The following is a 230686-nucleotide window of genomic DNA, read 5'->3' on the forward strand; positions in this document are numbered from 1 at the left end:
CTGGCCTTCACGTTGCAATTGCAGGCCAGGACGGCGACCTTCCTTGACCACGCTGAGGAAGTTGGATGTGGCATTGCCACATTCGTTATTGGCGAACAGAGGGCTGTCGTTCAACGCGCAATACAGCAGGAACGCGTCGAGGAAACGCGACTCCGGCAGGTCGATGCCCATCGGCAGGAACGGGTTGATATCCAGGCAGCGTACTTCGATGTACTGGATACCACGGGCCATCAGCGCCTGGATCGGCCGCTCGCCGGTGTAGGTCACGCGCTTGGGGCGGATGTTGGAGTAGTACTCGTTTTCGATCTGCAGGATGTTGGTGTTGAGCTGCACCCACTCACCATCCTTGTGCGTGCCGACTTCGACGTATGGCGCGTAGGGCGTTGCCACCGCTTCGCGCAGGCTGTCGGTGTAGCTGGCCAAATCGTTGTAGCACGGCGTCAGGCCGGCCTGGGCGTTGCTCTGGTAACCCAGGTCGCTCATGCGCAGGCTGGTGGCGTAGGGCAGGTACAAGGTTTCGGCGTCGAGCACTTCCAGCTGGTGCGAACGCCCGCGCAGGAAGCCGGCGTCCAGGGCCGGCGAGGCACCGAACAGGTACATCAGCAGCCAGCTGTAGCGACGGAAATTGCGGATCAGCGCGATATAGGCGGTGGACTGGTAGTCGCGGTCGGTGCCGACAAATCCTTCGGCTTCCTTGAGCAATGGCCACAACTGTTCGGGCAGGGAAAAGTTGTAGTGGATGCCGGCGATGCACTGCATGGTCTTGCCGTATCGCAGGGCCAGGCCCTTGCGGTACACGTACTTGAGCTGGCCGATATTGGAGGTGCCATAGTAGGCAATCGGAATATCTTCCTCGGCCGGCAACGGGCACGGCATCGAGGGGCTCCACAGGTACTCGTTGCCCAGCTTGCTATAGGCAAAGCGATGGATCTTGTCCAGGCTGCCCAGGGTATCGGCCGGGTCGGGCAGGGCTGGGGTGATGAACTCCAGCAGCGATTCCGAATAGTCGGTGGTGATCTGTTCGTTGGTCAACGCAGCGCCCAGGGCTTCAGGGTGTGGCGTTTGCGCCAGGCGACCCTCGCTGGTGACGCGCAGGCATTCACGCTCGATGCCGTGCAAGCACTGCTCTAGCAGGGAGAGGTGTTCGCGCTTGCCGAGCAGGGCCAGGCGGCGGTTGAGAAGTTCGCTCAAGTTGGATTCCTTCACGCGTCAGTCGCCCCAATATGGGGGTGGGCAAGACGGTCTACAAGGGTGAAGTTGAAACTGGCGTGATCGCCTGGTTCTGAGTCGATTTAACCCGCTCTGAATATGCCTACTTCACTCCATGAATTGGGCTACAGCGCAGCGAGAAAATTCCGACGCTGTTATCGCAGCGCCGAAATTAACTCAAATCGAGGGTGGGGAGCTATAGGACAGCGAACGTGCCCTGCGCTTTTGCGACAAGTCTTTCGCCTTGGTACACGTCGGCTTCGACCACCAAGGTGCGCCGTCCGGTGTGGATCACCCGGCTGGTGCAAAGCACCTCACCGTCCTCCACGGCGCGGATATAGTTGATCTTGCACTCGATGGTGGCGCTCTGTTGGTCGAACCCGTGGGCGCTGGAACAGGCCAGGCCCATCGTAATGTCCACCAGGCTGAAAATCGCCCCGCCATGGAGCTTCCCCGCGCGATTGCGCAGGTGCGGCTCCAGGGTCAGGGCCACCTCGGCAACGCCTTCGTCCAGGCGCTGCAGGCGGCAGCCGATCAGTTCGCTGAACGCGCTCTGGGTCAAACCGGCCGGGATTTGCATCAGCGTTTCTTCAGCTGTTTGGCGTTGGCAAACAACGATGCCATGGCATTGTTGCTCGGTGCGGCCGTCGCGGTTTCCTTGCGTGGCGCGTTGTTCTGCGACTGGCGCGGTGCCGAGCCCGGGCGCGCGCCTCGGGCGCCGTCGATCTTCTCGCCAGGGGTATCGCTCATGCGCATCGACAGGCCAACGCGCTTGCGCGGGATGTCGACTTCCATGACCTTGACCTTGACCACGTCACCGGCTTTCACTGCTTCGCGTGGGTCCTTGATGAATTTCTCCGAAAGCGCGGAGATATGCACCAAGCCGTCCTGATGCACACCGATATCCACGAACGCGCCGAAGTTGGTCACGTTGGTCACCACGCCTTCGAGGATCATGCCCGGTTGCAGGTCCTTGAGGTCTTCGACACCGTCCTGGAACTCGGCGGTCTTGAACTCCGGGCGTGGGTCGCGACCAGGTTTTTCCAGCTCTTGCAGGATGTCGGTGATGGTCGGCACGCCAAAGGTTTCGTCGGTGTACTTCTTTGGATCCAGGCGCTTGAGGAACGCGGCATCGCCGATCAGCGAACGGATATCGCGATCGGTCTCAGCGGCAATGCGCTGCACCAGCGGGTAGGCTTCCGGGTGAACTGCCGAGGCATCCAGCGGGTTGTCGCCGTTCATCACGCGCAGGAAGCCGGCAGCCTGCTCGAAGGTTTTTTCACCCAGGCGTGCGACTTTTTTCAGCGCGGCGCGGGTTTTGAACGCGCCGTTCTCGTCACGGTGGCTGACGATGTTCTGCGCCAGGGTGGCGTTGAGGCCGGAAATGCGCGCCAGCAGCGCCACGGAAGCGGTGTTCACGTCCACGCCGACGGCGTTTACACAGTCTTCCACGACCGCATCCAGGCCGCGTGCCAGTTTCAGCTGCGACACGTCGTGTTGGTACTGGCCGACACCGATGGATTTAGGGTCGATCTTCACTAGCTCGGCCAACGGGTCTTGCAGGCGACGGGCGATGGAGACGGCGCCACGGATCGACACGTCGAGGTCCGGGAACTCCTTGGAAGCCAGCTCCGACGCCGAGTACACCGAAGCGCCTGCCTCGGAGACCATGACCTTGGTCATCTTCATGGCTGGGTATTTCTTGATCAGTTCGGCGGCCAGCTTGTCGGTTTCACGGCTGGCGGTGCCGTTGCCGATGGCGATCAGGTCCACCGCGTGCTTGGCGCACAGGGCGGCAAGGATCGCCAGGGTCTGGTCCCATTTGTTATGTGGCACGTGGGGGTACACGGTGGCGTGGTCCAGCAGCTTGCCGGTGGCGTCGACCACGGCGACCTTGCAACCGGTACGCAGGCCCGGGTCAAGGCCCAGGGTGGCACGCGGGCCGGCCGGTGCAGCCAGCAGCAGGTCGTGCAGGTTGTGGGCGAACACGTTGATCGCCTCGGTTTCGGCGCCGTCGCGCAGTTCGCCGAGCAGGTCGGTTTCCAGGTGAGTGTAGAGCTTGACCTTCCAGGTCCAGCGCACGACTTCACCGAGCCACTTGTCCGCAGGACGGTTCTGATTCTGGATGCCGAATTGTTGAGCGATCATGCCTTCGCACGGGTGCATGGCGCCCGGTAGCTCGTCGCCGACTTTCAGCGAGGAGCTGAGAATACCTTCGTTGCGACCGCGGAAAATCGCCAGGGCGCGGTGGGACGGCATGCTTTTGAGCGGTTCGTCGTGCTCGAAGTAGTCGCGGAACTTGGCGCCTTCTTCCTCTTTGCCGGTGATTACACGGGCGCTGAGGATGGCTTCCTGCTTCAGGTAGGTACGCAGTTTTTCCAGGAGGCTGGCGTTTTCGGCGAAGCGCTCCATGAGGATGTACTTGGCGCCTTCGAGGGCGGCCTTGACGTCGGCGACGCCTTTTTCCGCGTCGATGAAGCGAGCGGCTTCGCTTTCCGGCGTCAGCGACGGATCGTTGAACAGGCCATCGGCCAATTCACCGAGGCCGGCTTCCAGGGCGATTTGACCCTTCGTACGACGTTTCTGTTTATACGGCAGGTAAAGGTCTTCTAGGCGGGTCTTGGTGTCCGCCAGTTTGATGTCGCGTTCCAGTTGAGGGGTCAGCTTGCCCTGTTCCTCGATGCTGGCGAGGATGCTGATACGCCGTTCGTCGAGTTCTCGCAGGTAGCGCAGGCGCTCTTCCAGGTGCCGCAGCTGGGTATCGTCGAGGCTGCCGGTCACTTCTTTTCGGTAACGGGCGATGAAAGGCACCGTGGAGCCTTCATCCAGTAGAGCGACGGCCGCCTCGACCTGTTGTGGGCGTACACCGAGTTCCTCGGCGATGCGGCTGTTGATGCTGTCCATAAAACCACCTGAAATTCTTAAAATCAGCTCGCCAGCCCGTAAAAACAAGGCCTGGCAAGGCTGGTTGAGCGGCCCGACTGGCGCCGCTGCCTGGGTCAAGAGGCTGCCTATTGACCCTCGAAATCGAAAAAGTCACGACAAGCGGGTAAAAAAAGCCCGGCAGCAAACGGTAACGATCTGACGTTGCCCTGCACGGAGGCGCCGCATTATAACCAGCGTTCTGCCCTTGGGGGCTACTGCGCCGCAGGTGGTAGGGGCGTGGGTTCGCTGGCAGTAGATGAAAAATCTGCTAACAATGCACACGGTGCGTATAACGGCAGCTACGCCATAATGCGCGCCGAGATAAGAGGAGCATCCAATGAGCAGCACCGCACAAACTGCTGAAGGCGAAAAAATTCTCATCGTTGATGACGATCCGGGGCTGAGCAGCCTCCTGGAGCGGTTCTTCAACTCCAAGGGCTACCGTGCCCGCGCGGTGCCGAACACCGAGCAGATGGATCGCCTGCTGGGGCGTGAAGTGTTCAACCTGGTCGTACTTGACCTGATGTTGCCCGGCGAAGACGGCCTCACTGCCTGCAAGCGCCTGCGCGGTGCGAACAACCTGATTCCGATCATCATGCTCACCGCCAAGGGCGATGAGCTGAGCCGTATCAAGGGCCTTGAACTGGGCGCTGACGACTACCTGGCCAAGCCGTTCAACCCTGACGAGCTGATGGCGCGGGTCAAGGCTGTATTGCGTCGCCAGGCAGCACCTGTGCCGGGTGCACCGGGCAGCGAAGACGAAAGTGTCACCTTTGGCGACTACGAGCTGTCCCTGGCCACCCGCGAGCTCAAGCGCGGCGAGGAAGTGCACATGCTCACCACCGGCGAATTCGCGGTGCTCAAGGCCCTGGTGATGAACGCTCGCCAGCCGCTGACCCGTGACAAGTTGATGAACCTGGCCCGTGGTCGGGAGTGGGACGCCCTGGAGCGTTCCATCGACGTACAGATCTCCCGACTGCGCCGGATGATCGAGCCGGACCCGTCCAAGCCGCGGTACATCCAGACGGTGTGGGGTGTGGGTTATGTGTTCGTGCCGGATGGCACCGCTACCAAGTGACCGATGATTTGCAGGGGCGGGTATCCTGACGTTTGACTCCATGAGGGTCGACGGGATGCCCGGCGTCTGCAATTCTGCGAGCGCCGTTCGTTCCTGCAAGGTGTGCAGCTTTCATCTATGAAAACCCCGCTGTGGTTCCCGCAAAGTTTCTTTTCCCGCACCCTTTGGCTGGTGCTGATCGTCGTTCTATTTTCGAAGGCGCTCACGCTGGTTTATCTGTTGATGAACGAAGACGTGCTGGTGGATCGGCAGTACAGCCATGGCGTCGCCCTGACGTTGCGTGGTTATTGGGCTGTAGACCCTGAGAACCGGGAAAAAGTGGCCAAGGCGTCGACCTTGACCCGGGTTGACGGGGCAGGCGTGCCGGAAGGCGAGCAACATTGGCCTTACAGCGAGATCTACCAGCGCCAGATGCAGGCCGAACTGGGAGCCGACACCGAGGTGCGCCTGCGTATGCATGTTTCGCCTGCACTGTGGGTACGAGCGCCGAGCCTGGGGGATGCCTGGATCAAGGTTCCGCTGTACCCGCACCCGCTGCGTGGGCAGAAGATCTGGAACGTACTGGGATGGTTCCTGGCCATCGGCTTGCTTTCAACAGCGTCCGCGTGGATTTTCGTCCGTCAGCTCAACCAGCCTCTCAAGCGCCTGGTGTTTGCCGCCCGCCAATTGGGCCAGGGGCGCAGCGTGCGCCTGCCGGTCAGCGACACGCCCAGTGAAATGACCGAGGTGTACGGCGCCTTCAACCAGATGGCGGAAGATGTCGAACAGGCTGGGCGCGAGCGGGAGCTCATGCTGGCGGGGGTGTCCCATGACTTGCGTACGCCGTTGACGCGACTGCGCTTGTCCCTGGAGTTGATGGGCGACCATACCGACCTGACCGATGACATGGTCCGTGACATCGAGGACATGGACGCCATTCTCGACCAGTTCCTGGCGTTTATTCGCGATGGGCGTGACGAGGTGGTGGAAGAAGTCGACCTGACGGACCTGGTGCGTGAGGTGGTTGCGCCCTATAACCAGAACGGCGAGCAGGTGCGTATGCGTCTGGAGCCGATCCAGCCATTCGCATTGCGCCGGGTGTCGATGAAGCGCCTGCTGAACAACCTGATCGGCAATGCCTTGCATCATGCCGGTTCCGATGTGGAAGTGGCGGCGTATGTCTCGGGTGACAGTACTGCCCCTTACGTAGTGCTGAGTGTGATGGACCGGGGCGCGGGGATCGACCCGGCTGAGCTTGAGGGGATCTTCAACCCCTTCACCCGTGGCGACCGTGCCCGGGGTGGCAAGGGCACCGGCCTGGGCCTGGCGATCGTGCGGCGGATTGCGTCGATGCATGGCGGGAATGTGGAGCTGCGCAACCGTGAGGAAGGCGGTCTGGAAGCGCGGGTGCGCTTGCCGCTTGGGCTGATGTTGCCTAGAGATGCGGTCTGACTGGTGACATAAATCAAATGTGGGAGGGGGCTTGCCTCCTCCCACATTGGTTTTATGTCGGGCCTAAATAGGCTTTTAGCCCTTGCCCTTGGTCCGAGTCATATTCGGCCCACCATTCTTCTCCAAGTGCTGAATGATGATCCCTGCTACATCCTTGCCGGTGGTGGTCTCGATCCCTTCCAGGCCCGGCGATGAGTTCACCTCCATGACCAGGGGACCATGGTTGGAACGCAGGATATCCACCCCCGCTACACTCAAACCCATCACCTTGGCTGCCCGCAGCGCAGTCATGCGTTCTTCCGGGGTGATCTTGATCAGGCTGGCGCTGCCGCCACGGTGCAGGTTGGAGCGGAACTCACCGGGCTTGGCCTGGCGCTTCATGGCTGCAATCACCTTGTCGCCCACCACGAAGCAGCGGATATCCGCACCGCCGGCTTCCTTGATGTATTCCTGCACCATGATGTTCTGCTTGAGGCCCATGAATGCCTCGATGACTGACTCCGCTGCCGTCGCAGTTTCACAGAGCACTACGCCGATGCCCTGGGTGCCCTCGAGCACCTTGATCACCAGTGGCGCGCCATTGACCATTTCGATCAGGTCGGGGATGTCATCCGGGGAGTGGGCAAACCCGGTCACCGGCAGGCCGATGCCCCGGCGCGACAGCAGTTGCAGCGAACGCAGCTTGTCTCGCGAGCGTGCAATGGCCACGGATTCATTCAGGGGAAACACCCCCATCATTTCAAACTGGCGCAATACCGCGCAGCCATAAAATGTCACCGAGGCACCGATACGCGGGATCACCGCATCGAAGCCTTCCAGGGGTTTGCCCCGGTAGTGGATCTGCGGTTTGTGGCTGGCAATGTTCATGTAGGCACGCAACGTATCGATCACCACCATTTCATGGCCACGTTCGGTGCCGGCCTCGACCAGGCGGCGGGTGGAATACAGACGCGGGTTTCGCGACAGCACAGCAATCTTCATGCAGCACCTGGGGCAGAAATAGTGGAGACCGGGAACACCGGCTTGTCTTGAACGTACTTGACGCCGGGGCTGACCACCAATTGGCCGTCAATCAAGGCTTTGGAACCGAGCAGCAGGCGATAGCGCATGGCCTTGCGGCAGGCGAGGGTGAACTCCACCCGCCACACCCGATCGCCCAGCGCCAGGGTGGTACTGATCACATAGCGCACCTGCGCATGACCGTTGGAGCTCTTGATGGTTTTCATCGTCACCAGGGGCGCTTCGCAGCGGCGGTGACGCAGCTGCACCACGCTGCCAAGGTGCGCGGTAAAGCGCACCCACTGTTCACCGTCGCGCTCGAAGGGCTCGATATCGGTGGCGTGCAGGCTTGAGGTGCTGGCACCGGTGTCGATCTTTGCGCGCAGGCCCGCCACTCCCAGGTCGGGTAGTGCCACCCACTCACGCAGACCCACAACGGTCAAATGGTCAAATGTCTTCAATATGGGTAACCGGTTAATTCGCCCAGGCCTGAGGAGAAACCTCGGCCAAGGCTTTGAATGCGGGCCTGGCGAACCAGTAGCCCTGCATCAGAAATATTCCACAGTCGAACAGGAAGTCGCGCTCGCCGGCACTTTCGATACCTTCGGCGATGACAGTAACCCCCAACTGCTCACAGATTGTGACAATCCCCTGGACGATCACCTGGCGGACACGGTCCTGGTCGACATCGCGGATCAGTGCCATGTCGAGCTTGATCAAGTCAGGTTGGAAATCGGCCAGCAGATTCAGCCCCGAATAGCCCGCGCCGAAATCGTCGATGGCGGTCATGAAGCCGAATTCGCGATATTCACGCAGAATATTGGTCAAATGGCGATAGTTATCTACGTGCTCGTGTTCCAGGGTCTCGAAAATCAGCCGGTCCAAAGGAAAGTTATGCGCCCGCGCTGCCGCCAGGGTGCTGCGAATACACAGCTCAGGCCGGTATACGGCATTGGGCATGAAATTGATGGACAGGCGGGTTTGCATCCCCAGGGCAGAAGCCCCGGCGATAGCCTGTGTACGGCAGTGCTGGTCGAAGCGATATCGGTTGCTTTCATTGACCCGCTCCAGCACCCACAGCGCGCCTTCGCCTTGCGTGCCCCGTACCAGGGCTTCGTGGGCGAAAATAGAGTGATCCCGAAGGTCTACGATAGGCTGGTAGGCGAAAGCGAAATCGAAGCCCAGGGGCTCGCTTTGCTGGCAACCCACGCAAAGCTGGTCAGGCGAGGTGAGTGAAACGGGAAAGTCGGTCACAGCGGATCCTCGCGAAATCAGGGTACTACCTGTCGTATCTTAGGTGAGCCTTGGGGTTTATGCGTCGAAGGGTTTCAACGGTAAAGTTGCGACATTTTTCAGAGCGAGGAATTCAAGTGGCTCAAAAGCAGGAAGAGGAAGAAAAGGTCCGGCTGGACAAGTGGTTGTGGGCGGCGCGGTTCTATAAGACTCGGGCCCTGGCCAAGGCCGCTATCGAGAGTGGCAAGGTGCACCATCGAGGCGAGCGCTGCAAACCGGGCAAAGAGCCGCGTATCGGTGATGAGTTTCAGATTCGTACAGGTTTTGATGAAAAGACTGTCGTGGTGCAGGCGCTTTCTGCCGTGCGCCGTGGGGCACCCGAAGCGCAGGCGCTGTACACCGAGACCGAAGCGAGTATCGCCAAGCGCGAAAATGCAGCGGCCATGCGCAAGGCTGGAGCGACTGGAATGACCACCGATGGCAAGCCAAGCAAGAAGCAGCGCCGTGATCTATTCAAGTTTCGCGGCAGCGGTAACGACGACTGATTACACCAATCCCCAACTCGAAGGGATCAAAAATATGGGAGGGGGCAAGCCCCCTTCCACATTTAGCCTTCGGTGTTAAAGGGTTGTGCGCATGACACTCAATCGCCCGATCACCGGCAGTTTGCCCAGCAACCCGAACACCGGCGCAGTTACCCGCAACAGGAACCCCGACACCTTCGCGGCAAACGGCGTGTAATACCCCCACCCCAGCGCCAACAGCGCCAGCAGCACCCCACCGATGTAGTCATCCTGGCCCCAGTGTGCGCCGGCAACCAGTCGCGGCGTCATGAACAACAGCGCCAGGCCCCAGATCACCAGCACCTGGCTGACGCGCTTGGCAAACACCGTCATGAACATCCCCCAGATCAACAGCACCGAAGCGTGATCGCCGGGGAAGCTCTGGCTTGAGCGGTCCTTCAACTCCCAGGTTTTTTCCAGCCCAGGGAAAAAATCACTCATTTGAATCGCGCCGCTGATCACCATCGACGGGCTACTGTGTTGCCAGCCCATCTGGGCCGCGAGCTTGGAGAACAGCATGCGGATAAACAGCAACAGCAGCAGAATGCCTAGAAAACCAAAAAACGCCTGGCGCACCTGCACGGCCTTGAACACCCAATCGCCGCGAATCAGCAACGCCAGCAAAATCACGCCGACCACCGCATCAAATGGCCGCAGGCTGGCCACGGCCCACACATGCAACCAGGTCGAGCTGGTCGCCAGCGGATCATTGAGCAGATGAAACAGCCACTCGTCGAAAATTACACAGAGCATCTGGCCCGTGGGCCACAGCCAAAAACACAACAGCCCGATAGCGAGTAGATTGCAAAGAGCCCATCGCCGGAGGTTCCAGTTGGCTTGGAACAAACCCGGATTGTTCATAAACTGTCCCTCATCGCTCTATTAAGCTCCTTGTTTTCAGGAGAAGTCGCACCAACATGGTGCTAAAGCGTTTAATTTTATAAACCTTGTAATCATTTTGTCATCACTTCAGATACCCAGACCTATGACCGATCTACCGGATACCGACTTCACCCAACGCTTTATCTTCGATGAGAGCGACGCCCGCGGCGAGATGGTCTCGTTGGAGCGCAGCTATGCCGAAGTCCTCGCTAAACATGCCTATCCGGAGCCGGTCGCGCAGTTGCTCGGCGAACTGATGGCAGCCGCGGCGCTGCTGGTTGGCACGATGAAGTTCGACGGCTTGCTGATCTTGCAGGCTCGCTCCGAAGGGCCGATCCCCATGCTGATGATCGAGTGCTCCAGCGAGCGCGAAATCCGCGGCCTGGCTCGTTATGAAGCGGACCAGATCGCTGCGGACGCCACCCTGGCCGACCTGATGCCCAACGGCGTACTGGCCCTTACCGTCGACCCGACCGAAGGCCAGCGCTACCAGGGCATCGTCGACCTTGATGGCAAAACCCTGTCGGAATGCTTCACCAACTACTTCGTGATGTCCCAGCAAGTGGGCACCAAGTTCTGGCTTAACGCAGACGGCAAGCGCTCCCGTGGCTTGCTGGTGCAACAACTGCCGGCCGACCGCATCAAGGATGACGATGATCGCGCTGAAAGCTGGCGGCATATCATCGCCCTGGCCGACACGTTGAAGGCCGAAGAGCTGCTGGGCCTGGACAACGAAACCATCCTGCACCGCCTGTATCACGAAGAGGCGGTGCGCCTGTTCGATGCACAGGGGCTGCGCTTCAATTGCAGTTGCTCGCGCGAGCGTTCGGCCAATGCCTTGGTGAGCCTGGGGCTGGAAGATGCACAAAACCTGGTGGTGGAACACGGCGGCCATATCGAGATCGACTGCCAGTTCTGCAACGAGCGTTATCTGTTCGATGCCGCGGATGTAGCCCAATTATTCGCCGGAGCAGGTATCGACACCCCTTCCGACACCCGCCACTAAAACGTTTAAGCACAGGTAAATTACCTGTCGAATGCCGGATTAGAGGCGTTCTGACGGGAGGGCCCTACTCTTTTTGGGCTTTTCTGGCATAATCCGGCCCACTTTTTTCGCGGTAGTAGTGCGCAACTTTCTACTACAAAACGTTTGGAGCACTCGGCCATAGGCCGACGGGGAACCTCATGACGCAAGCCAATAACGCCGTATACACCGATCTGAGTGTTGACGATCTGGTCAAAGAAGCCCTGCAGCGCGGTGAAGGCGTGCTTGCCGATACTGGCGCGCTGGTCGTAGAAACCGGTCATCGTACCGGGCGTTCGCCGGTTGACCGTTTTATCGTTGAAGAGCCTTCCACCCAGGACGCCATTGCCTGGGGCCCGATCAACCGCAAGTTCCCGGCCGACAAGTTCGATGCCCTGTGGGCTCGCGTCGAGGCGTTCAACAACGCGCAAGAGCATTTTGTCTCCCACGTGCATGTAGGTGCTTCCGAAGACCACTACCTGGCCGTGAAAATGACCACCCAGACTGCCTGGCAGAACCTGTTCGGTCGTTGCCTGTTCATCAACCCGGCCCAGTACAATCCGGCCGGTCGTGAAGAGTGGCAAGTGCTCAACGTGGCCAACTTCGAGTGCGTGCCAGAGCGTGACGGCACCAACTCCGACGGTTGCGTGATCCTCAACTTCGCCCAGAAAAAAGTGCTGATCGCCGGCATGCGTTACGCCGGTGAAATGAAAAAGGCCATGTTCTCGGTGCAGAACTTCCTGCTGCCGGCCTCCGACGTATTGCCGATGCACTGCGCCGCCAACATTGGCGAAGCAGGCGACGTGACCCTGTTCTTCGGTCTGTCCGGCACCGGCAAGACCACCCTGTCCGCCGACGAAAGCCGTTACCTGATCGGCGACGACGAACACGGCTGGGGCGAAGGCGTGGTGTTCAACATCGAAGGCGGTTGCTATGCCAAGTGCATCGACCTGTCCGAGAAGAACGAACCGGTTATCTGGAAAGCCATCAAGCACGGTGCCGTGCTGGAAAACGTGGTGATCGACGATGCCAAGCACGCCGACTACGCTGACGTCAGCCTGACCCAGAACAGCCGTGCCGCCTACCCGCTGGAGCACGTTGCCAAGCGTTCCGAGAAGAACCTGGGCGGCGAGCCAAACGCGGTGATCTTCCTGACCTGCGACCTGACCGGCGTACTGCCGCCTGTGTCGATCCTCAGCGAAGAACAAGCGGCCTACCACTTCCTGTCCGGCTACACCGCGTTGGTGGGCTCGACTGAAATGGGTTCGGGTAGCGGCATCAAGTCGACCTTCTCCACCTGCTTCGGTGCGCCGTTCTTCCCACGCCCGGCTGGCGAATACGCAGAGCTTTTGATCAAGCGTATCCGTGGTTTCGGCTCCAAGGTCTACCTGGTCAACACCGGCTGGACCGGCGGCGGCTACGGCGTCGGCAAACGCTTCAACATCCCGACTACTCGCGGCGTGATCGCCGCGATCCAGAGCGGCGCGTTGATCGGTGCGCAAACTGAACACCTGGACACCATCAACCTCGACGTGCCATTGGCCGTACCGGGCGTTGAAACCGGCCTGCTGAACCCACGTAACACCTGGGCTGACAAAGCCGCCTACGACGAAGCGGCGAAAGCGCTGGCGGGCCTGTTCATCGAGAACTTCAAGAAGTTTGAAGTGAGCGATGCGATCAAGGCTGCGGGTCCTAAATTATAAGACTTAGCTGTTGTGAAAAAGCCGCCTCTGTAGGCGGCTTTTTTGTGCGCGCAGGGTTAGTGGGCGATGTGCAGCACCACCGCGCCGACCAGCACCAGCAAAACCCCGAGCACCTGTACCGCCGACAAGCGCTCCTTGAAAAACACAAACCCCAGGATCGCCGCAATACCGCCCGATAGCGTACTGATCACCGTCACCACCGATACCGACCCCGCCATCGCACCCCACGAAAACGCCGAGAACCCGCCGAGGTTCATCAGGCTTGCACCGGTCAACGTCGCGCAATTTTTCAGCGGTGGGATCTTCAGGCCATCCTTGATTTTCAGCACCATCACCACCAGCACGCACAGGCCAACCAGGTACCCCAGCCATAGCATGGTGATCGGCCCCAGCGCCGGCAGTGTGTAGCGGCCTTGCAGCCAGAAACTGGTGCCGTACAGCGTTGCTGCGAGTATGGCGTAGGCAATGGACAGCCGCGGGTTGTTGTGGGGCGTGCCGTTGTCCTTGTGGATGCTGGACAGGACCACGCCAATCACGCACAGGGCGATGCAGCCCAGTTGTATCAGGCTGATGTGCTCACCGCTGGCCCAGGACAGCAGGGTGGTCACTACACCATAAGAAGTGACCAATGGCGCGACGATGGCGGCTTTGCCCAAGGCGAACGCCTTGGACAGTGCGAGGGCGCCGGAAACAGTCAGCAGGGCGGCTGCGATGCCCAGGAGCCAGACGCTTAACGGCGCATCGAGGGATTTGAAAAGGTAGGTCGGGAATATGACCAGCAGCAAAGTCATAATCAGAAAGCCGAGGGCCTGGCCAAAATACACCGCGCGTTTAACGCCAACGGCGCGGGCATTGAGGCCCACCAGAAAGTCCGTGCCACCCCAGAGCAGGGCGGCCAGCAGGCCCATTAGTACGTCCATGTAAGGTCCTTGTTATGTATACCGCTCGCCAGAATAGCGCAGAACCAATGTGGGAGAGGGCAGACCCCCTCCCACATTTGGATCTCAGCGCTCTTGGGATCAGCTCAGGTTTTCCAAGGTCTGCGCGTCCCACTTGTGAGTCTTGGTCGCCAGGTGGAGCATACTGATGGTCAGCGGTATTTTGTCGCCACGGCCTTTGGCGCGTCGCTTCAAGAATACGTCGAACATCGGCGGCTGAAAGTAACGATAAGCGTCGTAGTCGCTTAGGTCGACCCCGAAATCCTGTTCCAGCGCCTGCATGAATTGCTTGTGCAGTGGATTGCTGTGTGTGAGTTGGCCGGCAGCTGGGTGCAGTTATATGCGTTGCGTTCTTGGTTCGATCAGGCTCCGGGAGGCTTACTGATACACCGCTCAAAAATCGCCTCCAGTCCTCGATAGTCACACGCCACTGCATCAATATTTGCCGGTATCCATGCCGCGTGTTTCACCAGCCACCAATTCACCGAAAACCCCGCATTCACGATGATCTGTTCAAACAGGATCCGCTGTGCCCGTCCATTGCCTTCGCGGAAGGGATGGATGACATTCAGATCGCCATAAGCTTCAGCGATGTGGTGTACGAGATCGGCCTGGGACGCGCCGGCATACCAATTGGCTTCCTGCATACGTCGAATGATTTTCGCAGCTTCCGGCGGGATACGCTCCGGAGTGCAGAACAGTGTGTCACCTTTCTGGATGTTGACGCTGCGCAGCTCGCCAGCCCAGTCGTAGATGTCGCCAAACAGGATACGGTGAATGTGTTGCAGACGTTCGAGGTCGTAGGGCGGCGCAAAAAGCGGAAGGTTGCCTACTGCAATTTCGGATAACTCCCGCTCGGCCTGATGCAGGCGGTGTTCGTCGAGCAAATCGAGGCGGTTGCGCAGGACGCTGCTATCCGGGTAGCAGTACGGGTCCTGGCCCACTCCGTATTTGTCGAGCATCAGCGGGAGGTGTTGCGGTACTTGGCCAGGACGGCTTCGCGGGTCGGCAAGGGCTTGTCGACATCGGTTGGTTGGGTATCGAACCCTTCCAGGCGCAGGCTGGCCAGGTAATTGGAACGGCGGATCTTGTGATAGTGATCCTGTTTTTGCTCAAACGTCAGTTCGCTCATTGCAGCGTACTCCTGGTTAGCAAGGCTTTGATTGTAGCGCAATGCATCATCGTACAGGCAGGTTAAAAAACCACCAACAACCCGAACACGGGAGCGCGGGCAAGGCCACGCCCTACATTCGATTCTGCCGCTTCCTGCTATTTTCTAGGAAAAGTCCCACTTCGGCCCAGGGCCATCCCTCGCCCTGTGTATCATTCTGTCTCTTTTTTTCTTGTGACCTTTCTCGATTCGCTGAGGTTCCCAGGCTATGTTTTGGAGCCAACCCAGCGGTCAATGGAGTGACAGCCTTATGCACGACACCCTCCGGCAGGTCTTCGGTTATCCACAGTTTCGCTTGGGCCAGGAAGAAACGGTCAGCGCCGTCCTGGCTGGGCGTTCCGCTGCGGCCATTTTCCCTACGGGGTCGGGCAAGTCCCTGTGTTATCAGCTGTCGGCGGTGCTGCTGCCACACCTGACGCTGGTGGTGTCGCCCTTGCTGGCACTGATGCAGGACCAGTTGGGTTTCCTGCAGCGCCACGGTATTTCGGCTGGCAGTATCGATTCGGCCCAGAGCCGCGATGACGCCAATGATGTCATGGCTCGTGCGCGTTCGGGCGAGCTGAAAATCCTGATGATTTCCGTGGAACGCTTGAAGAACGAGCGCTTCCGTAACTTTTTGCACAGCGTGCAGATCTCGCTGCTGGTGGTGGACGAGGCGCACTGCATCTCCGAGTGGGGCCACAACTTCCGCCCGGACTATTTGAAGCTGCCGGACTACCAGCGCCAGTTCAATATCCCGCAAGCTTTGCTGCTGACCGCGACGGCCACACCCAAGGTAATCGCCGACATGCAGGCCAAGTTCGCGATTGCCCCCGGGGATGTGGTGACTACCGGCTTCTATCGGCCCAACCTCAACCTGCTGGTGGAACCGGTCAGCGGCCAGCACAAGCGCCGCAGGTTGGTTGAATGGATGAAGGAACGGGCCAACCAACCGAGCATCGTCTATGTCACTTTGCAAAAAACCGCCGAGCAGATTGCCGAGCATCTGAACCGCCACGGCATTCAGGCCGAGGCTTACCACGCGGGGTTGCCCCACGATAAACGCGAGGGCATCCAGCTGCGTTTCATGGGTGGGCGTTCCAATTGCATCGTCGCAACCATCGCGTTCGGCATGGGCATCGATAAAAGCGATATCCGCAATGTGGTGCACTTCGACCTGCCAAAGTCCATCGAGAACTACAGCCAGGAAATCGGCCGTGCGGGGCGTGACGGGCAGCCGTCGGATTGCCTGGTGTTGGCCAATCGCGACAGCCTCAATGTGCTGGAAAATTTCGTCTACGGCGACACGCCGGAGCAAGAGGGCATTGGCCGCGTCCTTGAGGAATTGCAAGCCGCACGCAGCGAAGGCCAGTGGGAGTTCCTGCTCAGGTCGCTGTCCGATCACAGCAATATTCGCGAGCTGCCGCTCAAGACGCTGCTGGTGCAATTGGAGCTCAAGGGCGTGATTGCACCGCGCTACGCGTTTTATGCCGAATACCGTTTCAAATACCTGGTCGAGCCCGACGCCCTGCTCGCACGGTTTTCCGGTGAGCGGCAGCAGTTTGTCGCGGCGATCATCCTGGTGTGCAAGCGTGCGAAAACCTGGGCAACGGTGGATTTCGACGCGCTGTATCAACAGCACAATGCCGAGCGCAGCCGGGTGGTAAAGGCGCTGGATTACTTCCAGGAACAGGGCCTGATCGAGCTGGAAAGCAAGCAGATGACCGAGGTCTACAGTTTTCTCGACACCGATTTCGATCCACGGGTGTTGAGCGCCGAGTTATACACAGGCTTCAAGCAGCACGAAGTGACGGAGGTAGCGCGGATTCACGCCATGCTCGACCTGTTCGCCACCGAACACTGCCTGGGGCAACGCCTGGCGCAGTACTTCGGCGATGAGAACGCTCCCCAGCGTTGTGGACATTGTTCGGTGTGCCACGGCCATGTCGCCCATCTGCCGCCACCGCCAAGCCTGCCGCCACTTGTGGATAAAAGCTTCATGGGGCTGTGCGGCGATTTTATCCACAGGCATCATGAGCACACTGGCGAGCTACCCGGTGCCGAGCGGCTGACGCGGTTTCTCGGCGGTATCAGCGTACCGTTGTTTACCAAGTTGAAGGCGCGGGGCATTCCCGGTTTTGCTGCGCTGGAAGACTACCCCTACGCTGAGGTGCGCGACTGGGCCCACGCTCAATTGGATCTACTTTGACGAGACTTGCCGATGCCTGACTCAACGCCCCTGCGCGCCGATTACCGCTACTTCCAGCCGATTACCACGCGCTGGCACGACAACGATGCCTACGGCCATGTGAACAACGTCACCTACTACGGCTTCTTCGATACGGCAGTGAATACCTACCTGATCGAACAGGGCGGGCTGGATATTCACGACGGTGAGGTGGTGGGATTCGTGGTGAGTTCGGCGTGCGATTATTTTGCGTCGATTGCCTTTCCCGAGCGCATTGAAATCGGCCTGCGAGTGGGCAAGCTGGGTAACAGTTCGGTGCAGTATGAGCTGGCGGTGTTCAAGGCGGGGGAACAGGAGGCGTGTGCGGCGGGGCGCTTCGTCCATGTGTTTGTGGACCGAGCCTCGAACCAGCCAGTGCCGATTCCGGGGATGTTGCGCGAAGCGATGCAGCGCTTGGTGGTTTGAGGCACCTACAAACAACCCAGACCAAATGTGGGAGCCGGGCTTGCCCGCGATGGCGCAGTATCAGGCAGTACGTCTAAACCTGATTCACTGCTATCGCGGGCAGGCCCGGCTCCCACATCGGATGTGCTCGTCAGAGCGCGTATTTATCAGTCGCGATAACGGTGCTTGTTCTTGCGATGCCCATAGGCATGGCCGCGGCCAGGGTGGCCATCGCGGTAGTAGCGACGGTCGTCACGGTCACGGTCGCGATAACGGCGGTCGTCGCGATCGCTTTCGTTGCCCATGTAGTTGCCCAGTGCACCACCTGCACCCCCGCCGGCCGCTGAGCCGATCAGTGCACCGGTGCTGCCGCCGACACTGCGGCCCACGACGTTGCCGCCGGCTGCGCCCAATGCGCCGCCAATGGCGGCTTCGCCTCGGCTGCGCTTGTCGGCACCGACCGCACTGCCGCCCGCGCCGCCCAGGGCTGCGCCAATGGTCGAGCCGGTGTTGCCGCCCAACTGTTGGCCGACAACAGAACCTAGAACCCCGCCCAATGCGCCGCCTACACCGGCTTCGGTGGTGCCACCGGCCATGGCTGCGCCACTGACCAGGCCAAGGGACAACAAGAGAATCGAGGAAAACTTCATTCAGGGAAACCTCAAGGGGATGACGGCGCGATCCTGAGGTTGTATCGAGACGCTGACAATCGAAATCCGACCGGCGGCAGAGGTTGTATACAATTTGCTAAGTTACTGTTTTTTATCGGGAACTTAAGTTGTTTTTGCAGGTCTTTAGCTACTTCGGAACGGCCGCTTTTATGCAAAAGCGGCCTTTTTTTTTGTCTGCCGAATGTGGGGTGCTTGTGCTGGCCTCTTCGCGGGCAAGCCCGCTCCCACATTAGATCGGTTCACACAGTCTCAATTGTGAACCCATTCCAGTGTGGGAGCGGGCTTGCCCGCGAAAGCGGTAGTTCAAGCAACACACATTTCGGATCAAGTCAGGCCGAGCGCGCCATGATCAACCCAGTATCACTCGCCGCCTCCAGGCGAATCGCGACGAACTTTGACGTCGGCGTGTGGCTGCCCTCGCCAGTGCTTTCCAGCGGCACCAGTGGATTCACCTCCGGGTAGTACGCCGCTGCCTGCCCCGCCGGAATATCAAACGCCAGCAAGGTAAAGCCCTTCACACGGCGCTCACGGCCATCCTCCCACAACGACACGATGTCAGCCTTCTGCCCTGGCTTGAAGCCCAGGCGGATGATGTCGGCTTCGTTGACGAACAGCACGTCACGCTGGCCCTTGACCCCGCGGTAACGGTCGTCCAGGCCGTAGATTGTGGTGTTGTACTGATCGTGGGAGCGCATCGACTGCATGATCAGGTCCGGCACCCGGCCCGTGGCATGGGTGCGTTCGTGGATCAGGTCCTTGGGCAGGATGTTCGGGCGGAAGTTGGCGCGGCCCGATGGTGTATTCCAGCGGCGTGCACCGGCCGAGTTGCCAAGGTAGAACCCCCCTGGGTGCTTGATGCGCTCGTTGAAGTCCTTGAAGCCCGGGATGGTGTCGGCAATCAGGTCGCGAATGCGCCCGTAATCGGCCACCAGCCAATTCCAGTCCACCGGTTTGCTGCCCAAGGTGGCGGCGGCAATCCCGGCCAGGATCGCCGGTTCGGACTTCATCTGCGCCGACAGCGGCGGCAGTTGGCCATTGGAGCCATGGACCATGCTGAACGAGTCCTCCACCGTCACCGCTTGCGGGCCGTCGGCCTGGATGTCGATATCGGTACGTCCCAGGCACGGCAGGATCAGCGCGTCTTTACCGTGCATCAGGTGGCTGCGGTTGAGCTTGGTGCTGATCTGTACGGTCAGGTCGCAATTGCGCAACGCTTCGAAGGTGCGCAGGCTGTCTGGCGTGGCTTGGGCAAAGTTGCCGCCCAGGCCGATAAACACTTTGGAGCGGCCTTCGAGCATGGCGTGAATCGCTTCCACCACGTTGTGGCCGCTGTCGCGTGGCACCTGGAACTGGAAGCGACGCTCCAGCGCGTCAAGGAAGGCTACCGGTGGGCGTTCGTTGATGCCCATGGTGCGATCGCCCTGCACATTACTGTGGCCCCGCACAGGGCACAGGCCGGCGCCTGGGCGGCCAATATTGCCGCGCAACAGCATCAGGTTGGCGATTTCCTGGATGGTCGGTACCGAGTGGCGGTGCTGGGTGATACCCATCGCCCAGCACATGATCACGTTCTTGCCTTTGGCGTACATGCGCGCCGCTTGCTCGATCTCAACCAAGGCCAGGCCGGATTGCTCGACGATTTCTTCCCATGAGGTGTCGTCAATCTGGCCCAGATACTCCAGTACGCTGGTGGTGTGCTCGTTGAGGAAGTCATGGTCGAAAACCGCTTCCTTGCCTTCGGCCAGAGCCTCGCGTTCCCACAGTAGAAGGAACTTGGCCATGCCACGCAGGATGGCCATGTCGCCGCCCAATGCGGGGCGGAAGTAGGCGGTATTGGTTGGCTTGTCACCGTTGGTGAGCATTTCCAGCGGATGTTGCGGATGCTGGAAGCGTTCCAGACCGCGCTCTTTCAGTGGGTTGATACACACCACCTGGGCGCCGCGTTTCACCGCTTCGCGTAGCGGTTCAAGCATGCGCGGGTGGTTGGTGCCGGGGTTCTGGCCCCAGACGAAAATAGCGTCGGCATGTTCGAAGTCGTCAAAGGTCACGGTGCCTTTGCCCACGCCCACACTCTGGGCCAGGGCTACGCCGCTGGCCTCGTGGCACATGTTCGAGCAGTCCGGGAAATTGTTGGTGCCGTATGCGCGTACAAACAACTGGTACAGGTAGGCGGCTTCGTTGCTGGCGCGGCCCGAGGTGTAGAACTCGGCCATGTTCGGGCTGGGCAGTGCGTTGAGGTGCTTGCCGATCAGGTCGAAGGCCGCTTCCCAACTGATGGGCATGTAGCGGTCGGTCGCAGCGTCATAGCGCATCGGCTCGGTCAGGCGGCCTTGGTATTCCAGCCAATAGTCGCTTTGCTCCAACAATGCGGTGACGCTGTGCTTGGCGAAGAACGCCGCATCGACGCGGCGCTTGGTGGCTTCCCAGTTGACCGCCTTGGCGCCGTTTTCGCAGAACTTGACCATGCCGCTTTCCGGCGAGTCACCCCAGGCGCAGCCCGGGCAATCGAAACCGCCGTTCTGGTTGGTCTTGAGCATCATGCGGATGTTTTTCAGCGCATTGTCACTGGTCAACCAGGCTTGCGCCACGCTGATCAGCGCGCCCCAGCCGCCAGCCGGGCCTTTATAAGGCTTGTAGCGCGGGGTTGGGGTTTGGTCGGCTTGGTGGTGAAGGCTCATGGCAGGAACTCCATCGCTGGGCTGTAGACCCGCGGCGCGCTTTTCTGCGGCAGGTGGATGAGATTGAGGTTGTGCCGGCGCGCCCATTGAAGGGCCAAGCCAGTAGGCGAGGACAGGCTGACCAGGGTCTGGATGCCGGCGCGCAGGACTTTCTGGATCAGTTCGAGACTGCAGCGACTGGTGACAATGGCCAGGCCACCGTTGGTCGGGATGTGTGCGCGGATCAAGGCGCCGATCAATTTATCCAGGGCGTTATGCCGGCCGATGTCCTCGCGACCCACCAGCAATTCGCCCTGATTGTTCATAAACACCGCCGCATGCACTGCGCCGCTGTACTGGCCCAGAGGCTGGAATGCACTGATGCGCTGGCGCAGGCCATCGAGCCATTCGGCGGGCGGCAAGGGCGCGCCGGGCAGCACTTGCAGGTCTGGCAGTGCCTGTTCAACCGCTTCTACTCCGCACAGGCCGCAACCGCTGGTACCCGCCAATTGGCGGCGCTGCTGCTTGAGGTTCCAGAATGCACGGCTGGAAATCTGCACCTGAGCATATTGGGCAGAGCCGGAGCCGCTGATTTTCAGGTCATAGATGTCGCTGACGTCGGTGATAATGCCGCTGCCGAGGCTGAAGCCGACAATGAAGTCTTCCAGGTCCGTGGGCGTCACCAGCATCACCGCCTGGCTGATATCGTTATAGGCAATCGCCAACGCCACCTCTTCGGCCAGTGCAGTACTGGCGATTTCTGTGTGTCCAAGATTGCAATATTGATAGCTCTGGCTGGCGACGGGCGCGGTCGTTTCGAGTGCGGGCGCCGCGCAGGTTGGGTGCTTGGCGTTCATGGGGCAGTACCACCGGCGGATTGATCAGTGTTTAGACTAGGCGCGACAAAGGGTCGCGTCTAATCGCCAGTATTGATCTATTGATAGATGGCGTCGATCAAGGTTCACACGCTCTTTCGTTGCGCTTATTCCAAGCACGGGTGATTGGGATACTTTTTAGTCTTTTGCCAGTCAGGAACCCAAGTCGGCAGGACTGGTCTAGTCTTGGGCATCTGATACATAAACCCCAAGGAGAGCGCACCATGAGTCTATTAAGCTTTGTTAAGGAAGCCGGCGAGAAGTTGATCGATCTGTTGACGCCGGGTAATGCGAACGCCAGTGAGCAGTTGAAGGATCATGTGAGCAAGGTGGGCCTGGGTAATCCAAACGTGCAGACCACGGTGGAGGGCGACAAGGTCACGGTGACTGGTGAAGTGGCCACGCAGGAAGAGAAAGAGAAGATCCTGTTGGCGTTGGGTAACATTGCCGGTGTGGCAAGCGTGGATGATCAGATCACTGTCACCGGCCCAGTAGTGGTGGCTTCACGCTTTGTTGTTGTGAAGAGCGGTGACACTCTTAGCGCAATCTCTAAAACGGTCTATGGCGACGCGAATAAGTACGACAAGATTTTCCAGGCTAACAAACCACTGTTGTCGCACCCGGACAAGATCTACCCAGGCCAGACACTGCGCATTCCTGATTAATACGCAGAACAAAATGTGGGAGGAGGCAAGCCCCCTCTCACATTTGATCAGAGCCCGGCAATGAGATCGCGGTAACCTTCTACTGCTGCAAACTCTGCCGTGTCCTTTTGTCCTTTTTTGCTATCTGGCTCTTTCACCGCCAGCAAGTGCCCCACGCCGAAATCCCGGGCGCTGCGCAGTATCGGCAAGGTGTCATCGATAAACAGGCTACGGGCCGGATCGAAACGGATGTCGGCTTGCAAGGCTTCCCAGAATTGCGGGTTTTCCTTGGGAAAACCGTAGTCGTGAGAGCTGATCAAACGCTCGAAATACGGCGCCAGTTCAATGCGTTCCAGCTTCAATGACAGCGAATCACGATGAGCGTTGGTGATCATGATCACGCGCTTGCCGGCCTGTTTGATCGCCGCCAGGAACGTATCGGCATCCGGGCGCAGGGCGATCAGGTGGGCGGTTTCCAACTTGAGTTCGCGCACAGGGATCTTGAGCTCGGCGCTCCAGAAATCCAGGCAATACCATTGCAACTGTCCGGCGTTACGCTCAAACAGCGGTTGCAGCTCCATTTCGGCCATGGCCTGGCTCACGCCGTGCAGTTCGGCGTAACGCTGGGGCAAGTGCTCCATCCAGAAATGGTTGTCGTAATGCAGGTCGAGCAAGGTGCCGTCCATGTCCAGCAGGACGGTGTCGATGGCGTGCCAGGGCAAAGAGGGCATGGTGCGTTCTCATGTAAGTAAAGATATCCGACACAGACAATCGGAAAAGCCACGGTATAGTAACCCGATCACGCCAAGGAGCCGCTTATGCGCCAGAAACCCACTGTCCTCGCCCGCGAAATAGTCGCCAGTAGCCGTTTGTTCCGCGTGGAGGAAGTGCAATTGCGCTTTTCCAATGGCGTTGAACGGACCTACGAGCGTCTGGTGGGTCGGGGCACGGGCTACGGCGCGGTGATGATCGTGGCGATGATCGATGAGGATCATGCGCTGCTGGTGGAAGAGTACTGCGGTGGCACCGACGAGTATGAACTGTCCTTGCCCAAAGGTTTGATCGAGCCGGGCGAGGATGTGTTGGCGGCGGCGGATCGCGAACTCAAGGAAGAAGCCGGTTACGGCGCACGGCAGCTGGAGCACATCACCGAACTGTCGTTGTCGCCTGGTTATATGAGCCAGAAAATTCAGGTGGTGCTGGCCACCGATCTGTACGAAGAACGCCTTGAAGGCGATGAGCCTGAACCGATGCGCGTGGAGCGGGTCAACCTGCGTGAGTTGTCGGCGCTTGCGCAAAACGAGCAATTCAGCGAAGGCCGCGCCTTGGCTGCACTGTACTTGGTAAGAGACCTGTTGACCCAGCGTGGAGCGTTCAACGCATGAGCGAACTGTTTTTAGGCCACCCGTTTATCGCCCCTGTCATTGAACTGGCACGCCAGGCCGGTGAAGCCATCCTGCCGTACTGGCGCGCCGATGTCGCCGTGACTTCAAAAGCGGATGATTCGCCGGTAACGGCTGCCGATCTGGCCGCCCATCATCTGATTCTCGCTGGTCTTACTGCTCTGGATCCGAGCATTCCGGTACTGTCCGAAGAGGATGCCGATATCGATCAAAGCGTGCGAGCCGGCTGGCAGCGTTGGTGGTTGGTGGATCCGCTGGATGGCACCAAGGAATTCATTTCTGGCAGCGAAGAATTCACCGTCAATATTGCCCTGATCGAACAGGGTCGGGTGGTATTCGGCGTGGTATCAATGCCAACCACTGGCCGTTGCTATTTCGGCGGCGCGGGCCTTGGGGCTTGGCGTTCGGATGTAAATGCCGCGCCCAAGCAGATTCAAGTACGCCAGACCCCGGCTGCGGGCGAAGCGTTTACCGTGGTGGCCAGCCGTCGCCATACCAGCGCGGAGCAAGAGCGCCTGCTGGATGGTTTGAGCGAAGGGTTGGGTGAGCTGAAACTGGCGAATATTGGCAGCTCGTTGAAGTTCTGCCTGTTGGCCGAGGGCAGCGCCGATTGCTATCCGCGCCTGGCGCCGACGTCACAGTGGGATACTGCGGCGGCCCAGGGGGTGCTGGAAGGGGCAGGGGGCGAGGTGTTGGAGTTGAATGGTCAGCCGTTCAGCTACCCGGCACGGGAATCATTGTTGAACCCATTCTTTTTAGCGCTGCCCGCGAAGGCTGCATGGCGCGAACGCCTATTGACCCTGGCAAGGTCCTAAGGCCACAGCCGTTCAAAATGTGGGAGGGGGCTTGCCCCTCCCACATTTTTAGCGGTGCAGGACGTACTGGCCGGTAAAGGTTACTGCCCTCTCTGCGCTGCCTGCATTCACAATCCATGTCTCCAGCACCAACCGCGCCCGCCCATAACGCTTGTACGTTGCCAAAAAACGCTTCCACACCTTCTCTTCCGGCGCTGCGCAAATGGCTGTCGCATCCTGCGTCACCGGCAGTGGATAACTGATCTGCCCTTCCTGAATCACGATATGCCCGTCTTCAATCCCTTCTTCGCGCAATTTCAGGTGCAGCCAACCCCAACCCGCGAGCACGGCGCCGCAATAAAGGCTGCCGCCAAACATGGTGCTCTTGTGGTTGATGTTGGCTTGCAAGGGTAAATGCAGATGCAGTTGGTCGTGCTGCCAGTCGAGCACCTTCAGACCCATCTCCCGGGTAAGGGGGATATCGTGGTGCAGAATGGATTCCAGATAACGGCTGTCGCGGCTCATGTAGGCCTCTTGGCAGGTTGCGGTTGTCACTCGTCGTCAGCGCTGTGGTTGGCGCTGTCGGCGAAGTTCAGGCCGTGCTTGCGCAGTTTGTCGTGCAACGTCTTGCGCGGCACGCCCAGGGCTTCGGCGAGGCTGCGCACGGAACTGTGGGGGCGGGTCAGTTCGGCGGCGATCAGGCTCTTCTCGAACTGCTCGACCTGCTCGCTCAGGCCGCCGGGGGTGGAGGTCAGCACGCCAGCTGCCGGGTTGTCCTGGGTGTTATCCAGCGCCAACTCCAGGCCCAGAGCGAAACGCTCCGCAGCGTTTTGCAGTTCGCGCACATTGCCGGGCCAGCTGTGGCGCAGCAATAGCGCGCGCTGGCCCGGTTGCAGCTCATGCAGGGGCAGGCCATGGCGGCTGCTGGCCTCGTCGGCGAAGTGCTGGAACAACATCAGCGCATCTTCGCCACGTTCGCGCAGGGGCGGAATGCGTAGCGGCGCGACATTGAGGCGGTAATACAAGTCAGCCCGGAAACGGCCCTGGTCGGCGGCCTGGCGCAGGTCTTCCTTGGTGGCGGCGATAATGCGGATATCCAGCGGGATCAGCTGATTGCCCCCCAGGCGCTCCACCACGCGCTCCTGCAACAGGCGGAGCAACTTGACTTGTACATCCAGGCTCATGCTTTCGATTTCATCGAGGAACAGCGTGCCGCCATTGGCGAACTCGAACTTGCCGATGCGGCGTTTCTGCGCGCCGGTAAACGCGCCCGGCTCATGGCCGAACAGTTCGCTTTCCACCACCGATTCGGCCAGCGCTCCGGCATTGATCGCCACAAACGGGCCGCTGCGGCGGCTCGACAGGTCATGCAATGCACGGGCGACGACCTCCTTGCCCGCCCCGGTTTCGCCCAAGATCAAGACATCGGCCTTGGTCGCGGCCAGAGCCCCAATTTGCTCACGCAGGCGCAACATTTGCGGCGAGTGCCCCACCAGGCGTGTGCTCAGTTGCTGGCGATCACTGAGGGCCAGGCGCAGGCTGCGGTTGTCCAGCACCAGGCGGCGCAGGGCCAGGGCGCGGCGTACGCTGTCGAGCAGGGCGTCACTGGCGAAGGGTTTTTCCAGGAAGTCGTAAGCGCCGGCACGCATGGCTTGCACCGCCAGCGGCACGTCGCCGTGGCCGGTGATCAGCAGCACCGGCAGGTCCGGGTCCTGGCCGTGCAGTTCGGCCAGCAGTTCCAGGCCATCCATGCCAGGCATGCGGATATCGCTGACCACCACCCCCGGCCAGTCGCGGGACAGGCGTGCGGTGAGGCCGCTGGCTTCGCCCAGGGGCAGGACTTTCAGCCCGGCCAGGTCCAGGGTCTGGCACAAGGCCTGACGCAGGTGGGGATCGTCGTCGATCAACACCACCTGAATCTGGTTATCGATACTCATACACTGCGGTCCTCGGACGGTTGCAGACTGACGCCCGGCGAGCCGGCACGCAATTTCAAGGTTAACAGCGCGCCGCCTTCCTTGTGGTTGGCGAACAGCAGTTCGCCGCCAAAGGCACGCATCAGGGTGTCGCAGATCGCCAGGCCCAAGCCCAGGCCCTGGGTGCGTGTCTTGGTGGTGTAGAACGGCTCGCTGGCGCGGCCCAGGGCTTCCATGCAAAAGCCCGGGCCATTGTCGCGAATGTACAGGTTGACGCCCTGTGCAGTGGTTTCGGCACTCAGCCAGAGTTTGCGCGGCGGGCCTTTTTCGGTGAGGGCGTCGAGGGCATTGGCCAACAGGTTGCCCAGCACTTGGCGCAAGCGGGTTTCACCGGCCTGTACCCACAGGGTTGCCTCCGGCAGGTCGCGGATCAGCTCCACTTCCATCGAGCGCCGCCGCTTGGCCAGCAACGCCAGGGCGTCGTCCAGCGCCGGTTGCAGGGCCACGCTCTCCGGTGCATGGCGGTCACGGCGGGCGAAGGCGCGCAGGTGGGCGATGATCGAGGCCATGCGCCCGGTCAACTCGCTGATCAGCTTGAGGTTGCCGCGGGCATCGTTGGTGCGCTCGTGGTCGAGCAGGATTTCGGCGTTTTCGGCATAGCTGCGAATCGCCGCCAGTGGTTGGTTCAGTTCATGGCTGATGCTCGCCGACATGGTCCCCAGTGCCGAGAGTTTGCCGGCCTGCACCAGGTCATCCTGGGCGCGTACCAGTTCCTGCTGGGCGTGCTCACGTTCCAGCACTTCCTGTTTCAGGCGCCGGTTCAGGCCTTCCAGGTCGCTGGTACGCTCGGCCACGCGCATTTCCAACTCGCGGCGGGCCTTGGCTTCGAAGGCGATGCGTTCCAGGTAATGCCGGCGGCGCTGCATGATCAAGCCCAGCAACAGCATCAGCACCAATAGCGTGGCACCCCCGACGGCCATCACTGTGCGCACCGGGCGGTTGATCAGCGAGCGCGGTGCAAGGATTTCCACGTTCCAGCCGGTCTCGGCGATGGCCGTGGATTGGCGCAGCCAGGCGCTGCTGCTCAGGCTCAGCGGTTGCGGGTCGCGAGTCGGGTAGGGCTGGATGGCAATGATGGCCTGGCGTTCTTCGGTGGTCAGTGGCCGCGTGGCGCGGAACCGCCATTGCGGGCGTGAGGTGAGGATCACCACGCCGTTGTGGTCGGTGACCAGCAGTTGTTCCGGGGTCTTGCCCCACAGGCTCTCGGTGTGGTCCAGGTCGACCTTCACCACCAGCACACCGATGATAGTGTCGCCATCACGTACCGCGGCGGCAAAGAAGTAGCCGCGCTTGGCCGAGGTGGTGCCCAGGCCGAAAAAGCGCCCCAGGCGCCCGGCCATGGCCTCGCTGAAATACGGACGAAAGGAAAAATTACGCCCGACAAAACTGTCTTGTTTGTCCCAGTTGGACGCGGCCAGGGTCTTGCCGGTGGTATCCATCAAATACATCACTTCCACCCCGGCCTGGGTAGCGACGTCCTTGAGCAGCAGGTTGGCGTTGACCAGGTGGGTGCTGACCTGGGGCGCGTCCAGCGCGGTGCGCAGGGCCGGCAAGTCACCGAGGATCTGCGGCAGCACTTCGTAGCGGTGCAGGGTGCCCAGCAGGTTGGCGACGTAGAGGTCGAGGGTCTGACGGTTCTGCCCGGCCAGTTCGCTGCGGTAATAGCGCTCGGCCAGGTGCTCCAGGGGCCACAACAGCGGCGCCAGGCATAATGCCAGCAGGGCAAGGCTGCGCCAGCGGGGTCTTCGCGCAAGGGGTGGAGTCATGGGGATCGCGCCTGTGGGTACAGGCGCATTATGCCTAGTGCTGCTGTGCAAGACACTCTTGCAATGCGTCCTGCCACTGCGGCTGGCTGACCTGCCATTGCTGCTGCAGCCGCGTGCAGTCCAGGCGCGAGTTCAGCGGGCGCTTGGCGGGGGTCGGGTAGGCGCTGGAAGGGATCGGCTCCAGTTCGGCACAGGCTCGGCCTTCGGCCCGCAGTTGCGCGCCAATGGCCTCGGCGAAGCCGAACCACGAGGTTTCGCCCTGGGCGGTGAGGTGATAGACACCCCATTCCCCGGCCTTGCCCGCTTGCCACTGCTCAATCAGCACACGGGTGCTGTCGGCGATGGTCCCGGCCCAGGTCGGCGCGCCGATCTGGTCGGCCACGATGCGCATCTGCGGTTTTTCCTGCAGCAGGCGTTGCATGGTCAGCAGGAAATTCTTGCCGTGGCTGGAATACACCCAGCTGGTGCGCAGTACCAGGTATTGGCCACCCACGGCCGCAATCGCCTGCTCGCCTGCCAGCTTGCTCTGGCCGTAGACACCCAATGGGTTTGGCGTGTCGTTTTCGGTGTAAGGGGCAGGTTTGCTGCCGTCGAACACGTAGTCGGTGGAGTAGTGGATCAGCGGGATGCCCAATGCCTTGGCTTCCTCGGCGAGGATGCCGGGGGCGACAGCGTTGATGGCAAAGGCTGCGTCCGGTTCGCTCTCGGCCAGATCGACGGCGGTGTGCGCGGCCGCGTTGATGATCAGGCTGGGACGATGGGCGCGTACCTGTTGGCGGATGCGGTCGGCGTTGGCAAGGTCAAGCTGGTCGCGGCCCAGGACGATGAGCTCGCCCAGGCCCTGGAGCTGATGTTGCAGCTCTTGGGAGACTTGGCCGTGTTGGCCGGTGATGAGGATTTTCAGGGGAGTTGTCACGGGAATAAGTCCGCGTCTTTCAGGCTTTTGCCGTTTTGATCCTTGGCGGACAAGGTCGGTGGACCATTGAGTTGCCAATCGATATTGAGGTCCGGGTCATCCCAACTAATGCAACGTTCAGCAGACGGTGTGTAGTAATCCGTGGTCTTGTAAAGAAACTCTGCGTAGTCGCTGAGCACCACAAAGCCGTGGGCAAACCCCGGTGGGATCCAAAGTTGGCGGTTATTTTCGGCAGACAGGCGCACGCTGGCCCATTTGCCGAAATGCGGAGAGCTGCGGCGGATATCCACCGCCACGTCCAAGACTTCACCGGCAGTCACACGCACCAGTTTTCCTTGGGCGTGCTCTACCTGATAGTGCAGGCCCCGCAGCACGCCTTTTTGCGAGCGCGAGTGATTGTCCTGCACAAACTGCAGGTGCAGTCCGCTGGCCTTTTCAAACTCGCGGGCATTGAAACTCTCATAGAAAAAGCCGCGCTCATCGCCAAAAACCTTCGGCTCGATGACCAATACGCCGGGCAGCTCAGTGGCGCTCACATTCATTTAGGGTTCCCGGCAAGAGTGTACAAGTACTGACCATAACCGGTTTTGCCAAAATACTTGGCGCGCTCCAGCAGATAGTCACGGTCTATCCAGCCATTTTCGTAGGCGATCTCTTCCAGACAGGCCACTTTCAAGCCCTGGCGGTGTTCGATAGTCTGTACGTAAGTCGAAGCTTCCAGCAGGCTGTCATGTGTGCCGGTGTCGAGCCAGGCAAATCCACGGCCGAATCGCTCGACGTGCAGGTCTCCGCGCTTGAGGTAAGCATTATTGACGTCGGTGATCTCCAGCTCGCCGCGTGGCGAAGGCTGGACCGCCTTGGCGATCTTGATCACGTCGTTGTCATAGAAATACAGGCCGGTGACGGCATAGCTGGATTTAGGCGCTGCCGGTTTTTCTTCGATGGACAGGGCACGGCCGTCTTTATCGAAGTCGATCACGCCAAAACGCTCCGGGTCTTTGACCCAATAACCGAACACCGTGGCACCCGATGGGCGTTGAGCTGCGTTGCGCAGTTGATCGCCGAAATGCTGGCCGTGGAAGATGTTGTCCCCCAGGATCAAGCACACCGGATCGTCACCAATGAACTCTTCACCGATGATAAACGCCTGGGCCAGGCCATCCGGCGAAGGTTGCTCCGCATAGCTGAAGCGCACACCGAACTGGCTGCCGTCGCCTAGCAGGTTACGGTACTGCGGCAAGTCCACTGGTGTGGATATCACCAGGATGTCCTTGATCCCCGCCAGCATCAGCACCGAGATCGGGTAGTAGATCATCGGCTTGTCATATACCGGCAACAACTGTTTAGACACGCCCAGGGTAATGGGGTGCAAACGGGTGCCGGAACCGCCGGCCAATACAATGCCCTTCATCATGCGATCAAATCCTTTGCGTCAGTGTTGCCCAGTCGTTCACCTTGATAACTGCCGTCCTGGACCCTGCGGCACCATTCCAGATTATCTAGGTACCACTGCACGGTTTTGCGCAGGCCGGTCTCGAAGGTTTCTTCCGGGACCCAGCCCAGTTCGCGTTCGATTTTGCTGGCGTCGATGGCATAGCGTTGGTCGTGGCCTGGGCGATCCTTGACGAAGGTGATCAGGTCAGTGAATTTTTCCACGCCGGCTGGGCGTTGCGGCGCCAGCTCTTCCAACAGGGCGCAGATGCCACGAACCACGTCGATGTTCTTCTGCTCGTTATGGCCGCCGATGTTGTAGGTCTCGCCCACAACCCCAGTGGTTACCACTTTAAGCAGCGCGCGGGCATGGTCCTCGACGAACAGCCAGTCACGCACCTGCAAGCCATCGCCGTACACTGGCAGCGGCTTGCCCGCGAGGGCGTTGAGGATGACCAGTGGGATCAATTTTTCGGGGAAGTGGAACGGCCCGTAGTTGTTCGAGCAGTTAGTCAGCAGCACCGGCAGGCCATAGGTGCGCTGCCAGGCGCGTACCAGGTGGTCGGAGGCCGCCTTGCTCGCGGAGTACGGCGAGCTGGGGGCGTATGGCGTGGTCTCGGTGAAGAGGTCGTCCACGCCGTGCAGGTCGCCGTAGACCTCGTCAGTGGAGATGTGGTGGAAACGGAACGCGCTTTTCGCCGGTTCTGCCAGCTTCTGCCAGTAGGCCCGGGTGGCTTCCAACAGGCTGTAGGTACCAACGATGTTGGTCTGGATAAAATCCGACGGGCCGTCAATGGAACGGTCGACATGGGATTCAGCCGCCAAATGCATGATGGCGTCAGGCTCGAAGCGCGCAAGTATGGCGCTCACGGTGGCCTGGTCGATGATATCGGCCTGGACGAACTCATAGCGGCTGCTGGACGCGATACTGGTCAGCGACTCAAGGTTGCCGGCGTAGGTCAGCTTGTCCAGGTTGAGCACTTCATGCTCGGTGTGTTGAATCAAGTGCCGGATCAGGGCCGAGCCAATAAATCCGGCGCCGCCGGTGATGAGAATGCGCATGTCGAGGGCCTTTTCCTTAGACGGACATTAAGCGAAAGAAGCATAGCTTGAGTTGTGAATCGGGCCGGCGCAAGCGCCGCGAGCATAAGGGATTGATTAAAGTCCCTGAACAATGGCGATATAGACGTCTGAAAAAACAAACGCCGTCACAATGTTGTTGTCCCTGTTGCCCCATCGTGCCTGTTCGAGCGGCACTATGGACAGCACGCATGGCGGCTTTGTTCTGAAAATCTGCCGTGATGACCACGCCACGACTGGGCTCAGCATGCAGCCCGCCATCGTCTGGGGCGTAAAGACGCCAGATGGATCAGTTGTCGCTTGTCGATAGTTATCGACTATTTCATGTTTTTATCAATGCAAATCCTGTTAAGCAGCTTTTAAAGCCGATTTTTATCCGTTATAAAGTCGGCCTTCACCCATTCGGAGTCCTGAACGCCATGACCACCCTGCACAGCACCCCTCGCGCCGATGGCTTCCACATGCCTGCCGAATGGGCGCCACAGACCCAAACCTGGATGATCTGGCCTGAGCGCCCTGACAACTGGCGCCTGGGCGGCAAGCCGGCGCAGGCAGCCCATGTGGCCGTGGCCAAGGCCATTGCCCGCTTTGAACCGGTGACCGTTGCAGTTTCCGCCGGCCAGTACGAGAACGCCCGTGCGCGCCTGGATGTGCCCAATATCCGCTTGGTGGAGATGTCCAGCGACGATGCCTGGGTGCGGGATACCGGCCCGACGTTCGTGATCAACGACAGTGGCGAAGTACGTGGCGTGAACTGGGATTTCAACGCCTGGGGTGGTTTCGATGGCGGCCTGTATTCGCCGTGGAACCGTGACGCCCAGGTGGGTGGCAAGATTCTCGAGATCGAACGGGCGCCGCGCTACCGTACTGAAGGCTTTGTGCTCGAAGGCGGTTCGATCCATGTGGACGGCGAAGGCACCCTGATCACCACCGAAGAGTGCCTGTTGAATCGCAATCGCAACCCGCACCTTGATCGAGCAGCGATCGAGGCAGTGCTCAGCGATTACCTGGCAGTGGATAAGATCATCTGGCTGCCGGATGGCCTGTTCAACGATGAAACCGACGGCCATGTGGATAACTTCTGTTGCTACGTGCGTCCGGGTGAAGTGTTGCTGGCCTGGACTGATGACCCACAAGATCCGAACTACGCACGCTGCCATGCGGCCATGGATGTACTGCAAAACAGCACCGATGCCCAAGGCCGCTCGTTCATCGTGCATAAAATGCCGATCCCGGGGCCGCTGTATGCCACTGAGGAAGAGTGCGCCGGTGTCGACCCAGTGGACGGCAGTCAAGAGCGTAATCCGACCGTGCGGTTGGCCGGCTCCTACGTCAACTTCCTGATCGTCAACGGCGGCATCATCGCGCCGAGTTTCGACGACCCGCTGGACAGCCAAGCCAAGCAGATCCTGCAGAACCTGTTCCCCCAGCACGAGGTGGTGATGGTGCCGGGGCGTGAACTGTTACTGGGAGGCGGCAATATCCATTGCCTGACTCAACAACAGCCAGCCCCGCAGAGAAATTGAGTGCAGTTGTAACAACGCCTTGATGGCAAGCGGGGCACGGTGTGATTGCGGTGTTCCCGGCAAGCCCGCGGCCCAGCCAGGTTGCGGGCTTTTTTATACCTGACATGCCAATGAACACTGGGAATTGGCATAGCTCTTGTATCGCTGTCGTAACAGTGGCCCAGGGTGATGACTGCACAGTTCTGTCACAAACCTTGAGTAAGTTAGCCGCTCACGCAGCAGGAGAGAGCGCTGAAATGAATGCCGATATCAACCCTATCTACACGCGCCCATTCCACCCGACGCGGGTCAACGGCGACGCGATCCATGCGCTGGCGCTCTGGTTGAAGGCAAACGGCTCGAGACAGATCAGGCAAGCGCCTGACTGGCGCAGCGTGATGCGTGAACGCTACCCGGTGGGGTTGTTCACGGAGGATGAAGTGCGCGAGCTGTGTGACCTGATGTGTAACTCTAAGGCGCGCTGAGACCTTATGTGGGAGGGAGCAAGCCCCACCCACAGGTTTCATTTATTCGGCCTTAGAAACTGTAGGTACCGGTGACGACCAGGCTACGCGGCTCTCCCGGTTGAATCTGCGCCGCGCTGGTCGCCGAGGCATAGTAGTTTTTGTCGGCGATATTGTTGAGCGCCGCCCTTAAGTCCCATTCCTTCTGACGGAACCCGGCCAGTGCGTCCCAGCGTCCATAGCCCGGCAGCACCACAGTGTTGAGGTTGTCGGCGTAACGATCACCCACCAGGGTCAAGCCGGTTTCCGCATACCAACCGATTTGCGACTTCCAGGTGATGAACAGGCTGGCATTGCGCTTGGCCACGTCGCTGATGCGTTTGCCTTCAAAGCCATTGTTGTCCTTCTCCACCTTGGCGTCCTGCAGCCCCACGCCGCCGCGCACGTACCAGTTGTCGATGATCTTGCCGGTGGCGGTCAGCTCCACGCCGCGTGAGCGTTGCAAGCCTGTGAGCAGGGTAATGGTGCGGTCCAGCGGGTCGCTGGTGCGGCGGTTGTAGAGTTCCAGTTCGTACACGGCCAGGGTGGTACTCAGGCGGTCGTCGAGCCAGTCGCTCTTCACGCCGATTTCTTTTTGCTTGGTCAGCTCCGGGCTCAGGTCATTCGCGCCGCCGGCCGCATTCGGCGTGATACCGATCAGGCCGCCGCCTGCGGGTGTGAAGGTCTTGCTCCACGAGGCGTAGAACGAATGGTGCTCCAGGGGCGTCCACACCAGGCCGACGCGTGGGCTGGTGCTGTGGCTCTTCACGTTTTGCTGGGTATTGAGCAGCTTGCTGGTGGTGTCCACTTCGAAGCGGTCATAACGCAGCCCACCCAAGAGCTGCCACTGGTCATTCAGGCGCAGTTGGTCCTGAACGTACAGGGCGCGACTTTCGACTTCGGTGTGGTTGTTGCTCGAAACGCTCATGCGCCCGGTGTGGCTCAGGTGGCGATTGGGCTGGTTGAGGTCCAGGCCCGGCACGGCCTGGCCGCCTCGATTGACGGCGGTAGCGGAGTACAGCTTGGGATCACGGCGCTGGCTGCCCAGTTCAATACCGGTGAGCAGGCGGTGCTCCAGGCCGAAGGTGTCGAAGCCACCCTCCAGCTCAAGGTTGTTGAACACATTGCGGGTGGTCAGGTCCTGCTGCCAGTGCTGACGGGTGACGGTGTTGGTTTTCGGGTCGTAGCCGGTCTGGTAGGTGTTGTCGAAATCGCTGTCGAGCTTGAACACGCCGAGGGTATGGCGCAGTTGCCAGTTGGCGTTGAGCTCATAGGCGAGCTTGGAGCGCAGGGACTGGGATGTATCGTCGATATAATCGCCGCTGTCAAAATAGGTGGTGCTGCGGCTCACATCGGCCGGGCGCCCGTTGACCCCGGGGATGCCGCGGTCCGGCGTGCGGTTGTAGCGGCTGTATTCGTATTGCACCAGCCAGTTCAGCTCAGGGGTGAGCTGCCAGCTCATCGACGGTGCGAACAACTGGCGGTTGCCGCTGACGCCATCGCGAAAGCTATTGTTGTCCTGGTTGCCCATGTTCAGGCGCAGGCTGATGGTGTCAGTCGGGTCGGTGCTCAGGTCGGCATACAGGCTGCGCAAATCATTGCTGCCGCCTTGGGCTTCGATGCTGGATTTTTGCCCCTGCGTGGGCAGTTTGCTGATGCGGTTGACGATCCCACCCTGGCCGCCGCGCCCGTACAGCACCGCAGCCGGGCCCTTGAGCACTTCGATGCGCTCGATGTTATGCAGGTCGCGTACGTACTGGCTGTCGTCGCGGATGCCGTCCAGATAGAAATCGTTACTCGCGTCAAAACCGCGTATGCGCAAGCTGTCGAAGCGCGTGTCGGCGCCGCTAGTGACGTTAGGGATGCCGCTCAACGCCTGGCCCAGGTCGTTGGTGCCGTAGGAGCGCAGGCTTTCGGTCTTCACGGAATCGATGGCCTGGGGCACGTAGCGTACGGAAGTGGCGGTGCGAGTGGCGGTGCTGGTTTCCTTGATGCGTGGGTCGTCTTCGTCAGCCTCGGCGTTGATCGAGGTTTCAGGCAGTACCGTGGTCGCATTGGCAAAACCGACAGACAGCAAAAAAGAGAGCCCTAGGGAAATGGGCGTCAGGCGCGGGACAAGCATGGGGGTGAGTATCCAAATGGTCTGGCAGGGAAATAGTGCGCGAATGGTAATGCTTTGCATTTGCGCGTGTTATCTATTCCCTATGGTGCTGCCTGTTAGATTTGTTACTTAATGTGTTTTTGTCGGTGTGCAGGCACATTGAGTGACTTTCATCGCAGCGCTTTAGCCCGCCGCTTAGACGAATATCGCCTAAATACAGACGATTCACGAAATTGACACTTAGTTCAATGCCCGCATAGGATTGCGCCCAACGCCTGTGGCTAACCACCATGACTAAAACCAATAAAAAAGGCCCGCGGCAGTTCAGTCGTCCGCGGGCCTTCTTTTTGCGGAAAACGGTCGACACCAGAAAAACGCAACACGGAGCCTGGTGTCACAGCGCGTACTCAACCCGTAATAAGGAATATAAGAATATGTTGAAGCAACGGATGAGTCTGATCGCTCTGGGGATTTTGAGCGCATCGACAGCAATGGCAAACGACCAGGAGCAATCCAAGGGTTTTGTTGAAGACAGCCACCTGAACATCGCCGCACGTAACGCCTACATCAGCCGTGACTACAAAAACGGCAAGCAGGACAAAGCTGAATGGGGCCAAGGTTTCATCGGCAAGTTCGAGTCCGGCTTCACCCAAGGCACCGTCGGTGTGGGTGTGGATGTGATCGGTCAATACGCTATTCGTCTGGACGGTGGTAAAGGCCGCGCTGGCGCCGGCGGTATCGACTTCTTCAAGCAGGGCAATGGCACTATCGATGACAACGGCAAGCCCAACCCGGGCTCGGCGCCACACGACCTGGCCAAAGGCGGGGCTGCCGTGAAGTTCCGCGTTTCCAACACCGTGCTCAAGTACGGTGATCAGTTCCCGGCCGTACCCGTGCTGCAGTACGACAACTCCCGTCTGTTGTCGGAAACCTACACAGGTACTTCGATCGTCTCCAAAGAGATCGCCGGCCTGCAACTGGACGCGGGTCACTTCACCAAAGAAGCACGCAAGAGCATGGAAGGCACCGACAGCGGCCGCCTGAAAAGCATCGACTATATCGGTGGCAGCTACAAATTCACCGAAAGCCTGTCGGCTGCCTTGTACGCTTCCGACATGCAGGACGTGCTGAAGAAGCAATATATCAACGTGAACTACGTGCTGGCCCTGCCAGACCAACAGTCGCTGACGTTTGACTTCAACGGCTACAAGACCAAGTTGGACAAGAGCTTTGCCCTGGAAAACCAAAAGGACGAAGACGCTCGCGACAACAAGATCTGGAGCCTGGGCGCCACATGGGCCGTTGGCCCGCACAGTTTCACCATCGCCCACCAGCGCAGCACCGGCGACACCGGCTACCTGTACGGCGGCTACCGTAACGCTGGCGGCATCGGCGACGGCGGCAACACCATCTTGCTGGCCAACTCCTACTGGTCTGATTTCAACGGTAAAGATGAGCGCTCCTGGCAAGCGGGCTACGGCCTGGACTTCACGCCCTTCGGCGTGCCGGGCTTGACCTATAACATTGCTTACGTGCGTGGCACCAACATCGACGACGGCACCAACCGTGGCCGTGGCACTGAGCGTGAAATCTTCAACCAGTTCAAATACGTCGTTCAGAGCGGCCCAGCCAAAGACCTGAGCCTGCGTGCTCGCGCTTCGTGGTTGCGCGTGTCCAACAACGCCAGCGAGTACAACGTTGGCGGTAACGAAATCCGTCTGTTCGCCGACTACCCGATCAACGTTTTCTAATTGATCGAGCGTCGCGCCTGATTCCAGGCAATAAAAAACCCCGACTGGTTCGGGGTTTTTTTATGCCTGGCGGCGAGTGGTTTTGCCTGGAGGGTGTGTTCTGAATGTCAGGCTTTAACCGGCGCGAGCTTTTTGCAGTTTTCCTTGCGTGCGGGGTATTGCTCGCACTTGCGCAGCACGGTTTGTACCTGCTGCGTATTCTGCAGTTGCTGGTTGGCCAACAGCTTTTCGGTGATGAACAGCTCCTCCGAGCCCAGATTGCGTTCAGCCTTGTCGATCATCGCCAGTGCCGCTTGCCCATCGCCACGCTTGAGGTGGTAGCTGATCATCAAGTCATAGGTAGAAGGGCCGGCCAGGGACCAGTCCCTGATCGACTGCAACTCTTTCAGCGCTTCGCTGTTTTTACCCTGGGCCAGGCGCACGGTATAGGCGGTGCGCCGAATACTCGGCTGGTCCTTGACCGGTGAAGCCAGTGCCTTGCGGATAAACCTTTCGGCATCCGGTACTTTGTTTTTCTCCAGGGCATCGATGGCGAAGTACGCGTCCTTATAACCCTGCAAGGCCTTCGCCACCTGGGGCGTGTTCTTCATCTTCGACCAGCTCTGCGGGTTGACCCGGGCGCGGCGTTCCTGGCGATATTCGCGTTGCAAGTACTGGCGCAGCTCGGTATCGCGGTCCATGGCCGACATATGCGAGCGGTTGAAATACTGGGTGGTTGCGGTGATGCCGGTGGTCAGGCCGTCCTTGACCAGCACGTCCAGCTCTTTGGTGAACTGGTTGAGATTGAACTGCTGCAGCGAATCCTGCATGGCATTCTTGCGCGCCGTGAGGAAGCCCGTGAGCAACGGCTTCTGCTTGCCCTGGAAGTCATTGAGGCGCTCCAGGCTATGGGTGGCGGCGCGCGGGGCGTAACCGGCGCGGATCATCAAGTCGGTGCCGAGCAGGTCGGCTTGGTCTTCCTGGCTGCGGCCCCAGGCGGTGCTCCACACCTGGTCGGAAAAGGTATTGGCCAGGGCGGTATACAGCACCGTGTTGCCGATAGTCTTCTGGGTGCCGGCCGGGTCTTTGCTGAACAGCTTCATCGTCCCGGAGCTGCGGTCGACGCCCGTATCGGCAGCCATGGTGGCCAAGGCGACCGTGGAGGCGACAGTGGTGAACATGTCTTTCTGCTGCTGGAAGGCGGCCATGCGGTCATGGTGATGCAGCAGCACATGGCTCATTTCATGACCAAGCATCGCAGCAATTTCGTCTTCGCTGGCAACGTTGTCGAGCATCCCCAGCGGCACGAACAGGTTGCCGTAAGGGTCTGCCGATGGCCCGAAACCATAACTGTCGGTGATCTTCACCTGTAGCGGCGGCAACTCCCCCGACCAGCCCTTGGACAAACGCGTGACAATGCCCTGCAAGTAACCTTGCAGCATCGGGATATCCACCAGGTTCTGCTGGCGCGCTTCGGCAGCCGGCACAGCCCGCCCGTCGTAGCTCAGGCGCTGCTGGCTCTGGCGCTGTGGGTCGAGCTTGTAGTATTGGCGTACGTCGGTGTTGTCCACATAGTGGCCCTGTACCCGGGACTGAGTCGAGGGCCCCACCAGGTTCAGAAACGCCTGGTCTGCGCCCTTCAAAGTCGCGCAACCACTGAGCACCGAACTGGCCAATAGGCTGGCTGCCACTCGATATCCCTTCACCGCAACGCTCCTTTTATTGATTGCAACCGGCACCAAAACCGATGGTGGAATTATTACGGCTGTCCTTGGCCTGGCTTTTGGTCAGGCCCTGGCAGGGCAGGTCCACGACGTTCAGCGGGGGCTCGATGCGCAGGTCCATGGTGTCCAGCCAGACCTTCTGTCCGGCCAGCTCTACCTGCACCAGGTCCAGCGCCTGGTTGTACTGCAACACCGGTACGGGCTGGGTGGGCGCATCCTTTTTCGCCAGCTCACGCTGTTGCTTGCCCTGTTCGTCGAGCACCGTCACCGGGTCGGCCAGGAACGCCTGGATACTGTGGGTTTCCGCCCAGGCGCCTGGGGTGAAGAGGGCAGCGAGCAAGACAATCAGACTTCTGTTCATCCTTGGGTTCCTTGAGTCAAAGGGCAAAGCGGCACACTCAGCGATCGCGGTCGAAGAAGGCTTCGATCCGCTCGCTGAACAACACCAACGACAGCAATACAATGCCCAGCACGTTGACCGGGGTGATGTCATTGAGGCTCAGCAGCACACTGACCGCCGCCAACATCGACATCACCAACAGCCACGACGGGCACGGTGAGGTAAAAAACCAGATTTCCTGGCGCCGCCAGCGACTCCAGGTGCGATGGCCCGCCAGGCGACGCGCGTGCAGCGCCTTGAGCACGGCAATCAACGCCAGCAGCCCGAGCTCCAGCAGGTCCAGCCAATTGAACGGCAGGTGGGGGAAATTGGCCGGTTCATGGTCGTAGTCCATGCCTGCATTGATCAGGTTATCCAGGGCCATGGCGTGCAAATACACGCCGGGGAGTTGGCCATGTACCGGCGACTCCACCAGATCCCCGGTGGAGGCAATATTGGCGCCCACCAGCACCAGGCGGTCGCGCAGTAACTCGGCGACCAGTGCCTGGTCGTCGGGGGCGCTGACCTCCAGATCACTGGCCGACAACGTCAGGGTATAAGGGCACCGCGCCTGGGCCGAGTCATCGAGCTTCCAGAACACGGCCTGAAACAACTGCGCCACCCCGTCCAGCAAGAAATGCCGCGCCGCGGCGCAGTGGCGGATATCAGAAATACGCGCCTGTTCCGGCGCCAGCTTCAGCCCCCATTGCACCGCGATGGGCTGGCGTTGCGCAGCGGTTTGCGCATCCACCGGCGGCGGCTTGCATTCGTGCGTCGCACAGAACACCCGATACAGCGCCAAAGCGGGGGTTTCCATCAACCCGGCCTGGGTGTGCTTGGCCAGTGGATACTTGTCATCCACCCCTTCCCACACCACCAGGGCTGGGCGGCTGACCTGCATAAAAGGCGCCAGCGTATTGGCCTGGCCCGCCTCCGCACGCTTCAGTCCGGTATTGGCCAACCACAGCGCAATGCCCTGGCGTTGATAACGCTCAAACACATTCGCCAGCAACTGACTGCCCCGCGCCGGGTCGCCCAACGAGTGGTCATGGCTGTACAGCAAATCCACAAACACCGCCCCAGGCTTGTACGCCAGCAAACGCTTGAACAACTTGCTCTGCTCGCCGTAGGGCATTGGCCATGAGCTGTCATTGCGCATCAGGTAGGCATCATCAATCAACACCACCGCCACCCGCTGCTGCCCAAGGCTCGGGTAGTGACTGGCGAACATACGATTGAGCCACTGCGACGACGCCTTATCGCTGGAACTGGCCAGGCCGAAAGGATCAAGAATCGCCAGCAACACGATGATGACCGCCAGCCAATAGCGGCGGTATTTGAACAGCGGGGGTTTGGACAACATCCATGTCTCGATAAAAACGCAAGCAAGGCGGGGTTTTTAACGGAGTGGGGAGGGGGTGTCAATTGGAAAAGTGGCTAAGTGCCATATGGCTCTTGGCGTGTGGTTAGCCTTTCGCAAAAAAGCCCCGACCTATTCAGACCAGGGCTTTCCTCTGTGGGAGCCGGGCTTGCCCGCGATGACGTCAGCCCGCGCACCACACGACTTCTTTATTGCTCAACATTCCCAGGCGACTCCAACACCTTCACCACATCATCAATCACCGCCTTGCTCATCTCCTGCAAATAATGCGACGCCCAGGCATAACGGTCCGTGTCCTGCGTCATCGCCGCGTCTTCCGCGAGCAGCTTGGCGAGGTGGAGCAAGTCGGAAACGTGATGCAAGGCTTCATGCAGGGAAACACCGCTGTTGACGCGGAACAGAGGTTGGTCGGAGTGAAAGGAAAAGGGGGTGACGCCGAGGGTGGTTAACGCAGACGCATTTGTAACGGTCATCGGTAAAACTCCCGTATCAAGTGAGAGCTACCACATTCGTTATCAGGCGAATGGGTGGCAGCTGTGCGCAGGCTGATAAACCGGAGATACAGGAACCCGGCAGACCCGAAGGTCTCCCACGCACAGCCGCCATTGCACGAATTTTGAGGCGAAAAAAAAACGCCTGCAAATCGGGTTTTGGGGGCGCTTGGTGTGCGCCTGCATCTTGCCGGGTTATCAGGCCCGGTCGCTGAATTGGCAGCGACAGGAGGGAGGGTAGCGTGGTGGGGCGTGGGGAGCAATCGGGAAAATGGATCTGTTGTGTTTGGAGCCAAGCCTGGGCAGCGCGCAGTGGTTGCTGATGCGATTATTAGTTTTATGGATTCACCATAATTATTGCCCAGCCATAATTTCATATAAAAAGTGGGATGGTTCGAAAGGACATCTCGAAGTGGATTTAGCTGTTCTGGTAGAGATCAGCCAGCACACCGGCTTGCGCCTTCGCGCTCCGGATTGATCTACGCCGGGATCAAGGCGCCGTTCTTCTACAGCCTGGCCCCGGGTTTTCAACATCTCCCACTTCATCTGGCAACAGCAGGGTGATGGAGGAAAGGAAACAGGGGTCAGACCACCATTATTGAAAACATGCTCTGACCCCTATTTTCCCTGACCCCTATTTTCCGCTATTTTCCGACTTCGGTGTTTGTCACGCCGATTGTCACGAGGGGAAATACCGCAAAGCCTTGTACGAGTTGGGCTGCAGCAGCGGTAGGAGCGCCCGTCTCTTTCCGGAAGAAAGAGACGGGCGCAGGTTGGCGCAGTGAAATGGCCAAGCGGATAGATTGCTGCAGGGCAGCTATGAAAGGGGATGAGTTGCCGCAGGGGCACACTGGTAAAAGTAGGCATCCATCACATCGCTGTGACCGCGAGCCGCCGGACGCTAATCGCGCTTTGGGTAAACCACCATGGTGTGGCGTAGCCTTAAAGGTTCTGGCTACCAGGGTTGCTCTCAACGACAGCGCTTTGCCCGCTCTTTTCTACGCCGGTCTGATCACTCAACCCCGCAGTTTCAGCTCCCTCACCCGTTTGATCACAAACTGTTCAAACAGAGGGTGCTCAGTCACCACATCGAACATCTCATATTTTGTGAATGCCCGGATAACGGCTCCGCAAATTTCCGCCTCGTCGAGCGCTCTGTTTTTGCCGTAAGCAGCAGCAAGAATGCCGTTCATGTTTTGCAAATAACCCTGCATGCCAGTGTCATTCAGGATTTGGTTGAAGACTTCCCGCCACGGCCTTTTGTCTACTTCCCGTATGTCGCGGCCGATGAAGGTCCAGCTCATATAAAACTGGCCGTCTATTTCAAAGCTTTCGAAACGACAATCTGTCTGAAAGGTTTCGCTGCTGACTTCGGCGTTTCGTTCTGGAGGATACGGCGCCGTTTGGGATCTTCGCCTGCTGAGAACTCTGGATGCGCTGTCCACTTGCACGCAAATCACAGGCTGCGGGAGCGGGCGTAATATTTTATTGAATGTTGCTTCTTTGGATGCCCCGGCCTGGGTAAGGACCGAGCGGAAATAGTGCTCCACACTGGATGCGGCTTTGAATGCTTCAAGCAACCAGTCAGATGGCATCAACAGCTCTGCGGCGAAGCGATTGGCTTCGGTCTCCATTTGGCTGTAGGCAGCATCCACTTCACGATTCTCCAGGTGGGAGACGATTGTGCCGGTGTGCCATGGGATAACTACGTGCCCGATTTCATGGGCCAGCGTAAATTTTCGGCGGGTAGCAGGTGCGCTTGAGTTGATCAGGATGCGAGGCTTGGTTGCAGCACCAATACCAATGGTGATTCCGTCCACGCCGAACGGCAGTTCAAGGTATTCAAGCTCTCCATAGGCAGAGGCTAGCTGTTCCAGATCGTAAGGCGGTGTCAGCTTGCGGATAGCCAGGACGCGACTGGCCATTTTTTCTTCTGGGGTCACTAGATCTTGCCCACACTGCGTAGCCAGGCTTCGACTTTGGTCGCTTCAGCGACCGATCGTGCGCGCGCAGCAATCGCAAATTTGTCTTGATCGAGTTGGTCCTTAAGAGAGGTGCCGTACTTGTGGGCAGTCAATACAAAAGGTAAGACAGACGGGGTGGTTGACCACAGTTGGTACTCTTCCCACTTCATGCCCAGGTATTCATGCAGTTGCATGTCGGCACCTTGACGACCCTCGTGCCAGTCCTCGACGAATTGGTCGATCTCTTCTTCCAGCACATCGCCTTTAAGGCAAAGCTCTACAAAATTCATATGAACCTCTCAGTTCGGTTTGATTCTTCGTCCGCGGACGGCAGGTTTCAAAGCAAGCCCGGTTTCAGGGCAGACCGAACCCAGGTGAAAGCCACGTCGGTCGAAGACTTCAAACTCGCCGTGAAGCGAATCCCATGAGTAGTATCGTTGCTCTACGGCATCAAAGTAATACTTACGGCCACCCTCTACATACGCGACTCTGAAACCGCTGACAATAGAAGGATCAGGCCTAGGTTTGCCACCCATCCAAGGTTCCCTTAATCCTGAAAACTGGTCTTGGCGTTTTCGCCGAGGAGGGGCGGGACTATACCGTAGCTGGATTGGCATGGGCCGCAGGCTGGAGCGCGGATTCGTTTCAAGAAATCGCAAGCTCCAGGTGAGGGGGGCCAGGGCATCGCCAAAACGAAAAAACCCGCCAGAAGGCGGGTTTTTTCGGGGGTTTCAGAGATTTTGAAAGCCTTCTCTGGAACCTTGGATGGTGCCGGCACCAGGAGTCGAACCCGGGACCTACTGATTACAAGTCAGTTGCTCTACCAACTGAGCTATACCGGCGTGTTAGGGCGACGATTATAGCGATTGGAAAGCTTCTGTAAACCCCTGAATTCTGACTATTTTTGCAGAAGGAGAGGTTTTCTTCGAATGACGGGTTTTCCTGCTCCCTTGAGCGTCAATTCCTATCCCCGCAATCCACGGTGAATTTCATCTATTCCATCACCCTGCGTCTGCTTTTTGGAGTCGATGTAGGCCATGTATGCGTGCATTCACCACGCCGCAGCCTGGCTGTCTCGCGCAGCTTTACGGTGGCTGAAAAGGCCCAAAAAACATCGCATAAATTACGCTTTATACGCTTACCCCAAATGCTTATGCACAATCGGCAGGTAGATAACGTGATGACGCAGCCGTTTTGTGACCGCGTTCTATACGCGCCGCAACTGCCTGTTTTGCGTGCGTTTTATTTTGTGAACAAAAAATGACCAGTGACGATTTTGGCCTGTAACGCAGATAGCTACTGGCTTGGTAAAGATTTCATCAACAGAGTTATCCACAGGGGTGTGTGGGAAATTTCGCCCCTTAATCGCGCTCGGCGAGCACCATCAAGTTGCGCGGTGTCAGCGCTGTTTCACAGAAGCTGCCGACCTCGACGTTGTAGTCTCGCTCTTTCAGAAACAATGCCCGATCGAGCACCAGCCACATTTCCAGCGGGCGTCGAAACAGGCCTCTTACCAGCTCCAGGTTTCGCACCTCGGCCAAGCGGCGCCAGCCGTGTACCTCCAGCGCCGCCCAGTCCTGTTTGCCTGTGGATAAACCCTTGAGGCTTGCCAGCTCCTGGCAGTAGTCGGCGAAAGGTTTATCCAGCCAGATGGCGGGCAGGGATGGCGCTGGCAGGTATTCGTCGCAACCGCGCAGTTGGCGTTGCAGTCGGTCAAAACCCAGGCGTCGGGCCATGGACGTATCCCGTTGCTGGCGCACGCGGTTGCCGGCGGTGACGGTCTCGCTCAGGGGCAGGCCTAGATCTTCAATGGATAGTTGCAGTCGGGATGCGCGCCCGGCAGCGGACAACGCCTGATAGTGATCGGCGTTGATGCGGTTGTAGCAGCAGGGCGCCAGTGCCAGTTGTTTGCAGCCGGCAGAGCTGGCCAGTTGCAGCAGGCGTACGTGCAAATCGCCGCAGGCGTGCAGGGCGACCGGTGTGTGTGCGGGGTCGATCGCCATATCCGTCATCACGTCCTGCAGGCGATGGGTGACGGGTAAGCGGTGGTGATCACTCAAGGCTTGGCCGGATGCGACCAGGGCTGGGTCGTATTCCAGGCAGGTCAGGCGTTGGTCGGGCTGCAGCAGGCGGCGGCCTAGATGGCCTTTGCCGGCGCACCAGTCCAGCCAATGGGTGGGCGTTTCGGCAAAGTTCAGCGCGGCGCCGAAGGCTTCGATCTGTTGCCACTTGCGGCCAGGTACGTCGACATTCAGGCGGTGACGAGCGGGTTCAAGGGCGTGCGTGGGTAATTTATCCACAGCACTGAGGTGTAACGCTTGCGCGGCCAGCTGTGGAAAAGGTGCAGGCGCAGGCAGGTCGTGGGGGTGGTTGTGACTGGCTTCGGCTTCGGCCAGCGAGCGCTGGCGCAGCCATTGGGACAGCGCCGGGTGTTCGGTTTCCCAGGGTAAGTGCAGATGGGTGAAGGGTCGTGGTCGCCACAGCCCTTGGTGTTCGATCAGGAACCTATCCAGCGCCTTGAAGCGTGCCTCAGCGTCCTTGGCACGCATCGACGCGCAGCCATTTTTCCAGCAGTTTGAAACCACGTACGAGGATGTAGGCCATCAGCAGGTAGAACAACCCGGCCGCGAAGAAGATCTCTACCGGCAGGTAGGTGCGGGCGATGATGGTCCGCGCCATGCCGGTCAGCTCCAGCAGGGTCACGGTACTGGCCAGGGCGCTGGCCTTGAGCATCAGGATCACCTCGTTGCTGTAGGCCGGCAGGCCGATGCGCGAGGCGCGGGGCAGGATGATGTAGAACAGCGTCTTGGGCTTGGACATGCCCAGGGCGCGCGCCGCTTCGATTTCACCTGGCGGGATGGCCTGGATAGCACCGCGCAGGATTTCGGCGATATAAGCGGCGGTGTGCAGGGTCATGGTGACGGTGGCGCACCAGAACGGATCGCGCAGGTACGGCCACATAAAGCTATTGCGCACCGCATCGAACTGCGCCAGGCCGTAATAAACCAGGAACAACTGCACCAGCAGCGGCGTGCCACGGAAGAAGAAGATGTAGCCGTAGGGCAGGGCGCTCACGTACCAGCGGCGCGACGAGCGGGCGATGCCGAGCGGGATCGCCAGCAGCAGGCCTGCGACCACGGCGATGGCCACCAACTCCAGGGTCAGGGTCGCGCCCTGGGCCAGTTTGGGCAGCCACTTGATGATCACGGCCCAGTTCAGGCCCAGGTCGAAGTGCGATAGCCAGCTGTAGTCGCCGCTCATTGGGTGCTCCTTGCAAAGCCGCGGGCGGCGCGTTTTTCCAGGAAGTGCATGCTGATCATCGCCAGCACGGTCAGGCCCAGGTACATGAACGCGGCGACCATGAAGAAGGTGAACGGTTGCTTGGTGACGGTCACGCCGATCTGCGCGTGGCGCATGATTTCTTCAAGGCCGATCACCGACACCAGTGCAGTGTCTTTCATCAAGATCATGAACAGATTGCCCAGGCCGGGCAGGGCGATGCGCCACATCTGCGGCATGATCAGTCGCGTGAAAATCCGCAGTTTCGACAGCCCCAATGCCACACCGGCTTCGCGGTGGCCCTTGGGGATGGCGAGGATTGCGCCGCGGAATACTTCCGTGGCGTAGGCGCCAAAGCACAGGCCCAGGGCGATGACCCCGGCGGCAAAGGCACTCAAGGACAGGTCGGGGTTACCGAAGAACTCCCCCAGGGCACGCATCAGGTTGACCGTGCCGAAGTAAATCAGCAGCACCCACAACAGCTCGGGAATGCCACGAACGATGGTCGAATAAGCACCGCCCAGCCATTGTAACGGCTTGTAGGGCGAAGTCTTGGCCAAGGCGCCGGCAAGGCCGAGCACCAGCCCCAGGCACAGGGCCGTGAGCGCCAGTTTGACGGTCATCAGCGCGCCAGCGGCGAGCGCCGGGCCGAATCCGTAGAGATCGAAATTCATGGTGTTTTCATATCGCGGCAGGCATTGCGAAAAGCCGGCGCGCTCAACCGAGCGCGCCAGGCAGGCCGTTCAGGTCATTCGATGCTGAACGGGAAGTACTTGTCGTTGATCTTTTTGTAGGTGCCGTCTGCCTTGATCTCTGCCAGGGCTTTGTTCAGGCGCTCGCGCAGCGGGTCGCCTTTGCGTACGGCGATACCGATCTTGTCGCTTTCTACTACCGGGTCGCCTTTGAACTCATAGGCCGAACCGTCTTTGCTTTTGAGCCACTCGTACTGCACGTATTTGTCGGCGAGGATGCCGTCCAGGCGACCGGAGGTCAGGTCGAGGTAGGCGTTTTCCTGGGTGTCGTAGAGCTTGGCTTCAGTGTCCGGCAGCTTGTCTTCCAGGTAGGTACCGGCCAGCGTTGCACGCTGCGCACCAATGACCTTGCCCTTGAGGTAAGCGGCGTCTGTCTTGAAGTCCGCCGTGGCTTTTGGTGCGATGAATTGCAGCTTGTTGGAGTAGTACGGGTCGGTGAAGTCGACGGCCTGCTTGCGTTCATCGGTGATCGACAGCGACGACACCAGGAAGTCGAACTTCTTGGCGTTCAGGGCCGGGATGATGCCGTCCCAGTCGGACACGTACACTTCGCACTTCTCGACTTTCATCTTGGCGCATAAGGCGTCGCCGATGTCTTTGTCAAAGCCCACGACATTGCCGCTGGCGTCTTTATTGTTGAACGGCGGGTAAGCCGCTTCGATCCCCATTTTCAAGGTTTCTGCCATGGCCGTGGCGCTGAACGCCATCGAGACGGCCGCAGCCAGAAGGAATTTTTTATAGTTCTGCATGCATGTTGCTCCGTTAGCGGTTGCTGGACATGAATTGTTTGCAGCGCGCCGAAAGCGGGTTTTCAAACACCTGCTGTGGCGATCCTTGCTCTTCTACCAGACCCTGGTGCAGGAACACCACTTCGCTGGACACCTGGCGGGCAAAGCCCATTTCATGGGTGACCAGCAACATGGTGCGGCCTTCTTCGGCCAGTGCGCGGATCACATTAAGTACTTCCTGAACCATTTCCGGGTCAAGGGCCGAGGTGGGCTCATCGAACAGGATGACTTTAGGCTGCATGGCCAGGGTGCGTGCAATCGCCGCCCGCTGCTGCTGGCCGCCGGAGAGTTGGGCGGGGTAGGCGTGGCGCTTGTCGCCGATGCCGACCTTGGCCAGCAGGGCCTCGGCCACTTCTATCGCTTCGGCCTTGCTTTGGCCGAGCACGCGGCGTGGCGCCTCGATGATGTTGTCGAGGATGCTCATGTGCGGCCACAGGTTAAAGTTTTGAAACACAAAACCGATTTCGCTGCGCAGGCGGTTGATCTGCTTGCCGTCGGCGGCCATCAGCTCGCCATTTTTCGCGGCCTTGAGCTTGAGCTCTTCGCCGGCCACCAGGATCTGGCCCTGATGCGGGTTCTCCAGCAGGTTGATACAACGCAGGAAGGTGGACTTGCCGGAACCGGAAGAACCCAGGATCGAGATCACGTCGCCGTCGCGTGCGGTCAGCGAGATACCCTTGAGTACCTCCAGCTCACCATAGCGTTTATGCAAGTTGCGGATTTCAAGCGCGGGCGTGGCCTCGGCCATGTGCGGTCCTCATTGTGTTCGTTGCGATCTTCGCTGTTGGGCCGCCTTCCTGGCGAGGCGCCAAGCTAGCATAGCGTTTGGATGACAGCCAACAGCGCTGCGGACGGTTAACCGGTGGTCTGCGGCAGGGTGTCGCATCGGCACAGTAGCGTGTCGCGCCATCAACAACCGAACAGCCGTTTGAACCGGAAAAACCACAGGCTTCGCGTAAAAAAGGGCGCGATGGTGCCAGCTTTGGCCGGGTGTTGGAAGGGTTAACCGGGCAAACGGTGCATATCAGCCCCTATATGGAGCGTCACGTACTTTTTGTGTGTGTTTTTGGTGCGCCTGTTCGCCTCGGATGTGGGTCGCACGGTAACGCTATAGCGGAATGCCATTGTTCTCAAAGACTTGCGATGACTGTTGAATTGTCCTACAGGCCGCGTCAATTGCGGTTTTGTAACATTTTGGCGCAAATCTTGCGTAAAAAATAAAGAACGCCCTGTTGGTTTCTTTTCACGAGAAAGGCAGCAGCCGGGCGAACCGTTTTCGCAATTCCTCGCAAAGGTGTGTCAATGAGTAGTACGCAAAGCTCCAATGACCTCGAACAGGGGCTCAAACCGCGTCACGTCACCATGCTGTCGATTGCTGGCGTGATCGGTGCCGGTTTGTTTGTCGGCTCCGGCCATGCGATTGCTGCCGCTGGCCCGGCTGTGCTGTTGGCCTACGCGGCCGCCGGTACGCTGGTGGTGTTAGTGATGCGGATGCTGGCCGAGATGGCCGTTGCGTCACCGGATACGGGTTCGTTCTCTACTTATGCCGACCGCGCAATCGGCCACTGGGCCGGTTTTACCATCGGTTGGTTGTACTGGTGGTTCTGGGTACTGGTGATTCCGTTGGAGGCCAACGCGGCGGCGACCATCCTGCATGCCTGGTTCCCCGATGTGGCGATCTGGGCCTTTACCCTGATCATTACGCTGCTGCTGACCGCGACCAATCTGTTCAGCGTGAAGAACTACGGTGAGTTCGAGTTCTGGTTTGCGTTGATCAAAGTCGTGGCGATCATAGGCTTTGTGATCCTCGGCCTGGCAGCGATTTTCGGCTTCTTGCCCACCAGCCAGGTCAGCGGTGTGTCGCACCTGTTCGACACCCAGGGCTTTATGCCCAACGGCATGGGCGCGGTCTTGGCGGCGATCCTGACCACCATGTTCTCCTTCATGGGCACCGAGATCGTCACCATCGCCGCAGCGGAATCGAAGAACCCCGGCCAGCAGATCACCAAGGCTACCAACTCGGTGATCTGGCGGATTGGTTTGTTCTACCTGCTGTCGATCTTCATCGTGGTGTCCCTGGTGCCATGGAACGATCCGACCCTGGCTGCCGTAGGTTCCTATCAGACCGTGCTGGAGCGCATGGGCATCCCGAATGCCAAGCTGATCGTCGATCTGGTGGTGCTGGTTGCCGTGACCAGCTGCCTCAACTCGGCGCTGTACACCGCGTCGCGCATGCTGTTCTCCCTGGGCCGTCGTGGTGACGCACCGGCCGTGGCCAAGCGTACCAACAAGAGCGGCACGCCTTACTGGGCGGTGTTGCTGTCTACCGGCGCTGCGTTCCTGGCGGTGTTCGCAAACTACGTCGCCCCGGCGGCGGTGTTCGAGTTCCTACTGGCCAGCTCCGGCGCCATTGCCTTGCTGGTGTACCTGGTGATTGCTGTGTCGCAACTGCGCATGCGCCAGAAGCGCACGGCGGCGGGCGAGAAGATCGTGTTCAAGATGTGGCTGTTCCCTGGCCTGACCTACGCGGTGATGGTGTTTATCGTCGGCACCTTGACCATCATGCTGTTCCAGGAAGCGCACCGGGTCGAGATCATCGCGACGGGGATCTTGAGCTTGCTGGTGGTGCTGGCGGGGTTGTTTGTTGCCAGCCGTCGCAAGGCTCAACGGGTGGGCGCTGCGGCCCTTAACTGACGCGATACTAGGTAAATGTGGGAGGGGGCTTGCCCCCGATAGCGGTGGATCAGCTACATATAAGCTGGCTGATACTCTGCAATCGGGGGCAAGCCCCCTCCCACATTTTGTATGTGTCAGTCTGTTGAGGCTGTCAGCGCCTGGGATGCTGCTACGTAGTCTGCCTGGAACTGCGGCGATTCGATCCACGCCAGCGCAGCGGCTTCGTCATCGCTATCGGTGGCCCACTGCCGATACTCGATCAGCGCCGCCAGGATAAAGTCGGTCGCTTCCTCTTCGCCTTCCTGCTCCAGCACCAGCGCCAGCAGCGGGTGTGCCAGGAATACCGCGCACAGTGCCTGCTGGCTGGTCTCGCCTGCGGTGCGCATCTCGACAAACAGTTCGGTCAAGTCCACAGACTCAAGATCGATGCGGCTGTCGTCGCCGGCGAACGCATCCGGCTTGGCCGCGACGGCACGCTGGGTGCGGTTTTGCTTGGCCTTGGTCTTTGCCCGCTGGGCGCGTTTTTGCTGCTTGTTCGGCGAGGCCATGGGCTCAACGTCCTTGGGTTCTGGATCTGGGTAGCGTATTGAAGCGCAGGTTGGGGTAAATCCCAAGGAAATCCGGGCGGGTTTGGTCGTTCATCGCGCTCGACCGTCAGGCCATAGATCAATAGGCTACGCCTTTGTCATCCGCCAGAGCGTCTTCATGACCCGCGATGCCCTTGAGCATAACCAGATCTCCTTCTATTTTGTCACCATCCTGCTGGCCGCTGCCTGTGGTGTGTTTGCGCCGGTACTGGCTCACGGTTTGAGCGTATTGATCACGCCCGCCATCGCGGTATTGATGTACGCGATGTTCCTGCAAATTCCTTTCCTCGATCTGCGCCAGGGGTTAGGCAATATCCGCTTTGTCTCGGCGTTGTTGCTGGCCAACTTTGTTCTGGTGCCATTGCTGGTGTGGGGGCTGACCCGTGGCCTGTTGGAGCATCCCGCGCTGTTGGTTGGGGCATTACTGGTGTTGTTGACGCCCTGTATCGACTACGTGGTGGTGTTCACCCACATCGGCAAGGGCGACTCGCGGTCGATGCTGGCGGCCACGCCGTTGTTGTTGCTGTTGCAGTTGGCACTGCTGCCGGTGTACCTGGGTTTTATGTTGGGCGCGCACTCGGGGGTGGTGGTTCAGATCGGCCCGTTTATCGAGGCATTCCTGTTGTTGATCGTGGTGCCGATGCTGCTGGCCGTGCTGACAGCCTATCTGGCGCGGCGATCAACGCTTGTCGGCAAATGGAGCAGCGCGTGGGCCTGGTTGCCGGTGCCGGCCATGGCCCTGGTGCTGTTCGTGGTGATTGGGTCGCAGATCACATCGGTGATGCGCGACATCGACCTGCTGCTGCCGGTGCTTGCGATCTACCTGGGCTTCGTACTGCTGGCGCCGTTGATGGGGATCCTGGCTGCGCGACTATTTGCGCTACCTGCGCCAAGCGCACGGGCGGTGACGTTCAGTGCATCAACGCGCAACTCGCTGGTGGTATTGCCGTTGGCGCTGGCCTTGCCGGAGGACGTGCGCGGGTTGGCTGCCGCGGCGGTGATCCTGCAAACCCTGGTCGAGCTGGTGGCCGAGTTGGTCTATGTTCGCCTGATCCCGGCAGTGGTGTGGCCTGCAAGTCGGTAAAAACGTGAATGTTCAGGTTCGTTCAGGCGCTATTCAGGGCTGCGGTCGGCACCATACGCCAGCGCTTCCCACCTGACAGGTCACCCGATGGATCATCGCAACCGTATTCGCCTGGAGTCTCTGGGCCTCTTTCTGATTGCCCTGTTGTTGTTCACGTTGGGAATCTGGGATCAGCAGCCCCAGGGCTTTGATGGGCGCTGGGCGTTGTTCATGCAGGAAATGTTTCGCCACGGCGCAAGCTTTTTTCCCACCACCTACGGTCAGCCTTACGCGGACTACCCAGGCACTGCGACTTTCTTCAGTTTTGTATTCGCCCGCTGGTTTGATGTGCCGAATCATTTGGCGAATGTATTGCCTACCGCGCTTGCGTCGGCCGGTGTGATCGCGCTGATGTACCGCTTGCTGGCGCCCTCCAGTCGCCCATGGGCGTTTTTGACGGTGCTGTTGACGCTGCTTACCACCCAGTTGCTCGAAAAATCGCGCTCGGTCTGCCTCGACCAGATGATCGCGCTGTTGTGTGTCGGCAGTTTTTATCTGCTGCACAGTGGCGAGCGCCTGGGGTCGCGGCTGAGGCAACAGGCGGTGTTCCCTTTGTTCGTGCTGGCCTTTGCAATCCGTGGCCCGCTGGGGTTGATTGAGGTCTGTGGGGTGGTGTGCGTGTATTGGGCGCTGGGCAGGCCGGGCGAGCGCGTCCGGCAAGTGCTGATCCACGGCGTTATCGGCCTGGCGCTGCTCGCGGTATGCTGGTGGCTGCTGATGAAGCTAGCGCGATTGAGCGGCGGGGATGCCTTTGCTGATGAAGTGTTCAAGATGCAGGTCGGCGGGCGCCTGGATGAGTCCGGTGAGCCGTTCTATTTCTACTTTCAGCTGAGTTTGTACCGTTACTTCCCGGTGGTGCCGCTGGCGTTGGCCACCCTGGTCGCGCTGCGCCATCGCTGGCCTGAACGCTCGACCGATGAGCAACTGCAACTGCTGGTGCGGCTTGGGGCCTGTGGCTTGATGATTCTGCTCGGGTTGTCAGTGCCGCACTTCAAGCGTGCCTATTACATCTTGCCGATGGTGCCGATGTTTGCGGCTGTCGCGGCCTATGGGCTGCTCCAGGCGCAAGGCTGGCTGTTGGGCGTGCGCCGTTGTTACGAAGGGCTTGTCGCAGCGCTGCCGGCGTTGTGCGTGGTTGTGTTGTTTGTGTGTCGGCACGCCTGGCACAAGCAGGGCTATTGGCCGGATATTTCCCTGCCGCTGATGATTGGTGTGTTGGTGGTGCTGCAACTCGCGGCGCTGATTGCCTGGCGCCGGCCGTTGCGTTTGGTATGGCTCAGCGTCTTCGCGCTGGCGGCCCAATGGTTGTTGCTGGTAGCGGTGATAGAACCGGCCAAGGACCTGCAATTCGACACCCGACGGTTTGTCAGCCAGGTGGAGGTGTTGCGTGAGGCGCAGCCGGGCCCTCTTGTGTTTGTCGACCTGGCCCGAGACACCTGGGCGGTGCGCTACATGATGAACCTGGATCACGATGAGCAGCCGCTGTTTGTCGGGCGTCATGAGCTTGAGAAGCTGGGTGAGCTGCCTCGGCCATCCTGGGTGATAGCGTCGCGCAAGGAGACTGCGCTGTTGAAAGGCTCGCCAGTGGAGCAACTGGCGCCAAGCTTTGCGGGGCGGTTGAATGACAATCCGTTGATGGTGTTTTTGCTCAGGTGAAGAGGCCCTCGCACAGAGGGCCTATTGAGCTACTGACTATTTGCAGCGATACCCCTCAGGCATCGTCACCGTGTAATTGCGCTGCACGCGGTCCTGGAAATTCAGGTTCTGCAGGCCCTGCTGCACCAGGAAGGCTTCGACCTTGGCCGCCTGGCAATCGTCGTTATAGGACGATACTCGCAGCACGTACACCGCACGCCTGCTCGCTTCATCCCGAGCGGTAGCCCGGAAGGTGGTGAGGGTGGTGTAGCCGGTGCGTTCCGATGTGCCCACCGGGCCATAGGAGGTGTTCGGGGTGCTGGTGCAGGTCAGTTGGTCGGTCTTTTTCTTGTTCTTCTTGCACTGCGTGGTGGTGCTGTTTGCCACTTGGCCATACTCGGTAGCGGTGTAGCGGTAAGTGACCTGCTTGCTTTCGACGTCAAGGGTGATGGTCATTTTGATCGGTGCATGGTTCTTGGGCAGCGTGGTGTCGGTATAGACATTGCGAAAGCCCTGGTCCTTCATGGCGCTGACCATGTCGCGCAGGTAGTAGCGGGCATTGAGTGCGTTTTCGTCGCTGCCACCGACGGACGTCACCAGTACGGTTGCCTGGCGGTCGAAGTGGTAATCGGGATCAGGTGTCGCGTTTATCGCTACGTCCATTTGCGTGGCGCATCCACTGAGTAGTGCAGTCAGTAGTAATAGCGAGCAGAGCAATAGGCGTGTCATGAAAGAAACCTTACAACGGAGAATTTGGTAAAGGCTGAACGATTGAACCCAGCGAAAAATAACCCTCAATCGTCCTGCTGCGACATTGTGCTCAGAAGTACTCCGGGCGCATTAAATCGCAGGCAATAAAAAACCCCAAGGAACATATTGTTCCTTGGGGTTTCTCGGTATTTTGGTGCCAGAGACGGAATCGAACAATTGTCTACAGGTCACGATTTTAAAGGGCTTGTCTTTGGGTGGTATGTAAATCTACTCACAAATCTACTCTCTTTTTAAAATGTGGCCCTATTTTGAACCCACACACGACGGCCGAAAACGTCGCTGATTTGCATCTACCGGTTCTCGACGAGTGGCAAGCCCTTGAATCTCCTAATTGGTTGGCTCTTCACTTTTGCGGCAGTTGTGGTGGTTGCGCCGTGCGGTCCGTCCACCACGCTGGGGCGTCCTTAGCATTCTCGCGCCAGCACCACCCCGGAACGGGGTTGTGGTCAGTCATGGGGGTTCGTGATTCGGAATGACTCATTCAACGTCGTTTGAGCCTCATTCATGGGGTTGGTTTTCGCAATGATGGCGTTCGTTCCGCGCGGCGGGATATTCCTCATTAACCTGGCTCCCATTTCGGTAGGACAGCCATGCGCGCCTCACCTTGGTGATTTGCAAGAACCAACGAAAGATCATAAGTCCTCAATTGCCCGGGTCGGATCGGACATCCACATGGCTATTGCCGACTGACGCCAAGCCACCGAGTTCGGTCCTATCCGGATCTGCTTTGGAAAGGTGCCTTCCTTGATCCTGCGATAAATCGTGTTACGACCAAGGCCAGTGATATGAAGTACCTCGTCGAGGCGTAGAAAACGATCAATGCTTTCCGCCATCCCCTGATTATCCCTCTCTCTTATGTCGACCCCTCTGTCTGGCCCAGTCCGGCCCAGCATATGACGGTCAGCCTGGCGCAGCGAGCGGCCATGGTTAATGGTTACCAGGCTGGCCGGCCGGGCACTGGCCCCGGCTTTAAAACTTTAGCGCAGGAGCGAAGTGTTGCTGGCTGAAGTGATAAAAGGCTGCGCCACAGTTGCATTTTGCTGGTCTTTTGACGATCTCGGAAAAAACTGTCAGCGTGACAAATTTAACCTCCAGGCCAATTCAGAGGTAGGAGATGAGCCAGGATCGCGTCCAAAGGGAAATCCTTTACTCCGAGGTATGGGCAACGCCTATGCTCTCCCTGGCTCCAAAATATGGAGTTTCCTCGGTATTCCTGGCTCGGGTTTGTGCTCGCCTGAACATACCCCGTCCACCGCGAGGCTATTGGGCCAGGAAACAGTCTGGACAGAGGCCGAAGATTCCGCCCTTGCCCAAGCCCCAACCTGGTGATCCCACTGAATGGAGAAAGGGCGATCAGTTACCGCGTAAAGCGGAGGTTGAACTGATTGAAGCTGCTCCGAAGAAAGCCAGTGCCCGGCGCACGATGGTGATGGACTCTTTGGCCTCATTCACGCGTGGCCGAGTCGCTGGCGACGGCTATCTCAAGCCTGCAAAGAGAAACCTCCCCGACCTGGTAGTTACTGAACCCATGCTTCAGAGGGCAGCGTCAGTTCTGCTGAAGCTCGCTACTTGTTTCGGTGAACATCGACTTTCGATCGCATGCGGCGAAAGCGGGTTCACCCGTAAGGAGCTCGGAGACGAGGAGGGACGGCTGAAGCGATCGGTTTTCGAGACAAACATGTGGGCGCCTGGTCGGCCAACATTGGTCTTCATCGACGAGATAGCGATAGGACTGACCATCTACGAGGCTACGGTCGAAAAAGAGATGGTCTACATAGATGGCCAGTATGTGGCGGTAAAAGAGGCCAAAGTGCTCAAGCCTAGTCTGTGGGACGGGAGGACGAAGACATTTTACCGGCGGAGTAATCAGCGCGTTGCTTCCAAGCGACTATGCCTCAGGGCTTATAGTCCCTATGGCCGTGTGGACTGGGCTCGTACCTGGACAGAGGACAAAGCTAGCCTCCTGAAGCAACTCGACGACATCGCATTGGCTTTAGTCGATAGGGCGGAAACCTTGGCGCCCCAGATCGCTGAGGCTGACCGCCAGGCGGCCGAAGAGCGAATGAGGTGGGAAGCTGAACGCGCAATAGCGACAGCGAACTACCAACGCTCGCTGATTATCCGGGCCCGGGAAGACTCGCTAAGCAACCTGCTGAAGATCATCGACAAGTGGAGCTCCGATAGAAAGCTCCAAGATTTTTTTGACGACATCACCACCCGCTCAGTTGATATGGGGGGTAAAGCTCACTCGGAGCTTTTAGCAAAGGTTCAGGAGGCAAAGAACTTGCTCTCCAGCTCTGACAGCATTGAAGCGCTGATGTCGTGGGCTCCGCCTCCACCGAAACCGCCCGAGTAAATAACGCTACTGCCCGCCTGGGCTCCCAATGCGGTAGGTCAGGTGCCGGAAACTGCTATGCGAATAGCAGTTTGACCAACCTGACTACAGACGCATTTCCCGGATGAGCTTTCGCGGATCTGCGCCTTGCCTGAGTGCTCGGCGTGCGTCCTTGGTCAGTTGGTCGAGCACCTGCTCCTCGAATGTAGCGGCCATAGCGCTGGCCTTTCTAATGATCAGTAGCGCCAGCTCGGCGGGTATCTTCACTTTTTCGGTTGGCAGGTAATCGCAATCGATCACAGACACGGCGCTGTCCTCTGGCTCGCGGGGTGCTGGCGCTGGAGCGGGGCGGCGCCAGCAATGATCTGCAGATGTTATCAGCGTGCAATCGAAACTACCCTAAATCCAGGTAGTTTCCAGCCGACAGATTGGGCCTGCTGTCAGGAGCTAGAGCGCCCGTAAAATACTAGACAGGCCCGCAGCGGTTCTGTGCGTCGTCATCGCCAGAAGCCGCGCACTACAAGGCCGCTCGACAACTGATCGGTATTTTTTTTCGGCCGTAATCCGTCTAGTGCCTGTCTAATATTGCCTGGCGCGCTAAGCATTTTTCTGGCCCGGTATTTCACCACCCCATCGCGCCAACAGGGCCTTGATATTGATCGAGCAATTACCTTGACGGGTACCTCTAGAATTCTTGACGAGGCTGGCGCTGGCCAATCTGCGCGAATGCCCGCAAAGCTTTGTCCTGCGTGGCTTTCAGCGATCCAACTGCTGGTGGCACCAGATAACTCCGTCAAGACCTGTCAAGAATTTCGTCAAGGTTGCGTCAAGGCTGGTCAAGGATTCTGGAGGCGTTTACCTGGTGCGATCCTGGGCCACTGGTCACGCAAATGACCGTCGCGGCTCTCCCCGATTCTGGACGAGGTAGCTGTCCGGCCGCATGCCCAATCTGCTGCCAGCCTGTGTTGGCTTTGGCTCGCGGGCCGACCTGGATGAACTGCGGCCTATCCAGCCGTCCAGAGCCTGTCCAGAATCCTATCCAGCGTCACGACTGCCCCAGGCTGCCGGCGACGGTCAGCTCAGCAATGCCCTGGCGAATGAACACTAGGTTCTCGTCGAGCGTTTCCAGCGCGCCGCGCACATTGTTGGCAATGTCAGCCGATCCGCGCTGTTCGACCCAGTTGGAAAGCTCCTCCACCGCAGCGCCCAGGGCGAGCTGGTTTTGATTGAGGCGGTCGAACAGGCTGGCGATCAGTTTGGTATCCGTCATGGTGGCTCTCCGTGTTTCGAGGAAGCGTAGCACCGGTGCCTGGAAAACTGTCAGGGGTCTGTCAGGGGTATGAGACGGCAAAGCTCTACTCTTTGACAGGGCGCGCGCGGGATCGGCCTCAGACGGCCGCCTGGGATGGATTCCGTCTCACGCCTGTCTCACATTCCGTCAAAGCGTGGTCAAAGTAATCGCCGGCGCCAGCGTGCTGGGATCTACACGGTGAGTTGAATTCAACACGCCGCGCTGGCGCCGACGTTGAAACGTGCGCAGCGGGTCACGCGAGCCCGCCCTGCGGTTTTGTCCACGATCTGGCCAGGTTACCAGTGGAAACCACTGCAAAACCCTGGAAACCACAGTGGAAACCAGCGCCTGGCAACCGCTCGCATTGGTAACTTCCCGTGGTAACCAGCGTGGTAACCACTGGCCGGGTTCGCACCAGGTTCGCGTAAGAGGGTGCGAACCAGAAGTGCGACCTGCTATCGGTACGCTCCCAAATGCGTACCAACCGTGCGTACTGAGCTGCGTACTTCCTGTGCGCAATTTGCGCAGTTACTGCGCAGTCCAGAGGCAGTTGCTGAGGCTTGAGCGTCTGCGGGCGGCCACGGGCATCACGCGGCCCAGTGCGTGAGCATGCTGCGTGAACGGTGCGTGAAACCTTGGCGGGCGAGGGCTTTGCGCACTGGCCAGGTGCGCAATGGACGTGCGCGAAAACGTTCCCACCATCAGATGCCGAGAGCCTTTCCTGGGGTGCTTCCGCAATTGGGCGGCGTTGCCGGCGGTGACCAGTAAAACGTGGTGACTGGTGGCGGCCACTGCGACTGGTCCCTGTGCGAGGTATCCGCCCAAATCGCCATCGCTTGGTGGATACCAACTTGGATACCGAGGGCCAACCAGGGCGTGGCCAACCTTGACAATTGTTAACAGGGTGACGGATCGATCATCAGCGCCGACACTAGCATTTGCTAACCGGCGGCGGGCGCTGCTGGCGATTCCAAGCCGCCAGGATGTCAACATTTGTCAACGTCGAGCCAGGCCTGGAGCGGTGCGCGATGTTAAGTTTTGACAAGTCGCAACCCTGAAAAAATGTCAGGTTTTGTCAGGTTCTTGCTTGCCCAGATGGCGCCAGCTACTTGACCAATGGCTTTCTAGGCGGAACTAAATTGTCCGAGGGGACGTGCGAAACTAAAAGCGTCGCGACATTGCTCTTTTTACTGCCCAGAATGCCAATGGACAGCAGATTTTTTTCTTCAATTTCTGACCAGCTTACATATTCTTTAAGTTCAAGCTCAGGCTTGCCCACTTGCTTGGATACGGCCCGCACAACCTGGTTTAATTTGGAGAATTCAAAATCCACCATTGAGCTGTAATGACGACCTTGGTAGTAGCAATGAGTGATTTTCGTTGGCTTAACACCAAACTCTAGGGTGGCCGGGTGAGCGTCTATGTAGCAGCGGTCGTCACCTTCCCCGAAACCGCTATCTACGAGCCCAGCGGCTGGATTATAGGGATCTGCCCAGCGCTGCCCACCTACGCCCGCATACAGGCCATCTGCAGACGGCGTATCGCCTTGCCAGGTCAGTCCGCTCACATCAAACTTGAACTGGCTTTTACCCTGTTTGTAGATTGGAACCTCGACAATTAAGCGGCTGGCAAGATTTGCAGTCGCAACGAATTGATTCGGTCCTTGTACATACAAAGTATTGTTAGAGTCTTTCCCAGGTGCTGCCTTTAATTCCAATACTTTGCCGTTATCAAACTTCATGCTTACCTCACACAATGGTGGCGAGCATGAAAATTGCGCATTTTCCAGATCAAGAAAAAACGCATTACCACTAGCTGATCGAACGCTGGTAATCGTAAGTTTTGCTTGGCTAGTTTGTGGGCTTATTGGTTTTTCAGAACTGATCGTAGCGGAAACCGCCTTTTCCCCGCGCATCTCGTCGACGTGCTCTGAGTACGCCCAGTCCGCGAATGACGACATGGGGGAGAGGGACAGAAGAACCACCAAGGCTTTTTCCATAGCGCGCATACGACACTCCCTTGCATTGGCATGTGTGTGGTGATGAATTTAACCGGCTTGGCCTGGGGGGCTGGCTCGCCAGAAAGAACGGGGCCGAAATCCATACAGATATCTGGCCCCGGCACGATTCTAGCCTTCTTCGTCAGGCTAGCGTTAACCGTTGGGAATTGGCTTGGTCATGGTCTCATTTCACCCAGGACCACCCCACGCTTTGCTTCCAGGGCTCATGATGAGCTTGAGGTACCGGTCTGCGTTCGCTTTTGAGTGCTTACGCCCCTCTCGCAACAGCTCCGCCGGTCTTGACTCAAAGTCGTCGTGAAGGACGGCGGTGGTTCGAACCACAACCTCTATCGCCTCTTCAAGAATCTTTCTGACTTCCTCGGCATTTGGGCTCTTCGGAATCATCTCCAGGAAGTGATTGGTTATGGCATCGCTGATGATGCCAGCCAGGCGCGGCTTATCGTATTCAATGCCCATGATTATCTCCCGTTGATTATTCGCCACGTTGCGCCACCGCTGGGGCTCAACGTTCTGCGTTCATTTGCTGCGATCTCAGCCCGGATCAAAGTGAGGAACTGCGGCGCCAGACTCTTACCCATTGCTGTGTCTGCGGTCGCATCGCCAGATCCATCTCGATTGATGTTGATTGTGACCTCCGTCTTCGACTCGGTGTTGCCACCGCTTCCCCCGCCGCCACCGCCCAGCGCGCGTACACCAAGCTCGCCGCCCGCCGTCCTGGTCAGGGGCATGATCGCCTCTGGCCCGGCTTCGGCGAAGATGCCCGCGCCCTTCGCGAAGGCGAACATCTGCGGCTTGTCGTGAACCTGGTTGCTGAAGCTCGACAGGCTTGGCGAGTCGTACACGCCGCCCTTGGCGTTTGCCGTGATGGCGCTGCCGATGCTGGAGCCGAAACTGGTAGACGCGCCGCCTCCACCCCCAAGCCAGGATCCCAGTGCTGTGCCTGCGAAGCTGGACAGCAATCCCGATGCCGCTTGCCGGGTGGCAATTCGTGCCATATCCGAGATTATGGATTTGGTGAAGTCGGAGAAAGATAGTTTGCCGGAGGTGGCGAAGTTGGCAAGGGAGTCTTCCATCTCGCCAAAAGCCCCGGTCACCAGGGACTTTGCTTGGCCAGAAAGGTCTCTCGCAGACTCCAGATAGGTTCTGAAACCCGACGTAGCGCCCTTGCGCCAGTCCGCTTGCGCCTCGGATATTTTGTCGTAGTTCTCCAGCACAGTGTCGCGATACTTGCCCTCGGCCGACTCCAGGCTTGCCAGATCCTTTTCGTAATCCGCCTGGCTGTACTTGTCCGGAGCGGTCTTGCGTCGATCCAGCAGCTTGGCGCGCTCCTCGTTGAACCGATCTCTGGAGGCGTCCAGGTCGCGCTCTCGCCCAGCTTCACGGTCGCCCATGCCAAGAGAGGCCGCAGCCCTGTCGCCCGACAGAGAAAGCGCACGGCGCTGTCGCTCCAACTGATCAACGTATGCCTCGGTCGCGGCGGTTTTCCGCGCCAGCCGCCCAGTTTCTTCCAGGTCTATTACCTTCAGCTCGCTATCCGATTCCTGCTGCGCCTTGACCATGTTGGCCCGGGCGTCGGCGATCTTCTGGTCCAGCTGGATGCGCTGGGCAGCCGAAGTGCCGGCCTTGCCCTTGGCACCCTCAAGCGCCGCGATCTCGGCCTCGTAGGAGGATTTGACCTCGGACGCCTGCTGCTGGAGCAATGCCACGCGTTGAGCCGTGTAGCTCTCCTGGGAGATGATCCCGGCTTTCTGCGCCGCTTCCAGTTCCTTGTCCGCGCTCTTGTAGTAGCTGAGCACTGCGTTGAGCTGGTTTTTCGAGTCGTTGAACGAGGTCAGGTCGACAGGCGTGCTTGCCCCCTTCGGGTCCTTGTACTTGTCGCGGATGTTTTTCAGATCGCGATCAATGTTCTTCTGGTCAAGCAGTGGGCTGTTTGGATTCGCCTCACGCAATGCTGAGATCTTGCGAAGGTAGGATTCCTCTTCCTTGTCGCGCTTCTGCTTGTTGCTGTACGACGCAATGCGGATGCGCTCAAGATCCTGCTCGGCCTCGATGCCCTTGTCCTGGATCTTCTGCCGGTCGCCGGCGTACTTGTTCTGCCTCTTTTCAATCTCGATGTAGATTTCTTTGAGGCGGATCTGCTCCTGGATATCTGCTCGCTCTTTCGGGCTTACAGCGCCAGCGTTCATCCTGAGGCCGCCAACATCATAGGCCGCCGACCCTGTCAGCTTGGCCTTGAGGTCGTCCACCTGCTCTTGGAGAGTTTTGTCGCGACCTATATCGTAGGTCGCGTCGAGAGCGCCTTTCGCGGCATCACGAATCTCGTTCCATCCACGCTGTATATATCCCAGGTTTTGCGTTATTTGCCCCGCCCGGGTGGCGACGGTGCTGGCGTACGTGTCGGTCAGCAGATTTGCCGCGCCGACAGTGTCACCCTGCTCCTTGAGGGCTACGATCTGCGCATACACCGACGCGGTGAGGAAGTGATATTGGTCGTTGAGCTCTTTGGCGGCGGCGACCGGGTCCTTGGCGATTTTGGCAAACTCCGCGACGGTCTCATCAATAGAGCGCCCTGTTGCTCGCTCCATTTGAAGAGCTGCTGTGGTGATCAGCTCGAAACTGCCGCTGGCAATCTTCCCGTTACCCGCCAGCTTTGCGAGCACCTCAGCAGCAGCTCCGGTCGTCCCGACTGTCGAACTTACCTGCTGAGCCATGACGGCCAGCTGTGAAGCGCTCGTACCAGCAGCGTTTCCACTTAGGATCAGCGCCTCCTTGTAGGCATCAGCCTCTTTGCTGCCTTTGTAATAGGCAAGGCCGAGAACAGAAACGGCGGCTGCGGCGGCAGTGAAAGGGTTTATCAAGCCGGCAACATATCCGCCCAGGGCTTTCGCCGCCGGCGCGACGCCGCCGAACATATCTTTCAACTGTCCACCTTGCTGGAGCAGTACTGTCAGCGGCGCCTGGCCGCCCTGAAGTGACACGGCAATGTCAGTGAACTGTGCCGGCACACCGCGCAGAGCTGCTGCCGTCTGCTTTGCTGTGTTGCCAGTCCGAGTAAGACTGTCGTCGAATCTGCCAAGGTTCGCCCGGGACTGGTCGATCTTGCCCTGGTACTCGCTGAAGGTGGAGGCGTCCAGCGCGCCGAGCTTCTTTTGCTTGGACAGCTTCGTCTCGAGCTCATCCAAGCGACCGAGAGCCTTGACTGTAGGGTCGATCTCGCCCAGCAGGTCGGACAGTTCGTCCTTCTGCTTTTTGATCGATGCTGAGGCCTTGTCCGCTCCCTTTGCTACGCCTTCCGCGGCTTTCTCTGCGCGGCCGCCCGCCGCCGTGAGTTTGTCCAGGTCCGCCCCGGCCTGGGCGGCATCGGTCGAGTCGACCCTGATGCCGAGTTCTGCAATTGATGTCATGCGTTACTCCTTCGGCGCCTTGGCGCCATTGATGGGCCTTCGCCCGCTGGTGTTGCACTGAGCCGCGCCACGTTTTCGTGATTCGCAAAACGTGGCGCGGAAAATGGTTATTTGCCGACGATGCTCAGGGCGGGCGGCAGCTTTGGGCCGAACGGCGCACCAGGGGCGAATGGATCGGGCAGTTGGTCTTCAGGGCACTCCCTGATAAACCTGATCGTGGCGGCATGGCAGGCTTGATACAGCGGACCACCTGCGCCCCATTCGTCGCTCTTACGGTCGGCGCTGTCCTCCAGCTGGGATAGGTAGGCCACGCCTCCAAGGCTGGTGTCGCCGTCTGCAATGGCCTGCCCTCGATGTACCGGATTGACGCCCAGCAGGTCGCACATCTGGTCGAAGCCCAGCGCCTGCGCCAGCCCCTCACGATCGAACATCAGTGATTGTCCAAACCCCGCAAGTGCGCTCCACGCTCCGCTGCGGGCAGCCTCCTGGTGTTCGCGGGCCCGCTCCTCCAATTCCGCAATGGCCTGCCGAGTGAAGGGGAGAAACGCTTTCAGCTTTCCCGCTTGCCGGCGCAGGGCTAGCCGTTCACCGCTGATAACGTCGAGCTGGTCAGCAATGGCGCGACATATCCGCCGGGTTGTGATGAGTTGCGTGCTGGCGCTGATGCCGGGTTTCAAAGCGATGTTGCACAAGCGGGTGATAAGGCTTGGCGTCATTGGTGCGCCTCCATGGGCGTGTTGTCATAGTTGGCGCGCAAGGAAGCGCCAGCAGTGCAATGTCGGCCTGTGGGCGCGTAGCAGCTCCGACAAACCATGATGTGGTTGAGGTACTGGTCACGGGCCTGTCGCCATTCTGGCGTGGCAGTGGCGGCGCTTGCGTGGGCGCTTATGGTGAGCCGGTGGGCGCGTTCGGCTGGGCTGGCCACCATCTGGCGCTGACGAACTTCAGGGCGACTTCCGGAAATTGGAGAGGCGATACCTGCAATGGATGGGGGCATGTGATCGAGCAGGCCGGAAAGGAGACTCATGGCCTCACCTCGGCCTGATTGCCCCATTGCTCATATGTGTCTCTAGAAAAAAAACGGGGGAACGGGGGAACAGTGGGAACAGCCAATGTTTCCGGGGCTTTCAGAGGGGGTTTCTGTTCCCCGCTTTTTTTTGTGGGGAACAGTGATAACCAAATTCTGGAAAACGCAGACACGCTTATATTCAAAAACATGTTTGTGTTCCCCCTGTTCCCCATACATTCAATAAAGGGGAACGGCCACAGCCCACGGTTTTACTGGCTGTTCCCCCGTTCCCCCTGTTCCCCACGTTTATAGGTTCCTGTGAACTCTGGCGTTCGGCGCCGGTGGTGATGGGGGTCATACCGCACCTCCCTCGCTGTCTAGCGCTTCTGGATCAATGACGTACAGTCGGGCAGAGCCGCCGGCGGGGATGCGGTACTTCTTGGTTTTGCGGCTGTCCCGATCGGTATCGCGCTTGGCCAGGGCCCCGCCAACCTCCAGTGCCTTGACCACGCGAGTGAGGCCGAAGCCATGGGCTGCCTCGATCAGTGCCGACTTGTTGAACAAGTAGAGCCGCTTGCCGGCCACTAGCTCCCAGTACCCGGCGCGGTTGAATACCTTGGCGTCCACCTCCGCGGCGTCGACATCAGAGAATCGGCTGCTGCCGTGCTTGTCGATAAAGTCGATGATGCCGGCCAGGATCTGTCGGTCTTCTGCGTTGCCTCCGCCTACACGGGAAAGCCATTCCCCGTAGAGCAAGCGGCAGTCGGAGAGGGCGGTGCCCGGCTCCCATGGCAGCAGGCCGTAGGCGATGGCCATCTCGCCCGCCAGCGCGATCACGGCGAACCGGTCAGCCACGCGGCCGGCCTGGGCGTTGTCCTCGACGAACTGGGCGCGGATGCCGTCAAAGTCACTGAGCAGCCCGGGCTTATCGTCGTCGGCGACCAGGCGCTCCACAAATGCTGGGCCAAGATGGCCGTGGTGGGCGCCTACCGCTACGGTGAGCTGGCGGTGAAAGTCTGCCCCCTCAAGCCCGTGCAATTCGTCGAAGGCCCGGTGTGTGCGGGTACCGGCGTTCACGTCGACCATGCGCAACTCGGCGCCAGCGTGGGCGGCATTGCCGGATATGGCCGCGTGTTCAGAGAGTGAGCGCTCGCCGCTGGAGAGTGTCAGCAGGCGCCAGCTCAATTTGGCGCGGCCTTCGCGCTCGCGGGTCATGGTGCCTTTGCCCTGGCCGTTGGCGAGGGAATAGGCCATTTCCTGTACGCGCTTGGGATCAGCACGCTTGATCTCATCCAAGGGCAGGATGGTGTCATTGCGGCTAGACGCTTCGATCTCCAGGCCGCCCTTGGTCATGTCCCAACTGGCGGCGAACACGCCCGGGTCGCCCCATACCGACGAACCGATCAGTTGCGCCAGCGACTTACCGCTCGAGCTATCGCCAACCAAGTGAACACCACCGCCCAGCACGCCCACCAAACTCAGTAATGGGCCAGCCAGTGAGCACCCGATCGCCAGTGTCAGTACGGGGTTACCCGCGCACTTGGCGGCCACCTCCGATTGCCACAGCGCCAGCTCGCCGCGGCGGCTGAAAAGTACCTGAGCCTTGTTGCTGGCCTGGTACCGCACATTGGCGCTGCCGATGGTTCGCCCAGGCAGCACGAACGCTCCCGATTCATGCCAGCCCGGCCGGCTGGTGGTGGCAAACACTTCTGCAGGATGCTGGTCGAGCAAGTACTCCATGAACGTGCCGCGCTTCTTCAGGGCAATGATGACGCCCATCCCGAACAATGCGCGGCGGGCGTCCTCGCCGCTGCCGCCGAACACTTCCATGGCGATGATCCATTCCTTGATGCCGCCCTCTGTGACCAGACGCAGCAAACGGCCTTCGCTGCCATCGTCGCTGTTGGTGGTGCGGGCGACGACGGTGACGGGGCTGGAAATCCACTCATCAGTGATAGGCCGGTCGCCGGTATCGCCCTCGGCGTCATCCTGGTCAGCGGCGGCGCGCTTGAAGCTATGCCAGTAAACGCCCGGGCGCAGTTTGCGACCCTTCTCATTGATCACCCATTGCTCATACACCGCCCAGCACGGGCGATCTGGCGCAATGGTCGCGGCGTCCGGCCGAAGGTTGATCACGTTGGTGTCAGGCTTGGACATGGGCGAGTTTCCAGTTGGCGAGGTCGTTGAAGTCGGTGAGTTCATCGGGGGCGCCTTCTGGCCACTCGGGGAATGCCACTTGGCCACCCACGGCCGCCGCCGCTGCGTTTGCCGCTGCGCGCCCCGGGTTGCCATCGGTGAGCCGGTCGTCGTCGCCGGCGATGACGATTGGCTGGCCCGGATAGCGAGCGCGAAGTGCCATCGCGGCCGGGAGCAAGTTGCCCGCGTTCATGGCAGCGGCAACGACATAGCCGCCGTGCTGGTGGAGGCTGGCGGCCGTCGCCCACCCTTCGCAGATGCAAAGCACAGAACCTGGCTCGATGATGCCCAGCGGCGAATAGGTGCCCTTGATCCGGCCGCCGAACAGGAAGCGCTTGTCGCCGTCCGGCCCGATCCTTTGCAGGTTGACCAAACGCCCATCCAGGTACAGCGGGATCAGCAGGTCAGCGCCACGCTGGCGCAGGCCGTAGGAGCGAACCGCCTTGGCTATCAGATACTGGTGGTCGGGTGAGGCGCGACGCGCATTGCGCCACCAGTGGTTAGCCTTCTCGGCCGCCTGCTGCTGGCGCCGGTGCTGCTCGGCTTCGCGCTGGCGCCGGGCCTGGTCAACTCGCTCGCGGATCTGGGCCGCTTCGCGGGCGTCCACCGGTTCGCGACTACACCAGGTGCTGGCGCCGCCGGCTTTCCAACTGCCGAACGCGCCGGATGCAATGCCGTCCAGGTACAGCACATACCAGCCGTTGAGCGAGCCAGGCTTATCCTCCGGCACACGGAACCGGTGGATTGCACCGTCGGGCTCTGGTAGCCAATCGAGAGGGCCATAGACGGCCTGGAGCGCATCGCGGAATAGGATCGTTGCGTTCGTCATGCGGCCCCCTGTGGCGGCTCAAACCGAGCCAACACGGCGTTGAGCTTGGTAGCCGTCTTGCGCATCAGGGCGGCGCGTTCGCGGTTTGGCTCGCTTTCGCGATAAGCCGTCAGGTCGTTAAAGACGCCGATCAGCAAGGTGAAGCTGTACGGGTCTATATGCGGCGGTTGATCGTCGCGCACGATTTGACTGTCGGGGTCGAATGGAATGACGTTATCCACGGCTTACCTCCCGGCGATCAGCGCCAGCGAATGCCCGGCATACTTGGCCGTTATTCACCGCGTGCCAGTGCGTGAAGTCGTCAATTACATCGACCAGGCACGCCGTCACCTGGGCCTCAGCACTGCGCATAACAACGCGTCCGCACTCGGCGTCAGCCTCGGTCAGGAATGGCCCCAATAGCGCCTTGGTCACCTTTGGGTGCGTTACGTAAAACAGCTGGGTGGCTTTCTTGGGGCAAGCCGATCCCGTCGACGCTGATGCGTCGTTTTGAATTTTCATGGTCTTAAGCCTTTATCGAGTCAGCGACGGAACTGGTTGTGTCGTCGCTGATTGGCGATGATCTTTTCCGCTCTGGAGCCTTGAAACCTAGGCCTTCATTTGCCTTTTTGAGCTCTGCTTTGTCGTCGACCTTGGCAAGCCTCAAGCGTGAACCTACGGCGGCGGCCTCGGCAAACTTCCCAACCTCTGCCATGAACCCCAGCACCTGAGCCCTGAGCGTCTCCAGCTCGTCAGGGGATGCCTTGCTGGCGAGTTCTATCCATGACGATGCGATGTATTTGAGGTGATCACCATCGATACGCTGGTTGTAGTTGCTCAGATGCTTGAGCGCGATCATGGCGAGCGCGCCGCCTGTCTTCCATCCACCGCTATAGCCTCCAGTGAGTGGAACGTCCCAGTATCCGATACGACCATTCGCTCCCGAGCAGTAACTGTCACCCACATATGGGAGCCGGTGAACTGGGAGAGTTCTGCGGCGCTTGAATGTCATTGGCTGGATCATTGGGCGGCCTCCTGATCTGCAATTACATCGCCGAGCAGTTCGGCCCAGGCTATGGCGGTGTGTTGAGCGAATACAGCGGTCACGCGTGCAACCAGTATGTGAGTCGAAGGGGACGCGATAAGCGCCAAAGACAGCGCCAGCAAGGCCAGAATGTCCTGCGCGTCTCGTAGATCGTCTATGACATTTGTATTGATGTGGGGGGACTGGCTCATTGCGCACCTCCGAGGCTCGACAGGCTCCCGTTGATATCATCGACACTGCGCTCTACGTCGGCCAGGTGGGCGTCGGCCAGATATACCCCTAGCTCAGCGAGGCCTGCAGAGTTCCTTCCGTCAGAGTGCTTATGGTCGTCCCGGATAGCGGTCATCAGCGCAGCCATCCAGCTGGCGAACTCTTTGCCGCACGCCAGCTGGAATACTGCCTCGTCTGCGATCTGTTTGTAGGCAGATGCCTTTGGTTTGGCGCTCATTCGGCACCCCCTGCGTCTTCAAGGTCATCCAGTTCCTTGCTCCACTCCGACACGGTGCCATCAACTAAGTCGCCTATGTCGAGCGAGACGAAGGCGCCCACCGCAGCTAACTTCGACTGGGAGCTGCTGCGGGTTTCCGTCTTGATGCTCCAGAACAATGCTTCGAGCTGGCGCAAGGTCTCTTTGCAAACTGCGAGTTGGTCGAGAGCGTCGCGTGCGATCGCAGTCGTTGTGCGGGCGGTAGTAGTCATTGCGCACCCCCTGCGGCTTCAAGGGTACGGACGATATCCATGTGGGCGTTGTAGCGGGCGAGGCGGACGGAAAGGGACGATTTTGCGCGAAGGGCACTCAGGGCCATGCGGCGGTGAGCGTATGCGCGAATTGCGGACGGATTTAGGGCGTGCATAGGTGGAGCTCCTAACGTATTTGAGGAGCTGCCACGTTCGTTACCAAGCGAATGGGTGGCAGCTGTGCGCAGGTTGGTAAACCGGGACGTTAGGAACCCGGCAGGCACGAATGCCTCCCACGCACAGCCGCCATAAAACGGATTTGCGGGCGTAAAAAAAGCGCCTGCAATCGTAATGGGGGCGCTGTTGCGCCTAACGTTCAACGGGTTACCAAGCCCGGTCGCTGAATTTGCAGCGACCAGCGAACCATACCGACGAGCGTTAATGCTGGCAAGGAAACTTATCGACCGTTCATCGTCAAACATGAGCGTGGCGATCATGGGCGCAAGTCCTCTAGATCGATCGGCAGCTTCAGTTGTTCCCTCAAATGGGCGACATGGGCATATACGCCAGGCTTGTCATAGCGCCAGTGGGCCAGGCGGCGACCGCTGGTGCTGGCTTCTTTCTTGCGGGCCTCAAGCGTTTGGCTGGCGTGCCCATAACGCGCTTCGCGGAACGCCATGATCAGACTCGCTTTCAGCCCCACAACGCGGTCGGTATTGCGGGATAGCGCCAACAGAAAGAAGGCTTGATCTTCGTTCAGAAGCGCGAAGCGCACGTCACCACCGCCATGCTGGCCGACTGGCCTTGCCTCCGTTTCAAACGCCAGCAAGCCGAACTCTTTAAATTTTTCGGAGTATCGCTCGATCAGAGCCATAGAGTTTTTGTGTTGGTTTTGTAGCTGTTCGGCCAGCAGTCGGCTGTCCACGCGAGGTTCGTCCTTGATCAGCGTCAATCTAATCTTGTTCATGCTGCCACCTCACGTTTAGCCGCAGCAATATTGCAAAGTATCTTCAAGACATTGCTGGCGCGCTTACGCTCACTCAATGGAAGGCTGTAGCGAGTTACCTGACAAGGCAGCCCCCAGTGGTTCGGCACGCGCTCGGACTTGCGGGCGAAATTCAGACCGTAGCCGTGGGTCAAGCTGCTGATTGTGCTGTGGAGGCAATGATCGCCCAGGCGCTCGGCCTCGAAGCGGTTGAGGCTGCGATCCTGGAGCAAATATGCAAGGACGCGGCTGATCTTCGTCGGCGCTTTAGCGGTGCCGATGGTAGTATTGCCTTGCGACAGGCTGCGTTTCTCTTTGGGGATCGTGGCCTTTTTCATTTCAGGCCACCTCGCGGCTTTCAGTGATACGTGCCTCGCACCAGGCAAGCACCTCGGATTCGATCCAGACAACAGACTTCGGCCCAAGCGTCACTTGCTTGGGGAAGATGTCGGCCGCAACGCGCCGGTAGATCTCAGATGTCGAAAGGGTCGTTAGAGCTCTGACTTCGGCCAGTTTGATAAAACGACGAAGGGTATTAACACTCATGGCTTTTCTCCGGGCACAAAAAAGCCCGCACGGTGGCGGGCCAAAAATGAAAAACCCCGCTCAGGTGGCGGGGTTCTAGAGGGTGAGGGTAAATGTTCAGGCGAAAAAAAACCGGCTTTCGGGCCGGCTGTCTATGTCTTTGATGCAATTACCACACACTAGGGCCAAATATACTTTATCCCCATCATTCTTCGCAATACCCTAATCGTCCCATTAGTCTTCAAACGTATCTTAGGATCGCTGCCTCCCAGCCCACGCCTGACAGGCACGGCAAACTCTGAATGTCGAGCCCGTGGAGTCTTTAACTCTGTCCGATTCTTTGGCAGTCGTAGGTTTTCGGCATGAGTTGCATTTCATCTTGCGGCCTCGGCTTGATCGGCTGGCAAGGTTGTCGGGTCGGCAGTCGAAGTAGTTGCCATTGACTGGCTCCACTCGTGTGCCGCTGATGCGCTTACCGTTGGCGATTAAGTCCATCAGTGGATGGCTGTCTAGCGGATAGTCGCCAGCCAGATCAACAGTAGTTGGCGTTGAATCAAACGGATGATGGCAAACCTCATTTGCTAGCCAGTCCAGCCAATCTTCATGTGCTAGCGGTGCCTTGAATCCGTCTGCGAAGTGTTCTTTGGCTGTCGTTGGCAGGCTCGAAAAAACGGCGCTCGGGGGCGGGTAGTGATGTTTCCTGCCCTGACAGATCCTGATCGCAACAGTTATGCGTACGCCAAGTCTGTCTGAGGGCTGAGTGCCTTCGCTCATTACATGCCATTGATCGGGAGCCTTCTCTCCGTTAGGGAATTGGCCCGACCTATTAATAAAAATCCACTTACCGTTGAATTCAAAAAAGCCGTAAAGCATCAGTTCCAAAAGACGGCCAACAGGCGGGCCGTAAAATGTGATGGTCTGAAACACGCCACGCTTCGTTGTTTCCTTTGTGGTGTATTCCTGTCTCGCGTGCGACGGCTGGGCTATGAGGTGGCTAGGGGCTGGGAAAGTAAAAACCTTGTCCAGTGATTCAATGAATCTGGATTCATCCTCCAGAGTCTCCAGGCTATGCCCTTGCGACCCGAACAGTCTCCACCAGCGATTTGCCGCCCATCTTCTTAGGCGGTTTTTCAAATGTTCGCTGATTTTGCTGTCGATAAATTCCAGCTCTTCCGGTCTAAGGCTGCTTATCTTATTTTTGATTTCCCGCTCTTTTTTTTCTCGCTCGCGCCAGTCAAGAATCATTATTTCGCACGCCTCATGCTCACCACGTTAGCGCCAGCGCATAGCGCATCTATCGAGTCAGCCCACGCTTGCATCATTTCCCGGCGCTGCTCGACATAGGCCGCGTGATTGTAGGTGCCGCGAATTTCGTCGGTATCACCATGGGCAAGCTGGCGTTCAATCCAATCCTTGTTGTATCCCCGCCCGTTAAGTTCGGTACTCAACAAGTGGCGGAACCCGTGGCCGGTCTGACGCCCTTCGTAGCCCATAAGGCGAAGTGCTTTGTTGACGGTGTTTTCACTCATAGGGCGCTGAGGGTTGGCGCCAGCAAACACGAGCTCATATCGCCCGGTGACCTCTTGAAGCTGGCGCAGGATCGCAACAGCCTGGCGGGGGAGCGGGACGATGTGAGGGCGGCGGGCTTTCATGCGTTCGGCTGGAATTGTCCAGGTTGCGCGCTCCAAGTCGAACTCTGCCCAGGGGGCTTGGCGAAGCTCGCCCGGGCGAACGGCCGTTAGTGTCAGCAGGCGGATGGCGTGCCGGGTCAGCGAGTGGATATTCGCGGCCTCGCTCTTGGCCAGCAGCTCTGGGAGTTCAGCAAAGGTGACGTGCGGATGATGGCGGGCAGCTTTCGGTGGCGCTGCTACCACGCTCAGATCCGTAGCTGGATTGGCGTCTACGACGCCCTTGGCCAGTCCGTACCGAAATATCTGGTGTAGCCATTGGCGGATCTTGCCGGCGGCATTGAGCGTGCCCCTGGCCTCTACTTTGCGCACCAGCTCTACCAGATCGGGCCGGGTGATCGCTTTTACAGGGCGAGAACCGATACCTGGAATCAAATCATTCTCCAGGTACAGCTTGGCCTTGTAGGTTGTGCTCTCTGCCCATCGAGGGGCGTTATAGGCAAACCACTCACGCGCTAGCGTTTCGAAGGTCAGCCCATCGACCTTCTGCGCTTGTTTGGCGGTTTTCTTCTGCTCGCCGGGGTCAGTGCCTTCAATCAGTAGCTGGCGAGCCCCATCGCGAAGCTGACGAGCTTTCAGCAGGGTGACCGCTGGGTATGCGCCGAGCGCCAGCATCTTCGCGCTGCCGTTGAAGCGGTAGCGGTAGCGCCAGAGCTTTGATCCCGTAGAGGTGACCTCAAGGCATAGGCCATTGGCGTCAGTCAGCCGATACAGCTTGTCCTTCGGCTTGGCGGTACGGATGGTGGTATCTGAGAGTGGCACGCAGCCTCCTTGCAAGCCGCACCAGGCGGGCGTGTTGCCGCTCTGGTGTGAGTAGATTTCTAGACCGAACTGGATCTACTCACGAATCTACTCACATATGTTTGGGCTTACAAGGGAACGGTTGGGAACCGTGGAAAGCAAAAAACCCGCACTAGGCGGGTTTCTTGTGTGCTTTCAGGTGTGCTTGGCATCACCTGAAAACGAAAGGTGGTGCCCAGAGACGGAATCGAACCGCCGACACGGGGATTTTCAATCCCCTGCTCTACCGACTGAGCTATCTGGGCAACGGGGCGCATTAAACGGGTTTTTCAGGGGGTCGTCAAGCAAGTTTTCAAAAAATATTTAATTATTACCGTCGCTTACGTGCAGACCCCGGTTTTTGATCAATTATTGAGCAGGTGGAACGTAGCCGTCGGCCTTGGCGTATTCCTCGCCGGAAAAGAACTTGTCCATTTCGCCTGCCAGGTATTTACGGTCTTCGGCATTCATCATGTTCAGGCGCTTTTCGTTGATCAGCAGGGTCTGGTGTTTCAACCAGTCGCCCCAGGCTTTGGCGGAGACGTGGTCGTAGATGTCCTGGCCCTTGGCACCTGGGTACGGAGGGCGTTCCAGGGCTGGCAGTTCTTCTTTGTACTTGCGGCACATAACGGTGCGGGTCATGGCGAAACTCCTGCGTTCAATACGTCGGCCGCGCGCTTGAGCAATGTTTTCACCGGGGCGGCAAGGCCCAGGCGCGGCGGGGTGGCGAGGTTATACCAGAGCCAGTCGGCCTCGGCCACGTGATGGGCGGATTCCTCGACCTGGACCAGCCAGGGTTCGATGGCCAACTGGAAGTGGCTGAAAGTGTGGACCAGCCCGGGGAGTTCCTGATGCTTGCCCAGCTGCAGCGCGTGCTGGTTGGCCAAATGATCGAGGTCTTCCAGGTCGTCCAGCTCCGGCAAGCTCCACAAACCGCCCCACAAGCCCGTGGAAGGGCGACGGTAGAGCAGAATCGCGCCCTCGCTGTTCGCCAGCATCGGCATCAGCGTACGCTTCTGTGGGATGACCTTGCGCGGCTTGGGGATCGGGTAGCGTGTCTCCAGCCCAAGCATATGGGCTTCGCAGCCTTTTTCCAGCGGGCACAGCAGGCAGCTGGGTTTGCTGCGGGTGCAGAGGGTGGCGCCCATGTCCATCATCGCCTGGGTATAGGCGTTGACGCGGGTATGGGGTGTAAAGCGCTCTGCGGTGGCCCATAGTTGTTTGGCTACCTTGGGTTCGCCAGGGTAGCCCTCTTGCGCGGTGAAACGCGCCAGCACGCGCTTGACGTTGCCATCGAGGATCGGCGCGCGCAGGCCCATGCTCAGGCTGGCAATCGCGCCAGCGGTGGATAGCCCAATGCCAGGCAGCCCGGTGAGTTTTTCGACATCGCGGGGAAACTCGCCGCCGTATTCGTTCACCACGATCCTGGCGGTCTTTTGCAGGTTGCGTGCCCGGGTGTAGTAGCCCAGGCCTGTCCACAGGTGCAGCACTTCGTCTTCCGGTGCGGCGGCCAGGGCTTCGACCGTCGGCAGCGACGCCATGAACCGGTCGAAGTAATTGAGCACGGTGCTGACCTGGGTCTGTTGCAGCATGATCTCCGACACCCACACCCGGTAAGGCGTGATGCCCTGCTGCCAGGGCAGGTCATGGCGACCGTGGCGGTCGTACCAATCGAGTACCGCCGCTGAAAACTGCTCGTCTCTCATCGGTTGAACAGACCTTTCAAGGCGTCCTTGATTTTTGGATTGACCTTGTCGAGCTTCTCTTCCAACTTCTCGTTAAGACGATTGCCGGCAGCCTTGAGGGCGACCTGGCCAAGGCCATCCTTGTCCAGGCGGCAGGCCTTGGCACCCAGTTCCAGTGGGCCGCGGCAGCGCAGCGGCACTTCGATGCCCTGGAAGTTGGTGCCGACCTGGCAGGCCGGGTCTGGCACCTCGCGCTGGTCGCCTTCGACGATGATGCCGAGGCGGTAGTCCATGCCCAGCACGCGCAAGTCGACATCGCCGTTGCCGTTGACTGTCAGCCCCGGGATGCGCACTTTCAGGTCAGGGTTGCTGGCCACGCCGTTACGGAACGTCAGGTTGCCGCGCAGTTCCTGGAAGGGTGTGTCCTTGCCTGGTGGCGTGCTGCTCAAAGTCTTGCGGTTGAGCAGGGCGATACCGGTGCAGACCTGTTGCTCGATGTTGGCGTTGAGCAGTACGCCGTTATTGATCACAAAGCTGGCGGTACCGTTGAGGCTGTCGATCAGCGCCTTCTGGCTGTTGCCACGTCCAGTCAGGTTGCTGTCCAGGGTGACCTGGCCCTTCACTGGCGGGTTTTTCCCTTGGGCTTGCAGGATCTTTTCCACCGGCACTTGCTTGATTTGGGTTTGCAGTGCGAGCAGTGGGAGGTCCTGGCGCACATCGAGCGTGCCGTTGGCCTGGAAGGTGCCGTTGTAGAGCCCGCCACTCAGGCTGTCGAGCTTGAGCTGGCCGTCGATACCCGAGGCTTTCAGCGCCGCGTTCTGGATCGGCAGCTGGCTCAGGGTGAGTTGGCCGAACGCCAGGTCGGCGTTGATATCCAGGCTGCGCAGGCGGGTCAGTTGCAGCAGTTTGTCCGTGCTCCAGGCGCTTTTGGTCGGTGCGTCCGGCAATGGCGTGCTGCCCCCGGCTGCCATCGCGCCGGCTTCGCTGCTTTGCACTTCGGCCTGGCGTGCGGCGGTTGCGCCTTTGGCCGCTTCGGATTTGGCCGGCAGGTAATTGTCGGCGTTGAAGGTATCGGCCTTGAGCTGTACACGCAGGGACTGCTTGGCGAAATCGTCCACAGCGACGCGGCCAGTGAAAGTGCTTTCGTCAAGTTTCAGGTTCAGGTTTTCCAGGGCCACGCTGGTGGGCGTGCCCTTCAGACGGCTGACCAGCTCGACCTTGCTCAGGCTGCCCGGGGCCATGGCCGGCAGCGGGTGGCCGATGCTGTCGAGAAACTTGGCCAGGTCAAACTGGGCGACAGACAGGGCGCCGCTGATTTGCGGGGTCTTGTCCAGGTCGTTGGCCTTGAGCTCGCCCAAGGCGCGCAACTGGTTGGCCGAGAGTTTCAGGTTGGTCCATTCGGCGACGTTGGCCGCCAGGTCCACCAGCAGTTGGCCCTGGGTGGAGAAGCTCACGGTCTTGCCTTGCAACGGTTCGCCGGTGGCTTCGCCGCTAAAGCGCATGTCTTCGAACTGGTAGCGCTTGAGGGCACGCTGGATGCGCAAGTTGCCGTTCAGCTCGGTCTTGACGCGCATCAGCGGCTGGTTGCTGCCCAGGAACGCGGTGAGTTTCAGTGGAATGCTGGCGCCTTCGTGGATCGCACCGGCACTGAGCTGGATGCTTTCGGCACTGAATTGCTTGCCGGTCTGTTCATCGTTGTATTCGACGCGGGCGTTGTTGATGGTCAGGCTGTCGATATCCAGGCGGATCGGTTGTGGCGGTTTCTCCGGCTTGGTTTCAGCCACTGGTTCCACTGGCGCAGGCGCGGCTGCAGGGGCCTCGGCAGTCGCATCGGGTACGTTCTTGCCGATGTCTTCCCAGTTGCCATGGCCTTGCTTGTCGCGGTTCAGGCGCAGGTTCAGGCCCTCGACACGCACATCGCTCATTTGCACTTCGCGGCGCAGCAGCGGCAGCACGCGCACAGACAGGCCAAGCATCTGCAAATCGGCGAATGGTTGGGTCGGTGCGGTCAGGGTCGCGACGCTGGCCTCGTGCAATTCCAGGCCCAGCCAGGGGAACAGGCTCCAACCGATATCGCCATTGAGCGTCAGCTCGATGTGGGCCTTGTCGCGGGCTATCTGGCGAATTTCTTCTTTGTAGTCGTTGGGATCGAAGAGGTGGGTCAGGGCAAAGCCGAGCGCCACAATGATCAGCAACAGCCCGAGAAGTACCAGACCCAGGATTTTGCCGAACGCTTTCATGGGCGAGTCCTTGTATGTCGATTTCAAAATTTAGCCGCAGAGTATAACGCCCGACGGCCTGCGTCAGTTCACGGATCGTTACATTGTATCCAGAGACGCGGAAATAGGATTTTGACGTCAAAAAAATGCAGATAATCCAAAAAAGGTAGTGGCAGTTTGATTTTTCTGTCATCCACTGGTGCTAATCTCTGCACGTTCGTCCGCCTTCTGCGACTTAACGTCGCGCCTAAAAGGGAGCTTCACTCAACAAAACGGCCACGCTTTGCGTGCAAGGCCGAGGGAGAGAGCGCCTGACGGACGCATATTAATAACTGGGGGAAACACCAATGAGCACTAGCACTGTGGCCGGCGCCGTCGCCGCACAGCCCGCGTTCCTGTCCAAGGAACGCATCATCGCCAAGCCGGGGTTCAACCGCTGGCTGGTCCCGCCGGCCGCCCTGGCCATTCACTTGTGTATCGGCATGGCCTACGGTTTCTCCGTATTTTGGCTGCCGTTGTCCAAGGCGCTGGGGATCACCGCACCGGTGGCCTGCGCGCCGGACATGAGCTTCATCGCCCAAGTCTTCTCGTCTGAATGCGACTGGCCCATCTCCATGCTGGGCTGGATATACACCTTGTTCTTTATCTTCCTGGGCTGCTCGGCAGCGATCTGGGGCGGTTGGCTGGAACATGCCGGGCCGCGCAAGGCCGGGGTTGTCTCGGCACTGTGCTGGTGCGGTGGCTTGCTGATTTCTGCGCTGGGTATCTATACCCACCAGATCTGGCTGATGTGGATCGGCTCCGGGGTCATTGGTGGTATCGGCTTGGGCCTGGGCTATATCTCGCCCGTATCGACCCTGATCAAGTGGTTCCCGGACAAGCGCGGCATGGCGACCGGCATGGCGATCATGGGCTTTGGCGGCGGCGCGATGGTGGGTGCACCTTTGGCCGCGGCGCTGATGGGGCATTTCTCTTCGCCGACCAGCGTCGGTGTATGGCAGAGCTTTGTGGTCATGGCGGCGATTTACTTCGTGTTCATGATCGGTGGTGCACTGCTGTACCGCGTGCCGCCGACCGGCTGGAAGCCTGAGGGCTGGACCGCGCCGGCGAAAAAAGCCAGCAACGCGATGATCACTCATCGTCACGTGCATGTGAATGTCGCGTGGAAAACCCCGCAATTCCGTCTGGTATGGCTGGTGTTGTGCCTGAACGTATCGGCCGGTATCGGCATCCTCGGCATGGCCTCGCCACTGTTGCAGGAAGTGTTCGGCGGCAAGCTGCTGGGTGTTGACGTGCCATTTGGCCAGTTGGATGCCGGTCAGCTTGCCTCCATTGCGGCCATTGCCGCTGGCTTTACTGGCCTGCTGAGCCTGTTCAACATCGGGGGCCGGTTCTTCTGGGCGTCGTTCTCCGATTACCTGGGGCGCAAAAACACCTACTTCGTGTTCTTTGCACTGGGCTTTGCCCTGTACGCGCTGATCCCGAACCTGGGGCACCTGGGTAACGTCGCGCTGTTCGTGGCCGCGTTCTGCATCGTGCTGTCGATGTACGGCGGTGGTTTTGCCACCGTCCCGGCTTACCTGGCTGACCTGTTCGGTACCCAAATGGTCGGTGCCATCCACGGTCGCCTGCTGACCGCTTGGGCGGCTGCGGGCGTGTTGGGGCCAGTATTGGTGAACTACCTGCGTGAATACCAACTGAGTATCGGCGTTGAACGCGCTGCGGCCTACGACATCACCTTGTATATCCTCGCCGGCCTGCTGGTGCTGGGCTTTATCTGCAACATGCTGGTGCGCCCGGTGGCCGACAAGTACTTCATGACCGACGCGGAACTTGCCGCCGAACAGGCGCTGGGGCATGACAAAGGTGCCGATGCGACCACCGTGCTGGAGTGGAAAGCGTCCGCCGGTAGCAAGCCGTTGGCGGTTGCCGCCTGGCTGGTGGTAGGTATTCCGTTGGCGTGGGGTGTGTGGGTGACCCTGCAGAAGACGGCGGTACTGTTCCACTGATATCAGCTGTGGGATATCAACTGTGGGAGGGGGCTTGCTCCCGATAGCGGAGTTTCAGTCAATGATTCAGTGACTGACCCACCGCTATCGGGGGCAAGCCCCCTCCCACATTGGTTTCCCAGTGCTTTCAGGGGCGATGCTTCACCTGTATGCACATGTCTATCCCCGACACTCCATCAGTCTTATCCCCTTCGATGTTTCTGTTTAGCGCCCGCGCCCCTATAATGGCTGCCTTTTTCGCCCAATGATTTTGCGGAGCTGGTGATGGCCGAACGTAAGGCGTCTGTCGAGCGCGACACTCTGGAAACCCAGATCAAAGCCTCGATCAACCTGGATGGCACCGGAAAGGCCCGATTTGATATCGGTGTACCTTTTCTTGAGCACATGCTGGACCAGATCGCCCGTCATGGGCTGATCGACCTGGATATCGTCGGCAAGGGCGACCTGCACATCGACGACCACCACATGGTGGAAGACGTGGGTATCACCCTCGGCCAGGCCTTTGCCAAGGCTGTTGGCGACAAGAAAGGCATCCGCCGCTACGGCCATGCCTATGTGCCGCTGGACGAAGCGCTGTCGCGTGTGGTCATCGACTTCTCCGGCCGGCCAGGCCTGCAGATGCACGTGCCCTACACCCGCGCCAATGTGGGCCGCGGCTTTGACGTCGACCTGTTCCAGGAGTTCTTCCAGGGCTTCGTCAACCACGCCCTTGTCAGCCTGCATATCGACAACCTGCGCGGCACCAACACTCACCACCAGATCGAAACCGTGTTCAAGGCTTTCGGTCGCGCGCTGCGCATGGCTGTAGAAGTCGACGAGCGTATGGGCGGGCAAATGCCGTCGACCAAGGGCGTGCTGTAATGCAGACGGTCGCGGTTATCGATTACGGCATGGGTAACCTGCACTCGGTGGCCAAGGCCCTTGAGCATGTAGGCGCTGGCAAGGTGCTGATCACCAGCGATGCCAACGTGATTCGCGAAGCCGACCGCGTGGTGTTTCCCGGCGTGGGGGCGATTCGCGATTGCATGGCCGAGATCCGCCGCCTGGGTTTTGACAGTCTGGTGCGCGAAGTCAGCCAGGACCGCCCGTTCCTCGGTATCTGCGTGGGCATGCAAGCCTTGCTCGACAGCAGCGAAGAGAACGACGGCGTCGACTGCATCGGCCTGTTTCCAGGCCAGGTGAAGTTCTTCGGCAAGGGCCTGCATGAAGATGGCGAGCATTTGAAAGTCCCGCACATGGGCTGGAACGAAGTGCGCCGCACCGTCGACCACCCGCTGTGGCATGAGATCCCGGACATGGCGCGCTTCTACTTCGTGCACAGCTACTACATCGCCGCCGGTGACCCGCGCCAGGTGGTGGGTGGCGGGCACTACGGTGTCGATTTCGCCGCAGCGCTGGCCGACGGTTCACGCTTTGCCGTGCAGTTTCACCCGGAGAAGAGCCATACCCATGGCCTGCAATTGCTGCAGAACTTCGCCGCGTGGGATGGTCGCTGGTAAATGGCCAAGAAACCGAAACCGCCGATCTTGAACCTCACGCCCGAACAGGAGCGTGCGGCCACCGACAAGATCAAGCGGTTCATGGAGGACCGCTTCGAGCTCAAGCTGGGTTCGTTCGAAGTCGCCGAGATTCTTGAGTTGTTCACCACCGAAGTGGCACCGCATTATTACAACAGGGCGATTTTCGATACGCAGACGCTCCTCAAAGAAAGGTTCGAAAGCATCGAAAGCGACTTGTGGTCGCTTGAGAAACCCTGATTTCCCAAGCATTGCTGAATATCGAATAAGGTTTGCCAGATGCTGATTATCCCCGCTATCGATCTCAAGGACGGCGCCTGTGTACGTCTGCGCCAGGGCCGCATGGAAGATTCCACGGTGTTCTCCGATGACCCGGTGAGCATGGCCGCCAAATGGGTGGAGGGTGGCTGCCGCCGTCTGCACCTGGTGGACTTGAACGGTGCCTTCGAAGGCCAGCCGGTCAATGGCGAGGTGGTCACCGCGATCGCCAGGCGCTACCCGAATCTGCCGATCCAGATCGGCGGCGGTATCCGTTCCCTGGAGACCATCGAGCACTACGTGAAAGCGGGTGTGAGCTACGTGATCATCGGCACCAAGGCGGTGAAAGACCCAGCCTTCGTCGCCGAAGCCTGCCGTGCATTCCCCGGCAAGGTTATCGTCGGCCTGGATGCGAAAGACGGTTTTGTCGCCACCGACGGTTGGGCAGAAATCAGCACCGTGCAGGTGATCGACCTGGCCAAGCAGTTCGAAGCCGACGGCGTGTCCGCCATCGTTTATACCGATATCGCCAAAGACGGCATGATGCAGGGCTGCAACGTGCCGTTTACCGCTGCCCTGGCGGCGGCGACCAGGATTCCAGTGATCGCCTCCGGCGGCATTCACAACCTGGGCGACATCAAGTCGCTGCTGGACGCCAAGGCGCCTGGCATCATCGGCGCCATCACTGGCCGGGCGATCTATGAGGGCACCCTGGACGTCGCCGAAGCCCAGGCTTACTGCGACGCCTACAACGGCTGAGGACTGACCATGGCGCTGGCCAAACGCATCATCCCTTGCCTGGACGTCGACAACGGTCGCGTGGTCAAGGGCGTCAAGTTCGAGAACATCCGCGATGCCGGCGACCCGGTGGAAATCGCCCGTCGCTACGATGAGCAAGGTGCCGACGAGATTACCTTTCTCGACATTACCGCCAGCGTCGATGGCCGCGACACCACGTTGCATACCGTCGAGCGCATGGCCAGCCAGGTGTTTATCCCGCTGACCGTGGGCGGTGGCGTACGCACCGTGCAAGACATCCGCAACCTGCTCAATGCTGGCGCGGACAAGGTCTCGATCAATACCGCCGCCGTGTTCAACCCCGAGTTCGTCGGCGAAGCCGCGCAGCATTTCGGCTCGCAATGCATCGTGGTCGCCATCGACGCCAAGAAGGTTTCCGGGCCGGGCGAAACCCCGCGCTGGGAGATTTTCACCCACGGCGGGCGCAAGCCTACCGGGCTGGACGCAGTGGAGTGGGCGATGAAGATGGAAGGCCTGGGCGCCGGTGAAATCCTGCTGACCAGCATGGATCAGGACGGCATGAAAAATGGCTTCGACCTGGGTGTCACCCGCGCCATCAGCGATGCCCTGGGCATCCCGGTAATCGCCTCCGGCGGTGTCGGCAACCTGCAGCACCTGGCCGATGGCGTGATCGAAGGGCATGCCAGCGCGGTACTGGCGGCGAGTATCTTCCACTTTGGCGAATACACCGTACCCGAGGCCAAGGCCTATATGGCCGCGCGCGGTATCGTCGTTCGCTAAACGCTGCTGGACACCATGGCAGGCTCGCGGCACTCTCTGCGCTTGCCATGGATTCCGGTAGCCTTCATGTTCAAACACCTGCTGCTCGCCCTCGCCAGTTCCTCCATGCTCATGGTGGCTACGGCACACGCCGATGAGTCGTCTGACACTTCCCTGGTGCTGCTGACGGAAAATTTCCCGCCCTACAACATGGCGAAAAACGGCAAGAACTTCGCCAAGGACGAGAACATCGAAGGCATCGCCGTGGACATCGTGCGCGAGACCTTCAAGCGCGCCGGCATTTCCTACAACCTAACCCTGCGTTTTCCATGGGAGCGAATCTACAAGCTCGCCCTGGAAAAACCCGGCTACGGTGTATTTGTCATGGCGCGCCTGCCGGACCGTGAAGCCTTGTTCAAATGGGTCGGCCCCATCGGCCCGGATGATTGGGTGCTGTTGGCCAAGGCCGACAGCAAGATCCAGCTCAACGAGCTTGAGCACGCCCGCCGCTACAAAATAGGCGCTTACAAGGGCGATGCGATTGCCGAAACATTGGGAAAACAGGGGCTCAATCCGATTGTCGCCCTGCGCGACCAGGACAATGCGCAAAAACTCATGGAAGGCCAGATCGACCTGTGGGCCACTGGCGATCCCGCTGGGCGTTACCTGGCGCGGCAGGTCGGTGTGACAGGGCTCAAGACCGTGTTGCGGTTCAATAGCGCGCAGCTTTACCTGGCGTTGAACAGGGATGTGCCGGATGACGTAGTTGCCAAGCTCCAGACCGCGCTGGATGAGTTACGCAAGAGCGGTCGTGTAGACGAAATCATGGCGCGTTACCTCTGAAGCTGGCAGTTGCGCAGAACAAATGCGGTCAAATGTGGGAGGGGCGGTGCGACGATTCGACTTGCACCCGATAGCGGTGGTCCAGTCACATAAATGTTGACTGACACACCGTCATCGGGGGCAAGCCCCCTCTCACATTTTGACCGCGCTCATTTAGCGGTAAATGCCGTTTTTGCCGTGGGCACTCATGGCCTGGTTACTGCGCACGCTGATCATCAGCTTGATATCGATCCAGTCGATGCCCTGTGCCTTGAGCTTGGGCAGTTCGCGCTCCAGCACCGCCAGGGTCTGTGGGTAAGGGTGCCCGATCATCACCGCCGAGCCCTGCTTATGCGCCAGCTTGATTGCGGTTTGCAGTTGGGTGGTAATTGCCGCCTCGGTGCGTTCGTCATCGAGGAATACATCCCGTGAGACATGAGCCAGGCCGATCTTTTGTGCTTCGGCGGCGGCGACGGTTTGCGCGCTGGTGCGGCTGTCCACGAAGAACTTATGGCGACGTTGCAGCTCGGCCATCAACCACGCCATCGCCTGCGGCTGCGCGGTCATGCGGCTGCCCATATGGTTGTTGATCCCGGCGGTGTAGGGCACGGCTTCAAACGCGGCGTCCAGGCGCTTGCCGAGTTCTTCCACGGGCAGCTCGGGGTGCCAGGCGAAGGGGCCGGTGGCCGGGTCCATGGGCATGTGCAGGATCACGATCTTGCCGGCTTTGTGGGCCTCGCGGGCGAATTCGGCGGCGTGGGGCGTGTCGGGCATGATCGCGGTGGTTACCGGCCCAGGCAGGGCCAGCACACGACGATCCCGGGTCAGGTTTTGCCCGAGGTCGTCGATGATGAGGGTCAGGTAGGCTTTGTGTGGCTCGCTGCTGGCCGAGGTCGCTTGAGCGACCCCGGCCAGGCTGCACAGCACAGCGATGATCAGGAAAAAACGCATGATCAACGGCTGCGGGTGATGCTCAGGCCCTTGAGCAGGCTCAGCGCCTGGGCCAACTGATAGTCATCGTCCTGCGGCATCGGCTTGGCTTTGGCGCCGCTGCCGGTCGGCTGGTCGGCACCGCCGTTGCCATTGCCCAGGTGACCTTGCAGGTCGGCCTCCTTGTAGTACTCGCTGTCGATCTCGTTGGTGATCTTGGCCCTGCGCACTTCGATGTCCGGCACGATGCCCTGGGCCTGGATCGAGCGGCCGTTCGGCGTGTAGTACAGCGCCGTGGTGATCTTCAGCGCCCGCTCATTGTTGAGCGGCAACACGGTTTGCACCGAGCCCTTGCCGAAGGTGGTGGTGCCCATCAGGACGCCGCGCTTCTGGTCCTGCAGGGCACCGGCGACGATTTCCGAGGCCGAGGCGCTGCCGCCGTTGATCAGCACCGCCAGCGGCACGTTCTCGCTCAGGTCGTTGCCGGTGGCCGAGAAGCGCAGTTCGGAGTTGGCGATACGACCCTTGGTGTAGACAATCAGGCCCTTGGTAATGAAGTGGTCGACCACTTCCACCGCCGATTGCAACACGCCGCCTGGGTTGTTACGCAGGTCGAGCACGATGCCGTTGAGTTTCTTGCCGTTGTCCTTGCGCAGCTTGGCCAGGGCCTTGGCCACTTCGTCGCCGGTCTTGACCTGGAACTGGGTGATGCGGATATAGCCGTAGCCAGACTCCAGCAACTGGCTCTTGACGCTCTTGACCGTGATGGTCGCGCGGGCCAGGGTCACGTCAAACGGGTTGCCACCGTCGCGTACCAGGGTCAGGGTGATTTTCTGGCCGAGCTTGCCGCGCATCTTGTCGACGGCCTCGGTCATGCTCTGGCCGCGGGTCGGCTGACCGTTGATCTTCACGATCAAGTCGCCGGCCAGGATACCGGCCTTGGACGCCGGAGTGTCGTCGATGGGCGAGACCACCTTGATCTGGCCGTCCTCGGAGCCCACTTCGATGCCCAGGCCGCCGAACTCACCGCTGGTGCTTTCCTGCAACTCGGCAAAATCTTCCGGGCCCAGGTAGGCAGAGTGCGGGTCGAGGTTGCTGAGCATGCCCTTGATGGCATTTTCCAGCAGGGTCTTGTCGTCTACGGGTTCGACATAAGCTGCCTTGATCCGGTCCATGACCTCGGCAAAGGTGCGCAGCTCGTCCAGCGGCAACGGTGCCTTGGTGGTCGCGGCCATGGCGGCGGGCGCAGCCGGTGCGGCCTGGTCGGCAAAAGCCAGAGGCGCGCCGATCACCAGGGCGATCGTCAGGGCCAGCGAAGTGAGGCGGGACAAATGCAGCATGTCGAACGAACTCCTAATGTAGATGCGACCCTATCCTTGGGATCTGCACCATTGTGCAGGATCGCTCGGGCGACCCTGCTGACGAATAGCGAAGTACAGCGCCGGGGTGTCCTGGCCGCCACTGGTACCGACAGTGGAGATGGATTCACCGGCTTTTACAACATCACCTGCCGACTTGAGTAATGTCTGATTGTGGCCGTAAAGGCTCAAATAGCCATTGCCGTGGTCGAGAATCACCAGCAAACCGGCGCCCCGCAGCCAATCGGCAAACACCACGCGCCCGCCGTGGACGGCATGGACCTGGCTGCCGGCCGAGGCGCTGATCATCACCCCATCCCACTTGGCGCGGGTGTCATCGCCACGGGTTTCACCGAAGCGTGCCAGTAATCGACCATCAACTGGCCATGGAAGTTTGCCCCGGGCTGATGCAAAAGGGCCGCCGAAGGACTCGCCGCTGCTGGACACCAGCGGGCCAGAGGCTGCGCGTGCCGGTTTGCGCGGCGCTGGCGCGTCGCTGCTGGCAGCCAGTTCGGCTTCACGCTGGCGCTTTTTTTCCGCTTCCTGCTGGGCGATCAGCGCTTTTTGCCGCGCCTCCTCGGCCTCGCGTGCCTGGCGGGCCAGGGTTTCTTCGATGGTCTTGAGCACTTTGGCCAGGTCGGCCTGGTCCTGCTCGCGGGCCTGGAGCTTGGCGTCGCGGGCTTTCACGTCGTTGTTGAGCTTGGCCAGGGCTTGCTGGCGTTCCTTGCGTACCTTGTCCAACTGGTCGCGCTGGGTATCCAGGGCGCTTTTCTGATCGAGCAATTGTGACTGCTGATCGGCAATTTCCTGTTCGACATTGGCCAACTGGCGCAGGGTTTCGTTGAAACCCTTCAATTGCGCCAGGCGCGCCTGGCTCAGGTAATCGTAATACGTGAGGGTGCGGGCGAATTTTTCCGGGTTCTGCTGGTTGAGCAGCAGCTTGAGGTATTCCTGGCGGCCGCTCTGGTACGCGGCGCGGGCCTGGATCGCGATCAGGCGTTGCTGTTCAACGCGTGCGCTCTGGAGTTTTTTTTTCTCAGCGTCGAGTCGCTCCAGTTCCGACTCGCTCTTCTTTAATTCTTTTTGCAACTCCTGGACCTGCTTCTCGAGCTTGCCCATTTCGGTTTCCGTGCCGCGCAGGTCTTTCTGCACGCCGGATTTTTCTTCCTGGAGCTTGCCCAGCAGCTTTTTCAGCTCGGCAATGTCCTGACGCGTAGCGTCCAGTTGTTGTTGGGTTTGTGCACGCTCATCGGCAAAGGCCGGTTGGAGCAGGCAGACAAGAGCGAGGGTTATCAAGGCGCGAAGCATAGAGGCGGGCGACACCAGGGAAAGGGACGGCCTAGTATGCCCGCCAAGCGCTGCAAAAAAAACGCCCAATTGGGGCTGGCGGGCAAGATAGGTGCCGAGTGGCGGTGGTATGGCAAAAAGATATCTACCAAACACTGCAAAGCTAATGTGGGAGGGGGCTTGCCCCCGATGGCGGTGTGTCAGCTGAAAATGTATTGGCTGATCTACTGCTATCGGGGGCAAGCCCCCTCCCACATTGTTATGCGTTGCTGTTTAGATCAGACCAGGATTGAGGTCCCGGTCATCTCTTCAGGCTTTTCCAGGCCCATCAGCATCAGCATGGTCGGTGCCACATCCGCCAGTACGCCGCCATTACGCACTTTGAAGTCGCGCTTGCCAACGTAGATGAACGGCACCGGCTCGGTCGTGTGGGCGGTATGCGCCTGGCCGGTGGATTCGTCGGACATCTGCTCGCAGTTGCCATGGTCGGCGGTAATCAACGCTTCGCCGCCGACTTTTTCCAGGGCGTCGACAATGCGGCCGACGCACAGGTCCAGACATTCAACGGCCTTGACCGCCGCTTCCAGGTTGCCGCTATGGCCGACCATGTCGCCGTTGGCGTAGTTGACCACGATCACGTCGTAACGCTGGTTATCAATGGCATCGACGATCTTGTCGGTGACTTCCGGCGCGCTCATTTCCGGCTGCAGGTCGTAGGTGGCGACTTTTGGTGACGGGATCAGGATGCGCTCTTCGCCGGGGAACGGTTCTTCGCGGCCACCGGAGAAGAAGAACGTCACGTGGGCGTATTTCTCGGTTTCGGCGATGCGCAGCTGGGTCTTGCCGTTCTTCGCCAGGTAGTCGCCCAGCACGTTCTCCAGGCTGCCCGGGGCGAAAGCCGATGGGGCCGGGATGTTGGCGGCGTATTGGGTAAGCATGACGAATTCGACTTTCGGCTGGCGTGCGCGCTCGAAGTCTTTGAAGCCTTCGTCGACAAACACATGGCTCAGCTCGCGGGCACGGTCGGCGCGGAAGTTCATGAACACCACGGCGTCACCGTCTTCGACCTTAACCGGCTCGCCGATGGTGGTGGCCTTGACGAATTCATCGCTTTCGCCGCGGGCGTAGGCGGCTTCCAGGCCTTCCTGGGCGGTGGCGGCATGGAATTCGGCCTGGCCGTCGACGATCAGGTTATAGGCCTGGGACACGCGGTCCCAGCGGTTGTCGCGATCCATGGCGAAGTAACGGCCGACCAGGCTGGCGATACGGCCCTTGCCGAGGGCGGCGAATGTAGTGTCGAGCAGTTCGATGGACGATTGCGCGCTTTTCGGCGGGGTGTCGCGGCCGTCGAGGAAGGCGTGCAGGTAGATCTTGTCGGCGCCGCGTTTGAAGGCCAGTTCGGCCATGGCCACCAGGTGGTCCTGATGACTATGTACGCCACCGTCCGACAGCAGGCCCATGAAGTGCACGGCCTTGCCGGCGGCGACGGCTTTATCGACCGCGGCGCAGATGGTCGGGTTTTCGAAGAACTCGCCATCGCGGATCGCTTTGGTGACACGGGTGAAGTCCTGGTATACCACTCGTCCGGCGCCGAGGTTCATGTGGCCGACTTCCGAGTTGCCCATCTGGCCGTCCGGCAGGCCCACGTCCATGCCGGAACCTGAGATCAAACCGTTGGGTACGGTGGCGGCCAGGCGATCCAGTACCGGCTTGTTGGCCGAGTACACGGCGTTGTCGTGGTGGCTTTCACTGTGTCCGAAGCCATCGAGAATTATCAGGACCAAAGGTTTAGGCGTAGTAGTCATAGATCCTCTCGCGGCGGTAATGAAGGAAGACAATTGAAAAGGGAGTGGCAGTTTAAAGCGAAGTTCCAACCACGTCACCGCTTTACGGGGGTTGGCCGCCCCTGGCGCCTGTGTATACTTACCGCCATTTTAACGCCCTGGAACCTCCTTGATGGTTGATCACCTGATTGCATTTGCCACTGCCCACTACCTGCTCGTGGGTGCCTTCGTCATCCTGCTGGCGCTGCTGATCGCTCATGAACTGAGCCGCGGTGGTCGCAGCCTGAGCACGTCGGAGCTGACCGCGCTGGTCAACAAGGATGAGGCCGTTGTCGTCGATATTCGCCCGGCCAAGGATTTTGCCGCCGGTCATATCGTCGGTGCCCTTAACATCCCTCAGGACAAGCTGATCGCACGCTTGGCCGAGCTGGAAAAATACAAGGCCAAGACCATCATCCTGGTCGATGCCCAAGGCCAGCACTCCGGCACCCACGCCCGCGAGATGCTCAAGACCGGCTTTACCGCCGCCAAGCTGTCGGGTGGTATCAGCAGCTGGCGTGGCGATAATCTGCCGCTGGTGAAGTGATATGAGCCAGGTTGTCGTGTATTCCAGCGATTATTGCCCTTATTGCATTCGAGCCAAGCAGTTGCTCCAAAGCAAGAAGGTGGCCTTCGAAGAGATCAAGGTCGATGGCAAGCCTCAGGTGCGCGCCGAAATGGCCCAGAAGGCCGGCCGCACGTCGGTCCCGCAGATCTGGATCGGCGCCAGGCATATCGGTGGCTGCGATGACCTGTTTGCATTGGAGCGCGCCGGTAAACTTGATGCGCTGCTGTCCGCCCAACCCCTAAAAGACCCCAAGATAAAGAAGGATCTGCGATGACTGATCAACAGAACACCGAAGCAGCAGAAGCCCAAGGCCCACAGTTTTCGCTGCAGCGCATTTACGTGCGTGACCTGTCGTTCGAAGCGCCGAAAAGCCCGGCCATCTTCCGCCAGGAATGGACCCCAAGCGTTGCGCTGGACCTGAACACCCGTCAGAAAGCCCTGGAAGGCGACTTCCACGAAGTCGTGCTGACCCTGTCGGTTACCGTCAAGAACGGCGAAGAAGTAGCCTTCATCGCTGAAGTGCAACAGGCCGGTATCTTCCTGATCCAGGGCCTGGACGAAGCTTCCATGAGCCACACCCTGGGTGCGTTCTGCCCGAATATCCTGTTCCCGTATGCCCGCGAGACCCTGGACAGCCTGGTCACCCGTGGCTCGTTCCCGGCCCTGATGCTGGCTCCGGTGAACTTCGATGCCCTGTACGCCCAAGAGCTGCAGCGCATGCAGCAGGAAGGCGCGCCGACGGTTCAGTAAGTCGATGCGGTAAAAAATGTGGGAGGGGGCTTGCCTCCGATAGCGGTGGACCAGTCACTTAGATGTCGACTGACACTCCGCCATCGGGGGCAAGCCCCCTCCCACATTTGTTTTACGTGTTATTTGAAACCGAGTTGGCGCCAGCCTTCGTAGACGGCGACGGCCACGGTGTTGGACAGGTTCAGGCTGCGGCAGCCTTCGCGCATCGGCAAGCGCAGGCGGTGGCCGTCGGGCAGGGCGTCGAGCACGTCGGCTGGCAGGCCACGGCTTTCCGGGCCGAACAGGAAGGCGTCGCCTTCGGCAAAGCTGGCATCATGAAACGGCCGCGAGCCCTTGGTGGTGAACGCAAACAGGCGTGGATGGCCCAGGCTTTCCAGGCAGCTGGCCAGGTCGGCATGGCGCTGGAGGGTGGCGTACTCGTGGTAGTCCAGCCCGGCGCGGCGTAGGCGCTTGTCGTCCATGTCAAAGCCCAGCGGCTCGATCAAATGCAGGTGGCAGCCACTGTTGGCGCACAGCCTGATAACGTTGCCGGTATTCGGCGGAATTTCTGGTTGAAAAAGGATGACGTGAAACATGCACGGCTCCGAAGGCAAAGATGCGCTGCATTCTACCCCCGAAGACGACCCCAGGCCGAAGCTATTGCCGAGGGTTCTGGGCTCGTTGGCGATTGTCGGCTTGATGATTGGCCTGATGATTGGTCGCCTGACCACCCCGGACCCGGTTGAGCTGCAGCAAATAGAGACGGCGGCGGACGGCATCGTGGTGTGGTTCAACAGCGAGCCCAAACTGCATGGCGAGCATATCGATGGCACCGTGGCGCTGCTGTTCGACGCGCTGGGCAAGCCTGCCGGCGGGCAACTTAAGGTCAATGACAAGGATGTGAACTGGCGCGTGCGCAAGACCGATGGCGGTTTGCTGCTGAACCTGGTGGCGGCGCGGCCATTGCGAGGGGAATGGAAAGGCGAGCAGGTCGATGACCGCTGGCGGCTGGAGGTCCATCTCCAAGAGCAATAAAAGAGGGAGTTCCCGGCCTGCCTGTACCAGGGCTCCCAAAACGGGGTGAAGCCAGAGGCTTCGGTGTTAAAGAGGGGATTCTCGGCCTGCCTGTACCAAGGTCCCCGAAACTGGGTAGTACTGGGGTTATTGCAGGGGGCGTGCCAAAACTTGCAATTGCTGCTGGAAAAAAATGCCAAAAAGCGCAAAGCCCCGGGATACGGGGCTTTGGTAAGTTCTACGGTTAAGAACTTCGTAGCAAAAGTGCTTTGTGAGGTTTCTGGACTGTGCTCAATGCCGGTTCATCGTGCATTGAAGCGGTGCACAGTCTGCAGGCATTGCACAAAACAAATGTGGGAGCTGGCTTGCCTGCGATGACGGCATGTCAGCCCTATACCGGGTGACTGACACACCGCCATCGCGGGCAAGCCCGGCTCCCACACTAGACTGTCAGCGGTCCTGGGGTTCAGCTTTCATCACCCTCATCATCATCCCCACCATCCACCTTCATCCCCAATTCCTTGATCTTGCGCGTCAGGGTATTGCGCCCCCAACCCAGCAATACGGCGGCATCGCGACGACGGCCGGCGGTGTGCTTGAGGGCAGTCTCGATCATGATCCGCTCGAACGCCGGCACGGCGCTGTCCAGCAGGTTCGACTGGCCGCGGGCCAGGGCCTGGTCGGCCCATTGGCGCAAGGCCTGTTCCCAGTTGGTCACCGGGGCCGAATCCTGCGGCAGGCTCAGCAGCTCAGGCGGCAGGTCGCTGATATGCACTTCGCGCCCGGACGCCATCACGGTGATCCAGCGGCAGGTGTTTTCCAGCTGGCGCACATTGCCGGGCCACGGCAGGTTCTTGAGGTATTCCTCGGTCTCGCTTTTGAGCAGCTTCGGCTCTACGGCCAGCTCCAGGGCGGCGCGGCTGAGGAAGTGGCGGGCGAGGGTAGGAATGTCTTCGCGGCGGTCCGACATGCGTGGGATATGGATGCGGATCACATTGAGGCGATGGAACAAGTCCTCACGGAATTTGCCGGCGTGTACCAGGGTTTCCAGGTTCTGGTGAGTGGCCGCAATGATGCGCACATCGACCTTGACCGGCGTATGCCCGCCGACGCGATAGAACTCACCGTCCGCCAGTACCCGCAGCAAGCGGGTTTGGGTATCGGCTGGCATATCACCGATTTCATCGAGGAACAGCGTACCGCCGTCGGCCTGTTCAAAACGCCCGCGCCGCAGGTTGGCGGCGCCGGTGAACGCGCCTTTCTCATGACCGAACAGCTCTGATTCCATCAAGTCCTTCGGAATCGCCGCCATGTTCAGCGCGATAAACGGCGAGGCCGCCCGTGGGCTGTGGCGATGCAGGGCGTGGGCCACCAGCTCTTTACCAGTACCTGACTCGCCATTGATCAGCACAGTGATGTTGGAGTGGCTCAAGCGCCCGATCGCGCGAAACACTTCCTGCATCGCTGGCGCTTCACCGATGATTTCCGGGGTGCGGGTCAGGGCGGGCGGGGCTTCCTGGTTTTGTTGTTCCTGGGCGTGTTGGTTGGCACGCTTGACCAGCGCCACCGCCTCATCCACGTCAAATGGCTTGGGCAGGTACTCAAAGGCGCCGCCCTGATAGGACGCGACAGCGCTGTCCAGGTCCGAGTGCGCAGTCATGATGATCACTGGCAGGCGCGGGTGCTGCTCGCGGATGCGTGCGAGCAAGTCCAGGCCACTGGCGCCGGGCATGCGGATGTCGGAGATGATCACGTCCGGCTGCTGGCGCGCCAGGCGGCTCATCACGCCGTCGGCGCTGTCGAAGCTCTGGGTGGTCATGCCTTCCTGTTGCAAGGCTTTCTCCAGGACCCAGCGGATAGAACGGTCGTCATCGACGATCCAGACAGTTTCACTACGGCTCATGTCGTGGGGGCTCCTTGTTCCAATGGCAGGAAGATCGAGAATGTGGTGTGGCCAGGATGGCTTTCACATTCGATCAGGCCCTGGTGCTGGCTGATGATGTTCTGGGTAATGGCCAGGCCCAGCCCGGTACCGTCCGGGCGGCCGCTGACCATGGGAAAGAAGATGGTTTCCTGCAATTCGGCCGGGATGCCCGGGCCGTTGTCGATGATCTCTACCTTGGTCACCAGGCGATGGCGCACGTGGCCGATGGTGAACTGGCGCAGGGCGCGGGTGCGCAGGCTGATGCGGCCCAGGCGCAGCTCGTTCTGGCTGCTGATGGCCTGCATGGCGTTGCGCACGATATTGAGCACCGCCTGGATCATCTGCTCGCGGTCGATCAATACGTCGGGAATGCTTGGGTCGTAGTCGCGTACCAGGGTGATGCAACCTTGGCTCTCGGCTTCGACCAGCTGGCACACGCGCTCCAGCACCTCGTGCACGTTGGTCAACGCCAGGGACGGCAACTTGTTGGAGCCGAGCATGCGGTCCACCAGGTTACGCAGGCGGTCGGCCTCCTCGATGATGACGTTGGTGTAGTCCTTGAGGTGCTCCTCCGGCAGCTCGCGGGCCAGCAACTGCGCAGCGCCGCGAATGCCGCCCAGGGGGTTCTTGATCTCATGGGCCAGGCCGCGTACCAGCATCTTGCTGGTTTCCTGCTTGGACAGTTGCGCCTCTTCCTTGGTGATGCGCAGCAATCGGTCGCGAGGATGCACTTCGAGCAACAGCAGGGTGGCGCCGTTGCTCAGGATCGGGGTCACGGCGTAATCAACGGTCAGGGTCTGGCCGGTGAGAGCAGTGAGCATTGCTTCGCGTTTGGTGAACGGGTGCGCCTGCTCCACCGCCTGGCGCAACGAGCTCAAGGCCTCGGCCGACTCGGTGAACAACTCGCTGATGAACTGCCCATGGCTGCGCTGGCCGCTGATGGCCAGGAGCATCTCGGCCGCCGGGTTCATGTACTCAAGGCGCAGGTCGGCATTGAGCAGGATGGTCGCGGTGGTCAGGTTGTCGAGTAACAAACGGTGCAGTGCATCGCTGATGGTCATCGGGACCTCTTTTGGAGCAAGGCGCGGGCTTGAGGCACACGCTGATACAAGGAAAATGCAAAAACCAAACCAAGGCTCCGAAAAGAAGCGTTAAAGCCCTGAAATAGGCGTTTTAAGTGCGAAACTGTGGCGTTCTGCCAGCTTTATCGGGAAGATTCGAACCAAAATGGGCTGTGCCGGTGGGAAGGGTGCAACCTATCGCACCAATATAGTGCGATTTTGTGAAGGCTGTTCAGCAACTGAAGATTAAAGGCGAATCGCAGTCAGTGTGGGAGCTGGCTTGCCTGCGATAGCTGTGGTGCATTCAGCACCGTTATCGCAGGCAAGCCAGCTCCCACATTTTTAATTGGATTTGCAGTCCTTTTAGCCTTTGTAGATGCAAAGCTCGGCGGTGGCGCGGATCATCGCCAGTTGGCGCAGCGGATCATTCAGCGGTTCGTGCACGGCCTCGGCCAGCCATTGGGGGCATTTGGGGTCAGTGCGCAGGGGCGTGAAGTCGGCCAGCTGCTGCAGCAGCCTTTTTTGCAGCTCGTCCAATCGCGGGCGGATCTGCTGGACCAGGTCCGGGCGTGGGTCGTCGGGGGCCTTGCCCTGAAACTGCCAATCGGACAGGTGGGTGTACTGCACCAGTTTATTGGCTTCGATCTGTGCGGCGAAAAACTGCTCGGCAGCGGCCGGGTCCAGCTTGTAGCTGGGAGCCTGGGCAGTAACGCTGGCGATCACCTCTTGTTCGCGCTTCTTGTCCTCCACGGGTTTGTGGCTGTCCCACTTGCTCAGTGCTACCTGGTCGGCAATCTCCAGGCGTTCGGCGATGCTGTTGAGCAACGGCTCAAGCGTGGGCGGCGAAGCGCTCGCACTGGCACTGATGAACAACAGGGCAAATACAAGTCGATGTCTCAAAAATGATCTCCTGTGGGAGCGGGCTTGCCCGCGATGGCAATGTGTCAGTGATACAGCAACTGGCCGGTAGTGCGCTATCGCAGGCAAGCCAGCTCCCACACGTTGATTGCGTAGCGTAACGCCCAGGCAAAAAAAAGACCTCCCGAAGGAGGTCTTTTTCATCACGCTACCTTAAGCAGCGCTACCGGATCAGCAGCTGTAGTACAGCTCGTATTCCAGTGGGTGCACGAAGGTGCGAACCTTGATTTCTTCTTCGCTTTTGAGCTCGATGTAGGCATCGATGAAGTCGTCGCTGAAGACGCCGCCCTTGGTCAGGAATGCACGGCCCTTATCCAGCTCTTCCAGGGCTTCTTTCAGGCTGCCGCACACTTGTGGGATCTCTTTGGCCTCTTCAGGCGGCAGGTCGTACAAGTTCTTGTCGGCGGCATCGCCTGGGTGGATCTTGTTCTGGATACCGTCCAGGCCGGCCATGACCAGCGCAGCGAAGGCCAGGTATGGGTTGGCCGCTGGATCCGGGAAACGGGCTTCGATACGGCGAGCGCGGGGGCTGGACACGTAAGGAATACGGATCGAGGCGGAACGGTTGCGAGCCGAGTAGGCCAGCATCACCGGCGCTTCGAAGCCTGGCACCAGACGCTTGTAGGAGTTGGTCGACGGGTTGGTGAAGCCGTTCAGGGCCTTACCGTGCTTGATGATACCGCCGATGAAGTACAGGGCGGTGTCGGACAGGCCGGCATAGCCTTCGCCAGCGAAGGTGTTCTTGCCTTCTTTGGCGATGGACAGGTGAACGTGCATACCCGAACCGTTATCGCCATACAGCGGCTTAGGCATGAAGGTCGCGGTACGGCCGTAGGCATCAGCCACGTTGTGTACGCAGTACTTCAGGGTTTGTACTTCGTCAGCCTTGGCTACCAGGGTGTTGAATTTCACACCGATTTCGTTCTGGCCGGCAGTGGCCACTTCGTGGTGGTGAACTTCGATGACCAGGCCCATTTCTTCCATGGCGTTGCACATGGAGGTACGGATTTCATGGTCGTGGTCGAACGGCGGAACCGGGAAGTAGCCACCCTTGATACCTGGGCGGTGGCCCTTGTTACCGCCTTCGATGTCTTGGTCGGACATCCACGAACCTTGCTCGGAGAAGATCTTGAACATGGAACCGGAGATATCGGACTTGAACTTGACCGAATCAAAGATGAAGAACTCTGGCTCAGGACCAACGAATACGGTGTCACCGATACCGGTGGACTTCAGGTATTCCTCGGCACGCTTGGCGATCGCACGTGGGTCGCGGTCGTAGCCTTGCATGGTCGAAGGCTCGATCACGTCGCAGACGATGATCAGGGTTGGGTCTTCGGTGAACGGGTCGAGCACGGCAGTGCTGTCGTCCGGCATCAGGATCATGTCGGAAGCTTCGATGCCTTTCCAGCCAGCAATGGAGGAGCCGTCGAACATTTTGCCTTCTTCGAAGAAAGCGTCATCCAGCGCGTCGCGAGCCGGCATGGTCACGTGGTGCTGAGTGCCTTTGGTGTCCGTGAAGCGCAGATCAATCCATTTAACGTCATGATCTTTGATGAGTTGAACCGACTTCGACATGGTGTCCTCCGGGTGGCTTCGGGCTGGGTAGTGGAGTTAGCCCTTAGAATGTGGGTGATGCCGGCGCGGATACTCCGCCATGGCAACCTGCCTCACAAGAGAGCAAATTGCATGCCAGTGCGCCAACATGGCCGTTTTGCCTCAAAATGGCCCCTATAACGGTGCAATCTTTAAAAACGCGATAAATAGCGCACTGCAATGTAGCGTTTATTTGTGCAAATGACCTGTTTTGGTGCATTGCACAAGCGGTGCATATTAACTGGTTAAACCTTGAGCGATTTCCGCTATAATCCGCGCCCCCCTTTTTCAGCAGGCCCGGCGCGCGCTGTTTCCATGAAATTAATCGTTAAAGTCTTCCCCGAGATCACCATCAAGAGCCGACCGGTACGGACGCGTTTCATCCGTCAATTGGCCAAGAACATCCGTGCCGTGCTCCGTGACTTGGACCCGGCTGTGGTGGTGAACGGCGTGTGGGACAATCTCGAGCTGGAAACCCGTGTTACCGACGCCAAAGCCTTGAAGGACATGACCGAGCGCCTGAGCTGCATGCCGGGCATCGCGCATTTCCTGCAGGTGGATGAGTACCCGCTGGGCGACTTCGACGACATCACCGACAAGTGCAAGCAGCACTACGGCAGCTCGCTGGAAGGCAAGGTTTTTTCGGTGCGCTGCAAGCGTGCCGGCAAGCACCCGTTCAGCTCAATGGACGTCGAGAAATACGTCGGCAGCAAGCTGCGTCGCGAGTGCGGCGCCGCTGGAATTTCCCTCAAGGCGCCGCAAATTGAAGTGCGCATGGAAATTCGCGACCAACGGTTGTTTGTGATCCACAGCCAGCACAACAGCATCGGCGGCTACCCGCTGGGCGCCCTGGAACAGACCCTGGTCTTGATGTCCGGCGGTTTCGATTCCACGGTGGCGGCCTACCAGATCATGCGCCGCGGCCTGATGAGCCACTTCTGCTTCTTCAACCTGGGCGGGCGTGCACATGAATTGGGCGTGATGGAAGTCGCGCACTACATCTGGAAGAAGTACGGCAGCTCCCAGCGTGTGCTATTTGTGAGCGTGCCGTTCGAGGAAGTGCTAGGGGAAATTCTCGGCAAAGTCGATAACAGTCATATGGGCGTGGTATTGAAGCGTATGATGTTGCGCGCTGCCTCGCGAATTGCCGATCAACTGCAGATCGACGCGCTGGTGACCGGCGAAGCGATTTCCCAGGTGTCCAGCCAGACGCTGCCGAACCTGTCGATCATCGACTGTGTTACCGAGAAGCTGGTGTTGCGCCCGCTGATCGCCAGCCACAAGCAGGACATCATCGACCTGGCAGAGCAGATCGGCACTGCCGACTTTGCCAAGCACATGCCTGAGTACTGCGGGGTCATCTCGGTGAACCCCAAGACCCACGCCAAGCGGCATCGCGTGGAGCATGAAGAGAAAGAATTCGACATGGCGATTCTGGAGCGTGCGCTCGAGAACGCCAAGCTGGTGCCAATCGATCGCGTTATCGACGAGTTGGGCCAGGATGTGCAAATCGAAGAAGTCAGTGAGGCCCTGGCCGGCCAGATCGTCATCGACATCCGTCACCCGGATGCCGCTGAAGACGAGCCGCTGGAAATTACTGGCATCGACGTGCAAACGCTGCCGTTCTACGCACTGAACGCGCGTTTCAAGGAACTGGATAACAGCCGTCAGTACCTGCTGTATTGCGACAAAGGCGTGATGAGTCGCCTGCATGCCCACCATTTGCTCAGTGAGGGGCATGCCAATGTGCGCGTTTATCGACCGAGCTAAGAGCCCGGGGCTGTTTGCCTGTGGCCTGCGTCACCGGCCCCCCGACTCTGCCGTCAAGCTGTAACGGCAAGGCCTGACTCTACTGTTAATCGCTGCCACGACCTGTCAGCACACCGAATCCTCTGATCGAGATACACAAGTGATCGAAAATCTACGTAACATCGCCATCATTGCTCACGTTGACCATGGTAAAACCACCCTGGTAGACAAACTCCTGCGTCAATCCGGCACCCTGGAGCGCAACGAGCTCAACGACGAGCGCGTGATGGACTCCAACGACCAGGAAAAAGAGCGCGGTATTACCATCCTGGCAAAAAACACCGCTATCAACTGGAACGGCTACCACATCAACATCGTGGATACCCCGGGCCACGCCGACTTCGGCGGCGAAGTAGAACGCGTAATGTCGATGGTTGACTCCGTTCTGCTGCTGGTTGACGCTCAAGACGGCCCTATGCCGCAAACCCGTTTCGTGACCAAGAAGGCTTTCGAAGCCGGCCTGCGTCCGATCGTGTGCATCAACAAGGTTGACCGTCCAGGCGCGCGTCCGGACTGGGTTCTGGACCAGATCTTCGACCTGTTCGACAACCTCGGCGCCACCGAAGAACAGCTCGATTTCCAGGTTATCTACGCCTCGGCCCTGAACGGCATTGCCGGTCTGGAACACACCGCCATGGCTGAAGACATGACCCCGCTGTACCAGGCGATCGTTGACCACGTTCCACCTCCGAAGGTTGACCGTGAAGGCCCGTTCCAGATGCAAATCTCGGCACTGGACTACAACAGCTTCCTGGGTGTTATCGGCGTTGGCCGTATCGCTCGTGGCAGCGTCAAGCCGAACACCCCGGTTGTCGCTATCGGTGCCGACGGCAAGAAGCGTAACGGCCGCATCCTGAAGCTGATGGGTCACCACGGCCTGCACCGTATCGACGTTGAAGAGGCTTTCGCCGGCGACATCGTGTGCGTGAGCGGTATGGACTCGCTGTTCATCTCCGACACCCTGTGCCAGCCGGACAACGTCGAGGCGATGAAGCCTCTGACCGTTGACGAGCCAACCGTTTCCATGACTTTCCAGGTAAACGACTCGCCGTTCTGCGGTAAAGAAGGCAAGTTCGTGACCTCCCGTAACATCAAGGAGCGTCTGGACAAAGAGCTGCTGTACAACGTTGCACTGCGCGTTGAAGAAGGCGACTCGGCTGACAAGTTCAAGGTCTCCGGCCGTGGTGAGCTGCACCTCTCGGTACTGATCGAAACCATGCGTCGCGAAGGCTTCGAAATGGGTGTTGGTCGTCCGGAAGTGATCATCCGTACTGTTGACGGCGTGAAGCAGGAACCGTTCGAAAACGTCACCATCGACACCCCTGAAGAATCCCAGGGCAAGGTCATGGAAGAGATGGGCCTGCGTAAGGGCGACCTGACCAACATGGTGCCGGATGGCAAAGGCCGTGTGCGTCTGGAATACAACATCCCTGCGCGTGGTCTGATCGGCTTCCGTAACCAGTTCCTGACCCTGACCAACGGTGCTGGCATCCTGACCTCGATCTTCGATCGCTACGACACCATGAAGTCCGGCGACATGTCCGGCCGTCAGAACGGTGTACTGGTATCGGTAGAAACCGGCAAGGCGCTGACCTACTCCCTGGAAACCCTCCAGGCGCGTGGCAAGCTGTTCGTTGAACACGGTCAAGAGATCTACAACGGCCAGATCGTTGGTCTGAACAGCCGTGACAACGACATGGGCGTCAACCCAACCAAAGGCAAGAAGCTCGACAACATGCGTGCTTCGGGCAAAGACGAAACCATCGCTCTGGTTCCACCTGTTCGCTTCACCCTGGAACAGGCCCTGGAATTCATCCAGGACGACGAGCTGTGCGAAGTCACGCCTAAGTCGATCCGCCTGCGTAAGAAGATCCTGGACGAAGGCGAGCGTACCCGCGCAGCCAAGAAAGCCAAGAACTGAGTTAACTCAGGCTGAATGAAAAACGCCCCCGGTCGAAAGGCCGGGGGCGTTTTTTTATGCCTGCTGGTTTTGTGCTGACTGTACCGGCCTCATCGGGGGCAAGCCCCCTCCCACATTTTGTTCTGTGAACACATTCGAAATGTGGGAGGGGGCTTGCCCCCGATAGGGCCCTTGAGAACCCCACAAACCCTGGATCAGAACTTATCGAGGGTCTTGAAGTTAGTCTCGCGCACCACTTCTTTCGGCTTATACGCGCAATACCCCGGCCGCGGCCCGATTTTCGGGTGGTTGCGGCAAGTATCCGGGCGCTTGTCATAAATAGTGCAGAAGCGCGTCTTACGATCCAGGTACAGGCAGTCGTTGTTGCTCATGCGCTGCAGGGTAAAAATCTCGGATTTGTTGTTGTAGCGCTCGACGATGCCTTCCTTCTGCAAGCGCTTGGCGATGTTCTTCGGCGGGTCGCCGCGCTCGAACTCATCGACGATGCCAATGCGGATCAGGTCCTTGATCTTCACCTCCACCGGCAGGGTGCAGCAGCTGGATACGCAGCCGCCGCACATGTGGGCGGAATATTTCTGCCACGTTTCGAGACGGTCGAGTTCCGCGGCGGCGATCAGTTGAGGCTTCATCAGGGTTCCAAGGTGGGGCGGTGTCCGGGCGCGCGATCATACCGGGATTGATGATTTTTTGAACAATATTTTCAGGTTTTTCATCTTCGGTGGCGTTCGGGCACGACCCCTGCATCTAATCCCTTTAACAGTGAATGAGTTAAAAAACTGACGAACCAGAGCCGGCGCCGTGTGTCAGAGCGTCTAGGCTCTAGCAACTCCTTCTATCTCGCCCGAGGTCGCAACTGATGTCTCAGGAACCACTTGCACGAGAAGCAGAGGTAGCCGCATTCCGCGATGCTGTCTTGACCAAACTCACCTACGCGGTGGGCAAGGACCCCGATCACGCCTTCGACCATGACTGGTTCGAAGCCATTGCCCTGGCCGCTCGCGACCAGATGGTCGATCACTGGATGGACCATACGCGGCGTATTTATCGCAAAGGCCAGAAGCGCGTTTACTACCTTTCCCTGGAATTCCTCATCGGCCGCTTGCTCTACGACAGCCTGAGCAACCTTGGCGTGCTGGAAATCGCCCGCGAAGCCTTGTCCGAACTGGGCGTCGACCTGGAACGCATTCGCCTGCTGGAGCCCGACGCGGCGTTGGGCAACGGTGGCCTGGGGCGCCTGGCCGCCTGCTTCATGGAAAGCATGTCGACCCTGGGCATTGCCGGCCACGGTTATGGCATCCGTTATGAGCACGGTCTGTTCCGCCAGGCCATTGTCGATGGCTGGCAGCAGGAGCAGACCGAACGCTGGTTGGATTTTGGCAACCCTTGGGAATTTGAACGCGCCGAGGTGATTTACCCGATCGGCTTTGGCGGCAGTGTCGAAACTATTGCGGACGCCTCCGGCAAGATGATCCAGGTGTGGTCGCCCAACGAGACCGTCCGCGCAGTAGCGTATGACACGCCGGTAGTCGGCTGGCGCGGCGCCAGCGTCAACACCCTGCGCCTGTGGCGTGCACGGGCCGTAGAAGACTTGCATCTGGAGCGCTTCAATGCCGGTGACCACTTGGGCGCCGTCGCCGAAGTGGCCCGCGCCGAAAGCATCTCCCGCGTGCTGTACCCGGCCGACAGCACCGAAGCCGGGCAGGAATTGCGCCTGCGCCAGGAATATTTTTTCGTCTCCGCTTCACTGCAGGATCTGCTGCGCCGCCACAAGAACATGCACGGTTCGGTGCTGAGCCTGGGCGAACACGCCGCCATCCAGCTCAACGATACCCACCCGTCCATCGCCGTGGCCGAGTTGATGCGCCAGCTGGTCGACCTGCATGACATTCCGTGGGAAGCCGCATGGGACGTCACCGTCGAAACGCTTTCCTACACCAACCACACCTTGCTACCCGAAGCGCTGGAAACCTGGCCGGTAGGTTTGATGGAGCGCATGCTGCCCCGGCACATGCAGATCATCTACCTGATCAACGCCCAGCACATCGACTCGCTGCGCGCCAAGGGCATCCACGACTTCGACGTACTGCGCGCCGTGTCGCTGATCGAAGAAGACAACGGCCGCCGCGTGCGCATGGGCAACCTGGCGTTCCTCGGCTCCCATAGCGTCAACGGCGTGTCCGGCTTGCATACCCAGCTGATGCGCAGCACGGTGTTCTCCGAACTGCACAAGCTTTACCCCGAACGGATCAACAACAAGACCAACGGCATCACCTTCCGCCGCTGGCTCTACCAGGCCAACCCCAAGTTGACCGAGATGCTGGTGCAGGCCCTGGGCCCTGACATTCTCGATAGCATGGAAACCCGCCTGACGGAGTTGGAAACCTTCGCCGAGAAACAGACCTTCCGCAAATCCTTCGCCGAACAGCGCTTGCACAGCAAGCGTGCACTGGCCGAGATCATCCATGAGCGCCTGGGCATCGCGGTCAACCCGGCGGCGATGTTCGATGTGCAGGTCAAGCGCATCCACGAATACAAGCGCCAACTGCTCAACCTGCTGCACACCGTGGCCCTGTACCAGGCGATTCGTGCCGAACCCGAGGTCGACTGGGTGCCAAGGGTGAAAATCTTCGCCGGCAAGGCTGCGGCCAGTTACCACCAGGCCAAGCTGATCATCAAGCTGACCAACGACATCGCCCGCACCGTCAACAACGACCCGACCGTACGGGGTTTGCTCAAGGTGGTGTTCCTGCCCAACTACAACGTCAGCCTGGCGGAAAGCATCATCCCGGCGGCGGACTTGTCGGAGCAGATCTCCACCGCTGGTTTCGAAGCGTCTGGCACCAGCAACATGAAGTTCGGCCTCAACGGTGCGCTGACCATTGGCACCATGGACGGCGCCAACGTGGAGATGCACGAGCGTGTCGGTGCCGAGCACATGTTTATCTTCGGCCTCAGTGCCCAGCAGGTGGAAGCGCGCAAGCACGCCGGTGAATTCAGCGCCGGGCCGGATATCGCCGTGTCCCACCGTTTGAGCGACGTGCTGCAAGCGATCCGCGGCGGGGTGTTCTCGCCGGATGATCCGGGGCGTTATGTCGGCCTGATCGATGGGCTGATCGACTACGACCGCTTCCTGGTGTGCGCCGACTTCGATTCCTACTGGGATGCCCAGGCACGGGTCGAGGCGCATTGGCATGATTCCAAGGAATGGTGGCGCTCGGCGGTGCTGAATACGGCAAGGATGGGCTGGTTCTCCTCGGACCGTACCATCCGTGAATACGCCACCGAGATCTGGAAAGCCCTGGACTAAACACCGCAACACAAAATGTGGGAGGGGGCTTGCCCCCGATGACGGAGTATCAGCATTGGATGTATCAGCTGATCCACCGCTATCGGGGGCAAGCCCCCTCCCACATTGCTCCTGCGTCGATATACTGGCCTCCGGTTCGCTCAGGGAATATCGACCATGCAATGGATTTTCATGCTGATTGGCCTGGTACTCGGCTGGGCGCTCGATGAGTCGTTCAGCGATGCGGGTATCGGTGCATTGTTTGGGTTGGGCATCGGCCAGGCGCTTCGCCTGTCGCAGTTGTCCGCCCAGGCGCAGCAGCAGGCCAGTCAGTTGGAAACCACGCAGAAGGCGCTGATAGCCTTGGGCGAGCGCCTGCGGCAGCTGGAAGTACCCACGCCGACCAGCAACGTTGCAGCCGTCCCCCCTGTGCCTGAGCCGGCACCTGTCGCCAAACCGTCCGAACTGGTTTGGGAGCTGCCTGTTGAATTGACGCCTGTGGCCATGATTGCCGAGCCGAGCCGGCCGCTACCGGATGACGCCTGGGCGCCCGCCGCCGCGCCACACGCCCCCGAACCACTGCGCAGCCCCAACCTGATCGAACGCGCCATCACCGCTGCACGCAATTGGCTGTTCGGCGGCAATACCGTGCTGCGTGTCGGTTTGGTGCTGTTGTTCCTTGGCCTGGCGTTCCTGCTGCGCTATGCCACGGAAGGCATGGTGGTGCCGATCGAGCTGCGGTACGCCGGGGTAGCGGCGGCTGCCATCGGCCTGCTGGGCCTGGGCTGGTGGTTGCGGCGACGTAACAGCAGTTACGGCCTGATGCTGCAAGGCGCCGGTATCGCGGTGCTGTACCTGACGGTATTCGCCGCGATGCGCTTGCACCCGTTGATCGACCCGGGCACGGCGTTTGGCCTGTTGGTGGTCGTCACCGTTTTTTCCGCGGTTCTGGCGCTCACTCAAGATGCGTTGGGCCTGGCCTGCGCGGCCGCGCTGGGCGGTTTTGCTGCGCCGCTCCTGGCGTCTACCGGCGCCGGCAGCCATGTGACGTTGTTCAGCTACTTCGCCCTGCTCAATGCCGGCATCCTTGCCATCGCCTGGTTCAAGGCTTGGCGCCCGCTCAACCTGATCGGCTTTGTCGGCACCTTCGGTATCGGCTTCGCCTGGGGTGTGCGTGCCTATACGCCGGATATGCTCTGGAGCACTGAGCCGTTCCTGATTGTATTTTTCCTGATGTACCTGGCCGTCGGCTTGTTATTTGCCCGGCGCAAGTTGCAGGAGTTGGGTGATGCAACTGAGGACGAAAGCCGTGGCGCATGGCTGCGCTGGTCGGCGGCCAAGGGCGATTATGTCGACGGCAGCCTGTTGTTCGGGCCGCCGTTGGTGGGCTTTGGGTTGCAGTTCGCATTGGTACAACACCTGGAATTTGCCGCAGCGTTCAGTGCCTTGGCGCTGGGCATTCTCTACATGGCCCTGGCACGCTGGCTGAGCGGCGGGCGTGCCTTGTTGCTGGCGCAAACCTGCCTGGCCCTTGGGGTGATTTTCGCCAGCCTGGCGATTCCCCTGGGGCTCGATGCGCGTTGGACCACGGCGGCCTGGGCAGTGGAGGGCGCCGGAATCTTCTGGCTCGGCTTGCGCCAACAGCGGCTATTGGCCCGGGCGTTTGCCTTGTTGCTGCAGTTGGGCTCGGCACTGGCGTTTTTCAGCGAGTTGCGCCCAGGCACAGACACGCTGCTGGAGGGGCCTGCACTGAGTGCGCTGTTGCTAGGCGCAGCGTTGCTGTTCACGTTCTATCAGGTCCACAAAGCCGCGCCTGAGCACGCCCGCGCCTGGGAACGTAAAGGCGCGCCGTGGCTTGCGGTGCTCGGTCTGGGGTGTGTGTATTTGCTGGCGCCGTTGCTGTGGTCGACCCAGGGCAGCGTCATCGGCTGGTCGCTCGCCGGTCTGGTAACGGCGTGGGCAGGCCAGCGGCTCGGCTCGCAGGCTTGGGTGCGTTGTGCCGTGGCCGTGCAACTGCTCAGCGGCATCAGCTTTGCGCTCGACCCCGTCAGTCATTTCTACACACCGATGATCATTGCCCTGGCCGCAATGACCAGCGCCTGGTGTTTGCGGCATCAGCAATCGACCCGCAGCTCCAAACTGCTGCTGGCCTGGGGTGTGGGGTGGTGGGGGCTGGCGGTGCTCGGCGAAGTGTGGCGCTCAGCCCAGACGGATTGGCGCGCGACCTGGTTATACGCGGCAGCGGCGCTGAGCACGGGGCTGTGGTGCTGGCTGGCGCTGCGCCTGCGTTGGGCGGCGCTCGGGGTGGTGTGCACCCTGCTGATGCCGGTTGCCGGTATGGTGCTGCTTGGCACATGGGACGAGTACCACCATCCGGCCGCCAACCTCGCCGGGTTGGCATGGGTTGCGGTTTTCGCGCTGCACTTCGTTTCGCTGCGCCGTCTGGCGTTGCTGGTGCCGCAGCAAGCGCTGAGTGTTGCCCATGTGCTCGGCTGCTGGATGTTGATCGGCGTGCTGACGCTGGAGTTGCGCTACGGTCTGATGCTGCTGTCGAGCGAATACAGCGCCTGGCGCTGGCTGGGTTGGGCGATTCTGCCAAGTCTGTATCTGGGGCTCGCGGCACCACCACGTGCCTGGCCGTGGCCGGTGTCGGCCTATCCGCGTGAGTACCGCGTGCTGGCCGCGCTGCCCCTGGCCGTATTAATGCTGGCGTGGTTCTGGCTGGCGAATATGTTCAGCGACGGCAGCGCCAAGCCGTTGCCCTACGTGCCGCTGATCAGCCCGCTGGACCTGGGCCTGCTGTTTGCGTTGCTCGGGGTATACCTGTGGTCGCGCAGCGTGGCGCCGCAACGTGGGCTGCAAGTGACATTGATCGCCCAGGCGGTGGTGGGTGCCTCGTTGTTTGCTTTCTTTACCGCGCTGGTGATGCGCACCGCGCACCATTGGAGTGGTGTGCCGTTCCATTTGGACGCGCTGCTGGAGTCGATGCGGGTCCAGGCAGGGTTGTCGATTGTCTGGACCCTGATCGCCCTCGGCCTGATGATCGGCGGTCACCTGCGCCATCGTCGCGAAGTATGGCTGGTCGGTGCGGTGCTGATTGCGGTGGTGGTGGCCAAGCTGTTCTTTGTCGAGTTGAGTAACCGCGGCGGCCTGGCGCGGATCGTGTCGTTCATCGGCGTGGGTGGGCTGCTGCTGGTGGTGGGGTATTTCGCACCGCTGCCGCCCAAGCGGGCCGAGCCTGCGGGCAAGCCGTGAACTCTATTGGAGTTAAATCCTCTGATTAGAGGAAATACACCTCGACTCGCGCTAAACTGCGCGGGTTTTCAGCCCCCCATTCTCCGGAGCCGTCCATGTCCCGCGTTACCCTGAGTCGCTATTTGATCGAGCAGACCCGCAGCAACAACACGCCTGCTGATCTGCGCTTCCTTATCGAAGTGGTGGCGCGTGCTTGCAAGGAAATCAGCCACGCCGTATCCAAAGGCGCCCTCGGTGGCGTGCTGGGCAGCATGGGCACTGAGAACGTGCAGGGCGAAGTGCAGAAGAAACTCGATGTAATTTCCAACGAGATCCTGCTCGAAGCCAACGAATGGGGCGGTCACCTGGCCGGCATGGCGTCCGAAGAAATGGACAATGCCTACCAGATCCCGGGCAAATACCCGAAAGGCGCCTACCTGCTGGTATTCGACCCACTGGACGGCTCGTCCAACATCGACATCAACGCACCGGTCGGCACCATCTTCTCGGTACTGCGTTGCCCAAGCGAATACCTGAGCCAGAACGAAGCCCTGAACGAAAAGGCCTTTCTGCAGCCAGGCACTGAACAGGTGGCTGCCGGCTATGCGATCTACGGCCCGCAGACCATGCTGGTGCTGACCCTGGGTGACGGCGTCAAGGGCTTCACCCTCGACCGCGAGATGGGCAGCTTTGTGCTGACCCACGAAGACATTTCGATTCCTGCCTCTACCCAGGAATTCGCGATCAACATGTCCAACCAGCGTCACTGGGAAGAGCCGGTGAAACGTTACGTCAACGAGCTGATGGAAGGCGAAGAAGGCCCGTTGAAAAAGAACTTCAACATGCGCTGGGTCGCTGCGATGGTGGCTGATGTGCACCGCATCCTGACCCGTGGCGGCTTGTTCATGTACCCACGCGACAGCCGCGAGCCGTCCAAGCCGGGCAAACTGCGTTTGATGTACGAAGCCAACCCGATGTCGTTCCTGGTCGAGCAGGCGGGCGGTGCATCCACCGATGGCCACCAGCGTATCCTCGATATCCAGCCTGAAGGCCTGCACCAGCGTGTGGCGGTGTTCCTGGGTTCGAAGGAAGAAGTTGAGCGAGTGACCGGCTACCACAAGAAGTAATACACGGCGATAAATTATCCGCCGTGTTGTGAGGCCGTTCACCCTTGAAGAAGCCCCGAAACGTTTCAGCGTTTGCGGGGCTTTTTTGTTTTCGCTCGTCGGGAACCAGACACCTCTTTTCCCTTCTAAGCTTCTGGCAGATACCCCAGCTGCTTTGTCTCTCCAGGAGCTTTTCCATGTCTTTACGCCGTCTCGCCCTGCTGGCTTTTTGCGTGCTGTTAGCCGCTTGCAGCAAGGTCACTCAAGAAAACTACCAGAAATTGTCGGCCGGCATGGCCAAGGCCGAGGTAGAGTCGTTGCTGGGCAAGCCGACCGATTGTTCCGGCGCACTGGGCATGTCCAGCTGCACCTGGGGCGATAAAAACAGCTTTATCAGCGTGCAGTACGCCGGTGACAAAGTTCTGATGTTTTCCGGGCAAGGCCTGAAGTAAACCGGGGCGCGAGCCTGCGGGAGAAGAAGAATGATGCGTTTTGTTTTGTTCCTTTGCGCCAGCCTGTTTTTGGCGGGCTGTGCCAGCCATTCTGGCGATGATCTGCAACCCAAGACGGCAAGCAACGTCAACCTCAAGCGGTATCAGGGCACCTGGTATGAGTTGGCCCGATTGCCCATGTACTTCCAGCGCAACTGCGCGCAATCCGAAGCGCGCTATACCTTGCTGCCGGATGGGGACATGTCGGTGTTCAACCGCTGCCTGACACCTGAGTGGAAGTGGCAGGAAGCCAAAGGCACGGCCACACCGCAAGTGCCCGGCAAGACCGACAAGCTTTGGGTCGAATTCAATAACTGGTTCACGTCGCTGCTGCCGGGCGTCGCCAAGGGCGATTATTGGGTGCTGTATGTGAGCGATGACTACAAGACCGCCATCGTCGGCAGCCCGAGCCGGCGCTATATGTGGATCCTGTCGCGCACGCCGACGGTGAGCGCAGATACCCGCGAAGACTTGCTCAGCAGGGCGCGCCAGCAGGGGTATGACACCACGCGGTTGATCTGGCGTACGTCGGACAAGCAGATGGCGAAGACGTCCCAGTAATTCGCAGCACCCCCAATCAAATGTGGGAGCTGGCTTGCCTGCGATAGCATCAACCCGGTGTAACTGATGCACCGAGGTGTCTGTATCGCAGGCAAGCCAGCTCCCACATTTGTTATGGGTTGGCCGTTAGTCCAGCAAGTCCTTCAGGACCTGGGTGAATGCCCGGCTGCTTTCCTCTTCACCGGCATGCCGCCCGTCCCGCACCACCCACTTGCCATTGACCAGTACATCGCGCACCTGCCGATCACCTCCGGCGAACAACCAGCGGTTGAGAATTGCGTCCTCGGTAGCTGTGGCCAGGTACGGATCGTTACCGTCCAGCACGATCCAATCCGCACGCTTACCCACTTCCAAGCGACCAATCGGCTGGCCCAGCGCCTGTGCGCCACCGTCCAGCGCAGCATCGAACAGCGTGCGCCCAACCATCGGCTGATCACTGCGATACAGGCGATTACGCCGTTGATCGCGCAGGCGCTGGCCGTATTCCAACCAACGGAGTTCTTCCACCACGCTCAGTGATACATGGCTGTCGGACCCGATACCCATGCGTCCACCCTGGGCGAGGAAATCCACCGCCGGAAAAATCCCATCGCCCAGGTTCGCCTCGGTGGTCAGGCACAAACCGGCAATCGCTCGACTCTTGGCCATGCGTGTCACTTCATCGGGGTCGGCATGGGTGGCGTGTACCAGACACCAGCGTTCATCCACTTCAACATTGTCATACAGCCACTGCAGCGGGCGCTTGCCGCTCCAGGCCAGGCAGTCGTCGACTTCTTTTTGCTGCTCCGCGATATGGATATGCACCGGGCAAGTCTTGTCACTGGCGGCCAGGACGTCGTGGATTTGCTGGGGGGTGACGGCGCGCAGAGAGTGGAAACACAGGCCCAGTTGCTGCGCGGGTTGTGCCGCCAGGATCGGCTGCAAGCGTGCTTGCAGGTCCAGGTAGTTTTCGGTGCTGTTGATAAAACGGCGCTGGCCTTCATTCGGCGCCTGGCCGCCGAAGCCGGCGTGGGTATAGAGCACCGGCACCAACGTCAGGCCGATCCCGCTGCTGGCGGCCGCCAGGCTGATCTGGCGCGACAGCTCGGTACGGTCGGCGTACGGTTGGCCGCTGACATCGTGGTGCACGTAATGAAACTCGGCCACCGAGGTGTAGCCGGCCTTGAGCATTTCGATATACAGCTGGCGGGCGATGACCTGCAATTGCTCGGGGTTGATCTTGCCGACCATGCGGTACATCAGGTCGCGCCAGGTCCAGAAGCTGTCATTGGGGTTGCCGGCCACCTCGGCCAGGCCCGCCATGGCGCGCTGGAACGCATGGGAATGCAGGTTCGGCATGCCCGCCAATACCGGGCCCCTGAGCCGTTCGGCAGCGTCTGCACTGGCATTGGGCTCAACCTGGGTCAGCAGGCCATCGGCGCTGACTTCAAGACGTACATTGTTGGCCCATCCATCAGGCAGCAGCGCGCGTTCGGCAAAGAAAGCGGACATGGTCAAGGCACCCCGGTCGTGTGTTTATTTGTATATACATATACAGACGTTTGCCTGCTCGGTAAACTCCGGCAATCTATGCATCTTTTCTTCCTGCAAGGATTCCCTGTGCCGACTCCGCCCGCCAAGTCTTCGCTGGCTGCCCACATGGACGAAAGTCCGGCGCCCTTGTATGCCCGCGTCAAACAGATGATCAGCCAGCAGATCCTCAACGGCAATTGGCCGCCCCATTACCGTGTGCCCTCGGAGAGCGAGCTGGTCAGCCAGTTGGGTTTCAGCCGCATGACCATCAACCGCGCCCTGCGCGAACTGACCGCCGAAGGGATGTTGGTGCGCATGCAGGGGGTCGGCACGTTCGTCGCCGAGCCGAAGAGCCAGTCAGCGCTGTTTGAAGTGCACAACATTGCCGATGAGATTGCTTCCCGCGGGCATCGGCACACGTGCCAGGTCATCACCCTGGGCGAAGAAGCCGCCGGTTCCGAGCGTGCCGTGGCCCTGGAAATGCGCGAAGGCGGGCGGGTGTTCCACTCGTTGATCGTGCATTACGAGAACGATATCCCCGTGCAAATCGAAGACCGTTTCGTCAACGCCCTGGTCGCGCCGCAATACCTGCAACAGGATTTCACCCAGCAGACTCCCTACGCCTACTTGAACCAGGTGGCACCGTTGACCGAGGGCGAGCACGTGGTTGAGGCGATCCTTGCCGACGCAGCCGAGTGCAAGCTGTTGCAGATCGAGCCAAGCGAACCGTGCCTGTTGATTCGTCGTCGTACCTGGTCCGGTCGCCAGCCGGTAACCGCTGCGCGCTTGATCCACCCCGGTTCCCGTCACAGCCTGGAAGGGAGGTTCAGCAAATGAGTGAAGTCAAGATCTGGCGCGCTGCCGACTATGTGCGCATGCCGTGGAAAAACGGCGGCGGCAGTACCGAAGAGATCACCCGTGATGCGGGCACTGGCCTGGATGGATTTGGCTGGCGCCTGTCGATTGCCGATATTGCCGAATCGGGCGAATTCTCCACGTTCGCCGGGTACCAGCGCGTGATTACGGTGATCAAGGGCGCGGGCATGGTGCTGACCGTGGACGGCGAGGAACAGCGCGGTTTGTTACCGTTGCAGCCGTTCGCGTTCGAGGGAGACAGCCAAGTGACGTGCCGCCTGATTACCGGGCCAATCCGCGATTTCAACCTGATCTATTCGCCTGAGCGTTATCACGCGCGTTTGCAGTGGGTGGATGGGGTACAGCGGTTCTTCAGCACGGCGCAGACGGTGCTGGTGTTCAGCGTGGCGGATGAAGTGAAGGTATTGGGCGAGAAGCTCGGCCACTATGATTGCCTGCAAGTGGACGGTAACACTGGGCTGCTGGATATCTCTGTCACTGGCCGCTGCTGCATCATCGAACTGACCGCACGCGATTAAAAACTGTGGGAGCTATCCCCAAGACCGCGCACCAATTTGTTACCGAATGCCCCAGCGTGACGCAAAGCCGCGCTGTCGTGACAAATCCTCTTTGCTGTAAAACGCCTCCGTAAGAAATTTCATTAAACCTCCAAGCCTTGATTATCAAGGCTTGCGCGCACCTTCGAAAAAAATCTGCAAGGCTCGTTTCAAAAGTTGGCCGCTCGATTGCATATGCTTGTACATACAAGTAAAGATGTGTGCGTAAGACTCTCCTTCGCACCATCCATGTTCGCGCATCGATCGCCGAGGAGTCCTAGCAGTGACCAAGTCTACAAAATACCGTGACGTCGAAATCCGCGCCGCCCGCGGTAACAAGCTCACCGCCAAAAGCTGGCTGACTGAAGCGCCGCTGCGCATGCTGATGAACAACCTCGACCCACAAGTGGCCGAGAACCCGAAAGAACTGGTGGTGTACGGCGGTATTGGCCGTGCGGCGCGCAATTGGGAATGCTACGACCAGATAGTCGAAAGCCTCACCAATCTGAACGACGACGAAACCCTGCTGGTGCAATCGGGCAAACCGGTCGGCGTGTTCAAGACCCATAGCAATGCACCCCGTGTGCTGATCGCCAACTCCAACCTGGTGCCGCACTGGGCCAGCTGGGAACACTTCAACGAACTGGATGCCAAGGGCTTGGCCATGTACGGCCAGATGACCGCCGGCAGCTGGATCTACATCGGTAGCCAGGGCATCGTTCAGGGCACCTACGAAACCTTCGTCGAAGCTGGCCGCCAGCATTACAACAGCGATTTGACCGGTCGCTGGGTGCTCACCGCCGGTCTCGGCGGCATGGGCGGGGCCCAGCCGTTGGCGGCAACCCTGGCTGGGGCCTGCTCGCTGAACATCGAATGCCAGCAGGTCAGCATCGATTTCCGCCTGAGCAGCCGTTATGTCGACGAGCAAGCTACCGACCTCGACGACGCCCTGGCACGCATTGCCAAGTACACCAAGGAAGGCAAGGCCATCTCCATCGCCCTGCTGGGTAACGCCGCCGAAATCCTGCCGGAACTGGTCAAGCGTGGTGTACGTCCGGACATGGTCACCGACCAGACCAGCGCCCACGACCCGCTTAACGGCTACCTGCCAGCCGGCTGGACCTGGGACGAATACCGCGCCCGTGCCAAGACCGAGCCGGCCGCCGTGATCAAGGCCGCCAAGCAGTCGATGGCCGTACATGTCAAAGCCATGCTGGAATTCCAGAAGCAAGGCATCCCGACCTTCGACTACGGCAACAACATCCGCCAGATGGCCCAGGAAGAAGGCGTGGAAAATGCCTTCGATTTCCCGGGTTTCGTACCGGCCTATATCCGCCCGCTGTTCTGCCGTGGCATCGGCCCGTTCCGTTGGGCTGCACTGTCCGGCGACCCGCAGGACATCTACAAGACCGACGCCAAAGTCAAAGAACTGATCCCGGACGACGCCCACCTGCATAACTGGCTGGACATGGCTCGCGAACGCATCAGCTTCCAGGGCCTGCCGGCCCGTATCTGCTGGGTTGGCCTGGGCCAGCGCGCCAAGCTCGGCCTGGCCTTCAACGAAATGGTACGTAGCGGCGAACTGTCCGCGCCGGTGGTGATCGGCCGTGACCACCTGGACTCCGGCTCTGTGGCCAGCCCGAACCGCGAAACCGAGGCCATGCAGGACGGCTCCGACGCCGTGTCCGACTGGCCACTGCTCAACGCCTTGCTCAACACCGCCAGCGGCGCGACCTGGGTCTCGCTGCACCACGGCGGCGGTGTGGGCATGGGCTTCTCCCAGCATTCGGGCATGGTGATCGTCTGCGACGGTACTGACGAGGCGGCCGAGCGGATTGCCCGCGTGTTGCACAACGACCCGGCGACCGGGGTGATGCGCCACGCGGATGCGGGTTATCAGATTGCTATCGACTGCGCTAAAGAACAGGGCCTGAACCTCCCAATGATCAAGTAACGGCTGGCGCAATACCTGTGGGAGACGACGCGGTCTGACAGTAAGACCGAGGTGATGCTATCGCAGGCAAGCCAGCTCCCACAGAAGAGCAAGATGCATACAAAACAATCCATCAGAGGTTGAACAACATGGCTGCGAATGACACCACCCCGTTGATCGAAAGGCGCTCGATCGACTACATCCCGGAAGCGGAAAGACATGGTCGTCTATTTAGCCAGTTCACCCTGTGGATGGGCGCCAACCTGCAAATCACCGCGATTGTCACCGGGGCCCTGGCCGTGGTGCTGGGCGGTGATGTGTTCTGGTCGTTGATCGGCCTGCTGGTCGGTCAACTGATTGGCGGCGGCGTCATGGCCTTGCATGCGGCCCAAGGCCCCAAGCTTGGCCTGCCGCAGATGATTTCCAGCCGGGTGCAGTTCGGCGTGTATGGCGCGGCCATCCCGATCGTGCTGGTGTGCTTGATGTACCTGGGTTTCACCGCAACCGGGACCGTGCTGTCGGGTCAGGCGCTGGGGCAGTTGTTTGGGGTCAGCGACAGTGTCGGCATCCTGATCTTCGCCAGTGTCATCGTGCTGGTCACCGTGCTGGGTTATCGGGTGATCCATTTCATCGGCCGTGTCGCCAGCGTCGTTGGCGTGATTGCCTTTATCTACCTGTTCAGTCGGTTGATGAGCCAGACCGACGTTGGCGCGCTCCTGCAAATCCGTCATTTCAGCTGGAGCAGTTTCCTGTTGGCTGTGTCGCTTGCGGCGTCCTGGCAGATCGCATTCGGCCCTTACGTGGCGGATTATTCGCGTTACCTGCCAAGCAAGACCTCCTCGGTGAAAACCTTTCTCGCCGCTGGCGCAGGTTCGGTCGTCGGTGCACAAGTGGCGATGGTTCTCGGCGTGTTTGCCGCGGCGATGTCCAACGGGCAGTTCGCCGGTCATGAAGTGGCCTATATCGTGGGCTTGAGCGGCACGGGTGCCACCGCTGCATTGCTGTATTTCAGCATCGCGTTCGGCAAGGTCACCATCTCGACCCTGAACTCCTATGGCAGCTTCATGTGCATTGCGACCATCGTCAGCGGTTTCCGTGGTCGCCTGGAGGTCACGCGTCTGCAGCGGCTGGCGTTCGTGCTGGCCATCGTCGGCGCGGCGACCCTGATCGCGTTGCTCGGCCAGCATTCGTTCCTCGGTGCGTTCAAGTCGTTCATCCTGTTCCTGCTGGCGTTCTTTACGCCCTGGAGTGCGATCAACCTGGTGGATTACTACTGCATTACCCGCGAGCGCTATGACGTGCCAGCACTGGCCGACCCGAACGGCCGCTACGGGCGCTGGAACCTGCTGGGTATCAGCGTCTATATCTTCGGCGTGCTGGTGCAGTTGCCGTTCATCTCCACCAAGTTCTACACCGGCCCTTTGGTGGCCGCCCTGGGTGGCGTGGATATTTCCTGGATCATCGGCCTGGTACTGCCGGCGGCCCTGTATTACGTGTGTGCGAAAAAATGGCACGGCACGGTACCCGATCATCTGATCCTGCCAAAAGAGCAGGGCGCTTTACCCACAACAAACGGGCTGGCTGCACAAGCCTGATGGGACGTGGACAGGGCAGGACGCCTACTGACTGCCGTAATCCATTTCATGATTGGGAGCGTCACAACAATGACTATGAATAAGACCTTGCTGGCTACCTTGTTCTCGGCTGGCTTGCTGGCAAGCGCCGGCGTCCAGGCGGCCGGCTGGTGCGAATCCGGCAAACCGGTGAAATTCGCCGGCCTGAACTGGGAAAGCGGCATGTTGCTCACCGACATCCTGCAAACCGTGCTGGAAAAAGGCTACGACTGCAAAACCGACAGCCTGCCGGGCAATTCCATCACCATGGAAAACGCCCTGGGCAGCAATGACATCCAGGTATTCGCCGAGGAGTGGGTAGGCCGCAGTGAAGTCTGGAACAAGGCCGAGAAGGCCGGCAAGGTCGTGGGCGTCGGTGCACCGGTGGTGGGTGCGGTCGAAGGCTGGTACGTACCGCGTTATGTGATCGAAGGCGACGCCAAGCGCAAGCTGGAAGCCAAGGCTCCGGAGCTGAAAAACATCGCCGACCTGGCCAAGTACGCCTCGGTATTCAAGGATCAGGAAGAACCCTCCAAGGGCCGCTTCTACAACTGCCCGGCCGGCTGGACCTGCGAGTTGGACAACAGCGAAATGCTCAAGAGCTACGGCCTGGAAAGCACCTACACCAACTTCCGCCCGGGCACCGGCCCGGCGCTGGATGCGGCGGTGCTGTCGAGCTACAAGCGCGGCGAGCCGATCCTGTTCTACTACTGGTCGCCGACGCCGCTGATGGGCCAGGTCGACCTGGTCAAGCTGGAAGAAAAACCCGGCGTGGATAAGCGCGTGAGTATCAAGGTCGGCCTGTCCAAGACCTTCCACGAGCAAGCCCCGGAACTGGTGGCCGTACTGGAAAAGGTCAACCTGCCCATCGACCTGCTGAACCAGAACCTCGGCCGCATGGCCAAGGAGCGCATCGAGTCGCCCAAACTGGCGAAAATTTTCCTCAAGGAACATCCTGAAGTCTGGCACGCCTGGGTGAGCGACGACGCAGCCAAGAAAATCGACGCGGCCTTGTAGGTCAAGTGTGCACGGCTACCCTCGGGGTGGCCGGGCGGCTGGCCACAACCCACTGGATCGAGAGCACGATATGTTTCCTGAGAGTTTTACGTTTTCCATCGCCGACTGGGTCAACGGTTGGGTGGACTCGCTGGTTACCAACTACGGCGATGTGTTCCGGCACATCTCCGACACCCTGCTATGGGCCATCGTCAACCTGGAAGGGTTGCTGCGCATGGCGCCCTGGTGGCTGATGCTGGCCATCGTCGGCGGCGTTGCCTGGCACGCCACGCGCAAACTGGTAACCACGGCGGTGATCGTCGGTTTGCTGTTCCTGGTGGGCGCCGTTGGCCTGTGGGACAAGCTGATGCAAACCCTGGCCCTGATGATGGTCGCCACGGTGATCTCGGTGCTGATCGGCATTCCCCTGGGCATCCTGTCGGCGCGCAGCAATCGCCTGCGTTCGGTGCTGATGCCACTGCTGGACATCATGCAGACCATGCCGAGCTTCGTGTACCTGATCCCGGTGCTGATGCTGTTCGGCCTGGGCAAGGTCCCGGCGATCTTCGCCACGGTGATCTACGCCGCGCCGCCACTGATTCGCCTGACGGACCTGGGCATTCGCCAGGTCGATGGCGAAGTCATGGAAGCCATCAACGCCTTCGGCGCCAACCGCTGGCAGCAACTGTTCGGCGTGCAACTGCCGCTGGCGTTGCCGAGCATCATGGCCGGGATCAACCAGACCACCATGATGGCGCTGTCGATGGTGGTGATCGCCTCGATGATCGGCGCCCGTGGCTTGGGCGAAGACGTGCTTGTCGGCATCCAGACCCTCAACGTCGGCCGTGGCCTGGAAGCCGGGCTGGCGATCGTGATTCTCGCAGTGGTCATCGACCGCATTACCCAGGCCTATGGTCGTCCACGGCATGAGGCGAGCAAATGACTACCGTCAGCAAAATCGAAGTAAAGAACGTCTTCAAGATCTTCGGCGCCCGTTCCAAGGATGCCCTGGCCATGATCGGCCAAGGCAAGACCAAGGACCAGGTACTGGCCGAGACCGGCTGCGTGGTCGGCGTCAATGACCTGTCCCTGAGCATCGGCACTGGTGAGATCTTCGTGATCATGGGCCTGTCAGGTTCTGGTAAATCCACCCTGGTACGTCATTTCAATCGCCTGATCGACCCCACCAGCGGCGCGATCCTGGTGGACGGCGAAGACATCCTGCAACTGGACATGGACGCCCTGCGCCAATTCCGCCGGCACAAGATCAGCATGGTGTTCCAGAGCTTCGGCCTGTTGCCCCACAAGAGCGTGCTCGACAACGTTGCCTACGGCCTGAAAGTACGTGGCGAAACCAAGCAGGTGTGTGCTGAGCGTGCCCTGCACTGGATCGAAACCGTGGGCCTCAAGGGCTATGAAAACAAATATCCGCACCAGCTTTCCGGCGGCATGCGCCAGCGTGTGGGCCTGGCCCGCGCCTTGGCGGCCGACACCGACATCATCCTGATGGACGAAGCCTTCAGCGCCCTCGATCCACTGATCCGCGCCGAGATGCAGGACCAGTTGCTCGAGCTGCAAAAGACCCTGCACAAGACCATCGTATTTATCACCCACGACCTCGACGAGGCCGTGCGCATCGGCAACCGCATTGCGATCCTCAAGGACGGCAAGCTGATCCAGGTCGGCACGCCGCGGGAGATCCTGCATTCGCCGGCGGATGAGTATGTGGATCGGTTTGTTCAGCGGCGGGCGGCGGTGGTCTGAGCCCAACCCTGTGGTGAGGCGACTGGCGCCATCGGGGGCAAGCCCCCTCCCACATTTGAAATGCATTCCCCTGTGGGAGGGGGCTTGCCCCCGATGGGGCCGGTAAGGCTGCACAAGAATTGAAGAAGGTATGAAGATGCCCCAGGCAACAACAACAATCATCATCGCCGACACCCCGATGCGCTGGCAGGACGTGGCCGCCGTGGCTCGCCATGGCGCCGTGCTCGAGCTCTCGGGCCAGGCCTGGGCGCGCATCGACAACGCCCAGGCCATCGTGCAACGCATCGTCGCCAGCGGCGAGCGCGCCTATGGCGTCAATACCGGCCTGGGCGCCTTGTGCAATGTGTCGCTCAAGGGCGAGCAATTGAGCCAGCTGTCGCGCAATACACTGTTGAGCCACGCCTGTGGCGTCGGCCCGGTGCTCAGCGACGAGCAGACCCGCGTGATCATCTGCGCGGCAATCATCAACTACAGCCACGGCAAGTCCGGCCTGCACCCACAGGTGGTGCACTCGTTGCTGGCGCTGCTCAATCACGGCATCACCCCGCAAGTGCCGTCCCAGGGTTCGGTAGGTTACCTGACCCACATGGCCCATGTTGGCGTGGCCTTGCTCGGCGTCGGCAATGTGAGCTATCGCGGCCAGGTGGTCACGGCGCAACACGCTTTGCAGGCTGAAGGCTTGCAACCCGTGGTGCTCGGCGCCAAGGACGGCCTTTGCCTGGTCAACGGCACGCCGTGCATGACCGGCCTGAGCTGTTTGGCCCTGGCCGATGCCCACCATCTGCTGCAATGGGCCGATGTGATCGGTGCCATGAGCTTCGAAGCCCAACGCGGCCAGATCGACGCCTTTGACGAAGCGATCATCGCCCTCAAGCCGCACCCGGGCATGCAGCAGGTCGGCAGCAACCTGCGCGCCTTGCTCGACGGCAGCGAAGTCATCGCCAGCAGCAAAGGTATTCGCACCCAGGACGCCCTGAGCATTCGCTCGATCCCGCAGATCCACGGCGCGGCTCGCGATCAGCTTGAGCACGCCACCCGCCAGATCGAGACTGAACTCAACAGCGCCACGGACAACCCACTGCTGCTTGGCACCCCGGATAACTATCGCGTGGTATCCCAGGCCAACCCGCACGGCCAGTCCGTAGCGCTGGCCGCCGACATGCTGGCGATTGCCATGGCCGAAATCGGCTCGGTGGCCGAGCGTCGCCTGGACCGCCTGATCAACCCGCACGTCAGCGGCTTGCCGGCGTTCCTGGTCAGCAACCCCGGGGTCAACTCCGGGATGATGATCGTGCAGTACGTCGCCGCATCCTTGTGCGGGCAGAACCGCCAACTGGCGCAACCGGCGGTGCTCGACAACTTCGTCACCTCGGGCCTGCAGGAAGACCACTTGAGCATGGGCACCAACGCCGCGCTCAAGCTGCACCAGGTGCTGGCCAACGTCACCCAGATCCTCGCCATCGAGTACCTGCTGGCAGCCCAGGCGTTCGAATTCCTCAAGGACCAGCGCTTCGGCGTGGGCACCGACCACGCCTGGCGCTTGCTGCGCGAAGTGGTCCCCGCTTACGAGCAGGACCGTTGGCTGGCGCCGGATATTGCCGCCGCTGCCCAGCTGCTTAAAGACACTGCATTACCGAATTTGCACTGAACACCTAAGAACAATTCACAAGGAGTATGAATGTGACTGCGCTAAACCTGATTCCAGGCCAACTGACCCTCGCCCAACTGCGGGCCATCTACCAGCAGCCGGTAACCCTCAGCCTGGATGACAGCGCCTCGGCCCAGATTGAAGCCAGCGTTGCCTGTGTGGAGCAGATTCTCGCCGAGAACCGCACCGCCTACGGCATCAACACCGGTTTCGGCCTGCTCGCCTCGACCCGTATCGCAAGCGAAGACCTCGAAAACCTCCAGCGTTCCCTGGTGCTGTCCCACGCCGCAGGCGTCGGTGAGCCGATCAGCGATGCGCTGGTGCGGCTGGTCATGGTGCTCAAGGTCAACAGCCTCAGCCGCGGGTTCTCCGGGATCCGTCGCCAGGTGATCGACGCGCTGATCGCGCTGATCAATGCCGAGGTGTACCCGCACATTCCGCTCAAGGGGTCGGTCGGCGCCTCCGGTGACCTGGCGCCGTTGGCGCACATGTCCCTGGTACTGCTTGGCGAAGGCAAGGCACGCCACAAGGGCCAATGGCTGGAAGCCACCGAAGCGCTGAAAATCGCCGGCCTCACGCCGCTGACCCTGGCCGCCAAAGAAGGCCTGGCCCTGCTCAATGGCACCCAGGTATCCACCGCTTATGCATTGCGCGGCCTGTTCGAAGGCGAAGACCTGTTCGCCGGCGCCCTTGCCTGCGGCGGCCTCACCGTAGAAGCCGTACTGGGTTCGCGCTCGCCGTTCGATGCGCGTATTCATGCGGCGCGTGGTCAGCGTGGACAGATCGATGCGGCTGCGGCCTATCGTGACCTGCTGGGCGAAAGCAGCCAGGTGTCGCAGTCGCACCAGAACTGCGACAAGGTGCAAGACCCGTACTCCCTGCGTTGCCAGCCACAGGTCATGGGCGCGTGCCTGACCCAGTTCCGCCAGGCTGCCGAAGTGCTGGTGGTCGAAGCCAACGCGGTGTCGGATAACCCGCTGGTATTTGCCGCCGAAGGCGACGTGATTTCCGGCGGTAACTTCCACGCCGAACCGGTGGCCATGGCGGCCGACAACATGGCCCTGGCCATCGCCGAAATAGGTTCCCTGAGCGAGCGGCGTATCTCGCTGATGATGGACAAGCACATGTCGCAACTGCCGCCGTTCCTGGTGGGTAATGGCGGGGTGAACTCCGGTTTCATGATTGCCCAGGTCACTGCCGCTGCACTCGCCAGCGAGAACAAGGCATTGGCCCATCCCCATAGCGTCGACAGCCTGCCGACCTCGGCGAACCAGGAAGACCACGTCTCCATGGCCCCGGCCGCGGGCAAGCGCCTGTGGGAAATGGCCGAGAACACCCGTGGCATTCTCGCGGTGGAATGGCTTGCAGCCTGCCAGGGCCTGGACCTGCGCGACGGCTTGAAAACCTCGCCTGCGCTTGAAAAAGCCCGGAGCATCCTGCGCGACAAAGTAGCGTTCTACGACAAGGACCGCTTCTTTGCCCCGGACATCAATGCCGCCAGCGAACTGCTTGCCACCCGTTGCCTGAATGAGCTGGTGCCGGCCAAGTTGCTGCCGAGCCTTTAAGCTCACCGGTACCCAATGTGGGAGCTGGCTTGCCTGCGATAGCGGTGTATCTGCGCCAGATGGGCTGGCTGGAAGTCCGCCATCGCAGGCAAGCCAGCTCCCACATTGATTTTCGCCAGATTCAGATTTTCTCGGGATAAGAATAATAGGGAAGAGAAATGCACCAGCAAGAAAAAGGTTTGAAACGCGGGCTCAACGCCCGCCATATTCGCTTCATGGCGCTGGGTTCCGCGATCGGCACCGGGCTGTTCTACGGCTCCGCCTCGGCCATCCAAATGGCCGGCCCTGCCGTGCTGCTGGCCTACCTGATCGGCGGCGCCGCAGTGTTCATGGTGATGCGCGCCCTCGGTGAGATGGCTGTGCACAACCCGGTGTCCGGCTCCTTCGGCCAGTACGCCAGCACCTACCTGGGGCCAATGGCCGGGTTTATCCTCGGCTGGACCTATGCGTTTGAAATGATCATCGTCTGCCTGGCCGACGTCACCGCCTTCGGCATCTACATGGGCTTCTGGTTTCCCGAAGTCGCCCGTTGGGTCTGGGTGCTGGGCATCGTGTTTTTGATCGGCGGCCTGAACCTGTGCAACGTCAAGGTTTTTGGCGAGATGGAGTTCTGGTTGTCGCTGCTCAAGGTCGGCGCCATCGTGGCGATGATCCTCGGCGGTTTCGGCATCATGCTGTTCGGCATTCACTCGGCGGGTGAAACCCAGGCCAGTGGCTTGAGCAACCTGTGGGCCCACGGCGGCTTCATGCCCAACGGCATCGGCGGGCTGATTGCCTCGTTTGCGGTAGTGATGTTTGCCTTTGGCGGGATCGAAATCATCGGCATCACGGCCGGCGAAGCCAAGGACCCGCAGCGGGTGATCCCCAAGGCGATCAACGCGGTGCCGCTGCGCATCCTGTTGTTCTATGTGCTGACCCTGTTCGTGCTGATGGCGATCTACCCATGGCCGCAGATTGGCAGCCAGGGCAGCCCGTTCGTGCAGATCTTCAGCAACCTTGGGATCGGCTCGGCGGCGACCATCCTCAACATCGTGGTGATCTCGGCGGCCGTGTCGGCGATCAACAGCGACATCTTCGGCGCTGGCCGCATGATGTACGGCCTGGCCCAGCAAGGGCAGGCGCCTAAGGGATTTGCACAGTTGTCCAGGCAGGGCGTGCCATGGATGACTGTAGTGGTGATGGGCGCCGCGTTGCTCGGCGGTGTGGTGCTCAACTACCTGATCCCGGAAAACGTGTTCCTGCTGATCGCGTCGATTGCCACCTTCGCCACCGTGTGGGTGTGGCTGATGATTTTGTTCACCCAGGTCGCCATGCGTCGCTCCATGACCAAGGAACAGGTCGCCGAGCTGAAATTCCCGGTACCGTTCTGGCCCTATGCGCCGGCAGCGGCCATTGTGTTCATGCTGTTTGTGTTTGGCGTGCTCGGTTACTTCCCGGACACCCAGGCGGCCTTGATGGTCGGCGCCGTGTGGATCGTGCTGCTGATCCTCGCTTACTTGCTGTGGGTCAAGCCCGCCGCCGGGCAAACGGCCAGGGTCCACTACGACCCGGCCTTGTCTCATCGATAACTTAGGGAGGCGTTGATGAAAACCCTTTGGCACCACTGCCACGTCGCAACCATGGCCCAGGGCAAATACTCGATCATCGAGGACGCCGCCATGGTGACTGTCGGCTCGCTCATCGAGTGGGTCGGCCCCCGCAGCCAGGCACCCACGGCCGATTACGCCCAGGTGCATGACCTGCAAGGCGCGTGGGTCACCCCCGGGCTGATCGATTGCCACACCCACACGGTGTTCGGCGGCAATCGCAGCGGCGAATTCGAGCAGCGCCTCGAAGGCGTCAGCTACGCCGACATCGCGGCCAAGGGCGGCGGTATTGCCAGCACCGTGCGTGCCACCCGCGCTGCCACGGAAGATGGACTGTTTGCCAGCGCTGAAAAGCGCCTGCGCAGTTTGCTGCGAGACGGCGTGACCACGGTGGAGATCAAATCCGGCTACGGCCTGGACCTAGCCAACGAACGCAAGATGCTGCGCGTGGCCCGGCGCCTGGGTGAAGCGCTGCCGGTCAGTGTTCGCGCCACGTGCCTGGCGGCCCACGCGTTGCCGCCGGAATACAAGGACCGCGCCGACGCCTACATCGAGCACATTTGCACCGAGATGCTGCCGGCCCTGGCTGCAGAAGGGTTGGTGGATGCGGTGGACGCCTTCTGCGAATACCTGGCGTTTTCCCCCGAGCAGGTTGAGCGTGTGTTTAAAGTAGCCCAGCAACTCGGCCTGCCGGTGAAGCTGCACGCCGAGCAACTTTCGTCCCTGCACGGCTCGAGCCTGGCCGCACGTTACCAGGCGCTGTCGGCGGACCATCTGGAGTTCATGACCGAAGAAGACGCCATCGCCATGGCCGCTGCCGGCACCGTTGCCGTCTTGCTGCCGGGGGCTTTCTACTTCCTGCGTGAAACCCAGTTGCCGCCGATGGAGGCCCTGCGCAAGCACGGCGTGAAGATCGCCATTGCCAGCGACCTCAACCCTGGCACTTCCCCGGCGCTGTCGGTGCGTTTGATGCTGAACATGGCCTGCACCCTGTTTCGCATGACCCCCGAAGAAGCCCTGGCCGGCGCCACGCAACACGCGGCCACCGCGTTGGGCCTGGGCGACACCCATGGTTCCCTGGAAGCGGGCAAGGTCGCCGATTTTGTCGCCTGGCAGATCGATCGCCCCGCCGACCTGGCCTACTGGCTGGGCGGCGAGCTGGATAAACGCGTCGTGCGCCATGGCGCCGATGTCACTGTTTAAGGAGCTCTGTTGTGGATAAGGTCCTGACATTCAAACAAGGCCGCGTACCGCTGCTGATCAGCATGCCCCACGCCGGCCTGCGCCTGACCCCTGCGGTCGAGGCCGGGTTGATCCCCGAGGCGCAAAACCTGCCGGACACCGACTGGCATATCCCCCTGTTGTATGACTTTGCCGAAGCACTGGGCGCCAGCACCCTGGCGGCAGAGTATTCGCGGTTTGTCATCGACTTGAACCGGCCCTCGGATAACAAGCCGCTTTATGCAGGCGCCACCACCGGCCTGTACCCGGAGACGCTGTTCGATGGCGTGCCGTTGTTCCGTGAAGGGCAGACGCCCTCCGAGGAAGAGCGTGCGACCTACCTGCAGAAGATCTGGGGTCCTTATCACCGCCAACTGCAAGAAGAACTGGCACGCCTCAAGGCCGAGTTCGGCTATGCGTTGCTGTTTGATGCGCACTCGATTCGCTCGGTAATCCCGCACCTGTTCGACGGCAAATTGCCGGACTTCAACCTGGGTACCTTCAACGGCGCTGCATGCGATCCGGAATTGGCCAGCCAGCTCGAAGCCATCTGCGCCGCGCACCCCCAGTACACCCATGTGCTGAACGGGCGCTTCAAGGGCGGCCATATCACCCGGCATTACGGTGACCCTGCGCAGGATATTCATGCGGTGCAGCTGGAGTTGTGCCAGAGCGCGTATATGGAGGAGTTTGAACCGTTTCGCTATCGTCCCGACCTGGCCGAGCCGACCCAGGTGGTGTTGAAGCAGCTGCTGCAAGGGTTTTTGTCTTGGGGGCAAAGCCGGTACCGATGATTCAGGGTGTTGCTCAAATAGCTATCGGGAGCAAGCCCCCTCCCACATTTTGACTGCATTCACACAGTCCAAATGTCGGAGGGGCTGGAGGGGCCGACTGTAGGATTATCTGCGGAGCGAACTGCTGACACAGGTCTAAGTGCTCAAGGACATGCTCATTGCACAATTCGGGTTTATGATGCCGGACGGCACAATAATAGACGTCCCCCCAGGGATGAACCCGACACCCTACGGAGCGCGCAATGCAGACTTGGTACCCGCAGATCAAACCCTACGCCCGGCACGATCTGGCTGTCGATGACACCCACACCCTGTATGTCGATGAAAGTGGCTCCCCCGAAGGCTTGCCCGTCGTGTTCATCCACGGTGGCCCAGGTGCCGGTTGCGACGCCCAGAGCCGCTGCTACTTCGACCCGAACCTGTACCATATTGTGACCTTCGACCAGCGTGGCTGCGGTCGCTCGACCCCGCGCGCCAACCTCGAAAACAACACCACCTGGGACCTGGTCGCCGACCTGGAGCGCATCCGCGAGCACCTGGGCATCGACAAGTGGGTGCTGTTCGGCGGCTCGTGGGGCTCGACCCTGGCCCTGGCCTACGCGCAAACCCATCCCGAACGCGTGCTTGGCCTGATCGTGCGCGGCATCTTCCTCGCCCGCCCGCAGGACATCCACTGGTTCTACCAGGAGGGTGCGAGCCGCCTGTTCCCGGATTACTGGCAGGACTACCTGGCGCCGATCCCGGTGGAAGAGCGCCACGACATGATCGCCGCCTACCACAAGCGCCTGACCGGCAACGACCAGATCGCCCAGATGCACGCAGCCAAGGCCTGGTCCGGTTGGGAAGGGCGCATGCTGGGCCTGTGCCCGAGCCCGCAGCATGTCGAGCGCTTCTCCGAGCCGCAGCGCGCCTTGTCCATTGCCCGCATCGAATGTCATTACTTCACCAACAACTCCTTCCTGGAACCCAACCAGCTGATTCGCGATATGCACAAGATCGCTCATCTGCCCGGCGTCATCATCCACGGTCGCTACGATATGATCTGCCCGCTGGATAACGCCTGGGAGCTGCATCAGGCCTGGCCCAACAGCGAGCTACAGGTGATTCGCGAGGCCGGGCATGCTGCCTCCGAGCCGGGTATCACCGACGCTTTGGTGCGTGCGACCGGCGAAATGGCACGGCGCCTGCTTGATCTGCCCCCTGAAGAAGCATGAAGGGCCTGTTGCAGCGGGTGCGTGGCGCCCGCGTCGAAGTCGCCGGGGAGGTCGTGGGTGCGATTGACCAGGGTTTGCTGGTGCTGGTCGCCGTCGAACCTTCAGATACGCCCGAGAGCGCCGACAAACTATTGCACAAGCTGCTTAACTATCGGGTGTTCAGTGACGACGAGGGCAAGATGAACCTGTCGCTCAAGGATATCGGCGGCGGTTTGCTGCTGGTGTCGCAGTTCACCCTGGCGGCGGACACAAAAAGCGGGCTGCGGCCCAGTTTCTCCACAGCGGCTCCACCGGCCCTGGGGGCAGCGCTTTTTGATCACTTGTGGTTACAAGCGCAACAATTGCATGGCAAGGTGGCTTCAGGGCGTTTTGGCGCCGATATGCAGGTGCATTTGGTCAATGATGGCCCTGTGACCTTCCTCTTACAGACATGAATGTATTAAAAACGACTTTAATGCTGAAAAACGCAGGTTTTCGCTACAAATACTTCACTGTCCCTGATGCGTTGTCTCGCGGGCTACTAGATAATCGCGCGCTACGGGGATCAGCGTTGTTTGGTCCATTTTTGACTTAGGTAGAGACTTGTCCGATAGCCTTTGGGGAATCATTTGGCCCCAGGGGAGTCGGAACATTGCTCGCCAACCTGGCATATAGATAGCTGGCCGTTGGTTTTTTGATCTGTTTTCGGCGAGGGTTGCTCGTGATTGTTAGTCCCTGTAATGCACCAAAATTGTCTGCCAAACGGTTACGAAACGCACTGGTGACGGGCTCTGCCCTGTTGTGCCTGTTCGGCGCGGGTCAACTGTGGGCATTCAGTCTGGATGATGTGTCGGCCAAGGCAAAAGAGCTGGCCGGGCAGAAATACGAAGCTCCGCGCAGCAATCTGCCGAACGAATTCCGCGAAATGAAATTCGCTGACTACCAGAAGATTCGTTTCCGCAATGAAAAAGCCGAGTGGGCCGATCAGAACACCCCGTTCAAGCTGTCCTTCTATCATCAGGGCATGCATTTCGACACGCCGGTGAAAATCAACGAAGTCACTGCCGACAGCGTGCATGAAATCAAGTACGACCCGACGCGTTTCGATTTCGGCGACGTGAAATTCGATCCCAAGGCCACTGAACAGCTGGGTTATGCCGGTTTCCGTGTGCTTTTCCCGATCAACAAGGCCGACAAGCAAGACGAAATCATGACCCTGCTCGGCGCCAGCTATTTCCGCGTCGTGGGCAAGGACCAGGTATATGGCCTGTCTGCCCGTGGGATGGCCATTGATACCGCACTGCCGTCCGGCGAAGAGTTCCCGCGTTTCACCGAGTTCTGGATCGAACGTCCAAAGCCGGGTGACAAGCACCTGGTGATCTTCGCCCTGCTGGATTCGCCGCGCGCCACTGGCGCCTATCGCCTGATCCTGCGTCCTGGCACCGACACCGTAGTCGATGTGAAATCGCAGATGTACCTGCGCGACAAGGTCAGCAAGCTGGGCGTGGCCCCGTTGACCTCGATGTTCCTGTTCGGCGCCAACCAGCCGTCCAAGGTCCTCAACTACCGTCGCGAGCTGCACGACTCCAGCGGCCTGTCGATCCATGCCGGCAACGGCGAGTGGATCTGGCGCCCGTTGAACAACCCTAAACACCTGTCGGTCAGCAACTTCAGCGTCGAGAACCCGCGTGGGTTCGGCCTGCTGCAACGTGGCCGCAACTTCAGCCACTACGAAGACCTGGACGACAACTACGACAAGCGCCCAAGCGCCTGGATCGAGCCTGAGGGCGATTGGGGCAAGGGCACCGTCGATCTGGTAGAGATCCCGACGGCCGATGAAACCAATGACAACATCGTGGCGTTCTGGAGCCCGGCCGAACTGCCGGAAGTCGGCAAGCCGCTGGACGTGTCCTACCGCCTGCACTGGACCCTGGACGACGCTGCCTTCCATTCGCCGGAGAGCGCCTGGGTCAAGCAGACCCTGCGTTCCACGGGGGACGTGAAGCAATCGAACCTGATCCGTCAGCCGGATGGCAGCGTGGCCTACCTGGTGGACTTCGAAGGCCCGTCCCTGAAGAAACTGCTGCCGGACGCCCCGGTACGCAGCCAGGTGAGTGTCAGTGACAACGCCGAGCTGGTTGAAAATAGTGTGCGCTACAACGAGCACACCAAAGGCTGGCGCCTGACCCTGCGCATGAAGATCAAGGACGCGGGCAAGCCGACTGAAATGCGTGCGGCACTGGTGCAGGATATCGTGCAGCCAGAGCCTGAGCCGGTTTCCAACCATGTGTTGAAGGCCGACAAAGTCCTGGCCAAGCAGCACGAGAAACAGGCCAAGAAAGACGCGAAAGACAAGCAAGCCCAGCAGCCAGAAGCTGCCCCAGCCACTCCGGAGCCGATCAAGACCGAGCAAGTCCTGACCGAAACCTGGAGCTATCAGTTGCCTGCCGATGAGTAATTCCCAAATAACGCCCGAGACTCTGTCCGAGTACCTGGCGCATCTGCCCATGACGGCCGAGCAGCGCGCCGAGCTGGCGGGCTGCAGCTCGTTCAGCGAGTTGCATGAGCGTCTCTCGTCAAAAACCTTCGACGCCCCGACCGACGCCGCCCAGGCCTCGGTCGGCCGTCGGTTGACCCTCAGCACTGCCGAAGAGCTGCAAGACGCTGAAATGCTGGCGCTCGACGCCAGCGGTCGCGTATGCCTCAAGGCCACGCCGCCGATCCGCCGGACCAAAGTGGTGCCCGAGCCTTGGCGCACCAATATCCTGGTACGTGGCTGGCGGCGGATCACTGGTCGCACCAACCCGCCCAAGCCACCGAAAGACGAGCGGGTGTTGCCGGCTGCGCGCTGGCGTACCGTGGGTTCGATCCGTCGCTATATCCTGCTGGTGCTGATGCTCGGCCAGACCATCGTGGCGGGCTGGTACATGAAAGGCATCATGCCGTACCAGGGCTGGTCGCTGGTCGACTTCGACGAAATCCGCAACCAGACCCTGCTGCAAACGGCGACCCAGGTACTGCCTTACGCCCTGCAAACCAGCATCCTGATCATGTTCGGGATTCTGTTCTGCTGGGTGTCGGCCGGCTTCTGGACCGCGTTGATGGGCTTTCTGGAGCTGCTGACCGGTCACGATAAATATCGCATCTCCGGTAAAAGTGCCGGCGACGAGCCGATTCCGAAGGATGCGCGCACCGCGCTGGTGATGCCGATCTGCAACGAAGACGTGCCGCGTGTATTCGCGGGTTTGCGTGCGACGTTCGAATCGGTGGCCGCCACCGGCGACCTGGATCGCTTCGATTTCTTCGTGCTCAGTGACAGTAACGAGGCCGACATCTGTATCGCCGAGCAGCAAGCCTGGCTCGATGTATGCCGCGAGGCCGGTGGCTTCGGCAAGATCTTCTATCGCCGCCGTCGCCGCCGCGTAAAGCGCAAGAGCGGCAACCTCGACGACTTCTGCCGTCGCTGGGGCGGTGACTACAAGTACATGGTAGTGCTCGACGCCGACAGCGTGATGAGCGGCGAGTGCCTGACCAGCCTGGTGCGCCTGATGGAAGCCACGCCGGATGCGGGAATCATCCAGACCGCGCCACGGGCGTCGGGCATGGACACCCTGTATGCGCGCATGCAGCAGTTCGCCACCCGCGTGTACGGCCCGCTGTTTACCGCCGGCCTGCACTTCTGGCAGCTGGGTGAATCCCACTACTGGGGTCACAATGCGATCATCCGCATGAAGCCGTTTATCGAGCACTGCGCCCTGGCGCCGTTGCCTGGTAAAGGCGCGTTTGCCGGCGCGATCCTCTCCCACGACTTCGTTGAAGCTGCGCTGATGCGCCGTGCCGGCTGGGGCGTGTGGATTGCCTACGACCTGCCGGGCAGCTACGAAGAACTGCCGCCGAACCTGCTGGACGAACTCAAGCGTGACCGTCGCTGGTGCCACGGTAACCTGATGAACTTCCGCCTGTTCCTGGTAAAAGGCATGCACCCGGTGCACCGTGCAGTGTTCCTGACCGGCGTGATGTCCTACCTGTCGGCGCCGTTGTGGTTCTTCTTCCTGGTGTTGTCCACCGCGTTGCTGGCGGTAAACACGCTGATGGAACCGCAGTACTTCATGGCTCCACGCCAGTTGTACCCGCTGTGGCCACAATGGCACCCGGACAAGGCGGTGGCGCTGTTCTCCACCACCATCGTGCTGCTGTTCCTGCCTAAACTGCTGAGCATCATCCTGATCTGGGCCAAGGGCGCGAAAGAGTTCGGCGGCAAGTTCAAGGTGACCTTGTCGATGTTGCTGGAGATGCTGTTCTCCATGCTGCTGGCGCCGGTACGGATGATTTTCCACACCCGTTTCGTGCTTGCCGCGTTCCTCGGCTGGGCCGCCACCTGGAACTCGCCGCAGCGTGACGACGACTCCACGCCATGGAGCGAAGCGGTCAAGCGCCACGGGCCGCAAACCCTGCTGGGCTTCCTGTGGGCCCTGCTGGTGGTTTGGTTGAACCCAAGCTTCCTGTGGTGGCTGATCCCGATTGTCGGCTCGCTGATGCTGTCGATCCCGGTGTCGGTGATTTCCAGCCGGGTCAAGCTGGGCCTCAAGTCCCGTGACGAGAGCCTGTTCCTGATCCCTGAGGAATACAATCCGCCGCAAGCGCTGCTGTCGACCGAGAAGTACACCCACGAAAACCGCTGGCACGCCCTCAATGACGGGTTTGTGCGTTCGGTGGTCGACCCGCAGCAGAACGCCCTGGCCTGCGCCTTGGCGACTTCTCGGCACCGTGAGGCGGAACCGATCGAGTACCTGCGCATGGAGCGTGTTCGCCATGCGTTGAAAGTCGGCCCGGCCGGCCTCAACAACAGCGAACGCCTGGCCTTGCTCAGCGACCCGGTGGCTCTGGCACGCTTGCATGAGCAGGTCTGGAGCGAAGGCCACGCTGAGTGGCTTGGTGCCTGGCGTGCATCGATCAAGGCTGATCCGCATGCGCCGTTGCTGCCGCTGCAACCGCAGTCGGCCCAGGCTCAACCGGCCTGATTCAGACGCCCCCGAGGGCTCGCCTCGGGGGTGTTCCAGACGCTGGTCCTACAGCGTTTACAGTCCCTTCCCTGTATCGCTAACTCCTTGTTATTTCGAAACAAAAGACCTTTGTTCGAGGCGTATTGCCGTGCCTGCGGCTGGGTTAGCATCGCCCCCCAAAATTTGACTCGCCATGGGGGCATTCATGATCAAGAAGTACTGTGCGGCATTGCTGATTAGCTGTTTCCTGTTGGTACACGCAGGGCTGCTGAAGGCGGGTGCGCTGGACGATGCTGTTCGCCGTGGTGTGCTGAAAGTCGGCACGACCCCCAATTACGTGCCATTTGAAATGCTTGATAAGCAGGGGCGCATCATCGGCTTTGAAATCGACTTGCTCCATGCCATGAGCCGCGCGCTGGGCGTTCAGCTTGAGCTGGTAGCGGTGCCCTATAAGGAGCTGTTGCCGGGGCTGATGGCGAAAAAGTTTGATCTGATTGGCAGCGGCATGACGGTCACTCAGGAGCGCAATCTCAAACTCAATTTCAGCGACTCGTTTATCGTGGTGGGCCAGACTGTGCTGCTGCATCCTCGCCTGGCGGGTGCGGTTTCCAGCATTGAAGACTTGAACCAAACTGGTTATCGGGTCGTCGCCATTGAGGGCACCACGGGAGAGGCCGCCGCAAGCCGCTTTCTCGGGGCAGCGCGACTCAGCAGTGTGACGACCCCGGAAGAGGGGGTGCGGCAGGTCTTAGAGGGGGAGGTCGACGCCTTTGTGCATGACGCACCCTACAACCTGATCGCGATGAGCCGGCCGCAGAACAGCGCATTGCTGGCACTGGAACAACCCTTCACCTTCGAGCCCCTGGCCTTCGGCTTGAAAAAAGGTGATTACGACAGCCTCAACTGGATCAATCACTTCCTCAACCAGATCGCCCAGGACGGCACCTACGATCGCCTGCATGACAAGTGGTTCACGGACGCTGCCTGGGTGTCTGAGCTTGAATGATCGTCATAACTACCTACACATCGATCAATTGACCCGTCGCTGCGCCGATGTGTCTACCTCTGCATTGAACGGCAACGCTATCGGGGTTTTCCGACATACGCCGATATGATTTACCCGTGAAACCTTTGTGACGGACAACGAGTGGGTTAGGATCGCACCCCGAAATGGCGCAGCCCTTTGCGCGCCGACCTTATAAGAATCGTTCAGGGGACTTGTTGATGAAAAAGTATCTTTCGATGCTGATGCTCGGTGTCACTGCGCTGGTCGCTGCCACTGCGGCACAGGCCGGTGCCATCGACGATGCGGTCAAGCGCGGCACGCTGAAAGTCGGCATGGACCCGACCTACATGCCGTTTGAAATGACCGACAAGCGCGGTGAGATCATCGGTTTCGAAGTCGACATCCTCAAGGCCATGGCCAAGTCCATGGGGGTCAAGCTGGAGCTGGTTTCTACCGGCTATGACGGCATCATCCCGGCCTTCCTGACCGGCAAGTTCGACATGATCGGCAGCGGCATGACCCTGACCCAGGAGCGCAACCTGCGCCTGAACTTCAGCGAACCCTTCATCGTGGTCGGCCAGACCCTGCTGATCCGCAAGGAGCTGGAAGGCACGATCAAGTCCTACAAAGACCTGAACGACGAGAAATACCGCCTGACCTCCAAGCTCGGCACCACCGGTGAAATGGTGGCCAAGAAGCTGATTTCCAAGGCCAAGTACCACGGCTACGACAACGAACAGGAAGGTGTGCTGGACGTGGTCAACGGCAAGGCCGATGCCTTTGTGTATGACGCGCCGTACAACGTGGTCGCCGAGAAGAAAGTCGGCAACGGCAAGCTGGTGTTCCTGGAGGAGCCCTTCACCTTCGAGCCCCTGGCGTTCGGTTTGAAGAAGGGTGACTACGACAGCATCAACTTCATCAACAACTTCCTGCACCAGATCAAGAACGACGGCACCTACGATCGCATCCATGACAAGTGGTTCAAGAGCTCCGAGTGGCTCAAGGACATGGAATAAGGCCTGACACCGAGTTGCCTGCATCGCAGGCAAGCCAGCTCCCACATTGACTGTATTTACACATCAAATGTGGGAGGGGGCTTGCCCCCGATGGCGACCTATCAGGCAGCACATATCCGGAAAATGAAATGAAACAGAAAAAAGCCCAATGGCCCTGGCACCTGCTGACCGTGGTCGTGCTGGTCGGCCTGGCGGGCGCCTTGTACTACGCCACCTCGTTGATGTCCTACGAATGGCGCTGGAACCGCGTGCCGCAATACTTCGCCTATCAAGCCGAGACCTCCCAGCGCGCTGCGGATATGTCCACCGTGGTCGAGTTGGTGCGCAAAGGCGATATGGCCGAAGTCACCCTGCGCAACGACGCCGGAGTGGAGCAAAAGCTCACAGTCGCCGATAACAGCCTGCAAGTGGCCCGCGGCGACGATGTGGCTGAGGGTGATGTGGTCGGCGTGACCCGGCAATGGGCATTGGGACCGTTGATGTGGGGCTTGTGGACCACGCTGTGGCTGTCGGTGGTGTCCGGCATCCTGGGCTTGGCCATTGGCTTGGCGACCGGGTTGTGCCGGCTCTCCAAAAACCCGACCTTGCGCGATCTGTCGACGATCTACGTCGAACTGGTGCGCGGTACGCCGTTGCTGGTGCAGATCTTCATTTTCTATTTCTTTATCGGCACGGTGCTCAATCTGTCCCGGGAGTTTGCCGGGATCGCCGCGCTGTCGTTGTTCACCGGCGCCTACGTGGCGGAAATCGTCCGCGCCGGGGTGCAGTCCATCACCCGTGGCCAGGACGAAGCGGCGCGTTCCCTGGGCTTGAGTGCCAGCCAGTCGATGCGCCATGTGGTATTGCCGCAAGCCTTCAAGCGCGTGCTGCCGCCCCTGGCCGGGCAATTTATCAGCCTGGTAAAAGACACGTCGCTGGTGTCGGTGATCGCGATTACCGAGTTGCTCAAGAGTGGCCGCGAGGTGATCACCACCTCGTTCTCGCCGTTTGAGATCCTGTTCTGTGTGGCAGGCCTTTACCTGCTGATCAACCTGCCGCTGTCGAAAATGGCCAGCCGGCTTGAGCGGAGGCTCGCCCAAAGTGATTGAAGTGCGCGATCTGGTAAAAGTCTTCGATACCCGTGGGCACGTGGTGCGCGCAGTGGACCACGTCACCACCCAGGTCGCCAAGGGCGAAGTGCTGGTGGTGATCGGTCCGTCCGGCTCCGGCAAGTCCACCTTTCTGCGCTGCCTCAATGGCCTGGAAGAATTTGACTCGGGCTCGGTGAGCATTGACGGCCTGCAACTGGCTGACCCGAAGACCGATGTGAATGCCTATCGGCGTGAAGTCGGCATGGTGTTCCAGCATTTCAACCTGTTCCCGCACATGACCGTGCTGGAAAACCTGTGCCTGGCGCAAAAGGTCGTGCGCAAGCGCGGCAAGCAAGAGCGCGAGGCCAAGGCCCTGGCCCTGCTGGAAAAGGTCGGTATCGCACAGAAGGCCCATGAGTTTCCGTCACGCCTGTCTGGCGGCCAGCAGCAGCGGGTCGCGATTGCCCGGGCCCTGGCCATGGAGCCCAAGGTGATGCTGTTTGACGAGCCTACCTCGGCCCTCGACCCGGAAATGGTCGGTGAAGTGCTGGACGTGATGAAGACCCTGGCCCTGGAAGGCATGACCATGGTCTGCGTCACCCACGAGATGGGCTTTGCCCGGGAAGTGGCGGACCGGGTGCTGTTTTTCGACCACGGCAAACTGCTGGAAGATGCCGCGCCCGCCGCCTTCTTCGCCGCTCCCCAGGACCCACGGGCGCAGGCCTTCCTGCGCCAGGTGCTGTAGCCGCTCAGACCTTGAAGCGGCCTACCGAACGCGCCAGCTCGGAGCCCAGGCGTGCCAGTTCAACACTGGCCGCCGCCGTCTGCTCACTGGCCGTCGAGGTTTGCTCCGACGCCTCCTTGACCTTCAGTACGCTGCGATTGATCTCCTCGGCTACCGCGCTTTGCTCCTCGGCCGCCGCGGCAATCTGCGGGTTCATTTCCTGGATCACCGAGACCGTGCGGGTGATGTTGGCCAGGGCATGACCTGCGCGACGCGTCAGTTCCACGCTGTTGTCGGTCAGGCTGAGGCTGTTGTCCATGATGTCGGCAGTGTGTTGTGTGCCCCGCTGCAACCCCTCGATCAACCCTTCGATTTCCTCGGCTGATTGTTGGGTACGCTGGGCCAGGGTGCGTACCTCGTCGGCGACCACGGCGAAACCGCGACCTGCCTCACCCGCGCGTGCCGCTTCGATAGCGGCGTTGAGGGCCAACAGGTTGGTCTGCTCGGACACCGACTTGATCACCTCCAGCACGCTGCCGATCTTCTGGCTTTCCTGTTGCAGGCCTTGCATCGCCTCGCTTGAGCGGTTCATTTGCTCGGCCAGGTGCTCGATATGGGTAATCGCCTCGGCCACCACCTGGTCGCCCACGCCCGCTTGTTGATCAGCCTCGGTGGCGGCAATCGAGGCTTGCTCGGCATGGCGTGCGACCTCTTGGGAGGTGGCGAGCATTTCGTTCATAGCGGTGGCGACTTGTTCGGTCTCCAGTTTCTGGCCATTGACCCCGGCGCGGGTTTGCTCGGTGACGGCGGACAATTGCTCGGCGGCACTGGCGATCTGGCGGGCGCTGTCGTTGATGCCACCGATCAGCGTGCGCAGGTTCAGGGTCATCTGGCCGATGCTGCGCTGCAATTGGCCCAGTTCGTCGCGTCGCGATGTGGTGATGTCATGGCTCAGGTCACCCTCGGCGATGCGGTTGGCAGTTTGCAGTGCCTGGCGCAGCGGCCTGACGATCTGGCCTGCGATCAACCAGGCAGCAAGGGCGCCGAGCAGTAACGCCGCGCCGGTTACGTAGAGCATCAGCAGGCGTGCCAGGTCGGCTTCCTTATCGCGTTGCAGGGTCTGTTCCTCGCTCAGCCGGTCACTTTGTGACAGCAGTTGGTCCAGCCATTGCTCCAGTTGATTCTGCGTGTTTTCAACGGTGAGCTGCGTGTCTTTCAGGTGATTGAGCTGGGTGCGGTAATCGAGCAGGGCGCTGTTCAGCGCGGTGCTGTCGACCGGCAGCGCCGTCACGGCAGACTGGGCGCTGTCGAGGGTTTTGAGCGCAGCGTCCACCGCTTGAGTGTAGAGCTGCAGTGTGTCGGCGGCCCAGGCGGGGGACTTGGCGCGGTCTTCGGCTGCCTCCATGGCTTGGCGCAGGCTCTCCACGCTGTCCAGGGCTTTCTCGTCATTCTGGTCGGGCAAGTCGCTGGACAGTTGTCCAAGTGTGTCACTGGCGGTCACGGAGCTGATGGTGAGCCGTTTCTGCGCTTGCTCGCGTTGGTCCATCAGATTGGGCAGGCCTGCCAGTGCCGTCTTGAAGCGTGCGCCGAGACGACTGGAGTCTTGGACTTGTTGCAGGTGCGTGGGGATTTTCAGGCGGTCGGCCAACTCGGCCAGGTAACCGTCGATTTTTTCCATGTGCCGGCCGAGTTTGTCAAAGCTCGCCGGGTCATTCACGACGCGGTACACAATCCGGTCGGCGCGCAATTCTTCGCCGGTCACGGCGAGACGCGAAAGGGTGGTCAAGGTTTGAGCGCGAAACAGCGAGGCGCTCAGGGCCTGCCATCCCGTCAGGGCGACAGCCATGCACAGCGCCAGTACCAGGCCGAAGCCAAGGATGAGTTTGAGGGTGACGCTGGTGTTGCCTAATACGCGGGTCAGTGGTCGAAACATGATGCACCTCCATCAGCAAAGAAAGAGCGTTTCGCACCCCGGCTGACGCAGGTCAGGAGGAGTGGGAACGCTAAATCTTTTCGGCATAGGGCGCGTAAGAATTGACCTGAAAGATGTGTAGGAAATTTCACAAGTTGCAGGCGGCCCAGGACGGGCCGCCACTTGGGTGGGATCAGGTCAGACCCGGAAGCGGCCGACCAATGCTTGCAGATGGGTGCCCAGGCGCGCCAGTTCGGTACTCGAGGCGGCGGTCTCTTCGCTGGCTGCCGCCGTTTGCTCGGAGATATCGCGCACATTCAGCACGCTGCGGTTGATCTCTTCGGCTACGGCACTTTGTTGCTCGGCGGCGGTGGCGATCTGTGAGTTCATCGCCTGGATGGTCGAGACGGTGCGGGTGATATTGCCCAACGCGTTACCGGCTCGGCGCGTCAGCTCAACGCTGCTTTCGGTCAGCCCACGACTGTTGTCCATGATGGCTGCCACCTGCTGTGTGCCGCTTTGCAGCCCGACGATCAGCTCTTCGATCTCCTCAGTGGACTTCTGCGTGCGCTGGGCCAGGCTGCGCACCTCATCGGCCACCACGGCAAAGCCGCGGCCGGCCTCACCGGCACGCGCCGCTTCAATGGCTGCGTTGAGGGCCAGCAAGTTGGTCTGCTGGGCCACGGACTTGATCACGTCGAGCACGCTGCCGATCTTGTCGCTTTCACGCTTCAGCTCGCCCATGGCGACCGTGGAATTGCCGACCTCGGTCGCCAGGCGTTCGATCTGGGCGATGGCTTCACCGACCACCTGGTCGCCTTCACGGGCCTGCTGGTCGGCGGCCACGGCGGCTTCGGACGCCTCCTCGGCATTGCGCGCCACTTCCTGCACAGTGGCCGCCATTTCGTTCATGGCGGTAGCCACCTGGTCGGTCTCGACTTTCTGGCTATTGACCCCGGCGCTGGTCTGCTCGGTCACCGCGGACAACTGCTCGGCCGCGCTGGCGATCTGGGTGACACCTTCGCTGATACCGCCGATCAACTCGCGCAGGCCCACGGTCATACTCTGCATGGCGCGTTGAAGCTGGCCCAGTTCGTCCTGACGGCCGGAATCCAGATTGTGGCTCAGATCGCCGGAGGCCACGCGCTCGGCGACTTTTAGGGTCTGGTTCAGGGGGATGACGATCTGGCGAGTAATAGCCCAGGCGGCGAGCACGCCGACGATCAATGCCAGTACGGTGGCGAGCAATAGCCAATATTTGGCCTGGGCGGCATCGTGATCGCGCACGGCGGTTTGCGATGTGGTGAGTTTGTCACTGTGGCCCAGCAGGATGTCGCCTTGGGCGGTCATGATTTTCAACGCCGCCGCACTGGCCACCTGGGCGTCGCGATACTGGCTGACTGCAGCGCGGTAGGCTTGCAGTGAAACAGCCGCTTCTTGCAGGTTGGCCTGATACTGCGCCGGCACCTGGCCTTCGAGTTCAGTGGCTTTCTTGAGGGCGTTGTCGATGGCGTCCAGGGCCGGCTGCTCGGCTTCTACCTTGCCGCTGTAGGTGTAGCCGCGTACCTGGAAGCGCGCTTGCTGGATCAGCTTGCTCAGGTCAACGACGCTATTGAATTGGGTGACGCTGTCGCCTTGCAGCAGGGCTTTTTCAACTTCGTTGATCTTGGCCACGGCGTTGTCGGCGGTATCGCCGAGCTTGCTGCGCGCGCCCTCACGCTTAAGGCCCGCCTGGACCATGGCGGCGAAGGCTTTTTTATACTGGTTCAAGGCTTCCAGCTGTTGTTCGACCAAGGCTTTATCGTCGGGTTGCTCAATCAGCTCGGCGGCGGTTTTCAAGCCGCTGTCCAATTGGGCGAGCAGGCCGTTGACCGCGTCGGTGCCTTGTTCGCCGCGGCGCATTTCGAAGTCCAGGCGCGCCAGGCGCAGGTCCTTGGTCAGGCCGTTGAGGCTGGAGATAAAGCCCAGCTTGTCGCCGCGACTGATCACGTCACCCAGGCCGGTCCAGCCGGTAAAGGTGATCAACAGCGTCAGGATCAACACCAGGCCAAAGCCGACGCTCAGCTTGCGGTTGACGCTGACATTCCCCAGTTTCTCGGCTAACCAACGATACATGCTGCGAACTCCCCTGGAACAAGGCTTGGACTTATCCAGAGGCTATCGGCATGTGCATAGGATTCTGTAGCGCCAGAGATCCAATGGGGGAGGGGGCTGTGGTGTTTTTGGATTTGATATCAGAACAGTCGGGCAAGCAGGGCAGTCACGGCGATTTCAACCCGCAGGATGCGTGCGCCAAGCTGTACCGGTTGCAAGCCGGCTTTGGCCAGCAGGTCCACCTCATAGGGGATCCAGCCACCTTCCGGGCCGATCGCCAGGGTGACAGGCTCATCCAGCCCCCGAGGGCACGCAGGGTAATCACCGGGATGGCCGATCAGGCCCAGGGTGCCTTCAACCATGGCCGGCAGGCGATCTTCGACAAACGGCTTGAAGCGCTTCTCGATAATGATCTCGGGCAGTACCGTGTCCCGCGCCTGTTCCAAGCCGAGGATCAGTTGCTCGCGCACCGCCTCAGGCTCCAGGAACGGGGTTTGCCAGAAGCTTTTTTCCACCCGGTAGCTGTTGACCAGCACCACCTTCGGCACGCCCATGGCCGCCACCGTTTGCAGCACCCGGCGCAGCATTTTCGGGCGGGGCAGGGCCAGCAGCAGGGTCAGGGGCAGTTTGGACGGCGGCGGTTGATCGAAGCTGACTTGCAGCTCGGCTTCACCGGCGTCCAGGCGCAGCAGTTGGGCATTGCCCATCAGCCCGCCAACGCGGCCCACACGCAGATAGTCACCCACAACGGCGCGGTGGACTTCCTGCATATGCACCAGGCGCCGATCACGCAGCACCACCCGGTCCGCCGCGATAAAGTCGGCATCGAGAAGCAGCAGCAGGTTCACGGCTGGGTCGCTGGCGGCTGGTCGTCGTCGGCAGCCTGATCATCCGGGTGTTCGCCACGCTTGCTGATCAAGCCGCTGAACAGGATGCCCACTTCGAACAGCATCCACATCGGTACGGCCAACAAGGTCTGGGAGAAGATATCCGGCGGCGTGAGGATCATGCCGACCACGAAGCAGCCGATGATCACGTACGGGCGGATCTTCTTCAGGTATTTGACGTCGACTACGCCGATCCATACCAGCAACACCACGGCCACCGGGATTTCGAATGCGACGCCAAAGGCGAAGAACAGCGTCATCACGAAGTCGAGGTAGCTGGTGATGTCGGTCATCATCTCCACGCCGGCCGGGGTGGCAGCGGCGAAGAACTTGAAGATCAGCGGGAACACCAGGAAGTACGCGAAGGCCATGCCGGTGTAGAACAGCAGGATGCTCGACACCAGCAATGGCACGGCGATGCGCTTCTCATGCTTGTACAGGCCCGGGGCGATAAAGCCCCAGATCTGATGCAGGATCACCGGGATCGCCAGGAACAGCGAGACCATCATGGTCAACTTCAACGGCGTCAGGAACGGCGACGACACATCGGTGGCGATCATTGTCGCGCCGACGGGCAGGTACTGGCGCAACGGCGTGGAGACGAAGGTGTAGATCTGCTGGGTAAAGGCGAACAGCCCGGCAAAAATGATGAAGATTGCCGCTACGCAACGCAGCAGGCGGGTACGCAGCTCGGAGAGGTGCGAGACCAGCGGCATGTGCTGGTCGTTTTCCGGTTTATCAGCGCTCATGGGGCTCGCGGCGGCAATGTAGGGTCATGGGGCGCGGGCGACGCAACGGGCGTCGGCGCGGGCTCTGTCGGAGCGGGCTCGGCAGCGGGGGCGGGCGCGATACTGTGGTCGGCCACCGGTGGTGTAACCGGCTTGGCCGGTTCTTGCACCGGGGAGAGAATCTTGCGTGCCTCCTGCTCCAACGACAGGATATGTTCGTTGTGCAGCTGCCTGCGGATCTCGTCGGCACCTATTTCCCGTTCAACTTCCTGTTTGATCGCGTTGAAACTGCGTTTCAGGCGCCCGATCCACAGGCCGGCGGTGCGTGCGGCGCCGGGCAGGCGTTCCGGCCCCAGTACCAGCAGGGCCACCAGGCCGACGAGCAGCAGTTCAGAGAAGCTGATACCAAACATTAGTCAGTGCTCACGAGTCTTTGCGGGTCGGCTCTTGGACTTTTTCAGCCTGTACGTCGAAGGTACGACGCTCGGTGATCGGCTGGGTGGCCTGCGGGTGTACAGGCTGGGCCGGGGGCACTGGGTTTGCCGTTGGCTCGGCTGGTTTCTCGTCGTCGTTCATGGCTTTACGAAAGCCCTTGATCGACTCACCGACGTCGGTGCCGAGGTTTTTCAGTTTCTTGGTGCCGAACACCAGAACAACCACCACCAGAATGACGATCCAGTGTTTCCAGTCAAAAATACCCATGCTGCAAATCCTCGATAAAAGTTATTCAGGTGGACGGGCGCGAGGCCTTCTCGGCGTGCCCGGACAGGCCGAAGCGACGGTCCAGTTCATCCAGCACGGCCTGTGGATGCTGCCCCAGTTGGGCGAGCATGACCAGGCTATGGAACCACAAGTCGGCGGTCTCATAGATGACATCGCTGCAATCACCGCTGATTTGCGCGTCCTTGGCCGCAATGATGGTCTCGACGGATTCCTCGCCGAGTTTTTCCAGAATCTTGTTCAGACCCTTGTGGTACAAGCTGGCGACATAGGAGCTGTCGGCATCCGCGCCTTTGCGGTCTTCCAGCACCTGGGCCACACGGTTCAGGGTATCGCTCATGTTCAGTGTCCTGCGGGGTAAATGGCGTGCGGGTCTTTGAGTACCGGTTCCACAACTTTCCATTCGCCGTTCTCGAACACGCGATAAAAGCAGCTGTGGCGCCCGGTATGGCAAGCGATACCACCGATCTGGTCGACCATCAGGATCACCACGTCGGCGTCGCAATCCAGACGCATCTCATGCAGGACCTGCACGTGCCCGGACTCTTCGCCCTTGCGCCACAGTTTGCCACGCGAACGTGACCAATAGATGGCGCGCTGCTCAGTGGCAGTGAGGCTCAGGGCCTCGCGGTTCATCCAGGCCATCATCAGCACGCGCCCGGTCTTGTAGTCCTGGGCAATGGCCGGCACCAGGCCGTCACTGTCCCACTTGATCTCGTCCAGCCAGTCTTTCATGTTCGGCTCCGGCAATTTGCGACAGTGTATAACCGGATTGGCTATCGACGCACGATCAGATAAACGCCCACGGCTACCATGATACCGGCCGGCCAGTGGCCCAGTTGGTTCAATGGACCGCCAACCGCCAGCATCGCGCCGCCTACCAGGTGCGCGGCGCCCAGCAGGCGCAGGAACCAGTCGTCCTTGCGTTTGCGCCACGGCGGCTCGGGGTCTTTGGCATGGGGCTGGGACATGCGCTCGAGCAGGTCACGGGTCATGTTGGCCAGGTGCGGCAGCTGTTCGAACTGGCTGTGCAGGTTGCCCAGCATGGTCTTCGGGCTCATCCGCTCGCGCATCCAGCGTTCAAGGAACGGCTGCGCGGTGTTCCACAGGTCGAGGTCCGGGTACAGCTGGCGGCCCAGGCCCTCGATGTTCAGCAAGGTCTTCTGCAACAGCACCAGCTGCGGCTGCACTTCCATATTGAAGCGCCGCGCGGTCTGGAACAGGCGCATCAGCACCTGGCCAAAGGAAATATCCTTTAACGGTTTTTCAAAGATCGGCTCGCACACCGTGCGGATCGCCGCTTCGAATTCATTGAGCTTGGTTTCCGCCGGCACCCAGCCCGAATCAATGTGCAGCTGCGCCACGCGCCGGTAGTCGCGCTTGAAGAAGGCAAACAGATTGCGTGCCAGGTAGTCCTGGTCTTCCGGGGTCAGGCTGCCGACGATGCCGCAGTCGATGGCGATGTACTGCGGGCTCCACGGGTTGACGGTGCTGACGAAGATGTTGCCCGGGTGCATGTCGGCATGGAAGAAACTGTCGCGAAATACCTGGGTGAAGAAGATCTCTACACCACGCTCGGCAAGCATCTTCATGTCGGTGCGCTGGTCAGCCAGGGTAGCGAGGTCGGTGACCTGCACGCCGTAGATGCGCTCCATCACCAGCACTTTCGGCCGGCACCAGTCCCAATACACTTGCGGCACGTACAGCAGTTGCGAGCCTTCGAAGTTGCGCCGCAATTGGCTGGCGTTGGCCGCTTCGCGCAGCAGGTCGAGTTCGTCGTAGATGGTTTTTTCGTAGTCGGCGACCACATCCACCGGGTGCAGCAGGCGCGCGTCGGCGCTGAAACGCTCGGCAGCGCGGGCGAGGATGAACAGCCACGCCAGGTCCTGGCCGATGATCGGCTTGAGGCCGGGGCGGATCACCTTCACCACCACTTCTTCGCCGCTCTTGAGCTGTGCGGCGTGCACTTGCGCCACCGAGGCCGAGGCCAGGGGCTCGACGTCGAAGCGACTGAACACTTCGCTGATCTTCTTGCCCAATTGTGCTTCGATCAGCGCCATGGACTGTTGCGAGTCGAACGGCGGCACGCGGTCCTGCAGCAGCATCAGCTCGTCGGCGATGTCTTCGGGCAGCAGGTCGCGACGGGTCGAGAGGATCTGCCCGAACTTGATAAAGATCGGCCCCAGGTCCTGCAGCGCCAGGCGCAGGCGCGCACCACGGCTCAGCTCCAGCTGCTTGCGCGGCAACCAGCGCCACGGCAGCACGTAACGCACCGCCAGCAAGAACCACGGCAGGGGCAGGGCAAACAGCAGGTCATCGAGGCGGTAGCGGATAACGACGCGCTGGATACGAAACAAACGGCGGACGGCGAGCAGCTTCATGCGTTATCGCTTGGATCAAGGGAACGGCTCAGGCGCTCGAAGCGGGCCTCGAGGCGTTCCAGGTCGATTTTGGCCTTGTCGAGCTCACGAAAGCGCGCTTGCGCTTCCCGTTGCCCGACCAGGGTGCGCGATTCTTCGCTCAGGTATTCGGCGAGGTTCTGGTTGAGGCTGGCGAACCCCTGCTGGTACCAACGCGTGCGGCTGCGCAGGTGCCCGCTGATCAGCTGGGTGGCCACGGGGCCGATCCAGCGCGACAGCTCATATTCCCAGTCCAGCTCCAGGTCTTGCAGCACGGCGGCCAGGTCCATCAGCACCGCGCTGTCGCCTTCCAGTTCCACCTCGGGGCTGTGGAGGATAGCGGTCTTGTTGCGGCTCAAAGCCAGGTGCAACAGGCTGGAGGCCGGTGCACGCAAGGTGCAGTCAGCTTCGGCGGCCCATTGGGTGGCGAGCAGCAGGCCTTCATCGCTGGGCAGGATAAACAGCTGCACGGCAGGGCTGCGGCAGTCGACGGCAATGACTTTGCCGTTCAAGTGCGCGAGCCGCGCCAGGGCGGTGCTGTCCAGGCGCAGCACACGGTTAAGGCCGTGTTCAACGCTGGCAAGAAGGCCCTGGAGCAACATCAGGGCTTGATGCCGCGGTGCAGGGCGACGATGCCGGAGGTCATGTTGTGGTAGGTCACGCGGTCGAAACCGGCTTCCACCATCATCGACTTCAGGGTCTCCTGATCTGGGTGCATGCGGATCGACTCGGCCAGGTAGCGGTAGCTCTCGGCGTCATTGGTGATCAACTTGCCCATCAGCGGCATGAAGGCGAACGAGTAGGTGTCGTAGACCTTGGACATCAGCGCGTTGGTCGGCTTGGAGAACTCCAGCACCAACAGGCGGCCACCCGGCTTGAGCACGCGCAGCATCGAGCGGATCGCGTCTTCCTTGTGGGTGACGTTGCGCAGGCCGAAGGCGATGGTCACGCAGTCGAAATGATTGTCGGGGAACGGCAGCTTCTCGGCATCGGCCTGGACGAACTCGATATTGCCGGCCACGCCTTTGTCCAGCAGACGATCGCGGCCAACCTTGAGCATCGAACCGTTGATATCGGCCAACACCACCTGGCCGGTCGGGCCGACCAGCTTGGAGAACTTGGCCGCCAGGTCACCCGTACCACCGGCGATGTCCAGCACGCGGTTGCCGGTGCGTACGCCCGACAGCTCGATGGTGAAGCGCTTCCACAGGCGGTGCATGCCGCCGGAGAGCACGTCGTTCATCAGGTCGTACTTGGCCGCCACGGAGTGGAACACCTCAGCGACTTTTTCCGCTTTCTGGCTTTCCGGGACGTTCTTGAAGCCGAAGTGAGTGGTGGGTTCGGCATCGCTGCCTTTGCGCTGATCAGTCATATCGCTGTCACCAAAAGAGAATGCGGGACATGATAATCCCCAAGACCTGCTTTGTCTTGGCAAGGCTGCAGGTAAGATAGGCGCTCATCGAGACCTTTTGCCGCATGGCGGGTGTTCCGAGTCGTTATAAAGAGGAGTCATTGCAATGGCCCGTATTACCGTTGAGCGTGAACATACCCTGGGAAAAGAACAGGCGCGGGCCAAGGCTGAGCAATTGGCGCGCAAACTCGAGGATAAATATGGCGTGGAGTCCTCGTGGTCTGGCGATACCCTCAAGCTCACGCGCTCCGGGGTCAAAGGCACGGTGGCAGTGGCCGATGATACACTGCGTATCGATGTGGAACTGGGCCTGTTGATGTCGACCATGAGCGGTACGATCAAGTCTGAAATCGAGAAAGCCCTGGATAAAGCGCTGGCCTGAGCCTGATGTTCTTAGGGTGCCGATTCTAATTTTAAACCCTACTTTGTGCCCAAGCCCTCAACTCCTGCGGGCGGTCCTCCCCCCTATTTTGTGTGAGGTGCACCATGGCCAAAGTTATTTTGCAGAAAAAAATCGACGTTCAGACCACGACCCTGAGTGAGGTTAAAAGCTATGCCCGCAAGATTTGGCTGGCAGGTCTTGGTGCCTATGCCAAGGTTGGCAGCGAGGGCGGCGAGTACTTCAAGGAGCTGGTTAAGAGTGGTCAAGGTATTGAAAGTAAAGGTAAAAAAGTTGTAGTTGAACAACTTGATGCTGCCAACAGTCAGATTGACCAAGTAAGGAGTAACGTCTCCAGCGTCAAAGGCCTGGTTGAAGTTCAACTGGATAAAGTTGAAAAAGCTTTTGATACTCGTGTCGGCAGTGCCTTGAATCGGATCGGCATTGCGTCTAAACATGACGTGGAGACACTCTCTGCTAAGCTCGAAGAGCTGACGGCATTGCTCGAACGTGTCGCGCGTAAACACTAAGGAGACATCGGGATGGCTGTTAAAAAGACTACTCAGAAAGAAGGCAGCTCGTGGGTCGGGAAAGTTGAAGAATATTCCCGCAAAATCTGGCTCGCTGGTTTAGGCGTGTACTCGAAGATCGACAGTGACGGCAGCAAACTCTTCGAGACCTTGGTTAAAGACGGCGAGAAGGCCGAGAAGTTGACCAAGAGCACAGTTGGTAAAAAAGTAGACGCTGCCAAGGCCAGTGCGGGTTCCGCCAAGTCGAGCATTTCGGATACGTGGGGCAAGTTGGAAGAGACTTTCGACAAGCGCCTCAACAGTGCTATTTCGCGACTGGGCGTGCCGAGCAAGGCTGAGTTGAAAACGCTGCACAGCAAGGTCGATACCCTGACCAGGCAAATCGAAAAACTGACGGGCGCCAAAGTGGCTCCCGTGAAGACTGCGGCGGTAAAGCCTGCTGCAAAACCTGCGGCTAAAATCGCGGCGGCCAAACCCGCTGCTAAAACTGCTGCCAAGCCTTTGGTTAAAGCTGCCGCTAAGCCTGCGGTCAAGACTCCAGCCAAAGCCGCTGCAAAACCTGCTGCCAAGCCAGCGGCTAAAACCGCTGCCGCGAAACCCGCCACCAAGCCTGCTGCTAAGCCAGTGGCTGCTAAAACAGCCGCGAAACCTGCGGCTAAGCCGGCTGCCAAGGCTGCGGCAAAACCAGCCGCTGCCAAACCTGCTGCAAAACCAGCAGCCAAGCCGGCGGCAAAATCCGCTGCTGCCAAGAAGCCCGCGGCAGCCAAAAAGCCAGCAGCACCGAAACCAGCCGCTGCGGCATCAACCGCTTCGACAGCCAATTCGGTGTCCGCTCCGACCCCTGCTGTTTCGACCCCGACTGCTACCTCGGCAACCCCGACGCCATCCAGTCAGTCCTGATTTTTACGGGACACAAAAAACGCCCGGTCTGCGAAGATCGGGCGTTTTTTATGAAGATCTAAGAAGCGCCGCGCTCCCACACTTCAATTCAGGTCATCCAGGTACTTGAGTGCAAACCGCTCGGTCGCCTGCCGCGCCGTCGGCAGCAGATGCGGCGCCACCAGCATCATGATCTGATAGACCACCACCTGCACCTCGCCCTCACGGTCGAGAATGCGCTGATAGTCCAGGGAAAACAGCAGCGTGAGGGTGATCTGCTCCACCAGTTGCCCCAACGCCTGGGTGCCGCTGACCAACTGCCCTGAGGCTTTCAATCGCGCAAGCAAAGAGGCCAGTGTGCGTTTAAGCGCCGTGAGCAGGTGGCGAATCCCCTTGGCCAGCTTCGGCAGGCGCCCGGCCAGGTTCGACAGGTCCTGGAACAGAAACCGGTAATGAGCCATGCGCTCGACAATCAGGTGCAGGAACAGCCAGTAATCCTCGGCCTCCAGTTGCGCATCGGCAGGAGGGTCGAGCAAAGGCGCCAACTCGCCTTGAAAGCGCTCGAACAGCCCGAGCACCAGCGGCTCCTTGCCGTGGAAGTGGTAGTAGAGGTTGCCGGGGCTGATCCCCATTTCATTGGCCACCTCCATGGTCGACACGTTCGGCTCGCCCTTGTGGTTGAACAATTGCAGGGCACATTCAAGGATACGGTCGCGGGTCTTCATCCAGTCTTCTTAATCTGATCGTTGAGCTCAGCGCACCCGCACGTAAGTGCCTGGGGCTGCTTCCATCGGTGGGTAATTCTGGTTGCCCAGGGCGGTGAGGGTCTCGCGCTGTACACCGGAGCGCTGCTGGACCCACGCCAGCCACTGCGGCCACCAACTGCCTTCGACGTGCTGGGCGTCGTAGTACCAGGCGCGGGGGTCGCTGCTCAGCTTGGGGTTTTCGACGTAGTTGGCCTTGGGGTTGCCCGGCGGGTTGAGGATGCTCTGGATATGCCCGCTGTTGGACAGCACAAAGCGCCGCTCGCCGCCCAGCAACTGGGTTGAGCGATACACCGCGTCCCAGGGCGTGATGTGGTCGTTGATTCCGGCCACGCTGAAGCTGTCCACCGTGACCTTGCGTAGATCGATGGGGGTGCCGCACACCTCCAGCCCGCCGGGATGGCTCAGGGGGTTGTGCTTGAAGAAGTCCAGCAGGTCGCCGTGCAAGGCGGCGGGCAGGCGGGTGTTGTCGTTGTTCCAGTACAAGATGTCGAAGGCCGGCGGCTCCTTGCCCAACAGGTAATTGTTGATCCAGTAGCTCCAGATCAGGTCGTTGGGACGCATCCAGGCAAACACCTTGGCCATGTCGCGGCCGTCCAGCACGCCTTGTTGGTAGGAGCGACGCTTGGCGGCTTCCAGGGTCTGCTCGTCGGCAAACAAGGTCGCGGGGCTGTCGATCTGGCTGTCCAGCAGGCTCACCAGGTAACTGGCGCTGGAGATGCGCCGCAACTGGCGCTTGGCTTGCAGGTGACCTTGCAGGGCAGCGATGGTCAAGCCGCCGGCGCAGGCGCCCATCAGGTTGACCTCACGCGCGCCGCTGATCGCCCGGCAGACGTTGAGCGCTTCTTCCAGCGCGGCTACATAGGTGGACAGGCCCCATTCGCGATGACGCACATCCGGGTTGCGCCAACTGACCATGAACGTCTGCAGCCCGTTTTTCAGGGCGTACTGCACAAAACTGTTGGCCGGGCTCAGGTCGAAGATGTAGTACTTGTTGATTTGCGGCGGCACCACCAGCAGCGGCTTGGCGTACTGTTTTTCGCTCATGGGCTTGTATTGGATCAACTCCAGCAGCTCGTTGCGAAACACCACTGAGCCGGGCGTGGTCGCCACTGTCTTGCCCACTTCGAAGGCATGCTTGCTGACTTGGCGCGGCAGGCCATTGTTGTGCAGCAGGTCTTCGAACAGGTTGCTCACGCCGCGCACCACGCTGTTGCCACCGGAGTTGAGCAGCTCCTTGATCGCCAGCGGGTTAAGCAGGGTGTTGGAGGGGGATACTGCGTCGTTGAGCAGGGAAAAGGCGAAATGTGCGCGGGCACGGTCATCGGCGCTCAGGGTGCTGTCATCGATCCAGTGCCGTGTCTGTTTCTGCCAACTCAGATAGACCTGCAAGCTGCGCCGGTACAGCGGGTTGAGCGTCCAGGTGGGATCGATGAAACGCGCGTCCCTGGGGTTGGGTTCCTGCACGGTTTCGCCCAGCAGCACACGGCCCAATTGACCGCCCAGCGCCAGGGCATGACGGGCGGTATGTACGGGGTTACGCAAGCCATGGGCAGCCACGCTGCGCAGGGTCGACAGCAGATCGCGCCCCCTGAGGCCGGTGATCGCGTTTTGCGCGTTGATGAACGCAGCAGGGATGGGCGCCGGGGTCGTCACGGGTCTTTCTCGCATGATTCAACACTCCTTGGTCAAGTCATCAAGCAGGCACGCCAATCCAGAACCATAGCTGGTTCCTGGCAAGTTGCGCGGTGGTGTGGTCCTTCACACCGCCGGTCGCGGATGTATCACAGCGCGCAGGCGCTCCTCCTCGAGAAATTTCATGATGATCGGTGCCACGGCTTCGGCCCGGGTGATCAGGAACAGGTGGCCGTCATCGATAATGTGCAACTGCGCATTCGGGATGCGCCAGGCCAGCATGCGCATGTTGATCAGCGGGATCAGCGGGTCATCGTCCCCGGCCAGCACCAGGGTGGGCTGGCGGATCTTGTGCAGCCAATGAATGCTGGTCCAGCCCAACCCGGCGAACAGCTGCCAGTAGTAACCCAGCTTGCCGGCCGAGCGCACTTTGCTCGCATGTTCGGCGGCCAGGTTCGAATCGCGGCGGAACGAGCCGCCATAAATCATCGGCGCGATGCGCACCACATGGGAGGGTTGGATATAACGCCGGGGGCTGGCCATCAGCCACAGCACTTTGGGTTTGCCCGGCACCATAAAGGCGCCGGCTGCCGTGGCCGCCAGGATCAGCTTCTTGCAGCGTTCCGGATAGTCATAGGCAAACTGCTGCGCCAGCGCGCCGCCCCAGGACACGCCCACGGCGTTCACCTGGCCGTAGTCCAGGTAATCGAGCATGCGTGCGGTGAGTTTGGCCAGGCCCGGAAAGCGATAGGGCCGGTTCGGTGTCGATGAGCCACCGACACCGGGCACGTCGAAGGCGATCACTTCCAGGTCCGGGTCCAGGGCCTGGACGAACGGGAACACCAGCTCAAGGTTGGCGCCGATGCCGTTGAAGACCAGCAGCGGCGTCAAGTGCGGCTTGCCCGGGCGTACCGCCGTGCGGATGGTCTGGCCATCCAGGTCGATGGTACGGAAGATGAACGGTTGCGGCATGCTCAAGCCCTGTGAAGTGGTGCAGCCGGAGTCAGGTCAGTGTGGGAGGGGGCTTGCCCCCGATTGCTGAGTGTCAGTTACTGCATCAGGTGTCTGACACACTGCTATCGGGGGCAAGCCCCCTCCCACATTGGCCCCATTTCAATTTAGCGTTCGTGTACGTATGTGCCCGGTGCCGCTTCCGCGGCGGCGTAAGTCTTGTTGCCCAGGCTTGTAGGGGCTTTCTTCAATTTGCCCGCCCGATCCGCCTGCCACGCCTGCCAGTGCAGCCACCACGAATCGGTGTGCTTGGTGGCGTTCTCCTGCCACTCAAGCGCCTTGCCCGACAAACCCTCGCTGGTCTGGTAGCGCGCCTTGGGATTGCCCGGCGGGTTGAGGATGCTCTGGATATGCCCGCTGCTGGACAACACAAACTCGACCTTGCCGCCAAACAACTGCGCCGACTTGTAGCAGGACTGCCACGGCGTGATGTGGTCGTTGGTGCCGGCCAGGGCGTAGACATCGGCGGTGACCTGCTTGAGGTCGATAGGCGTGCCGCACACTTCCAGAGCGTTGGCGCGTACCAGTGGGTTGTTCTTGAACAGTTCGATCAGATCGCCGTGAAACGCCGCCGGCAAGCGTGTGGTGTCGTTGTTCCAGAACAGGATGTCGAACACCGGCGGCTCGTTGCCCAGCAGGTAGTTATTGACCCAGTAGTTCCAGATCAGGTCGTTGGGGCGCATCCAGGCGAACACCTTGGCCATGTCGCGGCCTTCCAGCACACCGGCCTGGTACGAATGGCGCTTGGCCGCCTCCAGGGTCTGCTCGTCGACAAACAGCGCCACCTGGGTGTCCAGGGTGGTGTCCAGCACGCTCACCAGCAGGGTCAGGGCATTGACCTTCTTTTCCCCCAGCGCCGCGTAGTGGCCCAGCAGCGCGGTGCAGGTGATGCCCCCGGAGCAGGCGCCGAGCATATTCACGTCCTTGCTGCCGGTAATCGCCGTGACCACATCGACCGCTTCCTTGAGCGCCTCGATATAAGTCGACAGGCCCCACTCGCGCTGGGCCTTGGTGGGGTTGCGCCAGCTGACGATAAACGTCTGCTGCCCATTGCGCAGGCAGAAGCGCGCCAGGCTCTTATCCGGGCACAGGTCGAATATGTAGAATTTGTTGATTTGCGGCGGCACCACCAGCAGTGGGCGCTCGTGTACTTGCTCGGTGGTGGGCTTGTACTGGATCAGCTCCAGCACATCGTTGCGAAACACCACCGCGCCTTCGCTGGTGCCCAACGTCTTGCCGACTTCAAAGGCGCCCATATTGACCTGGCTTGGCATGCCGCCGTTATGCACCATGTCCTTGGCCAGGTGGGACAAACCGTCGAGCAGGCTTTTACCGCCGGTTTCAAAGAAGCGCTTGACCGCCGCCGGGTTGGCCGCGCTGTTGGTGGGGGCCATGGCTTCGGTCATCAGGTTGATCACGAAGTGGCCGCGGCTGATGTCCTGTGCCGACAGGCTGCTGTCGTCGATCCAGTCGTGGAGTTCCTTGCGCCACGCCAGGTAAGTCTGCAGGTAGCGTTTGTAGAGCGGGTTCTGGCTCCAGGCCGGGTCGTTGAAGCGACGGTCGTCGCTCTCGGGCGCCAGGGGGGATTTGCCGAACATCACATTCTTCAATTCAACGCCAAAGTGGGCGACATGCTTGACGCTGTGAAACGGTTGCTTGATGGCTTGGGTCAGCACCATCCTGGCCGAGGCCAATAGATCCTTTTTGCGTAACGCGATGATCGGGTTCAGCCCCAGGGTGTTTTCCGAGGCCTGGCGTTTCAAGTCATCGTTATTCTTGTTACTCATCTACGACGCTCCATTGTCCGAAAGACGAGTACCGGCGATTGCTGCGCACCCAATTTCGATACACGACACCAGCCTGGTACTGCGACCCGGGTGACCGTTGATACCGCATCGTCAAATGCAGGGAACCTGCCAGTTCCATTGGTTACCCGAGTTTATTTTTTTTCGCAAGCGGGCCGATCATTGGCCTCGCGACAGGGCATTCAAGCAGATGAAATTAGAAAATGCCCTCTAAAGAGCAAGACGCCTGGGCTAGAGCATCAGCCGCACGACCGACTGGTTCGGGTCGCGGGTTTTTCCGGCCGCTTTGAGCTCGGCCAGGTAGTCGCTCCACAGCGCTTCCTGACGTACGGCCAGTTGGTAGAGGTAGTCCCAGGTAAACAGCCCACTGTCATGGCCGTCATCGAAGGTCAATTTCAGTGCGTACTGGCCGGCCGGTTCAACCTTGTTCAACCTGACGTTGAGCTTGCCGAATTGCAGGATGGGCTTGCCGTGGCCCTGCACCTCGGCGGAAGGCGAGTGCACCCGCAGGAATTCGGCGGGCAGTTGGTAAACCTCGTCGGGCCCGTAGGTAAGGCCGAGGGTGTTGGAGGTTTTGTGCAGGTTTACTGCGGTAGGAAATTTCGACATTGGAGATAACCCTGAAGGAACCGGCCCAAAATGTAGGAGGGACCAATGTGGGAGCCGGGCTTGCCCGCGATGCAGGCACCTCGGTGTTTCAGGAACACTGAGGTGATGCTATCGCAGGCAAGCCAGCTCCCACACAAGCCACTCCCACATTGAGTGAGGCTTACAGGATATAACGAGACAAGTCTTCGTTCTGCGCCAATTCGCCCAAGTGGCTGTTCACATACTCGGCATCGATCTTGATCGCTACGCCATTCTGCGCGCCGGCCATGTCACCGGCACTGAACGACACTTCCTCAAGCAGGCGCTCAAGCAAGGTATGCAGGCGGCGGGCACCGATGTTCTCGGTCTTCTCGTTGACCTGCCAGGCAATTTCCGCCAAACGCTTGATGCCGTCGGCCTGGAACTCGATGCCCAGGCCCTCGGTTTTCAGCAGCTCACGGTATTGCTCGGTGAGCGATGCGTGGGGCTCGCTGAGGATGCGCTCGAAGTCGCCCGGGGTCAGCGCCTTGAGTTCCACGCGAATCGGCAAGCGGCCTTGCAGCTCGGGCACCAGGTCGCTTGGCTTGCTCAGATGAAAGGCGCCGGAGGCGATAAACAGGATGTGGTCGGTCTTGACCATGCCCAGCTTGGTGTTGACCGTGCAACCCTCGATCAGCGGCAGCAGGTCGCGCTGCACGCCTTCACGGGAGACATCGACGCCGCCGGAGTTACCGCGCTTGGCCACCTTATCGATCTCATCGATAAACACGATGCCATGCTGCTCGACCGCTTCCAGTGCCTTGGCCTTGAGTTCTTCCTCATTGACCAGGCGCCCGGCTTCTTCGTCGCGCACCAGCTTGAGCGCTTCCTTGACCTTGAGCTTGCGGCTTTTCTTCTTGCCCTTGCCCATGTTGGCGAACAGGTTCTGCAACTGGCTGGTCATTTCTTCCATGCCCGGCGGAGCGGAAATATCCACACCGGACACTTCGGCCACTTCGATCTCGATTTCCTTGTCATCCAGCTGGCCTTCACGCAGGCGCTTGCGGAACAGCTGGCGGGTGTTGGAATCCGAGGACGGTGCGGCGTCTTCGTTGAAACCCATGCGTGCCGGTGGCAGCAGGGCATCGAGGATACGTTCTTCAGCGGCGTCTTCTGCGCGGTGGCTGACCTTGGTCACTTCCTGTTCGCGCAGCATTTTCAGGGCGGCGTCGGCCAGGTCACGAATGATCGACTCGACGTCGCGGCCCACATAGCCGACTTCGGTGAATTTGGTCGCTTCCACCTTGATGAACGGCGCATTGGCCAACTTGGCCAGGCGTCGGGCGATTTCGGTTTTACCGACACCGGTCGGGCCGATCATCAGGATGTTCTTGGGCGTTACTTCAACGCGCAGTTCTTCCGGCAGTTGCATCCGGCGCCAACGGTTACGCAGGGCGATGGCAACGGCGCGCTTGGCATCGTCCTGGCCGATGATATGGCGATTGAGTTCATGGACGATTTCGCGGGGAGTCATGGACATAGTTGTTTGGCGGCCTCAAGCGAGAATAAGCCCAAGGCTTACTCGGCGAGGTCCTGCTCCTCAATGGTCTGGTTGTGGTTGGTGAACACGCAGATATCGCCGGCGATGCCCAGGGCGGTCTCGACGATTTCCCGGGCCGACAGGTCGGTTTTCTTCAGCAACGCACTGGCTGCAGCCTGGGCGTAGCCACCGCCGGAACCCATGGCGATCAGGCCGTGCTCAGGTTCTACCACGTCGCCATTGCCGGTGATGATCAGGGAAGCGTCTTTGTTGGCGACGGCGAGCATGGCTTCAAGGCGGCTGAGAGAGCGGTCGGTGCGCCATTCCTTGGCCAGTTCGACAGCGGCGCGCACCAGGTGGCCCTGGTGTTTCTCAAGCTGGCCCTCGAAGCGTTCGAAGAGGGTAAAGGCGTCGGCGGTAGCGCCTGCGAAGCCGGCAAGCACCTGGCCGTGGTACAGGCGGCGCACTTTCTTCGCGTTGCCTTTCATTACGGTATTGCCCAGGGAAACCTGGCCGTCGCCGCCCATGACAACTTTGCCGTGGCGACGTACTGAAACGATGGTGGTCAAGGGGAGAGTCTCCACGCAGCGGGGCGAAAATGCCCTGATGGAAACTCATATGGGGGGTGGCTGTGGGGATTTCAACCGTAGGAAGGCAGGGCGGACGAGTGGTGTTTATGGGTCAACACTTACTTGAGCACACTGCAAACCAAAGTGGGAGCTGGCTTGCCTGCGATAGCGGTGTGTCAGTCACTGAAACATTGACTGTTACACCGCTATCGCAGGCAAGCCAGCTCCCACATTAAAACCGGGTTGGCTGCTGAATCAGCGGCTCTGGCGCTGTTGTAACAACAGGTTGCTAAAGCCTGCGCCAGCCAATTGTTTCTGCGCCACGGTCAGTTGCTCACGGTTGCTGAACGGCCCTACCAGTACGCGATACCAGGTCGCGTCCTTCACCGTGCCGGACTCCACCGTCACCGACTGGCCCAACAGGATGATCTGCGCCCGCACCCGGTCCGCATCCGCCTGTTTCGGGAACGAGCCCGCCTGCAGGAAGAACTTGGTCACCGGCGCGGCCTTGGTGGTAGCTACCGGCGGTGGCGGCGGCGGCGTGATCCCGGCCAGCGCGGCCTGGGCCCGGGCGGTGTCGATTTTCGCGGCTTCCGCAGGTGTCACCGGCGTGGTTGGCACTTGCGGCGTCGGCAGGGTCTTCTCCGGCACGGCATCGGGTGGCACGATCACTTCCGATTCCGGCAGCAGGGTGTAGAAGTCGTACTTTGGCTTCACCGGTGCAGTCGGGCTCGGCGCGGTCTTGTTGGCCTCGGCGATTTTCGTGGCCTTCTGCTGCTCCTGTTTGACGCGCTTGACGTCATCGCCCTGGCCAGGTTCGAGCTTCATCAAAAATACGATGAATGCGCCGACCGTGAGGCCGATAGCCATCCACAGCCAGCCCGGAATCGGCTGCTTCGCCGGGGCCTGGTAGCGGCTGGCGCCGCGCTTGGGGGCAGGTTTTTTCTTGGCAGCCAACTTACATACGCTCCAGGGTTTCCAGGCCCAAGAGTTCCAGGCCTTGCTTGAGGGTGCGTCCAGCCAGGGCGGCGAGGCGCAGGCGACTTTGTTTCTGGGCTTCGTCGTCGGCGGTCAGGATCGGGCAGTTCTCGTAGAAACTGGAGAACAACCCGGCCACTTCGTACAAATAGGTGCACAGGATATGCGGTGTGCCTTTCTCGCCGACGCTGTTGAGCACTTCGCCGAACTGCGCCAGCTTGGCGGCCAGTTCCTGCTCATGGGCGGCATCCAGCACGATCTGGCCTTCGACTTCGCTGAAGTCCTTGCCCAGCTTGCGGAACACACCCGCCACGCGGGTGTAGGCGTACAGCAGGTACGGCGCGGTGTTGCCTTCGAAATTGAGCATCAGGTCGAAGTTGAAGCTGTAGTCGCTGGTGCGGTGTTTGGACAGGTCGGCATATTTCACCGCGCCAATGCCTACCACGCGGGCGATGTTGCGCAGGTCGGCCTCGGCCAATTCCGGGTTCTTTTCCTTCACCAGGTTGTAGGCACGTTCCTGGGCCTCGGTGAGCAGGTCGATCAGCTTCACGGTGCCGCCGTCGCGGGTCTTGAACGGGCGACCGTCGGCGCCGTTCATGGTGCCGAAACCCATGTGTTCCATATGCATAGGGTGGGTAACGAAACCGGCGCGGCGCGCCACTTCGAACACTTGCTGGAAGTGCAGGGCCTGGCGCTGGTCAACGAAGTACAGCGCACGGTCAGCCTTGAGCACGCCGCTGCGGTAGCGTACGGCGGCCAGGTCGGTGGTGGCGTAGAGGTAGCCGCCATCGGCCTTGACGATGATCACCGGCAGCGGCTCGCCGTCGGCGGTCTTGAATTCTTCGAGGAACACGCACTGCGCGCCGTTGCTCTCCACCAGCAGGCCCTTGGCCTTGAGGTCGTTGACCACGTTGATCAGGTCGTCGTTGTAGGCGCTTTCGCCCATCACGTCGGCCATGGTCAGTTTCACGTTGAGCAGCTCGTAGATTTCCTGGCAGTGGGACAGGGAAATTTCCCGGAAGCGGTTCCACAGCGCCAGGCACTCCTCATCGCCCGCTTGCAGCTTGACCACCAAGCCACGGGCGCGGTCGGCGAACTCTGCGGATTCGTCGAAACGCTTCTTGGCGGCGCGGTAGAAGTTTTCCAGGTCGGCCAGCTCGTTGCTGGTGATCGGGTTTTCCTGCAGATAGGCCATCAGCATGCCGAACTGGGTGCCCCAGTCGCCCACATGGTTCTGGCGGATCACCGTATCGCCGAGGAATTCCAGGACCCGGGCCACGCCGTCGCCGATGATGGTGGAGCGCAGGTGGCCAACGTGCATTTCCTTGGCCAGGTTCGGCGCCGACAGGTCGATGACCACGCGTTGTGCAGCACCAGCCTTGTGCGCGCCGATGTGGGCGTCGGCCAGGGCGGCGTCCAGGCGCGAAGCCAGGGCCTGGGTGTTCTGGAAGAAGTTGATAAAGCCCGGCCCGGCGATTTCGGCCTTGGTGACACTGGCGTCAGCCGGCAGCGCGGCAATGATTTTTTCCGCCAGGTCGCGGGGTTTCATGCCGGCCGGCTTGGACAGCATCATCGCGATGTTGCTGGCGAAGTCGCCGTGGGTCTTGTCGCGGGTGTTCTCCACCTGGATCGCCGGCGACAGGCCTTCAGGCAACACACCTTCGTTGACGAGTTGGGTGAGGGCTTGTTGGATCAGCTGGCGAATGGTGTCTTTCATGGTGTTCTCTTTCGACCGCAAGCGGCGGCGCGCGATGCGCAGGTGGAAAAACTCGGCATTATCCGTGGCGAGGGCGGGCTTGCCAACCGTTCAGACCAGATGGCGGACCTGCGGGTCTCATCGCGGGCAAGTCCCCTCCCACATTTGAGGGTGTTCACATTTCAAAATGTGGATGTTGGTTTGCCTATCAATACAAATCTACCGGGTCTACATCCAGTGACCATCGCACTTGTCGGCCGCTGGGCATTTGCTCCAGCTCAAGCATCCAGCGACTTAATAGCCGATGCAGCGGCGCACGGGAGGTTGCCTGCAAGAGTAGCTGAGCGCGATAACGTCCGGCGCGACGCTCCATGGGCGCGGGTACCGGCCCGAGCAATTCGATGCCGCTCAGACTCAATTCACCCAGCAAACGTTCGGCGGTACTGCAAGCTTCATCCAGGAAACCTTCGGCTTGTCCCGGCTTATGCGCCTCGGCACGCAACAACGCCAGGTGTGCAAAGGGCGGCAGGCCAGCGGCGCGGCGTTCACTCAAGGCCTGCTCGGCGAAGGCAAAGTAGCCTTGTTCCGTCAGCTGAATCAGCAATGGATGGTCGGCCAGGTGCGTCTGGATAATCACCCTGCCCGGCTCTTCGGCCCGTCCGGCACGCCCTGCCACCTGCACGATCAACTGCGCCATGCGTTCGCTGGCGCGGAAATCCCCGGAGAACAACCCGCCGTCGGCATCGAGGATCGACACCAGGGTCACCCGCGGGAAGTGATGCCCTTTGGCAAGCATTTGCGTGCCCACGAGGATGCACGGCTGGCCTTTCTGGATGGTGGCAAACAACTGGTTCATCGCGTCTTTGCGCGAAGTGCTGTCGCGGTCGACCCGCAGCACCGGGTAATCCGGAAACAGAATGCCCAGGCGCTCCTCGGCGCGCTCGGTGCCAGCCCCTACTGGACGCAGGTCCACCTTGCCGCACTGCGGACAATGGCGCGGCACCCGTTCCACATGGCCGCAGTGGTGGCAACGCAGTTCGCCATAGCGCTGGTGCACGGTCATGCGTGCATCGCAGCGTTCGCACCCGGACATCCAACCGCAGTCATGGCACAGCAGTGTCGGGGCAAAGCCGCGGCGATTGAGAAATACCAACACCTGCTGGCCAGCGGCAAGGGTCTGGCCGATGGCCTGTTGCATCGGACCGGAGATACCACTGTCCAGCGGGCGGCTCTTGACGTCCAGGCGCAGGAAGCGTGGTTGCTTGGCACCGCCGGCGCGCTCGTTCAGGCGTAGCAGCCCGTAGCGGCCGGTGTAGGCGTTGTGCAGGCTTTCCAGGGATGGCGTGGCCGAGCCCAGCACAATCGGGATGTCTTCCTGGCGTGCGCGCACCAGTGCCAGGTCGCGGGCGTGGTAGCGCAGGCCTTCCTGTTGTTTATAGGAGCCGTCGTGCTCCTCGTCGATGATGATCAGCCCGGGGTTCTTCATCGGGGTGAACAGCGCCGAACGGGTGCCAATAATAATGTCGGCTTCACCGTCCCGCGCCGCCAGCCACGACTCCAGGCGCTCACGGTCATTGACCGCCGAGTGCACCAAGGCAATGCGGGCGTTAAAGCGCTGTTCGAAACGCGCCAGGGTCTGCGGGCCGAGGTTGATCTCGGGGATCAGCACCAGTGCCTGCTTGCCGGCCTGCAGGGTTTCGCGGATCAGTTGCAGATACACTTCGGTCTTGCCACTGCCGGTGACGCCGGCCAGCAGGAACGCATGGAAACTGTCGAACCCTGCGCGAATCGCCTCATACGCGGCGCGTTGCTCGGGGTTCAGCGGCAATTCCGGTTGGGCCAGCCAATGTTCGTGGCGCGGGTCCGGGGCGTGCTTGCGGATTTCCACCTGTACCAGGCCTTTGGCCAGCAGCAGGTCGAGGCTGTCTTTGCTCAGCATCAGCTTGCTTAACAGCTGATGGGCGACGCCATGGGGATGCTGGGCCAGTGTGGCCAGGGCTTCACGCTGGCGCGGGGCGCGGGCGATACGCGGGTCGTCCAGGCGTGCACCGGGCGCCATCGACCAGAAACGTTCTTGTCGCGCTTCGGCCAGTTCGCCCTGGCGCAGCAGCACCGGCAAAGCCCAGCTCAAGGTATCGCCCAGGCTGTGCTGGTAATACTGCGCGGTCCACAGGCACAGCTTGAACAGCTCGGGTGGCAGCGGTGGCGTGGTGTCGAGGATGGCGATGGCGGGCTTGAGCTTTTCGGCGGGTACTTCGCTGTGATCGGTGACTTCCACCAGGATGCCGATCATCTCACGCCGCCCGAACGGCACGCGCACGCGCATCCCCGGCTGCAACTGCGCCCGCAGCACACCGGCCGGAGCCCGGTAATCGAACAGGCGGCGCAGGGGCGAGGGCAGGGCTAGGCGCAAAATGGCGTCGGGCACGCGAGGGGTCTCATATAAAGGCAGGCGGTGGTGCAGGGGCGCGAGCCTAGCAGAGAGGGGAGGGCTTGGGTATGCCACGGTTTTCTGATGAAAGGCGCTTTTTTCTTTACAAGCAAATAGTGTCGCCGCTTGCGCGTTTAAAAAGGTCTGGTAGAATCCGCGGCCTAATTACGTGCGGTATTCGACAATAGTGTCGAGTGGCGGCACGCTAGCCCGAGGAAGTGCCATGAAAGCCGATATCCATCCAGCGTACGAAACCATCGAAGTCACCTGCAGCTGCGGCAACAAGTTCGAAACCCGTTCGAACCTGTGCAAGCCACTGGGTACTGACGTATGCAACGAGTGCCACCCGTTCTACACCGGTAAGCAGAAAACTCTGGACACCGGCGGCCGTGTACAGCGCTTCGCAGATCGCTTTGGTGCTTTCGGCAAGAAGCCTGCTGCTGCTACTCCAGCAGAGTAAGGTTCAAGAGCCTTATGGGCTTTTGCCAGCTGTTGAAAAAGGCGTCCCTTGTGGGCGCCTTTTTTGTGCCTGGGATTTGGCTGGCGACCGCCCGGGCCGAAGCATTCTGCCCCGCACCGGCCTCTGTGGTGCGTGTCGAGGTGCAGCGAGTGGTGGACGGCGACACCGTGCGCCTCAAGGATGGCCGCAGCGTGCGCATGATCGGCCTCAATGCGCCGGAAACCGGCAAGAAGGGGCACACTGACGAGCCTTTTGCCGTCGCCGCCCGCCAGCGTCTACAGGCGCTGGTACAGGCCAGTGATGGACGTGTCGGTCTGGTGCCGGGGCGCGAGGGCAAGGATCACTACGGTCGTACCCTGGCCCACCTTTACGGCGCCAACGGCGGGAACCTGGAGGCACAATTGTTGGCCGAGGGCCTGGGTTTCCAGGTGGGCGTGGCGCCGAATGTGGACCTGGTCACCTGCCAGCAGGCCGCCGAAAACAGCGCCCGCCAAGCGCGGTTAGGCCTATGGCGCCAATCGCCGGTGCAGACCGTGGCGCAACTCAAGCAGTCCGGGTTTGCCCTGGTCACTGGTCGGGTCAACAAGATCGAGCGCAATCGCGGCGGAATCTGGATTGAGTTGCAGGGTTCGCTGGTATTGCGCATTACACCCAATCTGATCAGTCGTTTCGACGCGACCCTGCTCAATGGTCTGCAAGGCCGCACCCTCGAGGCGCGTGGCTGGGTGCAGGATCGCTCCCGACGCGGCGGCCTGAAAAAAGGCCAGTCACGCTGGCTGCTGCCACTGACCGACCCCAGCATGCTGAAATCAGCGCCTTGAATAAAAAATTGTAGACATTTTTTATTTCGATTGTGAACAGTTGAGGCCTTGTATCCCGTGGCTCTTGGCCAAAAGTCGTAGCCTTGGGCCCTTGACACCTGTGACTGCCCAGTCTTGTAGGGACTTTACGACACGCGTATCCTCGGCGGTCCGTCGACCAACAGTAAAAGCGGAATGCCGATATGTCTGATTTGAAAACTGCCGCTCTCGAATACCATGCCCATCCTCGTCCAGGAAAGCTGAGTGTAGAGCTCACCAAAGCCACTGCCACTGCTCGCGACCTGTCGCTGGCCTACAGCCCTGGTGTTGCCGAGCCCGTACGTGAAATCGCCCGTGACCCAGAACTGGCGTACAAGTACACCGGCAAAGGCAACCTGGTTGCAGTGATTTCCGATGGCACCGCGATCCTTGGCCTGGGTAACCTCGGCCCATTGGCGTCCAAGCCAGTCATGGAAGGTAAAGGCGTGCTGTTCAAGCGCTTTGCCGGCATCGACGTTTTCGATATCGAAGTCGATTCCGAGAGCCCGCAGGCGTTCATCGACACGGTCAAGCGCATATCCATCACCTTCGGTGGCATCAACCTGGAAGACATCAAGGCACCTGAGTGCTTCGAGATCGAAAAGGCCCTGATCGAGCAGTGCGACATTCCGGTATTCCACGATGACCAGCACGGCACCGCCATCGTTACCGCAGCCGGCATGATCAATGCCCTGGAAATCGCCGGCAAAACCCTGGGCGAGGCGAAGATTGTCTGCCTGGGCGCCGGCGCTGCGGCCATTTCCTGCATGAAGCTGATCATCAGCATGGGCGCCAAGCTGGAAAACATCTACATGGTCGACAGCAAGGGCGTGATCCAGTCCGAGCGTACCGACCTGAACCAGTACAAGGCGATGTTTGCCCATCCGTCCTCCAAGCGCACCCTGGCTGACGCCCTCGACGGTGCCGACGTGTTCGTCGGCCTGTCCGGCCCGAACCTGCTGAGCGCCGAAGGCCTGAAGTCCATGGCACCGAACCCGATCGTGTTCGCCTGCTCCAACCCGGATCCGGAAATCTCGCCTGAGCTGGCCCACGCCACTCGCAGCGACGTGATCATGGCCACCGGCCGTTCGGACTATCCGAACCAGGTCAACAACGTGCTGGGCTTCCCATTCATCTTCCGTGGTGCCCTGGACGTTCGCGCCAAGCGCATCAACGAAGAAATGAAAGTGGCCGCCGCCAACGCCCTGCGTGAACTGGCCAAGCTGCCGGTGCCTCAGGATGTCTGCGACGCCTACGGCGGCGCCAAGCTGGAATTCGGTCGCGAATACATCATTCCCAAGCCGATGGACAAGCGCCTGATCACCCTGATCTCCGATGCCGTGGCCAAGGCCGCCATCGAGACCGGCGTGGCGACCCTGCCGTATCCGAAGCACTATCCGCTGCAGAGCGTGGATGATGTGTTCAACGGCTAAGCCGTTGTAGCGCACCAACAAAAAGCCCCGGCTCTCACGAGTCGGGGCTTTTTTGTGGCTTGCGATTCACGCGAGTCTTGTGCGGATCCAAGTGTGGGAGCATGCCCGCTCCCACATTAGGTCTATGCCAGGCTGCAGAACCCGTCAGAACAAGTCGATCGGCGCGCCTTCATCCGCCGGCAGCGGGCTGCCCGGCACCACGCCGTTACCCAGCTCGTTGACCGACGGCGGCGTGTCTTCGCTTTTGAACAGCTCGAAGTACGCATTCGGCGTGCTCGGCGACGCTGCGCGGCCACTCACCGGGTCGATGCGCAGGCTGAGGATGCCTTCCGGTTCGGGCTGGGTGTGCAGTGGCTTGTCCTTCAACGCGGCGCCCATGTAACTCATCCAGATCGGCAGGGCGACGGTGCCGCCAAACTCGCGGCGGCCCAGGCTTTCAGGCTGGTCGTAGCCGGTCCACACAGTGGTCACGTAATCGCCGTTATAGCCAGAGAACCAGGCGTCCTTGGATTCGTTGGTGGTACCTGTCTTGCCGGCGATATCTGCGCGGCCCAGGGCCAGTGCGCGGCGGCCGGTGCCCTTCTTGATCACGTCTTGCAGGATGCTGTTGAGAATATAGGTGGTACGGCCATCCACGATGCGCTCGGCAACTGCCGGGGCTTGCGGTTCGGTGGTCGCGGGGGCGGTTGCCGCAGGCGTCGTGCCTGGGGTTGGCTCAATGGTGATACCGCCATTACTCGGTGCCGCGAGGCCATCGGTCGCTGCCACCCCATTGACCACGTCGCCCGGCACCCGCGGTGGGTTGGCGGTGAACAGCATGTCGCCATTGCGGCTTTCGATCTTGTCGATCAGGTACGGCGTGATCTTGTAGCCGCCGTTGGCAAAGGTACTCCAGCCGGTGGCGATCTCCATCGGTGTGAGGGTAGCGGTGCCCAGGGCCAGGGACAGGTTTGGCGGCAGGTCGGACTTGGCGAAGCCAAAGCGCGTCATGTAGTCGATGGTCTTGCCCACGCCCATTGCCTGCAACAGGCGAATCGACACCAGGTTGCGCGACTTGTACAGCGCTTCGCGGATACGGATCGGGCCGAGGAAGGTGTTGGTATCGTTTTTGGGTCGCCAGACCTTGTCCAGGTATTCATCGACAAACACGATCGGCGCGTCGTTGACCAGGCTGGCGGCGGTGTAGCCGTTGTCCAGCGCCGCGCTGTAGACGAATGGCTTGAAGCTCGAACCCGGCTGGCGCTTGGCCTGGGTGGCGCGGTTGTAGTTGCTCTGCTCGAAGGCAAAACCGCCGACCAATGCACGGATCGCACCGTTCTGCGGGTCCAGAGACACCAGGGCGCCCTGGGCGACCGGCACCTGGCTGAACTTGAGGCTGTCGTCCTTCTGGCGTTGCACGCGGATCAAATCGCCCACCTGGGCCACGTCGGACGGTTGCTTGGGCATCGGCCCCATGCTGTTGGTATTCAGGAACGGCCGCGCCCATTTCATGCTGTCCCACGCCACATGCGCTTCGCCGGTACGGGTCAGCACCTGGATGCCGTCTTTTGTCACCTGGGTGACGATGGCCGGGTCCAGGCCGCTGATGGAGCGCTGCTTGCTCAATTCGGTGGTCCACGCGCTCAGGGTCTTGCCGGGCAGGCGCGATTCCGGACCGCGGTAGCCGTGGCGCTGGTCGTAGGTGATCAGGCCTTCATGTACCGAGTTGTTGGCGATTTCCTGCAAGTTGCTCGGAACCGTCGTGGTCACGCGAAAGCCTTCGGTATAGGCGTCGCTGCCATAGCGGCCGACCATCTCGGCACGGGCCATTTCGGCGATATACGGCGCATTCACTTCCGGCGTCGGCACGTGATAGCTGGCGTTCAGCGGCTCGGCCACAGCGCTTTCGTAGGCGGCCTGGTCGATTTTGCCCAGCTTGTACATGCGCCCCAGGATCCAGTCGCGCCGCTCTTTGCTGCGCGCCGGGTTGGCCAGCGGGTTAAAGCGCGACGGGGCCTTGGGCAGGCCGGCAATCATGGCCATCTGCGCCAGGCTGGCGTCACGAATCGACTTGCCATAGTAGACCTGGGAGGCGGCCTCGATGCCGTAGGCGCGGTTGCCCAGGTAGATCTTGTTGACATACAGCTCGAGGATTTCGTCCTTGGTCAGCTGGCGTTCGATCTGCAGCGCCAGCAGGATCTCGGTGGCCTTGCGGGAAAAACTGCGCTCGCTGGTAAGGAAGAAGTTCTTCGCCACCTGCATGGTAATGGTGCTGCCGCCGGATTGAATGTGTCCGCTTTTTACCAACTGCGTGGCCGCACGCACCAGGCTGCTGGGGTCGACACCGTAGTGGTTGGCGAAATTGTCGTCTTCGGCAGACAGCAAGGCGCTGATGAAATTGGGCGGAATATCGGCGAAACGGATCGGTGTACGGCGCATTTCGCCGAACTCCGCGATCAGTTTTTCATCGCTGCTGTAGACCCGCAGAGGAATCTGCAACTGGATACTTCTGAGGGCCTCTACGGAAGGCAAACCCGGACTAAGGTAGAGGTAGGCCCCGCTGAGCACGAGCAGCAGCCCGCAGACGATGGCGACAATGGAGTACCCGAAAAACTTCAGCAGACGAATCAAGGCTTTTGGATTTCCAGAGAAAAGAATGAGTTACGCGTCGGGGCATGCATGGCTAACGATGGATCGACCCGGGCAGCAGATAAAAAGCGGGAAAAAACGCTGGGCATTAAAGCATTTTTCAGCTTGGGGCGTCATTCGCGTGCCTTGAACAAGCCGACCGGATGCAAGGTGTCTGGCAGCAATCAGACGATACGACAGCCGATATGACAGGGAAAGTTTTGGGGAGTTTTATGGGAAAGGGATTTTTCAGGCGAAAAGTCGACACCGTCCTGGGGGTCGATATCAATGACAGCAGCATCAGGTTGATCGAGCTGGGCCGTTCAGCGGGTGTTTTCAGCGTCCAGGGCTACGAGACCCAGGCCCTGGCGGCCCATGCGGTGGTCGACGGTGCTCTGTTGGACCTCGAAGGCGTGGGGCGGGCATTGCAGCAGGCATTATCGCGCTTGCGGCCCTCGGCTCGGAGCGCCGCCGTGGCGGTGGCGGGCCCTTCGGTGATCACGCGGTTGATCGAAATGGATGCAGGCCTCAGCGACGAGCAAATGGCCTGGAAGATCCAGATGGAAGCCGATCAGTTTATTCCTTATCCATTGGATGACGTGGCCATCGACTTTCAGGTCCGGGGCCCGTCGGCCCAGGGGGAGCAATGGGTCGAAGTGATGTTGGCAGCGTGCCTGCGCGAGCAGGTCGAGGCGCGTGAAAAGGTTTTCGCCCTGGCGGGGCTGGTGCTGCAGGTGGTAGATGTGGAAGAGTTTGCATTGGAGCGCGCTTGCCGTCAGGATTTTGCCAGCTTCGCGCCGGGTCATCGAGTCGATGGCGCACAATGGGCCGTGGATGCCCGAGGGATGGGAGTGGCTTGCGGGTTGGCCCTGAGGAGTTTCGCTGGATGATACGAATCAATCTTTTGCCTTGGCGCCAGGCGCTGGCGGAACGCAGGCGTAGATATTTCCTGATGCTGATGCTGGCGTTCGCCTGCTTGGCGCTGGCCGCGGTCTGGCTGGCTGACCAGGTGATCGATCAGGCGATAGATCGGCAGGTAAGCCGCAACAATCGGCTGGGTGAGGATATTGCCGTACAGGATTCACGAATCAGGACCATCGGCGACCTGCAGGAGCGCAGCCAGCAATTGGCCGAACGCATGAAGGTTGTGCAGGATCTGCACGACGCCCGTTCTTCCGGTGCCCGGCTGTTCGATCAGTTGGCTCGCGCAGTGCCCGAGGGCGTACATCTGCATGAGGTGGTGGCGAACGGCGATACCATCAGTATCCGCGGCAGTGCTGAAAGCCATCAGGATATCGCCCAGTTGATGCGTCGGCTCGAGGCCACGCAAGGCGCTCACGCGACTCGTCTGCAGCGCGTGCAGGCCGAAGGCGAGCGCGGCGAAAGTGAATTTCAGCTAATGGTGCGCCAGGGGGAAACCGTCGAGGCGCAACCATGAGCCTGTCCAGGCTCGACGTTTCCACGCTTTCCCACAACGCCGCCAAATGGCCCTTGCCCTGCCGGGTCCTGCTCGGTTGTGCGCTGGCCGGCCTGGTGCTGCTGGTGGGTGAGGCTTTGTACCTGGGCCCGTCGCGGGAGCGGTTGCAGGGGGGCGAGGCGCGGGGGCATGCGCTGCAACAGCAGCTTGCAGAAAAAACCGGATTGGCTACCAGTCTGGAGGCGCGTGCCGATCATTTGCGCGTGATGGAGGATAAGGTCGTGAGCCTTCTGCGGCAGTTGCCCGCAGAGTCCGAAGTGCCTGCCTTGCTCGAAGATGTTGCCCGGCTGGCGGTTGCCAATGGTGTATGGGTCGAGGGCATTAAGGTGCTGGATGAGGAGCCTCGGCAGCTCTACACCGAACAACCTATGCAGATGGGCGCGATCGGGGCCTACCACGACCTGGCGGCGTTCGTCAGTGCCTTGGGTGGGCTGCTGCGGGTCGTCACCGTGCAGGATGTCACGCTTCGGCCTGAGGGTGCCTTGCTGCGTCTGGATATGTTGGCCAAGACCTATCGAGGCATCACGTCAAGCGGCCAGGCCCTCCAGGCGCTCGAGCCAGGCCCGCGATTTGTCTACGACCCTTCAACCCTGCGCGATCCGTTCCAGTCGCCCACCTTGCAGGTCGCCCGCGTGCCCGGTCGGCCGGCGCTTTCGCCGGATCTCACCCGGCCACGGGGGCTGCTGGAGGGCATGACCATCGATCAGTTCGAAATGGTCGGCACACTGTCCAATGGCGTGCAGGCTTTCGCTTTGCTGCGTGCGGGATCATTGGTGCATCGCCTGGCGGTCGGTGATTACCTTGGGCCGGACCACGGCCAAGTCACGGCCATTCAAGACGGTTATATCGAATTGGTCGAGCTGTTCCCCGATGACCAGGGCGCATGGCTGGAACGCCCGCGAACCCTGGTGTTGAACGTCAACTCATAACGGAATCAAACAATGAAAAGGACTTTCTCGTCCTTCGGTGTGGCGCTATGGATAGCGTTCTCGGCACCGATGGCTGGCGCTGTGCCCAATCGCCCGGACCTGATCCACCTGCCGCCGCCTGACCGTGCCTTGCCGGTCAGCTATACGGGCGAAAAACTGACCCTCAATTTCCAGGACATCGACCTGCGGGCGGTATTGCAGCAAATCGCCGATGTCGCCGGGCTCAACCTGGTGACCAGCGACGAGGTGCAGGGCTCGATCACCCTGCGGCTCAAGGACGTGCCCTGGGACCAGGCGCTGGACCTGGTGCTGCAAACCAAGGGCCTGGACAAGCGGGTGAAGGCCGGCGTGTTGCTGGTGGCGCCCGCCGATGAATTGGCCGCTCGCGAACTGCTGGTGCTGGAGTCGCGCAGGCAGATGGCCGAGCTGGCACCGTTGCGTCGGGAATTATTGCAGGTCAATTACGCCAAGGCTGCGGACCTGGCCAAGCTGTTCCAGTCGGTGACCGGTTTTGAGGGTGCCACGGATGAACGCGGCTCGGTGGCGGTGGATGACCGCACCAACAACATCATCGCCTACCAGACCGGCGAACGGCTGGAAGAGCTGCGGCGCATCGTGGCGCAGTTGGATATCCCGGTACGCCAGGTGATGATCGAGGCGCGAATCGTCGAGGCCAATGTCGACTACGACAAAAGCCTGGGCGTGCGCTGGGGTGGGCGGCTCAGCCGCGGCAACTGGGGCGCCGGAGGTATTTCCAAGCCCCTGGCGGACGGCGCCGAGCCCCCGCAAAGCCCGCCCGGTTCACCCTTCGTCGACCTGGGTTCGCTGACCGGTACGTCGGGGCTGGGTATCGCCTACATCACCGACAACCTGTTGCTGGATCTTGAACTGACGGCGATGGAGAAAAGCGGCAACGGCGAAATCGTTTCGCAGCCCAAGGTGGTCACGTCCGATAAAGAGACTGCACGCATACTCAAAGGCACCGAGATTCCCTACCAGGAGTCCACCTCCCAGGGTGCTACCTCGGTGTCGTTCAAGGAAGCGTCCCTTTCACTGGAGGTCACGCCGCAAATCACCCCCGATGACCATGTGATCATGGCGGTCAAGGTCACCAAGGACGAGCCCGACTACCTGAACCGGCTCAATGACGTGCCGCCGATCAAGAAAAACGAAGTCAACGCCAAAGTGCTGGTCCGGGATGGCGAGACCATTGTCATCGGCGGGGTTTTCTCCAATACCCAAAGCAAAGTGGTAGATAAAGTGCCATTTTTGGGCGATGTACCGTATCTTGGCCGCCTTTTCCGGCGCAATGTGCTGTCGGAGAAAAAATCCGAGCTGCTGGTATTCCTGACTCCGCGTATTATGAATAACCAGGCGATTGCTGTGAGTCGTTGATTCTGTGCGAAATTTGATTCTTGTAGGACCGATGGGGGCTGGAAAGAGCACCATCGGCCGTTTGCTGGCCAAAGAGCTGCGCCTGCCATTCAAAGACTCCGATAAGGAAATTGAATTGCGCACGGGTGCCAATATCCCATGGATCTTCGATAAGGAAGGCGAGCTGGGCTTTCGCGACCGCGAGCAGGCGATGATTGCCGAACTGTGCGGCTGCGATGGCGTGGTGTTGGCGACCGGCGGTGGCGCAGTGATGCGCGATGAAAATCGTCGGGCGCTGCATGCCGGCGGTCGGGTGGTGTATTTGCACGCGTCGGTCGAACAGCAGGTAGGCCGCACCGCCCGTGATCGCAATCGCCCGTTGCTGCGCACTGCTGACCCGGCGAAAACCTTGCGGGACCTGCTTGCACTACGCGATCCGCTGTATCGGGAAATCGCCGATCTGGTGGTGGAAACCGATGAACGGCCACCGCGAATGGTGGTGCTCGATATTCTTGAGCGCCTGCAGCGACTGCCACCCCGTTAAAGCCTGGCCCGAAATGCGCTATTCTCGGCGGCGCGCCATAACCTTGCGAGGTGTGGCGTAGAGCTATCAAGCGGTGTCGGATCACGGCGCTGCCGGTCGTCAATATATCTTCAACGCGGGGACACATGCAGACACTTAAGGTCGATTTAGGCGAGCGCAGCTACCCGATCCACATTGGCGAAGGTCTTTTGGACCGGCCCGAGCTGCTTGCACCGCATATTGCCGGTCGGCAGGTGGCGATCATCTCCAACGAAACGGTCGCGCCGCTGTATCTTGAGCGTCTGAGCCGCAGCCTTGCGGCGTATTCGGTGATCTCTGTGGTGTTGCCTGACGGCGAAGCCCACAAAAACTGGGAAACCCTGCAACTGATTTTTGATGGCCTGCTGACTGCGCGTCATGACCGTCGAACTACCGTGGTCGCCCTGGGTGGCGGTGTGATCGGCGACATGGCCGGTTTTGCCGCGGCCTGCTACCAGCGCGGCGTGGACTTTATCCAGGTGCCGACCACCCTGTTGTCCCAGGTCGATTCGTCGGTGGGTGGCAAGACCGGTATCAACCACCCGCTGGGCAAGAACATGGTCGGTGCGTTCTATCAGCCTCAAGCCGTGCTGATCGATACCACCACCCTCAACACCTTGCCGCCGCGGGAGCTGTCGGCGGGCCTGGCGGAAGTCATCAAGTACGGGCTGATCTGCGACGAACCCTTCCTGACCTGGCTCGAAGAACACGTAGATGCCCTGCGTGCACTCGACCAGGTGGCCCTGACCGAAGCGATTTCCCGCTCGTGCGCCGCCAAGGCGCTGGTGGTCAATGCCGACGAACGGGAGTCCGGCGTGCGCGCCACCCTGAACCTGGGCCATACCTTCGGCCATGCGATCGAAACGCACATGGGCTATGGTGTGTGGTTGCATGGGGAAGCTGTAGCAGCTGGCACTGTGATGGCATTGGAAATGTCGCAGCGCCTGGGCTGGATCAGCGCCCAGGAGCGCGATCGTGGCATCCGCCTGTTCCAGCGCGCCGGTTTGCCGGTCATCCCGCCGACGGAGATGACTGAGGCCGATTTCCTCGAACATATGGCAATAGACAAGAAAGTGATCGACGGTCGACTGCGGCTGGTGCTGTTGCGCCACATGGGCGAGGCGGTGGTGACCGACGATTATCCGAAAGAGATTTTACAGGCCACGCTGGGAGCGGATTACCGCGCCCTGGCCCAGCTTAAAGGTTAATAAGATCCCGATGACTAGTTTGCATGCCGACGAGGCGTTCCTCGGCCATTATCACTTGAGCCATGACCCTTTCGCTCCACGGGTGCCTGGCTTCAAATTCTTCCCGGCCCAGCGCAAGCCCGTGCTGGGGCAACTGCACCACCTGGCACGCTACAGCCAGCTGCTGCTGGTGGTCACCGGCCCCTTGGGCAGCGGCAAGACCTTGCTGCGCCAGGCGCTGGTCGCCAGCACTAACAAGCAATCGGTGCAGAGTGTGGTGGTCTCGGCCCGTGGCGCCGGCGATGCTGCAGGTGTGCTGCGCCAGGTGGCCCAGGCGCTGGATGTGGCCAATGCCGAGCCAAACGCCATTCTCAAGCAGGTGGTGCAACTGGGCCTGACCGGCCAGGAAGTCTATCTGCTGGTGGACGACGCCGAGCAGCTTGACGAATCTGCCCTCGAAGCGCTGCTGGCGCTTGCTGCGGGCACGCCGGAAGGTCGCCCCCACGTGTTCCTGTTTGGCGAGTCGTCGTTGATCGCCGATCTGGAGCAGATCAGCGGTGATCAGGAGCTGTTCCATGTCATTGAGCTGCAGCCCTACGAAGAGGAAGAAACCCGCGAATACCTGGCCCAACGTCTTGAAGGCGCCGGGGCGGGTATCGAACTTTTCTCCGCTGCGCAGATCTCTGATATTCACGAAAGCTCCGATGGCTGGCCTGGCAACATCAACCAGGTTGCCCGCGATGCAATGATCGAAGCCATGATTGCCAGCCGCTCAGCGGTCAAGCGTCCAAAGATGGGGTTCACTATGCCTAAGAAGCACGTATTGGCTATTTCCGCCGTTGTCGTGGTCGCTGTTGCCGCCGCCTGGTTGATCCCGGGTCGCAATAAAGCACCGACAACTACCGGCGCGCCAACTGAGCAGGCGCAGTTGCCACTGGGCAAGCCCACGCCGAACGTCGAGTTCGCCAACTCCGGCCAACCGACCAACCTGCCGATGGTTGGTCAGCCTGTAATGCGTGGCCCGCTCGCCGAAGAAGCCGGTGGTATCTCCGAAGGCGACGACGGTGTGCCGGTGGAAGGCTCCAGTGCCACGCCGCCGACCGTGACCACCACCGCGCCGCCTGCCGGCGTACCGGCTGGCACGCCAGCAACCCCGGTAGCGCCTGCCGCACCGGTAGCGCCAGTTGCCAAGCCGACCCCGGCGCCGACGGTTGCCACAGCCAAGCCCGCAGCGCCAGTGGCCAAGCCGGCACCCGCACCCGCACCTGCGGCCAAGCCTGCTGAAAAACCCGCCGCCACCGTGGCCAAGGCCGGTGCCGCCGGCAGCAGCTGGTACAGCAGCCAGCCTACCGGCAACTTCGTAGTGCAAATCCTCGGCACCAGCTCCGAAGCCAACGCCCAGGCGTTCGTCAAAGAGCAGGGCGGCCAGTACCGTTATTTCAAGAAAGTGCTCAACGGCAAGCCTCTCTACGTGATCACCTACGGCAGCTTCCCAAGCCGCGCCGCAGCCGATTCTGCCATCAAGGCCTTGCCAGCGAAGGTTCAGGCTGGTAAACCTTGGCCTCGCACTGTTGCCAGCGTTCAACAAGAACTGGCAGCAACTCGCTGAAGATCCGGCGGCCTTACCCAGGCCGCCCTCCCGGCACCTCAAAAAAATCCGCAAGTGCGTGCAGTCTCCCGAGACCGCGCGCTTTGTGGTGTCTGCGTCACAGTGGCTTTTGAGTCGTAGCGGTCAGAATTAAAAAAGTTTTGACTAGCACAGCATATCGCTTTAAACCTTTCATAAATGCGACATAGATTTGCGACATTTCGTCGCTAAATTTGTGAGCGTCTGTGTCGGTGTGTACAATGACCTCCCTTTTGCCCCCGCTAAGCCGGCGTACGTTCGGCGTGGAAGGTAACCGGTTGAATTGAAAAGAAATTTGCCTCGATATAAGAGGCAGCCTGGTGAGAAAGTGTCTATGAAAGCAGGTCTGTACCAACCCGATGAATTCAAGGATAACTGCGGTTTCGGCCTGATAGCCCACATGCAGGGCGAGCCCAGTCATACCCTTTTGCAAACGGCCATCGAGGCCCTGACCTGCATGACCCACCGCGGTGGGATCAACGCCGACGGCAAGACCGGTGACGGTTGCGGCTTGCTGATTCAAAAGCCCGACCAGTTCCTGCGCGCTGTCGCCAAAGAGCAATTTGCAGTCGAACTGCCCAAGCAGTACGCCGTGGGCATGGTGTTTTTCAACCAGGACCCGGTAAAAGCCGAAGCCGCTCGCGAGAACATGAACCGCGAGATCGTTGCCGCCGGCCTGCAACTGGTCGGATGGCGCAAAGTGCCCATCGACACCAGCGTACTCGGCCGCCTGGCCCTGGAGCGCCTGCCGCAGATTGAACAAGTGTTCATCGCCGGCGACGGCCTGAGCGACCAGGACATGGCGATCAAGCTGTTCACGTCCCGTCGTCGTTCGTCGGTGCTCAACGCCGCCGACACCGACCACTACATCTGCAGCTTTTCCCACAAGACCATCATTTACAAAGGCCTGATGATGCCGGCGGATCTCACCGCCTTTTATCCGGACCTGAGCGATGAGCGTCTGCAAACCGCGATCTGCGTGTTCCACCAGCGCTTCTCCACCAACACCCTGCCGAAATGGCCGTTGGCCCAGCCGTTCCGCTTCCTCGCCCACAACGGCGAGATCAACACCATCACCGGCAACCGCAACTGGGCCGTGGCCCGTCGCACCAAGTTCGCCAACGATTTGATGGATCTCGAAGAGCTCGGTCCGCTGGTCAACCGCGTGGGTTCCGACTCCTCCAGCATGGACAACATGCTCGAACTGATGGTTACCGGCGGCATCGACCTGTTCCGTGGCGTGCGCATGATCATTCCGCCTGCGTGGCAGAACGTCGAGACCATGGACCCGGACCTGCGGGCGTTCTACGAATACAATTCGATGCACATGGAACCCTGGGACGGCCCGGCTGGTGTGGTCATGACCGATGGCCGCTATGCAGTGTGCCTGCTCGACCGTAACGGCCTGCGCCCGGCACGTTGGGTTACCACCACCAACGGCTTCATCACCCTGGCGTCGGAAATCGGCGTGTGGAACTACAAGCCGCAAGATGTGATTGCCAAAGGCCGCGTTGGCCCGGGCCAGATTCTGGCTGTGGACACCGAGACCGGGCAGATCCTCGACACCGACGCCATCGACAACCGCTTGAAGTCCCGTCACCCGTACAAGCAATGGCTGCGCAAGAACGCCCTGCGCATCCAGGCGACCATGGAAGACAACGACCACGGTTCGGCTTTCTACGATGTCGACCAGCTCAAGCAGTACATGAAGATGTACCAGGTCACGTTCGAAGAGCGCGATCAGGTACTGCGTCCGCTTGGCGAACAAGGCTACGAGGCCGTCGGCTCCATGGGCGACGACACGCCGATGGCCGTGCTGTCCCAGCGCGTGCGCACCCCGTACGACTATTTCCGCCAGCAGTTCGCCCAGGTCACCAACCCGCCGATCGACCCGCTGCGCGAAGCCATCGTGATGTCCCTGGAAGTGTGCCTCGGTGCCGAGCGCAACATCTTCCAGGAGTCGCCCGAGCACGCTTCCCGCGTGATCCTCAGCTCGCCGGTCATCTCCCCGGCCAAGTGGCGCTCGCTGATGACCCTGGAGCGTCCAGGCTTCGACCGCCAGATCATCGACCTGAACTACGACGAGAGCCTCGGCCTTGAAGCCGCTGTGCGTAACGTTGCCGACCAGGCCGAAGAAGCCGTGCGCGCCGGACGTACCCAGATCGTGCTGACCGACCGTCATATCGCGCCAGGCAAGCTGCCGATCCATGCTTCGCTCGCCACCGGCGCGGTGCACCACCGTCTGACCGAAAAGGGCCTGCGTTGCGACTCCAACATCCTCGTTGAGACCGCTACCGCCCGTGATCCGCATCACTTTGCAGTGCTGATCGGTTTCGGCGCGTCGGCGGTGTATCCGTTCCTGGCGTACGAAGTGCTCGGCGACCTGATCCGTACCGGTGAAGTCCTGGGCGACCTCTATGAGGTGTTCAAGAACTACCGTAAAGGCATCACCAAGGGCCTGCTGAAGATCCTGTCGAAGATGGGCATCTCCACGGTCACCTCGTACCGTGGTGCGCAACTGTTCGAAGCCATTGGCCTGTCGGAAGAAGTCTGCGAGCTGAGCTTCCGTGGTGTGCCGAGCCGCATCAAGGGCGCACGTTTCGTCGACATCGAAGCCGAGCAGAAAGCCTTGGCGTTGGAGGCCTGGAGTGCGCGCAAGCCGATCCAGCAAGGTGGCTTGCTCAAGTTTGTGCATGGTGGCGAATACCATGCCTACAACCCGGACGTGGTCAGCACTTTGCAAGCCGCCGTGCAGCAGGGCGACTACGCCAAGTTCAAGGAATACACGAGCCTGGTGGATAACCGCCCGGTATCGATGATCCGCGACCTGTTCAAGGTCAAGACCCTGGACACGCCGATGGACATCAGCGAAGTCGAGCCGCTGGAATCGATCCTCAAGCGCTTCGACTCTGCCGGTATTTCCCTGGGTGCCTTGTCGCCCGAGGCCCACGAGGCCCTGGCCGAAGCCATGAACCGCCTGGGTGCGCGTTCCAACTCCGGTGAAGGCGGCGAAGACCCGGCGCGCTACGGCACCATCAAGAGCTCGAAGATCAAGCAGGTCGCCACTGGCCGTTTCGGCGTGACCCCGGAATACCTGGTCAACGCCGAAGTGCTGCAGATCAAGGTAGCCCAGGGCGCCAAGCCTGGTGAAGGCGGCCAGTTGCCAGGCGGCAAGGTCAACGGTCTGATCGCCAAGCTGCGTTATGCGGTGCCGGGCGTGACGCTGATCTCTCCACCGCCGCACCACGACATCTACTCGATTGAAGATTTGTCGCAGCTGATTTTCGACTTGAAACAAGTCAACCCGCAGGCCCTGGTCTCGGTAAAACTGGTCGCAGAAGCCGGCGTCGGCACCATCGCCGCCGGTGTGGCCAAGGCCTATGCCGACCTGATCACCATCTCCGGCTACGACGGCGGCACCGGCGCTTCGCCGCTGACCTCCATCAAGTACGCCGGTGCGCCGTGGGAGCTCGGCCTGGCCGAAACCCACCAGACCCTGCGCGGCAACGACCTGCGTGGCAAGGTGCGGGTACAGACCGACGGCGGCCTGAAAACCGGCCTCGACGTGATCAAGGCTGCGATCCTCGGCGCCGAGAGTTTCGGCTTCGGCACCGCGCCCATGATCGCGCTGGGCTGCAAATACCTGCGCATCTGCCACCTGAACAACTGCGCTACCGGCGTGGCGACCCAGAACGAGAAGCTGCGCAAGGATCACTACATCGGCACCGTCGACATGGTGGTGAATTTCTTCACCTACGTCGCCGAAGAGACCCGTGAGTGGCTGGCCAAGCTGGGCGTGCGCTCCCTCGAAGAGCTGATCGGTCGTACCGACCTGCTGGACATCCTCGAAGGCCAGTCCGCCAAGCAACAACACCTGGACCTGACGCCGCTGTTGGGCAGCGATCACATCCCGGCAGACAAGCCACAATTCTGCCAGGTGGACCGCAACCCGCCGTTCGACAAAGGCCTGTTGGCCGAGAAGATGGTCGACATGGCAGGGAGCGCGATCAATGACGCCAGCGGTGGCGAATTCGCCCTGGATATCTGCAACTGCGACCGGTCCATCGGCGCACGCATCTCCGGCGAAATCGCGCGCAAGCACGGTAACCAAGGCATGGCGAAAGCGCCGATCACCTTCCGCTTCAAAGGCACGGCGGGCCAGAGCTTCGGCGTGTGGAACGCCGGCGGCCTGCATATGTACCTGGAAGGCGACGCCAACGACTACGTGGGCAAGGGCATGACCGGTGGCAAGCTGGTCATCGTTCCGCCGGCCGGCAGCGTCTACAAGACCCAGGACAGTGCCATCATCGGCAACACCTGCCTGTACGGCGCCACCGGAGGCAAGCTGTTCGCCGCCGGCACTGCCGGCGAGCGCTTCGCCGTGCGTAACTCCGGTGCCCACACCGTGGTGGAAGGCACCGGCGATCACTGCTGCGAGTACATGACCGGCGGCTTTGTCGCGGTACTGGGCAAGACCGGTTACAACTTCGGTTCGGGCATGACCGGCGGTTTCGCCTACGTGCTCGACCAGGACAATACCTTCGTCGACAAGGTCAACCACGAGTTGGTCGAGATCCAGCGGATCAGCGGCGAAGCCATGGAGTCCTACCGGAACCACCTGCAGCACGTGCTGGACGAGTACGTCGAGGAAACCGGCAGCGAATGGGGTCGTGAACTTGCCGAGAACCTCGATGATTACCTGCGTCGTTTCTGGCTGGTCAAGCCCAAGGCTGCCAACCTGAAATCCTTGCTCTCCAGCATCCGTGCCAACCCGCAGTGATATGCGCCTGAACAGTTTGATGAGGTTTTAACATGGCTGAACGTCTGAATAACGACTTCCAGTTCATCGATGTCGGGCGCAAAGATCCGAAGAAGAAACTGTTGCGTCAACGCAAGAAAGAGTTCGTGGAAATCTACGAACCCTTCAAACCCCAGCACTCGGCCGACCAGGCCCACCGCTGCCTGGGGTGCGGTAACCCGTATTGCGAATGGAAGTGCCCGGTGCACAACTTCATTCCCAACTGGCTCAAACTGGTGGCCGAGGGCAATATCCTCGCCGCCGCCGAGTTGTCTCACCAGACCAACACCCTGCCGGAAGTCTGCGGCCGGGTGTGCCCGCAGGACCGTCTGTGTGAAGGCGCCTGCACCCTCAACGACGGCTTCGGCGCGGTAACCATCGGCTCGGTGGAGAAGTACATCACCGACACCGCGTTCGCCATGGGTTGGCGCCCGGACATGTCCAAGGTCAAGCCGACCGGCAAGCGCGTCGCGATCATCGGCGCGGGGCCGGCGGGCCTGGGCTGTGCCGACGTATTGGTGCGTGGTGGCGTGACCCCGGTGGTGTTCGACAAGAACCCGGAAATCGGTGGCCTGCTGACCTTCGGTATCCCTGAGTTCAAGCTGGAAAAAACCGTACTGAGCCACCGTCGTGAAGTGTTCACCGGCATGGGTATCGAGTTCCGTCTCAATACCGAAATCGGCAAGGACATCACCATGGAGCAACTGCTCGCCGAATACGATGCAGTGTTCATGGGCATGGGCACCTACACCTACATGAAGGGCGGCTTTGCCGGTGAGGACTTGCCGGGCGTGTATGACGCGCTCGACTTCCTGATCGCCAACGTCAACCGCAACCTGGGCTTTGAAAAGTCGCCGGAAGACTTCGTCGACATGAAAGGCAAGAAGGTCGTGGTGCTTGGCGGTGGCGACACCGCGATGGACTGCAACCGTACGTCGATCCGCCAGGGCGCCAAGTCGGTGACCTGCGCTTATCGCCGTGACGAAGCCAACATGCCCGGCTCGCGCAAAGAGGTGAAGAACGCCAAGGAAGAAGGGGTGAAATTCCTCTACAACCGCCAGCCGATTGCCATCGTCGGTGAAGACCGTGTCGAAGGTGTGAAGGTGGTCGAGACCCGTCTTGGCGAACCTGACGCCCGTGGCCGTCGCAGCCCCGAGCCTATCCCGGGTTCCGAAGAGATCATCCCGGCCGACGCCGTGGTCATCGCTTTCGGCTTCCGCCCAAGCCCGGCGCCATGGTTCGAGCAGTTCGAGATCCAGACCGACAGTCAGGGCCGCGTCGTCGCCCCGGAGCAAGGCCAGTACAAGCACCAGACCAGCAATCCGAAAATCTTCGCCGGTGGCGACATGGTGCGCGGGTCGGACCTGGTAGTGACGGCGATCTTCGAAGGCCGCAATGCCGCCGAAGGGATCCTGGACTACCTGCAGGTCTGATCAAATTTCAGTCTGAAATGCGATCAAATGTGGGAGCTGGCTTGCCTGCGATGCAGGCAACTCGGTCGGTCAGCCAGACCCAGTTGATGCTATCGCAGGCAAGCCAGCTCCCACACAAACCTCATTTCACATTGAGGTTTGTGTTGCCAGTCATTGCGACAAATTGACCCGATAGATAAAAGGCACGGCGCATTCCGTGCCTTTTGCGTCGCGCTCTGAGAAAATGCCCGCACTTTTTTTGCGGATGCCGACATGACTGCCCTCAAGAACGACCGTTTCCTTCGTGCCCTGCTCAAGCAACCCGTAGACGTCACCCCGGTGTGGATGATGCGTCAAGCCGGTCGCTACCTGCCGGAATACCGCGCCAGTCGCGCCCACGCCGGCGACTTCATGAGCCTGTGCATGAATCCTGCGTTCGCCTGCGAAGTCACGATGCAGCCGCTGGACCGTTACCCACAACTGGACGCGGCCATCCTCTTTTCCGACATCCTCACCATCCCCGACGCCATGGGCCAAGGCCTGTATTTCGAAACCGGCGAAGGCCCGCGCTTCAGGAAAGTCGTCAGCACCCTGGCCGATATTGAAGCCCTGCCGATTCCTGATCCGCACAAGGACCTCGGCTACGTGATGGATGCGGTCAGCACCATCCGCCGCGAGCTGAACGGCCGCGTGCCGCTGATCGGCTTCTCCGGCAGCCCCTGGACCCTGGCCACCTACATGGTCGAAGGCGGCTCGTCGAAAGACTTCCGCAAGACCAAGGCCATGCTCTATGACAACCCGCAAGCCATGCACCTGCTGCTGGACAAGCTCGCGCAGTCGGTCACCTCCTACCTCAACGGCCAGATCATGGCCGGCGCCCAAGCGGTGCAGATCTTCGATACCTGGGGTGGCAACCTGTCGGCGGCGGCGTACCAGGAATTCTCCCTGGCCTACATGCGCAAGATCGTCAGCGGCCTGATCCGCGAGCACGAAGGCCGCAAGGTGCCGGTGATCATGTTCACCAAGGGCGGCGGCCTGTGGCTGGAAAGCATCGCAGACGCCGGTGCCGATGCCCTGGGCCTGGACTGGACCTGCGATATCGGCGAAGCCCGCCGCCGCGTTGGCAGCCAGGTCGCGCTGCAAGGCAACATGGACCCGACCGTGCTCTACGCCAAGCCGGAGGCGATCCGTACCGAAGTCGGGCGCATCCTGGCCAGCTATGGCAAGGGCACCGGTCACGTGTTCAACCTCGGCCATGGCATTACGCCGGAAGTGAACCCGGAGCATGCGGGTGCGTTCCTGCGTGCAGTGCATGAGCTGTCGGCGCAGTACCACGAGTGACGGTTGCCTGATAAAGAACGCCCGGCTTAGGCCGGGCGTTCTTGTTTGTGGTCAGCAGACGTATGGTGCTTGTAGTGTCCGTCATTGCGGACATAATGAGCTTCCTATGCTTATAAGTCCGTTATAGGTGACATTATGTTGCTGACTACTCCACCTGACCTGGGCGAAAGGATACGACAACTGCGTCGGGCCAAGGGCTTTAGCCAGGCGCAACTGGCGGACCGGGCCAAGTGCAACCGCAAGACCATCATTGATCTGGAAGCGGGTGAAAATGTCGCGATGTACACGGTGTTCCGGGTGATTTCTGCACTGGGTATGGCCCTGGAAGTCGTGGATAAACGCATCGATCTCAAATCCTTGGCCGATCTGGTGGAGCACGATGAGTAGAATCAAGTTGCTCAATGTTGTGACACCCCAGGGGCATGCAGGCGATTTGTCTAAAGGCTCGCAATTCTCGTTTTCTTATTCATCTGCTGATGCCGGATGCGAAGTATCCCTGGTCATGCCCTACGACCCGACACCTGCGGTCAGTAACGTACTGCATCCGATTTTCGATATGAACGTACCGGAAGGTTTTCTGGCCGATCAAATCAAGCGACGGATGGCCAAGTACATGCAGGTAGACGAGATGCGCCTGTTATCGGTGATCGGCGGTAACCAGATCGGGCGGCTTACCTACCAGAACCCTGTCGGGGCATCAGTACCCGTGAAGGCTCAGGTGGGCCTCCAGCAAATACTGTCAGCCGATACCTCCCAGGGTGTATTCGAGTTCCTTGTGGAGACGTATTTCGAGTCGGGTATTTCCGGTGTGCAACCCAAGGTACTGGTGCCTGACTTGGACAAGCTGACTGGCAGCCGCAAGACCATGCTCAGTTCTGACCTGATCGTGAAGTCGGGTGCCGATGAATACGTTCACCTGGCACAGAACGAGTTCCTCTGTATGGAAGCTGCGCGCATAGCAGGCATGGAAACACCACCTTTCTGGTTGTCCGAAGGGGGTGATCTGTTTGTGATGGAGCGCTTCGATTTGACCTCGACCGGGCGGCTGGGTTTTGAGGACATGGCCGTTCTGTTGGGACTCAACAAAGATCCCCACGACAATTACAAGTACTCGCAGAGCTACGAGACCCTCGCTGCGGTGATCAATCATGTCTGTGCGCAGGGTGATCCGTTACGCGAGCTTGAGCGGTTCTTCTCTTCGGTTTGCTTGTCGGTCATGGTGCGTAATGGTGACGCGCACCTGAAAAACTTCGGTGTGATCTACACCCATCCTGGAGCCCGAGAAACAGTGCAATTAGCGCCTGTCTTCGATGTCACCACCACTACTGTGTATGAGAACTACAATCCCAAGTCCGGTCGTTCATTGGTTGATCGCACCTTGGCGATAAAAATGAACAAGGTCAAAACCTATCCGGACCGCCAGCAACTGATGGAGTTTGGTCGTAAGCATTGTGGGGTGGAGAAGCCTTGGGTGATCATTGAGCGAATCGCCGAGGCAATGTCCGAGGCGCTCGTTGCCCATCAAGCGCGTATCGATATCGAGCTGTTTTCGGCAATGCAGGCGGAGTGGGATGGAGGACGTGCCATGGCACTTCATGATTCGATCGGCACTGGAATGAAGCGAAAGCCCATTGCGAAAAAACCGCTGTGAAGCGGTTTTCTCGTTAAACAGTACCTCAAGCTGCTGTGCGTCCCAGCGGTGGCAACTTCGCCAGCTTCAACGCCACCAGCAGCGCGCCAATCAGCAGCGCAACGATAAACGCCCCGATCCCATTCCACCCTGCAAAGTGCCAGAAGAACCCACCCGCCGTACCCGCAATACTCGATCCCACGTAGTAGCAGAACAAGTAGAGCGACGACGCCTGCCCCTTGGCTTTCACCGCACGGCGGCCGATCCAGCTGCTGGCGACCGAGTGGGCACCGAAGAAGCCGAAGGTGAACACCAGCATGCCCGGCACTACCAGCCACAGCGGCGTGAACAGCGTCAGGGCCATGCCGGCGAGCATTAGCACGATGGTGCCCCACAGCACGCGGCGGCGGCCGAGGCGGTCGGCCAGGGAGCCGATCTTGGCCGAGCTGTAGATGCCCGAGAGGTACACCAATGACAGCAGGCCGACCACCGCCTGGCTCAGCTCGTAGGGTGAGGCCAGCAGGCGATAACCGATGTAGTTGAACATCGTCACAAAGGCACCCATCAGCAGGAAGGCTTCAAGGAACAGCCATGGCAGGCCCGCATCCTTGAAGTGCATGACAAAGCCATCCAAGAGGCTGCGTGGCTTGAGGCTGCTGGCGCGGAAGTTGCGCGATTCGGGGAGGATCTTCCAGAACACCGTGGCGGCGATAAGCGCCAGGGCACCGATGATCAGCATTGCGATGTGCCAGCTGACGAAGTCAATCAACACGCCGATGATCAGGCGCCCGCTCATGCCGCCAATCGCGTTGCCACCGATGTACAAACCCATGGCCAGGCCGATGTGCTGCGGGTGGATCTCTTCGCTGAGGTAGGTCATCGCCACGGCGGCCAGGCCGCTCAGGGACAGGCCCACCAACGCCCGCATCAGCAGAATCCCCTCCCAGGTCGGCATCAGACCGCTGGCGATGGTGGCCAGCGCTGCGCAGAACAACGCGGCGACCATCACCGGCTTGCGCCCCAGCCTGTCGGAAATTGGCCCGGTAACCAGCAGGCCGCAAGCAAGCATCGCGGTCGCGACGGACAGAATCAGGCTGCTTTGCGCGGCATTGATGGAAAACTCGTGGGACAACGCCGGCATCATCGGCTGTACGCAATACAACAGGGCAAAGGTGGCAAACCCGCCGGAGAACAGCGCCAGCACCGTGCGCATGAACATCGGCGTGCCTTTTTCGATGTACGCGTCGTTGAGCTGCGCCACCACTTCATCGAGGGCGGAGGGAGGAGTTTGTTGGGTGAGTGGAGCAACAGCAGAATTCACGGGGACCTCGGGGAGGAAGGACTGCCAGGACCGACAATGCAAAAAAGAATATAGCTGCCTAATGATTCTTTCCAATATATTGTTCGACCTGTTTGATATGTTTTACGACCTAATGAGGGATGCATGGAATTACGTCATCTGCGGTACTTCATCGCTGTCGCCGAAGAACTGCATTTTGGCCGCGCCGCGCAGGTGCTGGGCATCTCGCAGCCGCCCCTGAGCCAGCAGATCCAGGCGCTGGAACACGAGCTGGGCGCACGCTTGTTCGAGCGTACCAATCGTCGGGTCGAGCTGAGCGAGGCCGGGCGCTTGTTCTTGCAAGAGGCACGGCTGGTGCTGGCCCAGGTCGACAAGGCGGCAGATGTGGCGCGGCGTGCGCAGTTGGGGGAACTGGGTGAATTGAAGATCGGCTTCACCTCGTCTGCGCCGTTCAACGCCAGCATTCCCCGGGCGATCTTTGCCTTCCGCCAAGCTTTCCCGGCGGTGCATCTGAACTTGCAAGAAATGAGCAGCACCCAAGTGGCCGAGTCGCTGGTGGATGAGTCGATTCAGGTGGGGCTTATGCGGCCTTTGCCCTTGCCCGACTCGCTGAGCGTGGTCGAGTTGATGCGCGAACCCTTGGTCGCGGTACTGAGCGCCGGCCACCCGTTGGCCCAAGGCAGTGAGCGCGGCTTGCACCTGGAGCAATTGGCCGAGGAGCCTTTTGTGTTCTTCCCTCGCAGCTACGGCAGCGGCTTGTACGCGCAGTTGCTCAACCTGGCCCGCGACGCCGGGTTCAGCCCGCACTTTGCCCAGGAAGCGGGCGAGGCGATGACTATCATTGGGCTGGTGGCGGCGGGGTTGGGGGTATCGGTGTTGCCGGCGTCTTACCAGCGCATCCGCATTGATGGGGTGGTCTATCGCACCTTGCTCGACCCGCAGGCGGTGACGGCGGTGTGGCTGGTGCAACGCAAGGGCGCGCAAACACCGATGGCGAAGGGGTTTGTGGAGTTGTTGACGCGTAGGGCCGCTCAATAACCTGTGGCGAGGGAGCAAGCTCCCTCGCCACAGGGGAGTCAGTTTTGGGGCGAAGTATTTGCTTCATTCACGCTGTAAGTACGCAACCCCGCAAGAATATCCCGATCCAGCATGCTCACCCAACGGTTGTAGTTGCGATGGATCTTGCCGTCCTTGTAGCCCAGGTCGCGGCTGTCGCGGTAGGTGATGGCGTAGCTGTTGCGGGTGTAGCGGATGTCGATCGCAGCGTAGAACTGGCCGCGCACGGTGATCTCGGCCTGCACCAGCTGCGGGCTCAGGCGTTGTACCGTCCACTCGCGTTTTTGCAGAGCGGCGACGATCACTTGTTTCATTTTTTCTTCGCTGACCTGGCTGGTGGCCGGCAACTCATGCTGGGTGTTGAGCACCGGCTTGCTGGTACACCCGGCGGTGGTCAGCAGGGCCAGGGTGATCAGGGTGGCGCGTAGCAGGGAAGACATTCCGCTTTCTCCAATCGATTAAAAAGTCAGGACCAGCGGCGGAAAATCAACGAGGTGTTGACGCCGCCAAAGGCAAAATTGTTGTTCATCACATAGTCGTTGTGCATCTGGCGAAAGCCCCCTTGCAGGTAATCGAGCTCGCCGCATTGCGGGTCGACCGAATCCAGGTTGAAGGTGTGCACGTACTCATCGCGGTTCATCATTTCGATGCTGAACCACGACTCCAGCGCGCCGCAGGCACCCAAGGTGTGGCCAAGGAAACTCTTCTGCGAGCTGATCGGCATGCGACTGCCGAACAGGCTGCTGGTGGCCAGGGTTTCGGCGATGTCGCCCTGGTCGGTGGCGGTGCCATGGCCGTTGACGTAGCCAATGGCGGACGGTTCAAGCCCGGCATCTTCCAGGGCCAGTTCCATGGCGCGGCGCATGGTTTTCTGCTCCGGGCGGGTGGTGTGCTGGCCGTCGGCGTTGCTGCCAAAACCGACCAGCTCGGCGTGGATGTGCGCACCCCGCGCCAGGGCATGTTCCAGCTCCTCGAGCACCAGCATGCCGCCGCCTTCGCCGATCACCAGGCCATCGCGGCCGCTGTCGTAGGGGCGTGGGCTGGTTTGCGGTGCATCGTTCTTCAGGCTGGTGGCGTAGAGCGCATCGAATACCATGGCTTCGGTGGGGCAGAGCTCTTCGGCGCCGCCGGCGAGCATCAACGGCAGGCGCCCGAATTTGATCGCTTCGTAGGCATAGCCGATGCCCTGGCTGCCGCTGGTGCAGGCGCTCGACGTGGGGATCAAGCGCCCGGTAAGGCCAAAGAAAATGCTGATATTTGCCGCCGTCGTGTGGGGCATCATGCGCACGTAGGAATTGGCGTTGAGCCCTTCGGCCACCGAGTTGAGCAGCATATTGCCGAAGGCCTTGATCTCATCGGTGCTGCCGGTGGACGAGCCACAGGCCACGCCCATGCGCCCGTCCTTGATCGAAGCGTCACCGAGCAGGCCGGCGTCCTGTAGTGCCTGTTCCGCCGCCCACACCGCCAGGCGCGAGACGCGGCCCATGCTGCGCAGTTGCTTGCGCGTCCAGTGAGCGGGCACGACGAAATTGTCGATAGGGCCGGCCAGGCGCGTGTTCAGTTCGGTGAAACGGTCCCACTCGTCCATGCGCCGGATGCCGCTGCGGTTGGCGCGAAAGTTCGCGGCGATGGTGTCCCAGTCGCTGCCCAGGGAGGTCACGCCGGCCATGCCGGTGACGACAACGCGCTTCATCAGCACAGGCCCCCGTTCACGGCCAGCACTTGGCGCGTGATATAGCCAGCTTCGGCGGACATCAGGAAGTTCACTGCGCCGGCGACTTCCTCCGGCGTGCCCATGCGTTGGGCCGGGATCATTTTCATCAGTTCTTCTACCGGCACGTTTTCATCCAGCATTGCGGTATCAATCAGCCCCGGCGCCACGCAGTTGACGGTGATCTTGCGCTTGCCCAACTCGATGGCCAATGCCTTGGCCGCGCCGATCAAGCCGGCCTTGGAGGCGCTGTAATTGACCTGGCCACGGTTGCCGATCAACCCGGAGACCGATGTGATACACACGATGCGCCCGGCGGCGCGGCGGCGAATCATCGGCATCATCACCGGGTGCAGCACATTGTAAAAACCATCGAGGTTGGTGCGCATCACCACGTCCCAGTCGTCTTCCGACAGCGCCGGGAACGCGCCGTCGCGGGTCAGCCCGGCATTGAGCACCACGCCGTAGTAGGCGCCGTGTTGCTCCACATCGGCTTCAAGGATGGCCCTGCAACTGGCGCGGTCGGACACGTCGAATTGCAGCACCCGCGCCTTGTGCCCCAGGGCCTCGATCTCGACCTGCACGGCGTCGGCTTCGGCGCGACCACTGCGGCAATGCAGCACGATGTCATGGCCGGCCTGGGCCAGGCGCAGGGCAATGGCGCGGCCGATGCCACGGCTGGAGCCGGTGACCAGTACGGATTCAGTCATGGCGTTTGGTCCTTCGATTCATCTAGATAGTTGGCCGCCTGGGGCGGTCGAAATACGTTCAAGCGGGCGCTGGCCTGGATACCGTCGCCGGTGAGGTGGCATTCGAACACACCCATGCCGTTGTCGTCTTCCAGGGAGCGCAGGCCGTGGATATTCAGCTCGGCGCCGGCGGGAAAGTGCTCCACGTTGCACTCGTATTTACGCGTGCCCAACAGGAAACCCAGCTCCACCGCCTGGCCTTGCTGGCGCGCACGGCAACCGGCATAGGCAGCGACGCTTTGCGCCATCAACTCCAGGCCGACCCAGGCCGGCAGGCTGCCGTCAGGACGGTTGAACAGGCCGCCGGGCTTGACGGTGACACGGGTGCGGACCTGCTCTTCATCGAACGACAGCACCTGGTCGATCAGGATCATGTCGCCCGCATGGGGCAGTAGTTCGGCAAGTGGCCAATCGATCATGGGGCCTCTGCAATTATCAGGCTGACGTTGTTGCCGCCGAAGGCAAACGAGTTGCTCATCAGGCAGGTTTTTTTCAAGGTGTCGCCGCAGCGTGTCCATTGCAAGGCGGGCAGCGCCGGGTCGGCTTGGCCGTCCCATATGTGGGGTGGCAGCAAGCCGTGGCTCAGACTCAGCCAACAGAACGCCGCTTCCAGCGCTCCGGCGGCACCGAGGGTGTGGCCGGTCATGGGCTTGGTCGACGAGCAGGCTACGCCGTCGGGGAACAGGCTGGCGACCGCCAGGCTTTCCATGGCGTCGTTGTGTTGGGTGGCGGTGCCGTGCAGGTTCAGGTAGCCGATCTGCTCGGGAGCCAGCTTTGCATTGGCCAGGGCCTTGCGCATCGCTTGCAACGCGCCCTTGCCGCTGGGCTCCGGCGCGGAGATATGGTGGGCATCGCAACTGGCGCCGCTGCCCAGCAAGGCGATCGGGGCTGGCTCGCGGCTCATCAGGAACAGCACCGCCGCTTCACCGATATTGATGCCGTTGCGGTTCACCGAGAACGGATTGCAGCGCTCGCTGGAGACCGCCTCCAATGCGGTGAAACCGTTCAGTGTCAGCTTGCACAGGCTGTCCACGCCGCCGCAGATCACCGCATCGCAGATGCCGAGATCCAGCAGGCGCTGGGCACTCATCAGGGCACGGGCGCTGGAGGTGCAGGCGGTAGAAATCACATAGGCCGGGCCGCTCAGTTGCAGCCAGTCGGCGAGGAAGTTCGCCGGGGCGCTGAGTTCCTGTTGCTGGTAGTCGTAGTCGGCGGGGAATTGCTGGTCGCGCAGGTAATGGGCAATGCCGCGGCTGGCTTCGTCGATGCCTGAGGTGCTGGTGCCGAGCACAATGCCGACCCGCGAAGGCCCATAGGTTTGGATTGCCTGGCGCAGCTGAGCTTCGATCTGCAACGCCGCTTCCAACAGCAACTGGTTATTGCGGCTGCTCTGTTGGCTCAGCGTCACCGGCAGGGGTGCCAGCTCGCCGTGAACGGCCGCTACCGGCACCACGCGCTCCGGCACCCAACCGCCTTCGGCGCGCATGCCCGAGCAGTCGCCGGCAAACAGCCTGCGGCTGACTTCGGCCTGGTCGCGGCCCAGGGCGCAGATCACGCCGAGGGCATTGAGGTAAGCGGTCATCGGCCGGCACCCAGCGGGCTAATGCGATAACTCAACGGCTGGCCCGTCATGTTCACGCTGAACACCTCGCTGGACTGGTAGACGATCTGCCAGTGGCCCGGTAGCGTGCGCGTCAAGTCCATGGCCTGGGCGTGCGGATACAGCGCCGGCACATCACCGGCCGAGGTCAGGGCAAACAGCAGCGCGGCGAACAGCTCCCGGGCCTGAGGGTTGGGGGGCAGCAAGCCGTCGGCCTGCCACTGCCCGTCGACCAGTTTTTGCCGGGCCAGGGGAATACCCAGCGGGTCCATCATCGACCAGCGAATCGCGCTGCCTTCGCGCTGGATCACCAGCAGCCAATCCTGGCTCTGGCCGTCTGCCAGGCGTTGCACGTGCAATTGCATCGGCAAGGCCAGGGTTGGGATTCTTTGCGGCAGCGGTGCCTGGCTGGCACAGGCGCTCAGCAGCAACACGCAACCGATCAACAGCAGGCGCATCATGGGGCAGCATTCTCCAAAGGTTTACGCGCTACGCAGTTGACCAGGGTTTCCTCGCGCTGGCCTGTCGGCGGCGCCTTGCGCAGGCCCCAGCGCTCCAGCAGGCCGAAGTCGCTGGAGCGGCTCCACCACAGGTAGGGGTACGAGACATTCTGCGAGTCAAATTCAAAACCCTGCTCACGGAGCATCTCTAGGTATTGCTCGGCGCTTTTCTGCACATGCATCGGGTGGCGGAACAGCCAGCGAATCACCCAGGTGTCGATATAGGCTTCGGTGGATTCGGCAAACAGCAGATAACCGCCCGGCTTGAGTACCCGATAAAACTCCTTGAGTGCGCGATGTTGTTCCACCAGGTGATGGAAGGTCTGGTGGCAGAACAGGATATCGACGCTGGCGTCCGGTACCTTCAGGGTGGCGCAGTCGCTGCCGATCAACTCGACAGCCATGCCCTGGCGCTCGGCTTCTTCGCGGCTCAGTTCGAGGCTGTGGGGGTCAGCATCCAGGCCGATCAGGCGTGAGGGCGCAAACACCTCCTGCAGCAACCGGAAGGATTTACCCTGGCCGCAACCGGCGTCGAGCAATACCGGCGCCACCGGCAGCGGCTCGCTGAACAGGCTGCGCAGATCGTTGATCGCCACCCGCAAGACGTGATGCTGCCAGGTATGGCTGCGCAGAAACCAGAACCCGAACCTGGTTTCTTCGACGTAATTCTTGCTCAGGTAGTTTTTTCCAACGGCAGGACTGCTCATATCGTTTCACTCGCACAGATATCCGACAACATCCGCAACCGGCGTTTCGGCTCGCTGACAAACGGGTTGCGCTCATCCCAGGCGTAGCCAGCCAGGATCGAGCTGATCATGCGGCGAATCTCCGGCGAACTGCCAGGATGGAAAATCACGTCCTGGAACGTGCCGGCATACCAGCCTTCGACGTAGCAACGGAAAGTGTCGACCCCACGTTTCAAGGGCTCGGCGAATTCGCTTTGCCAGTCGACGGTCTCGCCGTTGAGCTGACGGTGCAGCACCCCTGCGGCCATGCTCGCCGAACGCATGGCGATGGTCACGCCCGAAGAGAATACCGGGTCGAGGAATTCCGCTGCATTGCCCAGCAGCGCAAAGCCCGGGCCGTGCAAGGTTTTGACGTTGGCCGAGTAACCGCCGATGCTGCGCGCCGGAGTGTCCCATACGGCATTGCTGAGCACGCCGGACAGGCTTGGCGTTTCGTCGATGAAGCTGCGCAGGCAGGCGTCGAGGTCGCTGTCGCGGCCATCGAAATGCTCCTTGGCCGCAACCACGCCCACTGAGCAGCGGCCATTGCTGAACGGGATGGTCCAGAACCAGATATCGCGCTGGGTCGGATGGGTGGTGACGAGGATCTTGGTGCGATCAAAGCCTGGGTGTGCGATGTGGTCTTCGACGTGGGTGAACACGGCCTGGCGCAGCGGAAAGTTCGATGGCGCTTCAAGGTCCAGCAGACGCGGCAGCACGCGGCCATAGCCGCTGGCGTCGAGCACGAACTTGGCCTTGATGTGGTACTCGCTGCCGTTCTGTCGGCGCACATGCAGGTAGCGGCACTCGCCGGAGAAATCCACGCCGACAATGGTTTGGCCATAGCGGATGTCCACGCCTTGCAACGCCGCCTGATCAGCCAGCAATTTGTCGAACTCGCCGCGTTGGACCTGGTAGGTGGTGGGCTTGCCGTTGCTGAACGTATCGCCAAAATCAAATGCACTGTAGCGCTCGCCCCAGGCGAAGGCCGCGCCGGTTTTTACCTGGAAACCCGCCGCTTGCACGGCGTCGAGCATGCCGGCTTCTTCGATAAAGTCGATGCAGTGCGACAGCAGGCTTTCGCCAATCGAGAAGCGCGGGAAATGCTCGCGCTCGATGATCAATACATCATGCCCTTTGCGCTTTAGCAGCGCGGCCGCGATAGCACCGGAAGGCCCGGCACCGATCACCACCACCTGGCGACGTTCCATTTCAACTATGGGCACGAGGGCTCCTTGCCGCATGGGCGATAATCGCATTCATAAGGTGTGTTTCTGCTGCCCGGCCCAGGGCGCCAGCATAAAGCTGAACGCCAGGCCCAGGCTGACCGACAGGCCGAAATTACTCACCGCCGGTGTACTGGAGACTGCCAGCAGGCCGAACGACAACCAAGTCGTCAGTGCTGCCAGCAGCGTCCCCAGCAGGCTGACGGCCGGACCGCCGATCTGCTCGCGCATCAAAATCGCATAGTCAACGCTGATGGCCGTCACCAGCAACAGGCCAAACAGGCTGAACAGGGTCAGCGGCTGGCCCAGCCAACCGAGGCTGGCCAGGCTGCACAGCGCGGCCAGCAGCGGCAGGGCGACGATACGCAAGGCACCGCCAAAGCCAAAGGGTGCAATCAGCAACAGCACAATCAGCACGCAGGACATCAACTTCAATTCGGCGGCGCTGATTTGCGTGTCGGCAAACACCCGGTTCAAGTCGCCCAGGCGATCGACCAATTGCACGCCGGGCAAGTCCAGCGCCTGCACCCGCAGCAGCGCCGGGTTGTTCAAGCCTTGCAGGCTGACCATGGCCGCTACGCCGCCGTCGACCGGGCCGAGCCACAGCGTACGCCAGGGTTCGGCCAGCGGCCCTTGCAACGCGGCGTCGATGTCGGTGATGGGCAGCGCCTGCAACTGCGCGACTTCGGCTTGCAGCGCGCTGGCGGGTACACCCAGGTCCAGCAGCGGCTGCCAGTGTTGCGCCAGATTGTTCAGCGCGTCCCGCAATTGTTGCTGCTCCTCGGCAAGGCTCACTAGTTGATTGAGCGCCAGGTAACCCTGGAGCTTGTCCATATTCACCAACTGATCCAAGCGTTTACCCAAGGCGGCTTGGCGTTCCAGCAACTGTTGCTGATTGTCGGCCCGCACCAGGAAAAACTGGCTGGTGGGCTGGAACCCGGTGATGCGCGCTACGGCCTGGGCTTCCTGGAGCAATTGCGGCGGCGCGCCGATCCATTGGCGGATATCGTTCTTGCTGTTCAGTTGCCACAGGCCCCCGGCGCAGAACAACAGCACCCACACCAGCAGCACCGAACTGGGCACGTGCTTGATCAGTGCCGTACGCATTTGCCAAAGACTGTCGGCGATGCGCAGCGGCCAGTGCGCCGGGCGCAGTTCCACACCCTTGAGCAACGCCGGCAACAGGCACACGGCGCACAAATAAGCACCAACCAGCCCGGCGGCGGAGAACACCGCGATCTGCGTCAGGGCCGGGAACGGCGTCCAGGCCAGCGCCAGGTAGCCGATGCAACTGGTCGCCAGGCTCAGGCTCAGCCCCGGCAGGGTCAGGCGCAAGGCCGGCCAACTGCGCCAAGGCTGCAGGCTCCAGCTTTTCGACAGGTAGTGCAGTGGGTAATCCACCGCCACGCCGATCAGGCTGGAACCCAGCACCAGAGTCATCACATGCATATGTCCGAAGAGCGCCACGCAGGCCACCGCGCCAAACAGCATGCCCACCAGCACCGGCACAAACGCCAGCAACACCCGCCAGCGTCGGAATGCCAGCAGCAGCAACAGCAGGATGCCGATGGTCGCACCGCCGCCGACCCAGGTGATTTCCCGGGTGGCCTGCCGTTGCCCGTTGGCGGCATAGAGCAAGCCGCTGGCGGCGAGCAGCTGCGCGCCTTGCTCGCCAGCTTGTGCGCGACTGGTCTGGAGCAGGTCCGCCACTTGCAGCGGCAATTGCATATCGAAGGCATTGCCGGTGGTGCGCGCCCGCAGCAGCACCCAGCTTTTGCCGTCGGCGTCGGCGATCAAGGCGCCGCTGCCGATATCCAGTTGCACCGAGCCGTGTTGCGGCTGACTGTTCTGGATGCGCCCGGTCAGGCCCAGCCAGTCGTCCTGGCTCGGCACCAGGCTGAAGCCGGTGAACGGGTCGAACAATGCTTGTACCCGCTGCTGGATAAAGGCGTCGGGTTGCTCGATCAACTGCTCGCGGTCCTTGGCCGAGAGCATCGACAAGCGTCCGCGCAGCAGTTGCTCGCGCAACGCCGGCAGGTCGGCTTGCAGGTTCCACTGCACTTTTTCAAACAAGCCGCTGGCCTGCCAGCGCTCGCCCAATTGTTGTGCCATGGCCAGCGCTTGCTGGCGGTCGGCATGCCCGACCAACACCAGCATTTCGCGGTTGAGCGGCTCCTGCATGCGCTGTTCGGCTTGCTGCTCAAGGGCGTTTGGCGTACTGCCGGGCACCAGCTCCATCAGGTTGGCCGACAACGGCGCGCCATGGCGCCACTGCCAGCCGGCCAGGGCCAGTACGGCCACCAGCAGGATCAGGAACAGGCGCGGCAGCAGGCGCTCACTGGGCAAAGTCGTGTTGCTCCGCTTCGCTCAGGGGCTGGCTGGCCGTGCTGTCCTGCATGCGCAGCACGGTGCTGTCGCCCTGGGTTTCCAGCAGTTCGATGGTGTGCACCAGCTCGCCGCCGTCGATATCGATCCGGGTGAACACTTGCTTGAGCAGCAGCGAGCGTGGGATCAGGGTGAGCTTCCATTGCTGGGCCTGGCCTTGCAGTTGCAGTTCGAAGTCACGCTGCAAGCCGCTGCTGTCGCCCTGCAGCACCGCGAGGAACAAGCGATTCTGTTCGGCGCCGGCGCTCTTGTTCGGCAGCGGTTGCCAGCCATTGGCGTCACGCCGGGCAATGCCTTGGGCGTTGATGCGGTAGTCCTGTTGCAGTGGGGTGTTCAACAGCCACAGCAGGCCGTGGTCCTTGGCGAGCACGAAGGTGCCTTTGCTGACGAGCGGCTGGGGCAGGGCACGCAGGTGTTTTTCCTGGGTAAAGTTGCCGTGGATGACGGAGGGTTTGGCAAGCTGATCGCTCAGCTGTTGCAGGTCGAAAGCATTCGCCAGGTTGGGAATACACAACAACAGGATAAGCAGGAACCCTGTAGGAGCGGGCTTGCCCGCGAAGGACGTTAACGATAACGCGGGTTGCCTGACACTCAGCAGGGCTCTCAGGATCTTCGCGGGCAAGCCCGCTCCCACAGGGGTCAGCATTTCAGGGCCCTTTCGACGGCGTTGGTGAATATCTTGGGCGAGGCCAGTTGCATCTCGCGGCTGGCGATTTCCACCGCTACTTGCACGGTGCTCGCGCGGGTCAAACGCTCGCCGCTGGCCAGGTCGGTAATCAGGTAATTGACCTTCAAGCGGTTCTCCCATTCCACCAGGCTGGCGCGCACATTGAGGGTCTGGCCGAAGGTGGCGCCACGCACATAGCGTAGCTGCATGTCGATCACCGGCCAGGCGTAGCCGGACTCGAGCATGGCCGTGTAGTTATGGCCGAGCTTGTCCAGCAACGCACAGCGCGCCACTTCCAGATACTTCACGTAATGCCCGTGCCACACCACGTTCATGGTGTCGATATCGAAAAAAGGCACGAGGATTTCAGTGTCGCTGTGCAACACACCCTGACTACGCATGCAGCCCCCAGTGTTGCTCGGCGATGCGTTGCAGGCACAGGCGCAGTTCGCCTTCCAGGGCGCGGTCTTCAATGACCGGCGGGAAGTCTTTGACGAGTTCGGCATGCATGGCGGCCAACGCTGGTGGCAGCGGCCGTGCATCCTCGGCCTGGGCGCGCAGCCACACGCCCTGGTTGGCAGCGAGCAGGGTAGCGGCGGCGACCTGTTCGGTCAGCTCCAGCACACGGATGGCATCGCGGGCGGCGATGGTGCCCATGCTGACCTTGTCCTGGTTGTGGCACTCGGTAGAGCGCGAAAACACGCTGGCCGGCATAGTGTTTTTCAGCGCTTCGGCGGTCCAGGCGCTGGTGCCGATCTGCACGGCCTTGAAGCCGTGGTTGATCATCGCGCGGTCAGCCGGGGCGCCTGACAGGTTGCTCGGCAGGCCGTGGTTGTAGCGCACGTCCACCAGCAGGGCGAGTTGGCGGTCAAGCAGGTCGGCGACGTTGGCCACCAGGGTCTTAAGGCTGTCCATGGCAAAGGCGATATGCCCGCCGTAGAAATGCCCACCGTGCAGCACGCGCTCTGCTTCGGCGTCGATGATCGGGTTGTCGTTGGCACTGTTGAGCTCGATCTCGATAAATGAGCGCAGCCAATTCAGGCTGTCGGCCAGCACACCGAGCACGTGGGGGGCGCAACGCAAGGAGTAGCGATCCTGCAGGCGATGCAACGGTGCCGTCGGCGCATCGATCGCCAGGTCGTTGCGCAACCATGCTGCAACCTGCATCTGCCCCGGGTGTGGCTTGGCGGCGAACAGGCGCTCGTCGAAGTGCTCCGGGTTGCCTTGCAGCGCCACCACATTCAGCGCGGTGATGCGCGTGGCCAGGTGCAGCAGGTAGTCGGCGCGGGCGAAGGCCAGGCAGGCCAGGCCGGTCATCACTGCCGTGCCGTTCATCAAGGCCAAGGCTTCCTTGGGGCGCAATACCAGCGGTTCCCAGCCCAGTTCGCGGTGCACATCGGCCGCCTGGCGGCGTTCGCCGCGCAGCAGCACTTCGCGTTCGCCGGACAAGGTCGCGGCCACGTAGGACAACGGTGTCAGATCACCGCTGGCGCCTACCGAACCTTCTTCCGGGATCAGCGGTAGCACATCGTGTTCGAGGAAGGCGTGCAGGCGCTCCAGCAGTTCCACGCGCACCCCGGATACCCCGTGGCATAGCGACTGCAAGCGCGCCGCCAACACGGCGCGGGTGGCTTGGGCGTCAAGCAACTTGCCCAACCCGCAGCCGTGAAAGGTGTACAGGTGACGGGGCAGCGCCTCGACGTGTTCCAGCGGCACCGCCACCACGCAGGAGTCGCCGTAGCCGGTGGTCACGCCGTAGATCACGCCTTCCTTGTCCAGCAGCGAGTCGAGGAACTGCGCACCTTTGGCGATACGCTGGCGATAGGCAGCGTCATCCTGCAATTGCGTGGGCACCTGACGGTTGGCCAAGGCCAGCACGTCTTCGATGCGCAAAGGGCATTCGCCAAAGGTTACCGGCTCAAGATGCGTCGTCATCGGTCTTCCAGAAAGGGTAAAAGTTGAACCATTGTTGGGGCGCTTGCAGGCAAAACTGGCCCAGGCGTGCGGCGTAGCGTGCAGCCCACTCGGCAATCACTTGCTCGCGGGTGCTGCGCTTCCATTCGATCAACGGCGCGAAAGGCTCGATGGTCAGGCGATAGCGGCCTTGGTGTTTGAGGCACATCAGCAGGTTCACCGGGCATTTGAGCAGGCCGGCCAGCAGCCACGGACCTTGGGGGAAGGCGGCGGCATGGCCGAGGAAATCCACGCGCACCGTGCGCCCGCCGTGCAGCGGTATGCGGTCGCCGGCAATTGCCAGCCACTCCCCTTCGTCCAGGCGCTGGCTGAGCAGCAGCATGGTGGCCGGGTCCAGCTCGCTGACCTGGATCAGGCGCAAATGGGTGGCGCCGGCTTCGCCCAACAGGCGGTTGAAACGCTCGGCGTGCTTGGTGTGCACCAGCACGTTCATGGTCACCTGCTCACCGATCTCCGCGAGGGCGCGGCATACTTCGAGGTTGCCCAGGTGTGCGCCCACCAGCATCTGCCCGCGTTCGCCACGCAGTTGCCCGCGCAATTGCGCCGGGTCGTCGATGTCGATCTGCTCCAGGCTTAGCTTGCCGTTCCACACATCGAGCTTGTCCAGCAGCGAATCGGCGAAGGCCATGAATTGGCCGAAGACTTTCCTGTGGGTGGGGCGTAGCTCATTGCGCCCACTCCATTCGGCCAGGCGCTGCTGGTAGTGCCAGGCGCTCTGGCGCGCAGTGCGGCCAAACAGGAAGAAGTAAAAAACGATGCTGTACAGCAACGGGCTCAACAAACGACGACCGAGGACTTTTGCGGCGACCGCGGTGAATTTCATCAGCCAGAAGCTGCCACGCTCCTCGCGGTCGGCCCAGTGCTTGGTGCTGTCGCTCATGCCTGCCACCGTCGCCACAGGATCATCGGCGCACGTACCAACATGCCGACAAACAGCCGCGTGTGCATGGCGCTGATGCGAACGTTGTCGCGGAACAAGCGAAAGTGCGACAAACCGTCGGCCGGGTAGTGCACCTGGGTCGGTAGCCAGCGCATCGGTTGGTTGCGCCAGGCCAGACGCACCAGGATGTCCGAGTCGAAATCCATGTGCGTGCCGATGTAGGCCGAGTCCATCAAGGCCAGGGTCGGCGCCAGCGGGTACACACGAAAGCCGCACATCGAGTCGCGGATCTGCAACGACAGGGTGTTTATCCATACCCACACGTGGGTCAGGTAGCGCGCATACAAGCGGCCTTTGGGCACACTGTCGTCGTATTCGGGGTAGCCGCAGATGATCGCGTTGGGGTGCCGGCGGGAGGTGTCGATAAAGGTCTCGACTTCACGCAAGTCGTGCTGGCCGTCGGCATCCACTTGCAGGGCGTGGGTGTAGCCCAGGCGCGCCGCCTCCCGGAAACCGGCCATGACCGCGCCGCCTTTGCCCTGGTTGCTGGGCAGGGTCAGCAGGGTGACGCTGCCCAGCGTCGCCAGTTGCGCCAGCACCGCTGCGCAGGCCGGGCTGCTGCCGTCGTCCACCAGCAGGCAGGGCAGGCCGCTGTCGAGCAGGCTGCGGACCACTGCGGGCACAGCGGCTTCGTGGTTGTAGACCGGGATCAGGGCGCAAGGGTTATGCATGTGCGGCCTCCAGCACTATCCGTCCGCTGGAGCAGGCAGCGACGCCGTTGCGGTAGGCGAAGTACAGCTTGCGGCGCTCCCGGTCAAAGCGCAGGTGCAGTTCGATTTGATCGCCTGGACGCACCAGTTGCTGGAACTTGAGCACTTCCATCCCGGCGAATGTACCCGGTAAGTCCAGCAGTTGCTGGCCCAGGTTGAATGCCCATTCCACCTGCACCACGCCCGGCAGCACGGGCGTTACCGGGAAGTGGCCGCTGAAATAGGTCAGGTCCGGCGGAACGCTCAGTTGCACGGTCCATTCGCCATCGGCTTCGACCTGTTCCAGCACTTGCGGGGCTTTGGGGCGTGGCGCCAACAGCAACGCTTCGACCTCGGCCTGGGGCAGCTTGCCCTGGCTGTTCAGCGGCAATTGGCGCAGCAATCGCCAGCGCCGGGGCAGGGCCAGGGCTTCGCAATGCTGGCCCAGGTGCTGGCGCAGGGTTTGGGTCAGCGTGCGCCGGCCCTGGTTGCGCAGGGCATGCAGGCCCGCCGCGCTGAGTACCACCAGGGCACCAAGGGAGGCGCGGTTTTCCTGCACCACGCCCAGGCGGGTTTCGGCGACCCAGGAGTGGGTCATCAGCGCTTGTTCCAGCATCGGCAAGGAGATGCGTTTTTCTTCCAGCTTGACGATGCGGTCCAAGCGGCCCAGCAATTCGAAACGGCCATCGGCATGGATGCGTGCGGCGTCGGCGGTTTGCTCCACATGCCCTTCGGGCAGGTATTTTGATGCGATGCGCAGCGCGCCGTCGGCATCCTGGCTCAGTTGCACATCGGCAAACGGCTGCCAGGGTTGTGCGCCCTGGCGCCAGGCGATGCCGCCGGTTTCCGAGCTGCCGAGAATTTCCGTCGGCCATTGCTGCAAGCGGTCGTATAGGCTGCCGGCGGCTTCAACCGGCAACGCGCCACCGGAGGAAAACACCCGCGCTACTCGGCTCAGTGCCGGCCAGTCGAGGTTGTCGCCCATGCGCTTGAGCAGCGCCGGGCTGGCGACCCAGGCAAATCGGGGATACTCGCGGCTGGCGCGCTGCATGTCTTCGGGGAATGCCAGTTGTTTGCGCACAAAGAGGCGACCTGCGCACAGCGGCCACAACACACGAAACAGCAAGCCGTAGATATGTTGGGTCGCGACGCTGCCGATGATGCAGGCGTCTTTAAGGTCCGCGCCCCACAGGGCTTCCAGCGCCTGGACTTCATTGGCCAGTTGGCGCAGGGACTTGTCGATGCGCTTGGGCTCGCCGCTGGAGCCGGAGGTACACAGGCTCAGTTGGCAGCTGTCCAGATCAAGCACCGCAGGGCTCAGTGGCGCCTGGTACAGCGCCTCGAGGTCAGCGACTTCGGTCAGCCAGGCGTCGACGGCAGGCGCCCAGCGTTGGCGGGTCTGGGGCTGCAGGTCGGCGGGCAGCAGCACGCTGGCACCGGCGCGCCAGGCGCCCAGCAAGGCAATCGCCAGGACGCCCGCGTCTTCCAGGTACACGGCCAGGCGCTGGATGCCACGCGCCTGCAGGCCGGCTGCCAGGCGCAGGGACGCTTCCCACAGCTGGGCGTGATTCATGTCAGGCTCGGTGGTGACCCAGCGCTGTTGCAGCGGCTCAAGCAACAAGTGCTCAAGTTTCAACCCATTCATACGCGGCCTCGAACCCTTTGTCGTACCAGCCATTCCACGGCAAACAACAGCGCCATCAGCCCGTAGGCGATCAAGCCGTTGTACAACGTCCACCAGCTCAGCGGCGCCCACAGCGTGAGCGCGGCGGCGAGCAAGCCATTACACAGAAAAAATGCACTCCACACCACGGTGACCTGGCGGGTATACACGATTGCCTTCGGCGGCAGCTGCGGGTCAGTCATGCGTGCCAGACGCTCGACCATCGGCGGGCCGTATTTCAGGCTCAGGCCGAACAGCGCCAACATGAACGCGCTGACCAGGCTCGGGTACCAGCGCAGCCACTGCGGGTTATCAAACCAGGCCAGCAGCAGGCAGAACAGGATCACCGTTGCCGCCATCGCGCGGCTGCCCGGGCGCCGCGCAGCCGTCAGGGCGCGCAGCAGCCACAAGCTGCCCAGCAACAAGCCGAACTGCCACGGCGCAAAGTGCTCGGTGCCGTAATACACAGCGAAGGGGTACAGCAGCCCCGCCAACAACAGGCCAAGGCCGATCAGCCGGCTCATGCGGCGGGCTGGACCAGACGGTACACCGCCTCAACCACGTCGTTCACAGTGCGTACTGCCTTGAACTCTTCGGCGGCGATCTTCTTGCCGGTCTGGCGCTTGATGTGGTCGATCAGGTCCACGGCGTCGATGCTGTCGATTTCCAGGTCCTGGTACAGGTTGGCGTCAAGGGTGACGCGTTCAGGTTCCAGCTCAAACAGTTCCACCAAGGCGTCGCGCAGGGTGTTGAAAATATCGTCACGAGTTTGCATGGTACGGTCTCAAGCTGCCTGTCGGGCCGTGACGAACGCCGCAAGGCTGGCCACGTTGGTGAAATGATTGCGGGTGTCTTTGGCGTCGGCATCGATCTTGATACCGTAGGTTTTCTGGATCGCCAGGCCCAATTCCAGGGCGTCGACCGAGTCCAGGCCCAGGCCTTCGCCGAACAGGGTCTGATCGCTGCCAATATCGTCGGCGCTGATGTCTTCCAGGCCCAGGGCCTCGATGATCAGCTCTTTTATCTCGTGCTCAAGGCTTTTTTGGTTGCTCATCTTCGGCGAGCTCCTTAATGAAATAGTGATGCAGGTAATCGTTGAGCTTGCGTGAAGCCTGGGGCGCGGGGCCGAGCGCGGCAAACGCTTGTGGTTCTATATCGGCCCCCACGCGCAAACTGAAGTGGAATCGACGTTTGGGAATGCGATACCAGGGTTCGGCCTTGGTCAGGGTCGTGGGGCTGACCTTGATCACCACCGGGGTGATGATTGTCGCACCGCGCAGGGCAATGGCAGCGCCACCGCGATGAAAGGCAGGCGCCGCGCCGGGCGTGGTGCGGGTGCCTTCGGGAAAGATGATCAGGGTCTGGCCGGTGCGCAGGGCGTCGGCAGCCGCATCGAGCATGTCGGCGCTGCCGTCGTTGCTGATATAGCCGGCATCGCGCACCGGGCCGCGGGTGAACGGGTTCTGGAACAAGCTCTGCTTGACCACGCAGTTGGTCTGGCGCATCAGGCCGATCAGGAACACCACGTCGATCAGCGACGGGTGGTTGGCGACGATCATCTGCCCGGGGCGCCCGAGCTTTTCGGCGCCCTCGACGCTGAAAGTGAGGATGCCCAGGGATTTCATCAAGCGGATAAAGAACCAGAACAGGCAACTGATGGTGTGGCGTGCGCGCCGCTGGTGCTGCGTGGCGTCGCCCGGCAGGCAATTAAGCAGCGGAAACACCAGCAAACGCAGGCACAGTCCGCCCATGCCGAACACGAAAAAACTCGCGGCGGTGGCGAACAGGCGCCAGTAGTAGGCGTCTCGAGGCTTGTCGGTCAGGGCTTGCGTTGCCAGTTCCATACGCGGTTCTTCCAGGCATGTTGGCAGGCGCCCTGTTCGGTCAACAGGGTGCGCAGCAGGTTCAGGGCATGGGGCCACTGGGCGGTGGTGCAGGGTTGGACAGTGGCACTGGTGAGTTCCAGTTGCCACTCGTCGCCCGGGGTCAGCAACAGGCCGAGGGCGTAGGGGAACGGCACATCATCGATCCAACCGGCGTAGGCTTCGGGCGGCTGTTCTTCGGTGATCACCAGCAGCACCGCGGGGGCCCCTTCATTGAGCAGGGTGGCGGCTTCGAGCACGCCGTGCTCCAGGCCATCGCCTGCGGCGGCGAGGGCGGTCATTTCACTGGTTTCATTGCGCAGGATCGACCACAGGCCAATCACTGCGTTGTGCACCGACAGGCTGAACTGGGTTGGCGACAGCGGCTGGTCGTTGGCCAGGTCACTGAGGATATCGAGGGTGCGTGGGGTTTCGCCGTGCCGGGAGATAAACACCAGGGGCAAATCCTGCAAGCCCTCGGCCAATGGCCAGCCCACACTGAAGGCCATGCGCGCCAGGCGGCTGAGGCGGCGGCGTTGCATCGCTGGCAAAAATGACACATCCGGCGAGGCTTCACTGACAGGCAGCAACACCGGGGCCCGGCTCCAGGCGTGCCAGTCGTCCGCGGTCTCCAGGCCAGGAGCCCAGGCGCGCCATTGGGCGATGTTGAAGTTGATCACTGAGAAGATATCCCGCCCCTGCGGGCTTCCATGTGCGGCCGGTAGCCCCGAATACCGGGACAGGCAGCGATGGCCGAATGGCGCGCATTATCCCGGTGCCGTGGGGTTCTAGCAAACTTTGGTAAAGAATTGTTCAAGTCTGATTACAAATTAGTGGGCAGGAATGACACATTGTCCTTTACCCAGGGGCGACTTGGATTGTCGGACCGTTCCTATTCATATGTGCGTGACGTATTAAGGCATTACCGGTAATGCAGCAGTGCATGGATGAACGAGGTAGCTAACAGGCACTTTTGCCCTCTACACTCGCAGATTCATTGATACACGGAGGTTTTTCCATGCGGCGCGTGGTGTTCAATCAGAAAGGCGGCGTTGGCAAGTCCAGCATCGCCTGCAACCTGGCGGCCGTCAGCGCCAGCGAAGGCTACCGGACCCTATTGGTGGACCTCGATGCACAAGCCAACTCAACCCAATACCTTACTGGGTTGACCGGCGACGATATCCCTATGGGGATCGCGGATTTTTTCAAGCAAACCCTGTCTTCCGGGCCGTTTTCGAAAAAGAACAAGGTGGATATCTACGAAACGCCTTTCGACAACCTGCACGTGATCACCGCCACTGCCGAGCTGGCAGACCTGCAGCCCAAGCTTGAAGCCAAGCACAAGATCAACAAGCTGCGAAAGCTGCTGGATGAGTTGAGTGAGGATTACGACCGGATTTATCTCGACACGCCTCCCGCGCTGAACTTCTATGCCGTTTCGGCGCTGATTGCGGCTGATCGTGTGCTGATTCCCTTCGATTGTGACAGCTTTTCGCGCCAGGCTCTGTATGGCCTGCTGGCAGAGATCGAAGAATTGAAGGACGACCATAACGAAGGCCTGGAAGTGGAGGGCATCGTGGTCAACCAATTCCAGGCACGGGCGAGCTTGCCGCAGCAGATTCTCGATGAGTTGATTGCCGAAGGTTTACCGGTGCTGCCGGTGTACCTGGCCAGCTCGGTGCGTATGCGTGAGTCGCACCAGGAGAGCAAGCCGCTGATCCACCTCGACCCACGGCACAAACTGACCCAGCAGTTTGTGGAGTTGCACAACCTGCTGGAAAACGCCTGACCTCGAACACTGTGGGAGCCGGGCTTGCCCGTGACAGCCGACGCTGATCTAGCTGAGGCACCGCGATCCAAATGTGGGAGCTGGCTTGCCTGCGAAGGTATCGACTCGGTGTGCCTGAATCACCGAGTTGACTGGATCGCAGGCAAGCCAGCTCCCACAGTTTGGATTGCATTTCGGCAGGTGAGTTGGATTTGTCCCACAGGGTCTGTAGGAAGGGTCTGGCAATTGGGCTTATGCCTTGTAACCTTGCCTACAGCTACGCCAGAATCCGCCGGCTTGTGCGTCTGGATGGGTGTCTCTAAGGTTTGCCGGTCGCTGAATGTTCAGTGATCGGGTTTAGTAGCCCGTGGTGAGACGTACGGCAAATCGTCGATCAGGATCTTCCTGGATTCGATGGTGGCTGTACGGAGGGCGCTTTCGAGCGCGCCGGTTGCGTCTCCCCGGTCTACTAACCTGCGTACAGCTGCCACCCTCCGTTTAGTAGCGGGCTGGTTGCGGCTCCTCAACCCGGAGACGATCCATGGCTAACCTCTATACCGTTTCATCCAACCTCCCCACCGAAACCCTCGTGCTCAACAGCTACGAAACCTTCTCCTCGGTGCGCACCTTGCTGCTCAACCTGTCCAACGACCTCACCGGCGAACACCGTGACGTAGCGCTGGCCATCCACCAGTTAAGCGAGCTGGGCGTCATGCTGGTCAGCCAGATGATGGACCGCGAAGCCCCGCAGACCTGAACCTGAAATGCATTCAATGTGGGAGCTGGCTTGCCTGCGATGGCATCACCTCGGTGTACCAGGCAGACCGAGTCGCCTGCATCGCAGGCAAGCCAGCTCCCACATTGACCGAGTTGATGGAGGGGGATGTTTACACCCCCTGGCTACGCAACCAGCTCATCAACTGCGGCAAAGGAAACGCTCCACTCTGGCGCGCCACTTCGCGACCGTTCTTGAACAGAATCAAACTGGGGATCGAACGAATCCCCAACTGCGCCGACAACTGCTGGTTGGCCTCGCTGTCCAGCTTGGCCAGCCGGCACTTGCCTTCAAGCTGCCCGGCGGCCTGCTCGAATACCGGCGCAAACGACTTGCACGGCCCGCACCAGTCGGCCCACACATCCACCAGCAACGGCAGGTCGCCCTTGATCTGGCTGGCGTAGTCGCCTTGTTTCAATTCAAAAGGCTTGTTCAACAACACCGGCTGCTTGCAACGCCCGCATTTGGGCGCATCACCCAGGCGCTCGCCGGGGATGCGGTTGAGACCGTTGCAATGGGGGCAGGGAATTACAAGTGGTTCGGACATCGGAGGCTCCTGGAGTCTGGCCAATAGGTGTATTTGGTGTCGGGAGTGGGGTTTATCAAGGTTAGATACAGCGACTTATTCGCTCACATTTTCGCCCGCTCCGGGATGATTCGTGTGGCTAGGCTTTTTGTTGTGCGCCACCGGTCTGTTTGCGGCTATAGCAAATTGCGATAGTTCGAATTCAGGTTTAACCTTCATAGCAAGATGCGATAAGGACGTTGCATGCGAGTCATCAGTGAAAGCAGGATCTGGGAAGCAAAGGGAAAATGGCCGCGCTCGGCAACAGCTCTGGATCAGTGGTATCGCGTGATCAAGCGCAACGCCCCCAAGGACTTCGCTGCGATGAAAGCCATGTTTCCCGCCACGGACAAGGTAGGTGAATTTCATGTGTTTGATATTGGCGGTAACAAGCTGAGGTTGATTGCATCGGTGCAGTATCGAATGCAGCGCGTTTACATCAAGCACCTGCTTGACCATCGCGATTATGAGAAGGACAAATGGAAGGAAAAAATCAGATGAGCGCACTTATGCGAGTGGCTGCAGAGCACTGGCAATTCGTTTCGCCTGTGCTGCGTAAGCCGGAAAACGAGGCAGACTACGACGCACTGGTGTGCGGTTTGGATGAGTTGTTGAGCCTGGTGGGTGAAGACGAGGACAGCCCGCTGATGAGCCTGGTCGATATTCTTAGCGACTGGATCGAAGCTTATGATCGCGAGCATCGCCCAATGCCCGTCGCCAGCGGGGTCGATGTGCTGCGCTACATGATGCGCGAGCACAACCTCACCCAGAGCGACCTTCCGGGGGTTGGGGCGCAATCAGTCGTCTCTGAGGTGTTGAGCGGAAAACGCCAGCTCAACGTGCGCCAGATTCGTTGGCTGGCCGAGCGTTTTGGGGTGTCTGTGGAGACCTTTATCTAAGAGGTCAAGACGAACAACTAATCTCCAAATGCTTGCCCCAATCCGGCGGCCGCTGCGCGTATTGCTCCATCCCCGCTTGTTCCTCAAACGGCTTGGAAAGCACCTCATGCAGCCGTCGCACTTCGCTGTAGTCCCCCGCTTCGGCGGCGGCGATGGCGTTTTGGGCCAGGTAGTTGCGCAAGATATACAGCGGGTTGACCGCGTGCATGCGCTCACGGCGCTGCTCCTGGCTATCATCCCCGTCCCGCGCAACACGGGCTTTGTACCGCTCGGCCCAGGCGTCGAACCCGGCCAGGTCGACAAAGTCATCGCGCAGCCGCGCCACGGCCAGCGCCGCCGGTTCGTCTCCCAGGCGCCGGAAGAACAGCGTGTAGTCCACGCCACTGTTCTGCATCAGCTTGAGCAAGCCCTCCACCAGCTTCTGGTCATCGTCTTCGGCGGTGGTCAGCCCCAGGCGGCGGCGCATCAGGTCCAGGTAGTGGGCCTGGTACAGTGGCAGGTACAGGCCGAGGGCTTCTTTGAGCGCATCAACGCTGATAAACGGCGTAAGCGCCTGGGCCAATGCGCTGAGGTTCCACTGCCCGATCGGCACCTGGTTGCTGAAGGAATAACGCCCTTCATGATCCGAATGGTTGCAGATGAAGTGCGCATCAAAGTCGTCAAGGAATGCAAACGGCCCGAAGTCGAAGGTGATGCCGAGGATCGACATGTTGTCGGTGTTCATCACGCCATGGCAAAAGCCATAGGCCTGCCACTTGGCAATCATCTCGGCATTGCGCTCGACGATTTCGCGGAACATCGCCAGGTACGGCTCAGGCTGCTCGCGGCACTCGGGGTAGTGCAGGTTCAGCACGTGCTCGGCCAGTTCGGCCTGCTGTTCGGGCTTCTTGGTGTAGTAGAAGTACTCGAAATGCCCGAAGCGGATATGGCTCTGGGCCAGGCGCAGAACCATGGCGCCACGTTCCTGTTTCTCACGCCATACCGGGGTGCTGGAGCCGATCACGCACAGGGCGCGGCTGCTGGGGATGCCCAGCGCATGCAGGGCTTCGGAGGCAAGGAATTCACGGATCGAAGAGCGCAGCACCGCACGCCCGTCGCCCATGCGCGAGTAAGGCGTCATGCCAGCGCCCTTGAGGTGCAAGTCCCAATGCTCGCCGGCCTGGTTGTACACCTCGCCCAGCAGCAGCCCGCGGCCATCGCCCAATTGCGGGGTGTAGCCGCCGAACTGATGCCCGGAATAGACCATCGCCCGAGGTTCTGCCTCGGCCCACAACTTGTGGCCGCCAAACAGTTCGGCAAATACCGGTGTTTCGGCCACGACCGGGTCGAGGTCAAGCAGGGCCATGGCGGCCTTGCTGGCCACCACCAGGCGGGGTTCGTCCAGGGGTTCTGGCAGCACGTGGGTTGAGAACGCGTCGCCCAGGCGTGCGAAGCGGTTGTCGAAGGTCAGTTCGTCGAGGGCTTTCACCGGCCATCTCCAGCAGAATGTCTGAGTATTCTGCTGGGGATAGGGCGTTTAGTCGAGTTTGCTCGGTGGCGGCTCTGGCGCATCCACAACTTTGCCCGCTGGTGGCTCCGGTGCGTCGGGCTTGTCGAGGGGCTCGGCAATGGTCTTGCGCTCATCCTCGGCCGGCACCAGTTTGTATTCCTGGCCGTGGAGGTTTTTCAGGTAGATCTCCATCTGCCGGAACGAGATGTTGATGTGCTGTTTCTTGAACTCACGGTTGATAAAGCGGTTGACCTCGTCCAACACCGGGTTGCGGTCGCCGAGGTCGCGTACGTGCATGCGTAACTCGTGGTCCAGAGTGCTTTCGCCGAAGTTGAGGAAGTACACGTGGGGTTCGGGCTCTTTCAGTACCCGTGGGTTTTCCCGTGCGGCTTTCAGTAACAATTCCTTCACCAGGTCCAGGTCAGAGCCGTAGTCCACCCCGAGTTTGAGGGTCACCCGAGTGATGGTGTCGGTCAGCGACCAGTTGATCAGTTGCCCGGTAATGAAGGTTTTGTTCGGGACGATGATGTCCTTGTTGTCGAAGTCGGTGATGGTGGTGGCGCGAATGCGGATCTTGCTCACCGTACCCGACAGGTTGCCGATGGTGATGGTATCGCCAATGCGCACCGGGCGTTCGAACAGGATCATGATGCCGGAGATGAAGTTGGCGAAGATCTCCTGCATGCCGAAACCGAGGCCCACCGACAGCGCGGCCACCAGCCATTGCAGCTTGTCCCAGCTCACACCGAGGGTGGAGAGCGTGGTCACAAAGCCCACGCCGGCAATGATGTAGGACAGCAAGGTGGTGGTGGCGTAGGCGCTGCCCTGGGCCAGGTCCAGCTTGGACAACACCAGCACTTCCAGCAGGCCGGGCAGGTTGCGCGCCAGGGCGAAGGTGATGCCGATGATGATCGAGGCGCCCAGCAGGTCGCCGATGCTGATGGGCACCATGCTGATGTTCGCGCCGGTGCCGCTGGTGTATTCGTACAGGGTGACGTTATCCAGGTAGGAAAATACCGAGATCAGGTCCGACCACACCCAGTACAACGCCGCGATAAAGCCGCCGAGCAAGGCCAGGCGGATCAGGCGCAAGGATTGTTCATTGACCTTTTCGATGTCCAGTGTCGGCTCTTCCACCACGGCTTCGCCTTCACCGGCGTCCTTGGCGGCCTGGCGTTTGGCCAGGGCCCGGGCGTAGGCCAAACGCCGGGCGGCGACGCTTAGCCAGCGTACAAAGGTGGCCTCGATCACCAGCCAGAACATCAGCAGGTACAGGGTGTTGATCAGCCGGTCGCTGAGTTTCAGTGCGGTGTAGTAGTAACCAAAGCACACGGCAATAAACAGCGCGACCGGCAGGGCGGTGAACAGCAGCCCGATGGCCTTGCGAAACAGCGAGGCCTTTTCGTGGGTCGGGCTGTTGAGCAGCAGGCGGCTCAGCAACCATGCCATCAGCGCGTAGCAGGTGAGCACCACGGCGATGCCCAGCACGTCGTCGGCCAGCGCCGCCGGTTGGTGTTCGGCAATCGCCACCACGGCCACCAGGGCCAGCACCACCAGGCCGAGCTTGCGCACCCAGCCTTGCAGGAATTCAACCTGGGGCTTTTCCCAGCGGAAGTGCAGTTCCGCCACGCCGCCCGGCGCCAGGATGCGATAGGCGGTGTAGAAGACCAGCCAGGCCTGGGCGATCTGCAGCAGTGCCGCGCCCAGGTTGGCATTTTGCCCACGGGCGTCGATCTGCAAGGCGTAGCCGCACAGGGCCAGGCCCAGCGACACCGGCATCGCCAGCAGGATATTGATCAGGATGGCCTGGGGCGTGTGCCACTGGCTGTCGCGCTTGAAGTGGCCGATATCCAGGTGAACCTTGTTCAGGCGCTGGTACAGGGCCTTGCGGCGCCACAGCAACGCGCCAATCAGCAACAGCAGCGGCAGGAACAGCAGCGGGCGCTGGGTCAGGCCGTCATATAACTCACTGACACTGGAGGCCCAGGGCAGAGTAGTGATCTGCTTGCTCAAGTGCGCCGGCACGGTTTCCAGCCACTCGGTGTCCAGCGGCTTGTTGCTCGGGATCCAGAACATCTGCTCGTCGAGCGTCGCCCGCAGGGTGGTGGCGGTGCTGAGCAGTTGTTTCTGGTTCAGTTGCAGGGTGATGGATTCATTGAGCAGTGCGCTCAACTCGCGGCTCAGACGTTCCAGCAGGTCACTGCGAGTGATCGCCAGCTCCAGCAGGGTACGCCGCAATTGCGGGGTGACTTCATCCGGCGGCTGGTCGGCCAGCAGCTTATCCACATACGCGCTGGGGGAGCTGATCAGCTCGCGCTGCTGATTAACCTCGAACTGGTACAGGCGAATATTGGCGATATCGTCGGCGAGGTCGCGGTCGACGGTAAGGCGTGGCAGGGCCTGTTTCTGCTTATATAGAATCTTGGACAGCAACAGGCTGCCCTTGAGCACGTTGATCTGCTCGTCCAGGGCCGAATCGCTCTGGGTCACGGTGTCCAGTTGCTGCTTGGTCTGCAGGTTTTTCTGGGTTAGGTCGTTGAGGCGGTCGGTGCTTTTGAGCAGGTAGTCGGAGAGCTTGAGGTTCGCCGCGCTTTCCGTGGCCAACAGGCTGCTGCCGCCGGCTTTCTGTGCTTCGATGGACTGTTGGGTGACGGTTTGCTGGGACTGGGCCAGGCGTTTCTGGTTGATCAGGGTTTGCAGGTCCTGGATTTCCTGCTCCAGGCGCGCGGTTTTTTCCTGGATCAGGTCATGTTGGCTGTTGCCCAGGTCTTGCAGTTGGCTGTTGCCGGCCAATTCCTGGCGGCGCAGGGGGATCAGTGCATTCAGGGCCGCCAGTTCAGCGTTCAACTGGTTGCGCTGGTCGCCGCTGAGAGCCTTGCCATTGTCTTTGCCGAGTTTGAGCGTGGCGTTGATCTGCTGGATGCGCGTCTGGCTGCTGCTGATTTCGGTCTGGGCGCGCTCGGGGCGGGTCTGGGCGGCGATGGTCAGGCTGTTGGCCTCAGCCAGCTCTTTTTGCAGGTCGCCTTGCTGGGTGGTGCGTTGTACCAGCAATTGCTCGAGCTGCGGCACCGGCAGGGTGGCGTAGCGTTGGGCCACCGGGATGACCTTGGTGGCCTTGAGCCGGGTCAGCTCGCGCTGGTTCTCGGTGGTCTGGCGCGGTGCCTCTTCCAGCTGGCGCTTGAGGTCGGCCAGGCGCTGTTCGTAATCCTGCTTGTTGCCCAGGTAGGTCAGGGTCTGCTGCAGGATCGCCTGCAACGCTTTCATGTCGGCGTCGGGCAGCTTGCGATCGGGGAGTTTATCCAGGTTTTGCTGGATGGCGTCGGCGCTGGGCGGGTCGGCGGCGTATACGCTGCCGACACAAAGGGTCAGGCCCAGCAGGGCAGTGGCGAGAAAAGTGCGCAGGGTTGGCATAGAGACCGGTCTTGCAAGGTGAAGAATCGGGGCGTTATTGCCCCGCAGTTTAGAGGAAGAGTCCGGGGCCCGGGCGACTTCCTTCGGGGAATCTGACGCCGACTTTGCCAATCTTGTTCCCGTCCATGACCGCGACGGTCCAGATGGTGTTGTTCCATTCCACCTGGTCGCCCACCACCGGTGCGCCGCCGACCTTCTGGGTAATGAAGCGGCTCAATGGCATGTCCGGGTCGATACCCTCCAGCTTGAGCCCGTACAGGGCCGAAACCGCGCCCAGCTGGGCGTCGCCCTCGAGAACGAAATCGCCGAAGAAGCGCAGGTCGAGGCCGCGTTGCGGTGCCTGGCTGAACAGTTTGCCCAGGGCCGGCAGGTTATGTTCGTGGCCGATCACACAGAGCAGATCGTCGACTTCAAGCACCGTACTACCCGACGGATGGAGCAGTTGCTGGCCACGGAACAGCGCGGCGATGCGCGTGCCTTCGGGCATTTTCAGCTCGCGCAGGGCTGCGCCGATGCACCATTTTTCTGCGCCCAGGCGATAGACGAACAGCTCCCACTCGCTGGTGACGTGGACTTCCAGCGCCGCTCGAGAGATCGGCGCCGGGTCAGGCGGGACGGTCACCTTGAGCAGCTTGGCCACCCACGGCAGGCTGGTGCCCTGCACCAGCAGCGACACCAGCACGATAAAGAAGGCCAGGTTGAAGTACAGCTGCGCATGGGGCAGGCCGGCCATCAGCGGGAACACCGCGAGGATGATCGGCACCGCGCCGCGCAGGCCGACCCAGGCGATAAAGGCTTTTTCGCGTCCGTGGAACGCCTTGAACGGCAACAGCCCCACCATCACCGACAGCGGCCGTGCGAACAGAATCATCCACAGCGCCAGGCCCAGGGCCGGCAAGGCGATGGGCAGCAGGTCATGGGGGGTGACCAAAAGGCCCAGTACCAGGAACATGCCGATCTGCGCCAGCCAGGCCATGCCGTCGAGCATATGCAAAATGCCATGGCGGCTGCGCACCGGGCGGTTGCCGATCACCAGGCCGCACAGGTACACGGCCAGGAAGCCGCTGCCGTGCAGGGCGTTGGTCAGGGCGAAGACGAACAGGCCGCCGGCGATCACCAAAATCGGGTACAGGCCGTTGGCCAGGTTGATGCGATTGACCAGCTGCAGCATCAGCCAGCCGCCGCCGAGACCCACCAGGCCACCGATGCCGAACTCGCGGATAAGGTGCGTGAGCAGGCTCCAGTGCAGGCCGGTCTGGCCGCTGGCGAGCATGTCGATCAGGGTGACGGTAAGGAACACCGCCATCGGGTCGTTGCTGCCGGATTCGATTTCCAGGCTGGCGCTGACCCGTTCGTTGAGACCCTTGCCGCCCAGCAGCGAGAACACCGCTGCGGCGTCCGTGGAGCCGACGATGGCGCCAATCAGCAAGCCCTGGATGATATTGAGGTCGAACAGCCAGGCCGCGGCCATGCCCGTGAGGCCGGTGGTAATCAACACCCCCACCGTAGCCAGGGACAAGGCCGGCCACAGCGCCACGCGGAAACTCGCCACCCGTGTGCGCAACCCGCCGTCGAGCAGGATCACGGCCAGGGCGAGGTTGCCCACCAGGTAGGCGGTCGGGTAGTTATCGAAAATGATGCCGCCGCCATCGACCCCGGCGGTCATGCCTACGGCCAGGATGATCACCAGGATCGGGATGCCCAGGCGGGACGAAAGGGAACTCACCAGAATGCTCGCACTCACCAGCAACGCGCCGATCAAGAACAGGCTGTTGATGGTCGTCGCATTCAAAGGCAGTACTCCAGAGCAGGGAAGACGGGGCGCAAACTGACCATGCAGTCTGCGTGCCAGCGATTCTAACCTGTTGAATTGCTGCACTGTCAAAAAGCTTTTTCTGAATTTTCGCAGAAGCAAATGTGGGAGGGGGCTTGCCCCCGATAGCGGTGGGTCAGCCACAGATAAGTTGACTGATATACCGCAATCGGGGGCAAGCCCCCTCCCACATTCAAAGCATTTTAAAGTGCAGTCAGTTAGAGACGGAAGCGGCCTACCATGCCGTTCAGGTCCACTGCCAGGCGCGACAATTCACTGCTCGCGGCGCTGGTCTGGCTGGCGCCCGTAGCGGATTGCACCGACAGATCGCGAATGTTCACCAGGTTGCGGTCCACTTCCCGCGCCACCTGGGCCTGTTCTTCCGCCGCGCTGGCGATGACGAGGTTGCGCTCGTTGATCTCGACAATCGCGGTGTTGATGGTATCCAGCGACATGCCCGCGCCTTTGGCGATGTTCAGCGTCGATTCGGCCCGCTCGGTGCTGTTGCGCATCGAATCCACCGCATGCTCGGTACCCGTCTGGATGCTGCCGATCATGCGCTCGATCTCGCTGGTGGACTGCTGGGTGCGGTGGGCCAGGGCCCGCACTTCATCGGCCACTACGGCGAAACCGCGCCCGGCTTCCCCGGCCCGCGCGGCTTCAATTGCCGCGTTCAGGGCCAGCAGGTTGGTCTGGTCGGCCAGGCCGCGAATCACGTCGAGCACCTTGCCGATATCCCGCGATTCATTGGCCAGGTCGCCAATCAGCGAGGCGGTGGCTTGCACGTCGGCGCTCATGCGTTCGATGGCGCTGACGGTTTCCTGCACCAGGTCACGGCCATCGCCGGCTGAGGTGGTGGCGTTGCGCGAGGCCTCGGACGTGCTCACCGCATTGCGGGCAACTTCTTCCACAGCGCTGGTCATCTCGTTGACGGCGGTGGCGGCTTGTTCGATTTCATTGTTTTGTTGGGTCAGGCCGCGGGCGCTTTCGTCGGTGACGGCGTTCAGCTCCTCGGCAGCGGAGGCCAACTGCGTGGCGGAGCCGGCGATGCGCTGCAGGGTGTCGCGCAGCTTGTTTTGCATCTTGGCCATGGCCGCGAGCAGGCGGCCGGCTTCGTCGTTGCCGTCTACGGTGATCGGGCGCGTGAGGTTGCCTTCGGCGACTTCTTCCGCGGCTTCGAGGGCGCGAGCGATGGGTAGGGTAATGCTGCGGGTCAGCAACCAGGCAAACAGTACAGTCAGCCCCGTGGCAACCACCAGCAGGCCCACTACCAGGTCAAAGGCCATGTCGTATTGGTCTTTGGCTTGCTGGTTGGTGGCGTTGGCATCGTCGTTATTGATATCCAGCAAACGGGTCAATACAGCGTTGACTTGCTCGGAGTTGCTCAGCAACTCGGTGTTCAGCAGGTTGCGCAGCTCGTCGATCTGATTGGCGCGTGACAGGCTCTTCATGCGCTCTTCAATCTGGTGATACTGGCCCAGCAGGCGCACGTATTCGTCATAGGCGTTGCGTTCTTGCGTGCTGGTGATGAGTTTTTCGTAGACGCCCTGGGCCGAGCGAATCTGCTGATTGCGCAGCTCAAAGGCTTCCAGGGTTTTTTGCTGCACATCCGGCTCGCGGTTGGTCAGCAGGCGGTACGACAACACGCGCAAGCGCAGGGTCAGCTGGGTGAACTCGTCGAGGGCGCGAATGCTGGGCACGCTGGATAAGGTAATGTCTTCGGCGGCTGCGCGAATCTTGCTCATCTGGTTGAGCGCGAACACACCGAGCAACAACATCAGGGCGCCAATAAACGCAAAGCCGAGGAAGGCCCTCGGAGCGATATTCATATTACGAAGTGACATGCTGGAATCCTGGGGGAAAGCGCGATCCATGCGGCCGTGAGACGAGGTGTGCATCTGCTATCGGCCACGCGACTAAAGTCTTAAAGGGCTGCGCGCTTTTGTCGCACCTGACGAGGGGTTGGACGGATTCAGGAACCAGATCGGGTAAATGCAGTCACTAAGGCTCGAAAGTGCAGCCCGGCCCCTGAATAATCGGGCTGCGCGCCGGGGATAACCCTGGCATCCGAGGTGAATTTTCTTTATCGTCACCGCCCTTTTTAAATGCCCGAGAAATCAAAATGTTAGAAGCATCCCTTAGCCAATTGGAACAACTGGTCAGCGACCTCGTACAGCAGAATCAAGAGTTGCTGGGCAGCAACGAATCCCTCAAGGCCGAACTGGCCCGTGCCAAGGATGAAAACGACAGCCTGCAACTGAACCTGATGGAGCAGGAAGAAAAGCACGGCGCCACCGCCGCTCGCATCCAGGCGCTGGTTGAGCGTGTGAGCGCAGGGCCTGTCAGCGCATGAATGAGGGGATAAAGGTCGTTTCGATTCTCGGAGAGGATTACTCGATCAAGGCACCGGCCGGCGAAGATCAGACCCTGATGCATGCCGTGACCATGCTCAAGGCCTCCCTGGCGGTTACCAAGAAAAAGTACCCGACCCTGATCGGTGACAAATTATTGGTATTGGCCGCGCTGAACCTGTGCGCCGAACAGATCGAAATGCAGCAGGCGCACCAGCAGGAACTCGACCGTTACCAAGAGCAAGTCAGCGCCACGGTCGATGTGATTTCCAAGGTGATTGGGCAGCCTTAGAACCAGTCGTCTTGCATCCCCAGGCACGTATCGTCGCGTGCCTCCAGAATCGCCAGTTCATGATGGCAGCCTGGTACTTCCCAAGTCAGGAAGTACCGGGCGGCCTGGAGCTTGCCCTTATAGAAGGCCACATCGGCAGCATTGCCCTTGACCAGCCCTTCTTCGGCGCGGATCGCTTGTTCCAGCCAGCGCCAGCCGATCACCGTATGCCCGAACACTTTCAAGTACAGCGCCGAGTTCGCCAGGCTGCTGGTGACCTTGCCTTGGGCGAGGTCGGTCAGCAGGCCGATCGTGACGCTTTGCAACCGGTTGACCAGTTGCTCCAAGGGTGCGCGTAGCGCCGTGAGCGACGGGTACTGCTGCGCCCGTGCACCAGTCTCGGCGATCAAGCGAATCAACTGTTTCAAACCGGCTCCCCCGTTCTGCGCCAGTTTGCGCCCGAGCAGGTCCAGGGACTGGATACCGTGAGTGCCCTCATGGATCGGGTTCAAGCGGTTGTCACGGTAGTACTGCTCCACCGGGTATTCGCGGGTGTAACCGTGCCCGCCGAGGATCTGGATCGCCAGTTCGTTGGCCTTGAGGCAAAACTCCGACGGCCAGGATTTGACGATAGGCGTGAGCAGGTCGAGCAGTTCGTGGGCTTGCTTGCGTTCGGCGTCGGCAGGCAGGGTGGTGGTGTCGTCGAACAGCCGCGCCGCGTACAGGCCGAGGTCGAAGGCGCCTTCCACATAGGCTTTCTGGGTCAGCAGCATGCGCTTGATGTCGGCATGCTCGATGATCGACACCGGTGCGGTGCCCGGGTCCTTGCTGTCCGGCAGGCGGCCCTGGGGGCGTTCGCGGGCGTAGTCCAGGGAGTACAGGTAGCCGGCGTAACCGAGCATCACTGCGCCCATGCCCACGCCGATGCGCGCCTCGTTCATCATCTGGAACATATAGCTCAGGCCCTGATGAGGTTTGCCCACCAAATAGCCGACACAGTTGCCGTGATCGCCGAAGTTAAGCGCGGTGGAGGTGGTGCCGCGCCAGCCCATCTTGTGAAACAGCCCGGCCAGCAGCACATCGTTGCGAGCGCCGAGGCTACCGTCATCGTTGACCAGGAACTTAGGCACGATAAACAGCGAAATACCTTTCACGCCGGCAGGGGCATCGGGCAGCTTGGCCAGCACCATGTGCACGATGTTTTCCGACAGCGAGTGGTCGCCGCCGGAGATGAAGATCTTGTTGCCCTTGAGTCGATAACTGCCGTCAGCCGCAGGTTCGGCGCGGGTACGAATATCCGACAGGGATGAACCAGCATGGGGCTCGGTCAGGGCCATGGTGCCGAAGAAACGTCCGTCGATCATCGGTTGCAAGAAGCGTTGTTTCTGCTCTTGGGTGCCGAAACTTTCGATCAGGTTGGCGGCGCCCATGGTCAGGAACGGGTAGGACGTTGACGCGGCGTTGGCCGATTGAAAGTGGGCAAAGCAGGCTTGGGACAGCAAGGTCGGCAACTGCATGCCACCTGCCTCGAAACTGCGGGCTGCATTAAGGAAACCGGCCTCCAGGAAGGCGTCCACGGCGGGTTTGACCTCCGGAATCAGGATAGCCTGGCCGTCTTCATAGCGTGGTTCGTTTTCGTCGTTCTTGCGATTGTGGGGGGCGAAGTACTTTTCTGCGATGTTGCGCGCGGTGCTGATGGCTGCATCGAAGGTTTCGCGATTGTGTTCGGCAAACCGCTCGCGCTGGGTCAGGCCCTCGGCATCGAGGACTTCATACAGCTCGAAAGCCAGGTTGCGGGAACTGAGCAGCGACTCGGACATGGCGGCTTACCTTTGGAGGAATTGGCCTGAGTCTAGGTGCGCGAATAGAGACTGGATAGCAAGATTGATTTAAGTGATGGAGGGGCAGAACAAGAGAGGGGGCGTTGTGAACGCGGTCAGTGTGGGAGCTGGCTTGCCTGCGATAGCGGTGGGTCAGCAACAGAGGTGTCGGCTGGCATTGCCCTATCGCAGGCAAGCCAGCTCCCACATTCTTACCGTGTTGGGTCAGTTAGCCGATGGTCATCAAGCTGGCGTTACCGCCTGCCGCAGCAGTGTTAACGCTCAACGCACGCTCGATCACCAGACGCTCCAGCGCAATCGCCGTTTCGCCTTGCGACAGGCCATGCACCCCGACAATCGCCCCACCACGCTGCGCCACTTGCTGGCACACCGCACGCAATTGGTCGGAATCACCGTGGTGCAGGACGGCGTCGAATACCACGTCGTCCTTGGTCCAGTCGGCCACACGCTTGATCTTCGCCTGAATATCCTTCGGCAGGCGTGCGAACAACGCCTTGGTCAGCTCGGTTTCCGGCCATACCGCCGAACCGCCTACCGCCAGTACCGCCGCCAGCTGGGTCAGCAGATCACCTTCCACTTCAGCCAGGCACAGCACGTGCTCGCGGGGCAGGATGGCGTAGCTGTTGCGCTCGCCGGTCGGGCCGGCCAGTTGGCGGGTAATACCGCTCTGGGACTGCGCGGCGAACTGGGTGCACAGCGCGCTCAGTTCACTGAACTTGTGGCTGTCGGCCCAGGACTTCAGAGAGGTCAGCGCTTGGCTCATGGCATCGCGCAGGCGCACATCGGGTGCAGCCAACTTGTCGCCACGTACGAAGGATTGCTCGATCGCATCGGTAGGACGAGTCGACAGCAGTCGGTACAGGTAAAGCGGGCCGCCGGCTTTCGGGCCAGTGCCCGACAGGCCTTCGCCACCGAACGGTTGCACGCCGACCACGGCACCCACAATGTTGCGGTTGACGTAGACGTTGCCGGCATTGACGTTGTCGATCACCTTGGCGATGGTCTCGTCGATGCGGGTGTGCACGCCCAGGGTCAGGCCGTAGCCCGACGCGTTGATCTGGCCGATCAGTTGGTCGATCTCTTTGCGCTTGTAGCGCACCACGTGCAGCACCGGGCCGAAGATTTCCCGTTGCAACTCGTCGAAGCTTTCCAGCTCGATCAGGGTTGGCGTCACGAAGGTGCCGCGCTTGATCTCTTCGCCGTCGGCAATCGCCACCTGGTACACGGTGCGGCCTTTGTCGCGCATGGCCTGGATGTGTTTCTCGATGCCGGCCTTGGCTTCAGCGTCGATCACTGGGCCGATGTCCACCGACAGACGCTCAGGGTTGCCCAGGCGGCATTCAGCCATGGCGCCCTTGAGCATTTCGATCACGCGGTCTGCCGAATCTTCCTGCAGGCACAGCACGCGCAGGGCCGAGCAGCGTTGGCCGGCGCTGTCGAAGGCCGAGGACACCACGTCGATCACCACCTGTTCAGTCAGTGCCGACGAGTCAACGATCATTGCGTTCTGGCCACCGGTTTCGGCGATCAATGGGATCGGGCGACCCTGGGCGTCCAGGCGCCCGGCGACATTGCGTTGCAGCAGGCGCGCAACCTCGGTGGAACCGGTGAACATCACGCCTTTGACGCGATCATCACCCACCAGGCGGGCACCGACGCTTTCGCCCTGGCCCGGCAGCAGTTGCAGCACGCCTTCCGGAATACCGGCTTCGAGCAGGATGCGCACGGCTTGGGCGGCAACCAGCGGGGTTTGTTCGGCAGGCTTGGCCAGTACCGGGTTACCGGCAGCCAATGCCGCAGCAACCTGGCCGCTGAAGATCGCGAGCGGGAAGTTCCACGGGCTGATGCATACCACCGGGCCCAGTGGGCGATGGGCATCATTGGTGAAATCGTTGCGCGCCTGTACCGCGTAGTAACGCAGGAAGTCCACGGCTTCACGCACTTCGGCGATGGCGTTGGCGAAGGTTTTACCGGCTTCGCGGGCCAGCAAGCCCATCAGCGGCTGGATCTCGCCTTCCATCAGGTCGGCGGCACGCTCCAGGATCGCGGCGCGTTCGGCGGGCGGGGTGGCCTGCCAGATCGGCGCGGCGCTGATCGCGCATTGGATCGCGTTGTCGACGTCTTCGACGGTGGCTTCCTGGACGTGGCCGACTACATCACGCAGGTCGGAGGGGTTCAGCACTGGCTGTGCCGCTTCCTGGCTGGAAGCGCAACCGAGCATCGGCGCGGCTTTCCAGTTGTTGTGCGCGGTAGCCAGCAGGGCGCAGGACAGCGACGCCAGGCGGTGTTCGTTGGCCAGGTCGATACCGGCCGAGTTGGCGCGGTCGCTGCCATAGAGGTCACGCGGCAGCGGGATACGCGGGTGCGGCAAGCCGAAGCCGCCTTCCAGCGTGGCCATCTGCTCGATGCTGGCCACTGGATCGGCCACCAGCTCCTGGATCGAGATGGATTGGTCGGCGATACGGTTGACGAACGAAGTATTGGCGCCGTTTTCCAGCAGGCGGCGTACCAGGTAGGCCAGCAGCGTTTCGTGGGTACCGACTGGCGCGTATACGCGGCACGGACGGTTCAGCTTGCCTTCGGAGACCTTGCCTACTACCTGCTCGTACAACGGTTCACCCATGCCGTGCAGGCATTGGAACTCGTACTGGCCGGGGTAATAGTTCTGGCCGGCGATATGGTAGATGGCCGACAGGGTGTGGGCGTTGTGCGTGGCGAACTGCGGGTAGATGGCTTCCGGCACCGACAGCAGTTTGCGTGCACAGGCAATGTAGGAAACATCGGTGTACACCTTGCGGGTGTACACCGGGTAGCCTTCCAGGCCCTCGACCTGGGCGCGCTTGATTTCGCTGTCCCAGTACGCGCCTTTTACCAGGCGGATCATCAGGCGATGGCGGCTGCGGCGGGCAAGGTCGATGACGTAGTCGATCACATACGGGCAACGCTTCTGGTAAGCCTGGATCACAAAACCGATGCCGTTCCAGCCAGTCAGTTGCGGCTCGAAGCACAGGCGCTCGAGCAGGTCCAGGGACAGCTCCAGGCGGTCGGCTTCTTCGGCGTCGATGTTCAGGCCGATGTCGTATTGCTTGGCCAGCAAGGTCAGCGACAGCAGGCGCGGGTACAGCTCGTCCATCACACGTTCGTACTGTGCACGGCTGTAGCGCGGGTGCAGGGCAGAAAGCTTGATGGAGATGCCCGGGCCTTCATAAATCCCGCGGCCATGGGAGGCTTTGCCGATGGAGTGAATGGCTTGTTCGTACGAGGCCAGGTACTTCTGGGCATCGTGTTCGGTGAGTGCGGCTTCACCGAGCATGTCGTAGGAATAACGGAAGCCTTTGGCTTCGAACTTGCTCGCATTGGCCAAGGCTTCGGCGATGGTTTCGCCGGTGACGAACTGCTCACCCATCAGGCGCATGGCCATGTCGACGCCCTTGCGGATCATCGGCTCGCCGCTCTTGCCGATGATGCGGCTCAGGGACGAGGTCAAGCCCGCCTCATTATGGGTAGCGACCAGTTTGCCGGTCAGCAGCAGGCCCCAGGTGGCGGCGTTGACGAACAGCGACGGGCTGTTACCCAGGTGCGGCTGCCAGTTGCCGGTGCTGATCTTGTCGCGGATCAGCGCGTCACGGGTGCCTTTGTCCGGGATGCGCAGCAGCGCTTCGGCCAGGCACATCAGTGCCACGCCTTCCTGGGACGACAGGGAAAATTCTTGCAGCAGGCCCTGGACGATACCGGCACGGCCACCGGCGCTCTTCTGATTGCGCAGTTTTTCGGCAATCGAGGCGGCCAGTTTGTTGGTGGCTTCGGCCATTTCGGCCGGCAGGCGCGCCTGCTCGATCAACATCGGTACCACTTCCGGCTCCGGGCGGCGGTAAGCGGCGGTGATCGAGGCGCGCAGGACCGATTGCGGCAGGATGCTTTCGGCGAACTCCAGGAAGCATTGATGGGCGTGGTCAGCCTGGATTTCGCCAGCGTCTTCGGCGTCTTTGCTACCCGAGCCATTGAGCTCGGACAGGGTTGCACCACCCTCGAGTTTCTCCAGGTAATTGAAAATCGCCTGCTTGATCAACCAGTGCGGCGTGCGATCAATGGAGGTCGCGGCGGCCTTAAGGCGTTCGCGGGTCGGGTCGTCGAGTTTGACCCCAAGGGTGGTCGTTGCCATCTTTTTATCCTCATGGGTGCCACTACCGAGTGGCATCTGCTGGCGGCAAGATTAGCTTTGCCTATGCGCAGGTGCAACCGGGTGCAACCCTTTTGTTCAGGAAATTTTCGACGGTTGATCGGAAAAAATAGAGTCCACGGCCGAATCCGCTTTGCATTGGTGCATTTGCTTCTGAGATCCGCTGTTCTTGCTCCGAAAAGGAGCAAAAACAGGGCGTTTGTCCAGAAACATACTTGGGTGCAACTTATTCGAAAGAAACTGGTTGCACCTTATTTGCTTTGTTGAATAGCATTCGCGCACCAAGGTGCAACCATCTTTAGGGTATGGTTCATCGGCTGGCGGCTTTCCTGGGGAAACGCCAGTCATAAATGCGCGGCACTCAGGCTCGTCTATCCGGTAATTCGCGGGTGGCCGTCCGAATGACCGTCGCTACATAAAAACAAAGCCAGGGCGTCACTCCTATGAGCGTTAGTAATCCAACCCTGATCACGTTCGTGATCTACATCGCAGCAATGGTGCTGATCGGCCTGATGGCCTATCGCTCCACCAACAACCTTTCCGATTACATCCTCGGCGGTCGCAGCCTCGGTAGCGTGGTGACAGCCTTGTCAGCCGGTGCTTCCGACATGAGCGGCTGGTTGTTGATGGGCTTGCCGGGCGCGATCTACATGTCTGGCCTGTCGGAAAGCTGGATTGCCATCGGCCTGATTGTCGGTGCCTACCTCAACTGGTTGTTCGTGGCCGGTCGCCTGCGGGTGCAGACCGAACACAACGGCGACGCCCTGACGCTGCCGGATTACTTCTCCAGTCGCTTCGAAGATAAAAGCGGCCTGCTGCGGATCATCTCCGCCGTGGTGATCCTGGTGTTCTTCACCATCTACTGCGCCTCCGGCATCGTCGCCGGCGCCCGCCTGTTCGAAAGCACCTTCGGCATGCCGTACGAGACTGCGCTGTGGGCCGGTGCTGCAGCGACCATTGCCTACACCTTCATCGGTGGTTTCCTGGCGGTCAGCTGGACCGACACCGTACAAGCCACGCTGATGATCTTCGCGCTGATCCTGACGCCGATCATCGTGCTGCTGGCGACCGGCGGTATAGACACCACCTTCCTGGCCATCGAAGCCAAGGACCCGACCAACTTCGACATGCTGAAGAACACCACCTTCATCGGCATCATCTCGCTGATGGGCTGGGGCCTGGGTTACTTCGGCCAGCCGCACATCCTTGCGCGTTTCATGGCGGCGGATTCGGTAAAGTCGATCGCCAAGGCACGTCGCATTTCCATGACCTGGATGATCCTGTGCCTGGGCGGCACCGTGGCAGTGGGTTTCTTCGGTATCGCCTACTTCTCGGCGCATCCGGAAGTGGCAGGCCCGGTGACCGAAAATCCTGAGCGTGTGTTTATCGAACTGGCCAAGATCCTGTTCAACCCATGGGTTGCCGGTGTCCTGCTGTCCGCCATCCTCGCGGCTGTCATGAGTACCCTGAGCTGCCAGTTGCTGGTGTGTTCCAGCGCCCTGACCGAAGACTTCTACAAGGCGTTCCTGCGTAAAGGCGCTTCCCAGCTCGAGCTGGTATGGGTCGGTCGCATCATGGTGCTGGTAGTGGCCTTGATCGCCATCGCCATGGCCGCCAACCCGGAAAACCGCGTACTGGGCCTGGTCAGCTACGCCTGGGCCGGTTTCGGTGCAGCCTTCGGCCCGGTGGTGCTGATCTCGGTGATCTGGAAACACATGACCCGCAACGGCGCACTGGCCGGCATCCTGGTCGGCGCGATTACCGTGATCGTGTGGAAGCACTTCGAGCTGCTGGGCCTTTACGAAATCATCCCTGGCTTCATCTTCGCCAGCCTGGCGATCTACTTCGTGAGCAAGATGGGCGCACCGACTGCGGGTATGGTCGAGCGCTTTGATGCGGCGGAAAAAGACTACAACCTCAACAAGTAATTCCTTGGGCGTTTAACGCCTGCTGAACGAGTGAAAAAGGCCCGCGTCCTGAGGATGTCGGGCCTTTTTTCATGCCTGCCCTCGGTTGCTGACGAATGAAGCCAAGGGTAGGACCTTACTGATTTGCCTGCGATGAGTCCTGGCCGGCAACAAGCTGGTGCAGAATCGGCCGCCCACCCTTCGCAGAGAAACACCGGATGTTCGCTCCTGCCAATCAAAGTGCATTTACCCTGGCCCTTGATGGGGTGCCCAGCGACTTAAAGGTGTTCAGGTTCAGCGGCACCGAGGCCATCAGCCAGCCTTACCGTTTTGAACTTGAGCTGGTCAGCGAGCAACCGGATCTTGATTTGGAGGGCTTGCTGCATTGCCAGGCGTACTTGGGTTTCAATGAGCAGGGCCATGGTGTTCACGGCTTGGTCTATCGGGTCGCCCAGGGCGATTCCGGGCGACGCCTGACGCGTTACCAGCTCAGCCTGGTGCCCCACCTGGCGTACCTGGCGCACAGCAGCCAGCAGCGTATTTTCCAGCATAAGACGGTGCCGCAGATTGTTGCGCAGGTGTTGGTGGGGCAAGGGATTCAAAGCGATCGCTTCGAGTTCCGGCTCAGCGGCCATTACCCTGAGCGCGAGTACTGCGTGCAGTTCGGCGAGACTGACCTGGCGTTCATCCAGCGGCTGTGTGCCGAACTGGGCATTCACTATCACTTCCAACATGCTTGCGAAGGGCACCTGCTGGTGTTTGGCGATGACCAGACCGTGTTCGCCCAGGCGGATCAGCCCACACCTTACCGACCCGGTTCGGGAATGGTTGCCGATACCCCCGCGATCAAGCGCTTTAAGCTGCAGCTGGCAACCCGTACCACGGCGGTCAATCTGCGCGATTATGATTTTCGCAAACCGCGCTTCGAGCTGGAAAACGCGGCCGGCGACGAACAGCTTCCAACGCTTGAAATGCAACAATTCCCCGGCCATTTTTCCGACCGGACCCATGGGAAGTATCTCGCCCAGCGTGGCTTGGAGCGGCACCGTAGTGACTATCGGGTTGCCTATGGCCAAGGTGACGAGCCGGCCTTGGCCAGCGGTCGGTTTCTGCAACTGCGGGACCACCCGTGCGAGGGCTGGAACGACTTGTGGCTGGTGACGCAAGTGACCCACGAAGGCAAGCAGCCCCAGGTACTGGAGGAAGCGGTCACCGAGGTGGCTGGGGGTGAATTTCGCCAGGGGTATCGCAATACATTTGCCGCCGCACCCTGGGATGCAGTCTTTCGCCCGCCCTTGCCTGAGCAGCCGCGCCCGAGTGTATCGGGTTATCAAAGCGCCGTGGTCACTGGCCCGGTGGGCAGTGAAATCCATTGCGACGAATACGGTCGGGTAAAGGTGCAACTGGCCTGGGACCGCGTAGGTGAGCACGACGAGCATTCCAGTTGCTGGTTGCGGGTCGCCAGCGGCTGGGCCCATGACCGCTATGGTGCGGTGCTGATCCCCAGGGTCGGCATGGAAGTGCTGGTGGGCTTCGTCAATGGCGACTTGGATATGCCGCTGGTGGTGGGCTGCCTGCCAAATGCCGCCACGCCGATGCCTCTCGATCTGCCGGCGGACAAGACCCGCAGCATATGGCGTAGCCAGAGCAGTCCGGGGGGTGGAGGCTACAACGAGTTGCGTATCGAAGACCGCAAGGGCGCCGAGGAGATCTACCTGCGCGCCCAGCGCGACTGGACCCAGCATGTGCTGAATGACCAGCAGGTGCGGGTCGATAACCGGCGTCGTGTGCGGGTGGGCGGTGAGTCGTACCATGAGTTGCAGGGCGAAGAGCAGCGCATCACCCATGGCAATCGCCTGACTGAACTCAAGCAGGATGATCATCTGGTGGTCGGCGGTTCGCAGCATATGCGTGCCGGGCAGACCATCCAGTTGGGGGCAGGGCAAAGCATCGTCATTGACGCGGGGGCCAGCGTGACCATTCAGGCAGGAGGGCAGTCGATCACGCTGTCGGCGGCCGGGATTTTCAGCAGTGTGCCGATCCAGCTCGGCGGGTCGCCTGCCCCAGCGGCGGCGCCATTGATGCCTGGGTTGAAGGAGACGTTGCTGGCAGTTATTCCGGCACCGTTAAGCCGCGTGCAAGTGGCCAGCCTGAAGCGCAGCGCGCCGTTTTGCGAAGAGTGTGAACGCTGCAAGAACGGGCAATGCGATATCAGCGCTCATGCACGGAGTTTGCCCTGATGGCAGCGCCTTTGACGCCCAGCGCCTGGCTGGCGCAGTACCCACTGCAACCGGATGAACAGATGTACGCCGTGCTGGGCAGTGCCAGCGATGCCCAGCCGTTTGCCGCCTGGCAAGTCATGGCGGCTGGGAAGCCACCACAACCGGTCTGGGCGGGCACGGCCTACGCCGATTGGAAGGACGTGATGCCTTACGTGGCTGTCGTCGAACCGGGCAGTGCCTTCCTTGATTGGGTCGCCGCTTCCCAGGCGTTGGATTGGGGCTGGCTGGCAGTGGCGTCCTGCTCGTTGGACGCTGTGATCGAGCATTTGAGGGGCTTGACTCAGGTGTACCTGCCCGAAAACCAGCCGGTATTTTTGCGCTTCTGGGACGGCGCGCAGTTTCTGCCGATCTTGCAGCACTTGGGTGACAAGGCCGGGCATGTGTTACCGGTGTTCCAGCGTTATCTGATCAACGGCCAGCCGCTGTCAGTGACGTCGCGCCCGGTCACGCAGGCCAGGGCCAGCCCCTGGTGGCAAGTGCCGGCACCATTACTGGCGCATTTGGCGCAGCAGTCACCGCAGATACTGGTCGACAACCTGCTGCAATGGCTCCAGGAGCAGCGCCCTGACCTGTATAGCGCGTTTACACCAGCCACCTTGCAGCACAAGGTCGCCTACTTCGCACGCGGGCCGGATATCAGCCCTGCTGTATTGGCGGACTACATCGCCGTGCAATTGAGTTGAGCGGACGGCTATAGCGTGTCATTCGTACCGCCCGCCTTGCGGCCCTGCACCTTTGCGCCGGTTGAAGGTAAACTTCGCCCCCTGCGCAGGAGCAACCATGAATTATCGTCACGCCTTTCACGCCGGCAACCACGCCGATGTCTTCAAACACCTGACCTTGACCCGCCTCATCGCCCTGATGTCGCGCAAGGAGCAGCCGTTCGCCTACCTCGATACCCACGCCGGCATTGGTCTGTACGACCTGCAGGGCGACCAGGCTAACCGCACCGGTGAATACCTCGAAGGCATCGCCCGCCTGTGGGGTGCCAGCGACCTGCCGCCGCTCACCGCTGACTACATGCGCGTGCTGCACGAGATGAACCCGGATGGCCAGTTGCGCTATTACCCGGGCTCGCCGGAGCTGGCCCGACGCCTCACGCGCCCACAGGATCGCGTGATGCTCAACGAAAAGCACCCGGAAGACGGCGTGCTGCTCAAGGACAATATGAAGGGTGATCGCCGCGTCAAAGTGCACCTGGGCGAAGGCTGGCATGTGCCACGGGCCTTGCTGCCGGTGCCGGAAAAACGCGCGCTGATGCTGATCGACCCGCCGTTTGAACAGCTCGATGAAATGCAGCGTTGCGCGGCGTCCCTCAAGGAAGCGGTCGGCCGTATGCGCCAGACGGTCGCGGCGATCTGGTACCCGGTGAAGGACCAGCGCATGTTACGCCGCTTCTACCAGGACCTGGCCGGCACCGGTGCGCCGAAGTTGCTGCGTGTGGAGCTGCTGGTGCATCCCCTGGACACCCCCAACACCCTGACCGGCTCGGGCCTGGCGATTGCCAACCCGCCGTGGGGCCTGGAAGAGGAATTGCGCGAGTTGCTGCCGTGGCTGTCCAAGAAACTTGGCCAGACCCAGGGTGGGTGGCAGATGGATTGGCTCATCGCCGAATAACCGATCTCAATCCAAACGCAGGACCAAATGTGGGAGCAGGCAAGCCAGCTCCCACATTTTGATTTGTGTTGCTTCCTAGATCGGGCAGGTCACGCCAGTGCCGCCGATCCCGCAGTAGCCCTGGGGATTCTTCGCCAGGTACTGCTGGTGATACGCCTCGGCGAAGTACACCGTCGGGGCCTCTTCGATTTCCGTGGTGATTTCACCCAGGCCGGCCTTGGTCAGTTCTTGCTGATAAGCCTCGGCACTGGCCTTGGCCGCCGCCAGTTGCTCCGGCGTGGTTGCATAGATCACCGAACGGTACTGGCTGCCAATGTCATTGCCCTGGCGCATGCCCTGGGTCGGGTTATGCAGTTCCCAGAACATCTTCAACAGGTCTTCATACTTGACCTTGGCCTGGTCATACACCACCAGCACCACTTCGCTGTGGCCGGTCAGGCCCGAGCAGACTTCTTCGTAGGTCGGGTTCGGCGTGAAGCCGCCGGCATAGCCGACCACCGTGCTGACCACGCCGTCGCGTTCCCAGAATTTACGTTCCGCACCCCAGAAACACCCCAGGCCGAAGATCGCAAAGCCAACGTCGTCGATGAAAGGGCCCAGCAGCGGGTTGCCGTTGACGTAATGAGTTTGCGGCAAGGCCATTGGGGTTTCACGGCCAGGCAGAGCTTGTTCTTGAGTAGGCAGCACGTTTTTGTTCACCAGAATTTCCGAGCGCAAGACCATGATCAGTCCTCTCGTCAGGTTGAGTAGCAGTAAATTGTCAGACAGCCAGTGTGCCCGAGTGTTACAGCGCTGTCAGGCGATTGGCCCACGTGGATAGCGTTTGAGCTTTTCCAGCAGCTCTGCACCGGGGATCGGCCGGTCGAACAGGTAGCCCTGGCCCACATCGCAGCGATGCCGGCGCAGGAAGGCCAATTGCTCGGCAGTCTCGATGCCTTCGGCCACCACCTTGAGCTTGAGGTTGTGGGCCATGGCGATTACCGCCGAGGTGATTTCCATGTCGTCCTGGTTATCCGGGATTTCGTGGATAAAGCTACGATCAATCTTAATGATGTCGATGGGGAATTTTTTCAAGTAGCTCAGCGACGAGTATCCGGTGCCGAAGTCATCCATGGCCAGGGTCAGGCCGAAGCTCTTGAGTTGGTCCAGTTGCAGACGCGTGTCTTCGGTGGCCTCCAGCAGTAAGCCTTCGGTCAGCTCCAGCTCCAGCAGGTTGGCCGGCAGTTGTTCTTCCTTGAGGATCGTGGCGATCGAGGCCACCAGGTCCGGGTCGGAAAACTGCTTGGGCGACAGGTTGATCGCCACCTGCAGATTGCCCAGGCCTGCGGCGCTCAACTGTCGGCTCATGCGACAGGCCTGGCGGGCGATCCATTTGCCGATGGGAATGATCAACCCGGTCTCTTCGGCCACGCTGATGAACTGGTCGGGGCGGATCATGCCCTTTTCCGGGTGATTCCAGCGCAGCAGCGCTTCCATGCCTAGCAAACGGCCGCTGCGCAGGCACAGCTTGGGCTGGTAGAACACGTCCAGCTCGTTCTGGGTCAGGGCGCGGCGCAGGTTGTTTTCCACGAACAGCTTGTAGCTGGCCTCGGCGTTCAAGGCTTCGGTAAATACCTGCACCTGGTGCTTGCCGTTGGCCTTGGCCTTGTGCAGGGCCAGTCCGGCGTTGCGCATCAGGGTTTGTGGGTCACGACCATGTAGAGGCGCGCAGGCCAGTCCTACGGAGCCGGTGACGCTGATCAGCTGGTTGTCGACGAACATTGGCTTGTCGAGGGTGGCCAGCAACTGGCAGGCCACCTGTTGGCCAGTCTCCAGGTCGGCATCGTCCAGCAGTACCGCGAACTCGTTACTGGCAAAGCGTGCCAGGCTGCCGCCGCTGCTCAAGCTGTTGCGCAGGCGGCGGGCCAGGCTGATCAGCAACTTGTCGCCGGTCTGGTGGCCGAGGCTGTCGTTGATGCGCTTGAAGTTGTCGATGTCCACCAGCAGCAGGCTGATCGGGCTGTCGCTGTCGCGGGCAAAGCGTTCGTCGAGGTTGCGGATAAACGCCGGGCGGTTGCCCAGGTTGGTCAGGTTGTCGGTGTAGGCCAAACGTTCGATGCGCTGTTGCGCCAGCTTGGTCTGGGTGATGTCTTCGTAGATGCCGATGTAGTGGGTCAACTCGCGGTTGTCGCCGTACACCTTGGAAATCGACAGCTGGCCCCAGTAGGGTTCCAGGTTCTTGCGCCGGCTCTTGAACTCACCCTGCCAACTGTTGCTTCTGGCCAGGGCCGAGGGTGCGTCGAACAGCAATTCGCTGAGATTTTCCAGGGCCGGCAGTTGGGCCAGGCGATGGCCGTGGACTTCTTCGGCGCTGTACTGGGTGATCGCGGTGAAGCTGGGGTTGACGTACTCCACCACGCCGTCGCAGTTGACCAGCAGAAAGGCGTTGGCGCTTTGTTCCACTGCACGCTGGAACAGATGCAGGGCGCTGGTGGCGGTGCGGCGGTTGTGGTTGTTGATGACCTGGGCGAACTGGTCCGCCAACTCGCCGGCAAACGCGATCTCATCGGACTGCCACGCCCGTGAGCTGCCGCTTTGTTCCAGGCACAGCACGCCGACTACCTGGCCGTCGACCCGAATGCTGGCGTCGAGCATCGCGTGAATATCCTTGGCGCGCAGGCTTTCGGCCATTTCCCGGGTGCGCGGGTCACGCAGGGCATGAGTGGCGTCGATGGCGCGGCTGGAGTGCAGGGCTTCCAGGTAATCCGGGAAACCACTGGCGTCAATGGCGTCGGGCAGTCGGTACTGTTGATCGGCGCGGTGGTACGCCGAGATCGGCACCAGGCGCTGACCTTCCAGGTTCCAGATGCTGGCGCAATCGATCTGGTAGATGTCGCAGGCGCTGCGGGTAATCAGCTCGGCGGCTTCGCGCAGCGAATTGGGCGTGGTGTAGCGCTGGCGCGCCAGCAGCAGGATCAACTCCTGCTGGGCGCGTACCCGCTCCAGGTGTTGCAGCTGTTCTTGCTGGGCACGCTGGTTGAGTTCCAGGGCGATCTGCAGGCGGCTGTTCTGGTTTTCCAGGTCGCCAGTCGGGGCGGACGCGGTGGTATCGCTGAACAGCCCGTCGACCACCATCAGGTAGCCACGCAGCAAATGGCGGTTGTGTTGTTTGTAGGCCTCGCCCATTTCCAGCAGGCTCATCGGGCCGTCATGGGTGTGCAGGGTATAGCGCACCAGGTAATGGGGGCTGTGGGTCAGTTGCTGCTGGATTGCGTCGTGCAGCTGATAGCGGGCCTGGGGCTCCATCAGGCTGGCGTAGGGCGTGCCGATCAGGGCACAGAGTTCCACCGCTGGCAGGCCGAACTGGCGCTCGCAATTGGGATCGAGGTACAGCAGGGCCCAGCTTGCCTCATTAAGCCGCTCGAAACGCAGCATACCGAGGCGCGAAGGCACCGGTAATTGCGTCACTACCTCGGCCGCCATACGGGCGACATCGGGTTGGCTTTTCATGGGGAAACTCGCTTGGGAAAATGCGCGTGGCGCCCGGCTCACGCCCTCTTTACTGTCGCCTGCGGCAAGGTTGCATCATGCGGCACGCACTGACAAGAGAGGATGAAGGCTAAGTGCTATAAGGCAGTTATCGGCCGTGCGGGGGATTTCTGCAATCGAAGTGACAGAAGGTGTACAAACCTGTTCTGTGCGTACACCGAGCGCACAAAAAAAGCCCCGCCAAGCGGCGGGGTTGAGGTACGAGCGTGGCGCTCGGAAATCGGTGCGGCAAGGGCCTTCCCAGTGAAAGGAAGGCCCTGCGGCTTACAGCAGGATGGTGCGGATGTCGTTCAGCAACTGGCTCAGGCGCTGGGTGAAGCGTGCCGCCGCGGCGCCGTTGATCACACGGTGATCGTAGGACAGCGACAGTGGCAGCATCAGCTTCGGCTGGAACGCTTTGCCGTCCCACACAGGCTGGATGGTGGCCTTGGAAACACCCAGGATCGCCACTTCCGGCGCGTTGACGATTGGCGTAAAGCCAGTGCCGCCAATGTGACC

General features: G+C 60.6%; 209 protein-coding genes, 2 tRNA genes and 4 pseudogenes (2 of these 215 running past the window's edge). 86 read left to right on the forward strand and 129 right to left on the reverse strand.

Features of this window, described 5'->3' with window-relative positions; translation table 11 throughout:
- The 3 genes from gshA to TU73_RS00710 all read right to left on the reverse strand — a co-directional run.
- Positions 1-1191 carry the 5' portion of a glutamate--cysteine ligase gene (gshA, locus tag TU73_RS00700; protein WP_057010547.1) on the reverse strand. Its footprint begins 393 nt before the window's first position, so the window shows 1191 of its 1584 coding nt (coding positions 1-1191); the start codon lies at positions 1189-1191; its stop codon lies off the left edge, out of view.
- A 214-nt stretch (positions 1192-1405) separates the two neighbouring features.
- Complete coding sequence (locus TU73_RS00705) at positions 1406-1789, reverse strand: PaaI family thioesterase (protein WP_056847214.1); 384 nt, start codon at positions 1787-1789, stop codon at positions 1406-1408.
- Positions 1789-4113: a Tex family protein gene (locus TU73_RS00710; protein WP_057010548.1), complete on the reverse strand. Its 2325-nt coding sequence runs from the start codon at positions 4111-4113 to the stop codon at positions 1789-1791. The genes TU73_RS00705 and TU73_RS00710 overlap by 1 nt, the downstream gene beginning before the upstream one ends.
- 358 nt (positions 4114-4471) lie before the next feature.
- Between TU73_RS00710 and ompR the strand changes: the two genes are divergently transcribed.
- Both ompR and TU73_RS00720 read left to right on the forward strand, forming a co-directional pair.
- Positions 4472-5212 (forward strand): osmolarity response regulator transcription factor OmpR, encoded by a 741-nt coding sequence (ompR, locus tag TU73_RS00715; RefSeq protein WP_043047388.1) that lies wholly within the window; start codon positions 4472-4474, stop codon positions 5210-5212.
- A 117-nt stretch (positions 5213-5329) separates the two neighbouring features.
- Entirely contained in the window at positions 5330-6643 is a 1314-nt protein-coding gene (locus TU73_RS00720) for an ATP-binding protein (RefSeq protein ID WP_043047387.1), read from the forward strand.
- Positions 6644-6718: 75 nt separating this feature from the next.
- Here TU73_RS00720 and rimK read toward each other — a convergent pair whose 3' ends face one another.
- Genes rimK through rimA form a run of 3 tightly spaced genes read right to left on the reverse strand, consistent with a single transcriptional unit; the run spans position 6719 to position 8896 of the window.
- Positions 6719-7624, reverse strand: a complete 906-nt coding sequence (gene rimK, locus TU73_RS00725; protein WP_003187674.1) for a 30S ribosomal protein S6--L-glutamate ligase — start codon at positions 7622-7624, stop codon at positions 6719-6721.
- A complete protein-coding gene (rimB, locus tag TU73_RS00730; protein WP_043047386.1) occupies positions 7621-8103 on the reverse strand; it encodes a retropepsin-like aspartic endopeptidase RimB in 483 nt (160 codons plus the stop codon). Before rimB ends, rimK begins: the two co-directional genes overlap by 4 nt.
- A gap of 13 nt (positions 8104-8116) precedes the next feature.
- The gene (gene rimA, locus TU73_RS00735) at positions 8117-8896 is read right to left on the reverse strand and encodes a S6 modification regulatory phosphodiesterase RimA (RefSeq protein ID WP_057010549.1); all 780 of its coding nucleotides are present in this window, start codon (positions 8894-8896) and stop codon (positions 8117-8119) included.
- A gap of 116 nt (positions 8897-9012) precedes the next feature.
- Here rimA and TU73_RS00740 point away from each other — a divergent pair, with 116 nt between their 5' ends.
- On the forward strand, positions 9013-9420 hold the full coding sequence (locus tag TU73_RS00740) for an RNA-binding S4 domain-containing protein (RefSeq protein WP_056847212.1): 408 nt from the start codon (positions 9013-9015) through the stop codon (positions 9418-9420).
- Positions 9421-9495: 75 nt separating this feature from the next.
- Here the strand turns inward: TU73_RS00740 and TU73_RS00745 are convergent, their stop codons facing one another.
- The gene (locus tag TU73_RS00745; protein WP_057010550.1) at positions 9496-10299 is read right to left on the reverse strand and encodes a phosphatase PAP2 family protein; all 804 of its coding nucleotides are present in this window, start codon (positions 10297-10299) and stop codon (positions 9496-9498) included.
- 124 nt (positions 10300-10423) lie between these two features.
- Between TU73_RS00745 and hslO the strand changes: the two genes are divergently transcribed.
- On the forward strand, positions 10424-11326 hold the full coding sequence (hslO, locus tag TU73_RS00750; protein WP_046070424.1) for an Hsp33 family molecular chaperone HslO: 903 nt from the start codon (positions 10424-10426) through the stop codon (positions 11324-11326).
- 179 nt (positions 11327-11505) lie between these two features.
- Positions 11506-13047, forward strand: coding sequence for a phosphoenolpyruvate carboxykinase (locus TU73_RS00755; protein WP_043047381.1), 1542 nt, complete (start codon positions 11506-11508; stop codon positions 13045-13047).
- Positions 13048-13103: 56 nt separating this feature from the next.
- Here the strand turns inward: TU73_RS00755 and TU73_RS00760 are convergent, their stop codons facing one another.
- From TU73_RS00760 to TU73_RS27910, 4 genes and pseudogenes are all read right to left on the reverse strand, one after another.
- Positions 13104-13967 carry a DMT family transporter gene (locus TU73_RS00760; RefSeq protein ID WP_231984753.1) on the reverse strand — a complete coding sequence of 288 codons (864 nt, stop codon included), beginning with the start codon at positions 13965-13967 and terminating at the stop codon, positions 13104-13106.
- A gap of 99 nt (positions 13968-14066) precedes the next feature.
- A pseudogene (locus TU73_RS00765) lies at positions 14067-14276 on the reverse strand (DUF1493 family protein); the annotation flags it as partial.
- Between the two features lie 71 nt (positions 14277-14347).
- A complete protein-coding gene (locus tag TU73_RS00770; RefSeq protein WP_057010552.1) occupies positions 14348-14947 on the reverse strand; it encodes a Fic/DOC family protein in 600 nt (199 codons plus the stop codon).
- On the reverse strand, positions 14947-15117 hold the full coding sequence (locus tag TU73_RS27910) for a YhfG family protein (RefSeq protein ID WP_003187692.1): 171 nt from the start codon (positions 15115-15117) through the stop codon (positions 14947-14949). The genes TU73_RS00770 and TU73_RS27910 overlap by 1 nt, the downstream gene beginning before the upstream one ends.
- 289 nt (positions 15118-15406) lie before the next feature.
- Here TU73_RS27910 and TU73_RS00775 point away from each other — a divergent pair, with 289 nt between their 5' ends.
- Both TU73_RS00775 and TU73_RS00780 read left to right on the forward strand, forming a co-directional pair.
- Positions 15407-17344, forward strand: coding sequence for a RecQ family ATP-dependent DNA helicase (locus TU73_RS00775; RefSeq protein ID WP_057010553.1), 1938 nt, complete (start codon positions 15407-15409; stop codon positions 17342-17344).
- A gap of 12 nt (positions 17345-17356) precedes the next feature.
- Positions 17357-17788 (forward strand): acyl-CoA thioesterase, encoded by a 432-nt coding sequence (locus tag TU73_RS00780; protein ID WP_057010554.1) that lies wholly within the window; start codon positions 17357-17359, stop codon positions 17786-17788.
- 146 nt (positions 17789-17934) lie between these two features.
- Here the strand turns inward: TU73_RS00780 and TU73_RS00785 are convergent, their stop codons facing one another.
- From TU73_RS00785 to fdhD, 3 genes are all read right to left on the reverse strand, one after another.
- Positions 17935-18417, reverse strand: a complete 483-nt coding sequence (locus TU73_RS00785; protein ID WP_057010555.1) for a glycine zipper domain-containing protein — start codon at positions 18415-18417, stop codon at positions 17935-17937.
- Between the two features lie 350 nt (positions 18418-18767).
- Positions 18768-21116 carry an FdhF/YdeP family oxidoreductase gene (locus TU73_RS00790; RefSeq protein WP_057010556.1) on the reverse strand — a complete coding sequence of 783 codons (2349 nt, stop codon included), beginning with the start codon at positions 21114-21116 and terminating at the stop codon, positions 18768-18770.
- Positions 21113-21952, reverse strand: a complete 840-nt coding sequence (gene fdhD, locus TU73_RS00795; RefSeq protein ID WP_057010557.1) for a formate dehydrogenase accessory sulfurtransferase FdhD — start codon at positions 21950-21952, stop codon at positions 21113-21115. Before fdhD ends, TU73_RS00790 begins: the two co-directional genes overlap by 4 nt.
- A 242-nt stretch (positions 21953-22194) precedes the next feature.
- Between fdhD and lysM the strand changes: the two genes are divergently transcribed.
- On the forward strand, positions 22195-22635 hold the full coding sequence (gene lysM, locus TU73_RS00800) for a peptidoglycan-binding protein LysM (protein ID WP_057010558.1): 441 nt from the start codon (positions 22195-22197) through the stop codon (positions 22633-22635).
- A gap of 47 nt (positions 22636-22682) precedes the next feature.
- Here the strand turns inward: lysM and yrfG are convergent, their stop codons facing one another.
- A complete protein-coding gene (gene yrfG / locus TU73_RS00805) occupies positions 22683-23345 on the reverse strand; it encodes a GMP/IMP nucleotidase (RefSeq protein WP_057010559.1) in 663 nt (220 codons plus the stop codon).
- 87 nt (positions 23346-23432) lie between these two features.
- Between yrfG and nudE the strand changes: the two genes are divergently transcribed.
- The gene (gene nudE, locus TU73_RS00810; protein WP_043047369.1) at positions 23433-23999 is read left to right on the forward strand and encodes an ADP compounds hydrolase NudE; all 567 of its coding nucleotides are present in this window, start codon (positions 23433-23435) and stop codon (positions 23997-23999) included.
- Positions 23996-24832: a 3'(2'),5'-bisphosphate nucleotidase CysQ gene (gene cysQ, locus TU73_RS00815; RefSeq protein ID WP_043047368.1), complete on the forward strand. Its 837-nt coding sequence runs from the start codon at positions 23996-23998 to the stop codon at positions 24830-24832. Before nudE ends, cysQ begins: the two co-directional genes overlap by 4 nt.
- A gap of 48 nt (positions 24833-24880) precedes the next feature.
- Here cysQ and TU73_RS00820 read toward each other — a convergent pair whose 3' ends face one another.
- The 7 genes from TU73_RS00820 to rfbB are packed head-to-tail and all read right to left on the reverse strand — an operon-like array spanning position 24881 to position 31962.
- A complete protein-coding gene (locus TU73_RS00820; RefSeq protein ID WP_057010560.1) occupies positions 24881-25336 on the reverse strand; it encodes a thioesterase domain-containing protein in 456 nt (151 codons plus the stop codon).
- Between the two features lie 26 nt (positions 25337-25362).
- A complete protein-coding gene (locus tag TU73_RS00825) occupies positions 25363-26748 on the reverse strand; it encodes a sigma-54-dependent transcriptional regulator (protein ID WP_057010561.1) in 1386 nt (461 codons plus the stop codon).
- Positions 26745-28553, reverse strand: a complete 1809-nt coding sequence (locus tag TU73_RS00830) for a sensor histidine kinase (RefSeq protein WP_057010562.1) — start codon at positions 28551-28553, stop codon at positions 26745-26747. The genes TU73_RS00825 and TU73_RS00830 overlap by 4 nt, the downstream gene beginning before the upstream one ends.
- Before the next feature lie 34 nt (positions 28554-28587).
- Positions 28588-29469 (reverse strand): dTDP-4-dehydrorhamnose reductase, encoded by an 882-nt coding sequence (gene rfbD, locus TU73_RS00835; protein ID WP_057010563.1) that lies wholly within the window; start codon positions 29467-29469, stop codon positions 28588-28590.
- On the reverse strand, positions 29466-30011 hold the full coding sequence (gene rfbC, locus TU73_RS00840) for a dTDP-4-dehydrorhamnose 3,5-epimerase (protein ID WP_057010564.1): 546 nt from the start codon (positions 30009-30011) through the stop codon (positions 29466-29468). The genes rfbD and rfbC overlap by 4 nt, the downstream gene beginning before the upstream one ends.
- Positions 30008-30883 (reverse strand): glucose-1-phosphate thymidylyltransferase RfbA, encoded by an 876-nt coding sequence (gene rfbA / locus TU73_RS00845; protein ID WP_057010565.1) that lies wholly within the window; start codon positions 30881-30883, stop codon positions 30008-30010. The genes rfbC and rfbA overlap by 4 nt, the downstream gene beginning before the upstream one ends.
- Positions 30880-31962: a dTDP-glucose 4,6-dehydratase gene (gene rfbB / locus TU73_RS00850; protein ID WP_057010566.1), complete on the reverse strand. Its 1083-nt coding sequence runs from the start codon at positions 31960-31962 to the stop codon at positions 30880-30882. The genes rfbA and rfbB overlap by 4 nt, the downstream gene beginning before the upstream one ends.
- Before the next feature lie 437 nt (positions 31963-32399).
- Here rfbB and aguA point away from each other — a divergent pair, with 437 nt between their 5' ends.
- Both aguA and TU73_RS00860 read left to right on the forward strand, forming a co-directional pair.
- Positions 32400-33506 carry an agmatine deiminase gene (aguA, locus tag TU73_RS00855; RefSeq protein WP_057010567.1) on the forward strand — a complete coding sequence of 369 codons (1107 nt, stop codon included), beginning with the start codon at positions 32400-32402 and terminating at the stop codon, positions 33504-33506.
- Between the two features lie 236 nt (positions 33507-33742).
- The gene (locus tag TU73_RS00860; RefSeq protein ID WP_057010568.1) at positions 33743-33970 is read left to right on the forward strand and encodes a hypothetical protein; all 228 of its coding nucleotides are present in this window, start codon (positions 33743-33745) and stop codon (positions 33968-33970) included.
- A gap of 52 nt (positions 33971-34022) precedes the next feature.
- On the opposite strand, the gene TU73_RS00865 is transcribed toward TU73_RS00860, so the two are convergent.
- The gene (locus TU73_RS00865; RefSeq protein WP_057010569.1) at positions 34023-36110 is read right to left on the reverse strand and encodes a TonB-dependent receptor; all 2088 of its coding nucleotides are present in this window, start codon (positions 36108-36110) and stop codon (positions 34023-34025) included.
- Between the two features lie 413 nt (positions 36111-36523).
- On the opposite strand from TU73_RS00865, the gene TU73_RS00870 reads away from it, so the two are divergent.
- Positions 36524-37840 carry an OprD family porin gene (locus tag TU73_RS00870; RefSeq protein WP_057010570.1) on the forward strand — a complete coding sequence of 439 codons (1317 nt, stop codon included), beginning with the start codon at positions 36524-36526 and terminating at the stop codon, positions 37838-37840.
- 107 nt (positions 37841-37947) lie between these two features.
- Here TU73_RS00870 and TU73_RS00875 read toward each other — a convergent pair whose 3' ends face one another.
- The 4 genes from TU73_RS00875 to TU73_RS00890 form a co-directional block, all read right to left on the reverse strand.
- Entirely contained in the window at positions 37948-39525 is a 1578-nt protein-coding gene (locus TU73_RS00875) for a M48 family metallopeptidase (RefSeq protein WP_057010571.1), read from the reverse strand.
- 13 nt (positions 39526-39538) lie between these two features.
- On the reverse strand, positions 39539-39904 hold the full coding sequence (locus TU73_RS00880; protein ID WP_043047355.1) for a hypothetical protein: 366 nt from the start codon (positions 39902-39904) through the stop codon (positions 39539-39541).
- Between the two features lie 37 nt (positions 39905-39941).
- Positions 39942-41285 (reverse strand): CHASE2 domain-containing protein, encoded by a 1344-nt coding sequence (locus tag TU73_RS00885; protein WP_057010572.1) that lies wholly within the window; start codon positions 41283-41285, stop codon positions 39942-39944.
- Positions 41286-41491: 206 nt separating this feature from the next.
- Positions 41492-41776 carry a DUF3077 domain-containing protein gene (locus tag TU73_RS00890; RefSeq protein WP_005783879.1) on the reverse strand — a complete coding sequence of 95 codons (285 nt, stop codon included), beginning with the start codon at positions 41774-41776 and terminating at the stop codon, positions 41492-41494.
- 289 nt (positions 41777-42065) lie between these two features.
- Between TU73_RS00890 and TU73_RS28885 the strand changes: the two genes are divergently transcribed.
- Complete coding sequence (locus TU73_RS28885; protein ID WP_156421187.1) at positions 42066-42272, forward strand: hypothetical protein; 207 nt, start codon at positions 42066-42068, stop codon at positions 42270-42272.
- Positions 42273-42810: 538 nt separating this feature from the next.
- Here the strand turns inward: TU73_RS28885 and TU73_RS00895 are convergent.
- The 4 genes from TU73_RS00895 to TU73_RS00905 form a co-directional block, all read right to left on the reverse strand.
- Positions 42811-43719, reverse strand: a complete 909-nt coding sequence (locus TU73_RS00895) for an ImmA/IrrE family metallo-endopeptidase (RefSeq protein WP_057010573.1) — start codon at positions 43717-43719, stop codon at positions 42811-42813.
- 17 nt (positions 43720-43736) lie between these two features.
- On the reverse strand, positions 43737-44048 hold the full coding sequence (locus TU73_RS00900) for a hypothetical protein (protein ID WP_003187751.1): 312 nt from the start codon (positions 44046-44048) through the stop codon (positions 43737-43739).
- Positions 44049-44057: 9 nt separating this feature from the next.
- Positions 44058-44375: a colicin E3/pyocin S6 family cytotoxin gene (locus tag TU73_RS27920; RefSeq protein ID WP_342342176.1), complete on the reverse strand. Its 318-nt coding sequence runs from the start codon at positions 44373-44375 to the stop codon at positions 44058-44060.
- 149 nt (positions 44376-44524) lie between these two features.
- Positions 44525-44600 (reverse strand) — tRNA-Thr (locus tag TU73_RS00905).
- A 140-nt stretch (positions 44601-44740) separates the two neighbouring features.
- Here TU73_RS00905 and TU73_RS28890 point away from each other — a divergent pair.
- Positions 44741-45022 carry a hypothetical protein gene (locus TU73_RS28890; RefSeq protein ID WP_156421188.1) on the forward strand — a complete coding sequence of 94 codons (282 nt, stop codon included), beginning with the start codon at positions 44741-44743 and terminating at the stop codon, positions 45020-45022.
- A 97-nt stretch (positions 45023-45119) separates the two neighbouring features.
- Here the strand turns inward: TU73_RS28890 and TU73_RS00910 are convergent, their stop codons facing one another.
- From TU73_RS00910 to TU73_RS00930, 5 genes are all read right to left on the reverse strand, one after another.
- Positions 45120-46307 (reverse strand): methyltransferase, encoded by a 1188-nt coding sequence (locus TU73_RS00910; RefSeq protein ID WP_057010574.1) that lies wholly within the window; start codon positions 46305-46307, stop codon positions 45120-45122.
- A complete protein-coding gene (locus TU73_RS00915) occupies positions 46288-46977 on the reverse strand; it encodes an ABC transporter permease (RefSeq protein WP_057010857.1) in 690 nt (229 codons plus the stop codon). Before TU73_RS00915 ends, TU73_RS00910 begins: the two co-directional genes overlap by 20 nt.
- Before the next feature lie 38 nt (positions 46978-47015).
- Positions 47016-47711, reverse strand: coding sequence for an ABC transporter permease (locus TU73_RS00920; RefSeq protein ID WP_043047309.1), 696 nt, complete (start codon positions 47709-47711; stop codon positions 47016-47018).
- A 74-nt stretch (positions 47712-47785) separates the two neighbouring features.
- A complete protein-coding gene (locus tag TU73_RS00925) occupies positions 47786-48538 on the reverse strand; it encodes an ABC transporter substrate-binding protein (protein ID WP_003187758.1) in 753 nt (250 codons plus the stop codon).
- Positions 48539-48551: 13 nt separating this feature from the next.
- A complete protein-coding gene (locus tag TU73_RS00930; protein WP_025859203.1) occupies positions 48552-49325 on the reverse strand; it encodes an ABC transporter ATP-binding protein in 774 nt (257 codons plus the stop codon).
- Positions 49326-49879: 554 nt separating this feature from the next.
- Between TU73_RS00930 and gabP the strand changes: the two genes are divergently transcribed.
- A complete protein-coding gene (gabP, locus tag TU73_RS00935; RefSeq protein WP_057010575.1) occupies positions 49880-51271 on the forward strand; it encodes a GABA permease in 1392 nt (463 codons plus the stop codon).
- A 116-nt stretch (positions 51272-51387) separates the two neighbouring features.
- On the opposite strand, the gene TU73_RS00940 is transcribed toward gabP, so the two are convergent.
- Positions 51388-51801, reverse strand: coding sequence for a hypothetical protein (locus TU73_RS00940; RefSeq protein WP_046070494.1), 414 nt, complete (start codon positions 51799-51801; stop codon positions 51388-51390).
- A 157-nt stretch (positions 51802-51958) separates the two neighbouring features.
- On the opposite strand from TU73_RS00940, the gene TU73_RS00945 reads away from it, so the two are divergent.
- Positions 51959-52924 (forward strand): arsenic resistance protein, encoded by a 966-nt coding sequence (locus tag TU73_RS00945; RefSeq protein ID WP_057010576.1) that lies wholly within the window; start codon positions 51959-51961, stop codon positions 52922-52924.
- An 87-nt stretch (positions 52925-53011) separates the two neighbouring features.
- On the forward strand, positions 53012-54619 hold the full coding sequence (locus tag TU73_RS00950; RefSeq protein ID WP_057010577.1) for a hypothetical protein: 1608 nt from the start codon (positions 53012-53014) through the stop codon (positions 54617-54619).
- A 36-nt stretch (positions 54620-54655) separates the two neighbouring features.
- Here the strand turns inward: TU73_RS00950 and TU73_RS00955 are convergent, their stop codons facing one another.
- The gene (locus tag TU73_RS00955; RefSeq protein WP_057010578.1) at positions 54656-55327 is read right to left on the reverse strand and encodes a hypothetical protein; all 672 of its coding nucleotides are present in this window, start codon (positions 55325-55327) and stop codon (positions 54656-54658) included.
- A 674-nt stretch (positions 55328-56001) separates the two neighbouring features.
- Positions 56002-56202: a helix-turn-helix transcriptional regulator gene (locus TU73_RS00960; RefSeq protein ID WP_057010858.1), complete on the reverse strand. Its 201-nt coding sequence runs from the start codon at positions 56200-56202 to the stop codon at positions 56002-56004.
- Positions 56203-56675: 473 nt separating this feature from the next.
- Here TU73_RS00960 and TU73_RS00965 point away from each other — a divergent pair, with 473 nt between their 5' ends.
- On the forward strand, positions 56676-57725 hold the full coding sequence (locus TU73_RS00965) for a hypothetical protein (protein ID WP_231984752.1): 1050 nt from the start codon (positions 56676-56678) through the stop codon (positions 57723-57725).
- A gap of 84 nt (positions 57726-57809) precedes the next feature.
- Here TU73_RS00965 and TU73_RS00970 read toward each other — a convergent pair whose 3' ends face one another.
- The 24 genes from TU73_RS00970 to TU73_RS01080 all read right to left on the reverse strand — a co-directional run bounded on the left by TU73_RS00970 (position 57810) and on the right by TU73_RS01080 (position 78058).
- Positions 57810-58010 carry a hypothetical protein gene (locus tag TU73_RS00970; protein WP_057010580.1) on the reverse strand — a complete coding sequence of 67 codons (201 nt, stop codon included), beginning with the start codon at positions 58008-58010 and terminating at the stop codon, positions 57810-57812.
- Between the two features lie 739 nt (positions 58011-58749).
- Positions 58750-58974, reverse strand: a complete 225-nt coding sequence (locus TU73_RS00975) for a hypothetical protein (RefSeq protein ID WP_057010581.1) — start codon at positions 58972-58974, stop codon at positions 58750-58752.
- A 1126-nt stretch (positions 58975-60100) separates the two neighbouring features.
- On the reverse strand, positions 60101-61003 hold the full coding sequence (locus TU73_RS00980) for a hypothetical protein (RefSeq protein ID WP_057010582.1): 903 nt from the start codon (positions 61001-61003) through the stop codon (positions 60101-60103).
- 180 nt (positions 61004-61183) lie between these two features.
- Positions 61184-61471, reverse strand: coding sequence for a hypothetical protein (locus tag TU73_RS00985; RefSeq protein WP_057010583.1), 288 nt, complete (start codon positions 61469-61471; stop codon positions 61184-61186).
- Between the two features lie 2 nt (positions 61472-61473).
- Positions 61474-64419, reverse strand: coding sequence for a phage tail tape measure protein (locus TU73_RS00990; protein ID WP_057010584.1), 2946 nt, complete (start codon positions 64417-64419; stop codon positions 61474-61476).
- A 107-nt stretch (positions 64420-64526) separates the two neighbouring features.
- Positions 64527-65135 (reverse strand): hypothetical protein, encoded by a 609-nt coding sequence (locus tag TU73_RS00995; protein WP_057010585.1) that lies wholly within the window; start codon positions 65133-65135, stop codon positions 64527-64529.
- Positions 65132-65446 carry a hypothetical protein gene (locus TU73_RS29530; RefSeq protein ID WP_082642534.1) on the reverse strand — a complete coding sequence of 105 codons (315 nt, stop codon included), beginning with the start codon at positions 65444-65446 and terminating at the stop codon, positions 65132-65134. The genes TU73_RS00995 and TU73_RS29530 overlap by 4 nt, the downstream gene beginning before the upstream one ends.
- 336 nt (positions 65447-65782) lie before the next feature.
- Positions 65783-67585, reverse strand: a complete 1803-nt coding sequence (locus TU73_RS01000; RefSeq protein WP_057010586.1) for a DUF927 domain-containing protein — start codon at positions 67583-67585, stop codon at positions 65783-65785.
- On the reverse strand, positions 67572-68453 hold the full coding sequence (locus TU73_RS01005; RefSeq protein WP_057010587.1) for a toprim domain-containing protein: 882 nt from the start codon (positions 68451-68453) through the stop codon (positions 67572-67574). Before TU73_RS01005 ends, TU73_RS01000 begins: the two co-directional genes overlap by 14 nt.
- Entirely contained in the window at positions 68450-68674 is a 225-nt protein-coding gene (locus TU73_RS01010) for a hypothetical protein (protein WP_057010588.1), read from the reverse strand. Before TU73_RS01010 ends, TU73_RS01005 begins: the two co-directional genes overlap by 4 nt.
- Positions 68667-68954 (reverse strand): hypothetical protein, encoded by a 288-nt coding sequence (locus tag TU73_RS29260; RefSeq protein ID WP_057010589.1) that lies wholly within the window; start codon positions 68952-68954, stop codon positions 68667-68669. Before TU73_RS29260 ends, TU73_RS01010 begins: the two co-directional genes overlap by 8 nt.
- Before the next feature lie 4 nt (positions 68955-68958).
- Complete coding sequence (locus TU73_RS01020) at positions 68959-69456, reverse strand: hypothetical protein (RefSeq protein WP_057010590.1); 498 nt, start codon at positions 69454-69456, stop codon at positions 68959-68961.
- The gene (locus tag TU73_RS01025; RefSeq protein ID WP_057010591.1) at positions 69453-69668 is read right to left on the reverse strand and encodes a hypothetical protein; all 216 of its coding nucleotides are present in this window, start codon (positions 69666-69668) and stop codon (positions 69453-69455) included. The genes TU73_RS01020 and TU73_RS01025 overlap by 4 nt, the downstream gene beginning before the upstream one ends.
- The gene (locus tag TU73_RS01030; protein ID WP_057010592.1) at positions 69665-69925 is read right to left on the reverse strand and encodes a hypothetical protein; all 261 of its coding nucleotides are present in this window, start codon (positions 69923-69925) and stop codon (positions 69665-69667) included. Before TU73_RS01030 ends, TU73_RS01025 begins: the two co-directional genes overlap by 4 nt.
- On the reverse strand, positions 69922-70176 hold the full coding sequence (locus TU73_RS01035; protein WP_057010593.1) for a hypothetical protein: 255 nt from the start codon (positions 70174-70176) through the stop codon (positions 69922-69924). The genes TU73_RS01030 and TU73_RS01035 overlap by 4 nt, the downstream gene beginning before the upstream one ends.
- A 472-nt stretch (positions 70177-70648) precedes the next feature.
- On the reverse strand, positions 70649-71122 hold the full coding sequence (locus TU73_RS01040) for a Rha family transcriptional regulator (RefSeq protein WP_057010594.1): 474 nt from the start codon (positions 71120-71122) through the stop codon (positions 70649-70651).
- Positions 71119-71478 (reverse strand): hypothetical protein, encoded by a 360-nt coding sequence (locus tag TU73_RS01045; protein ID WP_057010595.1) that lies wholly within the window; start codon positions 71476-71478, stop codon positions 71119-71121. The genes TU73_RS01040 and TU73_RS01045 overlap by 4 nt, the downstream gene beginning before the upstream one ends.
- A 1-nt stretch (position 71479) precedes the next feature.
- Positions 71480-71686, reverse strand: coding sequence for a helix-turn-helix transcriptional regulator (locus tag TU73_RS01050; RefSeq protein WP_057010596.1), 207 nt, complete (start codon positions 71684-71686; stop codon positions 71480-71482).
- A 231-nt stretch (positions 71687-71917) separates the two neighbouring features.
- Positions 71918-72910, reverse strand: coding sequence for a hypothetical protein (locus TU73_RS01055; RefSeq protein WP_057010597.1), 993 nt, complete (start codon positions 72908-72910; stop codon positions 71918-71920).
- Entirely contained in the window at positions 72910-74115 is a 1206-nt protein-coding gene (locus tag TU73_RS01060; protein ID WP_057010598.1) for a tyrosine-type recombinase/integrase, read from the reverse strand. Before TU73_RS01060 ends, TU73_RS01055 begins: the two co-directional genes overlap by 1 nt.
- 208 nt (positions 74116-74323) lie before the next feature.
- Positions 74324-74399: transfer RNA gene (locus TU73_RS01065), tRNA-Phe, on the reverse strand.
- Positions 74400-74502: 103 nt separating this feature from the next.
- Complete coding sequence (locus tag TU73_RS01070) at positions 74503-74775, reverse strand: oxidative damage protection protein (RefSeq protein ID WP_057010599.1); 273 nt, start codon at positions 74773-74775, stop codon at positions 74503-74505.
- A complete protein-coding gene (gene mutY, locus TU73_RS01075; RefSeq protein WP_057010600.1) occupies positions 74772-75839 on the reverse strand; it encodes an A/G-specific adenine glycosylase in 1068 nt (355 codons plus the stop codon). The genes TU73_RS01070 and mutY overlap by 4 nt, the downstream gene beginning before the upstream one ends.
- Entirely contained in the window at positions 75836-78058 is a 2223-nt protein-coding gene (locus TU73_RS01080; RefSeq protein WP_057010601.1) for an AsmA family protein, read from the reverse strand. The genes mutY and TU73_RS01080 overlap by 4 nt, the downstream gene beginning before the upstream one ends.
- A gap of 326 nt (positions 78059-78384) precedes the next feature.
- Here TU73_RS01080 and TU73_RS01085 point away from each other — a divergent pair, with 326 nt between their 5' ends.
- The 7 genes from TU73_RS01085 to TU73_RS01115 all read left to right on the forward strand — a co-directional run bounded on the left by TU73_RS01085 (position 78385) and on the right by TU73_RS01115 (position 84182).
- Positions 78385-80046 (forward strand): OFA family MFS transporter, encoded by a 1662-nt coding sequence (locus tag TU73_RS01085; protein ID WP_057010602.1) that lies wholly within the window; start codon positions 78385-78387, stop codon positions 80044-80046.
- 264 nt (positions 80047-80310) lie between these two features.
- The gene (hisB, locus tag TU73_RS01090) at positions 80311-80907 is read left to right on the forward strand and encodes an imidazoleglycerol-phosphate dehydratase HisB (RefSeq protein WP_043047299.1); all 597 of its coding nucleotides are present in this window, start codon (positions 80311-80313) and stop codon (positions 80905-80907) included.
- Positions 80907-81545 carry an imidazole glycerol phosphate synthase subunit HisH gene (gene hisH / locus TU73_RS01095; protein WP_043047298.1) on the forward strand — a complete coding sequence of 213 codons (639 nt, stop codon included), beginning with the start codon at positions 80907-80909 and terminating at the stop codon, positions 81543-81545. The genes hisB and hisH overlap by 1 nt, the downstream gene beginning before the upstream one ends.
- Positions 81546-81803, forward strand: coding sequence for a DUF2164 domain-containing protein (locus TU73_RS01100; protein WP_043047297.1), 258 nt, complete (start codon positions 81546-81548; stop codon positions 81801-81803).
- Positions 81804-81842: 39 nt separating this feature from the next.
- The gene (gene hisA, locus TU73_RS01105) at positions 81843-82580 is read left to right on the forward strand and encodes a 1-(5-phosphoribosyl)-5-[(5-phosphoribosylamino)methylideneamino]imidazole-4-carboxamide isomerase (protein WP_057010603.1); all 738 of its coding nucleotides are present in this window, start codon (positions 81843-81845) and stop codon (positions 82578-82580) included.
- Positions 82581-82589: 9 nt separating this feature from the next.
- Complete coding sequence (gene hisF / locus TU73_RS01110) at positions 82590-83360, forward strand: imidazole glycerol phosphate synthase subunit HisF (protein ID WP_003171107.1); 771 nt, start codon at positions 82590-82592, stop codon at positions 83358-83360.
- Between the two features lie 66 nt (positions 83361-83426).
- The gene (locus tag TU73_RS01115; protein WP_057010604.1) at positions 83427-84182 is read left to right on the forward strand and encodes a substrate-binding periplasmic protein; all 756 of its coding nucleotides are present in this window, start codon (positions 83427-83429) and stop codon (positions 84180-84182) included.
- Positions 84183-84335: 153 nt separating this feature from the next.
- On the opposite strand, the gene TU73_RS01120 is transcribed toward TU73_RS01115, so the two are convergent.
- The 4 genes from TU73_RS01120 to gpmI all read right to left on the reverse strand — a co-directional run bounded on the left by TU73_RS01120 (position 84336) and on the right by gpmI (position 89541).
- Positions 84336-85112, reverse strand: coding sequence for a divergent polysaccharide deacetylase family protein (locus TU73_RS01120; protein WP_057010605.1), 777 nt, complete (start codon positions 85110-85112; stop codon positions 84336-84338).
- Positions 85113-85114: 2 nt separating this feature from the next.
- Positions 85115-86431: a S41 family peptidase gene (locus TU73_RS01125; protein ID WP_057010606.1), complete on the reverse strand. Its 1317-nt coding sequence runs from the start codon at positions 86429-86431 to the stop codon at positions 85115-85117.
- Between the two features lie 30 nt (positions 86432-86461).
- The gene (locus TU73_RS01130; RefSeq protein ID WP_057010607.1) at positions 86462-87757 is read right to left on the reverse strand and encodes a murein hydrolase activator EnvC family protein; all 1296 of its coding nucleotides are present in this window, start codon (positions 87755-87757) and stop codon (positions 86462-86464) included.
- Positions 87758-88014: 257 nt separating this feature from the next.
- Positions 88015-89541, reverse strand: coding sequence for a 2,3-bisphosphoglycerate-independent phosphoglycerate mutase (gpmI, locus tag TU73_RS01135; RefSeq protein ID WP_057010608.1), 1527 nt, complete (start codon positions 89539-89541; stop codon positions 88015-88017).
- A gap of 151 nt (positions 89542-89692) precedes the next feature.
- On the opposite strand from gpmI, the gene TU73_RS01140 reads away from it, so the two are divergent.
- Genes TU73_RS01140 through secB form a run of 3 tightly spaced genes read left to right on the forward strand, consistent with a single transcriptional unit; the run spans position 89693 to position 90877 of the window.
- On the forward strand, positions 89693-90106 hold the full coding sequence (locus TU73_RS01140) for a rhodanese-like domain-containing protein (RefSeq protein ID WP_057010609.1): 414 nt from the start codon (positions 89693-89695) through the stop codon (positions 90104-90106).
- Position 90107: 1 nt separating this feature from the next.
- Positions 90108-90401: a glutaredoxin 3 gene (gene grxC / locus TU73_RS01145; protein ID WP_057010610.1), complete on the forward strand. Its 294-nt coding sequence runs from the start codon at positions 90108-90110 to the stop codon at positions 90399-90401.
- A complete protein-coding gene (gene secB, locus TU73_RS01150; RefSeq protein ID WP_014716520.1) occupies positions 90398-90877 on the forward strand; it encodes a protein-export chaperone SecB in 480 nt (159 codons plus the stop codon). The genes grxC and secB overlap by 4 nt, the downstream gene beginning before the upstream one ends.
- Positions 90878-90996: 119 nt before the next feature.
- Here secB and TU73_RS01155 read toward each other — a convergent pair whose 3' ends face one another.
- Entirely contained in the window at positions 90997-91452 is a 456-nt protein-coding gene (locus TU73_RS01155) for a tRNA (cytidine(34)-2'-O)-methyltransferase (protein WP_046070509.1), read from the reverse strand.
- On the opposite strand from TU73_RS01155, the gene TU73_RS01160 reads away from it, so the two are divergent.
- Positions 91451-91891, forward strand: coding sequence for a hypothetical protein (locus TU73_RS01160; protein ID WP_057010611.1), 441 nt, complete (start codon positions 91451-91453; stop codon positions 91889-91891). The genes TU73_RS01155 and TU73_RS01160 overlap by 2 nt on opposite strands.
- Before the next feature lie 445 nt (positions 91892-92336).
- Here TU73_RS01160 and ntrC read toward each other — a convergent pair whose 3' ends face one another.
- The 4 genes from ntrC to glnA all read right to left on the reverse strand — a co-directional run bounded on the left by ntrC (position 92337) and on the right by glnA (position 97351).
- Positions 92337-93773: a nitrogen regulation protein NR(I) gene (gene ntrC, locus TU73_RS01165; RefSeq protein WP_057010612.1), complete on the reverse strand. Its 1437-nt coding sequence runs from the start codon at positions 93771-93773 to the stop codon at positions 92337-92339.
- Complete coding sequence (glnL, locus tag TU73_RS01170; RefSeq protein WP_046070512.1) at positions 93770-94855, reverse strand: nitrogen regulation protein NR(II); 1086 nt, start codon at positions 94853-94855, stop codon at positions 93770-93772. Before glnL ends, ntrC begins: the two co-directional genes overlap by 4 nt.
- Positions 94856-95218: 363 nt before the next feature.
- Complete coding sequence (locus TU73_RS01175; protein WP_057010613.1) at positions 95219-95755, reverse strand: chorismate mutase; 537 nt, start codon at positions 95753-95755, stop codon at positions 95219-95221.
- A 189-nt stretch (positions 95756-95944) separates the two neighbouring features.
- Positions 95945-97351, reverse strand: a complete 1407-nt coding sequence (gene glnA, locus TU73_RS01180) for a glutamate--ammonia ligase (protein WP_034117297.1) — start codon at positions 97349-97351, stop codon at positions 95945-95947.
- A gap of 333 nt (positions 97352-97684) precedes the next feature.
- Here glnA and thiI point away from each other — a divergent pair, with 333 nt between their 5' ends.
- Positions 97685-99139, forward strand: a complete 1455-nt coding sequence (gene thiI, locus TU73_RS01185; protein ID WP_057010614.1) for a tRNA uracil 4-sulfurtransferase ThiI — start codon at positions 97685-97687, stop codon at positions 99137-99139.
- Between the two features lie 139 nt (positions 99140-99278).
- Positions 99279-101099 carry a translational GTPase TypA gene (gene typA, locus TU73_RS01190; RefSeq protein WP_057010615.1) on the forward strand — a complete coding sequence of 607 codons (1821 nt, stop codon included), beginning with the start codon at positions 99279-99281 and terminating at the stop codon, positions 101097-101099.
- Positions 101100-101293: 194 nt separating this feature from the next.
- Here typA and TU73_RS01195 read toward each other — a convergent pair whose 3' ends face one another.
- Positions 101294-101728 carry a YkgJ family cysteine cluster protein gene (locus tag TU73_RS01195; RefSeq protein WP_003187815.1) on the reverse strand — a complete coding sequence of 145 codons (435 nt, stop codon included), beginning with the start codon at positions 101726-101728 and terminating at the stop codon, positions 101294-101296.
- A 227-nt stretch (positions 101729-101955) separates the two neighbouring features.
- Between TU73_RS01195 and TU73_RS01200 the strand changes: the two genes are divergently transcribed.
- The 5 genes from TU73_RS01200 to TU73_RS01220 all read left to right on the forward strand — a co-directional run bounded on the left by TU73_RS01200 (position 101956) and on the right by TU73_RS01220 (position 109777).
- Positions 101956-104406, forward strand: coding sequence for a glycogen/starch/alpha-glucan phosphorylase (locus TU73_RS01200; RefSeq protein ID WP_057010616.1), 2451 nt, complete (start codon positions 101956-101958; stop codon positions 104404-104406).
- 156 nt (positions 104407-104562) lie between these two features.
- The gene (locus TU73_RS01205; RefSeq protein WP_057010617.1) at positions 104563-107640 is read left to right on the forward strand and encodes a DUF2339 domain-containing protein; all 3078 of its coding nucleotides are present in this window, start codon (positions 104563-104565) and stop codon (positions 107638-107640) included.
- Between the two features lie 95 nt (positions 107641-107735).
- On the forward strand, positions 107736-108746 hold the full coding sequence (locus tag TU73_RS01210) for a class 1 fructose-bisphosphatase (RefSeq protein WP_034117301.1): 1011 nt from the start codon (positions 107736-107738) through the stop codon (positions 108744-108746).
- 176 nt (positions 108747-108922) lie between these two features.
- Positions 108923-109177, forward strand: coding sequence for a lipoprotein (locus TU73_RS01215; RefSeq protein WP_043047281.1), 255 nt, complete (start codon positions 108923-108925; stop codon positions 109175-109177).
- Between the two features lie 30 nt (positions 109178-109207).
- On the forward strand, positions 109208-109777 hold the full coding sequence (locus TU73_RS01220; RefSeq protein WP_034117302.1) for a lipocalin family protein: 570 nt from the start codon (positions 109208-109210) through the stop codon (positions 109775-109777).
- 126 nt (positions 109778-109903) lie between these two features.
- On the opposite strand, the gene TU73_RS01225 is transcribed toward TU73_RS01220, so the two are convergent.
- Entirely contained in the window at positions 109904-111268 is a 1365-nt protein-coding gene (locus TU73_RS01225) for a formimidoylglutamate deiminase (protein WP_057010618.1), read from the reverse strand.
- A 147-nt stretch (positions 111269-111415) separates the two neighbouring features.
- Between TU73_RS01225 and hutC the strand changes: the two genes are divergently transcribed.
- From hutC to TU73_RS01325, 20 genes and pseudogenes are all read left to right on the forward strand, one after another.
- A complete protein-coding gene (hutC, locus tag TU73_RS01230; protein ID WP_231984834.1) occupies positions 111416-112126 on the forward strand; it encodes a histidine utilization transcriptional repressor HutC in 711 nt (236 codons plus the stop codon).
- Entirely contained in the window at positions 112123-112683 is a 561-nt protein-coding gene (locus TU73_RS01235; protein WP_057010620.1) for a HutD/Ves family protein, read from the forward strand. The genes hutC and TU73_RS01235 overlap by 4 nt, the downstream gene beginning before the upstream one ends.
- Positions 112684-112984: 301 nt before the next feature.
- Positions 112985-114655 carry a urocanate hydratase gene (gene hutU, locus TU73_RS01240; protein ID WP_057010621.1) on the forward strand — a complete coding sequence of 557 codons (1671 nt, stop codon included), beginning with the start codon at positions 112985-112987 and terminating at the stop codon, positions 114653-114655.
- A 128-nt stretch (positions 114656-114783) separates the two neighbouring features.
- A complete protein-coding gene (locus tag TU73_RS01245) occupies positions 114784-116229 on the forward strand; it encodes a purine-cytosine permease family protein (protein WP_057010622.1) in 1446 nt (481 codons plus the stop codon).
- A gap of 69 nt (positions 116230-116298) precedes the next feature.
- Positions 116299-117264: an ABC transporter substrate-binding protein gene (locus TU73_RS01250; RefSeq protein ID WP_057010623.1), complete on the forward strand. Its 966-nt coding sequence runs from the start codon at positions 116299-116301 to the stop codon at positions 117262-117264.
- Between the two features lie 70 nt (positions 117265-117334).
- Complete coding sequence (locus tag TU73_RS01255; protein WP_034108788.1) at positions 117335-118186, forward strand: ABC transporter permease; 852 nt, start codon at positions 117335-117337, stop codon at positions 118184-118186.
- Positions 118183-119007: a quaternary amine ABC transporter ATP-binding protein gene (locus TU73_RS01260; RefSeq protein WP_057010624.1), complete on the forward strand. Its 825-nt coding sequence runs from the start codon at positions 118183-118185 to the stop codon at positions 119005-119007. Before TU73_RS01255 ends, TU73_RS01260 begins: the two co-directional genes overlap by 4 nt.
- 136 nt (positions 119008-119143) lie before the next feature.
- A complete protein-coding gene (locus TU73_RS01265) occupies positions 119144-120655 on the forward strand; it encodes an HAL/PAL/TAL family ammonia-lyase (RefSeq protein ID WP_057010859.1) in 1512 nt (503 codons plus the stop codon).
- Between the two features lie 26 nt (positions 120656-120681).
- The gene (gene hutH, locus TU73_RS01270; protein ID WP_156421190.1) at positions 120682-122220 is read left to right on the forward strand and encodes a histidine ammonia-lyase; all 1539 of its coding nucleotides are present in this window, start codon (positions 120682-120684) and stop codon (positions 122218-122220) included.
- A 158-nt stretch (positions 122221-122378) separates the two neighbouring features.
- Positions 122379-123788: an amino acid permease gene (locus TU73_RS01275; protein ID WP_057010625.1), complete on the forward strand. Its 1410-nt coding sequence runs from the start codon at positions 122379-122381 to the stop codon at positions 123786-123788.
- A 15-nt stretch (positions 123789-123803) separates the two neighbouring features.
- On the forward strand, positions 123804-125009 hold the full coding sequence (gene hutI / locus TU73_RS01280; protein ID WP_057010626.1) for an imidazolonepropionase: 1206 nt from the start codon (positions 123804-123806) through the stop codon (positions 125007-125009).
- A gap of 11 nt (positions 125010-125020) precedes the next feature.
- Entirely contained in the window at positions 125021-125821 is an 801-nt protein-coding gene (gene hutG, locus TU73_RS01285; RefSeq protein WP_057010627.1) for an N-formylglutamate deformylase, read from the forward strand.
- 242 nt (positions 125822-126063) lie between these two features.
- Positions 126064-127035, forward strand: coding sequence for a prolyl aminopeptidase (pip, locus tag TU73_RS01290; RefSeq protein WP_043047267.1), 972 nt, complete (start codon positions 126064-126066; stop codon positions 127033-127035).
- The gene (dtd, locus tag TU73_RS01295) at positions 127032-127469 is read left to right on the forward strand and encodes a D-aminoacyl-tRNA deacylase (RefSeq protein WP_057010628.1); all 438 of its coding nucleotides are present in this window, start codon (positions 127032-127034) and stop codon (positions 127467-127469) included. The genes pip and dtd overlap by 4 nt, the downstream gene beginning before the upstream one ends.
- 266 nt (positions 127470-127735) lie before the next feature.
- On the forward strand, positions 127736-129472 hold the full coding sequence (locus TU73_RS01300) for a glucan biosynthesis protein G (RefSeq protein WP_057010861.1): 1737 nt from the start codon (positions 127736-127738) through the stop codon (positions 129470-129472).
- Positions 129465-132037: pseudogene (gene mdoH / locus TU73_RS01305) on the forward strand (glucans biosynthesis glucosyltransferase MdoH); the annotation flags it as partial. The gene TU73_RS01300 and the pseudogene mdoH, both read left to right, overlap by 8 nt.
- Positions 132038-132222: 185 nt before the next feature.
- On the forward strand, positions 132223-133023 hold the full coding sequence (locus TU73_RS01310) for a transporter substrate-binding domain-containing protein (RefSeq protein WP_057010630.1): 801 nt from the start codon (positions 132223-132225) through the stop codon (positions 133021-133023).
- A gap of 218 nt (positions 133024-133241) precedes the next feature.
- On the forward strand, positions 133242-134039 hold the full coding sequence (locus tag TU73_RS01315; RefSeq protein ID WP_057010631.1) for a transporter substrate-binding domain-containing protein: 798 nt from the start codon (positions 133242-133244) through the stop codon (positions 134037-134039).
- A gap of 128 nt (positions 134040-134167) precedes the next feature.
- A complete protein-coding gene (locus TU73_RS01320; RefSeq protein ID WP_057010632.1) occupies positions 134168-135127 on the forward strand; it encodes an amino acid ABC transporter permease in 960 nt (319 codons plus the stop codon).
- A complete protein-coding gene (locus tag TU73_RS01325; protein WP_032878328.1) occupies positions 135120-135854 on the forward strand; it encodes an amino acid ABC transporter ATP-binding protein in 735 nt (244 codons plus the stop codon). Before TU73_RS01320 ends, TU73_RS01325 begins: the two co-directional genes overlap by 8 nt.
- A gap of 4 nt (positions 135855-135858) precedes the next feature.
- On the opposite strand, the gene TU73_RS01330 is transcribed toward TU73_RS01325, so the two are convergent.
- The 12 genes and pseudogenes from TU73_RS01330 to ubiE form a co-directional block, all read right to left on the reverse strand.
- A complete protein-coding gene (locus TU73_RS01330) occupies positions 135859-137766 on the reverse strand; it encodes a methyl-accepting chemotaxis protein (RefSeq protein WP_057010633.1) in 1908 nt (635 codons plus the stop codon).
- Positions 137767-137943: 177 nt separating this feature from the next.
- On the reverse strand, positions 137944-138816 hold the full coding sequence (locus TU73_RS29535) for a methyl-accepting chemotaxis protein (RefSeq protein WP_425311664.1): 873 nt from the start codon (positions 138814-138816) through the stop codon (positions 137944-137946).
- Positions 138802-139860 (reverse strand): annotated as a pseudogene (locus tag TU73_RS29540) (methyl-accepting chemotaxis protein); the annotation flags it as partial. The gene TU73_RS29535 and the pseudogene TU73_RS29540, both read right to left, overlap by 15 nt.
- Positions 139861-139979: 119 nt before the next feature.
- Positions 139980-140687 (reverse strand): 16S rRNA (uracil(1498)-N(3))-methyltransferase, encoded by a 708-nt coding sequence (locus TU73_RS01340; protein ID WP_057010635.1) that lies wholly within the window; start codon positions 140685-140687, stop codon positions 139980-139982.
- On the reverse strand, positions 140684-141475 hold the full coding sequence (tatC, locus tag TU73_RS01345; protein ID WP_043047258.1) for a twin-arginine translocase subunit TatC: 792 nt from the start codon (positions 141473-141475) through the stop codon (positions 140684-140686). Before tatC ends, TU73_RS01340 begins: the two co-directional genes overlap by 4 nt.
- Positions 141472-141867, reverse strand: a complete 396-nt coding sequence (tatB, locus tag TU73_RS01350) for a Sec-independent protein translocase protein TatB (RefSeq protein WP_043047257.1) — start codon at positions 141865-141867, stop codon at positions 141472-141474. Before tatB ends, tatC begins: the two co-directional genes overlap by 4 nt.
- 10 nt (positions 141868-141877) lie before the next feature.
- Positions 141878-142156, reverse strand: a complete 279-nt coding sequence (locus TU73_RS01355) for a twin-arginine translocase TatA/TatE family subunit (RefSeq protein WP_057010636.1) — start codon at positions 142154-142156, stop codon at positions 141878-141880.
- 25 nt (positions 142157-142181) lie between these two features.
- Positions 142182-142514: a phosphoribosyl-ATP diphosphatase gene (locus TU73_RS01360; RefSeq protein ID WP_049710425.1), complete on the reverse strand. Its 333-nt coding sequence runs from the start codon at positions 142512-142514 to the stop codon at positions 142182-142184.
- A gap of 2 nt (positions 142515-142516) precedes the next feature.
- Entirely contained in the window at positions 142517-142909 is a 393-nt protein-coding gene (gene hisI, locus TU73_RS01365; protein WP_057010637.1) for a phosphoribosyl-AMP cyclohydrolase, read from the reverse strand.
- A 41-nt stretch (positions 142910-142950) separates the two neighbouring features.
- Positions 142951-144555, reverse strand: a complete 1605-nt coding sequence (gene ubiB, locus TU73_RS01370; RefSeq protein WP_057010638.1) for a ubiquinone biosynthesis regulatory protein kinase UbiB — start codon at positions 144553-144555, stop codon at positions 142951-142953.
- The gene (locus TU73_RS01375) at positions 144552-145175 is read right to left on the reverse strand and encodes a ubiquinone biosynthesis accessory factor UbiJ (RefSeq protein ID WP_057010639.1); all 624 of its coding nucleotides are present in this window, start codon (positions 145173-145175) and stop codon (positions 144552-144554) included. Before TU73_RS01375 ends, ubiB begins: the two co-directional genes overlap by 4 nt.
- Complete coding sequence (ubiE, locus tag TU73_RS01380) at positions 145175-145945, reverse strand: bifunctional demethylmenaquinone methyltransferase/2-methoxy-6-polyprenyl-1,4-benzoquinol methylase UbiE (protein WP_003171186.1); 771 nt, start codon at positions 145943-145945, stop codon at positions 145175-145177. The genes TU73_RS01375 and ubiE overlap by 1 nt, the downstream gene beginning before the upstream one ends.
- 145 nt (positions 145946-146090) lie before the next feature.
- Between ubiE and TU73_RS01385 the strand changes: the two genes are divergently transcribed.
- From TU73_RS01385 to TU73_RS01395, 3 genes are all read left to right on the forward strand, one after another.
- Entirely contained in the window at positions 146091-146366 is a 276-nt protein-coding gene (locus TU73_RS01385) for a polyhydroxyalkanoic acid system family protein (protein ID WP_057010640.1), read from the forward strand.
- A gap of 104 nt (positions 146367-146470) precedes the next feature.
- Entirely contained in the window at positions 146471-146893 is a 423-nt protein-coding gene (locus TU73_RS01390; RefSeq protein WP_057010641.1) for a phasin family protein, read from the forward strand.
- A gap of 12 nt (positions 146894-146905) precedes the next feature.
- The gene (locus TU73_RS01395; protein ID WP_057010642.1) at positions 146906-147793 is read left to right on the forward strand and encodes a phasin family protein; all 888 of its coding nucleotides are present in this window, start codon (positions 146906-146908) and stop codon (positions 147791-147793) included.
- 83 nt (positions 147794-147876) lie between these two features.
- Here TU73_RS01395 and TU73_RS01400 read toward each other — a convergent pair whose 3' ends face one another.
- The 10 genes from TU73_RS01400 to TU73_RS01445 form a co-directional block, all read right to left on the reverse strand.
- Complete coding sequence (locus TU73_RS01400) at positions 147877-148497, reverse strand: TetR/AcrR family transcriptional regulator (protein WP_057010643.1); 621 nt, start codon at positions 148495-148497, stop codon at positions 147877-147879.
- Between the two features lie 27 nt (positions 148498-148524).
- Entirely contained in the window at positions 148525-150207 is a 1683-nt protein-coding gene (gene phaC, locus TU73_RS01405) for a class II poly(R)-hydroxyalkanoic acid synthase (RefSeq protein ID WP_057010644.1), read from the reverse strand.
- Positions 150208-150297: 90 nt separating this feature from the next.
- Positions 150298-151143 carry a poly(3-hydroxyalkanoate) depolymerase gene (phaZ, locus tag TU73_RS01410; protein WP_043047247.1) on the reverse strand — a complete coding sequence of 282 codons (846 nt, stop codon included), beginning with the start codon at positions 151141-151143 and terminating at the stop codon, positions 150298-150300.
- A gap of 146 nt (positions 151144-151289) precedes the next feature.
- A complete protein-coding gene (gene phaC, locus TU73_RS01415; protein ID WP_057010645.1) occupies positions 151290-152969 on the reverse strand; it encodes a class II poly(R)-hydroxyalkanoic acid synthase in 1680 nt (559 codons plus the stop codon).
- A gap of 249 nt (positions 152970-153218) precedes the next feature.
- A complete protein-coding gene (locus TU73_RS01420; RefSeq protein WP_057010646.1) occupies positions 153219-153596 on the reverse strand; it encodes a gamma-butyrobetaine hydroxylase family protein in 378 nt (125 codons plus the stop codon).
- Positions 153597-153756: 160 nt separating this feature from the next.
- Positions 153757-155094, reverse strand: coding sequence for an ATP-dependent protease ATPase subunit HslU (gene hslU / locus TU73_RS01425; RefSeq protein WP_057010647.1), 1338 nt, complete (start codon positions 155092-155094; stop codon positions 153757-153759).
- Between the two features lie 38 nt (positions 155095-155132).
- A complete protein-coding gene (gene hslV / locus TU73_RS01430; protein ID WP_003171209.1) occupies positions 155133-155663 on the reverse strand; it encodes an ATP-dependent protease subunit HslV in 531 nt (176 codons plus the stop codon).
- A gap of 255 nt (positions 155664-155918) precedes the next feature.
- Positions 155919-156620: an SPOR domain-containing protein gene (locus TU73_RS01435; RefSeq protein WP_057010648.1), complete on the reverse strand. Its 702-nt coding sequence runs from the start codon at positions 156618-156620 to the stop codon at positions 155919-155921.
- Between the two features lies 1 nt (position 156621).
- Positions 156622-158358, reverse strand: a complete 1737-nt coding sequence (argS, locus tag TU73_RS01440) for an arginine--tRNA ligase (RefSeq protein ID WP_057010649.1) — start codon at positions 158356-158358, stop codon at positions 156622-156624.
- A gap of 187 nt (positions 158359-158545) precedes the next feature.
- Positions 158546-160765 (reverse strand): primosomal protein N', encoded by a 2220-nt coding sequence (locus TU73_RS01445; protein ID WP_057010650.1) that lies wholly within the window; start codon positions 160763-160765, stop codon positions 158546-158548.
- A gap of 226 nt (positions 160766-160991) precedes the next feature.
- On the opposite strand from TU73_RS01445, the gene rpmE reads away from it, so the two are divergent.
- The 3 genes from rpmE to TU73_RS01460 all read left to right on the forward strand — a co-directional run bounded on the left by rpmE (position 160992) and on the right by TU73_RS01460 (position 163500).
- Complete coding sequence (gene rpmE / locus TU73_RS01450) at positions 160992-161228, forward strand: 50S ribosomal protein L31 (protein ID WP_003237330.1); 237 nt, start codon at positions 160992-160994, stop codon at positions 161226-161228.
- A gap of 14 nt (positions 161229-161242) precedes the next feature.
- Entirely contained in the window at positions 161243-162049 is an 807-nt protein-coding gene (locus TU73_RS01455) for a thermonuclease family protein (RefSeq protein ID WP_057010651.1), read from the forward strand.
- 182 nt (positions 162050-162231) lie between these two features.
- Entirely contained in the window at positions 162232-163500 is a 1269-nt protein-coding gene (locus tag TU73_RS01460; protein WP_034117342.1) for a malic enzyme-like NAD(P)-binding protein, read from the forward strand.
- 144 nt (positions 163501-163644) lie between these two features.
- Here the strand turns inward: TU73_RS01460 and TU73_RS01465 are convergent, their stop codons facing one another.
- Complete coding sequence (locus TU73_RS01465) at positions 163645-166107, reverse strand: penicillin-binding protein 1A (protein WP_370881246.1); 2463 nt, start codon at positions 166105-166107, stop codon at positions 163645-163647.
- Positions 166108-166340: 233 nt separating this feature from the next.
- On the opposite strand from TU73_RS01465, the gene pilM reads away from it, so the two are divergent.
- The 12 genes from pilM to TU73_RS01525 all read left to right on the forward strand — a co-directional run bounded on the left by pilM (position 166341) and on the right by TU73_RS01525 (position 182465).
- Positions 166341-166997 (forward strand): type IV pilus biogenesis protein PilM, encoded by a 657-nt coding sequence (gene pilM / locus TU73_RS01470; protein WP_057010862.1) that lies wholly within the window; start codon positions 166341-166343, stop codon positions 166995-166997.
- The gene (locus TU73_RS01475; protein WP_057010653.1) at positions 166994-167545 is read left to right on the forward strand and encodes a PilN domain-containing protein; all 552 of its coding nucleotides are present in this window, start codon (positions 166994-166996) and stop codon (positions 167543-167545) included. The genes pilM and TU73_RS01475 overlap by 4 nt, the downstream gene beginning before the upstream one ends.
- A complete protein-coding gene (locus TU73_RS01480; RefSeq protein WP_057010654.1) occupies positions 167542-168513 on the forward strand; it encodes a pilus assembly protein PilP in 972 nt (323 codons plus the stop codon). Before TU73_RS01475 ends, TU73_RS01480 begins: the two co-directional genes overlap by 4 nt.
- A 69-nt stretch (positions 168514-168582) precedes the next feature.
- Entirely contained in the window at positions 168583-169908 is a 1326-nt protein-coding gene (locus TU73_RS01485) for a type IV pilus secretin PilQ (RefSeq protein ID WP_057010655.1), read from the forward strand.
- A gap of 4 nt (positions 169909-169912) precedes the next feature.
- The gene (gene aroK / locus TU73_RS01490) at positions 169913-170431 is read left to right on the forward strand and encodes a shikimate kinase AroK (protein WP_003187914.1); all 519 of its coding nucleotides are present in this window, start codon (positions 169913-169915) and stop codon (positions 170429-170431) included.
- A 125-nt stretch (positions 170432-170556) separates the two neighbouring features.
- The gene (aroB, locus tag TU73_RS01495) at positions 170557-171657 is read left to right on the forward strand and encodes a 3-dehydroquinate synthase (RefSeq protein WP_057010656.1); all 1101 of its coding nucleotides are present in this window, start codon (positions 170557-170559) and stop codon (positions 171655-171657) included.
- Positions 171658-171667: 10 nt separating this feature from the next.
- Positions 171668-173245, forward strand: a complete 1578-nt coding sequence (locus TU73_RS01500) for an SPOR domain-containing protein (protein WP_057010657.1) — start codon at positions 171668-171670, stop codon at positions 173243-173245.
- A 352-nt stretch (positions 173246-173597) separates the two neighbouring features.
- Positions 173598-178043, forward strand: coding sequence for a glutamate synthase large subunit (gene gltB, locus TU73_RS01505; protein ID WP_057010658.1), 4446 nt, complete (start codon positions 173598-173600; stop codon positions 178041-178043).
- A 32-nt stretch (positions 178044-178075) separates the two neighbouring features.
- Complete coding sequence (locus TU73_RS01510; RefSeq protein ID WP_003187920.1) at positions 178076-179494, forward strand: FAD-dependent oxidoreductase; 1419 nt, start codon at positions 178076-178078, stop codon at positions 179492-179494.
- A gap of 252 nt (positions 179495-179746) precedes the next feature.
- Positions 179747-180814, forward strand: coding sequence for a uroporphyrinogen decarboxylase (gene hemE / locus TU73_RS01515; RefSeq protein WP_057010659.1), 1068 nt, complete (start codon positions 179747-179749; stop codon positions 180812-180814).
- A 135-nt stretch (positions 180815-180949) separates the two neighbouring features.
- Positions 180950-181201 carry a helix-turn-helix transcriptional regulator gene (locus tag TU73_RS01520; RefSeq protein ID WP_057010660.1) on the forward strand — a complete coding sequence of 84 codons (252 nt, stop codon included), beginning with the start codon at positions 180950-180952 and terminating at the stop codon, positions 181199-181201.
- Positions 181194-182465, forward strand: coding sequence for a type II toxin-antitoxin system HipA family toxin (locus tag TU73_RS01525; RefSeq protein ID WP_057010661.1), 1272 nt, complete (start codon positions 181194-181196; stop codon positions 182463-182465). The genes TU73_RS01520 and TU73_RS01525 overlap by 8 nt, the downstream gene beginning before the upstream one ends.
- Positions 182466-182490: 25 nt before the next feature.
- Here TU73_RS01525 and TU73_RS01530 read toward each other — a convergent pair whose 3' ends face one another.
- On the reverse strand, positions 182491-183708 hold the full coding sequence (locus tag TU73_RS01530) for an MFS transporter (protein ID WP_414860430.1): 1218 nt from the start codon (positions 183706-183708) through the stop codon (positions 182491-182493).
- Positions 183709-183888: 180 nt separating this feature from the next.
- Here TU73_RS01530 and TU73_RS01535 point away from each other — a divergent pair, with 180 nt between their 5' ends.
- Entirely contained in the window at positions 183889-184782 is an 894-nt protein-coding gene (locus tag TU73_RS01535) for a LysR family transcriptional regulator (RefSeq protein ID WP_057010662.1), read from the forward strand.
- A gap of 38 nt (positions 184783-184820) precedes the next feature.
- Here TU73_RS01535 and TU73_RS01540 read toward each other — a convergent pair whose 3' ends face one another.
- Genes TU73_RS01540 through TU73_RS01635 form a run of 20 tightly spaced genes read right to left on the reverse strand, consistent with a single transcriptional unit; the run spans position 184821 to position 202171 of the window.
- Complete coding sequence (locus TU73_RS01540; protein WP_003187927.1) at positions 184821-185240, reverse strand: hypothetical protein; 420 nt, start codon at positions 185238-185240, stop codon at positions 184821-184823.
- A 26-nt stretch (positions 185241-185266) separates the two neighbouring features.
- Complete coding sequence (locus TU73_RS01545; RefSeq protein ID WP_057010864.1) at positions 185267-186493, reverse strand: beta-ketoacyl-ACP synthase; 1227 nt, start codon at positions 186491-186493, stop codon at positions 185267-185269.
- Entirely contained in the window at positions 186493-187221 is a 729-nt protein-coding gene (gene fabG / locus TU73_RS01550) for a 3-oxoacyl-ACP reductase FabG (RefSeq protein WP_057010663.1), read from the reverse strand. Before fabG ends, TU73_RS01545 begins: the two co-directional genes overlap by 1 nt.
- Complete coding sequence (locus TU73_RS01555) at positions 187218-187679, reverse strand: hotdog family protein (RefSeq protein WP_057010664.1); 462 nt, start codon at positions 187677-187679, stop codon at positions 187218-187220. Before TU73_RS01555 ends, fabG begins: the two co-directional genes overlap by 4 nt.
- Positions 187676-188842 carry a beta-ketoacyl-[acyl-carrier-protein] synthase family protein gene (locus TU73_RS01560; protein ID WP_057010665.1) on the reverse strand — a complete coding sequence of 389 codons (1167 nt, stop codon included), beginning with the start codon at positions 188840-188842 and terminating at the stop codon, positions 187676-187678. Before TU73_RS01560 ends, TU73_RS01555 begins: the two co-directional genes overlap by 4 nt.
- Positions 188839-189321 (reverse strand): hypothetical protein, encoded by a 483-nt coding sequence (locus TU73_RS01565; protein ID WP_057010666.1) that lies wholly within the window; start codon positions 189319-189321, stop codon positions 188839-188841. Before TU73_RS01565 ends, TU73_RS01560 begins: the two co-directional genes overlap by 4 nt.
- Positions 189318-190067: a class I SAM-dependent methyltransferase gene (locus TU73_RS01570; RefSeq protein ID WP_057010667.1), complete on the reverse strand. Its 750-nt coding sequence runs from the start codon at positions 190065-190067 to the stop codon at positions 189318-189320. The genes TU73_RS01565 and TU73_RS01570 overlap by 4 nt, the downstream gene beginning before the upstream one ends.
- Positions 190064-191311 (reverse strand): NAD(P)/FAD-dependent oxidoreductase, encoded by a 1248-nt coding sequence (locus TU73_RS01575; RefSeq protein WP_082642526.1) that lies wholly within the window; start codon positions 191309-191311, stop codon positions 190064-190066. Before TU73_RS01575 ends, TU73_RS01570 begins: the two co-directional genes overlap by 4 nt.
- A 33-nt stretch (positions 191312-191344) precedes the next feature.
- The gene (locus tag TU73_RS01580) at positions 191345-193657 is read right to left on the reverse strand and encodes an MMPL family transporter (protein ID WP_057010669.1); all 2313 of its coding nucleotides are present in this window, start codon (positions 193655-193657) and stop codon (positions 191345-191347) included.
- The gene (locus TU73_RS01585) at positions 193647-194342 is read right to left on the reverse strand and encodes an outer membrane lipoprotein carrier protein LolA (protein WP_057010670.1); all 696 of its coding nucleotides are present in this window, start codon (positions 194340-194342) and stop codon (positions 193647-193649) included. The genes TU73_RS01580 and TU73_RS01585 overlap by 11 nt, the downstream gene beginning before the upstream one ends.
- Positions 194336-194764, reverse strand: coding sequence for an acyl-CoA thioesterase (locus tag TU73_RS01590; RefSeq protein ID WP_057010671.1), 429 nt, complete (start codon positions 194762-194764; stop codon positions 194336-194338). The genes TU73_RS01585 and TU73_RS01590 overlap by 7 nt, the downstream gene beginning before the upstream one ends.
- Positions 194757-196298: an HAL/PAL/TAL family ammonia-lyase gene (locus tag TU73_RS01595; protein WP_057010672.1), complete on the reverse strand. Its 1542-nt coding sequence runs from the start codon at positions 196296-196298 to the stop codon at positions 194757-194759. Before TU73_RS01595 ends, TU73_RS01590 begins: the two co-directional genes overlap by 8 nt.
- Entirely contained in the window at positions 196282-197217 is a 936-nt protein-coding gene (locus TU73_RS01600) for a lysophospholipid acyltransferase family protein (protein WP_057010673.1), read from the reverse strand. The genes TU73_RS01595 and TU73_RS01600 overlap by 17 nt, the downstream gene beginning before the upstream one ends.
- Positions 197214-197948, reverse strand: a complete 735-nt coding sequence (locus tag TU73_RS01605; protein ID WP_057010674.1) for a glycosyltransferase family 2 protein — start codon at positions 197946-197948, stop codon at positions 197214-197216. The genes TU73_RS01600 and TU73_RS01605 overlap by 4 nt, the downstream gene beginning before the upstream one ends.
- Positions 197941-199611: an ApeI family dehydratase gene (locus TU73_RS01610; RefSeq protein WP_057010675.1), complete on the reverse strand. Its 1671-nt coding sequence runs from the start codon at positions 199609-199611 to the stop codon at positions 197941-197943. The genes TU73_RS01605 and TU73_RS01610 overlap by 8 nt, the downstream gene beginning before the upstream one ends.
- Complete coding sequence (locus TU73_RS01615) at positions 199608-200153, reverse strand: COG4648 family protein (protein WP_057010676.1); 546 nt, start codon at positions 200151-200153, stop codon at positions 199608-199610. The genes TU73_RS01610 and TU73_RS01615 overlap by 4 nt, the downstream gene beginning before the upstream one ends.
- On the reverse strand, positions 200150-200404 hold the full coding sequence (locus TU73_RS01620; RefSeq protein WP_003209389.1) for an acyl carrier protein: 255 nt from the start codon (positions 200402-200404) through the stop codon (positions 200150-200152). Before TU73_RS01620 ends, TU73_RS01615 begins: the two co-directional genes overlap by 4 nt.
- Positions 200405-200413: 9 nt before the next feature.
- Complete coding sequence (locus TU73_RS01625; protein WP_057010677.1) at positions 200414-200683, reverse strand: phosphopantetheine-binding protein; 270 nt, start codon at positions 200681-200683, stop codon at positions 200414-200416.
- A complete protein-coding gene (locus tag TU73_RS01630; protein WP_057010678.1) occupies positions 200661-201473 on the reverse strand; it encodes a lysophospholipid acyltransferase family protein in 813 nt (270 codons plus the stop codon). Before TU73_RS01630 ends, TU73_RS01625 begins: the two co-directional genes overlap by 23 nt.
- Entirely contained in the window at positions 201449-202171 is a 723-nt protein-coding gene (locus tag TU73_RS01635; protein ID WP_057010679.1) for a beta-ketoacyl synthase chain length factor, read from the reverse strand. Before TU73_RS01635 ends, TU73_RS01630 begins: the two co-directional genes overlap by 25 nt.
- A 338-nt stretch (positions 202172-202509) precedes the next feature.
- On the opposite strand from TU73_RS01635, the gene TU73_RS01640 reads away from it, so the two are divergent.
- Positions 202510-203280 carry a ParA family protein gene (locus TU73_RS01640; RefSeq protein ID WP_020301660.1) on the forward strand — a complete coding sequence of 257 codons (771 nt, stop codon included), beginning with the start codon at positions 202510-202512 and terminating at the stop codon, positions 203278-203280.
- Positions 203281-203800: 520 nt separating this feature from the next.
- On the forward strand, positions 203801-204016 hold the full coding sequence (locus tag TU73_RS01645; protein ID WP_057010680.1) for a DUF6124 family protein: 216 nt from the start codon (positions 203801-203803) through the stop codon (positions 204014-204016).
- A 130-nt stretch (positions 204017-204146) separates the two neighbouring features.
- Here TU73_RS01645 and trxC read toward each other — a convergent pair whose 3' ends face one another.
- Positions 204147-204581, reverse strand: coding sequence for a thioredoxin TrxC (trxC, locus tag TU73_RS01650; protein ID WP_034105847.1), 435 nt, complete (start codon positions 204579-204581; stop codon positions 204147-204149).
- Between the two features lie 222 nt (positions 204582-204803).
- Between trxC and TU73_RS01655 the strand changes: the two genes are divergently transcribed.
- Together TU73_RS01655 and TU73_RS01660 are read left to right on the forward strand one after the other, a co-directional pair.
- Positions 204804-205100, forward strand: coding sequence for a type II toxin-antitoxin system HigB family toxin (locus TU73_RS01655; protein ID WP_043047206.1), 297 nt, complete (start codon positions 204804-204806; stop codon positions 205098-205100).
- Entirely contained in the window at positions 205097-205498 is a 402-nt protein-coding gene (locus tag TU73_RS01660) for a helix-turn-helix domain-containing protein (protein WP_046070589.1), read from the forward strand. The genes TU73_RS01655 and TU73_RS01660 overlap by 4 nt, the downstream gene beginning before the upstream one ends.
- A 4-nt stretch (positions 205499-205502) precedes the next feature.
- Here the strand turns inward: TU73_RS01660 and selO are convergent, their stop codons facing one another.
- The 5 genes and pseudogenes from selO to TU73_RS29550 all read right to left on the reverse strand — a co-directional run.
- Entirely contained in the window at positions 205503-206966 is a 1464-nt protein-coding gene (gene selO, locus TU73_RS01665) for a protein adenylyltransferase SelO (protein WP_057010681.1), read from the reverse strand.
- Positions 206967-207014: 48 nt separating this feature from the next.
- Complete coding sequence (gene mscK / locus TU73_RS01670) at positions 207015-210398, reverse strand: mechanosensitive channel MscK (protein ID WP_057010682.1); 3384 nt, start codon at positions 210396-210398, stop codon at positions 207015-207017.
- 49 nt (positions 210399-210447) lie between these two features.
- Entirely contained in the window at positions 210448-212190 is a 1743-nt protein-coding gene (locus TU73_RS01675) for a potassium/proton antiporter (RefSeq protein ID WP_005784108.1), read from the reverse strand.
- Between the two features lie 239 nt (positions 212191-212429).
- Complete coding sequence (locus TU73_RS29545; RefSeq protein ID WP_372804090.1) at positions 212430-213302, reverse strand: methyl-accepting chemotaxis protein; 873 nt, start codon at positions 213300-213302, stop codon at positions 212430-212432.
- A gap of 30 nt (positions 213303-213332) precedes the next feature.
- Positions 213333-214109 (reverse strand): annotated as a pseudogene (locus tag TU73_RS29550) (MCP four helix bundle domain-containing protein); the annotation flags it as partial.
- A 224-nt stretch (positions 214110-214333) separates the two neighbouring features.
- Between TU73_RS29550 and TU73_RS01685 the strand changes: the two are divergent.
- Both TU73_RS01685 and TU73_RS01690 read left to right on the forward strand, forming a co-directional pair.
- Positions 214334-214564: a hypothetical protein gene (locus tag TU73_RS01685; RefSeq protein ID WP_003187970.1), complete on the forward strand. Its 231-nt coding sequence runs from the start codon at positions 214334-214336 to the stop codon at positions 214562-214564.
- Positions 214561-214854: a cell division protein ZapA gene (locus TU73_RS01690; protein WP_043047201.1), complete on the forward strand. Its 294-nt coding sequence runs from the start codon at positions 214561-214563 to the stop codon at positions 214852-214854. The genes TU73_RS01685 and TU73_RS01690 overlap by 4 nt, the downstream gene beginning before the upstream one ends.
- Here TU73_RS01690 and TU73_RS01695 read toward each other — a convergent pair.
- Together TU73_RS01695 and putA are read right to left on the reverse strand one after the other, a co-directional pair.
- Positions 214851-216653 carry an acyl-CoA dehydrogenase gene (locus tag TU73_RS01695; protein WP_057010684.1) on the reverse strand — a complete coding sequence of 601 codons (1803 nt, stop codon included), beginning with the start codon at positions 216651-216653 and terminating at the stop codon, positions 214851-214853. The two genes, TU73_RS01690 and TU73_RS01695, sit on opposite strands and share 4 nt — an antisense overlap.
- 229 nt (positions 216654-216882) lie before the next feature.
- The gene (gene putA, locus TU73_RS01700; RefSeq protein WP_057010685.1) at positions 216883-220836 is read right to left on the reverse strand and encodes a trifunctional transcriptional regulator/proline dehydrogenase/L-glutamate gamma-semialdehyde dehydrogenase; all 3954 of its coding nucleotides are present in this window, start codon (positions 220834-220836) and stop codon (positions 216883-216885) included.
- A gap of 461 nt (positions 220837-221297) precedes the next feature.
- On the opposite strand from putA, the gene putP reads away from it, so the two are divergent.
- The 4 genes from putP to TU73_RS01720 all read left to right on the forward strand — a co-directional run bounded on the left by putP (position 221298) and on the right by TU73_RS01720 (position 226660).
- On the forward strand, positions 221298-222782 hold the full coding sequence (gene putP / locus TU73_RS01705) for a sodium/proline symporter PutP (RefSeq protein WP_057010686.1): 1485 nt from the start codon (positions 221298-221300) through the stop codon (positions 222780-222782).
- A gap of 197 nt (positions 222783-222979) precedes the next feature.
- Positions 222980-225001, forward strand: coding sequence for a type VI secretion system Vgr family protein (locus tag TU73_RS01710; RefSeq protein WP_057010687.1), 2022 nt, complete (start codon positions 222980-222982; stop codon positions 224999-225001).
- The gene (locus TU73_RS01715) at positions 225001-225726 is read left to right on the forward strand and encodes a DUF4123 domain-containing protein (RefSeq protein ID WP_057010688.1); all 726 of its coding nucleotides are present in this window, start codon (positions 225001-225003) and stop codon (positions 225724-225726) included. The genes TU73_RS01710 and TU73_RS01715 overlap by 1 nt, the downstream gene beginning before the upstream one ends.
- A 97-nt stretch (positions 225727-225823) precedes the next feature.
- A complete protein-coding gene (locus TU73_RS01720; protein ID WP_057010689.1) occupies positions 225824-226660 on the forward strand; it encodes a 23S rRNA (adenine(2030)-N(6))-methyltransferase RlmJ in 837 nt (278 codons plus the stop codon).
- Between the two features lie 75 nt (positions 226661-226735).
- On the opposite strand, the gene msrA is transcribed toward TU73_RS01720, so the two are convergent.
- The 3 genes from msrA to aceF form a co-directional block, all read right to left on the reverse strand.
- The gene (gene msrA, locus TU73_RS01725; RefSeq protein ID WP_057010690.1) at positions 226736-227383 is read right to left on the reverse strand and encodes a peptide-methionine (S)-S-oxide reductase MsrA; all 648 of its coding nucleotides are present in this window, start codon (positions 227381-227383) and stop codon (positions 226736-226738) included.
- 72 nt (positions 227384-227455) lie between these two features.
- Positions 227456-230149, reverse strand: a complete 2694-nt coding sequence (locus TU73_RS01730; protein WP_057010691.1) for a putative bifunctional diguanylate cyclase/phosphodiesterase — start codon at positions 230147-230149, stop codon at positions 227456-227458.
- A 303-nt stretch (positions 230150-230452) separates the two neighbouring features.
- Positions 230453-230686: the end of a dihydrolipoyllysine-residue acetyltransferase gene (aceF, locus tag TU73_RS01735; protein WP_057010692.1), read on the reverse strand. Its footprint extends 1437 nt past the window's final position; only the last 234 of its 1671 coding nucleotides appear in the window; its start codon lies beyond the right edge, outside the window; its stop codon occupies positions 230453-230455.

The sequence above is a fragment of the Pseudomonas libanensis genome, from assembly GCF_001439685.1.
Lineage (GTDB): Bacteria > Pseudomonadota > Gammaproteobacteria > Pseudomonadales > Pseudomonadaceae > Aquipseudomonas > Aquipseudomonas libanensis.

Coding starts and splice junctions, on each gene's coding strand:
- TU73_RS00705 (WP_056847214.1), bottom strand. CDS start 1,789: ATGCAAATCCCGGCCGGTTTGACCCAGAGCGCGTTCAGCGAACTGATC.
- TU73_RS00710 (WP_057010548.1), bottom strand. CDS start 4,113: ATGGACAGCATCAACAGCCGCATCGCCGAGGAACTCGGTGTACGCCCA.
- ompR (WP_043047388.1), top strand. CDS start 4,472: ATGAGCAGCACCGCACAAACTGCTGAAGGCGAAAAAATTCTCATCGTT.
- TU73_RS00720 (WP_043047387.1), top strand. CDS start 5,330: ATGAAAACCCCGCTGTGGTTCCCGCAAAGTTTCTTTTCCCGCACCCTT.
- rimK (WP_003187674.1), bottom strand. CDS start 7,624: ATGAAGATTGCTGTGCTGTCGCGAAACCCGCGTCTGTATTCCACCCGC.
- TU73_RS00745 (WP_057010550.1), bottom strand. CDS start 10,299: ATGAACAATCCGGGTTTGTTCCAAGCCAACTGGAACCTCCGGCGATGG.
- hslO (WP_046070424.1), top strand. CDS start 10,424: ATGACCGATCTACCGGATACCGACTTCACCCAACGCTTTATCTTCGAT.
- TU73_RS00755 (WP_043047381.1), top strand. CDS start 11,506: ATGACGCAAGCCAATAACGCCGTATACACCGATCTGAGTGTTGACGAT.
- TU73_RS00760 (WP_231984753.1), bottom strand. CDS start 13,967: ATGGACGTACTAATGGGCCTGCTGGCCGCCCTGCTCTGGGGTGGCACG.
- TU73_RS00770 (WP_057010552.1), bottom strand. CDS start 14,947: ATGCTCGACAAATACGGAGTGGGCCAGGACCCGTACTGCTACCCGGAT.
- TU73_RS27910 (WP_003187692.1), bottom strand. CDS start 15,117: ATGAGCGAACTGACGTTTGAGCAAAAACAGGATCACTATCACAAGATC.
- TU73_RS00775 (WP_057010553.1), top strand. CDS start 15,407: ATGCACGACACCCTCCGGCAGGTCTTCGGTTATCCACAGTTTCGCTTG.
- TU73_RS00780 (WP_057010554.1), top strand. CDS start 17,357: ATGCCTGACTCAACGCCCCTGCGCGCCGATTACCGCTACTTCCAGCCG.
- TU73_RS00785 (WP_057010555.1), bottom strand. CDS start 18,417: ATGAAGTTTTCCTCGATTCTCTTGTTGTCCCTTGGCCTGGTCAGTGGC.
- TU73_RS00790 (WP_057010556.1), bottom strand. CDS start 21,116: ATGAGCCTTCACCACCAAGCCGACCAAACCCCAACCCCGCGCTACAAG.
- fdhD (WP_057010557.1), bottom strand. CDS start 21,952: ATGAACGCCAAGCACCCAACCTGCGCGGCGCCCGCACTCGAAACGACC.
- lysM (WP_057010558.1), top strand. CDS start 22,195: ATGAGTCTATTAAGCTTTGTTAAGGAAGCCGGCGAGAAGTTGATCGAT.
- yrfG (WP_057010559.1), bottom strand. CDS start 23,345: ATGCCCTCTTTGCCCTGGCACGCCATCGACACCGTCCTGCTGGACATG.
- nudE (WP_043047369.1), top strand. CDS start 23,433: ATGCGCCAGAAACCCACTGTCCTCGCCCGCGAAATAGTCGCCAGTAGC.
- cysQ (WP_043047368.1), top strand. CDS start 23,996: ATGAGCGAACTGTTTTTAGGCCACCCGTTTATCGCCCCTGTCATTGAA.
- TU73_RS00820 (WP_057010560.1), bottom strand. CDS start 25,336: ATGAGCCGCGACAGCCGTTATCTGGAATCCATTCTGCACCACGATATC.
- TU73_RS00825 (WP_057010561.1), bottom strand. CDS start 26,748: ATGAGTATCGATAACCAGATTCAGGTGGTGTTGATCGACGACGATCCC.
- TU73_RS00830 (WP_057010562.1), bottom strand. CDS start 28,553: ATGACTCCACCCCTTGCGCGAAGACCCCGCTGGCGCAGCCTTGCCCTG.
- rfbC (WP_057010564.1), bottom strand. CDS start 30,011: ATGAATGTGAGCGCCACTGAGCTGCCCGGCGTATTGGTCATCGAGCCG.
- rfbA (WP_057010565.1), bottom strand. CDS start 30,883: ATGATGAAGGGCATTGTATTGGCCGGCGGTTCCGGCACCCGTTTGCAC.
- rfbB (WP_057010566.1), bottom strand. CDS start 31,962: ATGCGCATTCTCATCACCGGCGGCGCCGGATTTATTGGCTCGGCCCTG.
- aguA (WP_057010567.1), top strand. CDS start 32,400: ATGACCACCCTGCACAGCACCCCTCGCGCCGATGGCTTCCACATGCCT.
- TU73_RS00860 (WP_057010568.1), top strand. CDS start 33,743: ATGAATGCCGATATCAACCCTATCTACACGCGCCCATTCCACCCGACG.
- TU73_RS00865 (WP_057010569.1), bottom strand. CDS start 36,110: ATGCTTGTCCCGCGCCTGACGCCCATTTCCCTAGGGCTCTCTTTTTTG.
- TU73_RS00870 (WP_057010570.1), top strand. CDS start 36,524: ATGTTGAAGCAACGGATGAGTCTGATCGCTCTGGGGATTTTGAGCGCA.
- TU73_RS00880 (WP_043047355.1), bottom strand. CDS start 39,904: ATGAACAGAAGTCTGATTGTCTTGCTCGCTGCCCTCTTCACCCCAGGC.
- TU73_RS00885 (WP_057010572.1), bottom strand. CDS start 41,285: ATGTTGTCCAAACCCCCGCTGTTCAAATACCGCCGCTATTGGCTGGCG.
- TU73_RS00890 (WP_005783879.1), bottom strand. CDS start 41,776: ATGACCGTTACAAATGCGTCTGCGTTAACCACCCTCGGCGTCACCCCC.
- TU73_RS28885 (WP_156421187.1), top strand. CDS start 42,066: ATGGATCTGTTGTGTTTGGAGCCAAGCCTGGGCAGCGCGCAGTGGTTG.
- TU73_RS00895 (WP_057010573.1), bottom strand. CDS start 43,719: ATGGCCAGTCGCGTCCTGGCTATCCGCAAGCTGACACCGCCTTACGAT.
- TU73_RS00900 (WP_003187751.1), bottom strand. CDS start 44,048: ATGAATTTTGTAGAGCTTTGCCTTAAAGGCGATGTGCTGGAAGAAGAG.
- TU73_RS27920 (WP_342342176.1), bottom strand. CDS start 44,375: ATGCCAATCCAGCTACGGTATAGTCCCGCCCCTCCTCGGCGAAAACGC.
- TU73_RS00910 (WP_057010574.1), bottom strand. CDS start 46,307: ATGCGTGCCAAGGACGCTGAGGCACGCTTCAAGGCGCTGGATAGGTTC.
- TU73_RS00920 (WP_043047309.1), bottom strand. CDS start 47,711: ATGAATTTCGATCTCTACGGATTCGGCCCGGCGCTCGCCGCTGGCGCG.
- TU73_RS00925 (WP_003187758.1), bottom strand. CDS start 48,538: ATGCAGAACTATAAAAAATTCCTTCTGGCTGCGGCCGTCTCGATGGCG.
- TU73_RS00930 (WP_025859203.1), bottom strand. CDS start 49,325: ATGGCCGAGGCCACGCCCGCGCTTGAAATCCGCAACTTGCATAAACGC.
- gabP (WP_057010575.1), top strand. CDS start 49,880: ATGAGTAGTACGCAAAGCTCCAATGACCTCGAACAGGGGCTCAAACCG.
- TU73_RS00940 (WP_046070494.1), bottom strand. CDS start 51,801: ATGGCCTCGCCGAACAAGCAGCAAAAACGCGCCCAGCGGGCAAAGACC.
- TU73_RS00945 (WP_057010576.1), top strand. CDS start 51,959: ATGACCCGCGATGCCCTTGAGCATAACCAGATCTCCTTCTATTTTGTC.
- TU73_RS00950 (WP_057010577.1), top strand. CDS start 53,012: ATGGATCATCGCAACCGTATTCGCCTGGAGTCTCTGGGCCTCTTTCTG.
- TU73_RS00955 (WP_057010578.1), bottom strand. CDS start 55,327: ATGACACGCCTATTGCTCTGCTCGCTATTACTACTGACTGCACTACTC.
- TU73_RS00960 (WP_057010858.1), bottom strand. CDS start 56,202: ATGGCGGAAAGCATTGATCGTTTTCTACGCCTCGACGAGGTACTTCAT.
- TU73_RS00975 (WP_057010581.1), bottom strand. CDS start 58,974: ATGACGGATACCAAACTGATCGCCAGCCTGTTCGACCGCCTCAATCAA.
- TU73_RS00980 (WP_057010582.1), bottom strand. CDS start 61,003: ATGCGCGCTATGGAAAAAGCCTTGGTGGTTCTTCTGTCCCTCTCCCCC.
- TU73_RS00985 (WP_057010583.1), bottom strand. CDS start 61,471: ATGGGCATTGAATACGATAAGCCGCGCCTGGCTGGCATCATCAGCGAT.
- TU73_RS00990 (WP_057010584.1), bottom strand. CDS start 64,419: ATGACATCAATTGCAGAACTCGGCATCAGGGTCGACTCGACCGATGCC.
- TU73_RS00995 (WP_057010585.1), bottom strand. CDS start 65,135: ATGACGCCAAGCCTTATCACCCGCTTGTGCAACATCGCTTTGAAACCC.
- TU73_RS29530 (WP_082642534.1), bottom strand. CDS start 65,446: ATGAGTCTCCTTTCCGGCCTGCTCGATCACATGCCCCCATCCATTGCA.
- TU73_RS01000 (WP_057010586.1), bottom strand. CDS start 67,585: ATGTCCAAGCCTGACACCAACGTGATCAACCTTCGGCCGGACGCCGCG.
- TU73_RS01005 (WP_057010587.1), bottom strand. CDS start 68,453: ATGACGAACGCAACGATCCTATTCCGCGATGCGCTCCAGGCCGTCTAT.
- TU73_RS29260 (WP_057010589.1), bottom strand. CDS start 68,954: ATGAAAATTCAAAACGACGCATCAGCGTCGACGGGATCGGCTTGCCCC.
- TU73_RS01020 (WP_057010590.1), bottom strand. CDS start 69,456: ATGATCCAGCCAATGACATTCAAGCGCCGCAGAACTCTCCCAGTTCAC.
- TU73_RS01025 (WP_057010591.1), bottom strand. CDS start 69,668: ATGAGCCAGTCCCCCCACATCAATACAAATGTCATAGACGATCTACGA.
- TU73_RS01030 (WP_057010592.1), bottom strand. CDS start 69,925: ATGAGCGCCAAACCAAAGGCATCTGCCTACAAACAGATCGCAGACGAG.
- TU73_RS01035 (WP_057010593.1), bottom strand. CDS start 70,176: ATGACTACTACCGCCCGCACAACGACTGCGATCGCACGCGACGCTCTC.
- TU73_RS01040 (WP_057010594.1), bottom strand. CDS start 71,122: ATGAACAAGATTAGATTGACGCTGATCAAGGACGAACCTCGCGTGGAC.
- TU73_RS01045 (WP_057010595.1), bottom strand. CDS start 71,478: ATGAAAAAGGCCACGATCCCCAAAGAGAAACGCAGCCTGTCGCAAGGC.
- TU73_RS01050 (WP_057010596.1), bottom strand. CDS start 71,686: ATGAGTGTTAATACCCTTCGTCGTTTTATCAAACTGGCCGAAGTCAGA.
- TU73_RS01055 (WP_057010597.1), bottom strand. CDS start 72,910: ATGATTCTTGACTGGCGCGAGCGAGAAAAAAAAGAGCGGGAAATCAAA.
- TU73_RS01070 (WP_057010599.1), bottom strand. CDS start 74,775: ATGACCCGCACCGTTATGTGCCGCAAGTACAAAGAAGAACTGCCAGCC.
- mutY (WP_057010600.1), bottom strand. CDS start 75,839: ATGAGAGACGAGCAGTTTTCAGCGGCGGTACTCGATTGGTACGACCGC.
- TU73_RS01080 (WP_057010601.1), bottom strand. CDS start 78,058: ATGAAAGCGTTCGGCAAAATCCTGGGTCTGGTACTTCTCGGGCTGTTG.
- TU73_RS01085 (WP_057010602.1), top strand. CDS start 78,385: ATGAGCACTAGCACTGTGGCCGGCGCCGTCGCCGCACAGCCCGCGTTC.
- hisB (WP_043047299.1), top strand. CDS start 80,311: ATGGCCGAACGTAAGGCGTCTGTCGAGCGCGACACTCTGGAAACCCAG.
- hisH (WP_043047298.1), top strand. CDS start 80,907: ATGCAGACGGTCGCGGTTATCGATTACGGCATGGGTAACCTGCACTCG.
- TU73_RS01100 (WP_043047297.1), top strand. CDS start 81,546: ATGGCCAAGAAACCGAAACCGCCGATCTTGAACCTCACGCCCGAACAG.
- hisA (WP_057010603.1), top strand. CDS start 81,843: ATGCTGATTATCCCCGCTATCGATCTCAAGGACGGCGCCTGTGTACGT.
- hisF (WP_003171107.1), top strand. CDS start 82,590: ATGGCGCTGGCCAAACGCATCATCCCTTGCCTGGACGTCGACAACGGT.
- TU73_RS01115 (WP_057010604.1), top strand. CDS start 83,427: ATGTTCAAACACCTGCTGCTCGCCCTCGCCAGTTCCTCCATGCTCATG.
- TU73_RS01120 (WP_057010605.1), bottom strand. CDS start 85,112: ATGCGTTTTTTCCTGATCATCGCTGTGCTGTGCAGCCTGGCCGGGGTC.
- TU73_RS01125 (WP_057010606.1), bottom strand. CDS start 86,431: ATGCTGCATTTGTCCCGCCTCACTTCGCTGGCCCTGACGATCGCCCTG.
- TU73_RS01130 (WP_057010607.1), bottom strand. CDS start 87,757: ATGCTTCGCGCCTTGATAACCCTCGCTCTTGTCTGCCTGCTCCAACCG.
- gpmI (WP_057010608.1), bottom strand. CDS start 89,541: ATGACTACTACGCCTAAACCTTTGGTCCTGATAATTCTCGATGGCTTC.
- TU73_RS01140 (WP_057010609.1), top strand. CDS start 89,693: ATGGTTGATCACCTGATTGCATTTGCCACTGCCCACTACCTGCTCGTG.
- grxC (WP_057010610.1), top strand. CDS start 90,108: ATGAGCCAGGTTGTCGTGTATTCCAGCGATTATTGCCCTTATTGCATT.
- secB (WP_014716520.1), top strand. CDS start 90,398: ATGACTGATCAACAGAACACCGAAGCAGCAGAAGCCCAAGGCCCACAG.
- TU73_RS01160 (WP_057010611.1), top strand. CDS start 91,451: ATGCACGGCTCCGAAGGCAAAGATGCGCTGCATTCTACCCCCGAAGAC.
- TU73_RS01155 (WP_046070509.1), bottom strand. CDS start 91,452: ATGTTTCACGTCATCCTTTTTCAACCAGAAATTCCGCCGAATACCGGC.
- ntrC (WP_057010612.1), bottom strand. CDS start 93,773: ATGAGCCGTAGTGAAACTGTCTGGATCGTCGATGACGACCGTTCTATC.
- glnL (WP_046070512.1), bottom strand. CDS start 94,855: ATGACCATCAGCGATGCACTGCACCGTTTGTTACTCGACAACCTGACC.
- glnA (WP_034117297.1), bottom strand. CDS start 97,351: ATGTCGAAGTCGGTTCAACTCATCAAAGATCATGACGTTAAATGGATT.
- thiI (WP_057010614.1), top strand. CDS start 97,685: ATGAAATTAATCGTTAAAGTCTTCCCCGAGATCACCATCAAGAGCCGA.
- TU73_RS01195 (WP_003187815.1), bottom strand. CDS start 101,728: ATGAAGCCTCAACTGATCGCCGCCGCGGAACTCGACCGTCTCGAAACG.
- TU73_RS01200 (WP_057010616.1), top strand. CDS start 101,956: ATGTCTCAGGAACCACTTGCACGAGAAGCAGAGGTAGCCGCATTCCGC.
- TU73_RS01205 (WP_057010617.1), top strand. CDS start 104,563: ATGCAATGGATTTTCATGCTGATTGGCCTGGTACTCGGCTGGGCGCTC.
- TU73_RS01210 (WP_034117301.1), top strand. CDS start 107,736: ATGTCCCGCGTTACCCTGAGTCGCTATTTGATCGAGCAGACCCGCAGC.
- TU73_RS01215 (WP_043047281.1), top strand. CDS start 108,923: ATGTCTTTACGCCGTCTCGCCCTGCTGGCTTTTTGCGTGCTGTTAGCC.
- TU73_RS01220 (WP_034117302.1), top strand. CDS start 109,208: ATGATGCGTTTTGTTTTGTTCCTTTGCGCCAGCCTGTTTTTGGCGGGC.
- TU73_RS01225 (WP_057010618.1), bottom strand. CDS start 111,268: ATGTCCGCTTTCTTTGCCGAACGCGCGCTGCTGCCTGATGGATGGGCC.
- hutC (WP_231984834.1), top strand. CDS start 111,416: ATGGACGAAAGTCCGGCGCCCTTGTATGCCCGCGTCAAACAGATGATC.
- TU73_RS01235 (WP_057010620.1), top strand. CDS start 112,123: ATGAGTGAAGTCAAGATCTGGCGCGCTGCCGACTATGTGCGCATGCCG.
- TU73_RS01245 (WP_057010622.1), top strand. CDS start 114,784: ATGGCTGCGAATGACACCACCCCGTTGATCGAAAGGCGCTCGATCGAC.
- TU73_RS01250 (WP_057010623.1), top strand. CDS start 116,299: ATGACTATGAATAAGACCTTGCTGGCTACCTTGTTCTCGGCTGGCTTG.
- TU73_RS01255 (WP_034108788.1), top strand. CDS start 117,335: ATGTTTCCTGAGAGTTTTACGTTTTCCATCGCCGACTGGGTCAACGGT.
- TU73_RS01260 (WP_057010624.1), top strand. CDS start 118,183: ATGACTACCGTCAGCAAAATCGAAGTAAAGAACGTCTTCAAGATCTTC.
- TU73_RS01265 (WP_057010859.1), top strand. CDS start 119,144: ATGCCCCAGGCAACAACAACAATCATCATCGCCGACACCCCGATGCGC.
- hutH (WP_156421190.1), top strand. CDS start 120,682: ATGAATGTGACTGCGCTAAACCTGATTCCAGGCCAACTGACCCTCGCC.
- TU73_RS01275 (WP_057010625.1), top strand. CDS start 122,379: ATGCACCAGCAAGAAAAAGGTTTGAAACGCGGGCTCAACGCCCGCCAT.
- hutI (WP_057010626.1), top strand. CDS start 123,804: ATGAAAACCCTTTGGCACCACTGCCACGTCGCAACCATGGCCCAGGGC.
- pip (WP_043047267.1), top strand. CDS start 126,064: ATGCAGACTTGGTACCCGCAGATCAAACCCTACGCCCGGCACGATCTG.
- dtd (WP_057010628.1), top strand. CDS start 127,032: ATGAAGGGCCTGTTGCAGCGGGTGCGTGGCGCCCGCGTCGAAGTCGCC.
- TU73_RS01310 (WP_057010630.1), top strand. CDS start 132,223: ATGATCAAGAAGTACTGTGCGGCATTGCTGATTAGCTGTTTCCTGTTG.
- TU73_RS01315 (WP_057010631.1), top strand. CDS start 133,242: ATGAAAAAGTATCTTTCGATGCTGATGCTCGGTGTCACTGCGCTGGTC.
- TU73_RS01320 (WP_057010632.1), top strand. CDS start 134,168: ATGAAACAGAAAAAAGCCCAATGGCCCTGGCACCTGCTGACCGTGGTC.
- TU73_RS01330 (WP_057010633.1), bottom strand. CDS start 137,766: ATGTTTCGACCACTGACCCGCGTATTAGGCAACACCAGCGTCACCCTC.
- TU73_RS29535 (WP_425311664.1), bottom strand. CDS start 138,816: ATGCAGAGTATGACCGTGGGCCTGCGCGAGTTGATCGGCGGTATCAGC.
- tatC (WP_043047258.1), bottom strand. CDS start 141,475: ATGAGCGCTGATAAACCGGAAAACGACCAGCACATGCCGCTGGTCTCG.
- tatB (WP_043047257.1), bottom strand. CDS start 141,867: ATGTTTGGTATCAGCTTCTCTGAACTGCTGCTCGTCGGCCTGGTGGCC.
- TU73_RS01355 (WP_057010636.1), bottom strand. CDS start 142,156: ATGGGTATTTTTGACTGGAAACACTGGATCGTCATTCTGGTGGTGGTT.
- TU73_RS01360 (WP_049710425.1), bottom strand. CDS start 142,514: ATGAGCGATACCCTGAACCGTGTGGCCCAGGTGCTGGAAGACCGCAAA.
- hisI (WP_057010637.1), bottom strand. CDS start 142,909: ATGAAAGACTGGCTGGACGAGATCAAGTGGGACAGTGACGGCCTGGTG.
- ubiB (WP_057010638.1), bottom strand. CDS start 144,555: ATGAAGCTGCTCGCCGTCCGCCGTTTGTTTCGTATCCAGCGCGTCGTT.
- TU73_RS01375 (WP_057010639.1), bottom strand. CDS start 145,175: ATGTTGCTCCAGGGCCTTCTTGCCAGCGTTGAACACGGCCTTAACCGT.
- ubiE (WP_003171186.1), bottom strand. CDS start 145,945: ATGACTGATCAGCGCAAAGGCAGCGATGCCGAACCCACCACTCACTTC.
- TU73_RS01385 (WP_057010640.1), top strand. CDS start 146,091: ATGGCCCGTATTACCGTTGAGCGTGAACATACCCTGGGAAAAGAACAG.
- TU73_RS01390 (WP_057010641.1), top strand. CDS start 146,471: ATGGCCAAAGTTATTTTGCAGAAAAAAATCGACGTTCAGACCACGACC.
- TU73_RS01395 (WP_057010642.1), top strand. CDS start 146,906: ATGGCTGTTAAAAAGACTACTCAGAAAGAAGGCAGCTCGTGGGTCGGG.
- TU73_RS01400 (WP_057010643.1), bottom strand. CDS start 148,497: ATGAAGACCCGCGACCGTATCCTTGAATGTGCCCTGCAATTGTTCAAC.
- phaC (WP_057010644.1), bottom strand. CDS start 150,207: ATGCGAGAAAGACCCGTGACGACCCCGGCGCCCATCCCTGCTGCGTTC.
- phaZ (WP_043047247.1), bottom strand. CDS start 151,143: ATGCCGCAACCGTTCATCTTCCGTACCATCGACCTGGATGGCCAGACC.
- phaC (WP_057010645.1), bottom strand. CDS start 152,969: ATGAGTAACAAGAATAACGATGACTTGAAACGCCAGGCCTCGGAAAAC.
- TU73_RS01420 (WP_057010646.1), bottom strand. CDS start 153,596: ATGTCGAAATTTCCTACCGCAGTAAACCTGCACAAAACCTCCAACACC.
- hslU (WP_057010647.1), bottom strand. CDS start 155,094: ATGTCCATGACTCCCCGCGAAATCGTCCATGAACTCAATCGCCATATC.
- argS (WP_057010649.1), bottom strand. CDS start 158,358: ATGAAAGACACCATTCGCCAGCTGATCCAACAAGCCCTCACCCAACTC.
- rpmE (WP_003237330.1), top strand. CDS start 160,992: ATGAAAGCCGATATCCATCCAGCGTACGAAACCATCGAAGTCACCTGC.
- TU73_RS01455 (WP_057010651.1), top strand. CDS start 161,243: ATGGGCTTTTGCCAGCTGTTGAAAAAGGCGTCCCTTGTGGGCGCCTTT.
- TU73_RS01460 (WP_034117342.1), top strand. CDS start 162,232: ATGTCTGATTTGAAAACTGCCGCTCTCGAATACCATGCCCATCCTCGT.
- pilM (WP_057010862.1), top strand. CDS start 166,341: ATGGGAAAGGGATTTTTCAGGCGAAAAGTCGACACCGTCCTGGGGGTC.
- TU73_RS01475 (WP_057010653.1), top strand. CDS start 166,994: ATGATACGAATCAATCTTTTGCCTTGGCGCCAGGCGCTGGCGGAACGC.
- TU73_RS01480 (WP_057010654.1), top strand. CDS start 167,542: ATGAGCCTGTCCAGGCTCGACGTTTCCACGCTTTCCCACAACGCCGCC.
- TU73_RS01485 (WP_057010655.1), top strand. CDS start 168,583: ATGGCTGGCGCTGTGCCCAATCGCCCGGACCTGATCCACCTGCCGCCG.
- aroB (WP_057010656.1), top strand. CDS start 170,557: ATGCAGACACTTAAGGTCGATTTAGGCGAGCGCAGCTACCCGATCCAC.
- TU73_RS01500 (WP_057010657.1), top strand. CDS start 171,668: ATGACTAGTTTGCATGCCGACGAGGCGTTCCTCGGCCATTATCACTTG.
- gltB (WP_057010658.1), top strand. CDS start 173,598: ATGAAAGCAGGTCTGTACCAACCCGATGAATTCAAGGATAACTGCGGT.
- TU73_RS01510 (WP_003187920.1), top strand. CDS start 178,076: ATGGCTGAACGTCTGAATAACGACTTCCAGTTCATCGATGTCGGGCGC.
- hemE (WP_057010659.1), top strand. CDS start 179,747: ATGACTGCCCTCAAGAACGACCGTTTCCTTCGTGCCCTGCTCAAGCAA.
- TU73_RS01520 (WP_057010660.1), top strand. CDS start 180,950: ATGTTGCTGACTACTCCACCTGACCTGGGCGAAAGGATACGACAACTG.
- TU73_RS01525 (WP_057010661.1), top strand. CDS start 181,194: ATGAGTAGAATCAAGTTGCTCAATGTTGTGACACCCCAGGGGCATGCA.
- TU73_RS01535 (WP_057010662.1), top strand. CDS start 183,889: ATGGAATTACGTCATCTGCGGTACTTCATCGCTGTCGCCGAAGAACTG.
- TU73_RS01540 (WP_003187927.1), bottom strand. CDS start 185,240: ATGTCTTCCCTGCTACGCGCCACCCTGATCACCCTGGCCCTGCTGACC.
- TU73_RS01545 (WP_057010864.1), bottom strand. CDS start 186,493: ATGAAGCGCGTTGTCGTCACCGGCATGGCCGGCGTGACCTCCCTGGGC.
- fabG (WP_057010663.1), bottom strand. CDS start 187,221: ATGACTGAATCCGTACTGGTCACCGGCTCCAGCCGTGGCATCGGCCGC.
- TU73_RS01555 (WP_057010664.1), bottom strand. CDS start 187,679: ATGATCGATTGGCCACTTGCCGAACTACTGCCCCATGCGGGCGACATG.
- TU73_RS01560 (WP_057010665.1), bottom strand. CDS start 188,842: ATGACCGCTTACCTCAATGCCCTCGGCGTGATCTGCGCCCTGGGCCGC.
- TU73_RS01565 (WP_057010666.1), bottom strand. CDS start 189,321: ATGATGCGCCTGCTGTTGATCGGTTGCGTGTTGCTGCTGAGCGCCTGT.
- TU73_RS01570 (WP_057010667.1), bottom strand. CDS start 190,067: ATGAGCAGTCCTGCCGTTGGAAAAAACTACCTGAGCAAGAATTACGTC.
- TU73_RS01585 (WP_057010670.1), bottom strand. CDS start 194,342: ATGCTGACCCCTGTGGGAGCGGGCTTGCCCGCGAAGATCCTGAGAGCC.
- TU73_RS01590 (WP_057010671.1), bottom strand. CDS start 194,764: ATGCGTAGTCAGGGTGTGTTGCACAGCGACACTGAAATCCTCGTGCCT.
- TU73_RS01595 (WP_057010672.1), bottom strand. CDS start 196,298: ATGACGACGCATCTTGAGCCGGTAACCTTTGGCGAATGCCCTTTGCGC.
- TU73_RS01600 (WP_057010673.1), bottom strand. CDS start 197,217: ATGAGCGACAGCACCAAGCACTGGGCCGACCGCGAGGAGCGTGGCAGC.
- TU73_RS01605 (WP_057010674.1), bottom strand. CDS start 197,948: ATGCATAACCCTTGCGCCCTGATCCCGGTCTACAACCACGAAGCCGCT.
- TU73_RS01610 (WP_057010675.1), bottom strand. CDS start 199,611: ATGAATGGGTTGAAACTTGAGCACTTGTTGCTTGAGCCGCTGCAACAG.
- TU73_RS01615 (WP_057010676.1), bottom strand. CDS start 200,153: ATGAGCCGGCTGATCGGCCTTGGCCTGTTGTTGGCGGGGCTGCTGTAC.
- TU73_RS01620 (WP_003209389.1), bottom strand. CDS start 200,404: ATGCAAACTCGTGACGATATTTTCAACACCCTGCGCGACGCCTTGGTG.
- TU73_RS01625 (WP_057010677.1), bottom strand. CDS start 200,683: ATGAGCAACCAAAAAAGCCTTGAGCACGAGATAAAAGAGCTGATCATC.
- TU73_RS01630 (WP_057010678.1), bottom strand. CDS start 201,473: ATGGAACTGGCAACGCAAGCCCTGACCGACAAGCCTCGAGACGCCTAC.
- TU73_RS01640 (WP_020301660.1), top strand. CDS start 202,510: ATGCGGCGCGTGGTGTTCAATCAGAAAGGCGGCGTTGGCAAGTCCAGC.
- TU73_RS01645 (WP_057010680.1), top strand. CDS start 203,801: ATGGCTAACCTCTATACCGTTTCATCCAACCTCCCCACCGAAACCCTC.
- trxC (WP_034105847.1), bottom strand. CDS start 204,581: ATGTCCGAACCACTTGTAATTCCCTGCCCCCATTGCAACGGTCTCAAC.
- TU73_RS01655 (WP_043047206.1), top strand. CDS start 204,804: ATGCGAGTCATCAGTGAAAGCAGGATCTGGGAAGCAAAGGGAAAATGG.
- TU73_RS01660 (WP_046070589.1), top strand. CDS start 205,097: ATGAGCGCACTTATGCGAGTGGCTGCAGAGCACTGGCAATTCGTTTCG.
- mscK (WP_057010682.1), bottom strand. CDS start 210,398: ATGCCAACCCTGCGCACTTTTCTCGCCACTGCCCTGCTGGGCCTGACC.
- TU73_RS29545 (WP_372804090.1), bottom strand. CDS start 213,302: ATGGCCAAGATGCAAAACAAGCTGCGCGACACCCTGCAGCGCATCGCC.
- TU73_RS01685 (WP_003187970.1), top strand. CDS start 214,334: ATGTTAGAAGCATCCCTTAGCCAATTGGAACAACTGGTCAGCGACCTC.
- TU73_RS01690 (WP_043047201.1), top strand. CDS start 214,561: ATGAATGAGGGGATAAAGGTCGTTTCGATTCTCGGAGAGGATTACTCG.
- TU73_RS01695 (WP_057010684.1), bottom strand. CDS start 216,653: ATGTCCGAGTCGCTGCTCAGTTCCCGCAACCTGGCTTTCGAGCTGTAT.
- putA (WP_057010685.1), bottom strand. CDS start 220,836: ATGGCAACGACCACCCTTGGGGTCAAACTCGACGACCCGACCCGCGAA.
- putP (WP_057010686.1), top strand. CDS start 221,298: ATGAGCGTTAGTAATCCAACCCTGATCACGTTCGTGATCTACATCGCA.
- TU73_RS01710 (WP_057010687.1), top strand. CDS start 222,980: ATGTTCGCTCCTGCCAATCAAAGTGCATTTACCCTGGCCCTTGATGGG.
- TU73_RS01715 (WP_057010688.1), top strand. CDS start 225,001: ATGGCAGCGCCTTTGACGCCCAGCGCCTGGCTGGCGCAGTACCCACTG.
- TU73_RS01720 (WP_057010689.1), top strand. CDS start 225,824: ATGAATTATCGTCACGCCTTTCACGCCGGCAACCACGCCGATGTCTTC.
- msrA (WP_057010690.1), bottom strand. CDS start 227,383: ATGGTCTTGCGCTCGGAAATTCTGGTGAACAAAAACGTGCTGCCTACT.
- TU73_RS01730 (WP_057010691.1), bottom strand. CDS start 230,149: ATGAAAAGCCAACCCGATGTCGCCCGTATGGCGGCCGAGGTAGTGACG.